Raw genomic sequence first — 223,557 nt, 5'->3', positions numbered from 1 at the left:
AACGTGGAAATCGAGCTGGTGTTGCAGACCCGCGGGCGCGAACACGTCGATCAGGTGCTGGCCCATTTGCTGGCCGCAGGCTTTGACGCGTCGGTGGTTTAGAACAGTAAAATGCCGCCAACTTCACCGACTGCCAAGGAACGCACCATGTCCAAGCCCGCTGCCCACGATTCGCACGACCAGCCGCAAGATGTCATCGAGTCCATCGTCCCCATGATGCCGGTGGTCCTGCCGGTGGCCGGTGCGGTGCTCATTTTCCTGCTGGCCTTCATCGCCGTGTTCATGGCCTGAGCCAACACACTGACTTTTCCCGACGGCCGGGTGCTCCACGCACCCGGCCGTTTTTGTTTTAGGTGCCGCCCGTCGCCGACCAAATTGAAAAAATGATTCAATTTGTGTTGTTGAAAAAGCGGCAATTCCAGTAAAGTTACACAAATTCACTTTACGCCACGGCGCTGTCCCAGCGCCGCGTTGCACTGCCCGGTCAGGCTCAGAGACATGCGCCAGCCGCCGCCCGGTTCAATCCCTGAACCCGGTTTTGGCAGATTGCCAGGAGGAACGCATGCACAACAAACGCTGGATGTTGCTGGGCTGGCTCTCGGTCGCCGTCTTGGCCGTGGGCATCGGGTACGTCGCCCACCTGAACACATCGGCGGACGATGCCTCGCTGGTCCAGACCACGTCGCCGTTGGTGCCGCCACCGGCCTGGGTGGACCCACCGCCCAAATCGGCGCCCGGCTGGCCACAGCTGGTGCTGCCTGTGCTGCTGCTGGGCGCTGGCGCGGTGGGACAGGCCGCATGGCGGGCACGCCGCCACCGGCGCCAAGTCGAACGGATGGAAGCGGACATGCTGGACGGCCTGGAGGCACAAAGCCAGTTGCTGACCCTGACCAACCTGTTGCCAGTGGGCATTTCGCACGTGGAAGAAGACGCCGAAGGCCAACTGCTGGCCCGTTTTGTCAACCCACGCATGGCCGAATTGCTGGGGGTGCGCCTGGACGACCTGCAGTTCGATGCGCAGGCGGGCTGGCGCCACATCCATCCAGACGATTTGCGGCAGACCAACCTGGCCTTGACGCAGGCGACGGGCAGCGTGCGCCGGGGGGCGCCCCAGGTGAACCTGGAAACGCTGTGTCGGGTGCAGCGCGATGGCCACACCCGCTGGTTGCGCTCGCGCTCGCAAGTGCGACTGGCCGGTGGCGAAGCCGGGCGCCACGGGGTGGTCCACATCCACACCTGTGCGGAAGACATCACCGAACTGCGGCGCCAGCAGAAATTCAACCAGGACGTGCTCGACGCCTACCCGGCCCCGGTGCGCGTGCGCGACATGGCCGGACGCCACCTGATGACCAACCCCGCCTTCGACCGGCTGCACATGTTGCGGCCCGGCGAATCGCTGGGCAAAACCGATGCCGAACTGTTGCCGCTGGACGTTCAGCGGCTCTGCGGTGCGGTGGACGAGCGCCTGGCCACGTCCGGCCAGGCACAGGTTTTCGAACAAACCCTGAGCGACGCGAGCGGTGCGCACACGCATCAGGTCACGCAGTTTCTGTTGCGCGACGAAGACCAACGCCCTTACGCCACCTGCGCCATCAGCACCGACGTGAGCGACCACCAGCCAGCCCAAGGCCGGCTGCAACAGGTGCTGGATGTGTCGCCCGTGCCGGTGCTGATCACCGACGCGGGCCGCGTGGTCTACGCCAACCGGCGGTGCAGCGACCTGCTCGGCGTGCGGCTGGGCACACAGGCCGCGCTGTTGTTTGAGGACCCCGCCGAACCTGCGCGCCTCGAAGAACGGGTGGCAAACGAGGGCCATGTGACCGCCCACACACTGCGCCTGCACGGCGCCGACGCCACCGTCCACGCGTTCTGGATGACCGCCGTGCCCACCGACCACAACGGCCGGCCTGCCATCCTGATCTGGCTGGAAGTGCCGCCGGGCGAAGACGCCGCCAGTGGGGCGGCTTGCGCGCGATCAGACCAGGGTGGCGGCGAACTGCTCTATCGCTGAGACGGACGGCGGCAACGGGGTGAACTTGATGCCTTCGCGGTTCAGGCAGCCACGCAGGCCCGCATCCACGGCACGCGCCTGGTCTTCGTCTTGCAGGCGACCGCTGCGCACGTATTTCTTGTCGGGATCGCGCTGCACCAGCACGTTCACGTTTTTGTACTGCTGGTGCCAGGCCAGGATTTGTTTGCGTGTCTTGGCCACATCACAGATGTTGTCGGGGTAGGTCTCGTTGTAATAGATCAACTGGGGCAGCGAACACTCGGTCACCAAATACTGCACCTGGCCGTCCAGAATGCTCAGCATGGTGTTCTGCTGGTGGGCGATCAGGTACTGGTTGCGCAAGGCTTCCAGGTCTTTCTGCCACACCAGGGCCTTGGCGTAGTCGGGCACGGTTTCCACGGTGAGGTGGCGCTGGTGCAGGCTGAGCACGATGGCGGCGGTGTAGAGCGATTTGTCGCTGCCCGGCCCACCGATGATGTTGATCACCTGGGTGGGGTAGATGCGCATCTTGTTCTCGGGCAAGCGTGGCGCCACGTAGGTGTACTGCAAGGCCATGACATTCTCCTCAGAATCAGCTTGCGCATAGTGTGCAGGCCAGTTAACCTTTCCTTAACGAAAAAGCTTGCAGCACAAGGGAAGGTTGGTGGCCGTGAAAGCCACAAGGTACCGCGTCCTGTGCATGTTGTCACAACAGTGGAGGAATCATGCGCGTCAATTTGCCCGTCAGCGGCCAGGAACATCCGTTTCCCACCGGCCAAACCTTGGTGTCAACCACCGACACCAAGGGGCGCATCCTCTACTGCAACCCCATCTTCATCGAGGTCAGCGGCTACTCGAAGGAAGAACTGCTGGGCCAGCCCCACAACATCGTGCGCCACCCCGACATGCCGGAGGAGGCCTACCGAGACATGTGGGAGACCATCGCCAGCGGGCGCCCATGGTCGGCACCGGTGAAAAACCGCCGCAAGAACGGCGACCACTACTGGGTGATGGCCAACGCCACGCCGCTGCTGGAAAACGGCCAGCCCATCGGCTACATGTCGGTGCGCACCGAAGCCACACGCGAACAGATCCAGTCCGCCGAACAGCTCTATGCCACCATGCGCGCCGAAAAGGAGAGTGGCCGCCTGGTGCACACGCTCAAGAACGGGCGCCTGGTGAAACACACGCTGGCCGGGCGCCTGGCCGAAATGACGCGTCTGAGCCTGTCCGCCAAGATGCTGGTGGTGCTGCTGGCGCTGGTGCTGGTCGGCCAGGGCGTCAACCTGGTGCTGCCGGCCTCGGGCGGCCTGATGAGCGCGCTCAACCTTGGCGCCAAACTGGCCTTGCTGGTGGGCTTCTGGTGGTACCTCACCCATTTGATCACCGCCCCCTTGGGGGCCCTGATCAATGCTGCCAACAGCATGGCGGCGGGCGACCTCACCCAGTCGGTGGCCCACACCCGCAGCGACCAACTCGGCGACCTTCAGGTGGCGCTGAGCCAACTCGGGGTGAACCTGCGTTCGGTGGTGCGCGACGCCCGCCAGCAAAGCGGGGCCATGGTGGTGGGCACGGCCGAGATCGCCAGCGGCAACCTGGACCTGAGCCAGCGCACCGAGGCCCAGGCCAGCAACCTGGAGCAGACCGCCGCCTCCATGGAAGAGATCACGGGCACGGTGCGCCAGTCCGCCGAGTCGGCCCGCCAGGCCAGCGAGTTGTCGGCGCAGGCGCGCGACATCGCCGAACGCGGCAGCGAGGCCGTCAACGAGGTCGGCACCAACATGCGCGCGATCCAGGAATCGTCGCGCCGCATCAGCGAGATCACACAGGTGATCGACAGCATCGCGTTCCAGACCAACATCCTGGCGCTGAACGCTGCCGTGGAGGCGGCGCGTGCGGGCGAACAGGGCCGGGGTTTTGCGGTGGTGGCCAGCGAGGTCCGCACGCTGGCGCAGCGCACATCCACCGCTGCCAAAGAGGTCAAAACACTGATCGAGGATTCGGCCAGCAAGGTGGAGGCCGGCCACACCAAATCGGAGGCCGCACGCAAAACCATGGGCGAAGCCGTGGAAGGGGTGCGCCGGGTCAATGTGCTGGTGGACGAAATCAGCAACGCCGCCAAAGAGCAGCTGACGGGCATCTCGCAGATCAACGCGGCGGTGGCGCAACTCGACACCATCACCCAGCAGAACGCGGCGCTGGTGGAAGAAATCGCCGCCTCGGCGCAATCGCTCGAAGGCCTGGCCCAAAACACCACCGAAACGGTGGCGGTGTTCCGCATCGACAACGGTGGCACCGGCGCGGCGACCACCGACGCGGTGGGCCTGCGGCGCCAGATGCGCGAACAACAGCAGCAACGGCGCACGCCCGCCAGCGGCGCCACCTTGGTACCCGCACCCACGCGCGCCGGGCTGCGCCCCGCCCTGCCGCAGTGATGGGTGTGGGCGACGGCTCGGCGACAATTGCCGCCATGAACGACACCGCCGCCACCCCCTCCGAGCGCCCCGCGCTGCCCGATCACCTCTCCATCGACCCACGCAGCCCACACCACGTGGCGGCGGTTTTCGAGCACGACATCGGCATCCGTTTCAACGGCAAAGAACGTTTCGACGTTGAGGAATACTGCGTCAGCGAAGGCTGGATACGCGTGCCTGCCGGCAAAACGGTGGACCGCAAAGGCCAGCCGCTGATGATCAAACTCAAGGGTGCGGTTGAGGCCTTCTACCGCTGAACAAGGGCAGCATAGGGTCATGCAAGTTTTGCATGTACCCGTCAGGTAACTGCCACCGTGCTTTCATAAAATACCCCTCCTTGGCCGACACGCGGGCCAAAACCCGGGTTTACCGACGCGGGGTTTTGGCTTTTCGCGCTGCACCCTGCACCCAGCACGCAGCCCTCCGGGCGCCGACCGAGACGCAGTCCCTCAGCAGAGAAGGGGATACTGAAAAACGTCTCAACCTGTGTTCTCGCACAGGCGCTCCCTCCACGGTTTGAAGCGACGTTTTTCAAGATTCCGCTTTTTTACTTTGGAGCTGACCACATGAACTCTCCCGCCATGCAGGGCCTGACCATCCAGGCGCCCGCCTTTGTGAAGAACGCCCGCCTCATCGCCTGGGTGGCCGACATGGCCGCCCTGTGCAAACCCGCGCGCATCCACTGGTGCGACGGCAGCGAAGCCGAATACAACACCCTGTGCGAGCAGATGGTGGCCAGCGGAACGCTGAAGCGCCTGAACCCCGCCAAACGCCCGAACTCCTACCTGGCCTGGTCCGACCCGTCCGACGTGGCCCGCGTGGAAGACCGCACCTTCATCTGCTCTGAAAAGCAGGAAGATGCCGGTCCGACCAACAACTGGAAAGCCCCGGCCGACATGCGCGCCACGCTGCAGCCCCTGTTCGACGGCTGCATGGCTGGGCGCACCATGTACGTGATCCCCTTCAGCATGGGCCCGCTGGGTTCGCACATCGCCCAGATCGGCGTGGAGCTGACCGACAGCCCCTACGTCGTCACCAACATGAAGATCATGACCCGCATGGGCAAGGCGGTGTACGACGTGCTGGGCGTGGACGGCGAGTACGTGCCCTGCGTGCACACGGTGGGCGCACCGCTGGCCGACGGCCAGGCCGACGTGTCGTGGCCTTGCAACCCGACCACCAAGTACATCGTCCACTACCCCGAAACGCGCGAGATCTGGTCTTACGGCTCGGGCTACGGTGGCAACGCCTTGCTGGGCAAGAAGTGCCTGGCCCTGCGCATCGCCTCCACCATGGGCCGCGACCAGGGCTGGCTGGCCGAGCACATGCTGATCCTGGGCGTGACCTCGCCCGAGGGCAAGAAGTCGCACGTGGCCGCTGCCTTCCCCAGCGCCTGCGGCAAGACCAACTTCGCCATGCTGATCCCGCCGCAAGGTCTGAACGGCTGGACCGTCACCACCATCGGTGACGACATCGCCTGGATCAAGCCCCACGCCGACGGCAAGCTGTACGCCATCAACCCCGAAGCCGGCTACTTCGGCGTCGCCCCTGGCACCAACACGCTGACCAACCCCAACTGCATGGCCAGCCTGACCAAGGACGTGATCTTCACCAACGTGGCCCTCACCGACGACGGCGACGTGTGGTGGGAAGGCATGGGCGATGCCCCGGCCCACGCCATCGACTGGCAGGGCAAGGACTGGACGCCGCAGCTCGCCAAAGAAACCGGCGCCAAGGCCGCCCACCCCAACGCGCGCTTCACCGTGGCCGCCATCAACAACCCCGCGCTCGACCCGGCCTGGGACGACCCGGCCGGTGTGCCCATCGACGCCTTCATCTTCGGTGGCCGCCGCAGCACCACCGTGCCGTTGGTGACCGAAGCCCGCACCTGGATGGAAGGCGTCTACATGGCCGCCACCATGGGTTCGGAAACCACCGCTGCCGCCTTTGGCGCCCAGGGCGTGGTGCGCCGCGACCCGTTCGCGATGCTCCCCTTCACCGGCTACAACATGAGCGACTACTTCCAGCACTGGCTGGACATGGAGCACAAGCTGGAAAGCCTGGGTCACACCCTGCCCAAGATCTTCTGCGTCAACTGGTTCCGCAAGGGCGCCGACGGCAAGTTCGTCTGGCCTGGCTACGGCGAAAACATGCGGGTGCTCAAGTGGATGCTCGACCGCATCGAAGGCAAGGTGCAAGGCCAGGACAACCTGTTTGGCGTCAGCCCCACCTACGAAGAAATCGAGTGGAGCGGCCTCGACTTCAACCGTGCCCAGTTCGACTCGGTGACCCACATCGACAAGGCCGACTGGCAGGCCGAGCTGGCCCTGCACAGCGAGCTGTTCACCCAGCTGGCCTACCACCTGCCCCAGGAGCTGGTGGCCACCAAGGCGCAGATCGAGCAGCGCCTGGCCGCCGCATAAGGTCACACAGGCCACAAGCGCACAGCAAAAAGGCCACCGGGGCAACCCGGTGGCCTTTTTTTATGGTGCGTCAGCGGCTCAGCAATAGAACACGGCGCGGCGGCGGCCTGCCGGCATCTGGCTGCGGGCCAGGCGCAACAGGGCTTCGCTGTCGGGCACCACAGTGGCGGGCGCGTCCACATCGGCGCGCTGTTGTGCGGCCACCAGCTCGCTCATCACGCGCGAATCGGTTTTGGCGATCTCCCACATGCGGGCTTCGGCGCGGCGTTGTGCTGCAGCCACCGACCAGCGGTTGAGCGCTGCCATGGCACGCAAACCCATGCGACGGGCGGTGCCGGCAAACACCAGGGTGGCGGCAAACACCACCGCCCACAGCAGCACCCAGGCCAGGAACACATGGCCATCCACCCAGGACTCGATCACCTGATCGGCCACCACCACCAACGCAGCCACCACGGCCGCCAGCAGCAAAGCCGCCAAGCCACGGGCGCCTTCGTTGGTCGGGCGCACAACCGCTTCGTTGGTGCGGCCACTCAAAGCAACAGGGGAAGAAGAAACGACGGTGCTCATGGCAAACTCCTTGAAGAAATGTCTTTTGGACAGGTGAATCCTAGGGTTAACCCCAGGTATTTGCAAATTTATTCTTGTGATGGCTTACATTCACAAGCCAAATGAATGAACTCAACTTCCGCACCCTGGACCTGAACCTGCTGCGGGTGTTCGACGAGGTGATGGCCGAGCGCAACCTGACGCGCGCGGCGCAACGTCTGTCCATGACCCAGCCGGCCGTGAGCAACGCCTTGCGCCGACTGCGCGACCTGCTGGGCGACGAGCTGGTGTTGCGCGCCGGCTACGGTGTGGAACCCACCCCACGCGCCTTGATGCTGTGGCCCAGCGTGCGCGACGCGCTGCACCAGTTGCGCGAGGCGCTGGCCCCGGGCGACTTCAACCCCGCCCTGGCCCAGAACGCGTTTGTGTTCACCATGGCCGACGCCACCGCCGCCAAGGTGATTCCCGGCCTGGTGGACGTGCTGGCCAGCGAAGCCCCGGGCGTGACGCTGCGGGTCGTTCCGCTGACCACGCGCGACCCGCGCCAGTTGCTGGAGTCGGGCGAGGTCGACCTGGCCATCGGCCACTTTCCTGGCGTGTTGGCCGAACTGGGCGCCCAGCACCTGCAAGAGAGCAACCCACGCTTCATGTACGAGCGCCTGTACGACGGTGAGTACGTGGTGGTCATGCGCAAACACCACCCGCTGGCCCAAGGCGCGCTGAGCCTGGACGACTACTGCGCCGCGCGCCACCTGCTGGTGAGTTTTTCCGGGCGCCCGGTCGGTTTTGTGGACGAGGCGCTGACCGCCGTCTCGCGCAAACGGCGTGTGGTGCTCACGGTCAACCAGTTCTTCACCGCCGGCCTGGTCGTGGCCAGCTCCGACCTGCTGACCGTGTTGCCACGCCACTTCATCGGCGGCACCGGTGTGGCCGACCAGTTGGTGTGGCGACCGCTGCCGCTGGACGTGCCGGCCGTGCATGTGGATGCGTTGTGGCACCGCCAGCACCAGGCCAGCAGCGCCCACCGCTGGCTACGCGAAGCCGTTCGGCGCACCGCCCAGAACAACCGCCAGGTGGCTCCGGTGGCCGCGCCATGAACATCCAACTGCTGAGCGACTTGCACCTGGAGTCCAACCCGCACCTGCAGATCGAACCCGCGCCCGGCGCCGATCTGCTGGTGCTGGCCGGCGACATCGGCTCGTACCAGACACGTCGCGACGGCCACGCGCTGACCGAGCCCGACTGGGGTCTGCAGCGCTTTTCACCACTTCCACAGTTTGCCGGCTGGCCGGTGCCCGTGCTGTTTGTGCCCGGCAACCACGAATACGACGCACTGGATTTCGACGAAGCCCACACCAACCTGCGCCACACCTGCGACCGCCTGGGTCTGGTGTGGCTGGAACGCGAACAGTGGCGCCTGGGCAGCGTGCGTTTTGTGGGCACCACCTTGTGGGCCGACTTCGACGCCCTGGCCCAGGGGCTGCCGCCCACCGAGGCGCTGAAGGCACGCGACAAAGCCTTTCGCGCCGCCAACTTCTACCTGCGCACCATGGCCACCCGGCGCGGCGGCGCGTTGTTCGACGCAGCCGCCATGCGCGACCAGGCGCTGCAGTGCCAGCAATGGCTGGCCGAAGCACTGTCTCAGCCCTTCGATGGCCACACCGTGGTGGTGACCCATTTCGCCCCCAGCCTGCGCAGCGCGGACCCGCGCTACGGCCTCACACCCGGCACGGCCGGCTTCTGCAACACGCTGGATCCCATGCTGGCCCACGCCGACCTGTGGCTGCATGGGCACCTGCATTGTGCGCACGACTACCGCGTGGGCAACTGCCGCGTCGTGGCCAACCCCATGGGGTATGCGCACAAGGGTGAACAGAAGGACTTCCGTCCCAGCCAGTGCATCGCGCTTGCAGCTTGACCGAAAACAACAAGCCCCTGTGTCAAACATTTACACTCAAGCGCACTCTGTCAAACCCTGGAGCCAAACCCATGAAAATCCTTCTCGCCGTTGATGGCAGCCCGTACACCAAGAAGATGCTTGCCTACCTGGCCACCCACGCCGAGATGTTTGGCACCAACAACCAGTTCACCTTGCTCAACGTGCAAATGCCGTTGCCCCCCCGCGCCCGCGCGGCCGTGGGTGCCGAAGTGGTCAAGAGCTACCACGAGGAAGAAGCCACCAAGGTATTTGGCCCCGTGGTCAAGTTTCTCAAGCGCCACAACATTGAGCCCGACACCATCAGCAAAGTCGGCCATCCGGGCGAGCTGATCGCCAAGACCGCCGACAGCGGCAAGTTCGATCTCGTGATCATGGGCTCGCACGGCCACAGCGCCCTGGGCAACCTGGTCATGGGCTCGGTGGCCACCAAGGTCATGGCGCACTGCGGCACGCCCGTTCTGCTGGTGCGCTGACATCCCCCTTGTCAGACCGGGCGGGGTAGGCACTTGCTCAAGCAGATCCGCCCCGATCAGTTGCGGCTGGGCATGTACATCCAGGGCTTCGAGGGGTCCTGGATAGACCACCCCTTCTGGCGCAACCGCTTTGTGCTCGAAGAGCCGCGCGATCTGGCCCGCGTGATGGCCAGTGGCGTGACCGGTGTGTGGATAGACACCAGCCAAGGGCTGGATGTCGAGGTGCTGACATTCGACGCGCCGCCTGTGACGCCCGACGAACCGGCGCCGGATGCGCCGACCGGAACGCGACGCGCCGAGCGACCCATCGCGTGTGGCCTGCGCGAAGAAATGGCCCGTGCCGCCAGCGTCTGCCTGTCTGCGCGCGAGGAAATGACGCGCATGTTCAGCGAGGTCCGCATGGGCCGCGCGATCGACACCGGCACAGTGCGCGGGCTTGTGCAAGACATCACCGATTCGGTGATGCGCAATGGCAGCGCGCTCATCAGCCTGGCGCGGCTCAAAACGGCAGACAACTACACCTACATGCACTCGGTGGCCGTGTGTGCGCTGATGGTGTCGGTCGGGCGCCAGCTCAAGCTCAGCGACGAACAGGTGAGCGACGCGGGTTTTGCCGGCCTGCTGCACGACATCGGCAAGGCTCTGGTGCCCATGGCCGTGCTCAACAAACCCGGTCGATTGAGCGACGGCGAATTTGAGCTGGTGAAAAGCCACCCGCACAAGGGCTGGCAGTTGCTCAAGGACAGCGGCGTGAGCCACCCGGTGGCGCTGGACGTGTGCCTGCACCACCACGAGCGGATGGACGGCGCCGGCTACCCCGACAAACTGGCCGGCGACCAGATCAGCCTGATGGCCCGCATGGGCGCGGTGTGCGACGTGTACGACGCCATCACCTCCAACCGCCCCTACAAGGCGGGCTGGGACCCGGCCGAGTCGCTCAGCCGCATGGCCAAGTGGACCGGCGGGCATTTTGATCCGCGTGTGTTCCAGGCCTTTGTGCGCAGCCTGGGCATTTACCCGGTGGGCTCGCTGGTCAAGCTCAACAACGAGAAACTGGCGGTGGTGATTGACCAGTCACAACGTTCGCTGCTCAAGCCCATCGTCAAGGTGTTCTACTCGCTGCGCCACCAGGAACGCCTGCCGCTGCAGGAGGTGGACTTGTCGGCCCCCAACACCAAACTACAAATCCTGGGCCGAGAAGACCCGGCCGACTGGCCCTTCCCCGACCTCGACGACATCTGGTCGGGCGGCGCCGCGCCCCACGGCTGATGCCCGGCCGCGTCAGCGCGCGTTCAAGCCCTCAAAGCAGCTGGTCATCACCATGTCGATGATCTCGCTGTCGCTGTGGGTGCCACTGGCCCGCAAGAAACCCAGCACCGGATCACATGCCCGCGCGTACAGGGTGTAGAGCACGGCAATCGGCGGCAGGTTGCGGTTGAGACTGCCATCGGCCTGGGCCGCTTCAATCCAGGCGCCCAGTCGGTCACTGACCTGCATCAAGCCGTCCATGTACGCGGTGTTCACCATCAAGGCGCCGCGCAGCGCGGAGTTTTCGCTCGGCAACGAAGGCATCTCGCCGGCCAACTGCACCTCCATGGTCCAGCGCGCCACCGCCTTGAGCAGGTCGATGGGGCGCTCCGAGGTGTCGAGGTTGTCGAGAAACGCCACCGCGCGCAGCATCACCTTCACCATCGCCGCAGCGGCCAAATCTTCCTTGCTGGAAAAGTGTTTGTACAGGCTGGCCTTGGCGATGCCCACCTCGGCGGCCACCTCATCCACCGTCATGGCATCAAACCCTTTTTCGGCCAACAGGCGGTTGACGGCCTGGATGATCGCGTCTTCACGCGCCTGGTGCATTTGTTCCCGAAAACTGCGCTTGGCAGGGGGCGATTTCAATACGGCTGAGGACATCCCACATTTCTCCTGCTGCTGATGGTGCACCAAATCAACGTGCAAGTCTATATCCCCACTCATTTGAGTGAATTCATACTGATTAGTCACTTTTGATTCTGATTGGTTAGTATTCAGCCTCGCAAGTTGGCCGCACGCCCGCGAGCCATGTTGTTCAACCACCTGTGAGGCACCCATGCGCATTCCCCGCCGTTCCCTGTTGATGCTGGCCGCCGCCGGCGCCGGTTCTGCCCTGCTGTCCGCCTGTGGCGGTGGCGACGACGACCACAACCCATCAAAAAACATCGTGGAGGTGGCACAAAGCCTGCCCGACTTCAGCATCCTGGTCGAGGCCGTGGTCGCAGCCGATCTGGCCACCACCCTCAGCGGCACCGGCCCCTTCACCGTGTTTGCACCCACCAATGCGGCCTTCGCCGCGCTGCTCACTGAGCTGGGTGTGACCAAAGACGCCCTGCTGGCGGACAAGGCATTGCTCACGGCCGTCTTGACCTACCACGTGCTGCCCGCCAAGGTGGAAGCCAGCGCGGTGGCCGGCGTGTTGGGCCAACCCATCACCACGGTGCAAGGCGGCGTGTTCAAAATCGAATCGAACAGCGGCCTCAAAATCACCGACGGCCGCAACCGGGTGGCCAACATCACCGGCACCGATGTGGCGGCCAGCAACGGCGTGATCCACGTGATCGACAAGGTCATCCTGCCGGCAGACAAGACCATTGTGCAAACCGCCATCGCCTCGGCGCCGGAATTCACGCTGTTGGTCGAAGCGGTGCAAGCCGCTGGCCTGGTGGACGCGCTGAGCGCGACCGGCCCCTTCACCGTTTTTGCGCCCACCAACGCGGCCTTCGCCGCCGCGCTGGCCGAACTGGGCACGACCAAAGAGGCCTTGTTCGCCAACACCGCGCTGCTGACCGCCGTGCTGACCTACCACGTGGTGCCCAGCCGCGTGTTCAAGGCGCAGGTGCCGCTGAACACGCCCATCACTTCGCTGCAGGGCGCCACGTTCACGGTCGGCAGCGATCTGGCCATCACCGACCAGCTGGGCCGAAAAGCCAACATTGTGGCCACCGATGTGCTCACCAGCAACGGCGTGATCCATGTGATCGACAAAGTGATCCTGCCCACGGCACCTGCCTGAGCACGCCCTGAAATCTCCCTTTTCCCTTCAACCACTGCAACAGGACTGACCATGAAAAAACTGCTGATCGCTTCCGTGATGGGCCTGAGCGCCCTGGCCGCACAAGCCGCCGACATCGTTGACACAGCCGTCTCGGCCGGGTCGTTCAAAACCCTGGTGACCGCGGTGCAAGCTGCCGGCCTGGTGGACACGCTCAAGGGCCCTGGCCCCTTCACCGTGTTCGCCCCCTCCGACGAAGCCTTTGCCAAGATCCCGAAAGCCCAACTGGATGCCCTGTTGAAAGACAAGGCCGCATTGACCAAGGTGCTGACCTACCACGTGGTGCCCGGCAAGGTGATGGCCGCCGATGTGAAAGCCGGCAAGGTCAAAACGGTGCAAGGCAGCGAGCTGACCGTCAGCACCATGGGTGGCGTGAAAGTGGACGCGGCCAACGTGGTGAAAACCGACGTGGTGGCCAGCAACGGTGTGATCCACGTGATCGACACCGTGGTGATGCCCAAGTAAACGCTGGCCGAAAAAAAAGCCCGCCCGGCGCTTGCGCCAGCGGGCTTTTTCACGTCTGGCGCAACTGCGTGGCCGCCTCGCGCCGCAAGGCCGCGCTCAGGCCATCGAGCACGTCGGAGGCCAGGTTCCAGCAGTGCCAATACAGCTTGACGCCTTGCGCGTGTGTGGGCGCCACGTTGACCAGCACACCGCGCGCCAGCCGCTCGCGCACCAGCAGTTCGGGCACCACACTCACGCCCCAGCCACGCTGTACCGCCATCACCTGCCCCTCGGACGAAGGCACATAAATCTGCCGCAGGATGACCCGTTGCAGCCCGAAGGCGCGCGCCACAAATTCGCGCTGCATGTCGTCCTTGCGGTTGAAGGTGATGAAGGGCGTCTGGTGGAAATTGTGGGCGTTCAGGCCGGCCGGCAGGTGGCGTTCGGCAAAGGTGGGTGAGGCCACGGCCACGTAGTCCATGGTGCCCAGCGCGTCCATCTTGCAGCCGCGCAAGGCCTGGCCAATGGAGGTGACACAACCCAGCACCTGGCCTTCGCGCAGCCATTCCTGGGTGAAATCCTGGTCGTCGTGGATGATTTCAATCGGCAGGCCACTCTGCGCCAACGGCGTGAGCGCGCCCAGCGCCCAGGTGGCGATGCTGTCGGCGTTGATGGCCACCGAGATGCGCTCGTCATCCCGCCCGCCGCCGGTGGAGCTGGGCGCCAGTTCTTTCAGGTCGCGCTCCAGGTCGGCGCGCAGCAGGCGCATCATCTTCGCGTGTTTGAGCAGCAGTTGCCCCGCCTGCGTGGGTTTGAGCGGGCGGCTGCGCACGATGAGCACCGTGCCCACCTGCGCCTCCAGCGCACGCAGGCGCTGCGACACCGCCGACTGGGTGATGGACAAGCGCTGAGCGGCGCGCTCAAAGCCCCCTTCTTCGATGATGGCGGCCAGGCATTCCAGGGCATCGGGGTCAAAGGTGCTCATGGCATCCTTCCATTAGTCAATCTGATGTTTTTCAATTTAGTTTAATTTCACTTCAATTTCAAGCCGGTTTTTCCCATACTGCGCAACAGTCAAATTTTTCCAAGGTGAACGCTATGCGAGTGGTTGTGATGGGTGCCGGCATCATTGGTGTGAGCACCGCTTGGCATTTGCTGGAGCGCGGCCACGAGGTCACGCTGGTGGACCGCCAGAACGACGCGGCCCTGGAAACCAGCTTTGCCAACGCGGCGCAGATTTCGGTGAGCTACTGCGAGCCCTGGGCCAACCGCGAAGCCCCGCTGAAGGCGCTCAAGTGGATGTTCTCGCCCACCTCGCCGCTGCTGTTCCGCCCACAATTCGACTGGGACCAGTGGAAGTGGGGCCTGCAATTCCTGGGCCAGTGCAACGACGCTGCCTTCGAGCGCAACGTGGCCCAACTGGTGGCGCTGGGCGCCTTCAGCCACGCCACGCTCAAGGACATGGTGACCACCACCGGCATCGAATACAACCGCCTGGAGCGTGGCATTGCGCATTACTACACCGACACCCAATCGTTCGACGGCGCGGCCAGCGCGGCCGAGGTGATGGGCCGCCATGGCGTGAAGCGCCGGGTGATCTCGCGCGACGAGCTGCTGAACATCGAACCGGCGCTGCGCGCCTTTGGCGACCGCATTGTGGGTGGCACCTACACCCCCTCCGACGAACACGGCGACGCCCGCGTGTTCACCCAGAAACTCGCCGACCTGTGCGAACAAAAAGGCGCGCGCCTGCTGTTCGGCCACGACATCGAGCAGCTCAACACGGCAGGCGGTGAAATGCAAAACGTGCGCGTGCGCGACCGCCGCAGCGGCGAAGTGCGCACCGTCGTGGGCGATGCGTTTGTCGCCGCCTGCGGCTCCTACACCACGCCGCTGCTGCGCACCGTGGGCGTCAACGTGCCCATCTACCCCGGCAAGGGCTACAGCGCCACACTGCCGCTGCTCAAGCCCGAGCTGGCGCCCAGCGTGAGCATGATCGACGACGGCCTGAAGATCGCCATTTCGCGCCTGGGCAACCAGCTGCGTGTGGCCGGCACCATTGAGCTGGGCGGTTTCGACCTGTCGCTGGACACGCCGCTGGCCAAAAAGCGCTGCGAAATGCTGGTGCGCCGCATCGAGGACGTGTTCCCCGGCGTGGCCGACACCCGCACGCCCGAAAAAGGCGGCGACCCGCAGTTCTGGACCGGCCTGCGCCCGGCCACCCCCACCAACATCCCGCTGATTGGCCGCACCCAGGTGGGCAAGCTGTGGGTCAATGCCGGCCACGGCACCTTGGGCTGGACCCACGGCGCCGGCTCGGGCCGCGCCCTGGCCGAACTCATCAGCGGCGAAGTGCCGGCCATGAACTTCAAGTTCCACGGCATGGGATCGGGCGCCAGCAGCCAGGCGACCAACTGGAAGCGGCACAGCGTCGCCGCCTGACGCGGCTTCAGTGCAGCGTGCCGGTGGTGCGCATGCCCGGGGCGGTGTCGGCCAGAAAAGACAGCACCGCCGCATCAAAGTCGTCGGGGGCCTCCAGGTTGGGCCATCGGCCCACCCCGGAGAGCACGGCGCAGTGCGCCAGGGGCAGATCAAGCGCCATGGCCTGCACCCGCTCAGGGGTGGCGACGCCGTCGAATTCACCCGTCAGCAACAACGTGGGCACCCGCACATGGGCCAAGGCGGCCTGGCGGTCAAAGCGTGACTGGGCATCCAGCGCCCTGCGGTAGGTGGACACAAACACGCCGCCCAGGGCGTGCTCGGCCAGTTGTGCGCCCTCGGGCAGCGAACCCGGTCCCACCTGCCGGGGCACCAGGCGCTGCGCCAGATCGCGCATGTTCAGGCCGGCATCCAGGGGCGCGGTGCGCTCACTCGCATAAGCCTCGCGCTGAGCCGCTGGCAGGCCGACAAAACTGGCCAGCGAACCGCTCAAAATCAAGCGGTTGACCAGATCGGGGCGGCGCAACACCACCTCTTGCGCCACCATGCCGCCCATGCCCTGCCCCAGCAGGATCACCGAGGCGTGCGAGCCGTCCGGGCGCTGCGTCAGCGCTTCGATCAGGGCCACACAGCGCGCGGCCAGGCCCTTGAAGTCGTAGGGCTCAACGGGTGGGCTGTGTCCGTAGCCGGGCATGTCCCAAGCCACCGCCTGGTAGCCTTGCAAGGCAAAGCTTTCGACCTGAGGCGCAAACGCCACGTGGCTGGCGTCCACGTCGTGCAACATCAGCAGAACAGGGCCTCGGCCCAGCGTGGTGAATCGCGGCAACATGGCCCCATGGTACGCCCTGCCAAGGCGCTGCGGGCATACTACAGGCCCCCCATGCCCGACACCCCTGGCCCCTTGATGCCCCTCCCTCCCCCCAGCACACGCGCCTTCCGCGATGCCCTGGGCATGTTCGCCACCGGCGTCACCATCGTCACCGCACGCGCGGCCGATGGCAGTCTGGTGGGCCTGACCGCCAACTCCTTCAATTCGGTGTCCCTGTCGCCACCCCTGGTGCTGTGGAGCCTGTCGCGGGCTGCGGGCTCCATGGCCACCTTCGCCAGCGGCTCGCACTACGCCATCAACGTGCTGGGGGCCGACCAGCGCGCCCTGGCCGAGCGTTTTGCCGCCAAAGACGTGGACCGCTGGACCGGCGTGGCCTTCAGCGAAGGCGCTGGTGGTGCACCGCTGCTGGACGGTGCCGTTGCGGTGTTTGAATGTTTCAACCGCAGCCAGTACGAAGAAGGCGACCACGTGATTTTTGTGGGTGAGGTGGAACGTTGCCAGCACCGCAGCGGGGCCTCGCCACTGCTCTACCACGGCGGCCAGTTCTACACCGAACACCCGCTCTGAGAGAGGGTGCGGGCACCCGCCAACCATCACATGTATCGATTCGAGCGGGTTACCATGGGTGTCCCCTGTTTCAAGAGGACGCGCCATGACTTTTGTCGAATCGATTCAGACCTGTTTTCGGAAGTACGCCACCTTCGCCGGGCGCGCAGCGCGCCCTGAATACTGGTGGTTCGTTCTGTTTCTCGTCCTGACGCAGGTCGTGGCCGAGATGACCTCCCCGACCTTGTCGGCCGTTTTTGTGATTGCCACGCTGATTCCTGCCATCGCTGCCGCCACGCGGCGACTACACGATGTTGATCGCAGCGGCTGGTGGCAGCTGATCGGCTTCATTCCGCTGATCGGCTGGATCGTGCTGATTTACTGGATGTGCCAGCCGGGCAAGGAACCCAATCGCTTCGGGCCGGCACCCAACAGCCCCTCTCAGATACAGGATTTCAGCCAAGTCTGAGCGAGCGGTCTTGGGCCCGCGCGGCTCAAGCCAGCACCACGGCCTCAAACGCGGGGTGCAGTTCGTCGATCCAGTGGTTGACCTCGTCCTCGCTGACCTGCAGATACGCCAGGCAAGCGGGGCCATGGCGCTGCCATTCGCGCAGTGGCGGCAGGCCCTCGTGCTGGTGCACCAGGTGGTCGGCAATCAAACCCATGGCCACCAGGCGGCGTTCGGTGTCGCCCAAACCGCTGTCGCTCAGGCAGGTGAAGTCGTGGTGCAGACGGATGGCCACCGCCACGGGCAACGGCAGGCGCCAGGTGCGCGCCACGATGGCACCCACCACCGCGTGGTCGGTGCGGTGGTTGGCGTTTTCGGTCTGGGTGAAGCTGCGGTCCTGGCGGGCCATGGCTTCGGTGAGGGTGCCGCCGTAGCCTTTGACGCCTGCCATCATCACCGGCATGCCGACGTGGCAGAACAGACCAAAGGTGTAGGACAGGCCGGGGTCCATGCCATACAGCTGCTGGCCGATGTGTTCGCAGGCGATGGCACGGCGGGTGGAGCTTTCCCAGAAGTGCGCCAGCAAGGGTGAATGCACCTGCAGCGCGTGGCGGGTGAGAAAGCCGCTGAGCAGTTTGACCGATGGTTTCATGCCCAGCACGTTGAGCGCCTGCCCCACGCCAGTGACCGGCTGTTGCAGGCCGTACAGCGGGCTGTTGGCCTGGCGCAGCAAAGCGGCGGCCATGGCCACATCGGCGCTGGCGATGCGGGCAATGGCTTGCGGGTCGGGGTCGTGCGTGGCGGTGGCGTCCTGCAGCTGCACCAGCAGCTCCGGGCACGGCGGTATGACGATGTCGCGCACCGGCCCGCTGCGGCGGGCCAGGTCCAGGGCCTGCACCAGTTGTTCGTTCTTCAATCGGTTGGCGGCGATGGGCACGCCTGCCTCGGTTTCATGCGGGCACCCCGTTTGGCTGAGGCAGGTGTGCCGAATGCCGCAAGGCCCATGCCTGCCATTCTGCCGCAGGCAGGGGCCGGCTGAAGTGGAAACCCTGCAACTCGTCGCAGCCCAAACCGCGCAGGCTGTTGGCGGTGGCCAGGTCTTCCACCCCTTCGGCCACCACGCGCAGGCCCAGGGTGTGACCCAGGGCAATGACGGCGCGGGTGATGGCCATGTCCGCCGGATCGTTGAGCATGTCGTCCACAAAGGAGCGGTCGACCTTGAGCTTGTCGATATCAAAGCGTTTGAGGTAGGCGAGGCTGGAGTAGCCGGTGCCAAAGTCGTCGATGGACAGCTGCAGGCCCAGCGCCTTGAGCGCGGCCATCTGCGCCTGCGCCGCCACGGCGTTGTCCATCAGCTGCGACTCGGTGATCTCCAGCTCCAGGCACTGCGGGCACATACCGGTGCGTGCAATCAGCGCTTGCAGGAACGGCACCAGTTCGGGGTCTGCCAGTTGCGAAGCAGAAATGTTGACAGAGACCTGGCACCTGTGCAGCGGGTGGCCCTCGTCGCCGGCCGCCAGGGCCTGCCACCCCACCCAGGCCGCACAGGCCTGCTCCAACACCCAGGCGCCTATGGGCTTGATCAGACCGGTTTCTTCGGCCACCGCGATGAATTCGGCAGGCGGCACCGACCCCAGGGCCACGCTGTCCCAGCGCAACAAGGCCTCGGCGCCCACCAGGGCCAGCGTGGCGGCATCCACCCGGGGCTGAAAGTGCAGGCTCAGTTCGCCGCGGTCCAGCGCCTTGCGCAGGTGGTGCTCCACCGATTGGCGGGCCAAGGCGCGCTGGTCGGTCTCCTCGGAATAGAAACGCGCCATGTCGCGCCCGGTGGCCTTGGCTTCGTACATGGCGGCGTCGGCGCGGCGCATGAGCTCATCGAGCTGCACGCCATCGTCGGGGTAAACGGCGATGCCCACGCTGCACGAGACGTTGAGTTCATGCCCGTCCACCGGGTGCGCCTGGCGGATCAGCGGGATCAGGCGGCGCTCCACGGTCAGGCGCACCTCGTCCTTGCTGGCCACGTCGCGCATGATGATGACGAACTCGTCGCCACCCAGGCGGCTCACCGTGTCGTGCCCACGCACCGATTGTTTGAGCCGCTCGGCCACCGAGCGCAGCAAACCATCGCCGATGTGGTGGCCCAGGGTGTCGTTGATGATCTTGAAGCGGTCGAGGTCGATGAACAGCACGGCCACCTGCTTGTGGTGCAGGGCGGCGTGAGCAAGTGCGTCCTGCAGCCGCTGCACACACAGCGAGCGGTTGGGCAGGTCGGTCAGCACGTCGTGGTGGGCCAGGTACTGGATGCGTTCTTCCTTGGCTTTGCGGTCGGTGATGTCGATGCAGATGCCGATGAAGTTGCCGATGCCGCCGGCCACACTGCCGTCGCGCACGGCCGAGACCATGAGCCAGGCCGGGTAGGTGTCGCCCGAACGGCGGCGAAAGCGCACCTCGCCCTGCCAGGCGTCCTTGTCCTGCAACACACGGCCAATCACCGTGCCCAGCGGCACGCCGGCGTTTTCTTCCAGCAGAAAGCCCAGGTCTTCACCGATGATTTCGTAGAAGTCATAGCTGGTGCTGCGGCAGAAGGCCTTGTTGACGCTCAAGATCTTGCGTTCGGCGTCCATGATGATGATGCCCTCGGACGAGGCTTCGAACACCTTGGCCCACAGCTCCAGCCGCTGCTCCATGACCTTGAGCACGTTGATGGGCGTGAAGGCCGTCAGCACCGCGTCGCGGCCCTGGAACTGCAGCCGGCGCGCCGACAACACCGCCCACGAGGGTTCGGCGCCACCTTTCCAGCGCACCTCGAATTCGTCCACCACGCCGTTATCGGCCAGGCGTTGAAAGAAGCGCGCGCGCACGCTGGGCTCCAGGCCCTCGCGCCACGGATCGCTGTTGCGGCCATTGAGCCAGGGGCTGGCGGGTGCGTTGGCGTGCAAGACCTCGTGTTCGGGCACCGAGGTGACGACCATGGGAATGGGGAAGGCCTCCACCAGCTCACGCTGGGCAGCGCTGGCGCGGGCGCTGGCCGCCAGTTCCTGCTGCAGCAGGCGCTCGCGGTCGAGCTGGGCCAGCATCTCGTTGAAGGCGTTCACCAGGCGGCCAATTTCATCGCGGCTGGCCCACTCGGCGCGCAGGCTGTGGTCGCCGCTGCGGCGCACCTCGTCGGCCACGTTGGCCAGGTGGCCCAGGGGTTTGGCAATTTGCCGTGCCACCAGGTAGACCAGGCTGAGGATGCAGGCCAGCAGCGCCAACGCCGTGCCCAAATGCAGCCACATGCGGGCGTACAAGCCGTCGACGCGCTTGTCCAGCAAGCCGTCCAACGTGCGGATGCCGCCCTGCCAGGTCTGGCGCAGGTTTTCCAGCAGCAGGTGGTACTCGACCTGCAAGGCGGTGCGGTCGCGCTCCAGTGTGCCTTCGGCGGCCATGGCCTGCACCAGGGCCTGGAAACGCTGGGCGTTGTCGCGCAGCGCTTCGCGCGAGGCGCGCAAGCTTTGCTGCAAGGCCGGGCCACCGGCCACAAAAGCCTGCCCATAGTCCGCCTCGACGCCGCGCACCACGGCCTCCAGCCGGCCGGCCAGGGTCAGCAGTTCGGCGGTGCGGTTGGACGCCTGGGTCGCCGTCGCGGCGCTGCGGGCACCGGTGCGGGTCTGGTCCTCCACAAAACGCCGGGTGTCGTACACCACCTGCAGCAACTCGGGAAAACGCAGCACCACCAGCGACATCACGTAGTAGCTGTCCAGATCGGGATCGAGGATGAGGTTGGACTGGTTGCCCACCGACGTCAGCAGTTCGCGGCCCTGGCGCAGCACCAGATCGCGGGCGCGGTCGTCGGCCGTGCCGGGCATGCTCAGCTGCTCCAGCGTGGCGGCAAAGGCCGCGCCCTGCTCACCCGTCTGCAGCACCTCGTCGTGCGCCTGCCGCACCGCCGCCAGCGCTTGCAAGTGCGAGGTCGAAAGCAAGGGCGCGTCGCCCTGCTGAAGAAACACCGCCATCAACGCCTCGCTGGCCGCTGCGGTGTACACCGTGCCCACCGTTTCTTTGCGGGTGAAGTCGATGGCCAGGAATTTCTCGTGGATGAGGATGCCCGAGACGTAGATGACGGCGCTCAGATCCAGCAGGTAGATGAGCATGAGCTTGCGGCCCACGCTGAGCCTGCCCAACCAACCCGAAACGCGTTGCACCAGTGCCATCGCCGTCATGCCTTTTTTGACCTCGGCGCAGGACCGCGCCAATTGTCAAATCAAGCAAGTTCTGGGCCACAACGCACCAAGCTGGGGCAAAAAAGGCGCCTCGCGGGCGCCTGCTGAACACCGGTGGGTGGGGCGCGTCAGCTTTTCTTGGCCAGCCCCAGGCGTTCGATGGTGGCCTTTTCGGCGGCATAGGTGCGCGCCGCGTAGGCCGTGTAGTCGGCGGTGCTCATGTACACGGAGGGCATGTAGAAGCGGTCCAGGGTGGCCTGCACCTTGGGGTCGTCCAGCGTGGCCTTGAAGGCGTCGTGCAGCACCTTGACCACGGCGGGGTCCATGTTCTTGGGGCCGCCAATGCCAAAAGGCGATTCGGTGATGGTGTCCCAGCCGCTTTCCTTGACGGTGGGCACGTCAGGGAAGGCCTTGTTGCGTTTGCTGCCCAGCGTGGCCAGCAGGCGCAGCTTGCCACTTTGCACATGGGGCGCAAATTCGGTGGTGCCGCTCATCACACGGATGTGCCCGCCCAGGATGGCCTGCATGATTTCGGCCGAACCTTTGTAGGCAATGGGATTGAGCTGGATACCGGCCTTTTCGCTGAACTCCTCGATGGCCAGGTGCGGCGTGGTGCCGGTGCCGGTGTGGCCGTATTCCAGCTTGCCGGGATTGGCCTTGGCGTAGGCCACCATTTCCTTGAGGGTTTTGAAAGGCGCGTCGGCGGTGCAGGCAATGCCAAAGGTGTAGCCGGTCAGGCAGGCGATGTGGGTGATGTCCTTGACCGGGTCGAACGCCATCGGCTGCATGTGCGGCAGGCGGTAAATGCCCAGCGGCAGCTGCGTGAGCAGGTAACCGTCGCCTTTGGCGTTGACCATGGCGGTGGCGCCCAGGGTGCCGCCAGCGCCCGGTTTGTTGTCGATCACCACCGACACCCCCAGGGTGCGCGAGGCGCTTTCGGCAAAGGCGCGCATCACCGCATCGCTGCTGCCACCCGCCGGCCAGGGCGCGATCAGGGTGATGGGCCGAGAGGGGAATTTGTCTTGCGCCAGCGCGGGCAAAGCCACGGTGGCGGCGGCGCCAGCGGTCAGGGCCAGGGCCTGGCGGCGATTGAGGTGCTTGGGCGTCATTGCGAGGGTCTCCGTCGTGGGTGAATGTGAACGCCCACACGTTACGGCCAGACGCCAGCGGCTGAAAAGCGGGGCAGCCCTAGGCCCCCCGCCGTTTCAGTCTCACGCGCGACTCGACCGCGCCGTGGCAAAGGCGACGTACCAATCCAGGCAAGCGGGGTTGGCCATGGCGTCTTTGTTGACCACTTTCTCGATGGGCTGGCCCAGCAGCAGTTTCTTGATGGGCAGCTCCTGCTTTTTGCCGCTGAGCGTGCGCGGCACCTCGGCCACCTGGTGGATGCTGTCGGGCACAAAACGCGGCGAGAGCGCGGTTTTGATGGCCGTGTTGATGCGCCCCTTGAGCGCATCGTCCAGCGTCACGCCCGGGCGCAGCACCACAAACAGCGGCATGTCGCTGTCCCGGCCCAAGTACTCCAGGTCCACCACCAGGCTGTCGAGCACCTCGGGCAGGGCTTCGACGGCGTTGTAGATTTCGCTGGTGCCCATGCGCAGGCCGTGGCGGTTGATGGTGGCGTCGCTGCGGCCATAAATCACGCAGCCGCCGTCGGTGCCGATCTTGAGCCAGTCGCCGTGGCGCCAGACGCCGGGGTACATGTCGAAGTAGCTGGAGAGGTAGCGTTGATCGCCCTCATCGCCCCAGAAGTACAGCGGCATCGAGGGAATGGGCTGGGTGCAGACCAACTCGCCGACCTCGCCGATGACGGGCTGGCCTTGTTCGTTCCAGGCCTCCACGGCGCAGCCCAGCAAGCGGCATTGCATCTGGCCAGGCACTTGCGGCAATTCGCGGTTGCCGCCGATGAACGCGCCGCAAAAGTCGGTGCCGCCGGAGATGTTGCACCACCAGATGTCGGGCGTGCCAATGGCGGCAAACTGCGCCGTGCCCCAGCGCTGCACCTCATCGGGCAGGGGCGAACCGGTGCAGCCCAACGCCCGGATGTGGTGCAAGTCGTGGCCGGCGGCCTGCAGGGCGGGCAAATCGACGCCCGCCTTCATGTTGTTGGTGAAGAAGGCCGCACCGGCGCCGAAGAAGGTGACCCGGTGCCGCGCGGCGAACCGCCACAACACCGTCCAGTCGGGTGCCTCTTTGCTGCCGCCGGGGCTGCCGTCGAACAGGCAAATGGTGGTGCCGCCGGCCAGGCCACCGAGCTGGGCGTTCCACATCACCCAGCCGGTGGAGCTGTACCAGTGGAAACGCTCGCCCCAGCTGTTGGGGGCGTAGCTGGCGCCGATGTCATTGTGGATGCACTTGAGGGCAAACAGCGTCATCAGGATGCCGCCGTGCCCGTGCACGATGGGTTTGGGCAAACCCGTGGTGCCGCTGGAGTACACCACCCACAGCGGGTGGTCGAAGGGCAGGTAGTCGGGCTCGAAGGCGGCCACGGCGGGGTTGTCGCGCGCGGTCAAGGTGTCGAAGTCGTGCGCGTCCGCCACACGTTCGGCGGCGAAGCGGCTGCGCAGCACCACGGTGTGTGCCAGTGAGGGCAGGGCCGCGCGCAGCTCCTGCACCACCTGGCTGCGGTCCAGCGCCTTGCCGGCATAAAACACGCCATCGGCGGCGATCAAGGCCTTGGGTTCGATCTGACTGAAGCGGTCGAGCACGGCGGCCGTGCCCATGTCGGGCGCACACACGCTCCACACGGCGCCGATGCTGGCGCAGGCCAGAAAGGCCACCATGGTTTCGGGCACGTTGGGCAGGTAGGCGGCCACGCGGTCGCCGCGTTCAATGCCCAGCTCGCGCAGGCACAGGGCCAGCGAGGCCACCTGGCGTTGCAACTCGGGCCAGGTCATCTCGCGCACACGACCGGTTTCGTCCTCGCTGACGATGGCCAACATGCCCGCCGCGTGGGCCGGCGCCACGTGGCGCATCACCTGCCGTGCGTAGTTGACTTGGGCGCCTTCGAACCACTTCACGTGGGGCATGGGGCCACCCGACAACACCGCGCTGTGTGGGGTGGGCGAGGCCATCTCAAAGTAATCCCAGATGCTTTGCCAGAAGGCTGACAGGTCGGTGGTGGACCAGCGCCACAGCGCGTCAAAGCTGTCGAAGTGCAGGTTCCGATGTTCGGCCAGCCACTGCTGGTACAGACGCAGCCGAGGCACAAACGGGGCGGCCATGGGGTGTTGTGTTGTCTCCATGGGGGCATTATTGCGGCCGACGAACGGCAAGCGTTGTCACGCACATTATTTCGCACGAGTGTGCTAAATTCTCGCCCATGGACGCCCGCACCCAAAAAAGCGAACTCACCCGCGCCGCCATTGTGGGCGCGGCGCTAGACTTGGCTGCGGCCGAAGGGCTGGAGGCGATTTCGCTCCAGGTCGTGGCAGACCGCATTGGCCTGTCCAAAAGCGGCGTCTTCTCCCGCGTGGGTTCGCGCGAGGCACTGCAAATGGCGGTGATCGACGAATTTGGCCGGCGTTTCCTGGCCGACGTGTTTGTGCCCGCCATGCAGGTGCCCAAGGGCCTGCCCCGGCTCAACGACATCGTGCGACGCTGGTTCATCCGCATGCGCGACGTGGAAACCCACACCGGCTGCCTGTTCACGGCTGGCGCCTTCGAGCTGGACGACCGCGAGGGCGAGCTGCGCGAGCACCTGCTGGGCGAAGTGACACGTTGGCGCGCGGCCCTGCGGCGCACCGTGTTGCAGGCGGTGGACGCCGGCCACCTCAAGCCCGACACCGACCCGGAGCAACTGGTGGGGGAAATCTACAGCCTGGCCATCGGGCTCATCCACGACGCCCGCTTCCTGCGCGACCCGCGAGCCGCCGACCGCGCCCAGGCGAGCTGGGAGCGGCTGATCCGCAGCTACCAACCCTGACCTCTTTTTTTGCCTTCATTTCGCACGATCGTGCGAAATATAACTGGAGAAGACCATGACCCCCATTGCCCTGGAAACCGCCGCCAGCTACTACAACGCCAGCCCGGGCACAGGCTGGTTCCGCTGGGCGCTGGGTGCCGCCCAGCGTCTGTCGCCCGCCCTGGCCGAACGCGCGGCCACGCGCCTCTTCCTCACGCCGCTGCCGCCCAAGTGGCTACAGCGCCGCCACCCCTGGGCCGCGCAGTGGCAGGTGGAGCATTGGGACTTCGAGGCGACCAACCTCACGCTCTACAGCCGCCCGGCCGCACCCCACGGGCCGCTGGTGCTGTTGGTGCATGGCTGGGGTGGGCACGCCGGGCAGATGCGCGAGCTCGCGGCCGCCGTGTCGGCCCGTGGGTTGCGGCCGGTGCTGCTGGAACTGCCCGCCAACGGCCGCAGCCGGGGCGTCACCAGCAATCTGCCGCAGTTCGCCCGCGCCATCGGCTACGTGGTGGCCCGCCTGCGCCAGCAGGGGCACGAGGTGCGGGCGGTGCTGGCCCATTCGCTGGCAGCCAACGCCCTGGCTTACGCGGCCGGGCGCGGGCTCGATGTGCCACGCCTGGTGCTGCTGGCGCCGCCGGCCTCGCCCCACGACTACACCCGCTTGTTCGCCCACGTGTTCGGGCTCAGCGAAACGACCCGCGCCGCGCTGCAGCACCGCGTGGAAACCCGCGAGGCGGTGCTGATGCGTCAATTCGAACCGACGTCTTCAGGCCCGCGCGTGGGCGCGGCCACCCTGGTGGTGCACGACCGCGAGGACCGCATCAACCCCTTCGCCGACGGCCTGGCATTTGCGCAGTCCATCCCGCAAGCGGACTGGTTGGAAACCAGCGGGCTGGGCCACGTGCGCCTGCTCAAAGCCCCGGCCGTGCTGGACGCCGTGGTGGCACACGTTGCTTGACATTTGAATTAGCATCGCCCCACTTCAACAACCCGAGGATGAAGCGATGGGCATGTTCAACTGGAAAGAAAAAAGCGATGCCTCCCTGCAGGCCGGCGGGGTGATCGGCCCCGACGAGCGCCTGCCCTGGCCACAAACGGCGGTGATGGGCGTGCAACACCTGATCGCCATGTTCGGCGCCACCGTGCTGGCGCCCATCCTCATGGGCTTCGACCCCAACGTGGCGGTGCTCATGAGCGGCATCGGCACCCTGATCTTCTTCTTCATGACCGGCGGCAAGGTGCCCAGCTACCTGGGCTCCAGCTTTGCCTTCATCGGCGTGGTGATCGCGGCCAGCGGCTACGGCGGCTCGGGCCCCAACGCCAACCTGGGCGTGGCGCTGGGCGGCATCATCGCCTGCGGCGCCTTGTATTTCCTCATTGGCCTGATTGTGCAAGCCGTGGGCATTGGCTGGATCGAGCGCTTCATGCCGCCGGTGGTCACCGGTTCGGTGGTGGCGGTGATTGGCCTGAACCTGGCGCACATCCCCATCAAAAACATGGCGCCCACCGGTTTTGACGCCTGGATGCAGGCCATCACCTTCGTGAGCGTGGCCCTGGTGGCGGTGTTCACCAAAGGCATGGTGCAGCGCCTGCTCATCCTCATGGGCCTGATCGTGGCGAGTGTCATCTACGCCGTGCTCACCAACGGGCTGGGCATGGGCAAACCCATGGACTTGTCCGGCGTGGCCAACGCCGCCTGGATCGGCATGCCCAACTTCAGCGCGCCGGTCTTCACCGGAAACGCCATGCTGCTGATCGCGCCGGTGGCCATCATCCTGGTGGCCGAAAACCTGGGCCACATCAAGGCCGTGACCGCCATGACCGGCAAAAACCTCGACGTCTACATGGGCCGCGCCTTCATGGGCGACGGCGTGGCCACCATGGTGGCCGGCAGCGCGGGCGGCACCGGCGTGACCACCTACGCCGAAAACATCGGCGTCATGGCCGCCACCAAAATCTACTCAACCGCCGTGTTTTTTGTGGCCGCGCTGATGGCGGTAGTGCTGGGCTTCAGCCCCAAGTTCGGCGCCGTGATTCAGGCCATTCCGCTGCCGGTGATGGGCGGCGTGTCCATCGTCGTGTTCGGTCTCATCGCCATCGCCGGCGCCAAGATCTGGGTCGAGAACAAGGTGGACTTCTCCGACAACAAAAACCTCATCGTCGCCGCCATCACCCTGGTGCTGGGTACCGGCGACTTCACCCTCAAGTTCGGCGGCTTTGCGCTGGGCGGCATCGGCACCGCCACATTTGGGGCGATCCTGTTGTATGCGTTGTTGAACCGCAAGACTTGAGCCCCATCAAAGAAGAATTGAGAATGTGGCGATGCGAAAACTGGCCATGCTCAACCGGTCGGGCACAGACGCTGAAGACGTTGAGATCGTGGATTACCACTGAAGGAGCATGACCGTGCGCGAAGTCCCTTACCCACATCCCGGTGAAATTCTGCTGGAGGAATTTCTCAAGCCGATGGGCATCACCCAATACCGGCTGGCCAAAGAAATTGGCGTGCCACAGCGCCGCATCGGCGAAATTGTGGCCGGCACACGGGGGGTATCGGTGGATACCGGCCTGCGCCTGGCACGGTTCTTCGGTGTGTCCGAAGACTTCTGGATCGGCCTGCAATCCGACCACGACCGCGAGATGTCCAAGCAAGCCTTGTCGTCCACCCTCGCTGCCATCACACCATGGGCAAGTGAGGCGGAACACGCCTGAAGCGCCACGCTACAAGGCATCCAACGGGCTAAGCACCCCGCGCCCACCCTTGTTGAGCACATGGGTGTAGATCATGGTGGTGCTCACGTCCGCATGGCCCAGCAACTCCTGCACGGTGCGAATGTCGTAGCCAGCCTGCAGCATGTGGGTGGCAAACGAATGGCGCAACACGTGGGGCGTGACAGGCTTGGCGATGCCAGCCCGCCGCGCTGCCTCGCGCACCGCGCGCTGGACCGATTCAGGAAACACGTGGTGCCGCCGCTCCATGGCCTGACCAGTGCGCGCATCAGGACGGGGGTCCATGGCCCGCACGGGTGACGGAAACACCCACTGCCAGCCCCAGGTGCGGTCGGCATTCGGGTACTTCACCGCCAGCGCGTGCGGCAAATACACCCGTCCCAGCCCGGCCTGCACATCTTTCTCATGCAAGGCACGGGCGTGGTCCAGTTGGGCCTGCAGCGGACGCATCAGGTTCTCAGGCAGCACCGTCACGCGGTCTTTGTTGCCCTTGCCTTCGCGCACAACGATCTCGCGCCGGGCAAATTCCACATCCTTCACGCGCAGCCGCAGCACCTCCATCACACGCATGCCGGTGCCATAAAGCAATTGCGCAATCAGGCCCGTGGTGCCCTGCATGTGCAACAGCAATTCGCGCACTTCGGTAGGCGTGAGCACCACCGGCAAACGGCGCGGCGCCTTGGCCTGCACCACTTCGTCCAGCCAAGGCAAGTCGATATTCAATACCGATTTGTACAAATACAAAATGGCCGATTTGGCCTGATTCTGGGTGGACGCCGACACCTGCCTGTCCACCGCCAAATGTGTGAGAAACGCCGCCACCTCTGCCGCGCCCATCTCCACCGGGTGGCGCTTGTTGTGGAACAGCACAAAACGGCGCACCCAATCCACATACGCCTGCTCGGTGCGAATGCTGTAATGCCGCGTGCGCAAATCGGCCCGCAACCGGTCCAGCAGCTTGGGCGCCGCGGGCGGTGGGCTCTGTGGGCTGGCCTCAGCGTTCGTCAGACCTGTCATCCGGAAAATTTTAGGTTTGCCTAAAAGGCGAGACACGAGTCCAACCCCTTGTTTAACAATAAATGAGGGTTGATGGTGCCGCGTTATCCGACCAAAAACACTAGGATGACTGGTCGTCTATTTCTAGTTCCACCGACACCGTTGCTACGTCTGGGAAAAACTCGTCAGGATATGCCATTTGCCAGCGCTGTATACAACGGGACTTTTCTGGTAGCTTGCGCTGCGCCACTGGCATGCGGCACAAGCGAGCTTGAGCGGACATGCCAGTGGCGCAGCGTGAGCACAATCAGAAATTTGTCGGGTTTTGCGAGCAAATGCAAAGGGAGAAAAGTGACATGGCCGCACTCACCGCAACGGCGCAGGTCGAACTCATTTCGTTAGGCAGCACCAAACACCCACGCTCCTGCGCCCTTACGATCTTGCCGGTAGTATCATGGCGCATGAACGCGGCAGCCAAGCTTCTCGCCTCCATGCGGCGATCTCAACTCGATTGGCAGATTGGTGACCTCCAGACCGTCGCCCGCCAGAACGGTATCGATTGGCGGCACCAGAAGAGCAGCCACTGCGTGTTCATACGAGACGACGGTCGAACCCTGTCCGTACCAGCGCACCGACCTATCAAGCCGATCTACGTTCGAAAGTTCGTCGAACTCATCGATGGAGCATGAGCCATGAGCAAGCTGACTGACTACCCGTTTGAAGTGCGCCCCCTCTCTTCGGAAGAAGGCGGCGGCTATCTCATCTCGTTCCCGGACTTCGCTGAGTGCATCTCGGACGGAGAGAGCGTAGATGAAGCCATAGAGAACGGCCGTGACGCACTGAAAGCCACCATCGCCGCTCTGAAGTCCAAGAAGTTGACCGTGCCGGCGCCGAACAGCGGTGGGGTCGCTTCCGGTAAGTTCGTGGCCCGCGTTCCCAAGACCGTGCACGCGCAACTGGCTACGCGTGCGCGTGCGGAGGGGGTTTCTCTCAATGCCCTCGTCCTCACCTTCATTGCACAAGGTCTAGGCGGCAGCGGCGGCAAAGCACGCGCAAAAGGTGCTGCCTAACCCCTCGCTCAACCGGAGCGCCAACGGCGGGCCACCAGGCCCGGTCTGTGGCGCGGTACATTCTCCACAGCCCGGGCCTGGCGCCCCGCCGCTGGCACCCGGTTAGCTCGAACGTTAGAACGCATTCGCATGGCGACTGAGCTACACCTTTCCTTCGTGCCTGTGGCTCCGCAAGACGCGAGTGAGCTGGCCGATCTGAGGGTCGAAGCAATGCGCGAAAGCCTGGAGCGAGTTGGGAGATTCGACCCAGTTCGAGCGCGTGAGCGCTTCTTGTCGAGCTTCACCCCTGAGAACACGCGACACATCGTTCGGTCTGGTAGCCGTGTTGGCTTTGTCGTCGTCAAACAGCAGGGCGAAGGCCTGCTGCTTGACCATCTCTACATTCGCCCGAGGCACCAAGGCCAAGGCATCGGCGCCGCCGCTCTTGAGCAGGTCTTTGCCGAGGCTGATGCGTCTGGTAAGCCTGTGCGAGTCGGCGCACTGAAAGGCAGTGACTCCAATCGCTTCTATGCTCGCCACGGCTTCGAACTGGTGGAGAGGGGTGAATTCGACAACTACTACATGCGGCCGAGCAAAAATGCGTTCTAACCATTCCTATATGGACTCCCCCTCAACGGCAAGGGACTGACCGATTGGGGCCCAGTGGGTAAAGCACCTGCAGTCGTATATCCGGCATCTGTAGTGGGATCGTCAATGTCCCGTGCCGACATGGAATCTGCGTCACCGCGTCGCCACACGCTGCAAGCGGCTGTGTTCAAGCCGGAAGAGTTATCGGCGTTGTGCGGTGTGGGAGGAACCCGGTTGGCCATGATGGTCGATCAAACCCGTCGCAAAGGTGAGCTGGTGGGGAGAGAAACTGGTGCTTTCTTGATCAGCAAAAAGACATGGTCGCGCCGCTCATGTGGGCAAGGCAAAGCTCTGCCTGTCTGCTTTTTTGCTCAGCCTGGCCGCCTCATCGAAAGGCGTGTGGTCGCGCAGCGTGGCAAAGCAGATGCGCGCGAGCTTGTTGGCCAACGCACAGGTGGCCTTGTTGTGGTTGCTGCGGCCTTGCACATCCAGCGCCCAGCGCCGGATGCCGCAGACCTCCCTGCCCGCGCCATCGGCCACCTTGGCCGCTCGCAGCACGCTGCGCGCGCCGTGGGTGAGCAGCATGCGCAGGTAGCGGTCACCCTTCTTGGAGATGCGCCCCAGGTAACGACTCGAGTAGCATGCATTTCGGACTCCTTTCGTTTGAAGACCTGATCCCCACGCCCATGAAGACCAGTGCGCATTTGTCGCCCAAACAAACGGGGGAGTCCATCCCATCACTCAAGCGGAGCGCCGCATGATCTTCGCCGTTGAAACCGAGGAGCGCACGCTCATCGCCTTCGCCGGTCAGGCAGAGGCGGTGGCATATTGCGAGGGCCTCGATGTTGAAGCCGCCATCTGGCTGTTTTGGAGCGATAGCGGCGAGCCACTGGAGGCCGAGTTTTCAGTTCCAAACAAGCGGGGCGTTTTCGGGTCGCGTAACGGCACCTACTCGCTTGTCCCAGCGTCTCCGAACCACCATGCCCACTTATCGGAAGCGCTGGACGAGGTCTTGACTTTTGAGTCCGCCGCCCCGTTCGACTCGGCTCAAGGTGTTCGCGACTATTTGGAGAATGCCAATGCGTAGGAGGTCGGCAGTTCGCGAGCGGCACAACCTTTCGCTCCAGCGGACGGCTTCGCCGCCCGGTGAGCTTCGACGTTGGGCGCCTATGAAACTAGCTATCACGATGCTTTTTCTTCTATCCGCAATGGCCTTTGCTGAGCCAGAGAAGGAGCCATTGCCAGCGGACGTATTGGCCTTCATCAAGCAGAGCGATATGTGTGATCACTTCCGTGGGGAGGAGCCATACGATGAGGAGCGTCGGATGTTCCTGGAACAGAACATGACCGAGCTGTGTACGGGCTCTGATCGAAGGCTTGCCGAACTAAAGGCCAAGTACCTAGGCAATGACTCCGTTCAGGCTGCACTTGCCGGCTACGAAGTAGATATAGAAACTGCGCAGTAGTCGCCCAGCCATTCGCTGCAGGCGCGACTGGTCAGGCGGTGCATACAATGCTGCACTGTGCCCCGGCTAGGCCAGGCTGCGCAAGGCATAAGCGGCCATAAGCGCAGCCCCCTGGGTGAGGGCGTCTTCATCGATGTTGAACTTGGGGTGGTGGTGGGGGTAGCAGGCGCCCACCGACGGGTTCTGTGCGCCAACCAGTGCCATGAGGCCTGGGCAGAGCGCGAAGAAGTCACCAAAATTCTCTGACACCATGAGCGGTGGAAACTGAACCGATGCGTCCGCACCAAACAGCTCGTGCACACATTGCGTGGCCAGCTCGCTGCAGCGGGCGTCATTGACCAAGGCACCACCGCCGCGTTTGATGTCCAGGCGCGCCTGCACGCGGTGAGCCGCGGCCACGCCCGCCACCACACGTTCGAGGGCGACCTTGAGGGCCACACCGTCTTCAGGCAAGGCGGCGCGGATGGAGCCGGCCAGTTCGGCCCGGTGCGGTATCACGTTGCCCGCCTGCCCCGCCTGCAGGCGCCCAAACGACAGCACCGCCGCGTGGGTGGGGTCGATCTCTCGCCCGGGAAGGGAGGACGCCTCTTGCAACAGCACACAGGCGGCGCGCAGGGGATCGACGCCACGGTGCGGGTGGGCGCCGTGGGTGCCGCGCCCCTCCAACAGGATGCTGAAGTTGTCGCAACCGGCCATGCGTGGTCCGGCACGGGTGCAGATCTTGCCCGCCTCCAGCTCAGACCACAGGTGGATGGCAAACGCACCGATGAGCGGAAAGGGCCGCAGGTGCTCCAGCATCTCGGCCGTGCCGCCGCCGCGCTCCTCAGCTTGCTGGAAGCAGAGTTTGACCGTGCCCGGCAGTTCGGCCCTGCGCGCCTGCAGCAGTTGGGCAGCGCCCAGCAGCATGGCCACATGGCCGTCGTGCCCGCAGGCGTGCATGGCGCCCGGCTGACGCGAGCGGTAGCTCAGGTGGTCGTTTTCTTCCTGAATGGGCAGGGCGTCCATATCGGCCCGCAGCAACACCATCTGTTGCTGGTGCTGGCCTTCAACGGTGGCCACCACGCCGTGCTCGCCCACGGTCACCCAGGGCACGCCCAGGCGGTCAAGTTCGCGGCGCACCAGGTCGGCGGTGTGGCGCTCGGCAAACGACAGCTCGGGCTGCATGTGCAATGCGCGGCGGATGGTCCTGAGCTGTTCACCCAGGGCCTGTGACGATTGAACGAGAGCGTGCATGACGTGAAGGTGCTCCTATTGAAACCTCATCCGGTGCTGCGGCCCGCGGGCCACACCAGTGAACGCATGGCCCAGACACCCCACAGCGGGCCTGGCACCAACAACCACAGGGCGCGCTCGCCCCACCGATCCATCAGCGCACCCAGCAACACGATAGACACCACCGAAATCAGAAAGCCCAGGCCGTTCTGGAGCACCAGCGCCATGCCCAACAGGCGCGGTGGCGCGGCCTGGGACGAGAGCGCGGAAAACTGTGGCGAATCGGCCACCACCAAAATGCCCCAGGCCAACAACAGACACAGCTTGAGCCCCACCATGCTGTGCGGCACGAAGGGGTACACCAGGCCCACCAACCCCGAGCCCAGCAACGCCACAAAAGCAACCGGCGCGCTGCCCACGGCACGCGCGATGTAGCCGCCCAGCAAACAGCCCAGCGCGCCCGCGCCAATGACCACGGCCGGAAGCCAGCCCCACCAGCCCGTAGCCACTTGCGCCACATCCGGACGGGTCAGCAGCGACGCACACAGCAGTGGCACCACGGCCCAGAACGCATACAGCTCCCACATGTGGCCGAAATAGCCGCCAGCCGATGCGCGCAAGGCCGGCCGCTTGGCCAGGGTGCGCAGGTCGAGCGTGCTCAGACGCAGGGCGTTGGCCGCAGGCGGTCTGAACCGGCCATCGCCCACGGCAGCCACCGCCAGCCCACCCACCAGGGCTAACAAGGACGCACCGACGAGCACATGTTCCCACGGCCAACTCACGCCGAAGGCGCGCAGCGCGTGCGGCATGGCCGTGCCCAATGTGAGCATGGCCACCAGCCAGGCCAAGGCCAGCGCCGGTTTGCCGCCCACCCACTGCACCACCAGCTTCATGCCCAAGGGATAAATGCCCGCCAGGGACACGCCCACCAGCAGACGCACCCACCAGGCGGTGGCCACACCCATCTGTGGCATGACCACGCTGGCGTTGGCCAAAGCCCCGAGCACACAACTCGCTGCGAAGACCTTGCTGGCGGGCCAGCGATCGGCCGCACCGGTAAGTGCCAGCAGCAGCGAGCCGCCGATGAACCCCAATTGGGTGGCCGCGAGCAACCAGGCAAAACCGGGGCCATCCAGCTGCCAGCGCGCCATCAGGCCCACCGCTGCGCCGGCAGGACTGAACCACAGCGAGGTGCCCAGACACTGGGCGAGCACCACCACGGCCAGGCCACCAAGGCGCCATCGATGCGCCTTCGGATCCAGGGGCTGACCCGACGTGTTCACACCTGATCGAGCGCCTGTGCCAGGTCGTCGATCAGGTCGTCGGCGTGCTCCAGCCCCACCGACACGCGCAGCAGCCCCTGCGGCGTGGTGCTTTGTGGGCCTTCGATGGAGGCGCGGTGCTCGATCAGGCTCTCCACCCCGCCCAAGCTGGTGGCGCGGGTGAACAAGGCCACCTTGGCGGCCAAGCCCATGGCTGCAGGTTGCCCGCCCTGAACCTCAAAGGACAACATGCCGCCAAAGGCCCGCATCTGCCGTTTGGCCAACGCGTGATAGGGGTTGTCGGTGAGGCCGGGGTAGTGCACCGCCGTGACTTTGGGGTGGCTTTGCAGAAACGCCGCCACGCGCCCGGCGTTGTGGCAATGCGCGGCCATGCGGTAGGCCAAGGTGCTCAGGCTTCGCATGACCAGCCAGCAATCGAAGGGCGATGGCACCGCGCCACCGAACAGCTGGGCGGTACGCACGGCTTCAAAGTGCTCGTCCGCCTGCCTCGTCACCAAGGCGCCCCCCAGCACGTCACTGCGGCCACCCAGGTACTTGGTGGTGGCGTGCATCACCATGTCGCACCCCAGCGCAAGTGGGTTTTGCACGGCGGGCGAGGCAAAGGTGTTGTCGGCAATCACACGGATGTTTTTGCCCGCACACATCTCCACCAGGGCCGCGATGTCGGTGCACTGCAGCAGTGGGTTGGAGGGGGTTTCCACCCACAGGATGCGGGTGTTGGGTTGAATGGCCGCGCGGGTGGCGTCCAGGTTGGTCATGTCCACAAAAGAGAACACAACGCCCCACTTGGCAAACAGGTGTTTGAGCACGTTCGCGGTGCCGTGGTAGATGTCCTTGGGCGCAACCACATGATCGCCCGGTTGCAGGCCCTGGAACACCGCCGTGACGGCGGCCAGGCCCGAGCCAAAGGCCGCCCCGGCCGCCCCGCCCTCCAGCGCGGCCAGCGCCTCTTCCAGCGCGTTGCGGTTGGGGTTGTGGTTGCGCGAGTACAAATACCCGCGCGAGTAGCCGCCGTCAATGTCGCGCTCGAACGTGGTGGACAGGTGAATGGGGGCCACCACGGCGCCGGTGGCAGGATCGACTTTCTGACCGGCGTGAACCGCAAGGGTTTCGAAACGGAGCTGGGGTTTGAGAGAGGACATATCAGGTGGTGGATGTGAGAGAAAGAAAAACGCGGGGGCTTAGAACACAGGCAGCAGGCTGCCTTTGAAGCGGGTCTGTATGTAGCTGCGAACTTCGGGCGAGCGCAAAGCGGCCACGAGTTTTTTCATCGCTTCGCTGTCTTTGTTGTCTGGGCGGGCGGCCAGCAGGTTGATGAACAGCGATTTGTCACCCTCCAGGAACAAGGCGTCCCGGTTGGGCTCCAGCTTGGCTTCGAGTGCGAACGTCGTGTTGATGATGGAGAGATCCACCTCGGAGAGTGTTCGCGGCAGCATGGGCGCCTCAAACTGCTTGAGGACCACCCGCTTGGGGTTGGCAACGATGTCGCGCTCGGTGGCCATGTTGTTGGCGGGATCGGCCAGTTGCAAGATGCCGGCCTGGTGCAACAGCTGGAGCGCGCGTCCGGCGTTCACCGCGTCGTTGGGGATGGCAATCAAGGCGTTGTCGCGCAGCTCTTTGACGTTCTTGACCTTGCGGGAATAGGCACCGAAGGGTGCGATGAACACATCCGCCACCTTGACGATGTTCGTGCCCCGGGTGCGGTTGAACTCGTTCATGAAGGGCTGGTGCTGAAAGAAGTTGGCGTCGATGCGCTTCTCCGCCAGCTGGGCGTTGGGCTGGATGTAGTCGGTGAACACACGGACTTCCAGCTCCACACCCTGCTTGGCGAGCACGGGCTTGATCTGTTCAAGGATTTCCGCGTGTGGCGTTGGACTGGCACCAACGATGAGCTTGTCGTTGGCAAAACTCAGCATCGGCAGGCAGGCGGCGGCACACAGCAAGGCTCTTCTGAACATCATGGTTCTCCTGGTTGGGGACGGGGTGGGGACGGGCGCAAAGGCGGACGGTCGGTCAATGGCTGAAGCGAGTGACCAGCCGCTGGCCCAGGCTTTGCAAGGCCTGGACGATGAGCAACAACAACACGATCGTGATGGCCATCACATCCAGCTGGAACCGCTGGTAGCCGTAACGTATGGCCAGATCGCCCAGCCCGCCGCCGCCGACCACGCCAGCCAACGCCGTGTAGGACACCAGGGCGATGGCGGTGACCGTGCCGGCCGCCAGAATGCCCGGCAAGGCTTCGCGCAACAGGGCGTTGAACACGATTTGTGTGGTGGTCGCGCCCATGGCCAGAGACGCCTCGATGATGCCCCGGTCCACCTCGCGCAGCGCCGACTCGATGAGCCGCGCAAAAAACGGCGTGCCGGCCACAACCAGCGATGGAATGGAGCCGGCCACGCCAAAGGATGTGCCGGTCACTAACACCGTGACAGGAATCATCGCGATGAGCAAGATCACGAACGGAATGGACCGCAGCACGTTGACCGCGAAGGACAACACCGCATAGGTCTTGGGCGCGTCCAGGAGCTGCTTGGGCCCGAGCAGAAACAGCACGACACCCAGGGGCAGGCCAAAGGCCACGGTCAAGCTCAGCGAGCCACCGAGCATGCTCAGTGTGTCGAGGGTGGCTTCACCGATCTCGCGCCATTGAACGTTGACAAAAAAACCTTCAAGCCACTGTCGCATCACTGACCTCCTCGACACAAACACCGGCCTGAGCTAACTGGGACAAAGCGCCCTGGACCTGATCGGCCTCACCCGTCGCCCGAACGACCACCTGGCCACACGGCTCGGACTTGATGGCACCAAAACGGCCCGTGATGATGGAGAAATCCACCGCGAAGGACCGGGCGACCCGAGAGAGCAGAGGTTGGTGAACGGTTTCGCGCTGGAAGGTCAGGCGGTACAGGCCGCCGCGTGGGGCCGCGTTGTCGCCCCACACCACCGCGTCGTGGGCGCCTTCAGCCTCCTGGACGAAGCGCTTGGTCGTGGGGTGTTGCGGATGCAAAAACACCTGTGTCACCGCCCCCTCCTCCACAATCCGCCCGCCGTCAATCACCGCAACGCGGTCGCACACCGTGCGAATCACGTCCATTTCGTGGGTGATCAGCACGATCGTCAGCTTGAGCGTTTCGTTGATGCGGCGCAGCAGCTGCAAGATCGAATGTGTGGTCTGGGGATCGAGCGCACTGGTGGCTTCATCGCACAACAGCACGGTCGGGTGGTTGGACAGTGCCCGCGCAATACCCACCCGTTGTTTTTCGCCGCCCGACAATTGCCTTGGATATTTGTGCTTGTGTTTGCTCAGCCCGACCAATTCCAGCAATTCGTCCACCCTGGCATCAATGGCCTGGGCGCTTTTCTGGCCCACAATGCGCATGGCATACGCAATGTTCTCGGCCACGGTCATGGAACCGAGCAAATTGAAATGCTGAAAAATCATGCCAACGTGCTGACGGAATTGGCGCAAGTCGTTTTCGCTCAGCGCCATCAAATCAACACCCGACACCTTGACCGTGCCCTCGGTCGGCCGCTCCAGTAAATTGATCAGCCGGATGAGGGTGGACTTGCCAGCACCCGAATGCCCAATCACGCCGAAGATCTCACCCTCATTCACCTTCAGATCAATGCGCTGCAACGCGGTGATGCTGGCATTGCCGGTGGTGTATGTTTTTTGTACGCCGCAAAACTCAATCACAAAGAATCCTCACAAAAATAGAAGGAACTCCATGTGCTTGACGTCAATGTCGTACACATCAAGCAGCTGAATGGCTTGATTTCATTCTGCTGTCATTTGAAAAAAGTACGCCATCACAAAACGCGATGCGGTATGCCATTGCGTTATGGCCGCAGGCACGCGACACCAACCACAGGCAGGCGCGACATCGGGTAACGTGCGCCCGGCAACACCCCTCAATGGGGCAGCGTGTGATGGGCTTGTGCCGCCACCGAGGCGAGGATTTGCACGAACCGCCGCCCGGCGTGCGACGCCTGGGCGCGGTGCGCGCGCAGGTGAAAAATGCGCACGGGGATCAGCGGATGCAACTGCACCACCCCCACCAGCCGCCGGTCGGCCTGCGCGGCGGTGAAAGAATCGATGCTGGCGATGCCCAAGCCGCGCTCGGCCATGCGCATGGCCATGTAATTGGGCGACACCGTCAACCGCGGTGTGCCGGACGCACTGCCTTGCGGCAACGGAAACAGTTCCGCACCGTGTGGCCCTCCGGGTGGCACACGGATGAGCGGCAAATGGGCCAGATCGGCGATGGCCATCTCGGCCGGCAAATCCTGCTTGATCGCCTTGGGCACCAGCGCCACGATGGTGCCGCTGGCCACCACGTCTTCCACGATGGCCGGGTTGGGCAGCGACGCCAGGGACAAGCCCACGTCGCACTGGCCTTGCATGAGCTTTTGGACGATGGCCTCATGAACGTGGGTTTCGATCTCGCAGCTGACCGCCGGGTACTGGCGCGAGAAGGCCTCGACACACTGGGGAATCAGCGCCGCCGCAATGGAGGGCGCACAGGCCACACGCAACACATGCGAGGGCTGGCTGGCCAGGGTCCTGGAAAACTCGCGCAACCGGTCCAGGCGGTGCGCAATCGCCTGAAATTCCGGCTGCAACAGCAAAGCCTCGGAAGTGGGCACCAGTTTGTTCTTCTCGCGCAGGAAGAGCTTGAAGCCCAACTGGTTCTCCGCGCTGTGCAGCAATTTGGTCACCGCCGGCTGACTCAGGTGCAGCAGCTTCGCAGCCCCCGTGACCGAGCCTGTCATCAACACAGCGTTACAGACGTCCAGGTGCGAGAGCTTCACGGTTTCAAGCCAGGGTTCGGAACAAGACCTTCAGATGCCGCGCCAAATGAGGCGCCGCAGCGGTTGGCCGGATCATAGGTGGTATCGGCGACAAAGGCGGAGAGGTCGTTGCTTGGACCGTGTGATGGGCACGCGCGAGCAAATCTCAAATCCATTGCCAAACAATTGAACAATTGATCGCAACAATGGATTGAACCCGCCTGCACCCTTTGATATTGACAAAATACGAGGGTTAACCACAGCCATTCATTCAACATATTCACTTAGCATCGCGCCGTTCTTTTTGGAACTCACCCACCTTGAGGCAATTCTGAAAAATAGATGTTGAAATTACAAAAATCAAAACCCATTCAATTTACATTCGGCACAACATTGGCCCTCGCACTGCTGGGCTGTGGTGGTGGATCGCAAGCAGAAAAGCCCCAATGCCCCTCGGCAATCGAGTCGGCCACAGCCCTCGCAATGGTCAACCAGATCAGGGCCGAGCCACGCATGTGTGGCGCCAAGGCCATGAGCGCGGCACCGCGCCTGCAATGGGACCAAGCACTGCATGCGGCAGCCACCGCTCACTCCAAAGACATGGCACACCGAAATTTCTTCGGCCATACCAATCCTGATGGCTTGACCACCGGCCAAAGAGCCACCATCGCCGGCTACGGTGCGAACACGGGCGAGAACATCGGCGCAGGTTACGCAAGCCTTGAAGCTGTGCAGAAAAGCCTGCTGGAAAGCGCCGAACATTGTGAAAACATCATGCGACCGGAATTCAAACATTACGCAGTAGCTTGTGCCAGCAACGACAACAGCGAATACGGCACTTACTGGACCCAGAGCTTCGGCTCCAAATGATGTCGGCCGATCGGCAATTGCAAAAGCAAGGTCTGATTACTTTTAAATTTGGGGCCATTGCCCACGGGGGACATACCTCAAGTGCCGCGACCCGCCGCACGAAAGCCAACGCCAGTTCAGGGTTCCACTGAGCGCCATGCCGTCGCAGTGCTTGCACAATGTCGACCGGGAGGAACCTCCCATGCACAGGCCATTGAAAACCAAGGCCCAACGGGCCGGCATCTGGGCCGCTGTGGCTTTTGCCACATTCTGCTTTGGCCTTGGCCCCAGCGCCCAGGCCCAGGCCCAGGCCCAGCACACACCACACCGGCCCTTCGCATTCGCCGCCATCGGCGACACCGCCTATTCCATCGAAAACGAAAAGGCGTTTGACCGCATGGTGGACGCGATGAACCGCGCGCCCCTGGCCTTTGTGGCGCATGTGGGCGACTTCGAAGCCGACCCCCGACCCTACGCACACAGCCCGGAAACGATTTCGATGCCATGCACCGACGAGCGCTACGCGCAGGTGTTGGCGTCGTTCCAGCGGTCGGTGCACCCTTTGGTGCTCACGCCGGGCGACAACGACTGGGCCGATTGCCACTTGCTAAAAGCGCGCCCGTTCGACCCCTTGGAGCGACTGGACACGCTGCGCACCAGCTTCTTTCCACCCGGACACAGCCTGGGCCAGCGCACGATGCCGCTGACCAGCCAGGCCACCACACCCGGCTTTGCCAGCTTCCGCGAGAACCTGCGTTGGCGCACCCATGGGGTGGTGTTCGCCACGCTGCACACCGTGGGCAGCAACGACAACCGGGGCCTCAGCCCCACGCTGGACGCAGAACAGGCGGCGCGCATGGCGGCCAACCTGGCGTGGCTGAAACAGGCGTTTGCGGCGGCCAAGGCGCCCGGGGCGCTGGGGCTGGTGCTGCTCACCCAGGCCAACATCGGGTTTGAGGCCCACTGGACCCACAACCTCAAAACGCGCTACGTGCGCAGCGCGGGCGGTAGCGTGTCCCTGCAAGCGGAAGGCAGCGCCTACGACCCGCTGGTGAAGGCCTTGACCAACGAGATGGCGTCGTTTGATCGTCCCGTGTTGTTCGTGCACGGCGACACCCACCTGTACCGCGTGAACCGGCCCCTGATGCACCCCAAAACCGGGCGCTTCTTCGACAACTTCACCCGCCTGGAGGTGTTTGGTGACCCGGACTCGCATTGGGTGCGGGTGACGGTGGATCCGGCCAAGCCGGGGCTGTTCACGATAGACGCCGAAACCGTGCCGGGGAACAGGGCCCACTGACCCTGGCGCCGGCCGGCATGAGCCTCTGTGGGTGAAACACATCAAAACAGGCACTTCGGTGCTTGTTTTTTTACATCCATCCACATAATGCGCCATGGACAAGCTCAAGCAGCTCGAAACCTTTGTGTCTGTGGCCACGCGCGGCAGCCTGACGGCGGCGGCGCGGGCCGAAGGGGTGGCGCCGGCCATCATTGGGCGGCGGCTGGACGCGCTGGAGGAGCGACTGGGCGTCAAGCTGCTGGTGCGCACCACGCGGCGCATCAGCCTCACGCACGAAGGCAGCGCTTTTCTGGAGGACTGCCAGCGGCTGCTGACCGATCTGGCCAGCGCCGAGGCCAGCGTGAGTGCCGGCGGCGTGAAGGCCAGCGGGCATTTGCGCGTGACCGCACCGGCGGGTTTTGGCCGCCGCCACGTGGCGCCGCTGGTGCCACGCTTTCACGCCCTGCACCCCGAGGTAACGCTGTCGCTCAACCTGAGCGACCGGGTGGTGGACATCGCCGCCGAGGGCTACGACTGCGCGGTGCGGGTGGGCGATCTGCCCGACTCGGCCCTGGTCAGCGTGCGCCTGGCCGACAACCGCCGCCTGTGTGTGGCCACGCCCGCCTACCTGCAGCGCCATGGGGTGCCACAGCACCCGTCTGAGCTGGCGCGTTTTGCCTGCCTCACGCTCTCTTCGGACGCGTCCCAGACGCGGGGCTGGGCCTTCATGGTGCCACGCGACGGTGGCGCCAGCGAGCTGGTGCACCTGCGACCCGGCGGCCCGTTGGACTGCTCCGACGGCCAGGTATTGCACGAATGGTGCCTGGCCGGCCACGGCATCGCCTGGCGCAGCACCTGGGAGGTGGAGGCCGACATCGCCGCAGGTCGGCTGCAGCCCGTGCTGGAAACATTTGCCGCCCCGCCGAACGGTATTTACGCCGTGTTCCCGCAGCGCAAACATCTGGCCTTGCGGGTGCGCCTGTGGATCGATTTTCTGAAGCACCATTACGGCCAGCCCGACTTCTGGCGCCAACCCGCCGGCTGAGCCCCCACACGCACGCACGGTACACCCATGACCGCAGACGCCCCCACCCACACCACACCCCTCCGGCTGGAGTGGCTGGCCAACCCGCTGCGGCGTCCGGCCGCGCTGCGCCTGCACCTGGACACACAAGCACTCGAAGCGTGGTCGGTGTTGCTCGCCGATCCGGCCCTGCGCGAGCTGTGCGCGGCGCTGCCCTGCCACTTGGCCGAGCCAGCCCATGCGGGGCTGGACGACGCCACCCGGGCGCTGGCCGCCGAGGCGGGGCTCACGGTGTTGCCTGACGCGCAACTCCAGCAAGCCGCCATGGCATTTCCGGCCCAGGTAGACAACGACCACTGGGTGGTGGGTGCCTGGTACCAACAGCCTCCTGCCAAAGCGGCGGCGGCCCAGGCTGCGTCGCGCGCGCGGGCGCTGCAACTGGTGCAACTGGTCAGCGCCGACGCCGACACCCACGAGATCGAGGCCGTGCTGCGCCAGGACGTGACACTGTCCTACCACCTGCTGCGGGTGGTCAATTCGGTGGCCCTGGGTGGGCGGCGCGAGATCACCAGTTTTGCCCAGGCCATTTTGCTGCTGGGCCGCCAGCAGCTGCGCCGCTGGCTGCACCTGATGCTGTTTGCCGCCCGCGACGACGACCCGCGCAGCGCCATGCTGGGCGCCCATGTGACCCTGCGTGCGCGCAGCATGGAGCTGCTGGCCGAAGCTTGCGGGCTGGACCGCGCGGCGCAGGAGCTGGCCTTCATGGGCGGCATGTTCTCGCTGCTGGGCACGCTGTTTGGCCAGCCCTTGCCGCAGGTGCTGGGCTCGCTCACCCTGCCCGACGCGCTGCGCAGCGCCTTGCTTGAACGCGAGGGCGTGCTGGGCCAACAGCTCAGCGTGGTCGAAGCCTCCGAGGCGCCCGGCGACGCGCCCGCTTTGAACGCGCACCTTGCCCGCCTCGGCCTGCCCGCCGCCAGCTTCAACCGCCTGCGCCTGCAAGCGGCCGTGTGGGCCTTGCAGATGACACAGGCCCCCGCCGCATGACGTCCGTCCATACCCTCAACGACTGGTTGGCCTTGTGCCGCCAGGCCCAGCAGGCCGACGGGCCGACGCGTTTGAGCGCGCTGGCGCAACTCGAAGCCGCGCTGGCCGAGGCCCAGCGCGACATCGAGGCGCAGACGCCCACGCTGCAACTGGACACGCTGGGCTACATCACCGACTGGAACCTGGGCGCGGCCGCGCTGTTCGGCTACAGCGCCGACGAGGTGCGCGGCCAACACGTGTTGTTTTTGTACAAGGACGATGGCGAGGCCCCGGCCGAGTTGTTCCTGGCCTCCGACAGCGCGTTGATGGAGGTGCAGCGGCGCAAAAAATCGGGCGAGGTGTTCCGCGCCACCATGTCGCTGCAGATGCTGCGCGATGCCGACGGCGAACCCGAAGGCATGCTGGCGCAGTTCAAGCCCCTGCCCGATGGCCTGAGCAACGATGAAAAGCTGCGCCTGTACCTGCGCATCATCGAAGACAGCAACCAGGGCGTGATGGTGTCGGACGCGCAGGAACGCATCGTGGTGGTCAACGCCGCCTTCACCCGCATCACCGGCTACACCGCCGCCGAGGCCCTGGGCAAAACGCCCGACCTGCTGCGCTCGGGTCGGCACGACGCCGCCTTTCGCGCCCAGGTGCGCCTGGCCATGAAAGGCGAACACCCCTGGAGCGGCGAGATCCTGGGTCGGCGCAAGAACGGCGAGGTGTTCCCACAATCCGTGTCCATCAGCGCGGTGCGCGACGACCACGGCCAGATCACCCACGCCTTCTCCATCTTCTCCGACATCAGCGCCCACAAAGAAACCGAAGCGCGGTTGCACCGCCTGGCCAACTTCGACAGCGTGACCGGCCTGCCCAACCGCTCGCTGTTGCAGCAACTGGTGGGCCAGGCGCTCACCGGCGTGGAGCGCAACAAAAGCCACGGGGCCCTGCTGGTGGTGCACCTGCAGCGCGTGGCCATCCTGTACGACACGCTGGGCCACGACGCCTGCGATGCCCTGCTGCAGGAAGTGAGCCAGGGTTTCCGGAAAATGCTGCGCGACCAAGACGTGCTGGCGCGCACCGGCAACGACAAGTTTGTGGTGGCCTTGCTCAACATCAACAAGCGCGAACACGCGGCCATCGTGGCGCAGAAGCTGCTGTCCACGCTGGACCACAGCTTCAAGGTGCAGGGTCACGAACTGCGTTTGACGGCCAACATCGGTGTCTCCATCTTCCCCGACGATGGCCTGGACACCGCGGCCCTGCTGCGTTTTGCCGAACTGGCCGCCGCCCGCGCCCGCGAAGTGGGCGACCAGACCGAGGCCGGTGAATGCCTGTTCTACAGCAGCGAAATGAACCAGCGCGCGAGCGCCCACTTCCGCATTGAAAGCGAATTGCGCCAGGCGGTCAGTCGCAACGAGCTGCGCCTGTTCTACCAACCCAAGGTGAGCCTGCGGACCGGCCGCATCGCCGGTGCCGAGGCACTGCTGCGCTGGCACCACCCCGAACAAGGGCTGCTGTCGCCCGCTCAATTTGTGGCCGTGGCCGAAGAAACCCGCCTCATCCTGGAACTGGGCGACTGGGTGCTCAACGAGGCCTGCCGCCAGCTGCGCGCCTGGGCCGATGCCGGCATGGTGGTACCCCCGGTGGCGGTCAACCTGTCGGCGCGGCAGGTGGACGAACGCCTGCCCGAACTGGTGGAAAAAACCCTCAACCGACACCGGGTGCCGCCGTCGCAACTCAAGCTGGAGATCACCGAAAGCCTGGTCATGCGCAACCCCGAGATGGTGCTGCCCGTGCTCAACCAGCTGGTGGCCATGGGCCTGTCCATCGCGCTCGACGACTTCGGCACCGGCTACTCCAGCCTGGCCTACCTCAAACGTTTCCCCATCACCACGCTCAAGATCGACCGCGCGTTTGTCATCGGTGTGCCCCACGAAGCCAACGACTGCGCCATCGCCCAGGCCATCGTGACCATGGGCAAACAACTGCGGCAAGAGATCGTGGCCGAAGGCGTGGAAAGCCGCGAGCAGATGGCCTTTCTGCGCGAGCTGGGCTGCGACCAGCTCCAGGGTTACCTGTTCAGCAAGCCGCTGGATGCCGACGAGTACGCGCGCTGGGTGGCAGAAGACCGGCGGTTGCCGCTTCAGTAGAGATCGCTGCGCCGGTGCGGCAGCGGTGAACTCTGGCGTGCAGCGTGCAGCGCCTGCGCGCTCAAACGCACCACGCTCAACGCCGCATCGCGCCCCGCCTGCGCCACCACCGCGCCCAGCGGGCCGGCCACCGTGCTCAAGCCCCCGTAGTTGGTGTCACCCTCGCGCCCACACGCGTTTGTGTAGGCCAGGTACACGCGGTTCTCGCAAGCGCGTGCAGGCACCAGCAAGGTGGGCGCCTCGTCGTATTCACGCATGTTGGCGGTGGGCACCAACACCACATCGGCGCCCAACAAGGCGAGGTGGCGCACAGGCTCGGGGAATTCCACGTCGTAGCAAATCAGCAGACCCAGACGCCAACCCCGGTAGCTGAACACCGTGGGCAGCGCCGGACCGGGCGTGAACTGGACGCGGTCGGCATCGCCAAACAAATGGGTCTTGGCATAGACGTTCAACAGCACACCTTCGGCGTCCACAAACGCCACGGCGTTGTGGGGCCGGCCCGATGTGGCGCTGGGCCAGCCGGCCACGATGGCGATGCCGTGGCGGCGTGCGGTGGCGGTCACGGCTTGCAGCAACGGGCCATCGGTGGGCTCGGCCAAGGCCGCGATGCGATCCGCGCCCAACAGGTAGCCGGTGAGCGACATCTCAGGGCACACCAACACGTCGGCGCCCTGGGCACGCGCCTGTGCTGCCGCGTCGTCCAGCGCACGCAGCGCGGCGGGCACATCGGCCGCGTAGGCGGTTTGCCACAAGGCCAGGGTGAGGTCGGTGGTGGGGGTCATTCGGGCAAGGCCAGGGGGCCGATTTGCGGGTAGGCCTCGCCGGGGCCGGGGTTGGCCGCGTGGCAGGCACCGCCCAGATGATGCACCACGCCCCACACGGCGTTGAGCGCGGTCTGCACCGCGCCTTCCACCCACGCGGGTGTCCACGAGATGTCGTCACCCGCGAGGAAAATGCCGCGTTCGGCGGCGGGCAGGGCGTCTTGCATGAAGTGGCCGTACATGCGGTGGTTGTAGCGGTAGTGGCCAGGCAGCGCGCCCTTGAAGGCGCCGAGGAAATGCGGGTCGGCCTCCCACGACACGCTGATCGGGTCGCCAATGATGTGGCTGCGGATGTCCACGTCGGGGTAGATTTTTTGCAGCGCCGAAAGCGCCAGCTCGACCCGTTTCTCGGTGCTGTGCGGCAGCATCTTGAGCGCGTCGCTCATCCAGGCGTACGACAGGCAAATGGCGGCCGGCCGGTCCGGCCCGTTGTCGAAAAAGTAGGTGCCACGCGTGAGGCGGTCGGTCAGCGTCATGCCCATTTGGGGCCAACCCTGCTGCGGGCCGTCAGGCCGCAGGTCTTTCCAGAACGGCCGGTCCACCATCACAAAGGTTTTGGACGACTGCATGTAGCGCGTGCGGTCCAGCGCCATCCACAGTGGCTGTGAGAACAGCGACTCTTCGCAGTCGATCTGGGTGGTGAGCAGCCAGCTCTGGCACGTGACCAGCACGGCGGCGTGTTCGCGTGTGACGCCCCAGGTGTCGGTGACGGCGATGTGGCCGCTGGGCGCGCGCTTGAGCGCCTCCACGCCGGCGCGCGGCGCGCCACCGTGCAGCCGTGCCAGCGTGGTGCCTGCGGGCCAGTGCGCCATCTGCGCGGGGGCGTGTTGCCACAGGCCCTCGGGCACCTGCTGCACGCCGCCTTCGATCAGGTGCTGGTCCTCGTCGCAACCGGTGAGCACCACGCGCAGAATCTCCAGCATGGAGTTGGGGAAATCCGAGTCCCAGCCGCCGGTGCCAAAACCCACCTGGCCAAACACCTCGCGGTGGCGAAAACTCAGGACCGCGAAGGCGGGCGATTGAGCGACAAAGTCGTAGAAGGTGCGGTCGTCCCACAAAGGCACGAGCTGATCCCACAAGGCTTTGAGACGCGGCACGTCGCGCTCGCGCAAGGCCTGCTGCAGCCCGCTGAAACCGGCGCCACCTTCCAGCGCCTGGCCCCAGGCCTCGGCCACCTCGCGGAACAGTGGCGGCAAGTCGTCCAACGAACGCGCCCAGTGGGTTTGCCCGGCCAAATCGACCACGGTGCAGCCCGCGGCCGGCGTGAGCGGGTTGGGAAAGGGCTGGCTGCGCAGGCCCAGCAAATCAACGTAGTGCCAGAAAGCACGCGACGACGCCGGAAAACGCATGCCCCCCAGCTCGGCCACCACGCCCTGCCCGCCTTCGAACGGCTGCGAGCGCAGCCGCCCGCCCAGGCGCGAGGCCTCGTACACCACGGGCTTCACGCCCAGCTTCATCAGCTCGTACGCCGCCGTGAGGCCGGCCATGCCGGCCCCCACAATCGCCACCTCGGTGCCCAGGCGCTCGGCCGGCAAGACACCCAGCCCGGCCGGGTGGGCCAGCCAGTCGTCGTAGGCGAAAGGAAAGTCGGGGCCAAAAATGGTGACGGGCTTTTGCATGATGACTTCCTTCAAAACAAGCTCGCCACCAACCAGGCAGCGGTGCCCCACATCATGAGCGCCACCAGGCCATCGAGCGCCCGCCACACCGCCACGGAATTGAGCCGGCGACCCAGCCAGAACATGGCCACACCCAGGCCCACAAACCACAGCAGCGAGCCCGTGGCCGCGCCCAGGCCAAACACCGTGCTGCCTTGCCCGTAGGCCAGCGAGGCGGTGCCGATCAGCACAGCGGTGTCCAGCCAGGCATGCGGGTTGAGCCACGAAAAGGCCAGCGCCTGCAACACCGCCTGCCGGCGGGAAAGGGCCTGCGGCGCGCCCGACGCGGTGATGCCACCAGCACGGGGATGGCGGAAGCGCAAAAACGCCTGCCAGCCGTACACCGCGAGGAACAACACCCCCGCGCCGATCAGCGCGCCCTGCAGCTTGTCGCTCAAGCCCCCGAGTTGCGCCAGGCCCAACACACCCAACGCAATCAGGCTCACGTCGGTGACCACACAGATGGCGATGGTCAGCCACACATGCTGGCGCTGCAGGCCCATGCGCAGCACGTGCGCGTTCTGCGGGCCAATGGCCATGATCAGCGACAGGCTGAGCACCAGGCCGGCGGTGAAGGCCGGCGACAACGAAACAAAAGGCAAAGCGATGGACATGAAAGCACCCAAAACACAAGGTTCACAACGGCCTGCAGTGTGCGCTTGTCATGACTTGAATTAAACTGAATTGACTTGTTTTCACTTCACTCAAATTTTACTTAACCCATGCTCGACGCCAAACAGCTCGACGCCCTGGCTGCCGTGGTGGAGCACGGCGGCTTTGGCCCTGCCGCCCAGGCCCTGCACCTCACGCTGGCCGCCGTGTCGCTGCGCATACGTGGGCTGGAAGAACAACTGGGCCAACGTTTGCTGGTGCGCGGCAAGGCGGTACACGCCACCGCCGCCGGCCAGGCGCTGCTGGCGCACGTGAAGCAGGTGCGCTCGATGGAGGCCGACCTGCTGGCCGGCTTGCAGGGGCAGCACAGCGCCGCGCGCCAACGGTGGCAGACGCTGGGCGTGGCCATCAACGCCGACTCGGTGGCCGGCTGGTTTTTGCCCGGCGTGGCGCCGCTGCTCAAGCGCCACAAGCTGCTGCTCGACATCCTGATCGACGACCAGGACCACACACACGACGCGCTCAAGAGCGGCGACGTGATGGGCTGCGTGACAACACTGGCGCAAGCCATGCGCGGCTGCGTGGCCGAGCCCCTGGGGGTGATGCGCTACCGTTGCGTGGCCTCGCCCGAGGTGGTGGCGCGCTGCCGCACGGCCAGCGGCGCGGTGTCGGTGCACAAGCTGCTGCAACAGCCGGCCATCATCTTCAACCGCAAAGACGCCTTACAAGACACGTTCCTGGCGCAACACTTCGAGCTGCGCCAACCCGAATACCCGCGCCACTTCGCCCCCTCGGTGGAAGCGTTCGAGACCGCCATCGCACTGGGCCTGGGTTGGGGCATGGTGCCCGAGCAGCACCTGGCCGGGCACCCGGGCTTTGAAGAGGTGTTGCCCGGCGCCACCGTGGACGTGACCTTGTATTGGCAACACTGGGCGCGCGAGGCGCCCTCCGCGCAGCGGCTGACGGCGGCGGTGAAGGCGGCGGCGCGCGCAGCCCTGAATTGAACCCACGCGGTGGCAACATGTGCCCCGCTACCACCACATCAGCCACCCCATGCCCATCGAACTGAGCAAAGAGGATCGTGCCCAGGCCATTGCCTCGATCGAGCGGTATTTCCGCGAAAACATGGACGAACGCATCGGCAACATCGCCGCCGGCGCGTTGCTGGGCTTTTTTGTTGAAGAAATCGGGCCCAGCATCTACAACCGGGTCGTGGCCGACGTGCAGGAACGTTTGCAGGCGCGGCTTGCCGAACTGAACTATGAGGTCCACGAGGACGAGTTCGGCTACTGGCGAAAATTCGACAAGCAGCGCAAGCCCAGACCCTGAAGTCGGGCACCGGTCAGGGCACCCGGCGGACCAACCGCTGGGCCTCAGCCCTTGAGGCACTCGCTCATGAAGGCCTTGCGCTCCTTGCCTTCTTTGCCGGTGGCTTTGAAGTCGGCGCTGCACTGGGTCATTTTTTCGTTCCGGGCCTTTTTGCCGTCGGCCGCTTTGGTGCTCAGGCATGTTTTCATGAAGGCCTGGCGCTCTTTGCCTTCCTTGCCGGTGGCCTTGAACTCGGCGCTGCACTCGGACATGCGGTTGTTTTGTGCGGTGCGGGGCTTGGCGGGTTTGGCCTCGGCAGCGGGTGCGGGTGAGGCCGCTGGTGCTGGGGCGGATGCCGTGGCAGCCGCAGGCGCGGCCGTCTGGGCCTGCGCAACAAAAGCCAGGCCAGCCAAAGACAGCGCAACAAAGGTCAGTTTCATGGGGTTCCTCTCCTGAAAAGAAAAGCGACCGGGATGGGCGCCGACGGGCATCACACCCAAAAACGGCTCGACGCGCAAGAAACTTGAAGCACCTGTAACAAGCCTGTGGCGCCCAGGAAACAGCCGGCTCGTAAAATCCCGCGATGCTTCAAGCCAAGACCGAATTGCTCGCTGCCCTCGCCGCCGAGCTGGACAAACTGTCGCCGGGCGCCGGTGCGCGTGCCGCTTTTGAATCGCCCAAGGTGGCGGCGCACGGTGATTTCGCCTGCACCGCCGCCATGCAGCTGGCCAAGCCGCTCAAGGCCAACCCGCGCCAGCTGGGCGAGCAGCTGCGCGATGCGCTGCTGGCCACGCCAGCCTTTGGCCAGTGGGTGGAGGCCATCGACATCGCCGGCCCCGGCTTCATCAACATCCGCCTGAAAGCCGCTGCCAAACAGCAGGTGGTGCGCGAGGTGCTGGGCGCGGGTGCGGCTTTTGGCCAGCAGCCGGCGCGCAACGAGCGGGTGCTGGTGGAGTTCGTCTCGGCCAACCCCACCGGCCCGCTGCACGTGGGCCATGGCCGACAAGCCGCTTTGGGCGATGCGATCTGCAACCTGTTCGAGACCCAAGGCTGGAACGTGCACCGCGAGTTTTATTACAACGACGCGGGCGTGCAGATCAACACCCTGGCCACCAGCACGCAGCTGCGCATCCAGGGCGTCAAACCCGGCGATGCCGGATGGCCGGAGCAGGCCTACAACGGCGATTACATCCAGGACATCGCCAACGACTACCTGGCCAAAAAGACCGTGCATTCGGACGACCGCGAATTCACCGCCAGCGGTGACCCGGCGGCGCTGGACGACATCCGCCTGTTTGCCGTGGCCTACCTGCGCCACGAACAGGATCTGGACCTCAAGGCGTTCTCGGTCAAGTTCGACCAGTACTACCTCGAATCCAGCCTCTACACCAGCGGCAAGGTGGACGCGGCGGTGCAAAAGCTGCGCGACGCCGGCAAGACCTACGAACACGAGGGCGCGCTGTGGCTCAAGTCCACCGACTACGGTGACGACAAGGACCGCGTGATGCGCAAGGGCGACGGCTCCTACACCTACTTCGTCCCCGACGTGGCCTACCACATCGCCAAGTGGGAACGTGGCTTCACCAAGGTCATCAACATCCAGGGCACCGACCACCACGGCACCATTGCCCGCGTGCGCGCCGGCCTGCAGGCGGCGGGTGTGGGCATCCCCCAGGGCTACCCCGACTACGTGCTGCACACCATGGTGCGCGTGGTCAAGGGCGGCGAGGAAGTGAAGATCAGCAAACGTGCAGGCAGCTACGTGACGCTGCGCGACCTGATCGAATGGACCAGCAAGGACGCGGTGCGTTTCTTCCTGCTGAGCCGCAAGCCGGACACCGAATACACCTTCGACATCGATCTGGCGATCCAGAAGAACAACGACAACCCGGTCTACTACGTGCAGTACGCACACGCGCGCATCTGCTCGGTGCTGGCCTCCTGGAAAGACAAGGAAGGCGGTGACGCCGCCACCCTGAAGGACGCCGACCTTTCGGCCTTGACCGGCCCGCAGGCCCAGGCCCTGCTGCTGCAACTGGCCAAGTACCCCGAGATGCTGAGCGCTGCCGCCACCGACTTTGCGCCCCACGACGTGACCTTCTACCTGCGCGAGCTGGCCGCCGCCTACCACTCGTACTACGACGCGGAGCGCATTCTGGTGGAAGACGAGGCCGTCAAACGTGCCCGCCTGGCCCTGGTCGCGGCCACCGCACAGGTGCTGCACAATGGCCTGGCCGTGCTCGGCGTGAGCGCACCGCAAAAGATGTGAACAGCATGAAGAAGCAACTTGGTGGAACCCTGATCGGTTTTTTGGCCGGCCTGTTGGTGGGCCTGGGTCTGGCCCTGGCGGTGGCGGTCTACGTGACCAAGGTGCCCGTGCCCTTTGTGGACCGGGGCGTGTCGCGCAAGCCCACACAAGACGCCATTGAGGCCGAAAAGAACCGCAACTGGAACCCGAACGCGGGCCTGGCGGGCAACAAGCCGGCAACGCCCAAGGCCGATGCGCAGGCGCCCGAAGAAGGTGCGGTCAAGGCAGAGGGGTCACCAGCCCCTGCGGCCAAGCCCGCCGCCACTTCCCCGGCCACGTCGTCCGATCCCCTGGGCGACCTGGCGCGCAGCCGCACGCAGGGCAACCCCCCGTCAGGTGGCACGGTGGCGACAGCGCCGGCCGGCGGCGCCACGGAGTCCGACGCTTTCATTTATTTTGTGCAAGCGGGCGCTTTCCGCACGCCGGCCGACGCCGAGGCGCAGCGCGCCAAGCTGGCCATGCTGGGATTTGACGCCAAGGTCACCGAACGCGAGCAGGCGGGTCAAACCGTCTACCGTGTGCGCACCGGCCCCCACCGTGCCAAGGCCGACGCCGACGCCACTCAGGCCAAGCTGGCCGGCAACGGCATTGAAGCCGCGCTGGTGCGCGTACAACGCTGAAGTGTTTTTGACCACCCCGTCGCTTGCCCACTGCGTGTGGCCACATCCCCCTCAAGGGGCGACACCAGCCGTCCGGCAGAGCCGGCCCGGCGGTGTCTCCCGGTTCGGCCGCTTCATGCGCCGCGGGTACGGCGCACATGCAATGGATCAGCGACACGCAGCCACGTTTTTGAACTTTTGCCGCCGTGTCGCGCTCCACTCGGAGCAACCGCCGTTTTGGCAAGGAGATTGTTGAACATGCAACGCCGCGAATTCACCCAGGCCGTGCTGATGGCCGGCACCGCCGCCACGGGCCTGTTGGGCGCCAGCCACGCGCAGGCCCAGGCCACCTTCAAGGAGGGCAGTGACTACCTCAAGCTGGGCCGACCGGCCCCCGTCGATGCGCCGGCCGACAAGGTCGAAGTGATCGAGTTCTTCTGGTACAGCTGCCCCCATTGCAACGCCTTCGAACCCGCGTTCGACGCCTGGGCGAAGCGGCAACCGGCCCACGTGGTGGTCAAACGCGCACCGGTGGCCTTTCAGGACAGTTTTGTGCCCCAGCAGCGCCTGTATTACGCGCTGGAGGCCCTGGGCAAGGTCGAGGAGATGCATCGCAAGGTCTTCCACGCCATCCACACCGAACGCCAGCGCCTGGCCACCCAGGACCAGATCGCCGATTGGGTCGCCAAACAGGGTGTGGATCGCGCCAAGTTCCTGGAGGCTTACAACGCCTTCGGCGTGGCCGGCAAAGCCCGCCGCGCCACCCAGTTGCAAGACGCCTACCAGGTGGACGGCGTGCCGTCTTTGGGCATCGCCGGCAAATACTTCACCTCGGGTTCGTTGGCGCAGACGCTGCCGCGCTCGCTGCTGGTGGCCGACCACCTGATCGCACAGTCGCGCAAGGGCTGAGCCACAGGCCCTGCTCCAGGCCCGCCCTCTTCCGGCGGGCTTTTTTGTGCCCGCGCCCCGGCTGGGGTCGGAAAGCACCGGCTTACAATGCCATGCAATTTCCATGCCCTACCCAACATGCCGTTCCCGACCCTGACCCACCTCTGCCAGGCCATGCTGCTGACCTTGGCCGCGTGCGCCGGTGTGGCAGCCTGGGCCGAGAAGGCCGACCGCGACAAACCCATGAACGTGGAGGCCGACGCCTTGCGCCACGAGGACGGCCGCCAAACCAGCGTGTTCACCGGCAACGTGGTGGTGACCAAAGGCAGCATCCTCATCCGGGGCCAACAAATCGAGGTGCGCCAAGGCGCTCAGGGCCAGCAGTTCGGCATCGTGCTGGGCAACGCGCAGCAACAGGCCTTCTTCCGCCAGAAGCGCGATGTGGTCGATGAACACATCGAGGGCGTGGCCGACCGCATCGAATACAACAGCCAGGCCGACACGGTGAAATTCATCGGCCGCGCCGTGCTGCGCCGCTACCGGGGCAGCAACCTGAACGACGAAACGGCTGGCAACACCATCGTCTACGACAACGGGGCCGACGTGTTCACGGTGGACGGTGGCACAGCCACCACGGCCGCCACCCCCAACAACCCCGGCGGGCGCGTGCGCGCCATGCTGACCCCGGTGCCCAAGGCCGACGCCAGCGCCACCGCCCCGGCAAACAGCCCCGCTCCCGTGCTCAAACCCAGCCCCAGCATGGGGCCAGGCAAGCAGTGAGCGCGCACACAGCTGCACCGCTGGCGCCCAAACGCCGGCTGGAAGCCAGTGGCCTGCAAAAGGCCTATGGCAGCCGCAAGGTGGTCAAGGACGTGTCGCTGGCGGTGGAAGAAGGCGAAGTGGTGGGCCTGCTGGGCCCCAACGGTGCCGGCAAAACCACATCGTTCTACATGATCGTGGGCCTGGTGCGGGCCGATGCGGGGCAGATCACGCTCGACGGCCAGGCCGTCGAACGCCTGCCCATCCACCGCCGGGCACGCCTGGGCCTGGGCTACCTGCCGCAGGAAGCCTCGATTTTTCGCAAGCTCAGCGTGGAAGACAACGTGCGTGCCGTGCTGGAGCTGCAGGACGACCCCGCCACCGGCAAGCCCTACACCGCCAAAGCCCTGGACGAACGCCTGACGCAACTGCTGGAAGACCTGCACGTGTCGCACCTGCGCTCGTCGCCGGCACCCGCCTTGTCGGGCGGCGAACGGCGCCGGGTCGAAATCGCCCGAGCACTGGCGAGCAACCCGCGCTTCATCCTGCTCGACGAGCCCTTTGCCGGCATCGACCCGATTGCCGTCATCGAGATCCAGCGCATCATCGGCTTCCTCAAGTCGCGTGGCATCGGCGTGCTCATCACCGACCACAACGTGCGCGAAACGCTGGGCATCTGCGACCACGCCTACATCATCAACGAGGGCCGCGTGCTGGCCCGGGGCACGCCTTCGGAGATCGTCGAAAACGCAGATGTGCGAAGGGTGTACCTCGGCGAGCATTTTCGAATGTGAACATGAAGCAAAGCCTTTCGCTTCGTGTTTCCCAGCATCTGTCGCTGACCCCGCAACTGCAGCAGTCCATCCGGCTGCTGCAGCTCTCCACGCTGGAGATGGCGCAGGAGGTCGAGCAGATGCTCGACGAGAACCCCTTCCTGGAGCGCAGCGAGGAGGTGGCCGAGCGCGAGGCGTTTGGGGTGGATGCCGAAAACGCGCCGGTCAGCACCGGCGACCAGGTGAGCGAATGGAGCGCGGACAGCGGCCCGGCGACCACCAGCAGCGAAAGCGACGACTTCAGCGAAGAGGTGGGCAGCAGCGAGCCCGACTGGGACGGTGATGGCACCGTGTCCTTCACGCCCGACGACGGCGAATGGGGCGGCGAGGCCGCGCCGCGCAACCGCAACAACGCCGACGATGAAACCGCCAGCGCCGCCGAGCTGGCCAGCGAACACATCAGCCTGCAGGCCCACCTGCACCAGCAGGCCCTGGGCCTGCGGCTCAATGAAGAGGAGCGCGCGGCGCTGTACTTCCTGATCGAATCGCTCAACGACGACGGCTACCTAGACGAGCCCATCACCGACCTCGCCGCCGCGCTGGCTGGCGACGACTGGGAGGCCCGTGAAGCCACCGAACAGGCCCTGAACCTGGCGCTGCACTGGCTGCAGAACATGGACCCGGCTGGTGTGGGTGCGCGCGATCTGGCCGAATGCCTGCGGCTGCAAATCGAAGAGCTGCGCAACAGCCCCGCCGCCCAGGCCGCGCTGGCCATGTGCGCGCAGCCGCTGGACCTGCTGGCGCGGCGCGACGCCAAACGCCTGGCCGCCGCCTGCCACCTGGACGAGGCCGTGGTGCGCGAGGGCCTGGCGCTGATCAGCCGGTTGGAGCCCAAGCCGGGCCGGCGCTTCGCCAACGTGGAACGCAACACCGTGGTGCCCGACGTCATCGTCACCAAGGCGGGGCGCGGCTTCAAGGTGCAGCTCAACCCCGACGTGATGCCACGCCTGCGGGTGCACGACATCTACGCCAACGCGCTGCGACAAGGGCGCGGCGACAAGGGCGAAGGTGCGGCCAGCATGCAGCAGCGGCTGCAGGAGGCGCGCTGGTTCATCAAGAACATCCAGCAGCGCTTCGACACCATCCTGCGGGTCTCCAGCGCCATCGTCGAGCGCCAGCGCAACTTCTTCATGCACGGCGAGCTGGCCATGCGCCCGCTGGTGCTGCGCGAGATCGCCGATGAGCTGGGCCTGCACGAATCCACCATCAGCCGCGTGACCACCGCCAAGTACATGGCCACGCCTTTTGGCACCTACGAGCTCAAGTACTTCTTCGGCTCCAGCCTGGGGACGGAGACCGGCGGCAACGCGTCGAGCACCGCCGTGCGCGCGCTGATCAAACAGTTTGTGGCGTCTGAAGATGTGGCCAAGCCGCTGTCGGACAACCAGCTGTCGGAAATGCTCAAGGAACAAGGCATTGAGTGTGCACGCCGCACGGTGGCCAAGTACCGCGAAGCCCTTCGTATCGCACCGGCCAACTTGCGCAAACGTTGAAATGACACAATGACGGCGGCGCCCGCGCCAGCCATGACGTGGCTCTCGCCGCATGAATGGGTCCCGTCATGGCGCAACGCGCCGTCCTACCAGTGGCGCAGCCACGAGGTCATTCCGTCATCACCATGAACCAACTCACCCTTTTCCTGCCCTGCGCCGCTGGCGTGGAGGACTTTCTGGCCGCTGAGGTCAAGCGCATCGTGGGCGTGGCCGATGGCGACATGTCACGCTCGCGCGGCGGTGTGTTGCTCAAGGCCAGCTGGCGCGACGCCATGCTGCTCAACCTGCACAGCCGCCTGGCGCAGCGCGTGTTGGTGGAGCTGGCCTACGAGCCGTACCGCAGCGAAGACGACATCTACGAGATCGCCTGCGGTGTGGCCTGGGAAATCTGGATGACGCCCCGGCACACGCTCAAGGTGGAGATCACCGCGCAACACAGCCCGCTCAAGAGCCTGAACTTTGCCGCCCTGCGGGTGAAGGACGCGGTCTGCGACCGCCTGCGCCACAAAACCGGCGAACGCCCCAGCATCGACACCACCTGGCCCGATGTGCGGGTGTTTGCCCACCTGACCGAAGGCCAGTGCTCCGTCTACATCGACACCTCGGGCGAGCCGCTGTTCAAACGCGGCTGGCGCGAGGACAAAGGCGACGCGCCGCTGAAAGAAACCCTGGCCGCCGCCATGATCGCGGCCACCGGCTGGGACGGCAGCCAGGGCGCCGCCCTGCCCCTGTACGACCCCTGCTGCGGCAGCGGCACCGTGCTCATCGAGGCCGCGCAGATGGCGCTGAACATCGCGCCCGGCAGCACACGCCGCTTTGCCTTCGAAAAACTGCTGCCCTTCCAGTCTCACGTGTGGCAGGGCATCAAGGCCCAGGCACAGGCCGCACAAAAGCCCTGGCCCGAAGGGCAAAAGCCCTTCATCTTTGGCAGCGACGTGGCCTTCCGCATGGTGGACTTCGCGCAGCGCAACGCGCAGCGCGCTGGCGTGGCACACGCCATCGAACTGCGCGGTGGCGACGCGCTGCAACGTTTGCCGCCCAGCGAGCACCCCGGCGTGATGCTGCTCAACCCGCCCTACGGTGAGCGCATCGCTGCGGCGGGTGTGGCGGGCCAAAAAGCCGCCGTGCGCGCGCGCGAGCACGCCCAGAACGCCGACGGCAGCGAAGTGGACGCCTTCTTCGAACGCTTGGCCAGCCACTGGAAAAAACACTACAGCGGCTGGAGCGCCTGGCTGCTCACGCCCGACCTGAAGTTGCCGGGCAAGATGCGCTTCAAGGAAAGCCGGCGTGTGCCGCTGTGGAACGGCCCCATCGAATGCCGCCTGTTCCGCTTCGATCTGGTGGCGGGCCGCAACACCAAGCCGGCTGCGCCCTCCGATGCCGGCTGACGCGCTGCCGGCCGACGCCGCCGCCGGGCCGCCCCAAGGCGGCGTCAGCCCCCTTGGGGGGCAGCGGCCACACGCAGTGGGGCGCGTGGGGGCTCCGCTCGTCATCGACACCAACGTCGCGCTCGATCTGTTGGTGTTCAAAGACGCATCCACCACAGCGCTGTGGGATGCGCTGCAAACCGGTCGGGTGCGCTGGATTGCGACACGTGCCATGCGCGATGAACTGGAACGTGTGCTGGGTTATCCCAAACTGGCCGCGCGCATCGCCTTCCACCAATGCGACACGAGCACGGTGCTGGCGGCCATGGATGGGCTGTGCGATCAGGTGGCCGATGCGCCCAAAGCGCCCGTCACCTGCACGGACGCGGACGATCAGAAATTCATCGATCTGGCACTGGCCCACCGGGCCCAGCTGTTGAGCAAAGACCACCACATCACCCGCATGCGCAAGCGCCTGGCCGCGCTCGGCGTGAGCACTTCTGTCACTTGGAATCCGGTTGTTGTCTGATACAGACGGATACCACGGGTGGCATCTTCGTTTGTCAAATTTCTACAAATTTTCGCTTAGAATTTGCGTGGGCCGTCTTTGATGGCTCCCCGCTTTTCCTCCCTGAGCGGGCGCCTCGATGTGTCAAAGCAAAGAGGCTTCCCAATCCTGGCCCCTGGCCAGGATTTTTTTTGGGTGGATGCTTCCCCCGCGCCGCGCCGGCTGCGTGCTGGCTGGCTCAATCGGCGGCCTGCTTCAGGCGCTCACTTTTCCAGTACACGTCGTCGCCACCGTTCATGCGGTTGAACACACGGGCGAAAACGAACATCAGGTCACTCAGGCGGTTGAGATACTGGCGCGGGGTGTCCTTGATCGCCTCCTCATTGCCCAGCGCCACCACGGCGCGTTCGGCGCGGCGGGCCACGGTGCGGCACACGTGCGACAAGGCGGCGGCACGGCTGCCGGCCGGGAGGATGAACTCCTGCAAGCGGGGCAAACGCTCGTTGTGGGTGGCCAGGGCTTCGTCCAACGCCAGCACGGCTTCGGGCTTGAGCAGCTCAAACCCCGGTATGGAGAGTTCGCCCCCAAGGTTGAACAACTGGTGCTGCACCTCGACCAGGGTCTGGCGCACATCGTCCGGCACGTCTTCGCACAAGAGCACGCCGATGTGCGAATTGAGTTCATCCACCTCGCCCATGGCGTGCACACGCAGGCTGTTCTTGGAGACCCGGGTGTTGTCGCCCAGGCCGGTGGTGCCGTTGTCGCCGGTGCGGGTGGCGATTTGAGTGAGTCGGTTGCCCATGCGCGTTCCTGTGTCGGTGAAGGAGCCACCGATTTTGACGCATGGGCCCTCAGTCCCATGCGACGCTCAGAACCGCGCGACCGTGTGGGCCTCGATGTACTCGAAGTGGATGTCCTCGCCCAGGCCCGGCGCTTGCGACAGGTGCACATAGCCCTGCGCGTCCATGGGGTCGGGCAGGCGGTGCAGGTAGGCGGGCACCTCGTCGTAGTCGAGGAAGGGGTGCAGCAGGCCACGCTCGTACCAGCGGCAGTTGCGCACGGCCGCACACACGGCCAGGTTGGCGGCGCCGTTGCCGTGCACCTCGCAGTTCATGCCAAAACCTTCGGCCATGTGGGCCACTTTCAGCGCCGGCGAGATGCCACCCACGCCGGTGACGCCGGCGCGCAGGATGTCGCTGGCGCCGGCCTTGATCCAGTCGGCACGGCTGTGGTGTTTGCCGGACAGGCTCTCGGGCCCGAGGATGGGGATGTCGAGTTGCTCGGCCAGCCACACGTAGGAGGCCATGCTCTGCTCGTTCATCATCTCTTCGAACCAGGTGAAGTCCAGGCGCTGCAGGGCGTGGCCGATGCGCAGGGCGTCGGTGCGGCTGTAGCTGTGGTAGCCGTCGAGCATCAGCGGCACGTTGGGCCCCACGGCTTCGCGCACGGCGGCGCAGGCGCGGATGTCCATGTCCACGTCAGGCGCGAAGGACACCGGCGGCATCCAGGTGTGCAGCTTGATGCCACGGTAGCCCCGCGCCACCAGCTTGACGGCGAAGGCGGCGTATTCGTCGGGGGTGGAGAGGCCGCCCGGCGTCTCGTCGCCACACATGGTGCTGCCGTAGGCTGGCACCTTGTCGCGGTAACCGCCCAACAGCTTGTAGACGGGCTCGCCCAGCGAACGACCGGCCAGATCCCACAACGCGGTGTCCACCGCAGCCAAAGCGCGGTCGGTGAGCTGGCCGGCGCTGCCGCGCTGCCAGTGCTCCAGCTCGTGCCACAGCGCTTCGCGGTGCATGGGGTCGCGACCGATCAGCACCTTGCGCACAAAGCTGTCCAGCACGTGGGGGCGGATCACTTCGCAAGGGGCAAAACAGTGGCCGGTGCTGCCATCGTCGCAGGTGATGCTCAACAGCACCTGTTTGGCCTGACCCAGTTCGCCCGGGTGCGAGTGGCCCGCGCTGTCCACACTGCGGCGGGTGGGGTAGGTGAACACCTGTCCGTCAATTTTTTCGATCTTCATTCAAACGTCCTGATCAACAAAAGGGGGGCCATCACATCCGTGTGGCACCGGCCTGGGCGCGCACCTTGCGCGCGACCTCGGCGGTGGGATCGATGGTCCCGTGCAAGGTGGGCGTCCAGCCCACATCGGCGCCCAGGGTGGCACCGGAGTTGGCCTGCCTGAGCGCGGCCAACAAGTCCACCGGTTGGCCGTTGTGCCAGTTGCCCTGGGCGGCCAGTGCCTGGCCTCGCCAGAGCTTGACCAGTTTTGTGGTGGGCAGGTGGGCCGGCGTTTCCCACACGTTGTTCTGCACCACCAGGCGCGACTGCACGCCCACGCCAATCGAATAACCCAGCGGGTACGGGCCCTGGTCGCTGCCGGTGTAGAGGTTGTTGTAGACATGGACCTGACCAAAACGCACGCGCGGTGCGCGTTCGCCACAACGCTCCCACCAGTTGTGGTGGAAGGTCACCTTGAGGCGGTCACCGTCATTGGCCTTGTCGCTGTTGCCCACGAGGTTGGTTTTGTCGTGGTCGCGAAAGTGGCAGTACGACACCGTGACCCAGTTGGAGCGGGTGGTGATGTCGAGCAGGCCATCGTGGTGCTGCATGGGCCGGCCCAACGCCGTGCGGGCGCTGTGGTCGGGGCGCGCGCCGTCGTCGAAGGTGCAGTGGTCCACCCACACGTGGGTGGCGTTGCTCAGCGAGAGGTTGTCGTACTCCGCGTTCCACTCGCCGCTGGCGTTGTCCTTGGGGTCCCAGGCAGGGAAAAAGTCGTAGGCGTCGCTGAAGCGCAGGTTGCGCAGGATGACGTTGTCCACGTCTTTGATCAACAGCGTGCCGTGCTTGAAGCCCGCGTCGGGCCCCATGCCGATGACGGTGGTGCGCCCAGGCACCGGCACCACCACCGTGGCCTGCTGGCGATCCGCCGAGCGCTGGCGGGCTTCTTCCAACGGTCCCTTGAGCGGCTGTTTACCCCACACCGCGGGTGCGTAGGCGCGCAGGTAGGCCTCGAAATCAAAGGCCGGGTCGCGGAAGGCCGCGGCCCCCACGGGGCGGTTCTGCGCGTCCACACACAGATCGATGCGGCCGTGGACGCGCACGATGCGGGGCGCACCGGCTGCGCCGGCAGCCAAAGCCGCCACCAGTTCGACGCGGTTGCGCACGTCGAACACCATGGAGGGCAAGGCGTCGGCACCACCCCGCGTGCCACCTTCGGCCGCTGCCCAACCATCGTTGGCGGCCAGCACCTGGCGCTCCCACGGGTGGCTGCTGGCCACGGGGCCGGTGCTGGAACAGCCGGGCAACAGGGCCATGCCAGCACCCGCCGCCGACAAACCCAGGACCAGACGGCGGCGCGCAGCGTTGTGCAAGCTGAACATGTGTGCCCCCTTCACTTGATGCGCTTGAGCAGGGTGTTGCCTTCCTCGTACAAACGACGTGCGGCCTCCTGCTCGGTGGCCTTGCCATAGGCCACGGTCTCGAAGACCTCGCGCATGAACTTGCTGAAACGCTGGTTCTCGAACAGCGGTGAAGGCAGGTCGATGCCACCGGCCTCCTTCTGCAGCTTGATCTGCTGGTAGGCCGCCTGCTCCAGCGGGCCAATGCGGTTGTCCTTGAGCAAGGCGTGCAGCGCGCCGCTGGCCGAGGGCACGCCACGCGACAGGCCGAGGATTTGTGCGGCCTGCGGGTCGGTCAGCAGGAAGTTCAGGAACTTGACCGCAACCTCTGGGTGTTTGGTGCGTTTGCTCACCGCAAACATCAGCGAAGGCCGCCCGAACATGCCGCTGTGTTTGGCGCCCGGCAAGGTGAGGAAGGGGCCAATGGCCAGCTTCTGGTTTTTGTCCAGCGTGCTTTCGCGCAGGCGCACCACCGAGTCCCAGGTGTAGTTGCCGGCCCAGTTGCCGTTGGTCCAGTCCTGCTGCTGTTCGGTGGGCTTTTCGGCACCGCCCAGGCTGGCGCGGTAGGGCAGCGGAGTGGCCACCTTGCTGTCCACCAGCTTCTTGTACATCTGCACCCACTCCAGCACCGCTTCCTGGCTCATGGCCACCTTGGGCTCGTTGGGGTCCACATAGGGTTTGCCGTGTTTCTGCTGCACGTAGGCGTGCGACAACAACAGCACGTCGTAAGGCTCACCGTCGAGCAGGTAGGCCTTGTCGCCGTTTTTGGCCTGGAAGGCCTTGCCGGCCGCGAACAGCTCGTCCCAAGTGGTGGGCAGCTTCAGGCCGGCGCGTTCAATGGCCGCCTGGTTCCACACAAACACCCGCGCGGTGTAGGCCGCGGGCAGCGCATTGAGCTTGCCGCCCAAGGTGCCCATCTTGAGGTCGGCGGGCGCGAACTGGTCCAGCGCCAGCAGGTTCTTGTGGGCGCCCAGGTCCAGGAAGCCCGTACCGCTCTTGGAGTAGCTGGACAACCACGCCCAGTTGAGCTGCACGATGTCGGCCTCGGAACCCCCAGCGATCTGCGTGGACAGGCGCTCCTGGTAGCCGTTGAAGCCCATGTACTCGCCCTTGATTTTGACGCCCGGGTTTTTGGCCTCAAAAGCGGCGATGGCCTTGAGTGTGGTTTCGTGGCGTTCGCCGCCGCCCCACCACGAAAAGCGCAAGGTGGCGTCCTGTGCGTGAACGGGGGCGGTGCTGGCCAGCGCGGCAAGTGCGGCGGCGGTGAGGATGGTGCGGCGTTGCATGTGGATCTCCCTGTGTTGTTGTGTTGGAAAGCGGATCAGAGGAACAAGTTGCGGCCATCGCCTTCGTGGGCAAAAGCGTGGCACTGGTGCATGTGGAAACCGAAGGTGTGCTTGTCGCCACGCTGCTTGTGCTCCAGGCCCTGGAGCTGTTCGGGCGGCACGCGGCAGGTCAGCGGCACGTCGCCGATGTCGAAGTGCACAAACACCTCGCTGCCCATGTGCTCCATGAAACGCAGACGGCCTTCCACCCGATGCACGCCGTCTTGTTCGGCGCCAGCGGTGACGTGCTCGGGACGGATGCCAAAGCGGATGGGCCGGCCCACCAGCGCGCGCAGCTTGGCCTCGCGGTCAGCGGGCAGAGGCAAGGTGGCGCCGCCCAACTCGATGCCCAGGCCGGCACCTGCGGCACTCACCTTGGCCGGCCGGATGTTCATTTCGGGCGAGCCGATGAAGCTGGCCACAAAGGCATTCGCCGGGCGTTCGTACAGCGTGGTGGGCCGGTCCACCTGCTGGATGGTGCCTTCCTTGAGCACGCAGATGCGCTCGCCCATGGTCATGGCCTCGGTCTGGTCGTGGGTGACATAGATCACGGTGGACGGTCGGCCGGCTTCGCGCAGCGTGCGGTGCAGCTCGGTCAGGCGCACCCGCATGGACGCGCGCAGTTTGGCGTCGAGGTTGGACAGCGGTTCGTCGAACAAAAACACCTCGGGCTTCTTCACGATGGCGCGGCCCACGGCCACACGCTGCGCCTGGCCACCCGAAAGCTGCTTGGGGTAGCGGTCCAGCAGGTGGTCCATCTCCAGCAGCTTGGCGGCGTCGCGCACGCGGTTGTCCACCTCGGCCTTGGGTGTGCCCGCGAGCTTGAGGCCAAAGGCCAGGTTCTCGTAGACCTTCATGTGTGGGTACAGCGCATAGTTCTGGAACACCATGGCGATGCCACGTTGTTTGGGCGCGAGGTTGTTGACCACCTTGCCGCCGATGCGCAGCTCACCACCGCTGATGGTCTCCAGCCCCGCGACCATGCGCAGCAGCGTGCTTTTGGCGCAGCCCGACGGGCCGACAAACACCATGAACTCACCGTCGTGGATGTCGAGGTCAACGCCATGCACGGCGGTGAACCCATTGGCGTAGGTTTTCTGGATTTTTTTGAGATGGACTTGTGCCATGGTGTGGTCTCCCTGGAATGCGTGGGTGGGCCTTAGCCCTTGATGCCGCTGCTGGAGGCGCCTTCGATGAAGTGGCGCTGGGCGGCGAAGAACACGAGGATGGACGGCAGCAGGGCCACCACCGAGATGGCCAGCACGCTGGCCCATTCGACCTCTTCGGTGGCGCCGATGCTCATCTTCAAGGCCAGCGACACCGGGTACTTCTCCACGGTGGAGAGGTAGATCAGCGGGCCCATGAAGTCGTTCATGGTCCAGATGAACTGGAACACGATGACGCTGATGATGGCCGGCTTGAGCAGGGGCACGATGATGTGCCACAGCAGCTGCAGTGGGTTGCAGCCGTCGATCTGTGCGGCCTCCTCCATGTCGCGCGGGATGCCGCGCAGGAACTGCACCAGCATGAAGACGAAGAAGGTGTCGGTGGCGAAAGCCGAAGGCACGATCAGCGGCAGGTAGCTGTCGAGCCAGCCGAACTCTTTGAACATCAGGTACTGCGGCAGGCGCAGGATGATGAGCGGCAGCATCATGGTGCCAACCATGATGCCGAACAGCGTCTTCTTGCCCCAGAACTCGAAACGCGCGAAAGCGTAGGCCACCAGCACACACGAGATCACCGTGACGATGATGCGCGGCACCGTGATGATGAAGGAGTTGAGGAAGTAGGTGGCGAAGGTGTATTCGGTGCTGGTCTTCCAGCCCTTGACGTAGGCGGTGAAATCAAAACTGGAGGGCCAGAAACCCATCTCGGTGAAGATTTCGGTGTTGGTCTTGAAGGACGCACCGACCAGCCAGATCATGGGATAGAGCATGACCAGGCCGACCAGGCCCAACACCACGTAGCGCATGAGGGCGTTGAGGCGTTCGCGCCGTTGCGACACGGCGGCTTCGTGGTCGGCCACAGACGTTGCTGCGGCGTTGTTGGTGGTGAGCGTGTTCATCGCTTGCTGTCCTTCTCGCCGGAATAAAAGACCCAGTACTTGGAGGTGAAAAAGGAGAACGCGCTGAGACTGCCCACCAACGCGAACAACACCCACGACAGCGCGCTGCCGTAGCCCAGGTTGAAATACTTGAAGCTTTGGTCGTAGATGTAGAGCGAGAGCACGTAGGTGGAGTGCAGCGGGCCGCCCTCGGTGATCATGTAGGGGCCGTTGAACTCCTGGAAGGCGTGCACCATCTGCATGATCAGGTTGAAGAAGATCACCGGCGTGATCAGCGGCACCGTGATGCGGAAGAACTGTTGTGTCTTGCTGGCACCGTCGATTTCAGCGGCCTCGTACAAAGACGTGGGCACGTTCTGCAGCGCGGCCAGAAAGATCACCATGGCCGAGCCGAACTGCCAGGTGAACAACAGGATCACGGTCCAGATGGAATAGTGCTCGTCGGCCAGCCAGGCGATGGGTTCCAAACCGAACTTGGCCAGCACGATGTTGACCAGCCCGTTCTGCGAAAAGATGAAGCGCCACATCACCGCCGCTGCGATGGAGCCGCCCAGGATGGAGGGCAGGTAGAAGGCCGAGCGGAAGAAGTTGATGCCACGCAGTTTGAAGTTCAGCACGTGGGCGATGAACAACGCGAAGCCCACCCGCAGCGGCACCGAGATGGCCACGAACAGCAGCGTGACGCCGAGCGACTTGTGGAACAGCGGATCGGTGGTGAACATCTCCCGGTAGTTGTCCAGGCCGATGTACTCGGGCGGGTTGATGACGTCGTATTGCGTGAAGCTCAGCACAAAACTCATCACAAAGGGGAACAGCTTGAACAGCAGCACGCCCAACACAAAGGGCAGCACAAACAGAAAGCCGATGCGTTTGTTTTCATACATGGTTGACCCAGTCTCCGGCGCGCGCGGCCGGGGTTCGGTGATGTAATAAGCCCACTGCAGGGAGATGCCTCGCCCCACCACGGGTGGTCACGGTCCTGCGTTTTGTGTTCACGCTGCCGCCATGCCCGCTTCTCGCCCACAGCCCCACCGCGCTTTGTCCCACCTGCTGGTGGCCGAACTCAGCGCCGACATCCGCAACAACGTGCTGCGCCCTGGCGACAAGCTGCCCATCGAGCCTGAGCTGGCACAACGTTTTGGCGTGAGCCGCACCGTGGTGCGCGAATCGGTGCAACGCCTGCAGGCCATGGGCATGGTGGAGGTGCGCCGTGGGGTGGGCACCTTTGTGCTGGCGCCCACCGCCGACCACGGCTTGCTGTTGCACGCCGAGGGCCTGAGCGGAACACACCAGGTGCTGGCCATGCTGGAGCTGCGCATCGGCGTGGAAACCGAAGCCGCTGCGCTGGCCGCCATGCGCCGCACCGACGCCCAGCTCGCCGGCATGCGGCGCGCCTTGTTGGACTTCGACACCGCCTTGCGCGAGGGCCGCAGCACGCTGTCGGCCGACTTCGATTTCCACCGGCTCATCGCCCAGGCCACACACAACCCCTACTTCGAGCAGGTGCTGCACAACCTGGGGCACGCCACCATGTCGGGTGGCGCCCACCGGCGCGGCGAGCCCCAGGCGGTGGCCGATCAGGACGCGGCCTCGCCCACGCAGTTTGGCGCGGAAGTGGCCACGTTGTTGCCGGGCAAGGCCATGACCGCCCACGAGCACGAGGGCCTGTTTGAGCGCATCGCGCAACGCGACGTGATGGGTGCGCGGGCGGCCATGCTGGTGCACCTGAGCAGCAGCCGCGAACGCATGCGCCGCGCCAGTGCCACGCCCGCCTGAGGGCGAGCGCCGGCACGGCGGGTGATGGCGGCGGAGGGTCTCGGCCATGGGGTCACTCAGAAGTTGTGCCGCAACGCCACTTCGTAGCCGGTGCCGGCGCGCTTGTATTTCAGCGTGCCATCGGCCTCGAAGGCCTTGAGCTGATCGCGCACCAGCGACAGGTTCACCGAGGTGCGTTTGCTCAAGGGGTAGTGGTAGCCCAGGCCCAGACGGGCGCCTTCGCGGTCAGAGGCGCGCGACGAACCGTTGGCCATGTCGTCCTTGAGGCGGCGGTAGGACACGCGGACCTCGCCCGGCCCGGCCGGAATGCGTGCACCCAGCGTCACCACCGTTTGCCGCCCGCTGTCGCTGGCACCCAGGTCGTCGGTGCGGGCCCAGGTGAACAGGGGTTTGATGAACCCCAGGTCGTAGGAGCCGCCGAAGGTCAGCGTTTTGATGCCATCGCTCGAACTGGCGCCCGACAGCGGATCCTGTTCCGTCTGGTAGGTGGTGGCCAGGGTCAACGGGCCGCCCGCGTAGTCCAGGTGGAAACCGCGGGCCGCTTTGATGTCGTTGGCGGGGGCAGCAGCGGCCAAACCCACACTGAAGCCGCCCAGCGAGGGCGTTTCGTAGTAAACGGTGTGGTCCCATTTGGCGGCGGAACGGGCCCCACGGCTGCCGTTGGAGGCGTAGGAGTCGCCCCCAAACGCTTCAAAACGGCCGTTGACGCCCTTCCAGTCCTGCGGCGAACTCATGCGCCCCAAGCGCACCTGGCCGATGGCATTGTTCGCCAACCCCACCCAGGCCTTGTCCTTCCAGTAGACCGGGCCATCGACGTTGCCGTCGGTGCCGTTGAAGCGGTGCTCCAACTGGAAGAAGGCGCTGTTGCCATTGCCCAAATCTTCCTTGCCCGTGAAACCCAGGCGGGCACGCGAGCTGTCGTCCATGTAGCTGACGCTGTCCTCGCTTTTGCTCAGGTCCATCGGTCCGTGGCGCACGCCCAGATCGATGCGGCCATACACGGCCACGCTGGATTGGGCCTGCGCCACCCCGACGTGCAAACACGCGGCCACCAGCACGCCGGGCACCACCGCCCAGTTGCGTTGTTTCATTTTTCAGTCTCCCTGATGCACGCTCACGTGCATTGCGCCTCACACACACCGCTGCCCACAGGCACCGGCGCCTCCCTTGTTCAAACCCCCACCCAGCAACGCGCAGGGGTTTGTTCAAACGCTTTTGTTGTTAGACATCATACGTAAACACCCGCTCGGAATGCCGCCCAAAAATGCGCTGAAATTAGGGGTTTTCCCTTTTGTTTCACAATTTTTTGGGATTGAATTGAGCTGTACCACCACAGCCAACCCGTCAAACGCGGGGCGAATACCCCAGAACCTGGAATCAGCCGCTGAACCTCGGGTGCGTCATGTGATGACTTGCCTCTTTCTCTGGCACCAGTGCCGCCCCAGGGCACAACACCCACAATGTGTCGATAATGCAAAGCCGGCAGCCACACTGGCCTTGGTCTGCCGGGTTGGAGACCTTTTATGAACACCCCCCTGCCCAGCCACCTGCTGCCTGAAATCCACCAGCGCGAGGTGCCCGCCGCCCTGATCGATGCGCTGAAAGCGCGGTTTGGCGACCGTTGCTCCACCGCCCTGGCCGTGCGCGAGCAACACGGCCGCGACGAGTCGGCCTTCACCACCGTGCCGCCGCCCTCGGCCGTGGTGTTTGCCGAATCCACCGCCGACGTGGCCGATGCGGTCAAGCTGGCCGCACAACACCGCGTGCCGGTCATTCCTTTTGGGGTGGGCTCCTCGCTCGAAGGCCATTTGTTGGCCGTGCAAGGTGGCATCAGCATCGACGTGAGCCGCATGGCCCAGGTGCTGTCGGTCAACGCCGAAGACCTGACGGTGACCGTGCAGCCCGGTGTGACACGCAAGGCGGTGAACGAAGCGGTCAAGAGCGAAGGCCTGTTTTTCCCCATCGACCCCGGCGCCGATGCGTCGATTGGTGGCATGGCCGCCACCCGCGCCAGCGGCACCAACGCCGTTCGCTACGGCACCATGCGCGAAAACGTGCTGGCGCTGGAGGTGGTGACCGCCCAGGGCGAGGTCATCCGCACCGGCACCCGCGCCAAAAAAAGCAGCGCCGGCTACGACCTCACCCGCCTGATGGTGGGCAGCGAAGGCACGCTGGGCGTGATCACCGAAGTGACGCTCAAGCTCTACCCGCTGCCCGAGGCGGTGTCGGCCGCGACCTGCTCGTTCCCCAGCATCGAAGCCGCCGTGCGCACCACCATCCAGGTGATCCAGATGGGCATCCCGATCGCGCGCTGCGAACTGATCGACGCCGGCACCATCCGCATGGTCAACGCCCACAGCAAGCTGAATCTGCGCGAGGAAACCATGTTGCTGATGGAGTTCCACGGCTCGCCCGCCAGCGTGCAGGAACAGGCCGAAACGGTGCAGGCCATCGCCGACGAATTTGGCGGCCAAGCCTTTGCCTGGGCCACCACACCCGAAGACCGCACCCGCCTGTGGACCGCGCGCCACAACGCCTACTTTGCTGCCGTGCAGAGCAAACCGGGCTGCCGCGCCATCAGCACCGACACCTGTGTGCCCATCAGCCGCTTGGCCGACTGCCTGCTCGACTCGGTGGCCGAGGCCGACGCCTCGGGCCTGCCCTACTTCCTGGTCGGCCACGTGGGCGACGGCAACTTCCACTTCGGCTACCTGATCGACCCGGACAACGCCGACGAACGTCGGCTGGCCGAGGACCTCAACCACAAACTGGTGGCGCGGGCGCTGTCGCTGGAAGGCACTTGCACCGGCGAACACGGCGTGGGCCTGCACAAGATGGACTTTCTGCGCCATGAGGCCGGTGATGGCGCGGTGCAGATGATGCGCACCATCAAACGTGCGCTGGACCCCGACAACATCATGAACCCAGGCAAGATCTTCGCGTGGTGAGACACGCCGCCCTCGCACCCCGGCGTACCGCCGCATGAGCCTGCCGCTGCGTTTTCGCTCGCGCTTGCAGGGCCATTTCCAGCCCCTGTCGGTGGCCCTGATCTACGGCGTGCTGGCGTCGCTGTGGATTTTGCTGTCCGACCGCGCCGTGGGCTGGCTGTTCAAAGACCCGGCCCTGGTGCTGCTGGCCAGCACCACCAAAGGCTGGCTGTTTGTGGGCGTGACCACGGCCCTGGTGTTTGTGCTGCTGTTGCGGCGCGAGCGCCACACGCCCGACACACCCGCGCCCGTGCGCTCCCTGCCCTGGTGGGGCCTGGCCGGGCTGCTGCTGCTGGTGCTGGCCGCCACCGGCCTGGCCATCAACGGCGTGTGGCGTGGCGAACGTGAGCAAGCCGGCAAACAGCTGCTGGCCATTTCGGAAAGCAAAGCCCGAGAGGTGGCGCTGTGGTACAGCGAGCGCCAGCACGATGCACATTGGCTGCAAGCCGACAAAGACCTCCAGGTCAACTGGCTGATCTGGCTCCACACGCGTGCACCCAGTGCGTTGGACGCCTTGGGGCAGCACCTGGCGGGTCACCTCAACGACGGTCATTTTCGGCGCGCCAGCCTGTTGCGCCCCGACGGCACCGTGGTGTGGCACTCCGGCGGGCCCACACACGCCCAAGAACCCGAAATCAAAGCTGGCCTGGCCCGCGCGTTGCAACTCAACAGCACGGAGCGGGTCGGCCCCTGGACAGACAGCAGCGGGCAGCTCCGCCTGGCCTTTCTGGCCCCCGTGGCGGCCGACAGCGAGTCCCCTGCGGTGGTGGTGCTGCACCTGGACCCGCCGCCCCACCTGCATCCCGCGCTGGCACAGTGGCCTCTGCCCCAAGAAACCGCCGAGGCCTTTCTGTTCACGCAGGAAGCCGACCAGGTGCGCTTCCTCTCGGCACGCAAGTTCATCACCGCCGACAGCCACGAACACCACCTGCCCCTGAACACGCCCGAGCTGTTCACCGCCCGGGTGCTGCGAGGCGACGCCCAGCCCAACACCGTGCTGGACGGTCTCGACTACCGGGGCATGGCGGCGCTGGGTGTGGTGCGCGCCATCGAAGGGACCGACTGGTGGCTGCTGGCCAAGCAGGACAGGGTAGAGCTCATGGGAGACGCCGTGTTGCGCTCGCTGTGGCTCATGCTGCTGGGCCTGCTGAGTCTGCTCAGCGCGTCTGCCTTGGTCTATCTGCTGACGCAACGCAGGCACCTGCAGGACATGGCACACAGCTACACCACGCTGCAGCACATGCAAGCGGAGCTGGGCAACAGCGAAGCCCGCTACCGCCTGCTGGCCGAAAACAGCGTCGATGTGGTGTGGCTGTACGACCTGCAGCGCAGCCAAATGGTCTACATCAGCCCCTCGGTGGAAAAGATGCTCGGCTACCGGCCCGACGAGCTGGTGGGACACGACGCCCTGACCCTGTTGCTGACGCCCGAAGCCCAGACATTCGCCGTCGGGCGCCTGCACGCGCGTCAACAGGCCCTCGCGCAGGGCGACACCGAGGCCATGAGCAGCGTCGATGAGCTGATGCACCGCCACAAGGATGGCCACCTGGTGTGTGTGGAGCTGTTGACCACCTTCGTGACCAACGGTCAGCAACAGGTGCTGCAGTTGCAGGGCGTGAGCCGCGACGTCACGGCACGCAAGGCCGCCCAGACGAAGATCACCCAACTTTCGCAGGCCACCGAACAAAGCCCCGCCAGCGTGATCATCACCAACCTGCGCGGCGAGATCGAGTACGTGAACGCCGCCTTCGAACGCAACACCGGCTACACGCGCCAGGATGTGGTGGGCCGCAACCCGCGTTTCCTGCAATCCGGCCAGACGCCGAGCGGCACCTACAAAACGATGTGGAAGGCGCTGCGGGCGGGCGACCACTGGGACGGCGAGGTGATCAACCGCCGTCGGGATGGCACGCTCACCGTGCAAAGCGTGACCATTGCCCCGGTGCGCGGCGACACCGGCGCCATCGAGCGCTACCTCTCGGTGCAGCTGGACGTGACCGCCCAGCGCGAGGCCGAAGCCACCGCCCACCGCCTGGCCTGGTTTGACCCGCTGACCGGCCTGCCCAACCGCCACCGTCTGCTGACCGAACTGGCCAACAGCCTGGCGGCAGACCGGCGCCAGGGCGGCCACAGCGCCATCGTGTTGATCAACCTCGACCGCTTCAAAACCGTCAATGAAGCCCTGGGCCACGCGGCCGGCGACGCCTTGTTGCGCCAGCTGACGCAGCGCCTGGGCCAGTTGCAGGCGCCTGGCGACATGCTCGCGCGCCTGGGTGCCGACGAATTCGCGTTGTTGCAGCACGCACAGGAACAGCAAGCGGCCGCCACATCGGCCACCGCACTGCGCACGGCGCAGGCGGTGCACGCCGCCCTGGTGGCGCCATTTGCGCTGGAGTCGGGCGAAACGATCAACGTCACCGCCAGTGTGGGCGTGGCCCTGCTGCCACACGACGCCACCGACACCCCCGGTGATGTGCTGCGCCGCGCCGACACCGCGCTGCACCGCGCCAAGGCGGGCGGCGGGCAGCAGTCGGCCTTTTTCGATGCCGCCATGGGCCAGGTGGTGAGCGAGCGTTTTGCGGTGGAGCAGGATTTGCGCCGTGGCCTGGCTGCGCAAGAGCTTCGCCTGTACCTGCAACCCCAGGTCAACCGCCAGGGCCACATGGTCAGCGCCGAAGCGCTGGTGCGCTGGCAACACCCCGACAAAGGCCTGGTGCCGCCCGGCACCTTCATCGGTGTGGCAGAAGAAAGCGACCTGATTACCGAGGTGGGCGACTGGGTGCTGGCCCAGGTCTGTGCCCACCTGGGCCAGTTGCACACGCAAGGCCGCCGCCTGCCTATCGCGGTCAACGTGAGCCCGCGCCAGTTCCACAAGGCAGACTTTGTGCCCGGCGTGTTGCACGCGCTGGAGCAGGCGGGCGCGCAGCCGGAAGATCTGGTGCTGGAAATCACCGAAGGAGTCGTGATCGAGCAGGTGGACACGGTGGTGCGCAAAATGAGCCAGCTCACCCAGCGTGGCGTGCGGTTTTCCATCGACGACTTCGGCACCGGCTATTCATCGCTGGCCTACCTCAAACGCCTGCCCATCCACGAACTGAAGATCGACAAGAGTTTTGTTCAAGACGCGCCACACGACCCGAGCGACGCCGCTTTGGTCGAGGCCATCCTGTCGGTGGCCGGCCACCTGCGCCTGAAGGTGGTGGCCGAGGGCGTGGAAACGCAGGAACAGGCCGACTTCCTGAACCAACGCGCCAACGTGATTCACCAGGGTTATCTGTTCGGCCGCCCAGCGCCCGCTGCGGAGGTGCTGGCCACGTGGTCGGGCACCCGGTCTGACGGCGCCTCGGCGGCCTGAAACGGCACCTGGTAAAGCCACACCGGCCGCTCGTCTTCGTCCTGCAGACAGGCGTTCGCCACCCACCCGTCGGCGGCGAACTCCAGGCTCACCAGCCAGGCGCCTGGGTGCAGTTCGCGCGTCGCCTTGTCCATGGCGCGGGCCATGCTTTCAGGCCGCTGGAACAGGTAGACCATGTCGTACGGCGACCAGTCGGCGGCCCACATGTCGCCGCCCGCCACCCGCGCCCAGCGACAGCGCAAGGCACACAACAGGCGCAGCGGGAGGCTGCGTTCTATGCCCGCCAGGTGCACATCCGGGTACTCCCGTTCCAGCTCGATCAGGCCATCTCCCAGGCCACAACCGGCGTCCAGCACACGGCCAGCCAAAGGCAACGGTGCAACCTGCCGCAAGCCTTGCAAAACGCCTGGCGGCGTGGGAAACAGCGGGGCATCCTTCCAGCTCGACGGGGGGTACACCGCCAGAAACAGGCCCAGTGGCAACAACCAGGCCCAGGCCAGGTGGGCCCCCATGGGCAAGCCTGTGAGCAACCACCACGAGAGCGGAAACCCCAGCGCCATCACCAATTTGCGGGTCAGTGTGCTACCCATGGTGCTGAACACCACGCCGGTGGTGGCACCCACCAGCAAAGGCACGGCCACAGGCATGCCAACCCAGCCCGCCAGTTTGAATCCCCCCCACGCGGCGGCCCAGGTCAAGAGCGCGGGCAGCGGCCAGGGCCAGTGCAAGGGGGTGTGGTTCACGTGACGGTTCCTGTAGAGCCAAAGCGCTCCGGGTCGCCAGCTTGAGGCCCAGCGTTTCGGCGCAACACGTTGGCCCCCTTCATGCCGGTCATCCAGCCAAGCACCTGCTCAGTTCACCGAGCCGTGGTTCCCACGCAAGCGGTCAATCAGACCGTTGAGTTCATCGAGCGAACCAAACGAAATCGCGATTTCACCCTGGTCTTCAAAACGGCCATGGCGCTTGACGCGCTTCTTCACCCGCACTTCCACCGCAGCGGTCAGCAGATCGGCCAATTCGTCTTCCACCCGGCGGATGTCGCGCGACTTTTCTTTTTTGGGTTTCTGGGGCGTGAGCGCAAACTCGGCCGCCAACTTCTTGACCAGGCTTTCGGCCTCGCGCACCGACATCTTTTTGGCCGAAATCTGGTTCCCGGCGGTGATCTGCGCCGCGCGGTCCAGCGCCAGCAGCGCCCGCGCGTGGCCCATGTCGATGTCACCGGCCATCAGCATGGTCTGCACCGGGTCGGCCAGGTTGAGCAGGCGCAACAGGTTGCTGGCCGCGCTGCGCGAACGGCCGACGGCCTGCGCCGCCTGCTCGTGAGTGAGCCCAAACTCTTTGATGAGACGATGTAAACCCTGGGCTTCTTCCAGCGGGTTGAGGTCCTCGCGCTGGATGTTCTCGATCAGCGCCATGGCGGCGGCGGCCTCGTTGGGCACCTCGCGCACCAGCACCGGCACCGTGTCCAGCCCGGCCAGGCGGGAAGCCCGGAAGCGCCGTTCGCCGGCGATGATCTCGTACTTGCCCGCGTGGTCGCCGTCGGCCAGGCGACGCACCAGGATGGGTTGCATCACCCCCTGGGCCTTGATGGACTCGGCCAGTTCGTACAGCGCGCCTTCGTCCATGTGGGTGCGCGGCTGGTACTGGCCGGGCACGAGTTGGTCCAGTGTCAGGGTGGAAGGCGCACCCTCGGGCGCCGGTGCGGCAGGTGCAGCGTCGTCCACCTTGGGGCCGAGCAGGGCTTCGAGGCCGCGTCCGAGGCCTTTGGGTTTTTTGGTGACCATCGTCGTCAGGCTTTCAAAATCAGTTCGTCAAGCAGGTCGCGGCCGGCACGCCAGTCGCCCAGGCCCGATTCGGCATTGATGTGCCCCCGTTCGCCCAGATCCACGAAGCGGCTGCCCCAGGTGGTCGCCAGTTCGCGGGCCTTGTCAAAACGGCAGTAGGGATCGTTGCGGCTGCCCACCAGGATGCTGGAAAAAGGCAATGGCTGGCGCACGATGGGCGCCCAGCTGGGCAACTGCGGGCCCAGGTCGGGGTCTTCGGTGTCGCCGGGTGCCACCAACAGGGCACCCAACACACGGGCCGTGTTCTGCGAATGCGCGGCCCAGGCGGCCGTGAGGATGCAACCCAGGCTGTGGGCCACCAGCAAGGCCGGGCGGTTGTCCTGCAACAGCACCTCTTCGAGCCGGGCCATCCAGTCGCCCCGACGCGGGGTCTCCCAGTCGTGCTGCTCCACGCGCTGGTCGCCGTACAGCACTTCCCAGCGGCTCTGCCAATGGTCGGGGCCGCTGCCCAGCCAGCCGGGCAGCACCAGCACACGCGGCGTCATGGCTTCATGGTCCCGAGGCGGTCCACCATCTCCTGCGCAAAGGCCACAAAGGCCTGGCTGCCGCGGGCCGAGGGATCGAACACCACACCGGGCAGGCCGTAGCTGGGGGCCTCGGCCAGGCGGACGTTGCGCGGGATGAGGGTGTTGAACACCTTGTCGCCAAAGTGGCCCTTGAGCTGCTCGCTGACCTGCTGTTGCAGGGTGATGCGGGGGTCGAACATGACGCGCAGCAACCCGATGATTTCCAGCTCGGGGTTGAGGTTGGCGTGCACCTGCTTGATGGTGTTGACCAGATCGCTCAGCCCTTCCAGCGCAAAGTACTCGCACTGCATGGGCACGATGACACCGTGGGCGGCGCACAAGCCGTTGAGCGTGAGCATGGACAGACTGGGCGGGCAATCGATGAGCACAAAATCGAAGTCGGCATCGGCGACCGCCAGTGCGGTCTTGAGGCGTTTTTCGCGCCGCTCCAGCTCCACCAGTTCCACCTCGGCGCCGGCCAGTTCGCGGTTGGCGCCCAGCACGTGGTAGCCACATTTGTCCGAGAACACCGCCGCCTCGGCCACGCTGGCCGACTCAAGCAGCACGTCGTACACGGTGAGCGCCAGTTCGCGTTTGTTGACGCCGGAGCCCATGGTGGCGTTGCCCTGCGGGTCCAGGTCCACCATCAGCACACGCTGGCCCACCTTGGCCAGGCCGGCCGCGAGGTTGACCGTGGTGGTGGTTTTGCCCACCCCGCCCTTCTGGTTGGCGATGCAGAAAATTTTGGCCATCTGGGGCTTACTTGCTCAAGGCCAGCTTGACGCCGAAGCCGATGAGGAACACGCCGGCCAGCTTTTCCAGCGTGCGGGCGATGACCGGGTTGGCGCGCATGCGAGCGGCCAGAAAGTAGGTGAGCAGGACAGCCACCAACCCGTACAAGAAGGTCAGTACCGCCACCGTGGCCGCCATCGCACCAAAAGTGATCAGACCTTGGTGTCGGGCCGGGTCCACAAACAACGGGAAGAAGGCCATGTAGAAGACGATGGCCTTGGGGTTGAGCAGCGTGATGGTGAAGGCCTGCTGAAAGTATTGCTGGGGGCGGATGTTGAGCACAGGCGCATCACCTGGTTTGGCGGTCAACATCTTCCAGCCCAGCCAAGCCAGGTAGGCGGCGCCCAGCCACTGCACCGCAGCAAAAGCCGCCGGGTAAGCGGTCAGCAACGCAGCCACACCAGCGACGGCCGCCCACATCAGCACTTGGTCACCCGCCATCACCCCAAAAGTGGCCGCCAGCCCGCCACGCAGGCCACCCTTGCCGGTGGAGGTGATGAGCGCCAGGTTGCCCGGGCCGGGAATGGCGAGAAACAGAACGATGGCGGCGACAAAGGCGCCGTAATCAGCGATGCCGAACATGGGGGGCTTTCTTTTCTTGAGCGGGAATGCGCTTGAGTTTACGTGAGGTTGTGAGGTGGGCTGTTTGTGGTTTCACGTGAAACACCGTTGCGCTTGAGATGTTTCGCTCGACGGTACGGGCAGGGCGGATGGGGTGGGTGTCCGGGCTCTGGTCCGCGCGCGGGCGCCTGCTCAGGCCGAACCACGCCACTTCGTCAACACCGCGATTGACACGCGCCCTCTGTGGCAACCGCGAATCGTCTCGCCGCCCGGACACCCACCCCATCCACCGCAGAAGCAGCACTGGCCAACCGCCGGTGGTGCGCCAACTTCGAACTCTCGGGCCTGTGGCGGTGTGCGCGGGCGCAGGCCCTATTTGCGGTTGCCACAGAGGGTGCGCGCCAAACACGGCGTTGACGAAACGGTGCTTGCGCACCCAATCAGACACCCGCGAGTGGGCCGGAGAACGCGCATGCCGCCACAGGCACAGCGCGAGGTCACCGCATCAAATCAACCCGCACGCATCCAAACAATGCACCGCTCAGCATCCAACCCTGGCACCACCAGCGGTTCCACGTGAAACGCCTCCACATCAGGAGGCAAAGCAGCCATCTCATCGCCCGGGTGTTTGCCCTTGAGCGCCATCCACACCCCGCCCTGCCCCAGCACCTGGCGCGACCAGTTGGTGAAATCCACCAGCGATGCGAACGCACGTGACGACACCACGTCGTACGGTTCGGTGAGCGACTCCACCCGCGCGTGCACACCGCGCAGGTTCGGCAAGCGCAAAGCCACCGCCACTTGTTGAATGAAGGCGGCCTTCTTGCCCACGGTGTCCACACAATCCACCCGCACATCAGGGCAGCAGATGGCGATGACCACGCCGGGCAAGCCGGCACCCGAGCCCACATCCAGCAAACGGATGGCACGCCCGGCACGCTGGTGGTTCAGCGGCGCAATGACGGCCAGGCTGTCCAGCAGGTGGTGGGTCAACATCTCGGCGGGCTCGCGCACGGCCGTGAGGTTGTAGACGCGGTTCCATTTGGCGATCCAGTCCAGGTAGGACAACAACTGGCCGATCTGCGCCTCGCTCAGCGCCAGACCCAGCGCCGTCACACCCGCGCGCAGCGCGGCTTCCTGCGCGTGCACCGTCATGCCGCCTCTACCTCGGCCTCGTTGGCAAAACCTTTGAACTTGCCGCGCTTGAGGTGGATAAGCAACAAGGAAATGGCAGCGGGCGTCACGCCCGACACACGCGAAGCCTGACCCAGGGTTTCCGGCCTGTGTTTGTTGAGCTTTTGCCGCACCTCGATGGACAGCGCCGGCACGGCCATGTAGTCCAGCTCAGCGGGCAGCCTGAGGTTTTCGTAGTGGGCAGCGCGCTCCACCTCACCCTTTTGCCGGTCGATGTAGCCCGAGTATTTGGCGGCGATTTCAATCTGCTCCACCACCGGCTCATGCAAGTCATCAAACAAATCACCCAGTGTTTCACGTGAAACCAGGGTGTCGACGCCGTACTTGCCGCCATCCATGCCCATCAAGGCCGCGTAGCTCACATCGGGCCGGCGCAACAAGTCGCCCAGGTTGTACTCGCGCTCAATGGACTTGCCCAGCACACGCGCTGATTCTTCTGCCGGCAGGTTGCGCGGATTGACCCACGTCGCCTTGAGGCGTTCTGTTTCACGTGAAACCGCATCACGTTTGCGGTTGAAGGCGTCCCAGCGGGCATCGTCCACCAGCCCCATCTGGCGTCCCACTTCGGTGAGTCGCATGTCGGCGTTGTCCTCGCGCAGCTGCAGGCGGAACTCGGCGCGGCTGGTGAACATGCGGTAGGGTTCTGTCACCCCCTTGGTGATCAGGTCGTCCACCAGCACGCCCAGGTAGGCCTGGTCGCGGCCGGGCAGCCAGGCACCCTCGCCCCGGCACTGCAGCGCGGCATTGATGCCAGCGAACAGACCCTGGGCGGCCGCTTCCTCGTAGCCGGTGGTGCCGTTGATCTGACCGGCGAAGAACAGACCCTGGATCTGCCGAGTCTCGAAGCTGCTCTTGAGCGAGCGCGGATCGAAGTAGTCGTACTCGATGGCGTAGCCCGGACGCAGGATGTGGACGTTCTCCAGCCCCGGCATGCTGCGCACCAGCGCGTACTGGATGTCAAAGGGCAAGCTGGTGGAAATGCCGTTGGGGTAGACCTCGTGGGTGGTCAGGCCCTCAGGCTCCAGAAAGATCTGGTGGCTGTCCTTGTCGGCAAAACGGTTGATCTTGTCTTCCACGCTGGGGCAGTAACGCGGCCCCACCCCTTCGATCTTGCCGGTGAACATGGGGCTGCGGTCAAAACCGCTGCGGATGATCTCGTGCGTGCGTTCGTTGGTGTGGGTGATCCAGCAGGGCAACTGCTGCGGGTGCATGCTGGCCTTGCCCATGAAGCTGAACACCGGCACCGGGCGATCGGCGGTGTCCGAGCCCGGCATGCCGTCGCCCGGCTGTTCGGTGCACTTGCTGTAGTCGATGGTTTTGCCGTCCAGGCGCGGCGGCGTGCCGGTCTTGAGGCGCCCCTGCGGCAGCTTCAATTCCTTCAACCGGGCCGACAGCGACACCGCCGGCGGGTCGCCCGCGCGGCCGGCGCTGTAGTTTTGCAGGCCCACATGGATCTTGCCGTCCAGAAAGGTGCCGGCCGTCAACACCACCGTGCGGCTGCGAAAACGGATGCCCACCTGGGTCACAGCGCCCACCACCCGGTCACCTTCCACCATCAGGTCGTCCACCGCCTGCTGGAAGATCAGCAGATTCGGCTGGTTCTCCAGCATGCGACGGATGGCGGCCTTGTACAGAATGCGGTCGGCCTGGGCCCGGGTGGCGCGAACGGCTGGCCCCTTGCTGCTGTTGAGGATGCGGAACTGGATGCCGCCCTCGTCGGTGGCCAGCGCCATGGCACCGCCCAGCGCGTCCACCTCCTTCACCAGGTGCCCCTTGCCAATGCCGCCGATGGACGGGTTGCAGCTCATCTGCCCCAGGGTTTCGATGTTGTGCGTGAGCAGCAGCGTGGCGCAGCCCATGCGGGCCGCGGCCAACGCGGCCTCGGTGCCGGCGTGGCCGCCACCAACAACAATGACGTCAAATTCCTGGGGGTACAACATGGTGGGGCGCGCGCAAATGCTGGGGAACCCTCGATTTTACGGGCCTGCCTATTTTTCGACCACCCCACGCGCCACCCGGCCTTGGGGCATCAAGGACAATCAGCCGCCATGAGTCTTGCCTGCCGTCCTGGCTGCGCCGCCTGCTGCATCGCCCCGTCCATCACCAGCCCCCTGCCCGGTCTGCCCCAAGGCAAGCCGGCGGGTGTGCCCTGCCCGCACCTGGACGAGGACCTGCGCTGCCGCCTGTTCGGCCAACCCGAACGCCCGGCCGTCTGCAGTTCGCTCGCGCCCGAACCCGCCATGTGCGGTGACGACCGCTGGCAGGCCCTGCACTTTCTGCACACCCTCGAACACGCCACCCAACCTGGACCCCAACCCTCATGAAAACACTGGTTTTTGCCGGCAGCACCCGCCAACAGTCCTTCAACCGCCGCCTGGCCGCCGTGGCCGCCCAAGCCGCCCGTGACCAAGGCGCCGACGTCACCCTGCTGGAACTCGCCGATTTCGAACTGCCGCTCTACAACGGCGACCTGGAAGCACAAGGCACGCCCGACAAGGTGCGGGAGCTGAAGGCCATCGTGCACGCCCACCCGGCCTGGATCATCTGCTCGCCCGAGTACAACGCCAGCTACACGGGCCTGCTCAAGAACACGCTGGACTGGCTGTCCGCCCCATCGCGGGCGACGCCGACTGGGCCGTGGGCACCAAACCCTTCAACAACAAGGTGGTGGGCCTGCTGGCCGCTTCCAACGGTGCGCTGGGCGGCGTGCGTGGCCTGGGCCAGCTGGCGCCGCTGATGCGCCAGCTGCAATGCTGGGTGGCCCCCAAACAATTCGCCCTGGGGCAAGCCGCAACGGCCTTTGACGACAAAGGCCTGCTGCGTGACGCCACGCAACAGGCCAGTGTGGTGGGCGTGGTGGAGCAGGTGCTCCACACGGCCCGCAAGCTCACCGCCTGACTTACTGCTTCACAGCCTCGACCTGCACCACCAGGCGCACGTTCTTGGCGAAGCCCCAGTCCACGCCATAGTTCAGGCCGTGGGCGCTGCGGTCGATGGTCGCTTCAAAGTCGCCGCCACACACCTCACGCTTGAGCATGGGGTTGTCGTAGCAGTTGAACTTGTTGGCTTTCAGGGTCACCGGCACGGTTTTGCCCAGCAGGGTGAAGTGGCCGCTGACCTCGCTCACCTTGTCGCCGTTGAAGGCGAACTTGTCGGACACAAAGCGCGCTTTCGGGTGCTTGGCCGCATCCAGCAAGTCAGCGCTCTGCAGGTGCTTGTCGAATGCTGCGGTGCCGGTGTTCACCGAGGCCACGTCGATGCTGATGTCCACCTTGCCGGTCTTGGCCGCGCGGTCAAACTGCACCGTGCCTTCCTTCTTGTCAAAACGGCCGCGGTTGGTGGTGGTGCCAAAGTGGTCGATCTCGAAGGTCACGAAGGTGTGGGTCGGGTCGATGGCGTAGTCGGCGGCGTGGGCCACACCGGCGGACAGGGAGGCCACAGCGGCCAGGGCGATGAGGGTGTTGCGCATGAAAAACTCCTGAAGGTTGGAAGGAAAAAAACTCACAGCTTGCCCACGCCCGAAAGCGCGAGCTTGAACTTGACTTGCACGTCGTCGGCCACCATGGACGTGTCGGCCCACTCGTTTTCGCCGATCTTGAAGGCCAGACGCTTGAGGGGCAGGGTGCCCGTGGCGGTGGTGACAGTGCCGCTTTGGGTCAATGCCACCGGCACCACCACGTCGCGGGCGGTGCCTTTGATGGTCAGCTGACCAGCCACCTCAAATTTGCCACCGCCCAGCGCCTTGACGCTGCTCGACTGAAACGTGGCCTGGGGGAATTTGGGCACGTTGAACCAGGGCGCCTTGGGCAGTTCGGCATCGGTCTCGCGCGAGCCCAGCGTGGCGCTGCCCACGTCCACCGTGAAGGCGATTTTGCTGATCTGTGGCTTGGCCACATCGAAGCCGATCTGTGCATCGAACTTGCGGAACTTGCCTTCCAGCGGCACGCCCATCTGGCGCGCCACAAAGGCGATCTCGCTTTGCTCGGGCAGCAATTTTTGTTGCGCCAGCGCGGGCAGGGACATCAAGGCCAAAGCGGCCACAGAAAACGAAATGCGAGCAAAAGACATGGGGTTCTCCGAAAAAGTCAGGTGCGGCCGGGCAACATGCGGGTCAACAAGCCGTCGCGGTCCAGCCATTGGTGCTTGAGCGCGGCGCCGATGTGCATCAACACCAGCGCGGCCATGGCAAAGGCGCTGAACTTGTGTAGCGGCTTGAGCACCTCGGCCAACGATTCGCTCACCGGCACAAAGTCCGGCAACTGCACCGCGCCGAACCACACGATGGGAAAACCGGCGGCCGAGCTGTACGCCCAGCCCAACAGCGGCACGGCAAAAAACAGCAGGTACAGCGCGTGGTGGGTGGCGTGGTGGGCCACACGCTGCCACACCGGCATGCGGCCGGCCACGGCCTCGGGCAGCTCCGGCGGGCGGTGCGTGAGGCGCCAGGCCAGGCGCAACGCAGACAGCAGCAAAATGCCCACACCCGCCCACTTGTGCCAGTTGTAGAGCTTGAGGCGCTGCGGCGAAAACGGCAGGTCGGCCATGTACAGGCCCATGCCAAACATGGCGATCAAGGCAAGGCCCAACACCCAGTGCAGCAGCACGGCAACTCGGCTATAACGGGCAACCGGTTGAATGTCGGACATGGGCAGCTCCCTCCAATCGTTGCTGCGGCGCAGCACAGTGGGGCGAGTCTAGAGATTCCATCGTCAAAGCTTTTCAATTGCCTTGTCGTTTTCATTCAAATTTTTTGAGGAACTTTGTCCCTCGAACATGACCACCCTGATCGCGACCTACCCCGCTCTGACCGCGCTGGCCGACACCCTGAGCGGCTTGCCACTGCACGAAGTACCCGCCGGCACCACCCTGTTCCGTGAACACGAGGCCTGCGCCGGCTTCCCCTTGCTGCTGCAAGGCGAGGTGCGCGTGTCGCGCAACACCTCGCAGGGCCGGACCCTGGAGCTGTACCGCGTCGTGCCCGGTGAGTTGTGCTTGGTGTCCTCCTCGGCCTTGTTTGCACAAACGGCGCTGTCGGCGCAGGGCGTCACCACACGTGACACCCAGTTGGCCCTGCTGCCCCCCGCAGCCTTCCGCCACGCCCTGGCCGACACGGCGTTCCGCGACTTCGTGCTCGGCCTGTTTGCGGAACGCATGGCCGACCTCACCGCCTTGATCGAGGCCGTCGCTTTTCAGCGGCTGGACCAACGCCTGGCCGCCGCCCTCCTGGGCCACGGCAGCCCCATCAAAACCACCCACCAAGCCCTGGCCGACGAACTGGGCACGGTGCGCGAAATTGTCACCCGCTTGCTGCACCGCTTCGAGCGCGAAGGCTGGCTGGCGCTGTCGCGCGAGAGCATCGACGTACGCGACCCAACCGCCCTGCGGGCCTTGGCCAACGGCACCGCCAGCACTGCGTGACCTCGGTCACAGACAGACCGCAACGCCACGTGCACACTCGCCCCATTGTTCAACCACGGAGCGACTCACATGACCAAAAACGTTGGCGGCATCGACCGCACCCTGCGCATCGTCATCGGCCTGGCCCTCATCGCCGCCGCCGCCACCGGCACGGTGGGCTTGTGGGGCTACATCGGCCTGGTGCCCCTCGCCACGGGTTTGATGGGCTGGTGCCCGCCCTATGCGATGTTTGGCTTCAACACATGTTCTGTGAAGAAGGCCGACTGAACGCCTGCGCTGTCCTGGCAGCGACAGCGCGCGTGTAACTGGCTGGCGCACCATCGGCGTTTTTCCAACGCCCGGTGGTCGCCATGCACATCCCCTCATTGAAAGAACAGGTCAGCGCTGAAGAATGGGCGCTGCGTTGCGATCTGGCGGCCTGCTACCGCCTGGTGGCCGCCTACGGCTGGAGCGACCTGGTCTTCACCCACATCAGCGCCAAGCTGCCCGACAGCGTCACCGGCGGCGAGCACCAGTTCCTCATCAACCCCTACGGGCTGATGTTCGACGAGATCACAGCCAGCAGCCTGGTCAAGGTGGACATGGCCTGCAACAAGCTGCACGACTCCCCTTTCCCGGTCAACCCGGCCGGTTTTGTCATCCACAGCGCCGTGCACGAGGCCCGGCCTGAAGCGGTCTGTGTGCTGCACACCCACACCCGCGCCGGCGTGGGCGTGAGCACGCAGAAGCACGGCATCCTGCCGCTGAGCCAGCAATCCACCTTTGTGCTGGCCTCGCTGGCCTACCACGACTACGAAGGCGTGGCCTTCCGCCCCGACGAGAAACCGCGCCTGCAGGCCGACCTGGGGCAAGCCAATCACCTCGTCTTGCGCAACCATGGACTGCTGACCTTGGGCCGCAGCATCGCCGACGCCTTTTTGTCCATGTACATCCTGGAGAACACCTGCCGCATCCAGATCGACGCGCTGGCCGGTGGCAGCGAACTGGTGCACGTCGACCCGCGCATCATCAGCGACATGGGCGCGGTCATGAAAACCGCCACCGCCGGCCAGGGCGCGAACCTGGCCTGGCCGGCGCTGCTGCGCAAGGTGGAACGGCTGGACCCGGGCTACAAGACGTGAGCCTGGATTCAGACCACAATTTTGGTCATAATTGCCGCATGGAACACCTTCTGGCCAGCGCCTCCGTCAGCATCAGCGAACTGAAAAAGAACCCCAGCGCCGTGATCGAAGCGGCCATGGGACAACCGGTGGCTGTGCTCAACCACAACAAGCCGGCCGCCTACCTGGTGCCGGTGGCGTCCTTTGAAGCCATGATGGAACACATCGACGATCAGGCCCTGGCCGAAATCGTCAAGTCGCGCCAAGACGAAGCCAGCGTGGCCGTGCGTCTGGACGATTTGTGACTGCTGTGTACGCGCTGGCCTTCAAGACCAGCGCGCTCAAGGAATGGCAGCGGCTGGACAAAGCCGTGCAGACCCAGTTCAAGAAGAAGCTGGCCGAGCACCTGCAGCAACCCCATGTGCCATCGGCCAAGCTGGCGGGTCTGCCCAACGCTTACAAAATCAAGCTGCGCGCCACGGGCTTTCGCCTCGTCTACGAGATGAACGACCACACCGTCACGGTCACCGTGGTCGCCGTGGGCAAGCGGGAAGACAACGCCGTCTACCGCACCGCCCACACACGCCTGCGCTGAGACGCCCAGACTACAGCGGCGCCACCACTTCGTATCGGCTCTGTACAAACCCAAAAGGGTAGGCCTTTGTCGCCACGTGGGTCAGAGCCACATCGCGACCGGCGTCCCCAAACAGGGGGCGGCCACACCCCAACAACGTGGGTACGACGGTGATGGTCAGATCGCTCACACAACCCGCCGCCAGAAAGGCCTGAAACGTGAGGCCGCCGTCCACATACAGCCGCGTCCAGCCCAGAGCAGTTGCCTGGTCACACACCTCGGCCGGCGTGGCGCTGAGCAGCCTCACCGAAGGCGGCAGGCCCGTTGGCAAGGTCTGCAGCGTTCTGCTGAGCACCCACACCGGTTTGTCGGCATAGGGCCACTCGGGAAAACCCAACACCTTCTCAAAGGTGTGTCGGCCCATCACCAGCGCATCCACCGACGCCATGAACGCGCCGTAGCCACAATCCTCGCCCGGTGGCACCCCGGCGTTGGCCTGGTCCAACCAATCCAGGCCCCCATCCTCGCGGGCAATAAAACCGTCGAGGCTGGTGGCAATGAATACAGAGCAGTGAACCGCCACGCGTGGCTCAGCTCAGCACCACGCTGCTCAGGCGGCGGCGGTAGGTGGCCACGGTGGGGTCTTCGGGCGGGATCTGGCCTTCGGCCACCTTGGGCTTGGGCACGTCGATGATTTCCAGGATGGCCACGTAGGTCTTGCGCGCCAGGTCGCTGTTCCAGGCCTTGTCGCGCATCAGGATTTCGAGCAACTCGTCCATCGCGGCCGTCCAGCGCTGGGCGGCCATGTGGTGCTGGGCCAATTCATAACGGGCGTCAAAATCGCGTTTGTTGGCGGCGATGCGCGCGGCCAGCGCGGCGTCGGCCGGCTCGTAGGCGTTCTCCACCACGTCCAACGCGTTCATCCAGTGCTGCAGCGCCTCGAGCTTGCGCACCGCCATGGCCTTGGCGATCACGGGCGCAAAGGCCACCTTGGCGTCGTCGGTGCGGCCCAGCAGCAGCAAAGCCTTGATGAAGTCGAAACGCGCGTTGTCGTCGTCGGGCTTGTCGGCCACGGCCTGGGCCAGCGCGGCGATGGCGTCGTCGCTGCCGGGCGCGGCCACGGGCTCGGGCGCTGCGGCTTCTTCCACAACTTCGGGCGGCAGCTCGTCAGCGGGCGGCAAATGCTTGTCCAGGAAGGCCTTGACCTGGCTTTCGGGGAGCGCGCCCATGAAACCGTCCACAGGCTGGCCGCCCATCAACAACACACAGGTGGGGATGCTGCGGATGCCAAAAGCGCCGGCCAGTTGCTGCTCGTCATCGGAGTTGATCTTGACCAGCTTGAAGCGCCCGGCGTAGGCTTCTTCCACCTTTTCCAAGATGGGCCCGAGCGATTTGCAGGGCCCGCACCAGGGCGCCCAGAAATCGACCAGCACCGGCGTGGTCATGGAGGCCTCGATGACCTCGGCTTCAAAGTTTTGGATGGTGACGTCGATCATGGGCTATGGGCCTGCAAGCGGTGGAAACAAGGCCCATGTGGGGCCGAACCGTAAAATCCCAACTTTAACGGAGCAAGCATGGCGGACGTTCAAGTCGGGGTGGTGATGGGTTCCAGCAGCGACTGGGACACCATGCAACACGCGGTTCAGATTCTGGAGCAGTTTGGTGTGGCGCACGAGGCGCGCGTGGTCTCGGCCCACCGCATGCCCGACGACATGTTCGCCTACGCCGAGGCCGCCACCGCGCGCGGGCTCACAGCCATCATCGCCGGTGCCGGTGGCGCCGCCCACCTGCCCGGCATGCTGGCGGCCAAGACCCCCGTGCCCGTGTTGGGGGTGCCTGTGGCCAGCAAACACCTGCAAGGCGTCGATTCGCTGCACAGCATCGTGCAAATGCCCAAGGGCGTGCCGGTGGCCACGTTTGCCATTGGTGCGGCCGGCGCGGCCAACGCGGCCCTGTTTGCCGTGGCCATGCTGGCCAACGGCAACCCCGCGCTGCGCGAAAAGCTCAACGCCTTCCGCGCCGCGCAAACCGAAGCCGCGCGCGCCATGACCCTGCCACCGGTCGCCTGAACACCATGACCCTCAAGACCCTGCTTCCCGGCACCACAGGCGCCACCGGCCAGCAACTGACGCTGGGCGTGATGGGCGGCGGCCAGTTGGGCCGCATGTTCGTGCACGCCGCCCAGGCCATGGGCTATTTCACGGCGGTGCTCGACCCCGATCCGGCCAGCCCGGCCGGCCGTGTCGCGCATTGGCACATCCAGACCGGCTACGAGGACGAACAAGGCCTGGCGCAGTTGATGCAACGCTGCGACGCCATCACCACCGAATTCGAGAACGTGCCAGCGCCCGCGCTCATCACCCTGGGCGCCCACCGCCCGGTGGCCCCCGGCGCCCACGCGGTGGCCGTGGCGCAAGACCGCATCCAGGAAAAAGCCCACTTCGTGGCCAGCTTGCCCACCAGCGGCATCGGCCCGGCGCCTTACGCCGCCATCGAATCCGAGGCCTTGCTGGCCGCCGTGCCGGCCGACCTGCTGCCCGGCATCCTCAAGACCGCGCGGCTGGGCTACGACGGCAAGGGCCAGATCCGCGTGAAAGACCGCGCCGAGCTGGCCGCCGCCTGGGACCAGCTCAAGCGCGTGCCCTGCGTGCTGGAAAAAATGCTGCCGCTCAAGGCCGAGTGTTCGGTCATCGTCGCGCGCGGTGCCAACGGCCAGGCGGTGAGCTACCCGGTGCAGCGCAACACCCACGTTGACGGCATCCTGGCCGTGACCGAGGTGTATGAAGGCGCCCTGCCCGCCGCCCTGTGCGACAAGGCGCGCGCCGCCACCATCGCCATCGCCCACCAGCTTCAGTACGTGGGCGTGTTGTGTGTGGAGTATTTCGTCATCGACGACGGCAGCGCCGACGGCGCCCTGGTGGTCAACGAAATGGCCCCGCGCCCACACAACAGCGGCCACTACACACAAAACGCCTGCGACGTGTCGCAGTTCGAGCAGCAGGTGCGCGCCATGGCCGGCCTGCCGCTGCGCGAGGTGCGCCAGCACAGCCCGGCCATCATGCTCAACATCCTGGGCGACCTGTGGTTCCCCGAGGGCGCCGACAAGACCGCGCGCTCGCCCGCCTGGGACCGCGTGCTGGCCTTGCCCGGCACCCACCTGCACCTCTACGGCAAGCTCGACGCCCGCCCTGGCCGCAAGATGGGCCACCTCAACATCACCGGCACCACCGTGGCCGAGGTGAAAGCCACCGCCACTCAAGCAGCGGCGATGTTGGGCCTGCCCGCCCTGCCATGAACACCCCGCTGGACGGCAGACAAGCCACCGCCATCGCGCAGGCCGCACAGGCCCTGGCCGATGGCCGCCTGCTCGGCCTGCCCACCGAAACCGTGTATGGCCTCGGCGCCGACGCCGACAACGCCAGCGCGGTGGCGCGCATCTTCAGCGCCAAAGGCCGCCCCAGCAACCACCCGCTGATCGTGCACGTGGCCGGCGCCACCGAGGCCGAATGGTGGCCGGCGGTGCAACACTACGCCACCGACGTGCCCGACTTCGCGCTGCGCCTCATGCGCGCCTTCTGGCCCGGCCCGCTCACCCTCATCCTGCCGCGCCGTGAGGTGGTGGGGGCCGTGGCCGCCGGCGGGCAAAACTCCATTGGGCTGCGTTGCCCCTCGCACCCCGTGGCGCAGGCCGTGCTGCACGCCGCGCGACCCCTCGGCGTGTGGGGCGTGGCCGCGCCCAGCGCCAACCGCTTCGGCCGCGTCAGCCCCACCACGGCGGCACACGTGGTGTCGGAATTCGAGGGTGTGCTGAGCGACACCGAACTGTGTGTGCTCGACGGCGGCCCCTGCGACGTGGGCATCGAATCCACCATCGTGGACGCCAGCCGGGGCCACCCCGTGCTGCTGCGCCCCGGCATGCTCACGGCCGCGCACATCGAAGCCGTGTGTGGCCAACCCCTGCGTGCCCGCGACGAACAAGCCCCCCGCGCTTCAGGCACGCTCGAATCGCACTACGCACCCCAGGCCAAGGTGCGGTTGATGGACGCCCAGCAGATCCAGAGCGCGTTGGACGTGCTCGGCACCGACGCCCGCCACATCGCCGTCTACACCCGCAGTCGGGTGAACAGTGCCAGCAAACACCTGGTGCAACGCGCCATGCCCGACGACGCCGCTGCCTGCGCGCAGGAATTGTTCGCCGTGCTGCGCGCTTTCGACGACGCCGGCGTCAAACTGATCTGGATCGAAACGCCCCCACCCGCGCCCGAATGGGACGGCGTGCGCGACCGGCTGCAACGCGCGGCAGCCTGATCAGGCGCCCGAGCGCTTGCCCCCAAAACGCAACCGCATCACCAGAATCGCCAAGGCCAGCGACAAGGTGACCGAGTTGGCTGCGATCAAAGGCCAGGCGCCCAGCGCAAAGCCGTACACCAGCCACAAGGCCACGCCCAGGGTGAAGGCGCTGTACATGCCGAGCGAAATGCCGCTGACATCGCGCGTTTTGAACGTGAGCCAGGCCTGGGGCACAAAACTCAGGGTGGTGAGCGCGGCGGCGAGAAAACCGACCCATTCAATGAAGGCTGAGGACATCGCGGTGGATGGCGTTGCGGCGGTCAAATGTGGAGCGCCACTATACAAAACCGCCGCGCGCGACCAACACACACCACCGTCACGCAGGTGCGGCTGCCGCGCCCAGCGCCAAGGCCTCGAACGCGGGAGCGGCGCAGGCTTTGCCATACAAATAACCCTGGTAGCGGTGGCAACCCAACGAGGCCAACATGCTGCTTTGTGCCTCGGTTTCCACGCCTTCGGCGATCACCTCCAGCTCCAGGCTGTGGCCCAGCGAGATGACCATGCGCGCAATCGCCTTGTCGCTGGGGTCGATCAGGATGTCGCGCACAAAGCTGCTGTCGATCTTGAGCTGGTCCAGCGGCAAACGCTTGAGGTAGCTCAGCGATGAGAAGCCGGTGCCAAAGTCGTCCAGCGCAAAACGGATGCCATCGAGCTGCAGCGCCACCATCTTGTCGGCAATGCCCTGGATGTCGGAGATCAGCACACTTTCGGTCAGCTCCAATTTCAGGCGCCGGGGCTCGATGCCGTGCCGCCGCACCACGGTGCGCACCTGTTGCACAAAGTCCTCTTGCTGGATCTGCCGCGCGCTGATGTTGACCGCCACCGTGATGCGCTGCAGTTGGGGGTGTGCGGCCCAGGTGGCCAGTTGCCGGCATGCCTCGTCCAGCACCCAGGCGCCCAGCGGCAGGATCAGCCCGGACTCTTCGGCGATGGGAATGAACTCGGCTGGCGAGACGCGCCCACGCGCGGGATGTGACCAACGCACCAGCGCCTCGGCGCCCACGGTGTCGCCACGCCCGTTCACCTGCGCCTGGTAGTGCAGCTCCAGTTGGTGGTGTTCGATGGCGCTGCGCAGGTCGTGCTCCAACGCAGCGCGGCGCGCCACCTCGGCGTCCATGGCCGGGTCAAAAAAGCGCAGGCCGTTGCGCCCGTTGCCTTTGGCCTGGTACATGGCCAGGTCGGCCTGGCGCAGCACCTCCTCCGCCGTGTGGTGGTGGTCCATGAAGAGGGTGATGCCTATGCTGGGCGAACTGCGGCACTCCAGGCCTTTGATGTGGTAAGGCTCGCCAATGGTGGCCAGCAGTTTTTCGCCCACCAGACGGGCGTGGTCGGCGGAGGTGTCGGCGCGGTCGGTGAGCGCGTCCAGCATCACCACAAACTCGTCGCCACCCAGGCGTGCCACCGTGTCGTTCTCGCGCACCTGGGCGGTGATGCGCTGGGCGACTTGCTGCAGCAGCAGGTCGCCGTAGTCGTGGCCCAGGGTGTCGTTGACGTTCTTGAAGCGGTCCAGGTCGATGAACAACAGCGCGCCATACTGCCCCGAGCGGTTGCTGCTGGCCAGCGCGTGGCCCAGGCGGTCCATCAGCATGCGCCGGTTGGCCAGGCCAGTGAGGGCGTCGAAGTAGGCCAGCACCTTGATCTTGTCCTCGGCCTCTTTTCGGAAGGTGATGTCGGAGAGGGTGGAGACGTAGTTGTCGAGGTGGCCGTCGGCGTCGCGCACGGCGGTGATGGTCAGCCACTGCGGGTAGATCTGCCCGTTTTTGCGCCGGTTCCACACCTCGCCCTGCCACGCGTTGGTTTCGGCCAGGCTCTGGTACATGGCGGTGTAGAAGTCCTGCGTGTGGTGCCCCGAACTCAGCAGGCGCGGCGTCTGGCCCACGGCCTCGTCGGCGCTGTAGCCGGTGATGCGGGTGAAGGCCTTGTTGACCCGCAGAATCACATGCTGCGCATCGGTGACCATCATGCCTTCCTGCGCTTCAAAGGCCGCCGCCGCCACCCGCATGTACTGCTCGGCCCGGCGTTGTTCGGTGGTGTCGTGCACCGTGGCCACCAGGCCCGCCACCTCGTCGTCGGGGCCTCGGTACAGGCGGGCGCTGAACAAGGTGTGCTTGACCTCGCCGGCCGCCAGCCGCATGTCCAAGGGCTGGCGGTGCACGCTGCCGTGGTGAAACACCGCCGCCACCGTGAGCCGGGCGGCTTCTGGCAACACACACCAAGCCGCATACGCCTGCCCGATCAAGGCCTCCTTGGGCTGGCCCACAAAGCTCTCGAAGGCCTGGTTGCCATCGGTGATCAGCCCCTCACGGTCCAACACCACCAGGGGGTCCAGGCTGCCTTCGATCAGACCGCGCGCATAGCGCAAGGCCTGGGTCGCCTGCGCCTCGGCACGGCGGCGCTCATCCACCTCGCGCTGCAAAGCGGCATTGATGTCCTTGCGGGCGCTGATGTCGGCCCGGAGCCGGCGCTCGTTGCGCACGTTGACCCACACCACCACCGCTGCCAGACCCAACGCACACGCAGCCAGCGCAAACAACACCGACCCATACCGCAACAGGTGGCGGGTGTCGTTGAGTGTGGCGGTGCCCACAATCACGTAAAACGGCAGGCCGCTCACGCGCCGGTAGGCGTTGCTGCGCTCGATGCCGTCCAACGCTGTGGCGGCGATGTATTCGCCCGCCTGCGGGTGGGCCCCGATGGCAGCCGCCAGTTCCCTGGACACGTTGCGGCTGCCGACCGCACCCTGGGTGTCCGGAAAACGGTGCACCAACGCCAGATCGGTGGTGCGCACCGTGGCCGCGCCCTGCGGGCCGAGCACCGGCGCCGACAGGATGCGCTCGAAAAAGGCGGTGCGGAAGTTGGCGTACACCACGCCGGCAAAACGCCCCTCCTTGTCCAGCAGCGGGCGGGCCAGCACCACAATCCACTGCGTGTGCTGGCGCCCCAGCAAAGGCCCATCCACCACGCGGCCCTGGCCGGGGTTGTCGCGCAGCCGGGTGAAAAAGCCACGATCGGCGTAGCTCATGCGCTGGGCCGGCAACTCGTCGCTGCCGTAGCGCAGCACCCCGTTGCGGTCCAGGATGCGGATGGCAAACACCTCAGGCACATGCGCCGCCAGCAGCCGCAGCTGTGCGTTCACGTCGGACGGGGGCAGCGCCGTGGGCACACCACCCGGACCGCGCCGCAGGTACAGCTGTTCGGTGCTCAGCAACACGCTGTCCACCTTGTCAAAGGCCGAGGCGATGGATTGGTCCAGCAGGGCCGCGATGTTTTGGGTGCTGGTGCTGGCACGCTCGCGCAACCGCTGCTGGTCGCGGTAGAGCGTGAAGCCGGCCAGGCCCAACACCACGGCGGCAACGGTCAACAAAAAGGCAGCTCGGTGAAGCCAATGGCTTCGGTGCGGCTGCCGCGCAGGCGGCTGGTCGCTCATGGGTAGGTTCGTGGGGATGCGGGATTGTCCCCGTGCCCCCACCGCACCCCTTGACCTAGGTCAAGCAATGTCAAGAAGGCGACGCATCACCCAACAAAGCCCGGTGCACAGCGGCCCAGCTGGCGCGGTCCGGCGCACACAGCAGGCCGCCGGTGGTGTGGGTGGGCCGGTACGGCGAACCATCAAAATGGGCGCTGTAGCCACCCGCCTCCTGGTGCAGCAGCCAACCGGCCGCGTGGTCCCACGGCATCAGCTTGTTGTAGAACAGCACGTCCACGTGGCCGGCGGCGGCCAGCCGGTATTCGTGGGCGGCACAGCGGAACCAGTTGGTGGTGGCCAGGCTGGACAGGCGTGCGTTGACCTGGGTACGCAAGGGCTCCGGCACAAAGTTGGTGCTGACGATGCCGTGCATCTGCTTCACGGCTTGGGGGGCCGCCACGCGCAAGGGCGTGCGCTGCCCGTCGGGCGCCAGCAACCACGCGCCCTGGCCACGCAAGGCACAGGCGGTGGTCTGGCCCACCGGGTCGTGGATCACGCCAGCCACCACCTCGCCGCGCTGCACCACCGCCACCATCACGCCGAACAGCGGCAGGCCCGAGGCAAAGTTTTTGGTGCCGTCCAGTGGGTCCACCACGAACACCAGCGCGCTGCTGCCCAGCAGGTCCAGCAAGGCGGGGTCGCGCCCGGTGGCCTCCTCGCCCACCACGTCGGCCCCCGGGAAGGCCGCGCGCAAGCCGGCGGCAATCGCGCGTTCGGCCGCCTCGTCCGCCTCGGTCACCACGTCGAAGGCCGACGTCTTTTCGTGGATCTGGTCGCGCTGGAGGCGACCGAAGCGGGGCATGATTTCAACGGCCGCAACCTCACGCAGCAACGCAGCAACGGCAGACAGGTGAGCGGGCTCAAAACAAGGGGTCATGGTGAGCTTGAAAAACATCGCCCACCATGATGCCGCAAGCGCGGCGGTGAAGCCTCAACCGGGCGTGAAACCCGATTCGCGAATCACGCCCGACCAGTGCGCGTGCGCGTCAGCCACCCAATGGCCCAGTTCGGCGGCGGTGCTGGGCATGGCCTCGTTGCCCAGTTTGGCCAGCTTCTCGCGCACATCGGCATCGCCCAGTGCCTTGCGCACGGCGGCATTGAAACGCTCGACGGTGGCGGGCGGCAGCCCGCGCGGACCGAAGAATCCCAACCAGGGGTTTTTGTCCAGGCCTTTGAGACCCAGTTCCTGGAAGGTCGGGATGTCGGGCGCCGTTTTGCTGCGCTGCGTGCCGGTGGTGGCCAAGACACGCAACTTGCCACTGCGGTGGTGCTCAATGAGCTCCGTGAGGGAGGCAAAACCCATGGGCACTTGGGCGCCCAGCAGGTCGGCGATCAACGGTGCGCCGCCCTTGTAGGGAATGGGGTTGAGCGGCAGGCCCATGGACTTGCCCAGGATGAAACCGGCGAATTGGGGCACGCTGCCTGGTGCGGGGATACCGTAGTTCTGCTGTGAGGGGTTGGCCTTGAGCCAGGCCGCCAGCTCGGACACCGAGCGCACGCCGATGCTGCTGTTCACTGCAAGCGCGTTGAAGTACTGCGCCACACCAGCCACGGGCGTGAAGTCTTGCACGGCGTCGTAACCGGCGGTGTTCATGGTCAATGGAACTATGACTTGCGTGTGGTCAATGGACAGCATCAGCGTGTGGCCATCGGGGGCGGCCGTTTTGAGGGCCTGCGCCGCGATCTGGCCCCCGGCGCCGGCCTTGTTGTCAACAATGATCGTTTGTCCGCCCAGGGCCTCGCGCAAGCGCTCGACCAAGATGCGCGCCACCGTGTCGGTGGCACCACCGGGCGGAAAGCCGACGACGATGCGCAGCGGCACGCCGCTGGACTGTGCAAAAGACAAGCCGGGCACCGTGGCGGCGGTGGCAAGCGCGCCCAGGTGGCGCAGTACAGATCGGCGGGCAAGGGAGGTGACCATGGCGAAATTCCTTCAGTCGGGGGTGGGAGGGGGAGTGGAAACGCAAGGGGGGCAGGACAGCACAGCGGCAGCCACCTGGGCCTGTATCAGCAAAATTTCGACGTCGTGGCAGCGCATCAAACGCAGCCACCGCGCATCGTCCATGTCAACGCCTCGCTGCGCGTGCAGCGCCACGACGCAACCCGCCTGGGTGGGCGTCACACAGGCTTGTATGCGGGGCGTCAAGCGCACCGGGTCGCTGCCAACAAAGTAGGTCACCGTGCCGGCGGCAGCATCGGCCACGGGGCGGATGTAGCTCTGGCTGCCGTCAAACAATGAGGTGCCACGCACCACGCCAGGCGCAACCACCACGGTGTCCATGGACCCCAGGCCCCAGCGACCCAGGCGCAGGCCGTCGGCCAGGAAGGCCAGCGCGTCGGCGGCGGACACCGCGCACTCGGCGCGGGCAATGTGTTCGGTCGGTGCGTTCATGGTTTAGCTCACCGGTTCGTGCCTGTTCATGCCCTGGCCAGGCTGGCCAGTGTGCGGATGGCATCGCGCACCTCGTCTGCGGTGTTGTAGAAGTGGGGCGCCACGCGGATCACGCCGCCGCGCGCCGACACGATGTAGCCCGCCTCGGCCATGCGCTGCTCCAGGGCGGCAGCATCGGCCACACACACTGCGGTGTTGCTGCCCTTGTGCGCCGGGTCCAGCGGGCTGGCGGTCGCCAGGCCTTGCTCACGCACGGTCTCCAGTGCCACTTCCGAAAGCGCACGCAGGTGGTCGCGCACAGCCACCATATCCAAGCGATTGAGCAGCGCCAGGCCAGCCGCGGCAACGCAGCCGTTGAGCATGGGCGGGGTGCCCGTGTCCAGACGCCGCGCGCCATCGGCCCAGTCAAGGCCCCGGATGTCGAAGGCAAACGGATTCACCCGGCCAAACCAGCCAGTGTTGAGCGGTTGCAGCGTCTGCGCCAACCCACGCCGGATGTAAACAAAGGCGATGCCGGGGCAACCCAGCAAGTACTTCTGTGCACCGCTGGCGAGCATGTCGATGCCGTCGCGCCGCACATCGATAGGCAAAGTCCCAGCGGACTGGTAGGCGTCCACCCACAACAAGGCACCCACCTCGCGGGCGCGCTCGGCCACCCGAGCGACATCGATCAGATGACCACCGTAGTAGGACACCTGCGACAGCGCCACCAGGCGGGTGCGCTCGTCGATGGCAGCCAGCAAAGCCGCTTCCTCGATGCCACCTTCGGCACCTTCTTCAACGAAATGCACCTGCGCACCGCGCCGCTGCTGGGCCAGCCACACGTGACCGGTAGAAGGAAAGTCCAGCGCGGTGGCGACGATGCGCGCGCGCTCGGTACTGAAGTCCAGCGCGCCGACAACGGAGGAGGCGATGTCAGACACCGAGGACATGACGGCAATCTCGTCGGCGTCGGCGCCAATGAGGCGGGCAAACTCGCTCTTGGCTTGCGCCACCCCCGCCATCCAGCCGCTCCAGTCCATGCCTTGCCGCAACCAACCATCTTGGTACGCGGCCATGGCCTGCGCCACGGGAAGGCTCAGCGCGCTTTGCGAACAGCTGGACAACTGCACCTTGTGGCGCAGTATAGGAAACAACTCGCGCTCTTGGGCGAAAGGAAAATCGGTCATGGGCAAGGCTGTGGCGTTGAGGACAGGCCATGCTAGGCCGGTGCAACAACCGCGTCTGTAAAGCGCTTTACGCTTTGCCGTGTTTGCCAACAAACGCTCAGTTGGCTTTGTTCCTCAGCGCCTGCGCGTCCAGAACCACCAGCTGCCGGCCTTCCCGCGCGATCACGCCATCCCCTTCGAGTTCGCGCCACACGTGGGAGACGCTGACGCGGGAAATGCAACACAGATCGGCCATCTCCTGCTGCGAAAAAACAATGCTAAGCCGCTGCCCGCGCGGGTGAGGCTGGCCGAAGCTGGCGAGCAGACCCAGCAGGTGGTGGCACACCCGCTGGCGCGCGCCCAGGCCACCCAGCAGCCAGTGGTGCTGCAGGCTCAACTGCGTCAGGTGGTCGGCCATGGAGCGCGCCTGCTGCAACCACAGTGGTTGGGTGGCCATGCCCACAAGCAGCGCCTCGCGTGGCACCACGTACACACTGGACTGGGCTGAGGCATAGGCCGAGCACAGGTGCCGGCCGAATGCACTGGCGCCGGTGTCGCCCAACAGACCGCTGCGCCCCACGATGGCCACATGCAACTCGCGGCCCTGGCTGTCGTGCAGGGTCAGCCGGATGCGCCCCGCATGAATGATGTAAACATGGGGATCGGCCTGGCCTTGGGCGTAGAGGCAATCGTTCTTAGACAGCGCCCGCAAGCGGCGCCCGCGGACCAGGTCGCCCCAGTCGAAACCCAGCTGTTCAAGCCAGGTGGACGTAGTGAGCGTGTGCGTGGTGGTCAAGATCTAACGGGTGGGCGGGCGCATGATGCCATCACCCTGCTCCGCGCGCACGCCAGCACCGAGTCAAGCCACTGCCGGCAGTTGCAGCGCGCCCCAGCGCAGGTTCAGCGCCTTGCCTTCGGCGTCGCGCAGGGCCGCTTCGCGCAGCGCGGCCAGGTCGGCGGCAGCGCCTTCGCGGTCACGCAACATCTGTGCGGCTTGCATCAAGCGATCAAACCGGCTGCTGCCGCGCGCGTGGGTGTCGCTGTAGCCTTTGACGAGGCGGCGGCAGCGCAGCAGCTCGGTGGCCAGGGCCAGGTCCTGCGGCGCGATGGCCAGGACGGCGTCCAACCATTGCTGGATGTGCAACATCTCTTCGGCATGGCGCAGGTTGCCCCGGCGCCAGCGGCGCAGGCCGGCCACAAAACGCAGTTGCAGGTGACCGCGCAAGCTGAAGGCGCGGATGCGCCGGCCCTTGTCGAAGCGGGCCGCCAGCCAGCCGCTGAGACCGGCATTGGCCTGCACCCGGCGCGCCAGGCCCACGGGCAGCAGGCCCAGGATCTCGGGCAGGCGGGGGTGGAAAAACTCCTCGGTGCCCACCACCTCATCGGCACCTGCACCCACCTCGCGGCGCACGCGCGCCCAGCGTTCGGGCCGGGTCTTGAGGTCGGCCACCCGGATCACGTCGTCGTAGCTCATGGCCACCGCGATCCAGTGCGCGGCCTCGGCCACCATGGTGGCGTCACCAAAGCGCACAAAGGCAGCCACGCGGTCCAGGTACTCGCGGCCGTAGGCCAGGTCCTGGTAGTCCATGACGCGTGCCAGGCCTTCACCCAGCATGTTCCAGGCGGGCGCAGGGAAGTCGGCGCGGATGCGATCGAGCAAGGGCTGCACGGCCGGGGCGGCGGCCCGATCGGGCAAGGCGCGGGCCGTGGTTTCCATGCCCGAGGCGGCCACCTTGGGCTGGGCGATGGGCTGGCGGGCCAGGTCGGCGGCGGCGCGCAAGGCGGCCAGGCTGGTCTTGACCCCCACACCGTTGCGCTCCACCACGCCCTCAAAAGCGGATTGCGGGAAGGGCAGCGCACCGCTGCCGGCCAGGGCGCCAAACAGGCTGGCAGAGATGACGCTGCCATTCTTCACCGCCAGCGCCTGCATGTCGTCCAACACCAGCTGGCGGGCGTTGTCCTTGAGGAGCTGCGCCACCGGTTCGCTGTCGGCCAGGCCGTTGCCGGGCGTGGTCTTCTCCAACACCGAATAAATGCGGTGGCTGCTGGCGATCAGCGTGGTGCGGTCGGGCGTGACCAGGCCACGCTGCACCGCGCGGCCGGCCTCCATCAGCTCGGCCGCAATGACCACGTCCACGTCGCCGGGCACGGCCATCAGGGCCAGCACCGGCTGGACATCGGGGCGGGGTCTGTCCTGCTTGGACACCAGCTCAACGTAGTAGATGGTGGCGCCGGTGCGTTGGGCGACGCCGGCCACCGAGGTGGCCTGGGCGGTCCAGCCCTCGTGTTCGGCCATGCCCACAATCCAGTCGACCAGCACGCCGCCGCCCTGCCCACCCAGGGCCAGGATGGCGATGTTGATAGAACGGGCTTTGCTCAGGCTCATGACAGGTTTTCCAGGGGGAACAGGGCGCGCTGGGCGCGGGCGGCGTGGGTGCGGCGGTGCCACCAGCCCAGCACCTTGTGGCGCAGGCCGCTGATCCAGCGGTCGCCGCCGCTGGCGTTGTGCACCCGTTCGACCTTGTAGAACGACGGGCACAACACGGCCGAATCGGCCACCTCGCCGCAGTGGCCACAGGCCACGCAGGCTTCGTCCACGTGGGCCACCGGATCGGGCTTGAGGGCGTCACCACTGGGCGCCAGCGTGAGGCTGGGGCAGCCGGAGACGCGCATGCAGGCGTGGTCGCCCGAGCAGACGGCGGCGTCGACGCCAAAGCGCTCCTTCACCACCCGCTCGCCACCCTTGATGGCGGCGGCCACCTTGGGTTTCTCGCGGCGCTGGCGGTTGAGCATGCACTCGCTCTGCGCAATGATGACCTTGGGGCCGTCGTACTCGGTGGTCATGGCCTCGCTGATCGCATCACGCATGGCGTTGACGTCGTAGGTACGCGAGACAAAACGCACCCACTCCACGCCCACGCCACGCACCGCGTTCTCGATCGGGTGGCGGGTGCTGCGGTGTTCGTTGTCGGCGCGCGAGGACAGGATGTCCTGCCCGCCGGTGGCCGCCGAGTAGTTGTTGTCGATGATCAGGAACACGTTGTCGTGTTTGTTGAACACCGCGTTGCCGATGCCGGTGGCCAGGCCGTTGTGCCAGAAGCCACCGTCGCCCATCATGGCAATCGCCCGCTTGGACGAGCCGAACAGTTTGCCTGCATTGAAAGCCGAAGCGCTGGACGCGCCCAGGCCATAGCCCATGGTGGTCGCACCCATGTCAAAAGGCGCCTGGCTGGAAAAAAGGTGGCAGCCGATGTCGGACGAAATGTGGTGCTGGCCGTGCTCCTGCATGGCGAGCTTCAGCGACGAAAAGATGGGGCGCTCAGGGCAACCCACACACAGCCCAGGCGGACGCGGTGGCAGCTGGATGTCGTTGCCGCTGCTGGGGATCACCGGTGCAGGCTTGGGAGAGGCCACGGGCATCGTCGGCATGCCCAGCGACACCGGTTTGGCGAACGCAGCCGGGTGGTGCTTCTCGACAAAACCACGGATGCCGCTGCGCAGCGCAGCCACGGTGTAGTCGCCGGCCATGGGCAACAGGTCCTTGCCGTGGATGGCGGTGCCGACGCCATGGCGGCGCAGGATGGTGTTGAGGTGCTGCTCGTGGTAGTCGGGCTGGCCTTCCTCCACCACCAGCACGGCCTTCTTGCCCTGGCAGAAACGCAGCACCTCTTCTTCCACCAGCGGGTAGGCCACGTTGAGCACGTACATCGGCACCCGCGTCTCGCCCCACAGGTCACCGAGTTCGAGCAACTGCAGCGCGCGCTGCACGTTGTTGGTCAGGCCACCCAGGGTGATGATGCCGAGGTGCTCGATGTCGCCATCGATAAATTCATTGAGCTGGTGTTCCTGGATGTACTTCACCGCCGCCGGCCAGCGGTTCTCGATCTTTTCCTTCTCGTGCAGGAAGGAGGCGGGCGGCAAGACGATGCGGTTGACGTCGCGCACCGGCGCTTCCAGCGCCTCGTTGAGCGTGAACTTGGGGCGCTGGTTTTCTTTGGTGATGAAGCTGCCGTGCAGGTGGCAAGAACGGATGCGCAACTGCAGCATCACCGGCGTGTTGGAGGCCTCGGACAGCGCGAAGCCATCGTGCACCGCCTTGACGATGGAGGGCAGGTGTGGGCGCGGATCAAGCAGCCACATCTGCGACTTCATGGCGAAGGCGTGGGTGCGCTCCTGCATGATGCTGGAGCCCTCGCCGTAGTCTTCGCCCACGATGATGAGCGAGCCGCCGGTGACGCCGCCCGAGGCCAGGTTGGCCAGCGCGTCCGAGGCCACGTTGGTGCCCACGGTGGACTTCCAGGTCACGGCCCCACGCACCGGGTAACTCACCGACGCCGACAGCGCCGAGGCGGCGGCCGCCTCGCTGGCCGCAGGCTCGAAATACACGCCCAGCTTCTCAAGAATCGGCTGCGCATCGGCCAGCACGTCCATCAGGTGCGAGATGGGCGACCCTTGGTAGCCCGTCACATAGCCCACCCCACATTCGAGCAAGGCCTTGGTGACGGCCAGGATGCCCTCGCCGTGGAATTCGGTGCCGGCCGGCACCTCCAGCTGCCGCACCTCGGCGGCAAACGAACGCTCTGCCATCGTTCAGTCTCCGCTCACCAATGCCAACACACGCAAAGGGCTGCCCGAACCACCTTCGATCTTGAGCGGCGCGGCCAGGATGACCGCGCCCTTGGGCGGCAACTGGTCCAGGTTCTTGAGGCACTGCAGGCCGTACTTGTTGGCCCCGTGCATCAAGGTGTGGCAGGGGTAGGCCACCGGCCACGCATACGACTGACCGGCGTCGGTGTTGATGGTCTCCACACCAAAGCCCAGCACCTTGCGTTCGTCGATGAGCCACTCCACCGCCGCTTGTGTGGGGCCGGGCGTGTGGGCGCCGTCTTCCCTCATGTTGACGAAACTGGCCGGGTCGCTGATGCGCTTGCTCCAATCGGTGCGGAACAGCAGCCAGGCGCCGGCGGGGATGGTGCCGTGTTTCGCTTCCCAGGCCTGCAGGAATTCCACGGTGAGCAGCCAGTCGGCGTTGGCAGCCACTTCCGCGCTGGCATCCACCACCACGGCGGGGGCCACAAACTTGGCCGGGTCAATGGTGTCCACCGTGTTCTGGGCGTGGTCCTTGCCGGTGACCCAGTGGGCCGGCGCGTCAAAGTGGGTGCCCGTGTGTTCGCCACACGAAAAGTTGTTCCAGTACCAGCCCGGACCCGCCTCGTCGTACTGCGAGATGCGCTCCTTCTTGAAAGCCCACACCTGGCCAAATTGCGGCGGCAGCTGCAGCGGCGGGAAAGACTCGGAGAGGGTCTGGGTGAGGTCGATCACGCGCAGCTTGCCGGTGGCGATGTCCTGGGCGAAGTCGGTCAAAGAAGCGGTCATGGTCATCCTTTCATGGCACAAAGTCGGTAGCTTGTGATGGTGCCGACGGGAACCGTGATGCGCTATCCCGAAACGGCGCGGCGCTGTCCGTTTTCCGCCGACTTCCGTGGGATGGCGTGGGCTCAGTCAGGCAAGCCCACCAGGAAGCCACCCACCACATCGGCGAACTGCTGTGGCATCTGTTCGGGCAGCGGCACCATGCCGCCCTCGATGTCCACACGTTGTGCGTGAGGCATGGCCTGGGCCAGGCGCGGCACGGCGGGGTAGGCGTGTGGATCGGCCGTGGCACCGATCAACAGCGTGGGGCAACGCACCAGACCAATGCGGTCTTCCATGCGATAGCGGTTGACCGTGAGATGCCCTTGCGCCGCGCGGCCATCGGCACGCAGCGCGTCGGCCACAAAGCGTTCCAGCAGCGCCACATCGCCCTCCGGATAGAACGCTTGCCGGCCCCGCCATAGGTCCAGCAGGTGCCCCCCGTCGGCGCGGTGCGTCACCCCGTCCACCACCGCGTGTTGCCCGTGGCGCGCGCGGCGCTCGGCGTCCACATACGGGCACGACGACAACACCAGCGCCCGCACCCGTGTGGGCGCCTGTGCGGCCATTTCCATCGCGATCACCGCGCCCGTGTGGTGGCCCACCACCCCAAACGCCGCGAACCCCAGGGCGTCCATCAGCGCCAACGCGGTGGCGGCCCAACGCGCGATGCTGGGGTCGCCATCGGCGAACGGCGGCGTGTCGCCGTAACCCACCGTGTCCATGGCGATGACGTCAAAGCCGCGCCCCAACAGCGGCAACACGTGCTCGTACTCGCGCCAGGAGCGGGGCGTTTGGTGCAGCAGCAACAGGGGCTGCCCCTGCCCACAACGGGCCACGTGCACCGGGCCCGATGTGGTCGTGACCGTGTGGTGTTTGATCGTGTTCATGACTGTGTTTTTTCCAACGTTTTTTGCACCGTGTCGAGACATCTTCGCACCGAAGCGGTGATTTCGTGCACCGAATCCGCCCTAGGGAAAACCATGAAAATGAATTGATTTACTTTTGAAGTGTTGTGCTCCAGAATACATCCGAAATCATTGGAATGGAACCCCCGCCATGTCGTCTTCCATCGAAGTTCGGGTCGCCGAAGCCGAAGCGCTCAACCCGCTGATCCGGCGACTGCGCCTGCAAGCCCCGGCAGGGCAGGCCCTGCCCGCGTTCAAGGCGGGCGCCCATGTGCGGGTGCAGGTGTCGCTGCCCGGTGAGCAGCAGGATTGGCGCCACTATTCGCTCATCAACCCCCTGCCGGAGGCCGGTGCCACCAGCGCGCCCACACACTACGACATCGCCGTGCGCCGTGAAGACGAAGGCCGGGGCGGTTCGCGCTTCATGCACGGGCTGCAGGTGGGCGACCGCCTGGTGATCGAGCCGCCCAAAAACGACTTCCCGCTGCATGGTGGCCACGCACCCGTGCTGTTGGTGGCCGGTGGCATTGGTGTGACGCCCTTGCTGAGCATGGCGGCCGAACTGCGCGCCGCACAACGGCCGGTGCGCATGGTGTACGCCGGGCGCAGCCGGTCGTTGCTGGCCTTCTTGCCCGCCTTGCAAGCACTGCTGGGCGATGCCCTGCACGTGCACGCCGACGACGAGGCCGGCACGCCGCTAGACATCGCGGCGTTGCTCGACGGCTGCGCCAGCGACGAGCAGGTCTACATGTGTGGCCCCAAACCCATGCTGGACGCGGTGCTGACCGCCGCCCACGCGCGTGGCTGGGCACCGGGGCGCGTGCACTTTGAACTCTTCACCGCCGCCGCGCCCGAGGCCGGCGACCAGGCCTTCGACGTGGTGCTGGCGCAAAGCGGTGTGACCCACCGCGTGGCCGCCGACCAGTCCATCCTCGACTGCCTGATCGAACACGGCTGCGACCCATTGTTCGACTGCAAGCGCGGCGAATGTGGCGTGTGTGCGGTGCCGGTGATCGAAGGCGACATCGACCACCGCGACTACGTGTTGAGCGCGTCCGAAAAAGCGGCCGGCAACGTCATCCAGATCTGCATCTCGCGCGCCCGGGGGCCGCGCCTGGTGCTCGACCTTTGATCCCCAACCCTCCGAAGGAACCGTCCATGATTTCCAAACTGCTCGCGCGTGTCCTACTGGCCGTGATGCCCTTGTCGGCCATGGCTTTTGACAACAACAAACCCATCGAGTGGGTGGTCGGCTACGCCGCCGGCGGTGGCTCCGACGTGGTGGCCCGCATGCTGGCCGATGCCATGGGCAAATCGATCAACCACACCGTCATCGTCACCAACAAACCGGGTGCCGGCTCCAACATCGCGGCCGACTACGTGGCCAAGGTGCGCGACGTGGACAACACCCTCTTCACCGCCGACTCGGCCGTCCTGGGCGCCAACCCCTTCCTGTTCAGCAAGCTCAACTACAGCGCCGAAAAGGACTTCGCCCCCGTGGGCATGATCGCCCGCTTCCCGCTGGTGCTGGTGGTCAACCCCAGCGCGCCGCCCAAGAACCTCAAGGAGTTTCTGGTCTGGATCAAAAGCGACCCCAAACTGGCCGCCTACGGCAGCCCGGGCGCGGGCAGCCCGCACCACCTGGTGACCGAGTACTTCCGCACCCAGATCGGCACACCACTGACCCACATCGCCTACCGCGGTGCCGCGCCCGCCATGGCCGACGTGGTGGGCGGTCAACTGCCCTTCATGTTTGTGGACACCTCCAGCGGTGGCGCCTTTCTCACCTCCGGCAAGGTGCGCCCCATTGGCGTGGCCAGCCTGCAGCGCATGAAGTCCATGCCCGAGATTCCGACCCTCGCCGAACAAGGCCTGAAGGACTTTGAAGCCTACGCCTGGCAGGCCCTGGTGGTGCCCACCGCAGCCAGCCCCGCATCGGTGCAAAAGCTCAACAAACACCTCAACGACGCACTGAACGCCACCGAGGTCAAAGCCCGCATGCAGGTGCTGGGCATCGAGCCCATGCCCACCACCGCCGCCCAAGCCGCCAGCTTCGCCGCCAAAGAGCGCGAGCGCTGGGGCAAGGTGATCCGCGAAGCCAACATCAAGCTCGACTGAGCACGCAAGCAGAGGAGACTGGCATGGCGAATTACCACAACCGCGCACAAGCGGTGGCGGCATTGGTGCGCGACACCGAGGTGCACAAGGACTGCTACATCGACGACGAGATCTTCGACCTGGAAATGGCGCACCTCTTTGCCAACACCTGGGTCTATGTGGGCCATGCCAGCCAAGTGCCCAAAGTGGGCGACTTCTACACCACCACCGTGGGCACCCAGCCCGTGGTGATGGCGCGCCACACCGACCAGAGCGTGCGTGTGCTCTACAACCGCTGTCCCCACAAGGGCGTGCAGGTGGCCCCCGATGGCTGTGGCAACACCGGCAAGTTCTTCCGTTGCCCCTACCACGCCTGGACCTTCCGCACCGACGGCAAGTTGCTGTCCATCCCGCTGAAAAAAGGCTACGACAACACCGGCCTGGAGAGCTGTGAAGCCTCACATGGCATGGTGCCCGTCGGCGCGGTGCAGGTGTACCGTGACTTCGTGTTCTGCCGCCTCAACCCCGAGGGCATTGGCTTCGATGAATTCTTCGGCGAGTCGCTCAGCACGCTGGACAACATGGTGGACCGCTCGCCCGAAGGCAAGCTGGAGGTGGCCGGTGGCGTGATGCGCTACATGCACCACTGCAACTGGAAGATGCTGGTGGACAACCAGACCGACACCTGCCACCCCATGGTGGCGCACGAGTCGTCGGCCGGCACCGCCGTACAGGTCTGGAACAACGCGCCACCTGGCACGCCCAAGCCCATGGCGGTGGAGCTGTTCGCGCCCTTCGTGAGTCCCTACGAGTTCTTCGAGAACATGGGCATACGCGTGTGGGACAACGGCCACGGCCACACCGGTGTGAGCGACTCCATCCACGCCGACTACTCGGCCGTGCCCGGCTACATGGAGCAGATGGTGGCCGCCTACGGCGAAGAACGCGCCAAGGCCATCCTGGGCGACGTGCGGCACAACACCGTCTACTTCCCCAACATCATGGTCAAGGGCCCCATCCAGACCCTGCGCCTGTTCAAACCCATCGCGGCAGACAAAACGCTGGTGGAGAGTTGGACCTTTCGCCTCGTGGGCGCGCCCGACCTGCTGCTGGAACGCACCCTCATGTACAACCGCCTCATCAACGCACCCACTTCGGTGGTGGGGCACGACGACCTGGAAATGTACGAACGCGCCCAGACCGCGCTGCACTCGCGCGGCTCGCAGTGGATCAACGTGGCCCGCCTGTACGACCCGGCCGAGGTGAACCAAACCAACGTCATCACCAACGGCACCAACGAAATGCAGATGCGCAGCCAGATGCGCGCCTGGGTCAAGTTCATGACCGCCACCATGCCCACGGAGGCCGCCCAATGAGCACGCCCACGAACCAGCAACTCATCGACTTCGTCGTGGCCGAGGCCAACCTGCTCGACGAACTGCGCTTCGACGACTGGCTGGCCTTGTTCACCGAAGACGGTCGCTACTGGATGCCTCTGGCCCACGGCCAGACCGACCCGCGCCTGCACGCCTCGCTGATGTTTGAGGACAAGCTGTTGCTCAAGGTGCGCATCGAACGCCTGCACGGTGCGCGCACCTTCTCGCAACAGCCCACCAGCCGCTGCCACCACCTGCTGCAGCAACCTGTGGTCACCGCGCGCGACGATGTGGCAGGCACCTACACCTGCCGCACCGCCTTCCACTACGTCGAAAGCCGGCGCGACACCCAGACCCTCTACGCCGGCTGGGCCACCCACACCCTGGTGTGGCAAGGCGACGCCCTGCGCATCCAGCTCAAACGCGTGGACCTGGTCAACTGCGACGCCGCCTTTGGCAACATCCAGCTTTTCATGTGACTTCGCCGCAGACCCCGATCTGCGGTTTACGGACACCGGTGGTCGCAAACCGGATTGAGCCGCCGCCGGCCCTGGCGGACACTTCACCTTGCCAATACGCAACCTGACCGCCATGGACCTGCTGACCACCTTTGCCCAAGATTTCGCGCCCGAGCGGCGCACCGTGCCCGAGCTGCTGCGCCGCCAGGCCCAGCGCCACGCTGACCGCCCCCTGTTTGTGGCCGGTGAGGTGCGCTGGAGTTTTGCCCAGGCCCTGGACCAGGCCCAGGCCTACGGCGCCGTGCTGCAGCGCGCCGGCCTGCGCACCGGCGACCGCGTGGCCCTGCTGTGTTCCAACCGCGCGGAGTTCATGCAGGTGCTGCTGGGCTGCGCCTGGATCGGCGCGGTGGCCGTGCCCATCAACACCGCCTCGCGCGGCGCGCAGCTGCGCCACATCCTCACCAACTCCGGCGCGCGCCTGCTGGTCACCGAGGGCGACGGCCTGCAGGTGGTGCAGGCGCTGGACCAGCAAGAAGGTGGGCCGCTGCCCCTGGAAACCATCTGGGTGCTGGACCAGCCCATCGGCACCGACCCACGCTGCCAGCCCTACCCCAGCACGCCCGGCACGGAGCGCGCCGACCCCGCGCCGGTGCGCCCCGGCGACACCCTGGCCATCCTCTACACCTCGGGCACCACCGGCCTGTCCAAGGGCGTGTGTTGCCCCCACGGGCAGTTCTTCTGGTGGGGCGCCCACACCGCCACCCTGCTGGGCCTGGTCGAAGGCGACGTGTTGCTGACCACCCTGCCCCTGTTCCACACCAACGCCATGAACGCGTTTTTCCAGGCCCTGATGCGGGGCGCCACGCTGGTGGTGGAAAAACGGTTCTCGGCTTCGGCCTTCTGGGCCTCGCTGGTGCGCCACCAGGCCACCGTCACCTACGTGTTGGGCGCCATGGTGCCCATCCTGCTGTCCAAGGATGCGACGCCCGACGACAAGGCCCACCGCGTGCGCATCGCGTTGGCGCCCGGCGTGCCGCCACAGTTCCACGCCGATTTCACCGCGCGTTTTGGCCTGGCCTTGCTCGATGGCTACGGCTCCACCGAAACCAACTTCGTCATCGGCGCCGACATCAGCGAACAACGCCCCGGCACCATGGGCAAGGTGCGCCCCGGCTTCGATGCGCGCGTGGTGGACGACGACGACAACGAAGTGCCTGCCGGCACCCCCGGCGAGCTGATGCTGCGCGCCAGCGAGCCCTACGCCTTTGCCACCGGCTACTTCGGCATGCCCGAAAAAACGGTGGAGGCCTGGCGCAACCTGTGGTTCCACACCGGCGACCGCGTGGTGCGCGACGCCGACGGCTACTTCACTTTCATGGACCGGCTCAAAGACGCGATCCGGCGGCGTGGCGAAAACATCTCGTCCTACGAGGTCGAACAGGTGCTGCTCAGCCACCCGGCGGTGGAGGTGGCCGCGGTGTTCCCGGTCAAGAGCGAGATGGCGGAGGACGAAGTCATGACCGCCATCGTGCTGCGCGAAGGCGCCACGCTGGGCGAGATCGAACTCATGCAGTTCTGCGAACCGCGCCTGTCCTATTTCGCCGTGCCACGCTACGTGGAATTCCTGCCGCAATTGCCCGCCACCGAAAACGGCAAGATCCAGAAGTTCAAGCTGCGCGAGCGCGGCGTGACCCCCCAGACCTGGGACCGCGAGGCGGCCGGTTACCAGCTCAAACGCTGAACCCACCCCATGTCCCATTTCCACACACGCAAAGGCTACGAAGGGGTGGCGTTGGCCGTCCCGGTCACCGTGCCTTACGAACGTTATTCCACGCGCGGCGCACACTGGTTCCTGGGCCAGGCGCTGCACGCGCTGCTGCAGCAATCGGGGCTGGAGAAAGCGCAGATCGATGGCCTGACCGTCAGCAGCTTTTCGCTCGTGCCCGACACCGCCGTGGGCGTGACCCAGCACCTGGGCCTGTCGCCGCGCTGGCTGGACCACATACCCACCGGTGGCGCCTCGGGCGTGATGGCGCTGCGCCGCGCTGCGCGCGCCGTGCAGTGTGGCGACGCCAACATCGTGGCCTGCCTGGCCGGCGACACCAACCATGTCGACTCCTTCCGCCAGACGCTGGGCGCCTTCAGCGACTTCGCACGCGACGCCACCTACCCCTACGGTGCGGGTGGGCCGAACTCGATGTTCGCCTTCATCACCGACCACTACATGCGCCAGTACGGCGCCACCCGCGCCGACTTCGGCCGCATCGCGGTGGACCAACGCAGCAACGCGCTCAAAAACCCCAACGCCCTGTTCAAGAAGCCGCTGACGCTGGACGAATACCTCCAGGCCAAGGCCATTTCCAACCCCATCCACCTGTTCGACTGCGTCATGCCCTGCGCGGGCGCCGAAGCCTTCCTGGTGATGAGCGAGGCCAAGGCGCGCGAACTGGGCCTGCCCCACGCTCTGCTGCGCGGCGCCATCGAGCGCCACAACGCCTACGCCGACGACCCGGTGATGGTGCGCGGCGGCTGGCGCGTGGACCGCGACGAGCTCTATGCCATGGCCGATGCCCAGCCCGCCGACATCGACCTGATCCAGACCTACGACGACTACCCCGTCATCGTGATGATGCAGTTTGAAGACCTGGGTTTTTGCGACAAAGGCGAAGGCCCGGCCTTTGTGCGCGAGCGCCGCATGACCCACGACGGCGACTTCCCCAACAACACCAGTGGCGGCCAGCTCTCTGCCGGGCAGGCCGGCGCGGCGGGCGGTTTCCTGGGCCTCACCGAAACCCTGCGGCAGCTCACCGGCCAGGCCGGCGAACGCGCGGTGGCAGATGCCCAGCTTGGTCTCGTCGGTGGCTTCGGCATGGTCACCTACGACCGTTGCCTGTGCACGGGCGCGGTCATCCTGGGGAAATCCGCATGAGCATCCCAATGATGAAACCCCCGCGCAAAAACCCCGTCCTGCGCACCCAGCAGATGAACCTGCCGCCCAGTGCGCGCGGCCGCGTGGCCCTGGGCCTGGCGGCGGGCGCCGCCGAGGGCCGGTTCGACCTGCAGGTGTGCGGGTGCTGCGGCGCGGTGCAGTACCCGCCGCGCGAAGCCTGCCACCGCTGTGTGTCGGACGACCTGCGCTGGCAACCACAAAGTGGTGCCGGCCAGCTGCTGGCCACCACCACCCTGGACCACAGCAACGACCTGTACTTCCGCGAGCGCCTGCCCTGGCCACTGGGCATGGTGCAGTTGGACGCCGGCCCCAGTGTGATGGTGCACCTGCACGGCGAGGTCGGGCCAGCACCCTGCCGCGTGCGGGTGGGCGTGCGCCTGGACCGCGCCGGCCAGGCCGTGTTGATCGGCTTCCCCGAGAAAGCGAGCGAAAGCATGGAGCAAGACAAGATGCTGCGCGAAATGGGCAGCGACCCCAAACACCGCAAGGTGCTGGTCACCGACGGCAAAAGCGCCGTGGGCCAGGCGGTGGTCAAGGCCTTGGTGAAAGCCGGTGCCGACATCGTGTGGGTGGGCCATGCCGAGCCCTGGAAAAAGCTGCCCGGCCTGCCCGAGATCGCGGCCCTGCCGCAGGTCACGCTGGTGCCGCTGGACCTGACCGACGAACGTTCGGTGCGCGAGCTGGCCGGCGAGATCGGCGGCAAGGTGGACATCGTCGTCAACACCGCCGAGTACCACCGTGCCTTTGGCATCTCGGCCCGGCGTGGCACCGACGTGGCCAAAGCCGAGATGGAGGTCAACTACTTCGGTTTGCTGCGCCTGGCCCAGGCCTTCGGACCGGCACTCAAGGGCCGATCGGCCGACGGCGTGACCCACGCCACCGCCTGGGTCAACCTGCTGTCCATCTTCGCCTTGAGCAACTTCCCCGCGCAGGGCACCTTTTCGGCGTCCAAGGCGGCGGCACTGTCGCTGTCGCAGAACCTGCGCGCCGACATGCGCCCGGCCGGCATCCGTGTGATCAACGTCTTCCCGGGCCCCATCGACGAGGAATGGAACCAGAACCTGCCGCCGCCCAAGGTGGCGCCTTCGGCCCTGGCCAACGCCATCGTCAAGGCGTTGCGCGATGGGGTGGAAGACGTCTACCCCGGCGACGTGGCGCAGGAGTGGCTGCAGCGCTGGCGCGACAACCCCAAGGTCCTCGAACGCGAACTGGCCGCAGGAGGCATGTGACATGAACGCAACCAACACCACCGGCCTGCTTGGCAGCCTGGCCCTGGCCCTCATGAGTGGCCGCATCCGCATCGTGGACCTGACGCAGACCCTCAGCCCCGATTTCCCCGCCATCGCACTGCCGCCCGAAATGGGCCAGTGCCAGCCTTTCCGCATCGAGCAGGTCTCCGCCTACGACGAGCGTGGCCCCGGCTGGTACTGGAACAACTTCTCGTGTGGCGAACACACGGGCACACACTTCGATGCGCCCATCCACTGGATCTCGGGCCGCGACCTGCCCAACAACTCGGTGGACACCATCCCCGCGCAACACTTCATGGCGCCGGCCTGCGTGATCGACTGCAGCGCCCAAAGCGCCGCCGACCCCGACTACCTGATGACCGTGGCCGACATCGAAGCCTTCGAGGCCGCGCACGGCCGCATCCCGGCGGGCAGCTGGGTGCTGATGCGCACCGACTGGTCGGCCCGCTGGTCCAAAGCACGTGACGGCGAGGCCTACCAGAACTTCGACGAAACCGGCCAGCACACGCCCGGCCCCAGCACCGAGGCCGTGCGCTTCCTGGTGGAGGAACGCGACGTGTTGGGCTTTGGCTCGGAAGCCATCGGCACCGACGCCGGCCAGGGCTACCACCTGCGCCCGCCCTACCCCTGCCACTCGCTGATGCACGGCGCCGGCAAGTACGGCCTGCAGTGCCTGACCAACCTCGACCAGTTGCCGCCCACCGGCGCGCTGGTGGTGGCGGCGCCGTTGAAGATTGAAAACGGCAGCGGCAGCCCGCTGCGGGTGATGGCACTGGTGGAGGAAAACAAATGATGGCGTCCCAACCCAACAAAATCGCGGCTGTCACTGGTGGCAGCGCCGGCATCGGCAAGGTGATCTGCGAACAGTTGCTTGAACAGGGCTACGAGGTGATCTCGCTGTCGCGCCGCAGCGCCGACATCCAGCACCCCAAGCTGCACAACATCGAGGTCGATCTGACCGACCGCGCGGCCACCGCCGAAGCCGTTGCCGCGATGGTGAAACAGCACGAGGTGACCACGGTGGTGCACAACGCTGGCGTGATCCGCGCCGCGCTATTGTCCGAGGTGAAACTGAGCGACCTCGATGCCCTGGTGGACCTGCACCTGGGCTGCGCCATCCAGATGGTGCAAGCCGCGCTGCCGGCCATGCGCGCAAGGCATTTCGGCCGTGTGGTCCTGCTGTCCTCGCGCGCCGCGCTGGGCCTGCAAACGCGCACCAGCTACTCGGCCACCAAGGCCGGCATGCTGGGCATGGCGCGCACCTGGGCGCTGGAGCTGGCGCCCGAAGGCATCACCGTCAACGTGGTGGCGCCCGGCCCCATCCGCACCGACATGTTCTACGACGTGGTGCAGCAGGGCAGCGACAAGGAAAAGGCCTTGGCCGCATCGGTGCCGGTGCGCCGCCTGGGCGAATCGGCCGACGTGGCACGTGCCGTCACGTTCTTCGCCGACCCGGCCAACAGCTTCGTCACCGGGCAGGTGCTGTACGTGTGTGGCGGCACCAGCGTGGGCAGCCTGGCCCTGTAAAGCGCCAGCAGGCGCTCAGGCGCTGCCGCGGTGCAGCTCGATGATGCGCCGCAGGGTCACCTTCAGGCTCTCGGCGCGTTTGAGGCCAAAGGGCTGCAACACGCGGTGTTCGTGTTCCTTGGCCTGTTCCATCAAATCGGCCACGATGGTGCGGCCTTGGGGCGTGATGCGGACCATGGTGACCCGCCGGTCGGTGTCGTGGGGATAGCGCTGCACCAGCCCCTTGGCTTCCATGCGGTCCAGCAGGCGTGTGACCGTGGGTTGTTTGCTCACCGTGATGTCGGCCAACCCGCCAATGCTCAAGCCGGGCTTGCTGGCCAAGGTCGCCAGGATGCGCCACTCGGTGACGGAAAACCCGGCCGACTGCACCACCTCGTGGAACTCACTGGAAATGAGTTTGCTGGCCTGGGCCAGCAAGGCCGGCAGGTAGTCGTCCACAAAAGGCAGGGGATCGAGCTCGTCGGGCAGGGTGTCAACCATGGGGGCAGCGCCTGCGACCGGCAACCGGCCAACAAAGCGAGAAAGACAGCATGGGCAATGATAGCCCGGCCGCCCAGCGGGGCTCACTCCGCAGGCAGGTTGTCAAGCGACTGGGCCAAACCACCCAGCAGGTGGTGCAGCAAACGGCGGTCACCCTCTGGCACGCCGGCCAGCAGGCTGCCCACCCACTGCCGGTGCGCCACGGCCATGCACTCAAACGTGGCCAAGCCCAAGGGGGTGATGCGCACGATGTGTGAGCGGCGGTCCTTGACGTCCACCTCACGCGTGACAAAACCGTCGGCCAGCAACTGATCGGTCAGGCCGGTGATGTTGCCCCCGGTCACCATCAAACGGCGCGACAGGGTTTTCATGCGCAGTCCGTCGGGGTAATGCTGCAGCTGGGCCAGGTAGTCGAAACGCGCCAGGCTGGTGCCAAAGCCGCGCCGCAATCGCTGCCCCAGGGCCTGTTCCAGACGGTGGGTGCAACCCAGCAGGCGCAGCCACAGGCGCACCGCCTGCCGTTCGTCGGTGCCGCTGAGGGCGCCGCTGTCAGGCGATGTTTCGAACGACGTTTCGGTGTGAGAACTCAGTTCCATGTGGTTGGCCCCGGCCCAGCGCTGGAATGGAACTTGCTGACGACAACACACGCGCTGTGCAAAAGGGCATGGGACAGTGTCCGCCAGGCATGGCCCGCCCACAATCCACTTTCCGCTTCACAGCATCCGATTTGCGCGATCAATCCGGTGCCCAGCCCTGGGATTTCCCCATCATTGTTTAGTTCTAAAACAGTTAGCATGAATGGATCGGTGTCCTGCGCCCATGGCGCAGCGACAGTCCGACCGGTACACCGACCAAGGCCTTATGCACACGAGCAGCGAGTCCCACCTTCTTGACCGTTTTCCCCTGTTCCGCTCGCGCTCGGCCGACGAGGCCAGCGCGCTGATGGGCAACGTGTTCTCGCCCCACCGCCTGGCCATGCGCGGACAAACCTGCGATTTGCAGTTGCGGCACAACCGGGTGCGGCTGAGCCAGCTCGGCATCAATGTGCTCACCTACGGGGCCGAAGTCGAGATCGATCCGGGTGAACGCGGCGACTTCTACATGCTGCTCTTGCCCTTGCAAGGCCAGGCCATCACCGAATGCACCGGCCGCAGCGCCACCCTCGATGCCGGCACCATGGGCGTGTTGCACCCCCGCCAACTCACCCGCATGAACTGGAGCCCCGACTGCGAGATGGTGCTGCTGGAAGTGCCGCGCCGGGTGCTGGAAGACGTGGTGGGCCAAGCCCCACACACCGAAGACGGTGGCCTCACCCTGGCCTTGCCGCGGGCCACACCTTCTGTGGCGGCGTGGTGGCAATCGGTGCTGGACATGACCCACAGCCTGCACCACTTTGGCGACCAGTGGCTGGCACAGCCGGGCATGCAGCAGGCCATGGAAGGTTTTCTGGTGGCCGGCCTGCGCATGTTGTTCAACGAGCCCGAGCGCCTGCCGGTGGCCACGTTGCCCTTGTCCGCCAACAGCCACCGGGCACTTTCGCGGGCCATCGACTACATCCAGGCCCATGCCAGCGACCGCCTCACCGTGGCCGACATCGCCAACGCCGCGTGCGTGAGCCCGCGCACCCTGGAGGCGGCTTTCCGCCGCCGCTACGACCAGTCGCCATTGGCCTATGTGCGTGGCGTGCAGCTGGACCGCGTGCACGACAGCCTGCGCAAGGCCCACCTGACACAACGTGGCGTGCAGGTCACCGACATTGCAATGGAAAACGGCTTCACCCACATGGGCCGTTTTGCCGGCTACTACAAAAAGCGCTTCGGCAACACGCCCACACAAACGCTCAAAGGCGGCTGAGTTTCCTCAGGGGAACAGCTGGATCATGGGCAGCCGGCTGTGTGCGTTGACCAGGTTCACGCGCTTGAGCGCGATGCACAAGCCATCAGGCGTCTCACGCAAACGGTGCACACAGTGGCCGTGCAACACCACCATCTCTTCGCCCCGACTTTCCGCGTAGGTGAAAGGCGTGTGCAGTGTGTGCACGCCGGCATCGGAAGACAACAGGCGCGGCGTTTGCAACACGTGCTGGCACTGGCTGCGTTGCTGTTGTGAATGGGCGCGGTCGCCGCGCAGCCGGGCCACACGCAGGCGCAAGAGCAGAGGGCTTTCGTCGGCGATGGCGTTGTGGCGCTCGTCTTCGGTTTGCGCCTGGCCCTTGAGCGGCACCCAGTAGCGGCCGTCCTCGGCAAACAGCGCCAACCAGGCCTCGTAATCGGCCGAGTCGATCAGACGGGCCTCGTCGTAAATGAAGTCTTGCAGGGTGGGCAACATGGCGAACCTCAAGCGATACGGCGGGTCATGTGCGCTGCCCAGGCCCGGTACTGGTTGCGGATCAGCAGCTCGCTGCTGCCGTTGGTGTCCATGGGCAGCGTGTCCAGCTCGGCCGCGTTGAAGTCGCGGTGCAGGCTGACCCAATCGTTGGGGCCTGAGCGCAAGCCCTGCTGCTGCTGCTCAAAGAGATGGACGTCGTCGTGCGCCACGATGGACATGGGCGAAAACACCAGGCGGCTGTAGTTGAGCGCGCGGTCAAACAGCAGGTCGGGCCCGCCCACGGTGCGGAAGTTCCAGGCCTCGATCACCGTGCGGTCCACCGCCACCGGGCGGATCACTCGGATGGTCTGGGGCGAGCCCTTGACCGCCAGGCTGGGGTAAAGCACCACGTTCTGTGGCGAGTGTTCCAGAATGGCCTTGGCGCGCTCTTCCCCATGTGCGGCGGCCAATGCCTTCACGTAGTCGCCCAGTTCGCCATAGCCCGAATGCACGCTGGCCCGCGTGCCCGAGATGCTGTGCCCGTGGGGCAACACGCGCCCGCCCATGCCTTCAAAAAAGGCGTAGGGCTGACCAAAGGGCAAGATCTGCTCGATGGCAAGCGGCTTGGGTGCATTGGGGTCGGTCTCGGTCCACTGCGACTGCGCCGCACGCACCGCCGACTCGTGGGTGCTGACCGGATGCACCGTATCGTTGATGTTCTCCAGATAGAACTTCCAGTTGCAGTGGATGGTGTTGCGCAGGACACCGCCTTCGATCACCAGCTCACCACTGGGCGAACGGTCCACCATCTGGTCCAGCGCGGCCACGGCCTCGCCGAAGTAGTCCTCGAAACTCGGGCCTTCGAGGTTGACACGGACGAAGATGAAACCCCGGTACACCTTCAGGCCACTGACCGGTGCCAGCCCCTGGCCGTTGGCGGACTCGCACATGCCCGTGCCTTCGTACCCGGCGCGCAGCGGGTACGACGCGAGCGCGCCATCCAACCGGTAGCTCCACGCGTGGTAGGGGCAACGCAGAAAACGCGCGCCCAGCTGACCCGATTCGGCCGTGTACAGCCGCACGCCCTTGTGGGCGCAGCGGTTGTGCAAGGCCCGCACCGCGCCCTCGTTGTCACGCAGGATCAACAGCGACTGGCCGGCAATGTCCACCGTGATGTAGTCCAGCGCGTTGGGTATCTGGCTCACATGGCCTGCGTACTGCCACGTGTTGCCAAAAAACTCGCGCTGTTCCAGCACGAACAGCTCGGGGCTCAGGTACAGGTCCTTGTGCACCTGGTCCGCACGGACCAGGTCACGGATGGACGCGGCGGACAAGGGCGAGCTCATCGGTCCAGTGCCTTATTTCGGCGCCATCAGGTTGCGCAGGGTCTGCCCATACGTGGGACTGGTGCGCACGATGCCATCCCAGGCCGCGTCCGAGGCGGTCTTGAGGAACACGGCGGCCTGCGCCGGATCGAGCTTGACGGCCTGGATGCCAGCGGCCTCCTGCTTCTTCAGCTCAGCGGGCACGTCGCGGGCGGCGTCCTCGGCGTTGAGGCTTTCCAGCCAAGCGCCCTGTTTTTCCATAAAGGCGCGCTGGGCCGGCGTGAGCTTCTTCCAGGCGTTGGCGCTGAAGACCACACCCAATTCGATGGTGTAGAAGCCGGGGTCCAGGCGGTACTTGGTTTTTTCCTGCCAGCCCATGTCGAAAATGCCCAGCAGCGGCCAGCCATAACCGTCCACCACGCCACGCTCCAGCGCGGTGTACACGTCACCCGGCGGGATGGTGGTGACGGTGGCGCCCAGCTTCTGGAAGAAATCGCGGTAGATGGGTGCGATGCGCAGCTTCAGGCCATTGAGGTCGGCCTTGTCGATCTTCTTGTTGCTGTAGATGTGGTACGGGATGTTTTCGCCGGTGCGGGCGAAGTAGTACAGACCTTTGTCGAGGTAAGCCTTGTTGAGCTGTTCCAGACCCCCGTTCTTGCGCAGCTCGGCCATGGTCATGTGCGTGTAGTTCAACGCCAGGCCTTCGGGCACCAGGCTGGCGGTGAAGGAAGCCGAGGTGTTGGACAGGTCCACCACACCATTGCGCAAGGCAGCGCCCTGGTCAAAGGTGGGAATGGCCTTGGGACCACCGATGTAGTTGATCTGCACCACACCTTTGCCTTCGTCGTTCACCTTCTTGATGAAACGCTCGAAGTTCTTGGCGAAGTAGGTGCCCTCCTGGAAGGCGTTGACGGCCTTGAGCGTGACCTCCTGGGCCGAGGCAGAAACAGAGGCGGCCAGGCCCAGGGTCAGGGCAACGGCCGTGCACAGGCTGCGGCGGGAAAGACGGGCGTTCATGGAAAGCACTCCTTGGGGAGGGGGGTTGAAAAAGCGTTGAGCAAACTCAGCGGGACATGGCCGCAGGCAACCAGGTGGCAAGGGCCGGAAAATAAAACACCAGCACCAGCACCAGCAGGCCAAAACCCACGTAAGGCAACACGGCACGGTAGATGTCCAGTGTGGTGACAGAGGCCGGCGCTACGCTGCGCATGGTGAAGAGCAAAGTGCCAAAGGGCGGTGTGAGCAAACCCAGCTGCATGCAGATCATGAACAGGATGCCGAACCACACCGGGTCGATGCCGTATTGCTGCACGATGGGCATGAAAAACGGCAGCGTGATCAACATGATGGCCACCTGATCAAGGAAGCAGCCCAGCACCAAGAGGATGAGCATCATCACCACGATGACCGTGCCGGCGCTGAAACCTTGGCCCTGGATGAGATTGACCATGCCGTTGGTGGCACCGGTGAAGACCAGGATCTGCGAAAACGTGGTGGCCCCAAAAATGATGAACAAAATCATGCCCGACACCGCCGCCGTGCCCAGCAGGGCCTGCGCCAGGTTCTTGAGCGTGAGCGAGCGGTACAGCGCACACACCGCCACGGTGGCCAGTGCGCCTATCGCGGCGGACTCGGTGGGGGTGGCCCAGCCCCGGGTCATGGCCACAATGACAACCAGGAAGATGCCCACCAACGGCGACACATAGACCACCACCGGACGCCAACGCTGCCAGCCGCGCAAGCGCTGGGTTTCGAACGACGGCGCCATCTCCGGGTGACGCCATGCCTTGAAGATGATGTAACCCACGAACAGCACCGACAACATGATGCCGGGCACCACACCGCCCATCAACAAGCCACTGACCGAGATGCTGGCCAGGCTGCCGAACAACACCGTGATGGCCGAAGGTGGGATCAATGCGTCCACCCCCCCAATGGCCATGATGGGCCCCACCCCCATGTGGGGGTGGTAACCCCGCGCCAACATCTGTGGCAACAACACGCTGCCCAACAAGGCGGTGGTGGCCACCGTTGAGCCTGAAATGGCCGAAAACACCGTGCCGGCCACCACCGCAATCACGGCCAGTCGACCGGGCACACGCGAGATGAGGCCGTCAAATGCGTCGATCGCTTTCATGGCCACGCCGGTGTGCAAGAGCAGTTCGCCCATCAGCAAAAAAAACGGGATGGGCGTGAGCGAAAAATTGGTGATGGCGCTCATGCCCGAGCGCGCCAGTTGCGGCAGCCCGTCCATGCCACCTAGGTACACCAGACCACCAGCGATGTTGATGGTGATGAAGGCAAAGGCGACCGGGATGCCGCTGAGCAGCAACAACGACAAGGCGCCAAAAATCAGCAGAGTGAGTTGCCACCAGATCATGCGTAGGCTCCAGTGGGTCGGTCAGTCGGCGCCGGCCAGCGCGCTGCGCAGGCACTCGATGGCTATGAGCAGGAACAGCGGCGGCACCGCCGCCATCACCCACCATTCCGGAAACACCAGGCTTTTCATCACCAGCGCGCCCGATGTGTACGTGTCCAGCGCCAGCAGGGTCGAGGCGTACACCAGCACAGCGGTCACCCCAGCGGCCAACCACATGGTGAAGCGGTACAACACATTGCGTTGGCCAGAGGCCATGCGTTCGACCAGCAAATCCAGCTTGACGTGCCCTTTTTGTGCCACCAGCCACGGCGCCACCAGGAGGGTGGACAAGGACAACGAATACTCGATCACATCCGACGCCCAGCCCAGCCCACGCCAGCCCAGGTTGCGAAACAACACCTCGGCGGTGATCAGCAAAATGTCGACAGCCAGCACCACACCAGCGAGCATGGCCAATGCCTTGAGAAACTGAAACCAGAGCTTCTTGAACATGGGGGCAAAAAATGTGAAAAAACGCGCCGCAATTGCAGCGGTTCAGATCATGGCCGCCACCGAACGGGTCGGATATCCACTTTCCGACCAGCATGTATCCCATTTCCGCAGATCAGCCGCGCGTGAATTGCCCAGCGCTCACGGTGTGAAGCTGCACAGGCCGTAAACTGACGGCCATGTCACTCCACATCACCGTCTATTCCAAATCGGCCTGCCCGCAGTGCGAGTCGGCCAAGATGCTGCTCAAGACCAAGTCGCTGGATTTTGAAGAAATCAAGATCGACGACGACGCCGAACGCCTGGCCTTCTACGCCAAGTGCGGCCCGTCGGTGCGCCAGATGCCACAAATTTTCATCAACGACCAACGTGTGGGTGGTTTGGCGGGTCTGCAGGCCGCATTGGCTCAGCTGGGTCGCTGAATCGCCCAAACAAAAAAACCTGCCTGACGCGGCGTGCGGCAGGCAGGTTTTTTTTTCGACCAAACGCTCAGCGTGGCTCGGGCAACTCGATCTTGACCTCCAACACCTCCAGGTTGTCCTGGCGTTCCAGGTGCACCTTGATGTCGTCGGGGTTGATCTTGATGTATTTGCTGATCACGGCCACCAGGTCACGCTGCAGTTGCGGCAGGTAGTCGGGCTCCGCCGCGTTGCGGCCGCTGCGCTCGTGGGCCAGGATGATCTGCAGGCGTTCCTTGGCGACACTGGCGGTCTTCTTCTTTTCGCCCAACAGGAAAGACAGGAAAGACATGCCGCTCACCTCCCGCCGAACAGACGTTTGAGCAAGCCCACCTTCTGCGCTTCAACAAAACGCAGCGGCTTGTCCTCACCCAGGAAACGGGCGATCACGTCCTTGTAGGCCTCAGACACGTCCGACCCCTTGAGGTGGACCGCGGGTGTGCCCTGGTTGGACGCCTGCAGCACGCTTTCGCTTTCGGGAATCACACCGATCAACTTGATGCGCAGGATGTCCTGGATGTCCTCCAGCGACAGCATCTGCCCATCCAGCACGCGGTTGGGGTTGTAGCGCGTGATCAGCAGGTGTTCCTTGATCGGCTCCTTGCCTTCGATGGCGCGTTTGGTCTTGCTGCCCAGCATGCCCAGGATGCGGTCGGAGTCGCGCACCGAGGACACCTCGGGGTTGGTCACCACCAGGGCCTCGTCGGCAAAGTGCATGGCCAACAAGGCACCGGTTTCGATGCCGGCGGGCGAATCACACACGATGTACTCAAAGCCCATGTCGACCAGGTCGTTGAGGATTTTTTCCACGCCTTCCTTGGTCAAGGCGTCCTTGTCGCGCGTCTGGCTGGCCGCCAGCACAAACAGGTTGTCGCACTGCTTGTCCTTGATCAGCGCCTGGTGCAGATTGGCTTCACCCTGGATCACATTGACCAGGTCGTACACCACCCGCCGTTCGCAACCCATGATGAGATCGAGGTTGCGCAAGCCAACGTCGAAATCGATCACGGCGGTCTTGTGGCCGGCCAGGGCCAGGCCAGACGAAAAACTGGCGCTGGTGGTCGTTTTGCCCACCCCGCCCTTGCCGGAAGTCACCACCACTATCTTGGCCATGTGTGAATCACTCTCAAAAATGTCAGGGTTTGATGGCATCCATCACCAGCTTGTCGCCGTCGGGGCCTGAAAACAGGCGCACCTGGGTGGGCTTGCCCAGCACCTCGTCGGGCCAGGGCACTTCGCTGGTGCGGTAGATGCCGGCGATGGACACCAATTCGGGCTCCATGGCCAAGGCAAAAATGCGTGCTTCGGTGTTGCCACGCGCGCCGGCGATGGCTTTGCCCCGCAAGGGCGCATAGACGTGGATGTGGCCGTCGGCAATGACCTCGGCGCCAGGGTTGACCATGGCCAACACCACCAGATCGCGGCCACGGGCGTACACCTGCTGGCCTGAGCGCAGCGGTTTGTCGATCACCAAGGCAGACGGGGCCACTGCAGGTGGCTCAACCGGCGTGGGTGCCGGTGCCGCAGCCACGCTGGGCGAAGGTGTCGGTGTGATAGCCGTTGTTTTGGCAGGCAACACCTCGTCTGTCACCACCAAACCCGCCTGCTCGGCAAGTTGCGCGTGGACCGTTCCACCACCCCGCACCGCCACCGGCCGCAGCCGCAGCGAGCGTGCCGCCTGCAACAGCGCCTCAAACGCCATGGGCGTGGGGTCGGTGCTGTGCCCGGTGTCGAGTTGGGAAAAGTCGATCAGCAGCGCGTCGTTGTCGAAAAAGTCGGGCACGTCGGCGTACTGGGCCGCCAATTCATCGGCCACCTGGTCCAGCCGGTCCGTTTTGACGCGCAGGGCCACCAGCGGCAGCTGGGCACTTTTGATGTCAAACAAGGTGGGCGCGTTGGCAGCCAGGGCAACGGTCATGCGGGGTGAACCAGGCGATCGGGGGGAACAAGCGGCAAATCTTACCAGCCGGTGCACTTGGGCCCGCTTCCAGCGGTCTGCCGAAGCAAAAGGGTGTGTCTTGACTTCTTATCTAGGACTTCTATATCAAATTCGTAGTCGTAGTAGAGGCAAGCAAAAACAGTGGACAAGCGCACTTTTCATATTGAAATCAATGGCTTGCAAATGGGACAAGCTTGTGTGGCCAGGCCTGTTGCGTGGGCGCGCGATTGGGGACAAGTCGCTGGTTTTCCACTGGCCTGTGAATAACATGCACTTTGTTATTCTTTTATCCACAGCGTTGTGGACAGTCTGCGATCGGTGGTGTGTGGCGTGCATCCGACAAACGGTGGGTGAACGGCCACACACCTGCCATGACAAACGCAAAAAAACCCAGTCGGTTTCCCGACTGGGTTGTGTGCTGGGGTGAGGGGGTCGGTGGCGTCAGCCGCCGTGGCGCATGCCACCGTGCCGGTGTTCGCCGTGCATGCCACGTTCGCCGCGGTGTTTGCCACCCATGCCCATCCCGGCCATGGGTGCCTGGCTGTCAAACACCTTTTGTTGTTCGGCATCCAATGCGGCGTACAAGGAACGGGTGGCGTCCATGGCCTGGCTCATGTGCGCGTCACGCTCGGCTTTTTTGGCCTGCATCTGGTCCAGGCGCTGAGGGGTGGTCAGTTTGGCCCAGGCTTCGCGGTCGGGTGGTGTGGCGCGCTGCGGCCGCTGGTGGGCGCTGACGTAGCGCTCCCAGGCGGCTTCCTGGGCGGGTGTCAGCTTGAGCGCGGCCTTGAGCTGGGTGTGCCGCTCCGCCGTGCGTTTGGCCATCTGTTCGTGGCGCGGGCCGTCGGCTTTGTGCTGACCTTGGGCCATGGCGGGTGCGCCGGCCAACAAGGCCAGCGCGGCGGTGGCGGCCAACAGAGATTTGGTGGGGAATTTCATCTTCAGACTCCTTGCGGTGATGGGATGGCTGCAGTCTGAAGCGCCCGTGTAAGGGCTTGTTGGTGAAGAGAGCCCTGTTGTGTAAAGAAGTGTCGATGTTCAGCGAAGCCCGGCCAGATCGTCGAGGATGGGGCAGTCCGGCCGGTCGTCCCCATGGCAGCAAGTGGTCAGGTGCACGAGGCTGCGTTCCATGGCCTGCAGTTGGGCAATGCGTGTTTGCAGGGCCAACACGTGGCGCTGCGCCACCTGTTTGACTTTGGCGCTGGAGCGTTCCCGGTCCAGCCACAGGCCCACCAGTTCGGCGATGTCCGCCATCGAGAAACCCAAGTCCCGCGCCCGCTTGATGAACTGCAAGGTGTGCACATCGTTGCGGGTGTAGAGCCGGTAGCCGCTGTCGGTGCGCGCCACCGTGCCCAGCAGCCCGAGGCCTTCGTAGTGCCGCAACATCTTGGCTGAAATGCCAGACAGCTGGGCAGCTTCGCCGATGTTGACCGGCCAAGCCGTGGGCACAGGGGCGTCCGATCGTGTCATGGCGCGACCGCGTAGCCCTCTTCGGCAATGGACGCGGCAATCTTGTCGCGTGGCTGGTCGCTGCTCACTTCCACCAGGTTGTGGCTGCGGTCGATGACCACCTGCGCCTGGGGGTCCAATGCCAAGATGGCCTGCTTGACGCTTTTCTCGCAGTGGCCACAAGTCATGCCGGTGACGGTGAAGGTTTGTTTCATGGGGTGTCCTTGGGTGTGTGGAATGAGGCTTCAGTGTGAAGCTTGACACCGGGGCAAGGTCAAGCACGATTGTGGAGACCTCGGCGCCCCAGGTGTTTGACACGGATCAATCAACCCCAAAAAGGGCTTGACCCTGACACGGTGGAAAGCTTCACACTGCGCCCATGAACACCACCACCCTCCCCAACAACGGCACCCCCGAGCCGGAACAGTGCGAGCTGGACCTGGGCATTGGCGGCATGACCTGTGCCTCTTGTGTCTCCCGCGTCGAGCGGGCGCTGAAGAAGCTGCCCGGGGTGGACGAAGCCACCGTCAACCTGGCCACCGAAACCGCGCGGGTGCGTTGGTCGGCAGCGGCCGACACGGGAACCTCAGACCAGCTCACCATGGCCGCACGCATCCAGCGTGCGGTGCGCGATGCGGGCTACGAACCCCGGCCCATCGAATCACCGAATGCAGATCAGGTGCGACGCTTCTTCGGTGTGCCAGCAGACGCCTGGCCCGTGTTGCTGGGCGTGTTGTTGTCGGCCCCGCTGGCCCTGCCCATGGTGGGCGACCTGTTCAGCCAACACTGGATGTTGCCGGCCTGGGCGCAGTTCCTGCTGGCCACGCCGGTGCAGTTTGTGCTGGGTGCGCGTTTCTACACAGCCGGCTGGCATGCGCTCAAGGCGCGCACGGGCAACATGGAACTGCTGGTGGCCATCGGCACCACGGCGGGCTGGGCGCTCAGCACTTGGCTGTGGTGGCGCGCAGAACCGGGTGAGATGGTGCACCTGTACTTCGAAGGCTCCGCCGTGGTCATCACCCTGGTGTTGTTGGGCAAGTGGCTGGAGGCCCGCGCCAAGCGCCAGACCACCGAAGCCATACGCGCGCTGCAGGCCCTGCGGCCCGACGTGGCCCACCTATTGCCCGACGGCATCAAACGCACCGAAGTCACCGACGTCCCGGTGGCCGAATTGCTGCCCGGCGACCTGTTGCAAGTGCGCCCTGGCGAGCGTTTTCCGGCCGATGCCGAGGTGGCCGAGGGTGAAACCCAGGCCAACGAATCCATGCTGACCGGCGAACCCATGCCAGTGCACAAACGCCCCGGCGACAGCGTGACCGGTGGCAGCCTGAACGGTGAGGGCGCGGTGGTCATCCGCGTGCGGGCCGTGGGCGCGCAGAGCGTGCTCAACCACATCATTGCGCTGGTGCAGGACGCCCAGGCCACCAAGGCCCCCGTGCAGAGGCTGGTGGACCAGGTGGCGGCGGTGTTCGTGCCTGTGGTGCTGGTGATCGCGTTGATCACGTTCCTGGCTTGGTGGTGGCAAGGCGCCCTGCCGGAAGAAGCCCTCATCCACGCGGTGGCCGTGCTGGTCATTGCCTGCCCGTGTGCGCTGGGCCTGGCCACGCCCGCCGCCATCATGGCCGGCACCGGCGTGGCCGCCCAACACGGCATCCTCATCAAGGACGCCCAGGCGCTGGAGATCGCCCACCGCGTCAAGGTGGTGGCCTTTGACAAGACCGGCACCCTCACACGCGGCCAGCCGCAGTTGTTGCAGCTCTTGCCCGCCCCTGGGGTGGATGCCGACCAGGCCCTGGCCTTGGCGGCCGGTTTGCAGGCCCAGAGCGAGCACCCCTTGGCCCATGCCGTGGTGAGTGCCTTGCGTGAGCAGCCCGCGCTGGTGGCCCTGGTCGCCACCGACGTGCGTGCTGTGCCCGGCCGTGGCACCGAGGGCATGACCCAAGGCCAAGCTGTGCGTGTGGGCAGCCTGCGCTGGATGGACGAACTGGGCCTGCCGCTGGGCGATCTGGCGCCGGCGGCCCAGCGTCTGCAGAACGAAGGTGCCACGGTGTCGGCACTGGCGTGGGGTGAGCGGGTGTACGCCTTGCTGGCCTTTGGTGATGAACCCAAGTCCGGCGCGCGCGAGTCCATCGAAGCTTTGCACGCGCGTGGCATACGCGCGGTGATGATCTCGGGCGACAACCGGGGTGCGGCTGAAGCGATGGCTCGGCGCCTCGGCCTGAGGCCTGAGCAGGATGAGGTCATGTCCGAGGTGTTGCCGGGCGACAAGGCGCGGCAGGTGCAAGCGTTGAAGGCCGAGGGCCACACAGTGGCCATGGTGGGCGATGGTGTGAACGATGCGCCTGCGCTGGCGGCGGCCGACGTGGGCATGGCCATGGGCGGCCAGGGCGAAGGTGGCCAGGGCGGCTCCGATGTGGCCATGCACGCGGCCGGCATCACCCTCATGCGTGGCGATCCGCGTCTGGTGGCGGCGGCCCTGGACGTGTCGCACCGCACGGTGATGAAGATCCGGCAAAACCTGTTCTGGGCCTTTGCCTACAACGTGGCGGGTATCCCGCTGGCGGCGTTGGGCTACCTCAGCCCGGTGGTGGCTGGTGCGGCCATGGCGCTGAGTTCGGTCAGCGTGTTGGGCAATGCGTTGTTGCTCAAGCGCTGGCGCCCACCCACCTGAACTTGACCTGCGTCAATGACAAAAATGGCTGTGGCGGCGATGCTCAGTGTCACCACAATGAGGAGACCCGCGCCATGAAATTCGAAACCCTCCGCATCATCCGCGACGAACACACGGCGTTGTCGGCCATGCTGCAGTCCTTGCTGGCCCTGGTGCGCCAAGGCCCGGGCGACGCGCCTGAACGGTTCTTCGATGTGGTGCGCGCCATGCTGTTCTACATCGACGAATTTCCCGAAAAACAGCACCACCCCAAGGAATCCAACCTGCTGTTCCCGCGCGTGGCGCGGGTGGCGCCACACACCATGGCCACCATCGAGCAGTTGGAGCGCGACCACATGCAGGGCGAAACGGTGGTGCGTGATCTGCAGCACAAACTGCTGGCCTGGGAGCTGCTGGGCGAAAGCCGGCGCAAAACCTTTGTGGACGACGTCGAGCGCTACATCGGCTTCTACTTGGAGCACATGCGGCTGGAAGAAACCGTCATTCTTCCCGAGGCCGAAGCCCATCTCACTGAAGAAGACCGCCGCGAGCTGGACGCAGCGTTCTCCCGCCATGTCGATCCGTTGGTGAGCATGCACAAGAACGTTGGCCATGAGGCCCCCGCCCATGATCCAGCATTCGACCGGTTGTTCACCCGCATCGTGATGCGTGCGCCCGCGCCTATTGGCCTGGGCTGAGCGTCACACACAAAGCGTCGAAGGCCGCAAGCAAGCGATCCACATCCGCCACCTGGGTTGAAGGGGACAGCAGCATCATGCTGTGGAAGGGTGTGAGCAACACGCCCCGGTTGAGCATGAACAGGTGGGTGAAACTTTCCAGCTCGGGCTGGGCGTGGTCCACCACGTCCCGAGCGTCGCGCGGCGTGTGGGGCATGAACTGCAGTTCCATGCGCGCGCCCAGGCGGGTCACCGTCCAGGGCAGGCCGTGGGTGGCGATGTGGTGGTTCAGCCCCTGCTCCAGCCGCCCTGCCAGATCCAGCATGTGGCCGTAGCTCGCCTCGGTGTGCAAGTGCGTCAGCGCGGCCCGCAGCGCCGCCAGCGTGAGCGCGTTGCCGGCCAGCGTGGTGCCAATGCCGCTGTGGCCTTCGGGCGCGGCGTCTTTCGCCACGCGCATGCGTTCGGTCACCTCGGCAGTGAAGCCGTAGAGCGCACACGGCAGGCCACCGGCCACCGCTTTGCCGGCCACAAAAAAATCCGGTGCCAGGCCGTGGGCCTTGGCGTAGCCGCCGCGTGCGGTGGACAGGGTGTGGGTTTCGTCCATCACCAGCAGGGTCCCAAAACGCTGGCACAAGGCCTGTGCGGCTTCCCAGAACCCGGGCGCAGGAGGTACCAGGCCGCAGTTGGTCAAGGCCGGCTCGGCCAGGAGGCAGGCCACCTGGCCGTCGCTCAGCGCGGCTTCCAGCGCGGCCAGGTCGTTGAAGGGCACCACCCGCGTGAAGGCGTGGTGGTTGTGCACCTGGCCCAGCACCGAGGGCCGCCGCAACGTGGCGCCGTTGATGGGGTCGCGGTCCACCAGCGTGTCGTCCACCGCACCGTGGTAGCAACCGTCGAACACCAGCAGCTGCGGGCGTTGGGTGATGGCACGCGCCCAGCGCAGCACAAAGCGGTTGGCGTCGCTGGCCGTCAATGCCATTTGCCACATGGGCAGGCCAAAGGTCTCGGCCAACAGGGTGCCGACCTCTGGCGTGTGTTCGGCCGGCAGCATGCAGGTCAGGCCGCGTGCCGCCTGCTCGGCCAAGGCCTGGGCCAATGGCGCCGGGCTGTGGCCGAACATCGCGCCCGTGTCGCCCAGGCAAAAATCCGCGTGGTTCAGATCATCCGCACAGGTGAGCGTGACGCCCCGAGCCTCGCGCACGAAGAGCGTGGCGGGCGTGGGCCAGTCGCGCATCCAGTGCAGGGGCACACCGAACAGAAAGTGTTGCTGTGCGGCCTGCGCCAGCGCGAGCGAGCGCGGGTGCTGGTCAAGGAAACGCTGGCGCTCGTCGGCCAGCAAGGCAGGCAGGTTGGGTGGCGTGGTCATGGCAACGCAATGTAAGCCTGGGTGCGTGCACCGCTGGTGCCAATGGTCAGTGGTTGGTCACGACGGGCGCAAAGTGGAACCATCGCGTGGCGTTGGTCAGCCGCGCTTCTGCTGCGCCTCCTCCAGCAAGCTGCTGCGAAACGCCAGCTTGCGCACGATGGCCGAAAACGCCCGGGTGGAGGCCACCTCGCGCGCAGTGGGCGACCACAACATGCCCGGTGTGCGCACGGGCGTGGGGCTTTCCAGGCGCACCACCACCAGGCCGGCGTGGGCGGGCACCACGTTGGCGGCCACGATGGAGGCCAGCCCGGTCTTGGCCACCAGCTCCATCATGGGCGCCAGCGTATTGATTTCGGCCATCACCTGGGGCTCGGCGCCACACGCGCGGAAACACTCGTCCAGCATCTGGCGGGTGGCAAAACTGCCGGGCAGCAGGGCCATGGGCAGGTGGTTCAGCTCCACCATGCGCACGCGTTTGCGCCGCGCCAGGGCGTGGCCCTGCGCCACGATGAGCACCATCTCCTCGTTGTAGAGCGGCTCGAACTGCAGGCCCTCCGGGGCGCTGGGGCGGTAGGCCACGCCCAGGTCCAGCGTGCCTTGCCGCAGGCGGGCCGCGATCTGGTCGGCCGGCAGTTCCTCCGCCACCACCTTCACGCGTGGGTGTTTTTGCTGGAAGGCGGCGATGCAGTCGGGGATGAAGCCGAGGTTGAAGGTGTGGGTGGCACCGATGTGCAGCTCGCCCGCCATGTCCGAGCCGTCGCGCCGCAACGCGCCCAGGCCGAGGTCGATTTCCTGCAGCGCGCGCGTGGCGTGGTGCAGGAATTCGTCGCCGGCTTCGGTGAGCGCCACACGCTTGCCCACGCGGTCGAACAGCGGCCGGCCCAGCTCGTCTTCCAGCTGCTTGATCTGGTGCGACAGCGTGGATTGGGTGACGTGCAGGCGCTCGGCCGCGCGGGTGAAGTTGAGCGAGCCCGCCAGGGCAATGAAGTAGCGCAGGTGCCGCAGTTCCACGTGGGGTTCCTTCCATCATCGACGGCATCGATGGTATCCATGAAAAACCATCATTGTTAAAAATCGTTGGCGCTCGCTACAGTCCGCTCCCAACAGCCCACCCCACCGGGTGGACACACGACAGGAGACAACGCGGTGCACAAAGTCCTCAGCGGCATCAAGGTGCTGGAGCAAGGCACGTTCATCACAGGTCCGGCGGCCGGCATGTTTTTGGCCGATCTCGGTGCCGAGGTCATCAAGATCGAACAACCGGGCAGCGGCGACCCCTTCCGCGCCTTCCGGGGCGGGCTCTACAGCACCCACTTCCAGACCTACAACCGCAACAAACGCAGCGTCACGCTCAACCCCAAGCTGCCCGCAGACGCGGCGGTGTTTGACGAGCTGGTGAAGGACGCCGACGTTTACATCCAGAACTTCCGCCCCGGCGCGGCCGACCGCCTGGGCGCGGGCGAAGCCAAGCTGCGCGGCCTCAACCCGCGCCTGGTGTACTGCGCCATCAGCGGCTTTGGCCAGACCGGCCCGGCCGCCGGCCGCCCCGCCTACGACACCGTGGCCCAGGCCGCCAGCGGCTTTTTGAAGCTGCTGGTCAACCCGGCCAACCCACGTGTGGTGGGCCCGGCCGTGGCCGATGCCATGACCGGCTTTTACGCGGCCTATGGCATCCTGGGGGCGTTGGTGGAGCGCGGCCGCACCGGTGTGGGCCGCAAGGTCGAGGTGTCGATGCTGGAGGCCATGTGCCACTTCAACCTCGACGCCTTCACCCACTACTTCTCGCAGAGCGAGATCATGGGCCCCTTCAGCCGGCCCAGCGTGTCGCAGTCCTACGTGCTCGAATGTGGCGACGGCAAGTGGATCGCGTTGCACATGTCCTCGCCTGAAAAGTTCTGGCAGGGCCTGGCCAATGCCATCGAGCGGCCCACGCTGTTTGAAGACCCGCGTTTTGCCAGCCGCGAAGGCCGCATCCAGCACCAGGAAGACCTGATCGCGCTGCTGGGGGGGCTGTTCCGCCAGCACGACCGCGCCACCTGGTGCGCGCGCCTGGAAGCGCAGGATGTGCCCCACGCCCCCATGTACGACACGCAGGAAGCCATGGCCGACCCGCAGGCGCGCCACCTGCAACTGGAGGTGAGCGCGCCCCACCCCGAAGGTGGCACCTGGCGCACCGTGCGTTCGCCCGTGAGTTTTGACGGCGAGCGCGCGCTGGACGTGACCGCGCCGCCCGTGCTGGGGGCCGACAACGACGCCATCCTCGAACCCATACGCCGCCGCTTGCGCGGCGAGTGACTCCCACCAGAAAAACAGGAGACAAGACCATGACCCCTATGACCGAAGACGACCTGACCCGCGCCGTGCTCGACCGCCTGGCCACCGCCAAAGACCCGCGGTTTGCCGAGATCATGGCCGCGCTGATCAAGCACCTGCACGCCTTCATCCGCGAGGTGGATTTGAAGCCCGACGAGTGGATGGCCGGCATCCAGTTCCTCACCGCCGTGGGCCAGGCCTGTGACGACAAACGCCAGGAGTTCATCCTGCTGTCCGACACGCTGGGCGCGTCCATGATGGTGGTGATGCTGGACCAGTTGCGCGCCGCTGCCAAAGCCCAAGGCGCCGCCCACAGCGCCACGCCCGCCACCGAAGCCACGGTGCAAGGCCCCTACTACTGGGAAGGCGCGCCCGTGCTGCCTTGTGGCGCCAACATCGCGCCCGGTGTCAAGGGCGAGCCCACCTTTTACAGTGGCCGCGTCACCAACACCCAGGGCCAGCCCATCGCGGGCGCCACGCTGGACATCTGGAGTGGCGACGGCGAGGGCAACTACGACATGCAGTTGCCCGGTGACGAGATGGCCGCCCGCGCGCGCATCCAGACCGATGCCCAGGGCCGCTACTGGTTCTGGTCCATCAAGCCCACCTACTACCCGGTGCCGGTGGACGGCCCGGTGGGCCGCATGCTCGACGGCATGGGCCGCCACCCCAACCGCCCGGGCCACATCCACATGATGGTCTACGCCCCTGGCCACGTGAAGCTCACCACCCACCTCTTTGTGGCCAACAGCCCCTACATCGATTCCGACGCCGTGTTCGGCGTGCGCCCCAGCCTGATCGTGGACTTTGAACAGCACGCCGCAGGCCAGGCGCCCGATGGCAGCCAGCAGGCCCAACCCTACTGGTCCGCGCACTACGACTTCCGCCTCGACACCCAAGCCGCCTGAAAGCAGAGCCCCATGAAAATCGGCAAATCCACCGTCCCCCACACGGCCATCTGCACCTCCGACGAAAACACCATCGTCGTGCGCGGCCTCAACCTCTGCGACGACCTGATCGGTCACCTCTCCTTCGCGGATTACTTCTTTCTCCTGCTCACCGGCAACAAGCCCGACGCCGCGTGCAGCGCCGTGCTCAACGCCACCCTGGTGGCCATTGCCGAGCACGGTTTTGTGCCCAGCGTGCAGGCCAGCCGCATGACCTACGCCGCCGCGCCCGACGCGCTGCAAGGCGCGGTGGCCGCCGGCATCCTGGGCTGTGGTTCGGTCATCCTGGGGGCCTCCGAAACGGCGGGCAAACTGTTTGCCGAGGTGGCCGCGCGGGTGGATGGCGGCGTGTCGCTGGATGACGCGGCCCACGCCGCCATCAGCGAACTCAAGGCCAGCCGCAGCCCCATCCCCGGCTATGGCCACCCGTTGCACAAAGCGCGCGATCCGCGTGTGGACCGCCTGATGGCGGTGGCCACGCAGGCCGGTGCCAACCTGCGCTACGTGGAGATTGCGCAGGCCATCGAGCGCGTGATCCCTGGCATCACGGGCAAGGACCTGCGCATGAACGTGTCGGCCGCCATCCCGGCGGTGTTGATGGGCGTGGGCTTCCCGGTGGGTTCGCTGCGGGGGGTCCCCATCCTGGCGCGCACCGCCGGCCTCATTGCCCACCTGGCCGAAGAGGCCGAGACACCGGCCGGGTTTGCGTTGTCGTACCAGGCCACCCGCGAGCTGCAATACGACGGTGTGCTGCCCGACGGCCTGAACCTGAACGCGCACTGAACAACCATGAGCACCACCGAGTTGCACCCCGTGGAGGCGCTGGATGACGCGGCGCTGGCGCGCCTCTTCACCGACGCCCGCACCCACGCGGCATTTGGTCCTGCGCCACTGCCCACGGCCATGCTGCAGCGGCTGTACCAACTCGCCAGCCTGGGCCCCACCTCGCAAAACTGCCAACCTGCGCGTTTTGTGTTTGTCGCCACCGAGGCCGGGCGCGAACGTCTGTTGCCCCATGTGGCGGCCGGCAACGTGCCCAAGGTCCAGTCGGCGCCGGTGACCGTGATCGTGGCGCGCGACACGCGTTTTTATGAACACATGCCCACCCTGTGGCATGTGGCCGAGGCGCGCGCGAAATTTGAGCGCCAGCCTGCCCTGGCTCGCGAAACAGCGGTGCGCAATGCCAGTCTCAGCGGCGCCTACCTGCTCATGGCCGCGCGCGCCCTGGGTCTGGCTTGTGGACCCATGAGCGGTTTTGATGCCGCAGGCGTGAACCGCAGCTTTTTCCCCGATGGACGTTGGGAAGTGGACTTTCTGATCAACCTGGGCTGGCCTGCGGGCCCGGCCCCACGCGCGCGCGGACCGCGGCTCGCGTTCGAACAGGCCTGTGTGCTGGCCTGACACAGCGGCGATTTTCATTTTTCATCAACAAGCGAAACCCCCTCGCAACCGGAGACTTCACATGACCATCCGACGCCACGTGCTGGCCGCACTCACCCTGGCCACCCTCGCTGGCTTCTCGCACGCGCAAGAAGCCAATTGGCCCAACCGCCCCATCAAGATCGTGGTGGGCTTTGCGGCCGGCACCCCGCCCGACATCTTTGCGCGCCTGTACGGCGACTACGCGTCCAAGAAGTTGGGCGTGCCCGTGGTCATCGACAACAAGCCTGGCGCGGCCGGCAACCTGGCCACCGACACCGTGGCCAAGGCACCGGCGGACGGCTACACCTTCCTCTACAACCTGTCCACCGCCTTCACCATCAACCCCTTCATCTACAGCAAGCTGCCGTTTGATCCGCAGAAGGATCTGGTGCCGGTGGCCACCACCATGCGCCAGGGCCTGGTGCTGATCACCAAGCCCAACATGGAGGCCAAGTCGGTGAAAGATCTGGTGGCCGCCGCCAAGGCCAAACCGGGCACCATTTCGCACGCGTCCTACGGCGCGGGCAGCCCCTCGCACCTGATCGTGGAGTGGTTCAAGGAAGAGACGGGCACCGACATGGTCCACGTGCCCTACCGCGCCAGCCCGGTGCCAGACGTGATGGGCGGCCAGGTCGACACGGTGATGGAGCCCATTGCCACCGCTTTCCCGTTGATCAAGGATGGCAAGGTGCAGGCCTTGGCCTACTCCGGCCCGGCGCGTTTTGCCGCCCTGCCCAACGTGCCCACGCTGTCGGAGACCGTGCCCAACCTGACCATGATGTCGTGGCATGGCATCTGGACGTCGGCCGCCACGCCGGCGGCGATCGTCGACCGCATGAACGCCGTGTTTGTGGAAGGCAGCAAGGACGCCGACGTGTCCAAGCGCATCCGCGACCTCAACAGCGAGCCCCTGGGCGCATCGCGCACCGAAATGGCCAACATGATTCGCCGCGATGCCGATATTTACGGCCGCATCGTCAAGGCGAAGAACATCAAGATCGACTGAGCGCCTGACGCAGGCCGGTGTGCCATGGGGCGGTTCTAGAATGAACCGCATGAACACTGGCCTGCCGCCCGATCCGTCGGGGTTCACCCTGCGCGCGCCCCAACCGGGCGACATGGGGCAAATCGTCAGTGGCCAGGCCCGCCTGTACGCGCAGGAGTACGGGTGGGACTGGACCTTCGAAGCGCTGGTGGCCGAGATCACCGCGCAGTTCATCCGCAACTTCCAGCCTGGGCACGAGCGTTGCTGGGTGGCCGAACGCGACGGCCAGGTGGTGGGCTCGGTGTTTGTGGTGCGTCAGAACGCCGAGACGGCCAAGCTGCGCATGTTGTACGTGGACCGCAGTGCGCGGGGCCTGGGGTTGGGCCGCCACCTGGTGGCGCACGCGCTGGCGTTTGCGCGCGGCGCCAACTACCGCCGCATGGAATTGTGGACCAACGACGTGCTGGTGTCGGCCCGCCGCATCTACGAGGCCGAAGGGTTTCGGCTCGTTGAGGAAGACCACCATCACAGTTTTGGCAAAGACCTGGTCGGCCAGGTGTGGGCGCTCGACTGGTGAGCGCCTGAGCACGCCAGTGGCCGCTTGACACCGCCCACAATTGGCACCGCCCGCAAGCTGTGCATTGCGCTACCTTCAGGCGCCACTTCCTCCCCACCGGATTTCACAAGGACAACACCATGGCCATGGGTCAATTTGCCTACGCCAACAACAGCAACCGCTTCCTGGCCTGCGAGCCGCTGGCCGATCAGCCTTTCGCCATTGCGGGCGTGCCCTTTGATGGCGTGGTGACCAACCGGCCTGGCGCGCGTTTTGGCCCCCAGGCCATCCGCGCGGCCAGCCTGATGCTGTGTGACGGCATCCACCCGCACTTCAATGTGTCGCCGTTGGACCATCTGGGAGACGCGTTGGACATGCGCCTGCCCAACGCGTCGCCCCTGCCCGAGGTGCGCCGCCACATCGAAGCCCAGGCCGCCGCGCTGATGGCGCGCCACCACTGCGTGTTCTTGGGCGGCGACCACTCCATCACCCTGTCGCTGCTGCGCGCCGCGCAGGCGCGCTTTGGCAATGGCGAGCCTTTGGCCGTGGTGCACTTCGACGCCCATTGCGACACCTGGAGCGACCACTTTGGCGAGCCATCTGGCCACGGCACCTGGACGTATGAAGCCTTGCAAGAAGGCCTGGCCAGCCCGGCACACACGGTGCAGATCGGCATACGCTCCAGCGGCGAACGCGCCGCGCGCGAGTACGTGGCCGACCAGGGCGGCCTGATCTACAACGCCCGCCAGTTGCGTGGCAAAGATGGCGAAGGCCTGGCCGGCATGGTGGCCGCCATCCGCGAGCGCATCGGCCAGCGGCCCTGTTACCTCACGCTGGACATCGACTGCCTGGACCCGGCCTTCGCGCCCGGCACCGGCACGCCCGAGCCCGGTGGCATGACCAGCTCGCAGGTGCTGACCTTCATCGAAGAACTGGCCGACCTCAACTGGGTGGGCATGGACTGCGTGGAAGTGGCCCCGGCCTACGATCACGCCGAACTCACCACCAACGCCGCTGCCACTTTCGTGTGGACCTACCTGGCCGGCCAGGTGGCCAAGCGCCAGCACGGTGGTCAGCACCGGGGAGGCTGAGCCGTGTTCAAGACCTCGCTGCTGCGTTCTGACACCCAGCTCAACCAGCTCAGCTATTACGAGGCCAGCGTTCAGCGGCCGGAGCCGGAGCCGCCCTTGTTGGGTTCGGTCACGGCCGACGTGCTGGTGGTGGGCGGCGGTTTCGCCGGGTTGTCCACCGCGTTGGAGCTGGCCCAGCGTGGCCGGCGCGTGGTGCTGCTGGAGGCCGACCGCATCGGCTCCGGGGCCAGCGGCCGAAATGGCGGGCAGTTCATCGTGGGCTACGCCAGCGGCCAGGGCGAGTTCGAAAGCCAGCTCGGCCGCGCCGACGCCAAACGCGCCTGGGACATGTCGCTCGAAGCGATCGCGCTGATCGATCGCCGCATCGCCCAGCACCAGATCGACTGCGACGCCGTCAAAGGCTACCTCTACGTGGCCGACTCGGCACGCAAGGCACGCGCCCTGCTGGCCGATCTGGAGATGCAGCAGCGCGACTATGGCCTGGTGTGCGACGTGGCCACCGGCGCCGACGTCAAGCGCCTGATCGACAGCCCGATCTACCAGGCAGCGGGTTACGAGGCCATCTCCGGCCACCTGCACCCGCTCAAGTACGCGCTGGGCCTGGCCCGCGCGGCGCGTGAAGCGGGTGTGGTCATCCACGAGGGTTCGCCCGTCACCGCGCTGGAACAAGACGCCAGCGGCGTGACCGCGCGCACCGCCCAGGGCAAGGTCAAGGCGGCATTCGCCGTGCTCGCCGGCAACTGCATGCTGCCCGAACACGGCCCCGACGTGGCGCCGCAAATCCACCCGCGCATCATGCCGGTGGGCACCTACATCATCGGCACCGCGCCACTGAGCGAGGCCCAGTGCCGCCAGCTCATCCCCAGCCATGCGGCGGTGTGCGACAACAATTTCGTGCTTGACTACTTCCGCTTCAGCGCCGACCGCCGCATGCTGTTCGGCGGCCGCGTGAGCTACACCACCAAAACGCCGGCCGGCCTCAAGGCCGTGATGCAGCAACGCCTGGCCAAGGTGTTCCCGGTGCTGCGCGATGTGCCCATTGACTACGTGTGGGGCGGCTTTGTGGACATCAGCATGAACCGCGCTCCCGACTTCGGCCGCGTGGGCGACAAGGTGTATTACCTGCAGGGCTTCAGCGGCCACGGCGTGGCCCTCACCGGCCTGGCCGGCCAGCTGGTGGCCGATGCCATTGCCGGGCAGTCAGAACGTTTTGATGTGTTCGCGCGACTCAAACACCATGAGTTCCCAGGAGGCCCGCTGCTGCGCACGCCGACGTTGGCGTTGGGGATGTTGTGGCATCGCATGAAAGACGCTGTCGTTTGAACTTCAGAACGCCGCAAGTTGGGGTGCCGGCGTCTCGGGGTCGTCCGGTTCAGATGGCGGCCACCACCGCCCGTGCCACCGTGGGGCCGTACCGTTCAATGGCGGCCAGCGGCGCGTAGCCGTACCCCATCACCAGACCGCGCAGGTCTTCGCGGTGCAGGCAGTACGCCGACAGCGGGCGCACGGTCAGGCCTTGTTGGCCGAGGCGTTGCGCCAGGGCCTGGTCGTCCACCCGGTCGGGCAGGCGCAGGCACAGGTGCAGGCCTTGTTCGGCGCCGCCCACGTACACGCCGGCCTTCGGGTCTTGCAAGCAGGGGGCCAAGGCGTTGACCAGGGCAGCTCGGCGCTCGGCATACGTTTGTCGCGCACGCCGCAACGCGCTGCTGAAGTGGCCCATCTCGATGAACTCGGCCAGCGCGGCTTGCAGGGGCATCTGGCCGGGGCGGTTGAGGTCATAGTGGGCCTGCTTGAAGGCGCCCACCAAGGGTTTGGGCACCACGAGGTAGCCCAGCTTGAGGCCGGGGTAGAGCACCTTGGAGAAGGTGCCCATGTAAAGCACGCAGCCGTCCTTGTCCAGGCCTTCGAGCGATGAAATGGGCGGGCCGCTGAAGCGGAATTCGCTGTCGTAGTCGTCTTCCAGAATCCACGCCTTGTGCTGCGCCGCACAGGCCAGCAGCTGGTGGCGCCGGCTCAGCGACATCACCGCGCCGGTGGGGTATTGGTGTGACGGCGTCACGTAGATGAGCTTGGGCACGGGGTGGGCGTCGTCGCTGCCGGGCGCGATGCCTTGCTGGTCCACCGGCACCGCGTGCATGCTCAGGCCGGTGGCCATGAAGGCCTTGACCGCGCCCCAGTATGCCGGGTCTTCCACCCAGACCGTGTCGCCGTGGTCGGCCAGCAGCTGGGCGCACAGCTCCAGCGATTGTTGCGTGCCGCTGGTGATGATGACCTGATCGGCGTCGAGCTGCACGCTGCGGAAGACGCGCAGGTAGTCGGCCACGGCGCGGCGCAACGGGGCATAGCCGCCCGAATCGTTGTAGTCCAGCATGTCGGGGTAGGTCATGCGCCAGTGTTTGTTCTGCAGGCGCTGCCACAGCGCCACCGGGAAGGCGCTGAAATCGGCGATGCCCGGCGTGAAGGGCTGCACCTCCAGCTGGTTGGCGCAGAACGTGCTTGCCAGTGCCTCGCCTCGGCGCGAGAGCTGGCCGGCCTGCTGCTGTGTCACCGCCGCAGGGCGTGGCGTGGCCTTGGGCACGCTGTCGGCAACATAGGTGCCGCTGCCCACCTGGCTCACCAGGTAGCCCTCGACCGTGAGCTGGTTGATGGCGGCCACCACCGTGTTGCGCGACAGGTTCAGGTCTTGCGCCAGGTCGCGGCTGGAGGGCAGGCGCTCGCCGGCGGCCAGCTTGCCGTCCAGCAAGGCGCGGCGCAGCGCCTCGTAAAGCTGGCGGTGCAGCGGCAGCGCGTCCTGCTGCGCCAGACGTGTCATTTCAGAGAGAAGGAATTCGGACAACATGGCCACTCACCCGGTAGATGACCAGGGCGCCCCGGGTTTACCCCGAGAATTGGCACCATGGCCTTGCCCCAACTGGCCCCCATTGTGATCCAATTTGGCACCACAATCGGTTCACAAATTCGGAGTTTTCAGATGACAGCAATCCCAGGCATGGTCTGGATGCCCGCCGACCACCGCTTGTTGGGTGACCACGGCCATCAGATGCCCTTCCTGCTGTTGGGCGACAAATACGCCCGTGCGGTCAAGGTGGGGGCGCAGGCCCAACCCGTGATGTTCCCGTTGGCCGACGCGGCCCAGGTGGACGAACTGCTGCCACTGGTCGACGGCGTCATGCTGACCGGCTCGCCCTCCAACGTCCACCCTTCTCACTTCGACGAAGACGTGACCGACCCGGCCTTGCCGCTGGACCCCGAACGCGATTCGCTCACCCTGGCCCTGGTGCGTGCCTGTGTGGCGCACGCCGTGCCCTTGCTGGGTGTGTGCCGGGGCTTTCAAGAGATCAACGTGGCCTTGGGGGGCAGCCTGTACCAGCAGGTGCAAAACGTGCCCGGCCGCATGGACCACCGCGAACCCAAGGGCGCGCCTTTTGAAGAACAGTACGCGCCGCGCCACCCCATCCACCTGGCGCCGGGCAGCGTGTTCGCCCGCTGGGCCGGCGCCGAGACGGTGATGGTCAACTCCTTGCATGGTCAGGGTGTGAACCGCCTGGCCGATGGCTTGCGGGCCTTGGCCCATGCGCCCGACGGGCAGATCGAGGCCTTCGAGGTGCTGGGTGCCCGCAGCTTTGCCTACGCCGTGCAGTTCCACCCCGAGTGGCGCTGCTGGGACAACCCTTTTTACGGCGCCATTTTTCGCGCCTTCGGCGACGCCGTTCGCGAGCGTCGCGCCAACCGCCTTGGGCTGCCTACCGTGGCATGACGGTGGCCTGAGCACCCGCACAACACAACGAGAACCAGAACATGAACGCAGCCACCACCCTCAACTCCTTCAACGACCTTGAACATTGGCTCAACGACCGCCGCGTGACCGAAGTCGAATGCCTGGTGCCCGACCTCACTGGTGTGGCGCGGGGCAAAATTTTGCCGCGCGAAAAGTTCACCGAAGACCGTGGCATGCGGCTGCCCCAGGCCATCGTGGGCATGGGCGTGACCGGCGAATTTCCTGAGAGCGGCCCGTACTACGACGTGGTGGACCCGACCGACAAGGACATGCAGTTGCGCCCCGACCCCAGCACCGTGCGCATCGTGCCCTGGGCCACCGACCCGACCGCCCAGGTCATCCACGACTGCTTTGACCACAACGGCAAGCTGGTGCCGTTTGCGCCACGCAGCGTGCTGCGCAAGATCTGCGACCTCTACGCCGCCGAGGGCTGGGACCCGGTGGTCGCGCCCGAGCTGGAGTTCTACCTCACCGCGCGCAACACCGACCCGAACACCCTGCTGCGTCCGCCCATTGGCCGCAGCGGCCGGGCGGAGACGTCGCGTCAGTCGTACAGCATCGACGCGGTCAACGAGTTCGACCCGCTGTTCGAAGAGATCTACGACTACTGCGAAAAGATGGAGCTCAACGTGGACACGCTGATTCACGAGGCCGGCGCCGGGCAGATGGAGATCAACTTCTTCCACGCCCACCCCCTGGGCCTGGCCGACGAGGTCTTTTTCTTCAAGCGCACCGTGCGCGAAGCCGCGCTGCGCCACGACATGTACGCCACCTTCATGGCCAAGCCCATTGCGGGCGAACCCGGCAGCGCCATGCACGTGCACCAGAGCATCGTGAGCAAGGCCACGGGCCAGAACATTTTCAGCAACCCGGACGGCTCGCCGTCGGACGCCTTCCACCACTACATCGGTGGCTTGCAGCGCTACATCCCGGCGGCCATGGTGTTGGTGGCCCCGTATGTGAACAGCTACCGTCGCCTTTCGCGCAACACCGCCGCGCCCATCAACATCGAGTGGGGCCACGACAACCGCACCGTGGGCATACGTTCGCCCATTTCCAGCCCGGCCGCACGCCGCGTGGAAAACCGCGTGATCGGTGCCGACGCCAACCCCTACATTGCGCTGGCCATGACGTTGGCCTGTGGCTATCTGGGCATGAAAAACAAGATCAAGCCCAAACCCGAGATGAAGGGCGACGCCTACCTGGCCCCCTACTCGCTGCCACGCAGTTTGGGCGAGGCGCTGGACTGGCTGCGCCGCGAGACCGATCTGCACGACGTGCTGGGCAAGGAATTCGTGACCATCTACACCGAGATCAAGGAACTGGAGTTTGAGGAGTTCATGAAGGTGATTTCGCCTTGGGAACGCGAGCACCTGTTGCTCCACGTTTGAGCCCGTCTGAAGCCACGCCGACCACGAGACCGCCATGAACGCACCCGTCAAGTCCGAACACCTGAACACCCGCGAAATCCAGTCGCTGGACAGCGCCCACTTCCTCCACCCTTTCACCGACCACGGCGACCTGGCCACGCGCGGTGCGCGTGTGATCACCCACGCCGACAACATCTACGTGTGGGACTCGGAAGGGAACAAAATCCTCGACGCCATGAGCGGCCTGTGGTGTGTGAACGCCGGCTATGGCCGCAAGGAGCTGGCCGACGCGGCGCACGCGCAGATGATGACGCTGCCCTTCTACAACAGCTTCTTCCAGACCACCAACGTGCCGGCCGTCAAGCTGGCCGCTAAGCTGGCGTCGCTGGCACCTGCGGTGGGTGGGCGCAGCTTCCAGCACGTCTTCTATTCCAGCAGCGGCAGCGAGAGCAACGACTCCAACGTGCGCATGGTGCGCCGCTACTGGGACCTGATGGGCCAGCCGCAGCGCAAGATCATCATCGGGCGCCACAACGGCTACCACGGTTCCACCATGGCGGGCGCCTCGCTGGGTGGCATGAGCGGCATGCACGCCCAGGGCGACCTGCCCATCCCCAACATCACCCACGTCGAGCAGCCCTACTTTTTCGAGAACGCCCTGCCCGGTGAAAGCGAGGCCGACTTCGGCGTGCGTGCCGCCGGTTTCCTGGAGGCCAAGATTCTCGAACTGGGTGCCGACAAGGTGGCCGCCTTCATCGCCGAGCCGGTGCAGGGCGCCGGTGGCGTGATCATCCCGCCGGCCACCTACTGGCCCGAAATCCAGCGCATCGTCGACAAGTACGGCATCCTGCTCATCAGCGACGAGGTGATTTGTGCCTTTGGCCGCCTGGGCCACTGGTTTGCCTACGAAAAGTTTGGCTACCGCCCCGACCTGGTCACCTTCGCCAAGGCCGTCACCAGCGGTTACGTGCCGCTGGGCGGCGTGATGGTGGGCGACCGCGTGGCCAAGGTGCTGATCGAACAGGGTGGCGAGTTCAACCACGGCTACACCTACAGCGGCCACCCGGTTGCGTGCGCCGTGGCCTTGGCCAACATCGAGCTGATGGAGCGCGAGAACCTGGTGGGCCGGGTGAAAGACGACATCGGCCCCTATTTGGCGAAGCGTTTTGCCGAGCTGGCCGACCACCCGCTGGTGGGCGTGGCCGAGACCTGCGGCTTTGTGGCCGGCCTGGTGCTGGTCAAGGACAAGGTCACCAAAACCGCCTTCGACCCCAACCTGGCGGTGGGCATGGTGTGCCGCAAACATTGCTTTGGCAACGGGCTCATCATGCGCGCCGTGGGCGACCGCATGATCATCGCGCCGCCGCTGGTGATGACCCACGCACAGATCGACGAAATGATCGATTTGATCAAGCGTTGCCTGGACGCGACGCTGGAAGAAGTTCGTGCCAAGGGATGGCTGGCATAGGAGTTGCTCCATCCAGCGCTTGCAAAAACTCATTTAGCATGCCCGTTTCCCTCTCTTTTCCTTAAGCCCATGGCCGAGGTGGCCATGACGCAGCGGGTTTCTTCAACTTGCAGGAGCATCAACATGCGCAAATCGTTCAAACCGTGGGGTGTGGTCAAGGCTGTGACCGCAGGTCTGTTGGCAGTGGGCTTGGCGGGCGCCGCCTTGGCCCAGGACTCGAAGGTGCTCAACGTCTACAACAGGTCCGACTACATCGGCCCCGACGTGCTGAAGAACTTTGAAAAAGAAACCGGCATCAAGGTCCGTTACGACAACTTCGACAGCAACGAAATCCTGCACGCCAAATTGGTGGCTGGCAAAACCGGCTACGACATCGTGGTGCCTTCGTCCAACTGGGCGGCGCTGCAGATCGCCGGTGGCCTGTTCCAGAAGCTGGACAAGTCCAAGCTGCCCAACCTCAAGAACATGGACCCCGACATCCAGGCCCAGCTGGCCAAAGTCGATCCCAACAACGACCACATGGTCAACTGGCTGTGGGGCTACACCACGGTGGGCATCAACGTCGACAAGGTCAAGGCTGCGCTGGGCAGCGAGCCCATGCCCGACAACGTGTGGGAGCTGGCCTTCAACCCCAAATACGTCAGCAAGCTCAAGTCGTGTGGTGTGAGCATGCTCGACGCCGGCTCCGAAATCCTGCCGGCCGTGCTGCACTACATGGGCAAGGACGCTTACAGCACCAACCAGGCCGACTACACCGCCGCCGCCGCCGTGCTCAAGGCCGTGCGTCCGCACGTCACGCTCTTCAGCTCCTCGGGCTACATCAACGACATGGTCAATGGATCGGTCTGCCTGGCCGTGGGTTGGTCGGGTGACATCTCGATCGCACGTCAGCGTGCCATCGACACCAAGACCGGTCAGAAAATCGAAGCCTTGGTGCCCAAGACCGGGGGCCTGATTTTCTTTGACTCCATGGCCATCCCTGCCGATGCCGCCAACGTGGCCAACGCACACGCCTTCATGAACTTCATCATGCGTCCCGAGGTGCATGCGTCGCTGACCAACCAGGTCTTCTACGCCAACCCCAACAAGGAGTCGCGCAAGTTTGTGGTGCCTGAAGTGGGCAACAACCCGGCCGTGTTCCCGAACAGCGAGCAGATGAAGGCCATGGTGGCGCCCAAGGCCCTGGGCAACGACATCCGTCGCCTGCAAACCCGCATCTTCACGCAGTTCAAGACGGGACGATAAGCCCCCCCTGCGCCGGCGCTAGGGCGCCGTCACCCCCCAGGGGGCGGCGCCAGCCGTCCGGCAAAGCCGGCCCGGCGGCGCCCCCGGTTTTGAGGGATCGGCGCTCGTCGCGGGTCCCGCTTCGGTCAGCGAAACAGAGGAAACACGCATCTTGGCAACCAACGCAAACCACAAGGCCGGCGCGGGCAGCGCGGCGTCCAACGGGCAGCCCTTCCTGCGCATCCAGCAGGTGGTCAAGCAGTTCGGCGATGCCACGGCGGTGGACGGGGTGTCGCTGGACATCGCCCAAGGCGAGATCTTTGCGCTGCTGGGTTCGTCCGGCTGTGGCAAGTCCACCTTGTTGCGCATGCTGGCGGGGTTCGAGACGCCGACGTCGGGCCAGATCCTGCTCCAGGGGCAAGACCTGGTGCGCCTGCCGCCCAACGAGCGGCCGGTCAACATGATGTTCCAGAGCTACGCGCTGTTCCCGCACATGACGGTGTGGGACAACGTGGCCTTTGGCCTGCGTCGCGACGGTCTGCCCAAGGACGACATCGCCGCCCAGGTCGACAAGATGCTGGCACTGGTGCAACTCACCCCCTACGCCAAGCGCAAGCCGCACCAGCTCTCGGGTGGTCAACAGCAGCGCGTAGCGTTGGCGCGCAGCCTGGCCAAGAAGCCCAAGCTGCTGTTGCTGGACGAGCCTCTGGGCGCATTGGACAAGAAGCTGCGCGAGCGCACGCAGCTCGAACTCGTGGACATCATCCACCAAGTGGGCGTGACTTGCGTGATGGTCACCCACGATCAGGAAGAGGCCATGACCATGGCCTCGCGCATCGGCGTCATGAGCCAGGGCCAGATTCTGCAGGTGGGCCGGCCGGGCGACATCTACGAAACACCCAACTGCAAGTTCGTGGCCGACTTCATCGGCAGCGTCAACCTGTTCAAGGGCAAGCTCACGGTGGACGAGCCCGACCACGTGGTCATCGATTCGCCCGAGTGCCGCCACTACGTGAGCCACGGCATCACCGGCACGCTGGGCATGGACGCCCATGTGGCCGTGCGGCCCGAAAAAATTGGCATCCAGGTCGAGGCGCCCACGGCGGCCGATTACGACAACGCGGCCGAGGTGGGTTTCAACTGCGCGCGCGGCACCATACGTGGGCTGGCCTACCTGGGCAGTTCCACCACCTACCACGTGGCGCTTGAATCGGGCATGGTGGTCAAGATCACCAAGGCCAACGACGCCCGCCACGACGAGGTGCGCCTGGCGCAGGGCGACGCCGTGCATGTGTGGTGGTGGGGCAGCGATGTGGTCGTCTTGACGCAGTGACGCCATGAGTGCCGATACCCGCACCCTTTCCAGCGCCCAGTGGCTCGATGCACTGGTGGCCCGCCTGGGCCGCAAGTTTGTCATCGGCGTGCCCATGTTGTTCCTGCTCGCCGTGTTTGCGCTGCCATTTCTGGTGGTGTTCAAAATCAGCGTGTCCGAAAGCGACGGCGTGCGTTTTGTGGATTTGCTGACCTGGAGCGAAGGCGTCTTGCAGCTCAAGGTCCGCTTCAGCAACTACCTCTACATCCTGTTCGAGGACTCGCTCTACATCGAGGCCTACCTGTCTTCGCTCAAATACGCGGCGCTCACCACCGCCATCTGCCTGCTCATCGGCTACCCGTTCGCCTACTTTCTTGCGCGCAGCCCGGCCGAAGTGCGGCCCGGTCTGCTGATGCTCGTCATGTTGCCGTTCTGGACGTCCTTCCTGCTGCGTGTGTACGCCTGGAAGATGCTGCTGGCCGACAACGGTGTGTTCAACAACATCGCGCTGGCCCTCGGGCTCATCGATGCGCCCATCAAGATGATGCACACGCCCTTCTCGCTGACGCTGGGCATGGTCTACACCTACCTGCCCTTCATGGTGCTGCCGCTCTACGCCAATCTGGTGAAGATGGACCTGCGTCTGCTCGAAGCCGCGCGCGACCTTGGCGCGACGCCCTGGCAGGCGTTCTGGCGCATCACCGTGCCGCTGTCCAAAGGGGGCATCGTGGCCGGCGCGCTGCTGGTCTTCATCCCTTGTGTGGGCGAGTTCGTGATTCCTGAGCTGCTGGGCGGCCCGCAAACACTCATGATCGGCCGCGTGTTGTGGGACGAGTTTTTTGCCAACAACGACTGGCCCATGGCCGCCAGTGTGGCGGTGGTGATGGTGTTGCTGATCATCGTGCCCTTGGCCTTGTTCAACAAATACCAGGCCGAACAGTCTGCCGGAGGCCGCGCATGAGAAACCCCGCTGGCGAACGTGTCTCCAAGGCCTGGCTGATCGGTGGTTTTGCCTTTCTGTACCTGCCCATCTTCACGCTGATCATCCTCAGCTTCAACGCCAGCCCGCTGGTCACCACCTGGGCCGGTTTTTCCTTCAAGTGGTACGGCGAGCTGATGCGCGACACCGTCATCATCGAAGGCTTTGTGCTGTCCATCAAGATCGCCCTGATGACGGCCACCGCCTCGGTGTTGCTGGGCACCTTTGCGGCGGTGGCGCTGACCAAGTTCCCGCGTTTCACCGGTCGCACCTTTTTCTCCGGCATGGTGAATTCGCCGCTGGTCATGCCCGAGGTCATCATCGGTCTGTCGCTGTTGCTCACCATGGTGTCGCTGCAGCGTTTGACCGAGGACCTCTTTGGTACCGGTTGGCCCGACCGCGGCACCCTCACCATCTGGATCGGTCACACCCTGCTGGGCATGGCCTATGCCACCGTGGTCATCACCTCACGCCTGCGCGAGATGAACCCGCAACTCGAAGAGGCCGCGCTCGACCTGGGCGCCAAACCCTGGCAGGTGTTTTTTCTGGTCACGCTGCCCTTGATTTCGCAGGCGCTGGCCTCGGCCTGGTTGTTGTCTTTCACCTTGTCCCTCGACGACGTGGTGCTCTCGGCCTTCCTCTCGGGGCCGGGCTCCACCACCCTGCCCATCGCCATCTTCAGCCGCGCGCGGCTGGGCCTGAACCCCACCGTGAACGCGGTGGCCACACTCACCGTGTTGGTGGTCAGCATCGGTGTGGTGGCCGCCAGCCTGTGGATGGCGCGCATGGAGCGCAAGCGCGCGCGTGAGATGGCTGCGGCCATGAAGACCTGAATTCGCTGACGTCAAAACCCTAGGAGAAGCCCATGAGAATGAACAAGAAGACCTTGCTGATCGCCATGGCCGCCGCCATGCCCTGCCTGGGCGCACACGCCCAGAGCAACGCCGAACTGCTGCAACAAATCCAGGCCTTGCAGGCCCAGCTCCAGGCCTTGCAGGCCAAGGTGGAGCAGGTGCAGCAAAAAGCCACCGGCGATTCGCAGGCCGTCACCCGCATCCAGCAGCAGCTGGACGTGGCCGACGACAACGCCGTGCTCAGCGGCATGAAGGGCCTGACGGTGAAGGCCGTGGTCGATCCCACCTTCATCCACACCCAGCGCGCCAACGAGTCCGATTTTGTGCTCATGCGCGACAACGACCGCTTCAATTTCTTCGACTCCGCTTTTGGCCAGGCCATGATCGAGTTCGGCAAGGAAACGGAAGAAGGCACGCAGTGGAAGCTGCGCCTGACGCCCAAGAGTTCGGGCGGCCTGGTGCACGAGGCCTCGGTGTCGGTGCCCATGAATGCCGACGGCACCACCCGCCTGTACGGCGGTCTGATCCCCGACTTCAGCGGCTACGAATACACTTTCGCGCACGAGAACCCGCTGGTCACGCACAACCTGCTGTTCGATTTCTCCGCCGCCAGCAACTACACCGGCGCTGGCATGTCCTACGTCATTGGCGACTGGGAAGCCAAGTGGATGGTGGGCAACGTGGATGGCGCGCGTGGCAAGTCGCCCGGTTTTGCCTACCGTGCCGACCTGGAGCTGTCCGAGTTCTCGGGCATCGGCTTCTCGGGTGTGCACGCCAAGGATGGCCGCGACTATGGCAACAACCGTTTTGATCTGCTGGAGTTCGACGCCTGGCGTGACCGGGGCGACTGGTCCTACCGTGGGCAGGTCAGCTACGGCCGCTACAAAAACGGTGCCTCCAACGGCGACGCCAAGTGGTGGGGCCTGTCGGGCCTGGCCGGCTACAAGCTCACCCCGCGCCTGCAAGCCCTGGTGCGCCTGGACTACCTGAACAACCGCAAAAACGGTGGTGGTGTGTACGGCGCTTCGTTGGAGGACAACGGCACCGGCACCTACATCGACAGCATCAGCGGCTTTGGCCCCAGCATCGACAACAGCACCGGCATGGCCATCGACCCGACACGCGGCGTGAACCGCTACGCCTTGTCCACCGGTCTGAACTACCTGCTCAACGACAACACCTCGCTCAAGTTCGAGGTGCGCTACGACCGCGCCAACGGCAACGTCTTCCTCGACAGCAAGACGGGCCTGTACAAGAAGAGCAACGTGCTTGTTGGCGGCGCCATCGTGTTCCAGTTCTGACGCCAACCAGGTGCTTGCCTGAAACAACGGGGCGGCCTTGGTCGCCCCGTTGGTTTTTCGGGCGCTGCGAGGTGCCATTTGTGGCCTTCCCCAAGCGTCCACTTGCCCGCCCGACTTGACCCCCGACATCCCATCCCAGAGACTTCCGCGATGACTTCCCAGCTCACTGACCAGACCATCACCTTCGACGGCCGCGCTTTCATCAACGGCGAGCGTGTGGCCGCCCGCAGCGGCGCCGCCTTCGACTGCCTGTCGCCGGTGGACGGCCGCTTGCTGACCCAGGTGGCCCGTTGCACCGAGGCCGACGTTGATGCCGCCGTGGCCGCCGCGCGCACCGCCTTCGAAGACCGCCGCTGGGCTGGCCTGGCGCCCGCGCAGCGCAAGCGCGTGATGATCAAGTTCGCCGACCTGCTGCTGGCACACGCCGACGAATTGGCGCTGACCGAAACCCTGGACATGGGCAAGCCCGTGAAATACGCCAAGGGCGTGGACGTGAACAGCGCGGCCAACTGCATCCGCTGGTACGGCGAGGCGGTGGACAAGGTGTACGACGAGATCGCGCCCACGCCCGCCACCGGCCTAGCCCTCATCACCCGCGAGCCGGTGGGTGTGGTGGGCATCATCGTGCCCTGGAACTACCCCATGATCATGGCCGCCTGGAAGATCGCGCCGGCCCTGGCGGCGGGCAACTCGGTGGTGCTCAAGCCCAGCGAAAAGTCGCCGCTCACCGCGCTGCGCCTGGCCGAGCTGGCGCTGGCCGCCGGCATCCCGCCCGGCGTGTTCAACGTGGTGCCCGGCTTTGGTCCCGAGGCCGGCAGCCCGCTGGCCTTGCACATGGACGTGGACTGCATCGCCTTCACCGGCAGCACCCGCGTGGGCAAACACATCCACGTGATGGCCGGGCAAAGCAACCTCAAGCGCGCCTGGACCGAGCTGGGCGGCAAATCGCCCAACATCGTGTTCGCCGACTGCCCCAACCTCGACCGCGCGGTCGAGGCCGCCGTGGGCAGCATCTTCTTCAACCAGGGTGAAAGCTGCAACGCGCCTTCGCGCCTGTTCGTGGAAGACAGCATCCGCGAGCGCTTCCTGGAAAAGGCCTTGGCGCTGGTGCCGCAGTACGAGCCGGGCAACCCGCTGGACAAGGCCACCGTCATGGGCGCCGTGGTGGACCAGACGCAACTCAACACCGTGATGCGTTACATCGAGGCGGGCAAAAGCGAAGGCGCGGCGCTGCTCACCGGCGGCACCACCGCCGAGCCGGTGCGGGGTGGCTGCTACGTGCGCCCCACCATTTTTGCCGGCGTGAAGAACGACATGACCATCGCGCGCGAAGAGATCTTTGGCCCGGTGCTCAGCGTGCTGGGCTTCAGCGATGTGGCCGACGTGGTGCGCCAGGCCAACCAGACCATCTATGGCCTGCAGGCCGGCGTCTGGACGCGCGACATCAACAAGGCCCACGGCGTGGCCCGCGCGTTGCGCGCCGGCACGGTGCACGTCAACCAGTACGATGAGGACGACATCACCGTGCCCTTTGGGGGCTTCAAGCAGAGTGGTGTGGGTCGCGACAAATCGCTGCACGCCTTCGACAAGTACACCGAAACCAAGACGACCTGGATTCGCATCGATTCACCGGTGTGAGCGCATGGCCCACGATCTTGCCGCGACGATAGAGCGCTTGTCTGCGCAAGGCATCCATTCGGTGCTGGCGCAGTTCACCGACCTGCATGGGGTTCCCAAGGGCAAGCTGGTGCCGCTGGCGCTGCTGGCGGAATGGGTGCACAGCGGCGCGGGTTTTGCCGGCCCCAGCATCTGGGGCACGGGCCTGCCACGGCACGGCGCGCGCAGCGAGTACTTTGGGCGCCTGGCGCCAGAGAGCTTGCGCCCGTTGCCCTTCATGCCTGGCGTGGCCCACGCGGTGTGTGACGGTTTTGCTGGCGGCGTGCCGCTGGACACTTGCCCGCGCCAGGTGCTCAAGCGCCAGCTGGCGCGTGCGGTCCAGCGGGGCTTGACCTTGTGGGTGGGCATCGAGCCCGAGTTCTTTTTGTTGCGCCGCGACAGTGAAGGCCACTGGGTCGCAGGCGATGGCGAGGACCGCCTGGCCAAGCCCTCCTACGACCTCAAGGCGATGCACCGCCAGCGCGACTTTCTAGACGATATGCGCGCCACGCTCACAGCCCTGGGTTTTGAGCTGCAGCAGATGGACCACGAGGACGCCAACGGCCAGTACGAGATCAACTACAAGTTCGACGAGGCGCTGGCCGCCGCCGACCGCTTCCAGCTGTTCCAGCTCAGCGCCCACGCGGTGGCCGAGCGCCACGGCTTCGTCTACAGCGGCATGCCCAAGCCCCTGGCCCATGCGCCTGGCAGCGGCCTGCATTTCCACCTGAGCCTGACGGATGCGCAGGGCCGGGCCGTGTTTGCGCACGCCAGCGGCCCCATGGGTTTGAGCGCCGCAGGTCTGGGCTTTGCCGCGGGCCTGCTGCACCACGGTGATGCCCTTGCGGCGCTGTGCGCGCCCACCGTCAACAGCTACAAGCGGCTGGCCGCCAGCCACAGCGCCTCGGGCACCACCTGGGCGCCGGTGTGGAAGGCGGTGGGCGACAACAACCGCACCTGCCTGTTGCGCACCGTGGCTGGCCGGCTGGAGTGGCGCCTGCCCGACCCTTCGTGCAACGTCTACATCGCCATCGCGGCCACGCTGGCGGCCGGTCTGGCGGGCCTGGACGGTGAGCTGCCACCGCCCGAGCCCTGCGACGAAGACCTGTACGAGCGCCAGGCCTGCGGCCTGCCTATGCCACCGCGCTTGCCACGCGACCTGTGCGCCGCGCTCGATGCGCTGGAGGCCGACACGCGCCTGCGCGCCGATGTGGGCGAGGCTTTCTGCGCACAGTTCCTGCGCCTCAAGCGCGCCGAGTGGGACGCCTGGGCCAGCGCCGTGACCGACTGGGAACTGTCGCGTTACGCCGGCTGATGCAGGCGCAGCATCCGCGCGTCAGGCACGCCTGGCAGTGCGTCCCAGTGTGCGGCCAGCAGCCAGCGTTGGGGGGCCTGGGCGGCCGTCTGCTGCAATGCCTGGCTCAGGTAACGGATCGAGGGTGTGTCCAGTGCGGCAAACACCTCGTCCATCAGCGTGAGGGGCGCGCCCGAGGCCAGCGCCGCCGCCAGCCAGACCTTGCGCCGCCCGCCGGTGGACAACGCGAAGAAGGGCTTGTGCAGGTGCTCGCGCAGCGAAAGGCCATCGACATGGTGCTGTGCCGCAGCTTCATCCCAGGTGGGCCAGCGCAGGGCCTGGCCTGCGAGGTAGGTGCTGGCGGTGGTGTCATCGGGCGCGTCGCGCGGGTTTTGCCAGAACACATCCAGGGTGCGCAAGGGCGCGCCGTTCAGCGTGATCTCGCCGCGCCCTTGCAGCTCCCCGGCCAGCAGGCGCAGCAGCGTGGTCTTGCCGCTGCTCTCGTCGCCACAGACCACCGTCAAGCCCGGCACCACCTGGGCAGACCAGGCCTTGAACACCACCACGTCGGGCGCGTAGGCAAAGTGCAGATCGGCGATGTCGAGAAGCGGGGCGATGCTGTTCATGTTGAAAAGGCTGTGCTGAAATGGCGGCTTGTCACCCGCCAGGAGATGGTCATGACCGTGGATTTTCGCCCTCCCGAAGAACGGGGTGTGTCGGGTTCGCCTCCACCGCCTCGGGACGCATTGGCAGCGGCACAGCGCGGGCGCCGCCTGGTGCAGTGGGTGTTGGGCGCGGCAGCGGTGGTCATGGTCCTGGCAGGCCTGGCCATCTGGCTGATCAAACCCGCTTTTTTTGCGCCCGAGGTGGCGCCTTTGGTGGCCCTGGCCCTGGTGTTGGCCGGTGTGATGGACGCGGTCATGGCCTGGGGTTTGGGGCGCTGGTGGCGCGCGCGCGACAAGGCCTGAGCCCTTTTTTTGTCGCGCGTGCGACAAAGGCACTTTCTCCTGGGTGTTTGCCCTATGCCCCTGCCTGTGCTGGCCTAAGAAGATGGGTGGTCTTGGCACTGGTGCCCAACCCTCAGGAGACACGTGTGAAATTTTGACTGCATCTGGCTGCGTTGGCCACCGCTTTGCTGCTGGCCGCTTGTGGGGGTGGCGATCCCGCCATCACGTCCGTCAAGGTCATGGGCGACAGCCTGGCCGACAGCGGCACTTTTGGTCTCAAGTTCACGGTGCAGGGCAGCGCAGGCACGGGGGCGGGCTCCACCCCGATCTGGCCGGAGTTGGTGGCGCAAGAGGTGTCAGACGCCGACGCCTTGTGCGCTTACAACCGCGTCAACCCGCTCACACAGGCGGTCACGGTGCAAGCGGGATGCACCAACTACGCCGTGGGTGGCGGGCGCATCAACAACGTGGGCAACCCGCAAGACCCGCGCTCCATCACCCTACAACTGCAGCAAGCGGCACAAGTGCACGGCAGCTACAAGAGCACCGACCTGCTGCTGGTGGACGGTGGCGGCAACGACGCTGCCGACTTGGCGGGCGCTTATCTGGGCGCCACCACCGCTCAGGGCCAGGCGACCTACCGTGCCTTGTTGATCTCCTTGTTGCCTGCCGCCACGGTGGACGCCCTGTTCGGCCAGCTGGGTGGTCCGGAGCAGGCCGGGGGCGCCTACATGCAGGCGCTGGCCGACACGTTCCACGACAGCATCAAAGCTTCCGCTCTGGACAAGGGTGCGAGCAAGGTGGTGGTGCTGAACCTGCCCGACATCACCCTCACCCCGCGTTTCCAGGCTGTGCTGGCCGGTGTCACGCAACAGGCGCAGGGCCTCATTCGGCAGTGGATTGTGGCGTTCAACACCCGCTTGGCCAGCCGCTTCGCCGGCAACGCCCAGGTGGCCGTGGTCGATTTCTACGCGACCTTGACCGACCAGGTAGCCAACCCGGGCAAGTACGGCCTCACCAACGCGGTGGACACCGCTTGCCCGGTGGTGGGTGTGGGCAGCGATGGCTTGCCCAGCTACAACTTCCTCACCTGCACCGCCTCGGCCTTGTCGGCCAACCCCCCGGCCGGCGTGAGTGGTGGCGCCAACTGGTGGAAAACGTACATCTATGCCGACGGCCTCCACCCCACGCCCTACGGACACGAGCTGCTCGCCGACGCGGTGGCGGCGGCGGTGCGCGCCAAAAACTGGGACTGATCAGACCGCCAGCGGGTAGTCGGTGTAGCCCTGGGCGCCGCCACCGTACAGCGTGGCGCGCTGCAGTTCGTTGAGCGGCAAGCCTTCGCGCAGCCGGCGGGTCAGGTCGGGGTTGGCGATGAAGCCCCGGCCAAAGGCCACCAGATCGGCACCGCTGTCCAGCGCCTGTTGGGCCAGGTCGGCGCTGTAGCCGTTGTTCACCATCCAGGCACCCTGGCCGCCAGCAGCACGGTAGATGGTGCGCAAAGCGGCGTAGTCGAAGGGGATGTCGCCTTGCTGGAAATCACGCGCGCCACCGGTCTGCCCTTCGATCACATGCACATAGGCGAGGCCCAGGGGGGCCAGCTGGCGCACCACGTGTTCGAACAGCGGCTGCGGGTGAGCGTCGCTGGCGTCGTTGGCGGCGGTCACAGGCGACAGGCGCACGCCCACGCGGTCACCGCCGATTTCGTCCACCACCGCAGCCATCACCTCCAGCAGCAGGCGGGCACGGTTTTCAATGCTGCCGCCGTAGGTGTCGGTGCGCTGGTTGCTGCCGCTGCGCAGGAACTGGTCGAGCAGGTAGCCGTTGGCCGCATGGATTTCGACACCGTCAAACCCGGCGTCGCGTGCGCGGCGGCTGGCCTGGCGGTAGTCGTTCACGATGCCCGGCAGCTCGTCCAGCGCCAAGGCGCGCGGGGGTGACACATCGAAGAAACCGCCGCCTTCAGGTTTGATCAGGTAGGTTTTGGCCTTGGCGGCAATGGCCGACGGAGCCACTGGCGGCTGGCCAGCGGGCTGAAGGTCCACATGCGAGATGCGACCCACGTGCCACAGCTGCGTCACGATGTGGCCACCGCGCGCGTGCACCGCGTCGGTGACCGGGCGCCACGCGGCCACCTGGGCCTCGTTGTGCAGGCCCGGGGTGTCGGCGTAGCCGTGGCCCTGGGGCGAGATGGGCGTGGCTTCGCTGATGATCAGCCCGGCGCCATCCTGCGGGTGGGCCCGCTGGGCGTAGTACAGGGCCATGTCGGCGGTGGGCAATTGGCCGGGTGCGCGGTTGCGCGTCAGTGGCGCCATCACGGCGCGGTTGCTCAGGCGCCAGGCGCCCACGGTGGTCGGTTCAAAAAGAGAGGGTGTGGTCATGGCCGGATGCTACGGCTTGGGGCCATGCCCGTGCCGAGGCAGGGCGTCTCGACTTGTGCCATAAGGGCGTCTTGCATAATCCGCCCACTTTGACACCCACCCTGCCCACGTTTCGCCGCTCCGACAAGGTCTGGACCAAGACCGCCGAACGCCCGCTGCGCAGCACGGGCAAGGCCGTGGCTGCCTGGTGCATGGCGCATTTTCTGGGCGTACCGGTGCCGTGGGCCGCGGTGCGCCAGGCCAGCGGCACCGAATTGCTGGCCTTCGAGCACGAACGGCTGCAGCAGCTGGCGCAGGCGGGCGAACAGGTGCCCGCGGTGCTGGCGTTCGACGGCCGGCGCCTGAGCCTGGGCGACGTCGGCCCGACGGTGGACGAATGCCTGCAGCGCCTGCCGGCCGCCGAGCACCTGGCCCTGATGTGTGCGGTGAGCGCCGATCTGGCGCGGTTTCACGCCCGGGGGCATTGGCACGGCGGGGCTCAGATACGCAACATCACCTGGGACGGCGAACACTTTGCGCGGCTGGATTTTGAAGAGCGCCTGTTCCCGGCCATGCCGCTGCACGCCTGCCAGATCTACGACGTGTTGCAACTGGTGATGTCGCTCGCGCGTTGGGTGTTGCCCTTGGGGGCGCCCGCGGTGTTGGCGGTGCTGGATGCCTACGAAGCCCAAGATCCGGCGCTGGACCTGCGTGGTTTTCTGCGTCACCTGCTGCCGCGCCTGCAGCGGGTGTCGCGGCTGGCAACCTGGGTGCCGCGTTACGACCGGTCCAAGGAGCTGCTGCGCTTGCGGCTGCTCATCGAGGGCATGCAGGCGTTTGTGCGGCGCAGCCCAGGGTGAGCGGTTGTGCGTTCGGCTGCCAGAAGTCGGGTGATCTGATGAGTGACGCATGTCACAAGGGGTGCCAAAGTTTTGGCCAAGGCCGATCAGTGGCCCCGTTCTTGGTCAGAATCCGCCCTTTCCGGCCCTTGCTGACCGGCGGCAACACCGCCCCATGAGCGCGTCCATGTCGTTTCCCTTGCGTGTATTGCCTGACAAACCGATGCGGCGCACCCACTGCGTGGACTGTGCAACGCAGTCGGGCTGCCCACTGGGCAAGCTGCCCAACGCCCTGGTCGCGCAGGTGTTGCCCCACGTGACCGAGCGTGCGTTCCGTCGCGGCCAGGTCTTGCAGCGCCAGGGCGAAGAGGCCGGCGTGCTGCGGGTCATCAAGTCCGGTTCCGCGCTCATGTACCGGGACGAGTCTGGCCGTGCCAGCGTGCCCGTGGCCATTGCCGCACCTGGTCAGGTCACCGGTGCGTCCCGCCTGGTCGGGTTTCCCAACCCATTGACCGTCATCGCCATGTCCGACACCCGCACGTGCGAGCTGGACGTGGCCAGCCTGGAGCGGTTGGGCGTGATGGACGACCCTGAGTTTCGCCGCCCCTTGGGCGAAGCGGTGTTCCGCACCCTCAGCATCTTGGCCGATTGGGCCCGTGTGACCCGCCTGCCGGGCGTGCGCACCCAGTTGGCCGCCGCGCTGGTGGCGATGGGGGCACAACAGAAGTCCGAAAGAATCCGCCTCCCAGGGCATGTGGTGCTGGCCGAGCTGCTGGGTGTGACCCGGGAGTCGGTGGCGCGGGCCATGGGCGCGCTGGAAAACGATGGCCACATCACGCGGCTGGGGCGCACCTATTGCGAACTGCACCTGCCGCAATTGAAGACGCTGACCGACCCCGCTTGAGGCGACCCCACCGTTGGGTTGTCCTTGATCTGACGCAAACGGTCATGCTTCAAACGACATCCGAACCCACAACAATGTGAAATTCATCACATTGTCTGTTGATCTTTGGCTTTCTCGTCCTGCCAGATCTGGTTGATACCGACCTGTCACCGCAGAATCATTTTGCGATGTGGGTCCATTCGCCGCGCCCAGGCCCGGCGCCGATTTGCAAGGACAAAGATGAGAGACAACGGTTACGTTTCGCAGCGCGAGTTCCCTCTGAGCGAGGGCGACACGCTGCTGTCCACCACCGATCTGAAAGGCCGCATCACCTACGCCAACGACTCGTTCATTCACTGCAGCGGCTTCGAGCGCGAGGAGCTGTATGGCAAGGCCCACAACCTGGTTCGTCACCCCGATATGCCCGAGGGTGCTTTTGCCGACATGTGGCGCACCGTGCAACAAGGTCACCCTTGGACGGCGCTGGTGAAAAACCGGCGCAAGGACGGCGACCACTACTGGGTGCGGGCCAACGCCTCCCCCATACGGCGTGACGGTGAGGTGGTGGGCTACCTGTCTGTGCGCACCCGGCCCGACATCGCCGAGGTCGAGCAGCACGAGCGCATCTACCAGCGTCTGCGCAACGGGGACACACGCCTGGGCTTGCAGCGTGGGCATGTGGTGCGCCATGGCTGGTGGCAACTGGCGTCGCGCTGGAAGTTTGTTCCTCTCGCCGCCCGCATGCGCCTGGGCGTGCTGGGCCTCTGGCTGGTGGGCAGCGCCCAGCTGCTGACACAGCAGGGCGGTGCTGCCGGTGGCTTGGCGGCTGTGGTCTGGACGCTGACCATGTTGTTGGCCTTGTGGTGGTTGCGTGTGGCCGTGCACCGGCCCATGGCGCAGCTGCTGACGGAGGCGCGGGCGGTGGCCAGCGGCCAGAAGGCGCGTTCGCTGTTCTCTGGTCGGGCCGACGAAATCGGCTGCCTCATGCGCAGCATTGAGCAGGCAGGGTTGAACCTGGTGTCCCTGGTGAGCGACATCCAGGGCAAATCGGTGCGGGTCAGTGAAGGCGCGCAGGATTTGCAGCAGGGCAACGAGGAGCTGGCCAGACGCACCAGCGACGCCGCCGCCAGCCTGGAGGAAACCGCCGCCGCCACCGAGCAGCTGGCCACCACCATACAGGCCAACAGCGAAACGGCGCAGGAAGCGGCCGACCTGGCCAGCCACGCGGTGACCGCAGCAGCCCGCAGCGCCGACATGGTGGCGCAGGCACGCGCCAACATGGCCGGCATCGCCCACGCCAGCCAGCGGGTGGCCGACATCACGGCACTGATTGACGGCATTGCCTTCCAGACCAACATTCTCGCGCTGAACGCGGCGGTGGAGGCCGCGCGGGCCGGTGAACACGGCAAGGGTTTTGCGGTTGTGGCGGCGGAGGTGCGCGCCTTGTCCATCCGGAGCGCCGATGCGGCCAAGGAGATCAAGCAGCTCATCGAGGCGTCGGCCAGCCAGGTGGACGCCGGCGCGCGTGCGGTGTCGGGTGCCGGTGACGCGATGTCAGACGCGGTGGGCACGGTCGAACGATTGGCGTCCATGATGGCATCGATACGCGTGGCCAGCAGCGAGCAGGCCGGTGGCGTGGCGCAGATCAACGTGGCGCTGAACCGGCTGGAGCAAATGACCCAGGAGAACGCCGCCCAGGTGCAGCACAACGCTGGCTTGAGCCGCGCGCTGAGCGAGCAGGCACAGCGGCTGGACGAGGCCGCCTCGGTTTTTCGGCAGGGGGCTTGAGGTGCGCAGCGAACACGTCGAGCCCCTGGAGCGCACGGCCATCGACGCCGCCCCCGATGGGGTGTTGATGGTGGATGCGCAGGGTCTCATCCTGAAGGCCAACCCGGCCATGGAGGTGTTGAGTGGCTACAGCCGCGCCGAGATGGAGGGCCGCTCGGTCAACATGTTCATGCCAGAGCGCATGCGCGCCAAACACGCCGACCTGATGGCCGGGTATTTTGTGCAGCCCGTGGCGCGGCCCATGGGGCTGGTGCGCCAACTGCAGCTCATGCGCAACGACGGCACCATGGTGCCGGTTGATATTGCACTGGGGCATTGCAGCGTGGCGGGTGAACCGGCAGCGGTGGTGTTCATCCGCGACATGACCGAGGTGCGCCGCCTGCAGGACGACATGCAGTACCAGGCCACCCACGACAGCCTCACTGGCCTGGCCAATCGCTGGATGTTTGGGCAACACTTCGAGCAGGCCATACAGCGTGCCAACCGCAGCGACCGACCGCTGGCCTTGCTGCTGCTCGATCTGGACGACTTCAAGGGCATCAACGATGCGCACGGCCATGCCGTGGGCGATCAGGTGCTGATGGAGGTGGCGCGTCGCTTGCGGGGGGCATTGCGCGCGGGCGACGTGCTGTCGCGCCTGGGTGGCGACGAGTTCACCGTGTTGTTGCCCGAGCTGCCCTCGCTAACCCATGCGCAGCAGGTGGCCGAAAAGCTGCAACGCTTGCTGTCGGCGCCCTGCCGGCTGCAGGGTTGTGAGGTCAGCCTGGGCGCCAGCATCGGGTTGGCCTGTTACCCCTCAGATGCGCAAGACACCGAAACCCTGATGCGCTACGCCGACATGGCCATGTACGCCGCCAAAGGCCGGGGCCGGGGGGTGTGGGCCGCCTACGAACCCCACATGAGCCAGGCGTTGGCCGAAAAAAACCAGCTGCACGACCGCCTCAAGCAGGCCATGGACCGTGGCGGGCTGGAACTGCACTACCAGCCCCAGGTGGCCGTGGCTGGCGGTGGCATCGTGGGGGTGGAGGCTTTGCTGCGCTGGCACGACCCCGAGCTGGGGCCGATTTCGCCGGAACGCTTCATTCCGGTGGCGGTGCGCAGCGGGCTCATTCAAACCCTGGGCGACTGGGTGCTCGACACCGCCTGCCGGCAATCGGCCCACTGGGCGCGGGCCGGCACCCCGGTGCGGATTTCGGTCAATCTGTCGGCGCAGCAGTTTCGTCAGACCGACTTGGTGGACAGGCTGGCGCAGTTGATGGCGCAGCACGGCACGCAGCCGGACATGCTGGAACTGGAGATCACGGAGACCGAGGCCATGGCCGACCCGGACATGGCGCGCGAGGTGTTGCTGCGCTTGCGCGCCCTCGGCGTCAGCATTGCGTTGGATGATTTCGGCACGGGTTATTCGTCCCTGTCCTACCTGCGCTTGTTGCCGGTGTCGCGCCTCAAGATCGACCGCGAATTCACGCGCCACATCATGAGCCGACCAGACGACGCCACCCTGGTGCGGGCCGTGATCGCGCTGGCCCATACCCTGGGCCTGCCGGTGGTGGCTGAGGGGGTGGAGACGGAAGGGCAGCTGCGTTTTCTCCGGCAGCACCACTGCGAGGTGTTCCAGGGCTGGCTGTACGCCAAAGCCCTGCCGGCCGACGAGGTGAGCGCGATGCTGCTCGCCGAACTGTTGCCGGGTGAGGCCGACGAAGCCACGCCCCGGTACGCCTGAACTCAGGCGGTCAGCCGCTGGAGCGCTTCCTGGTATTTGGCGAAGGTCTGGGCCACCACCTCGGCCGGCAGCGCGGGTGCAGGTGCGGTTTTGTCCCAAGGTTTGCCATCCACTGTGGCCTGCTCCAGCCAGTCACGCAGGTACTGCTTGTCGTAGCTGGGCGGGTTCTTGCCCTCGGCCAGGGCTTGTGCGTAGCCTTCGGCGGGCCAGTAACGCGAGGAGTCGGGCGTGAGCACCTCGTCCATCAGCACCAGGGTGCCGTCCTTGTCGAGGCCAAATTCGAACTTGGTGTCGGCAATGATGATGCCCTTGCTCGCAGCGATCTCAGCGGCGGCCTTGTAGATGGCGATGCTGATGTCGCGGATGCGGGTGGCCAGGTCCAGGCCGATCATCTCCACCGTTTTTTCAAAGGTGATGTTCTCGTCGTGTTCGCCCACCTCGGCCTTGGCGGCCGGGGTGTAGATGGGCTCGGGCAGCTTGGCGGCGTTGGTCAGGCCCTCGGGCAGGGGCACACCACACACCTGGCGGTTCTCCTGGTACTCCTTCCAGCCGCTGCCGGCCAGGTAGCCACGCACCACAGCCTCCACCGGGATGGGTTTGAGGCGCTTGACCAGCATCGAGCGGCCCGCCACCTGAGGCACTTCGGCGGGGGTGACCACACGCTCGGGCGCATCGCCGGTGAGGTGGTTGGGGCAGATGTGACCCAGCTTGTCGAACCAGAACAGCGCCATCTGCGTCAGCAGCGCGCCCTTGCCCGGAATGGGTTCGCCCATGATGACGTCGAAGGCGCTGATGCGGTCCGAGGCAACCATCAGGATGCGGTCGTCGCCCACGGCGTAGTTGTCGCGCACCTTGCCGCGGGCCAGCAGCGGCAGCGAGGTGATGGAGGAGGTGTGGACGGCGGAGGCAGCGGTCATGGCGGTGTGGGCATCGGGCTGGGGGAGCCCGAGATTATCGGGGATGCGCTTGGGGCGGCTTGTGCATCAGCGCCACGTTGCGCGTGGGCACCTCCATGCGCCAGCCGTGGCGGCGTGCGACGTGGGCCAGCGTGGCCTCGCGGTAGAACACCACGTGGGTGGGGTCACGCCGGTAATGCCACTGGGCGAAACGGCTGTCGTCGGTCTGAAAGCAGGTCATCAGCGCCAGCCAGCCGCCGGGTTGGAGCAGGGCGTCCAGGCGCCGGAATTCCTGGGCCGGCGCGTGGAAGTGTTCGATCACCTCGGTGCAGGTGATGAAGTCGTGGCGGGTTTGCAGTGGCGCCGTGTTGGGGTGGAAAAACGGGTCGTACAGCGCCACGGTGTGGCCGGCTTCGCGCAGCATGAGCGCCAGCACCGGGCCGGGGCCACAACCGTAATCGAGTCCACGGCTGTGCGGCGGCAGGCGCGCCAGCAGGGGTTGGGCCACCTGGTTCAGAAAGCGGACGTAGCCGGGGTCGCCCGGCAGGTTCTGGTGCTGTTCGTACTCGGTGCGTTCGCTGTCCGCGTCGAGGAAGTGGGCGGGGTCAAGAAAGGTCGCCTCGCAGTCTTCGCAGCGGTGGTAGCTGCGCGCGCCCACAGACACAAAGGCCCGCGTGTGCGGGCCTTCACAGACGGGGCAAACCAGGGGCTTCAGTTCACCACCTGGGCCAGCGTGCCAGCGGCGTACTGGGTGGCCATGACCTGCAGGCCCTTGCCTTGGATCTTGGCGCCCTGACCTTCGCAGCCAAACTCCAGGTAGCGCTGTTTGCACACCGCTTTGGCGGCTTCGCGCGCGGGCTTGAGCCACTCGCGGGCGTCGAACTTGTCCGGGTTCTCGGCCAGGAACTTGCGCACCGCGCCGGTCATGGCGAGGCGGATGTCAGTGTCGATGTTGATCTTGCGCACGCCATGTTTGATGGCTTCCTGAATCTCGGACACCGGCACGCCGTAGGTTTCCTTCATCTTGCCGCCGTACTGGTTGATGATGGCCAACAGCGCTTGCGGCACCGAGGAGGAACCGTGCATCACCAGGTGGGTGTTGGGGATGCGCTTGTGGATTTCCTTCACGCGCGAAATCGCCAGGATGTCGCCGGTGGGCGGGCGGCTGAACTTGTAGGCGCCATGGCTGGTGCCAATGGCGATGGCCAGCGCATCGAGCTGGGTGGCCTTGACGAACTGGGCTGCTTCCTCGGGGTCGGTCAGCATCTGGGAATGGTCCAGCTTGCCTTCGGCGCCAATGCCGTCTTCCTCGCCGGCATCACCGGTTTCCAGGTTGCCCAGGCAGCCCAGCTCGCCCTCGACGGTGACGCCCACCTTGTGCGCCATGTCCACCACGGCGCGCGTGACTTCCACGTTGTAGGCGAAGTCGGCCGGGGTTTTGCCGTCTTCACGCAAAGAGCCGTCCATCATCACCGAGCCAAAGCCCAGGTCGATGGCGCCAGCGCAGATCTTGGGGCTGGTGCCGTGGTCCTGGTGCATCACCAGCGGGATGTGGGGGTACATCTCGGCGGCGGCCTGGATCAGGTGTTTGATGAAGGGCTCGCCCGCGTACTTGCGTGCGCCAGCGCTGGCTTGCAGGATGACCGGAGCGCCCACCTCGTCAGCCGCTGCCATCACGGCCTGCACCTGCTCCAGGTTGTTGACGTTGAAAGCGGGAATGCCGTAACCGTTCTCGGCCGCGTGGTCGAGCAGTTCGCGCATGGAAACGAGCGCCATGGAAATCTCCTGGAGGGGTGGTTCAAAGAACAGGGGCCTGCGGCAGCTTGTGTCCGGCCGCGTGGCGCGGGGGGCTGGTAACCGCGTGGTAACTGGGCACGATTTTACCGCTGCGTGTGCCTTTGAGCCGGATTCACCCCACCTTACAAATCTTGAGCATGTTGGTGCCACCGGGCGCACCCATGGGCTCGCCGCAGGTGATGGCGTACACGTCGCCCGACTGCACGATGCCGCGTTTTTTCAGGTGCCGCTCGGCGTCGGCCAGGGCCGTGTCGCGGTCGGCGCTGGTGTCCATGAGCAGGGGGCGCACGTTGCGGTAGAGCGTGAGCTTGCGCTGTGTGGCGAGCTTTGGGGTGAGCGCGTAGATGGGCATCTTGACGTCGTGGCGGCTCATCCACAGCGCGGTGGAGCCCGACTCGGTGAGTGCCACGATGGCTTTGGCGCCCAGGTGGTGGGCGGTGAACAGCGCGCCCATGGCGATGGACTGGTCGATGCGGCCGAAGGTCTTGCCGGTGAAGTCGGACTCGATGTCGTGGTGGTGGGCTTTTTCCGCCGCCTCGCAGATCTTGGCCATTTCCATCACCGTCTCCAGCGGGTATTTGCCGGCAGCGGTTTCGGCGCTGAGCATCACGGCGTCGGTGCCATCGAGCACGGCGTTGGCCACGTCGCTCACCTCGGCGCGGGTGGGCACGGGCGCCAGGATCATGCTCTCCATCATCTGGGTGGCGGTGATGACCACCTTGTCCATCTCACGGGCCAGCTTGATCATGCGTTTTTGCAGCGCGGGCACGGTGGCGTTGCCCACTTCCACCGCCAGATCGCCACGCGCCACCATGATGCCGTCGGACACGCGCAGGATGTTTTCCAGTTCAGGGATGGCCTCGGCGCGCTCGATCTTGGCGATCAGCCCTGGGCGGTGGCCGTCGCTGCAGGCCACGTTGCAGAGCTGGCGGGCCAGCTCCATGTCGGTGGCGGTTTTGGGAAAGCTCACGGCCACGTAGTCGGCCTTGAAGGACATGGCGGTGCGGATGTCGTCCATGTCCTTGGCGGTGAGGGCCGGTGCCGTCAGGCCGCCACCCATCTTGTTGATGCCTTTGTTGTTGGACAACTCGCCCCCTACCTTGACGGTGGTGTGCACCGCCGGGCCCATCACCCGCTCCACGGTGAGCACGATCAGGCCGTCGTTGAGCAGCAGCAGGTCGCCGGCTTTCACGTCGCGTGGCAGTTCCTTGTAGTCCAGGCCCACGCCGTTGATGTCGCCGGGTTCGGTGCGTTCGGCGTCCAGCACAAAGGGCGCGCCGTTTTCCAGCATCACCTTGCCTTCGGCAAATTTGCCGACGCGGATCTTGGGGCCTTGCAGGTCGGCCATGATGCCCACCTCGCGGCCCGCGCGCTGTGCGGCCTGGCGCACCAGGTTGGCGCGGTCGATGTGGTCTTGGGCCTTGCCGTGCGAGAAGTTCAGCCGCACCACGTTGACGCCGTGTCGGATCATCTGTTCCAGCAAGGCCGGGTCGCTGGACGCGGGGCCCAGGGTGGCAACAATTTTGGTGGCGCGCTGCGGCATGTGTGTCTCCGTCCCGTCAGGGGTTGTTGTAATCAAGTTTCCATTATCTGCGCGGCGAGTTACATGGTGGTTTCACGGCATCGGGCGGGTTGTATGTAAACCTTGCACGCTGGCGCCAGATGGCTGCGAAAATGACCAGGAGATCTGCCATGGCTGTCGAAGACCTCTCTCCTGACATGAACGCTGACGAACGCGCCGCGCGGCTGTTGGTCACGCCGACGGCGTTGCAGACCTTGAGCCTGGAGGACGCGATCAAGATCGTGGCTTATCTGCAGCCCCGGGTGATCGAAGCGGGCTGCGAGTTTGTGCGTGAAGGTGAGGCGGTGCACAACGACCACATGCTGCTCGTGCTGGAGGGCGATCTGTCGGTGCACAACAGCTCGCTGCAAGACGATGACGACCACCTGGTGGTGCGGGTCATGGGACCGGGCAGCCTGATTGGTGAACTCGGGTTGCTGGACGGTGGGCCCCGTTCGGCCAGTTGTGTGGCCAACACGGACATGTTAGTGGGGGTGCTGTCGCGGGCGGATTTTTTGCAGCTTTTGCAAGACGATCCGGCGGTGGGTTCCCGTTTGCTGCTGGCCATCTCCAAGCGCATGGCCGACACACTGCGGGAAACCACGCGCAAGCTCATCCTGTTTGCGCAGATGAACAAGGTGCTCAGCGAAGAGTTGGCCAAGGTGGCCAACGACCCGGACTGGTTCGACTCCTGAACGCCGCTGGTCGGTACCCGCCTGCGGACGTGGTTCAAAACGCACAGTTTTCGATCTGCGTCAAATGTTGGACACAGTGCGCGGGCTAGCATCGCCGGGTTTGTTTGATCTCCAACGCGGGTTGGCCGCGTTTTGCCATGAACCATTCAAGTGATACAACTGCTGCAGAATTGCCCGCGCCCTTGAGCCCGGACGAGCCGCTGCCCCATCGCAAGGTCATTCGCTCCTGGCTGATCCCCTTGTCCGAACGGGTCACTTGGCGCGCCTTCTGGCTGCTGGCGCTGGATTACACCTTGTGGCTGGGCCTGCTGGCTGGCGTGGTGCTGGCCGATGTGATTTGGCTCAAGGCCTTGTGTGGCCTGGCCGCCGGTTTTGTCATCGGGCGCCTCTTCATCATTGGCCACGACGCCTGCCACCAGAGCCTCACGCCGCACCGCCGCCTGAACAAGTGGCTGGGCCGCATCGCCTTCCTGCCCTCGCTGACCGCCTACAGCCTGTGGGACATGGGCCACAACGTGGTGCACCATGGCTTCACCAATCTCAAAGGTGTGGACTTCGTCTGGGCGCCGCTCACACAAGAGGAATACCAGGCCTTGCCGCCAGCGCGTCGCGCCTTGGAGCGCCTGTACCGCAGTGGCTGGGGGCCAGGCGTCTATTACATGGTTGAAATCTGGTGGAAAAAGATGATGTTCCCCAGCCCGGCACAGTCGGGCGGTACGCACCGGTCCATCTTCACCAAAGACTGCCTGCTGGTCAGTGGTTTCGCCCTGTTGTGGGCCGCAGCCATCACCGCCCTGGCCCTGGCCACCGGGCAGTCGGTGGCTTTGCTGCTGCTGTGTGGCGTGGTGTTGCCGCTGGTGTTCTGGTTCCACATGGTGGGTTTTGTCATCTACGGTCACCACACCCATGTGCGCGTGAAGTGGCACAACGAACGCGCCGCCTGGCAGCGCGCCCAGCCGTTTGTGTCCACCACCGTGCACCTCACCTTCCCGCTGCGCATTGGCGCGCTGGTCCACCACATCATGGAGCACACCGCCCACCACGTGGACATGAGCATCCCGCTCTACCGCCTGAAAGAAGCCCAGAAGACGCTGGAGCACCTGCTGCCCGAGCGCATCATCGTGCAACCGTTTTCGTGGGGTTGGTATTTCGACACCGCCCGCGCCTGCAAGTTGTACGACTTCACGCGCCAGTGCTGGACCGACTTCCGTGGCCGGGCGACCGGTCCCATGGCGCTGCCCTCGGCCGCATGAGGCCTTGATGCGGTTCTGACAACCCAAAACAAAGGGGGCCCGAGGGCCCCCTTGCTGTTGGTGCGTCAAAACGCCGTCAGCGTTGCACGGCCAGCAGGCGTTGCACGTCGCGGTCGTTGGGCAGGGCGTAGTCGTGGCCGTTGAGGATGCGGCCGTCCTCCGTGCGCACCAGCTTCAGGCTCACGTAAGTGAAGCTCGCGGCGGTCGAGTAGGTGCCCACCAGCACCATGGAGGCGTTGTGCGACTTGGCGATGTCCTTGATTTCGCGCGACAGCAGCAGTTCGCCCGCACCTTCCTTCACGAACACATCGCCGCGCAACTTGATTTCCTTCACATGCAGGCCACTGGCCACCATCTGCGAAGCGTACTGCTCCGACAGGGTGCGGCCCAGCGGCGCAGCGCGCGACAGGTCGTTGACGTTGACCACCGTGGCCACCAGCACCGGCGACTGGCCAATGGACTCGCGGTTGACGCCTGCCAGCAGCTTGTCGATGGCGCTCTGGCTGCTGACGATGAAGGCGCTTTTGGCCGCTTCGTCGTAGGTGGGTTCGGTGCGCACCGGCGCGGGGCTGGAGCAGGCCGACAACACGGCGGCGGCCACCGCCGCAAGCACAAAACGTTTGCTCATTGCGACACCACCTTGTAGTTCATGTTCTGCATGGCGGTGTTCATGAACAGGGGGGCGTCCACGTTTTCAAGGTAGTACACATCGGTCTTGCGCGCCACATACTGGCCACCGCGGGTGACGGTGGTGGTCAGGATCAGTTCGGTGGCGGTGGGGCCGCCCGAATTGACGCTGTTGGCGTAGTCCAGCGCGCCCGTGCCAACCAGTGTTCCGGCCAGTTTGGCGTCCAAGTGCTCCAGGCGCAGGCCATAGGCCGCCATCAGGCCGCCGGCCAACATGGTGAAGCCGCCGGGGATGAAATGGGGGCGCGGGCTGTTGTGGCGCACCACCTGGGTTTGGTAGCTCACCTCCATCGCCTGGGGGTTGGGGGTGGTCAGCACCTGCTTGCCACCTTGCACCATCTTGGTGATGAGGAACTCGCGAAAGCCGTGGTCGAATGCGCTGGGCTTGGCCGGCAAACGCACGTACACCGGCGTGCTGCCCGTGCCGGCTTTGTCCAGGGTGGCTGCGGTCTGGCTCACCACGTCTTTGGACACCAGATCCCAATGGCCGGCCGATCGCACTTTGTATTGCGAGGTCAGCTCGAAGTTCTGGGCCAGCGGAATGGGCGAATTCGCGCAACCCGCCAGGGTGGCCAACAGGCCGGCGATTGCCGTCACACCGACGGCTTTGGAAATTTTCATGCGTCCCTCCTGGTGCTGAAATGCAGCCGTGGCCCACAGGTCATATGTAACCACGGATGAACGGATTGTTAATTCTGTTCGTAATCAATGCCGTTCACAAGCAATTTCTGGCGTGGGCGGTGCGCCGTGCAAGCTCGGTTGTTTTTGTGCGTCAGTTTCGCCGCCGGGCCGCCCCAAGGCGAACACCCCGGGGGCAGCGACCCGCGCAGCGGCGGCGCGTGGGGGCTTATCCCGCCCTGCGCGCCAGCACCTCAAACGCCGGCAGCGTCTTGCCCTCCAGCACCTCCAGAAAGGCGCCGCCGCCGGTGGAGATGTAACCCACGTCCTTCTCGATGCCGTACTTGGCAATGGCCGCCAGCGTGTCGCCGCCGCCAGCAATGCTGAAAGCGCTGGAATCGGCAATCGCCTGTGCCAAGACCTGGGTACCGTTCTCGAACGCCGCAAACTCGAACACCCCCACCGGGCCGTTCCACACAATGGTGCCGGCCGCCTTGAGCTGCTGGGCCAGCAGAGCGGCGGTCTCGGGGCCAATGTCCAGGATCAGGTCGTCGTCGGCCACCTCGCTGGCCTTCTTGACGGTGGCCGGCGCGTCGGCCGCAAAGGCCTTGGCCGTCACCACATCGGTGGGAATGGGCACGGCCGCACCGCGCGCGGCCATGGCGTCGATGACGGCCTTGGCCTCACCCACCAGGTCCGGCTCGGCCAGGCTTTTGCCAATCTTCAGGCCGGCGGCCAGCATGAAGGTGTTGGCGATGCCACCACCCACGATCAGGCCGTCCACGTTCTTGGCCAGGCTTTGCAGGATGGTGAGTTTGGTGGACACCTTGGAGCCGGCCACGATGGCGATCAGCGGGCGCTTGGGGTTTTGCAAGGCGGCTGCAATCGCATCCATCTCGGCCGCCAAGAGTGGGCCGGCGCAGGCGATGGGCGCTGTTTCGGCGATGCCGTAGGTGGTGCCCTCGGCGCGGTGGGCGGTGCCAAAGGCGTCGTGCACAAAAATGTCGCAGAGCTTGCCCAGCTTGGCGGCGAGCTCGGGCTTGTTCTTCTTCTCACCCACGTTGAGGCGGCAGTTTTCCAGCAACACCACCTCGCCGGGTTTCACATCGAAGCCGCCGTCCACCCAGTGGGCCACCAGGCGCACGGGTTGGCCCAGCAACTCGGCCAGGCGCGTGGCCACGGGGGCCAGCGAGTCCTCGGGCTTGAACTCACCTTCCACCGGGCGGCCCAGGTGGCTGGTCACCATGACGGCGGCACCGGCGTCCAGGGCAAGGCGGATGCAGGGCACGCTGGCGCGGATGCGGGTGTCCTCGGTGATGGCGCCGCTGTCGTCCTGCGGGACGTTCAGGTCGGCGCGGATGAAGACGCGTTGGCCTTGGGCACGGCCTTGGGCACACAGGTCGGAGAAACGGATGAAGTTCATGGCGGTGGCAAGTGGGCAGAAAGTGTGCAAAAAGGGGTCAGCGGAGGATTGTAGGAGTCACACTTTTCGTCAGCCTTTCAAGGGCGAAACGGTTGCCGGGCTACCGCACAAAAAGTCAAAAGCGAAACCACCGTGTACGTGGTCTTGCTTACTAGGGTTTGCACCGGATGCCCACCTACAATGGCGCACCCTCGGGCCGGCAGGCGCCGGGCTCGAACCCATTGGAGACGCATCGCACATGTCACAGGATCAGGAAAACAAGCGCGCCGAGCTGCGCCGGGCCGCCCTCGAGTACCACGAGTTCCCCACGCCCGGCAAAGTGGCCATTGCCGCCACCAAGCAGCTGACCAACCAGCGTGACCTGGCCCTGGCCTATTCGCCCGGCGTGGCCGCACCCTGCGAAGAAATCGTGGCCGACCCGGCCAACGCTTTCAAGTACACCAGCCGGGGCAACCTGGTGGCCGTCATCACCAACGGCACGGCCGTGCTGGGTCTGGGCGACATCGGCCCGCTGGCGTCCAAGCCGGTGATGGAGGGCAAGGGCGTGCTGTTCAAGAAGTTCGCCGGCATCGACGTTTTCGACATCGAGATCAACGAAAAAGACCCCGAGAAACTGGTCGAGATCATCGCCTCGCTGGAGCCCACCTTCGGTGGCATCAACCTCGAAGACATCAAGGCGCCCGACTGCTTCTACGTGGAGCGCAAGCTGCGCGAGCGCATGAAGATCCCGGTCTTCCACGACGACCAGCACGGCACCGCCATCTGCGTGGGCGCGGCCATCATGAACGGCCTCAAGGTCGTGGGCAAAGACATTGCCAACGTCAAGCTGGTCACCTCGGGCGCTGGCGCCGCTGCGCTGGCCTGTCTGAACCTGCTGGTCAAGCTGGGCATACCGCGCAAGAACATCTGGGTGACCGACCTGGCCGGTGTGGTCTACGACGGTCGCACCGAGCTGATGGACGAGGACAAGATCCAGTTCGCACAGAAGACCGATCAGCGCACCTTGTCGCAGGTGATTGAAGGCGCCGACATTTTCCTGGGCCTGTCCGCCGGAGGTGTGCTCAAGAAGGAGATGGTGGCCAAGATGGCGGCCAAGCCGGTCATCATGGCGTTGGCCAATCCGAATCCTGAGATTTCTCCTGAAGACGTGAAGGCGGTGCGCGACGACGCCATCATCGCCACCGGCCGCACCGACTACCCCAACCAGGTCAACAACGTCCTGTGTTTTCCCTACATCTTCCGCGGCGCGCTCGACGCCGGCGCCTCCACCATCACCGATGAGATGGAAATTGCGGCCGTGCACGCCATCGCCGAGCTGGCCCAGGCCGAGCAGAGCGAGGTGGTGGCCGCAGCCTACGCCGGCGAAAAGCTGGCCTTTGGTCCCGAGTACCTGATCCCCAAGCCCTTCGATCCGCGTCTGATGATGAAGATTGCGCCAGCGGTGGCGCAGGCGGCGGCCGACAGCGGGGTGGCCCAGCGCCCCATCGCCGATCTGGCGGCCTACCGAGACAAGCTGCAAAGCTTCGTGTTCGCCTCGGGCACCATGATGAAGCCCATCTACGCGGCGGCCAAGCGTGCCGCCAACAAGCGCATTGCTTACGCCGAGGGTGAAGAAGAACGTGTGTTGCGTGCCTGCCAGGTGGTGGTGGACGAAGGCTTGGCCCGGCCCACGCTGATCGGCCGCCCGGCCGTGATCGCTCAGCGCATCGAAAAGTTCGGCTTGCGCCTCAAGGAGGAGCTGGACTACGACGTCGTCAACGTCGAGCAGGACCACCGCTACCGCGACTTCTGGCAGACCTACCACCAGCTCATGGAGCGCAAGGGCGTGACCGTGCAGTTGGCCAAGATCGAGATGCGCCGCCGCCTCACGCTGATTGGCGCCATGCTGCTGCGCAAGGGCGAGGTCGATGGCCTGATCTGCGGCACCTGGGGCACCACCCAGCAGCACCTGGTGCACATCGACCAGGTGATCGGCAAGGCGGAAGGCGGCAGCCCCAGCACCCAGCAGGACGTGCGCATCTACGCCTGCATGAACGCGCTGATGTTGCCTGGCCGCCAGGTGTTCCTGGTCGATACGCACGTCAACCACGACCCCAGCGCCGAAGAGTTGTGCGAAATCACCGTGATGGCGGCCGAGGAAATGCTGCGTTTTGGCATCCAGCCGAAGGCGGCGCTGTTGAGCCACTCCAACTTTGGCAACAGCGACCAGCCCAGCGCCATCAAAATGCGCCGCACCCTGGCGCTGCTGCGCGAGCAGGCGCCCTGGCTGGAAGTGGACGGCGAAATGCACGGCGATCTGGCCCTCGATGGTGCCGCCCGCAAGGCCCTGATGCCCAACAGCACCGTCAGCGGTGACGCCAACCTGCTGGTCTTCCCCAACATGGACGCGGCCAACATCGCCTACAACCTGCTCAAGACAGCGGCGGGCGGCAACATCGCCATTGGCCCGGTGCTGCTGGGCGCGGCCAAACCGGTGCATGTGCTGACCGCCAGCACCACGGTGCGCCGCATCGTCAACATGACGGCGCTGACGGTGGCCGATGCCAACGCGATGCGACAAGCCTGATCAAAGAAGTTTGCGCACACAAACTTTTCTGTAACCCGGCATTTTTGTCCGCGATGCCCTGCCCGCTTTCAGGGCATGGGCTTGCGTTTCTGTCGCATTTCAGGCACACTTACAGGCTTGAATTTAAGGGTTAACCCGGGCTCGCAAACCCTTGGTCAACACATGGTTGGCAGGGCTTTCGGACCGGGTTGATTGCGTCAGGAGCAGGGTTTTTTCATGAACCGGAAAAAGGCTGGGGCCAAGGCCTGGGTGGCGGTGGCCGCGATGGCGGTGGCTGCGGTGTTGGGTGTGCAGGCGCGCACCTCGCCCGAGGCGTCTTCCCCGCTGGTCACCCGCGCCCCGTCGGACACCATCGCACTGGCAGCGTTGCCACCCCAAGGACGGGATGTGATGGTCCAGATCAGGCAAGGCGGCCCTTTCCGGTACGAGAAAGACGGGACGGTGTTTGGCAACCGCGAGCGTTTGTTGCCCCGGCACAAACGTGGTTTCTACCGCGAGTACACGGTGCCCACCCCCGGCCTCAGCCACCGCGGTGCCCGTCGCATCGTTTGTGGTGGCACCCAGGTTCAGACGCCAGAGGCCTGTTATTACACCGAAGACCACTACGCGAGCTTCAAGCGCATCGTGCAGTGATCGGAGACAGATTTTTAACTTTTAGTTATGGAAAGTGAGACGGAGATGGACACGCCACTTCGTACGGTTCGCACCAACATCGTTCAGTCGATTCGCGCCTACAGCATCAAAGACCTTCAGGCGGCTGCGGAGCAGCTGGGTCACCACTTTTTGTACGCCAACCTGGCCACGGCCCAGAGCAAGCAGGACGTGCTCGACCTGATCGCCGCCCAGTACACCCTGCCGTCCACGTTCGGCAAGAACTTCGACGCGCTCTACGACAGCATGACCGACCTGGTGCACAAGTCGGGTCCGCAGACGGGTTTCATCGTGGTGCTGGAGCACATTCCGGCCCACGCTAAATTCGACAAGGAAGCGCGCGAGCAGCTGCTCGACATTTTCCGCGACGTGGCCGATTACTGGTCCGACCGGAAAATCCCGTTCCGTTGCTTTTACTCGTTCTCCGTGGCCCGCTCGCCCAAGGGCGAAACCGTGGAGGCGGCCGCCGACGAACCCATGCCCACCGACAAGTTGGTGGACGTGAGCCCCATGGCGCTGCGCATGAGCAGCCCGTTCAACGCCGGGTACTGGCTGGCTGCGGCCTGATCTGCCGCTTGCTAAAAAAGCCGCTGCACCTGCAGCGGCTTTTTTACGTCTGCACAGCTTGTGCGAGCGCAACGTACTCGTGCACAGGCACTTCTTCGGCACGGCGCTGCAGATCGAATGTGCCGCTGAACTGTTGGGCTTCCAGCCACTTGCCCAGGCTGTGGCGCAGCAGTTTGCGGCGCATGCTGAAGGCCACCTGCACCATGTCTTCAAGCAGTTGGGGGTTGAGCGCGGGCGGCGTGGCCAGCGGCACCATGCGTACCACCGCGCTGTCCACCCGAGGGGGTGGGTCAAAACTTTCGGGTGGCACGAACAACACGTCCTCCATGTCGTAGCGCCACTGCAGCATCACGCTCAGGCGCCCATACTGTGCGGTGGCCGGGCGCGCCACCATGCGATCAATCACCTCTTTTTGCAGCATGAAGTGCTGGTCCAGCACCACGTCGGCCACGGGCAGCAGGTGAAACAGGATGGGGCTTGAGATGTTGTAGGGCAGGTTGCCCACGACGCGCAGCCGGCCTTTCTGAGCGGCCATCGCTCGGAAATCCACCCTCAGCACGTCCGATTCGATCACCTCCAGTTGGGGGTGCTTTCGCAATTGCGCCGCGAGGTCGCGGTCAAGTTCGACCACGGTCAACCGCCCCAGCCGCTCCACCAGCGGTTGGGTGAGTGCCGCCAATCCGGGGCCAATTTCGACCATGGCGTCGCCGGGGCGCGGCCCGATGGCCTGGACGATGGCATCGATGATGCCGCCGTCGCTCAGGAAGTGCTGCCCGAAACGTTTGCGGGCCTGGTGTTTCATCGCGGCGGCTCGCGGTATTCCACGTAGGCTTTGGCGCGCAGGTCGCGTGCCCACTCGGCGTAAGCGCGCTCCAGCATCGCCTCGCGCACCTGGGGGCGCGCGGCGTCGCGTTTTTCGTTCAGGCCCAGCTTGGTTTGTCGGCGCTCCAGCACCTGAATCAGGTGCACACCAAAACGCGAGATGATCGGTTCGGACACCTCGCCCGGGGCAAGTGCGTTCATGGCGTTTTCAAACTCTGGCACGTACAGGCCGGGGTTGGCCCAGCCCAGATCGCCGCCGGCTTTGGCGGAGCCGTCCTGGCTGTGTTCGCGGGCCAGGGTCGCAAAGTCGGCCTTGCCGCTGACGATGTCGTTGCGCCAGTTGCGCATCTGCTCGGTCGCCGCCTGAGGCGTCGTCTGGCGTGACGCGCGCAGCAGGATGTGGCGGGCGCGGGTTTGGGTGACGGTGGCATCGACAGGGGCCGTTGTGGTGCTTTTGCGCTCCAGTACTTTGAGCACATGGAAGCCGGCACCACTGCGCACCGGGCCGGCCACTTCGCCCGGTTTGAGGCTGCGCGTGGATTCGATGAACAGCTCGGGGTAGCGGTCGGCCGTGCGCAAGCCCATGGCGCCACCTTGTTGGCGCTCGGGTCCCTCCGAGAACTCCTGCGCCAGCTTGGCGAAGTCTTCACCCGCTGAGGCGCGTTCGCTGGCGCGCATGGCGCGGGCCAGGCGCGAAGCCACCTCGGCGGGTGCAGCCCTTTCGGGCAGCGCCACCAGGATGTGACCCAGGTTGACTTCTTCTGGACCCACGGGTGCGGCGGGTTGGCTTTGCAGGTAGTTGTCCACGTCGCGGTCGGTCACGCGCAGCGTGGCCTCGACTTCGCGTTCGCGCAGGCGCTGCAGGGTGATCTGTCGGCGGATTTGCTCACGCAGGCGGCTGCTGTCCATGCCTTCGCGTGCCAGCCGCTCGCGGAAGGTCTTGAGATCCATCTGGTTCTGCTCGGCCACGGCCGCTTCGGCCTGGTCGAGCACCGCTGGTTCGATCTTGATGCCCACTTCTTCGGCGCGTTGCAGCTGGGCTTGTTCCACCACCAGCAGCTCCAGCACTTCGCGCAGCAAGGCGTCGCGCGGTGGCACCGCTTCGCCACGCTCTCGCAACTGCCGTTCGACAGAGGCGGCGCGGTCGCGCACCTCGTTGGCGGTGATGGGCACGCTGTTGACCACGGCGGTGATGTGATCGGCCTCCCGGGCGCCGGCGGGCGGCGCGGCCAACAGGTTGGCGCCGCCGCTGGGCAGGCGCAGTGTCTGTGCGGACGCCAGGCCACAGGTCAGCGCCAGCGCGGCCCACACCAAGGTGCGTCGCACAGGTTCACTCATAGCGGCTGAAGCGCGACGGCGGGTTGATTTCTTCACGCAGGTACTGGTAGCGGGGCACATTGTCTTTGAGCGTCTTCAGTGGGTTGGAACCGACGCGGGTGAAGCCCACGAATTCCAGTTGGAACAAGATGCGGCGGTTGGCCGAGTTGAGGCTGCGCTGCAAGCTTTCGACCACCACCCGGCCGATCCAGCAACCTGCATCGTACTCAAAGCCCGCCACGAGATCGACCACCTTGCGGTCAGGCACGCTGTAGTTGACGCGGCCCACGCTGTACCAGCGGCCGGCGCCCAGACCGCCGCCGGCGTCGCGGCTGTCGGGCAGGTCGCCGCCCCAGCTCAGCGGCCATTGCCAGCCGACATCGAGCTGCTCGCTGGTGCCCCGTTGCAGGCGGTAGGCGGCACTGACGACGCGGTAGTCGCCGGGCGTGTGCCGCGCGCTGAGGGTGGTGCGCACCGACTCCTGGCTCTTGGGGTTGAACTGCACGTTGGACTCGAAGGACCACTGTGGTGTCCAGTTCAGGCGCGCACCCACCAGGATGTCGCTCAGGCGCTCGGCCACCGGCTGGGCGCCCGGCAGAAACACGTTCTGGTCGCTCAGGCGCACACGCTGAGCGACCCCAAACTTGGCCAGCTCCCGGCCACTGCCGGGGTCGATCAGCCGCGAGGTGGCACCCAGCGTCAGCACGTGGGCGTCGGCAATGCGGTCTTGGCCACCGTAGGGGTTTTCGGTGTAGATGGTGGCGAGGTTGAAGTCGAAGGCCGCCGCGTCGTAGTTGGGCAGCAGGCGCTGGTCTTTGTAGGGCGTGTGGGCGTAGAACACCCGGGGCTCCAGCGTCTGGGTCACGTCGCGGCCAAAAAACCGGGTGTCGCGCTCATAAAACAGGCCCGTGTCGACGCTGAAGGTGGGCAACACCCGCGAGGCGGTGCGGCGCCCGTCTGCCATGGCGGCTTGTGTCTGGTATTGCGTGGCATGCACTTGCAGGCGGGGCGTCAGGTACCAGGCGGGCGTGGCCCAGGTGCGCGAAATGGCGCCGATGCCCAGCAAGCGGGTGCCGTCCAGGTTGTTGCCCGTCTGGATGCGGTCAGACGAAAACCGCGTGGCTTCGGTGTGCAGGGACCAGTCCCAGCCGCGTCCACCGGCCAGGGTCTGGTCGGTCTGGGCAAACCGGGCGGTGAGCGATGGCAGGCGGTCAAAGGGTGCCACGATGGGCGCATCAACGTCCTGCAGCGTTTGCCAGCGGTAAGCGCCGGCCGACACAGCCCAGGGGCCACGTGACCATGACAACACGCCTTCGTTGGCCAGCAAGCGCGAGGTCAGCGAGGTCATGCTGCGCGGAAAGTCGCGCCAGTAGTCGTCGTCGCTGACGCGGTTGAGGTTGAGGCGCAGGCCCACCGGGCCCAGCCCCCACGGTGTGTCCAGCACCTGGTTGTGTTGTGCGGCGTAGGCCCAGCGGCTGCTGTCGCGCAGCTTGTCGTCGGGCATGTAGGCACCCCGCAGCTGGCCGTGGTAGCGGGTGTCCAGGTAGCGGTACTCGCCGGCCAGATCGATGCCCCGGCGCGACATCAGGGTCGGGTACAACGTGGCGTCGCGCTGCGGGCTGAGGTTCAGGTAGTACGGCAGCGTCAGTTCCAGCCCGCTGATGTTGTCGATGTTCAGCGTGGGCGGCAGCAGGCCGGACTTGCGCTTGTCGCTGATCGGGAAACTCAGGTAGGGTGCTGCCAGCAACGGCACGTCCTTGAACTTCAGCACGCCGTTGGTGGCGTAGGCCACCTCTTCGGCCTGGTCGAATTCGATGCTGGCCGCGCTGACCACCCAGTCGGGCAGCCAGCTCGGGCCGGGGCGGCGTGTGCAGGTGGTGTAGCTGGCGCGCCGGGCCACCGAACGGTTTTCGTCGATGAAGTCCAGCCGTTCGGCTTCACCCTGACCGCCGCGCAGCAGCGAAAACGTGGGCTGCAGGAAAAACCCGGTGTGGGTGTCGAGTTGCAGCTGCAGCTCGGGGCCCTCGTAGATGTTGCCATCGCGCACGATGCGGACCTGGCCCTGTGCGTGCAACTGCTGGTCGGTTTCGTTGTAGTCGAGCTTGTCGGCGCGGACCACGGCGTCGTGGCGGCGCAGCACCACCTCGCCTTCCAGCGTGGTCACGCCGTTGCCGTTGCCGGTCATGCGTTGGGCCGACACAAAACTGGGCGCCAGCCGTTGCGCGTCGGGCGCCAGCCGGTCGAGCAGCTGCCACGACGGTTGGAGCTGCAGCGCCGGTGGCTCGTCGGCCGGTGTTTGTGCGTGCGCCACGCCCGATGCCGTCAGCACCATGGCACCGGCGAGGCCGCCGCGCCGCACGGCCTGACGCACCGCAGCGGCGATCCGACCCAAGGCGGGCGCAGCAGAGGGGGTGTGGGGCTGGCGGGAGCGTTTCAAGGCAGACCTGGGCATCGTGGCGCGCGGGTGGGGTTGGCGGCCGTTTGTAGAATCGTCGCGGATTATCCTATGGCCGCGTGTGGTGCCCTTACCTGCGGCTGCCCCACTTTTTTTCACGCGCCATGTCCTCCTCTTCTATTGCCTGGTCCGATCCCCAACGCCAACAGGCCTTTGAGCGATGGTTGGCGCAGGTGGCGCTCGCCCATGGCCTGGCGCCCGAGACCCTGCGCGTGGCCTCTGCCGACGCGTCTTTTCGCCGCTACTTCCGCATCGATGATGCCCAGGGCGGCAGCCACATCGTCATGGACGCGCCACCCAGTGTTGAAAACAGCGAACCCTTTGTGCGCATCGCGCGGCTGCTGGCGTCGGCGGGCCTGAACGTGCCGCAAGTGCGGCAGTGGGACGAGACGCAGGGCTTCATGCTGCTCAGCGACCTGGGCAACAGCACCTTGCTGGAACACCTGGACCCGGAGCGCCCTGATGCGGCATTGCCCTGGTTTGGCCACGCCACCGACAGCCTGCTGCGTTTGCAGCAAGCCTCCCGCGCCGGTGTCTTGCCTGCCTACGACGAGGCTTTGCTGCGCCGCGAACTGCAGCTTTTTCCCGACTGGTACCTCGACAAACACAAAGGCGCGGTGCTGGACGACAAGGAGCGCCAGACCTTGTTGTCGGCCTTCGACCAAATCGTCAAGGTCAACCTGGCCGCGCCCCAGGTGTTTGTGCACCGCGACTTCATGCCCCGCAACCTGATGGCACCAGCGGGTGCGCCCGACGCCGACAGCGCCCGCGTGCTCGGTGTGCTGGATTTTCAGGACGCGGTTTATGGCCCCATCACCTACGACATCGCCAGCCTCATGCGCGACGCCTTCCTGAGCTGGGAAGAGCCTTTTGTCATCGACGTCACCGTGCGTTACTGGGAGAAGGCCCGCAAGACCGGCTTGCTGGACTTCGACGGCTGGAGCGAGGACTTCGGCGCTTTCTACCGCGCGGTGGAGTGGATGGGCCTGCAGCGCCACCTCAAGGTGGCCGGCATTTTTGCCCGTTTGACCCTGCGCGACGGCAAGCCCAAGTACTTGGCCGACACGCCGCGTTTTATCCAGTACATCCGCCACACCGCCAGCCGCTACCGCCAGCTCGGCCCACTGCTGCAAGTGATCGACCGGGTCGAGGGCCTGGAGGGCCTGAGCGGCTACGCTTTTGGGCGCGTTTGAGCCACCGCAGCCATGCCGCGTTTTTTTTGCCCTGCCGACCTGCACACCGGCGCCGAGTTGTTGCTGCCCTCTGGGGCCGCACGGCATGTGCAGGTGCTGCGCCTGCAGCCTGGCGATGACATCACCTTGTTCAACGGCCACGGAGGCGAATTTCAGGCCCGCGTGGTGCGCATGGGACGCAGCGACGTGGTGGTGCAGGTGGGCGCCCACCACGCGGTCGAACGTGCGCCTGCGCGCCCGGTGACCTTGGCCATAGGCATGCCTGCCAATGAGCGCATGGACTGGCTGGTGGAGAAGGCCACCGAACTGGGTGTGGCCCACATACAGCCGCTGCTGACCGAGCGCTGTGTGCTGCGGCTCAAGGGTGAGCGCGCTGAGAAAAAAGTGGCGCACTGGCAGGCGGTGGCCGAAGCCGCCTGTGAGCAGTCAGGCCGCAACCGCGTGCCCCTGGTGGCGCCGGTGCGCGAACTGCCGGCCTGGCTGGCGACCTTGCCAGCAGCGGGGGACCGCTGGGTGTTGTCCTTGCGCGATGGGGTGCGCCCGGCGTCCACCCTGTTGGCCGCACAACCGGCATCGTTGTGTGTGGCGCTGGGGCCCGAGGGCGGCCTCAGCACCAGCGAGGAGGACCGGCTGTTGGCAGCCGGTTTTGTGCCGGCCAGCCTGGGGCCGGCGGTGCTGCGGTCTGAGACGGCGGCCCTGGCGGCGCTGGTGTTGGCCAGCGCCTGATCCCGCCCGCCTTCAGCGCCGGGCGTACACGGCCGATGGGTGGGTGTACACCAAGTCGAGTGGGTAGCGGCGCCCAGCGTGGTGGTCCAGCACACACTGCAGCAGCACCGGCGTGCGGTGGCGTGGCGCGCTGGCACGCACCTCGTCAAGTGTCATCCAGACCGTGCGCACGATGCCGCTGTCGAGTGCCCGTCCGGCTTCGAACGTGCCCAACTCGCCGCTGAAGGCCAGCCGCAGGTAGGTGATGCCTTGAGGCTGCGCGGGTGTGGCGGCTGCGTGGGTGAGGTACAGGCCCACCAGTGCCGTGGGCGTGAAGTGGTGGGCCGTTTCTTCCAGCGCCTCGCGCGCGCAACCATCTTCAGGCCGCTCGCCGGGGTCGAGGTGTCCGGCCGGGTTGTTCAGCCGCAAGCCGTCGGGGGTGTGTTCCTCCACCAGCAGGTAGCGGCGATCGCGTTCGATCACCGCCGCCACGGTGACGTGGGGTTTCCAGCGTTCTGTCATGCGCCCGGATTATCCGGGTCGTCTGCTGGCACGGGGTCGAGCCCGGCCTGAGGCAGCAACAAGGCAAAGCGGCAACCCTGGCCGGTGTCGCTGGTCAGGGTGACCTGGCCACCATGGCGCACGGCCACGGTTTTGACGAAGGGCAGTCCCAGGCCCGTGCCCTCCGTGCGAATGCCTTGCTGCACGCGGTAAAACGGCCGGAACAGGTGCACCTGCGCCTCGCGCGAGATGCCCGGACCTTCGTCCTGAATCCACACTTCCCAGAATGTGCCTTGGGCCTGGACGCCACAGCGCACGCGGGTGCCTTCGGGCGAATACTTGATGGCATTGCCCACCAGGTTGGCCAGCGCGCGCGCGAACAGCTCGCGGTCCACCAGGCTCTCCTTGAGGTCGTGTGGTCCGACGAACTCCAGTTTGATGCGCTTGGCCTGCGAGGGCTCCCAGGCGTCGTCCATGGCTTCACTGAGCAGGTCGTTGAGGTTGTACGCCTCCAGCTCGTAGTCGCGCGATTGCGCGCGCACCAGGTTGATGAAGTCATCCGACAAGGCGAGCGCCTTGCGCGCATGGCGCTCGATGCGGTCCTGGAACTGCGCCGGGCTCATGGCCTCGGGGTCTTGTCGCAGCAGATCCACCAAGGTCAGGATGGCCGACTGTGGCGAGCGCATGTCGTGGCTCAGAAAGTGCATCGCGTCATCGCGCTGGCGCTGTTCGGTGCGCATCCGGGTCACGTCCACCAGGCTCAGAATCCAGCCCGTGTGCACGCCGCTCGCGCTGAAGGACGGTGCCCATTTCACCAGCAGATCGCGCCCTCGGCGGTCGAGTGCTTCCAGCGACCCGGGCTCCAGCGTGGCGTGGCGCAGGTGGTCGGCGAGGTGGTGGGGCAGGCCCTCGCGGCTGACCAGGTCGTCGGTCAGGCGGTGCAGTGGGCGCCCGCTGAGGTCTTGTTCGTGGTGCGCGTTGAAATGGCGTGCGGCGGCGGCGTTGGCCAGGGCGATGTGCAGGTCGGTGTCGCACACCAGCGTCGCATCGGGCAAGCCGTTGAGGCTGTCGCTGACAAAGCGGTGCAGGTCGCGCAGCTGGTGGGTCACGCTGGTCAGGGCTTCGATGCGGCGGTCGAGGAAGTCGCCGCGCGATGACCGCCGGCGCGACGACAAGGGCAGACCGAGGCCGCTGTTTTGAAAGTGCCGGTACTCGGCCACCAGGTAGCGGGTGGCGGCATCCATGCGGCGCCAGCTCCACAACACGTAGGACATGGCCAGCCCAAGCGCACCGGCCACCGGCCCCAGTTGCACCTGCAGCCACAAACCGCTGACCACTGTGGCCATTGCCATCAAGGCCATCAGGCCGACGCACAGCAACAGCCCGGCCAGTGGCGAGGTGAACGCCAATGCGGACAGCGCCAGCAGCACCGGCAGGATGTTGAACAAGGTGTTGACCCAGGCGGGGGCTTGCACCAGGGTCAGGTTCTGCAACAACGCGTCCACCAGGTTGGCGGTGATTTCCACACCGGGCATGAGGCGCTGTGCGTCGGTGACCGGCGTGGCGTACAGGTCTCCGATGCCGGTGGCGGTGGCGCCCACCAGCACCAGCTTGCCGCGAAAGGTCTCGGGTGGTACCGTGCCGTCGAGCACGTCCACGTAGGCGTAACGCTGAAAGCTGCCGGGTGGCCCGGCAAAGGCGATGTTGATTGGGTGGCTGCGCTGCCACGCCAGCACCTGGCGCGACACGGGGTCGAGCGTGCTGGGCTCCACCGTGGGCGAGCCGGGCAGCGCCTTGTCAAGCGGCCAGTGGCCGCCGAGCCGCAACAGGTCCACACCAAAGTGGTTCCACCACAAGGGGTCTTGGCCTTCGCGCAGATAGACCTGTCGGGCCACGCCGTCTTCGTCCACCGGCAGGTGCACATGCCCGATGGCGGCCGCCTGTTTGGCAAACCCGATCAGCGGTTGCACCGCGACCGCCTGCCCGCCCATGTTCTGCATCATCATGGGCAACACGACCTTGCCACTGTGTTGCAGTGCCTGGGCGAGGTGGTGGTCGTTTTCGGGTTGCCGCGAATCGGACTCGGAGAGCAGCAGGTCCAGGCCAATGGCCGCCGGCTCGCCGGCGCTGATGCGTTCGATCAGCCCGGCATGCAAGGTGCGTGGCCATGGCCAACGGCCCAGCGTGGCGATGCTTTTGTCGTCTATGCCCACCAGCACCACCGGGCTTTGCGACACGTCGCGCGGCAACATGCGAACCAGCGCGTCCTGCAGCAGCCGGTCGGCGCGGGCCAGCAGACTGGTGTGCTGCAGGCCCACGATCACGAGCAACACGGCCGCTGTCATGAGCAGCCATTCGCCCCAGCGCACGTGGCGGTAAGACCGGCGCTCGGGCATGGAAGGGTTCAACGAGGCTGTTGCAGCGGGCTGTTGCCCGTGCCAATCGTGTTGTCACCACTCCTCACCGGCTGGTTATCCTCTGTGCGCAATCCGGTGTTGTTCGGTGTCACACGGTGCACGGCCGACAGCCGGCTGGTGCGGCCTTGCGCATCGCGGCTTTGCCAGCGCAGGTAAACGTCTTGCGCACCGGCGGGCAAGGCCACCTGGCTGCCGCTCAGCCAATCGTCGCTCAGCACGCGGGTGAAGCCGGCATCGGCGGCCAGTTGGACGCGGTAGCTCAACCCACGCCGAGGCGACCAGAAGGTGGTTTCGGCGTCCGTGCCGGCGGTTGACGCGTCTGCACTCACCACAAAAGCGCTCGGAAGACTGAACGGCCCTTGTCCGGCGGGGGTGCCGGCCGCCAGGCTGGCCACACGCCAGTGGTAGCTGCCTGGTGGCAACTGGGCCACATGCTCGCAACGGTCGGGCCGGGTGACGTCCACCAGTGGCTGCTTGAAAGACGTGTCGCTGGCGACCTGGATGCGGTAGCCAGCCACGTCGAGCAACTCCGTGCAACGCAGCGTCAGGCCGGAACCGCTGACGGTCGTGCCTGCGGCTGGCTGGCGGAACAGGGGCGCGGCCGGCGTGGCGTGCACCTGGAAATGGTGCTCGGCGGCTTGGCCCAACAGCCCCAGTGTGTCCAGGCCTTGAACGGTCAAGGTGTACTGGCCATCGTCCAGTGCTTGCCACAACACGGCGGGGTCGGTCACCCAAGCTTCGCGCAACACGGCACCCGGTGTGTCGGACCGCAGCACCCGCGCGCGGTAGGCCCGGGCTTGTGGCTGCGTTGGCAGGGCAAACGACACAAACTCGCCATCGTCCCAGGCGGTGGGCAGGGCCGACAGATCGGCTGCGGGCAACAGCGCGCCGCGTTGCAGGCCGCCTGTGGTGCCGACCCGCGCGCCGTCGCCGGCTGCCAGGGTGGTGGTCTGCCGGCGGTTGAGCAGGGACCGCACCGCGACCTTGCCAGAAGCGACTTCGCTGGTGGCCTCGTTGGGCGAGACCGACACGCCAAAACGCGTGCCACGGACGCTGGCCACCGCCATGGGGGTGTGAACGTCAAAACGGGTTTGTGGATGCTGCCGGGGCACCACGTCGCTTTCCACCCGTCCCGACAGCATGCGGATCACGGTGTGGCTTTGTTGTGTGCCGTCGTCACGGCGCAACCGCTCCAGCCGCGCGGTGGCGCCCGATGACAAGCCAAATGCCGATCCATCGGCGAGCTTCAGGCGCACAAAGGCCTTGTCGCGCACTTCGATCAGGGTGCCTTCCGGCACCGTGGTGCCGGTGCGCAGCGTGCCGACCTGCTGGCCGTCTGGCCCGGTGGCCAGCACCTCACCTTGCACAAACACCACCGATGCGTTGGCCACAGGCAAGGCCGCAGCACCCGCAGGAACCTTCAGCACCTGGCCGATGCGCAACTGGTGCGGGTTGGCCAGACGGTTGGCGTTTTGCAGCACACGCCACTGGGTGGCCTCACCGGTGTGTTGTTCGGCGATGGACCACAGCGTGTCACCGGCAACGACGCGATGTTGGGTGTCCGCCAGCGCGGGCCAGGCTGTGGCCACCAACAGCGTGGCCACAGCACCTTGGCAGGCGCTGCGTTTCAACCAGGCATCAGGCTTGCGACTGGGCAAGTTGGGCGTCGGCTTCATAGTCTTCGTTCCCTATCGATTCCAGCCGGTAGCCTTGGCCGTACACGGCGCTGAGGCGGTAGCCGTTTTCTGGCCGCAGGTTGAGCACGCTGCGGATGCGCGAAATGTGGGTGTCCAGCGAGCGCGACATCAGCTCGGTGCCCGGCGGGTTGGACGAGCCCCAGAGGCTTTCCAGCAAGTGGCGGCGCGACAACAGCCGGCCTTTGTTGCGGAACAGGAACAGGGCGATGTCGAATTCCTTCTGGGTCAGCGACACCGCCTTGCCGTCGATTTCCAGCCGGCGGCCGATGGGCATGAATTTGTAGCGGCCCCACACCTGTTCGGTGGGCAAGGGCTCGGCGTACACGCGGCGCAGCAGCGCCTGCACCCGCGCCACCAGCTCGCCCACGCGCATGGGCTTGATCATGAAATCGTCGGCGCCGCAGGACAGGCCTTCGACAATGTCACGCTCCTCACGGCGGTTGGTGAGAAACAGGATCGGGATGCGTTCCGTCAGGTTGTCCCGGATCCATTGGACAATTTCAGGCCCCGACATGTCGGGCAGGGACCAGTCCAGGACCAGCAGGTCATAGGACTCCCGTCGCAATTCCCGCAACAGGCTGTCTCCATCCTGAAAAACGTGGCAGTCGTGACCGACCGCCTGCAACGTGTATTTCGTCAACTCCAATTGGTCGACGTCATCGTCTAGTGCAGCGACTCGCATGTGATTTTCTCTCCCCTACCGTGCGCGATTGTGAATATTTTGTTCGCGCCGTGCCATAAATTTTAACGATATCACCTGTTTTTGTGTGAAAGGGCAGGGTGAACAATTGTCAATTCATGGTGCGCAATTTTGAACATTGACGGGCCGATGTGACCTCTGGCCAGTGAGGCCGAGCCAGTAAGTTAGCATTCAGGTTCAACTCTCCAACTGGAGGAGACACACGCTCATTGGCATATCGACCAAGGTGGAGCGCGAGGCCGCCGGCATGATCGGCGGTTTTCTGTTGGTGCTCGACCTTCCCGTTGCTTTCAATCGGCCTCCCCTTTTGTTTTGAGGATCTCTCTATGACTTCTGGCGCATCCACAGAGACAGCCGCAGCCGGCGCGGCCGCCACCGCCGTGCAACGCATTGGTGTGCCCCGCGAAATCTTTCCGGGGGAAAAACGGGTGGCCACCGTGCCCGATGTGGTGGCCAAGCTGATCAAGCTGGGCTTCCAGGTGGTGGTGCAGCGTGGCGCCGGTGATCTGGCCAACCTCAGCGATGACGACTACCGCGCGGCCGGTGCCAGCATCGTGCCCACGGAGGCAGACCTCTGGAACGGCAGCGACATCGTCTTCAAGGTCCGCCCGCCGACCTCTGACGAGGTGGCGCTGATGCACGCAGGGCAGACCCTGATCGGCTTTGTCTGGCCGGCCCAGAGCCCTGACCTGATGCAGCAGCTTGCCGCCAGCAAAGTGACGGTGCTGGCCATCGATGCGTTGCCGCGCACGCTCAGCCGCGCGCAGAAGATGGACGCGCTGACCTCGATGGCGGGCGTCAGTGGTTACCGCGCCGTGGTCGAGGCGGCCAACGCGTTCGGCCGTTTCTTCAATGGCCAGATCACCGCCGCCGGCAAGGTGCCGCCGGCCAAGGTGTTCATCGCAGGTGCCGGTGTGGCGGGGCTGGCCGCCATCGGTGCGGCCGCCAGCCTGGGCGCCATCGTGCGCGCCAACGACACCCGCGCCGAGGTGGCCGACCAGGTTGTTTCGCTGGGCGGTGAGTTCGTGAAGGTGGACTACGAGGAAGAAGGCTCGGGTGGTGGCGGCTACGCCAAGGTCATGAGCGAAGGCTTCCAGGCCGCGCAGCGCGAGATGTACGCAAAGCAGGCGCGTGAGGTGGACATCATCATCACCACCGCGCTCATTCCCGGCAAGCCGGCACCCAAGCTCATCACTGCCGAGATGGTGCAGAGCATGAAGCCGGGCAGTGTGATCGTGGACATGGCGGCCGAACAAGGCGGCAACTGCGAACTCACCGTGCCTGGCGAAGCGGTGGTGCGCCACGGCGTCACCATCGTCGGCTACACCGACCTGGCTTCGCGCATGGCGCTGCAATCGTCCACGCTGTACGCGACCAACCTGTTCCGCCTTAGCGAAGAACTGTGCAAGACCAAGGACGGCGTGATCAACGTCAACATGGCGGACGACGCCATCCGTGGCCTGACGGTGATCAAAGACGGGGAAATCACCTGGCCGGCGCCGCCAATGGCTGCCGCCCCCAAGCCGCCGGCCAAGCCCGCCGTGGCCGCGCCCAAGGCGCCGGCCCATGGCCATGGGCCCGGTGAACCGATGTCGGCCAAGAGCCTGGCCATGGTGTTTGGTTTGGGTGCCGTGTTGTTCGCGCTGGTGGGCATGTACGCGCCGGCCTCCTTTCTGTCGCACTTCACGGTCTTCGTGCTGGCGTGCTTCGTGGGCTACATGGTGGTGTGGAACGTCACACCTTCGCTGCACACGCCGCTGATGAGCGTGACCAACGCCATCAGCTCCATCATCGCCATTGGGGCCCTGGTGCAGGTGGCACCGCCACTGGACGCGGCCGGTGCCGCCGACAGGCCCAACACACTGATCCTGGGCTGCGCCGTGTTGGCGCTGGTGCTCACCGCGATCAACATGTTCGGCGGCTTTGCCGTCACCCGCCGCATGCTGGCGATGTTCCGCAAATAAGAAGAGGACCGATCCCATGACCTCCAGTCTGGCCACCATGGCCTACATCGGCGCCACCATCCTGTTCATCCTCAGCCTGGGCGGCCTGTCCAACCCCGAAACCGCCCGCCGCGGCAACCTGTTCGGCATGGTCGGCATGACCATCGCCGTGCTGGCCACCGTGCTCGGTCCGCGTGTGACCGCCGCTGGCATTCCCTACATCGTTGGCGCGCTGGTCGTCGGCGGGGCCATTGGTCTCTTCGCCGCCAAAAAGGTGCAGATGACACAAATGCCCGAGTTGGTCGCGCTCATGCACAGCCTGGTGGGCCTGGCGGCCTGTCTGGTGGGCTTTGCCAGCTATGTGGACACATCCACCGTGTTCGCCACCCCGGCCGAAAAAGCCATCCATGAGATGGAGATCTACGTCGGCATCCTGATCGGCGCGGTCACCTTCTCGGGCTCCATCATCGCCTTCGGCAAGCTCAGCGGGCGCATCGGTGGCAAGCCGCTGCTGCTGCCAGCGCGCCACTGGCTCAACCTGGCCGGCCTGTTGGTGGTCATCTGGTTTGGCCGAGCCTTCCTGCATGCCCACGACATCCAGGCCGGCATGATGCCGCTGCTGGTGATGACCGTGATCGCGCTGCTGTTCGGCATGCACATGGTGATGGCCATCGGTGGTGCCGACATGCCGGTGGTGGTGTCCATGCTCAACAGCTACTCGGGCTGGGCGGCGGCGGCCACCGGCTTCATGCTCAGCAACGATTTGCTGATCGTGGTGGGCGCGCTGGTGGGATCTTCGGGCGCGATCCTGAGCTACATCATGTGCCGCGCCATGAACCGCAACTTCATCAGCGTGATCGCCGGGGGCTTCGGTGGCGGTGCCCCCGCACCCAAGGCAGCCGCAGGCGCCGCAGCCGAGCCGCAGGGCGAGGTGACACCGGTCAGCGCGGTGGAAACGGCCGAGATGCTGCGCGAAGCCAAAAACGTGGTCATCGTGCCCGGCTACGGCATGGCCGTGGCCCAGGCCCAGCACACGGTGTTCGAAATCACCAAGCTGCTGCGCGAGAAGGGCGTGAACGTGCGCTTCGGCATCCACCCGGTGGCGGGTCGCATGCCCGGCCACATGAACGTTCTGTTGGCCGAGGCCAAGGTGCCCTACGACATCGTGCTGGAAATGGACGAGATCAACGAGGACTTCCCCGACACCGACGTGACCATGGTGATTGGCGCCAACGACATCGTGAACCCGGCCGCGCAGGACGACCCCACCAGCCCCATCGCCGGCATGCCGGTGCTTGAAGTGTGGAAGGCCCGCACCAGCATCGTGATGAAGCGCAGCATGGCCAGCGGCTACGCCGGCGTGGACAACCCGCTGTTCTACAAAGAGAACAACCGCATGCTGTTTGGCGATGCCAAGAAGATGCTGGACGAGGTGCTGGGGGCGTTGCGGGCCTGACCGGGCTCCGCCCGCTTTGGTCACGCAGGAGCCTTCGGGCTCCTTTTTTGTGCCGTTTTTAGACAGGCGTATCGGTTCGGCGTAGGGGAAAAACACGAAGCCTGACGTCCGACTGACGCGGCACAATGTGGCGAGTGGCTTGGCACAACACGGGTTGTGTCGCCTGTTTTTTTACATCAACTGATTCGGAGACTTCATGCCTTCCTCGACCCAAGAGCGCCCCTGGCTGTCGGCTTACCCCGAGGGGGTGCCTGCTGATGTGGATGTGGCGCAGTACGGCTCGCTGGTGGCGCTGATGGAGGAGAGCTTCCAGAAGTACGCCAGCCGCACGGCCTACCACTTCATGGGCAAGGACTTCAGCTATGCGCAGACCGACAGCCTGTCGGTGGCCTTCGGTGCTTACCTGCAGGGCCTGGGCCTGGTCAAGGGTGACCGTGTGGCCATCATGATGCCCAACGTGCCGCAATACCCTGTGGTGGTGGCGGCGGTGTTGCGTGCGGGTTTTGTGGTGGTGAACGTCAACCCGCTCTACACGCCGCGCGAGCTGGAACATCAGCTCAAGGACTCGGGCTCCAAAGCCATCGTCATCATCGAAAACTTCGCCAACACGCTGGAGCAGTGCATCGCCGCCACGCCGGTGAAACACGTGGTGCTTTGCGCCATGGGCGACATGCTGGGCTTGCTCAAGGGCGCCATCGTCAATTACGTGGTGCGCAACGTGAAGAAGATGGTGCCGGCTTTCAGCCTGCCCCAGGCGGTGCGCTTCAACGACGCGGTGGCCAAGGGCACACGTGGCACGCTCAAGCGGCCCGAGACCAAAGCCGACGATGTGGCTGTGCTGCAGTACACCGGCGGCACCACCGGCGTGAGCAAAGGCGCGGTGCTGCTGCACCGCAACGTCATCGCCAACGTGTTGCAGTCCGAAGCCTGGAACAGCCCGGTGATGACCAAGGTGCCTTCGGGCGAGCAGATCACCACCGTGTGCGCCCTGCCCCTGTACCACATCTTCGCCTTCACCGTCTGCATGATGCTGAGCATGCGCAACGGCGGCAAGGTGCTGCTCATCCCCAACCCGCGCGATCTCCCGGCCGTGCTCAAGGAGCTGTCCAAGCACACCTTCCACAGCTTCCCGGCGGTCAACACCTTGTTCAACGGCCTGGCCAACCACTCCGATTTCGGCACCGTCAACTGGAAGAACCTCAAGGTCTCGCTGGGCGGTGGCATGGCGGTGCAGGGCGCTGTGGCCAAGTTGTGGCTGGAGAAAACCGGCTGCCCCATTTGCGAGGGCTATGGCCTGTCGGAAACCAGCCCCTCGGCCAGTTGCAACCCGGTCACCAGCACCGACTTCACCGGCACCATCGGCGTGCCCATTCCCGGCACCTACATGAAGTGTCTGGACGACGAAGGGCACGACGTGCCCATGGGCCAACCCGGCGAGATCGCGATCAAGGGCCCGCAGGTCATGGCCGGCTACTGGCAACGCCCCGATGAAACCGCCAAGGTCATGACACCCGACGGTTTCTTCAAGACCGGCGACGTGGGCGTGATGGACGAGCGCGGTTATTTCAAAATCGTGGACCGCAAAAAGGACATGGTGCTGGTCAGCGGTTTCAACGTCTACCCCAACGAGGTGGAAGACGTGGTGGCCAAAATGGACGGCGTGCTCGAATGCGCCGTGGTGGGTGTGCCCGACGACAAATCGGGCGAGGCCGTCAAACTGGTCATTGTGAAAAAGAGCGATGCCCTGACCGAACAGATGGTGCGCGAGTTCTGCAAGGCCAACCTCACTGGCTACAAACAGCCCAAGGTGGTGGAGTTCCGCACCGAACTGCCCAAGACGCCGGTGGGCAAGATCCTGCGCCGCGAATTGCGCGACAAGAAGTGATGTGGCGCTTGCGCTGAGTCAAACAACCGCCCGCGTGGCGGTTGTGCATTTCAGCGCTTCCATCGCACAATGCCAGCGCCACGGCTTTCACCGGGGCGCTGTTTTTTTGTGAGGCACCGCCATGGGACAACACATTGCCATCGTCAGCGCGCTGCACGCCGAACTGGCCGAAGTGCTCACGCTCATGCCCGACGAACACAAGCGCACCGTGGGTGGGCGCACCTTCTGGAGCGGGCACCTGCACGGCCACGAGGTGGTGGCCACACTCAGCGGCATGGGCAAGGTGGCGGCGGCGGCCACCACCACCTTGTTGATCGACCACTTCAAAGCCGAGCAGGTGATCTTCACCGGGGTGGCCGGCGGCCTGGCTCTGGGCGTGGAGGTGGGCGACGTGGTGGTGGGCAACGGTTTTGTGCAACACGACATGGATGTGTCGCCGCTGTTTCCGCGTTTTGAGCTGCCGGGCCAAGGCATCACCCGCCTGCCGGCCGACGGTGTGCTCACCCAGGTGCTCAAAGAGGCGGCCGAAGACGCCGTGACCTGGTTGCCCAAGCTGCTGGATGCGACCACGCTGGCCAGCCTCGGTCTGCACCGGCCTTCGGTGCACCAGGGGCTGATCGTCAGCGGGGACCGTTTTGTGTCGAGCAACACCGAGTGCGAGGCGCTGCGCGCCGCCCTGCCCGAGGCCCTGGCGGTGGACATGGAGAGCGCCGCCGTGGCCCAGGTGTGCCGCGATTTTGGCGTCGGCTTTGGGGCGGTGCGCACCATCTCCGACCGGGCCGACAACGAGGCCCATGTCGATTTCCCGAGGTTTCTGGAGCAGGTCGCGCGGCACTACAGCGCACGCATCATCCGCAAGGCGCTCAACCTGCTCTGACGACGGGGTCAGCGCTTTTTGTGCGCGGCAGAGACAGGCGTCAGAGCCTGGCGCAGCCGGTCTTCGCGCGCCGGCACCTCGGCGCTCAACGCATCTTCCACGTGGCCGATGTGGGCCAGCATGCGCGCACGTGCCAAGGGCAGGTCGCCGGCCTCCAGCGCCTCGACGATGGCAGCGTGTTCGTCACATGACTGACGCGCATCGTGTGTGGACTGGTAGAGCGTGGCCGCCAGCGTGGTGCGGGCGGTGAGATCGCGCAGCACATCGCACAACAAGCGGTGGCCGAGGTTTTCGGCCAGGCACACGTGGAAATCCGCCAGCAAAAAGGCGCGCGTGGCGGCATTGGTGCCTTGTATGGCCTGACGCTCCTGGTCGATGTGTCGGCGCAGGGCCAGCGCCACCGATTGGAGCGAACGGCCTTCCTCCGGCACCACATCCGGCTGGCTCAGGATGCCCGACTCCACGATGCGCCGCGCGGCAAAGGCGTCCCGAGCTTCTGCCACCGAAGGTTCGACCACGTACCACCCACGGCGAGGCCTCACCTCCACAAAACCCCTGGCCTGCAATTGCATCAACGCTTCGCGCACCATGGTGCGGCTGACTTGAAACAGGTCAGCCAACTCCTGTTCGCCCAAACGCGCACCCGGTGCGAGCTGCTGGGCCAAGATTGATTCAACAACGCGTTGGGCGATTTCGTTCTGGGTGGTCATGACCATCGAACTGTACGCGCAGCGCCTTGCTGCATCTTGACCGGGCCTCAATCCAGCACGGGCGGTTGGCGGCCATCCAGCACCGCGTGCGCCGTGTCGCGGTCGATGTCACCTTCCCAAGCCGCCACCACCACCGTGGCCACGCAGTTGCCGATCAGGTTGCCCAGGGCGCGGGCGATGCCCATGAACCAGTCGATGGACAGCACCAGCACCAGGCCGATGGCCGGGATGGCGGGAATCGCCTGCAGCGTGGCCGCCAGCACCACGATGGCCGAACCCGGCACGCCGTGCGCGCCCTTGGAGGTGACCAGCGAGATGGCCAGGATGGTCATCAGGTCGGTCATGGAAATGGGCGTGTTGGTGGCCTGCGCAATGAAGACCGCCGCCAGCGTGATGTAGATGGAGAAGGCATCGAGGTTGAAGGAGTAGCCGGTGGGGATCACCAGGCCCACGGTCGAGTCCTTGATGCCCATGCCACGCAGCTTGGCCATGATCTGCGGCAGCACGCTGTCCGACGAGGTGGTGGCAAACACCACCGCCAACTCTTCACGCAGGTAGCGCAGCAGCTTGAATATGCTGAAGCCGGCCAGGCGCATGATCAGGCCCAGGATGCCAAAGACGAAGACGATCACCGCCGCGTAGAACAGCACCACCAACATGCCCAGCTGCTTGAGTGAGCCCAGGCCGTATTTGCCCACGGTGAAGGCAATGGCACCCAGCACACCCAGCGGTGCCAGCTTGATGATGATGCCCATGATCTTGAACAGCACGTGCGAGAGCGTGTCGATGAAGTTGGCGACCGGTGCACCGCGCTCGCCCAGCATGGCCAACGCCACGCCGAACAGCACCGCAAACAACAGCACCTGCAACACGTCGCCGTTGGCAAAGGCGGCCACCACGGTGGTGGGGATGAGCTTCATCAGGAACTCCACCGTGCCGCCACTGGTGAGCTTGTCGGCGTTGCTGGCGTAGGCGCTCATGGCCTTGGCGTCCAGCGCGTTGGGGTCCACGTTCATGCCCACACCGGGCTGGAACCAGAAGGCCAACACCAGGCCCAGCACCAGGGCGATGGTGGTGACCACCTCAAAGTAGATCAGCGCCTTCACGCCAACACGTCCCACGCGCTTGAGGTCGCCCGCGCCAGCGATGCCATGCACCACCACGCAGAACACCAGCACCGGGATGATCATCTTGATGAGCTTGATGAAGCCGTCGCCCAGGGGCTTGAGCTTGATGGCGAATTCGGGCATCGCAAAACCCAAGGCGACACCCAGCAGCAGGGCCAGCAGGACCTGCCCAAACAAGGACTTAAAAAACTTCGGCATGGTGATTCCTCACTCCATTTCAGACATACAAAACTTGTATGCAAGAATGTAGGCAAGAAAGCGCGCCGATTGTTAAGGGCTTTCCCTAGGTGCGGCCAACCGTTGGTCGGCCGCATGGATGGGCTCTGTGGGTTCAGTGTTGCAGCACCCCACGCGCGATCACCGTGCGCTGGATCTCCGATGAACCTTCGTAGATGCGCATGATGCGGGCGTCGCGCACATAACGTTCCAGCGGCAGCTCGCGGGTGAAGCCATAGCCGCCGTGGATTTGCAGCGCTTCGTCGGTGATGAAAGCCGCCGCCTCGGAGGCGTAGAGCTTGCACATGGACGACTCCATCGAGTACGGCACCCCCGCCTGCCGCTTGGCGCAGGCCTGCAGCGTCAGCAGCCAGGCGGCTTCCAGCCGGGTTTTCATGTCGGCCAGCTTCCATTGGATGCCTTGTTTGGCGGCCAGCGGCTCGCCACCCACCTGGCGCTGGCGGGCCCAGTCCACGGCGGCGGCCAGCGCGGCCTCGCCGAGGCCCAGGCAGTTGGCGGCCACGTCCATGCGGCTGTTGTCCAGCACCTTCATGGCGGTGCGAAAGCCCGTGCCCTCATCGCCCAGGCGTTGTGTGGCCGGCACGCGGCAGTCCAGCGCCACCTCGAAGGCATGGCCGCCGCGTATGCCCATGAGCTTTTCGGGCGCGGAGATTTGCAGCCCGGGTGTGCCCTTGTCCACCACAAACGCGCTGATGCCCCGGTGTCCGGCTGCCGGGTCGGTCTTGGCATAGACGACGATGAAATCGGCCTCGCCCGCATTGGAGATGAAGTGTTTGGTGCCGCTGAGGTGGTAGTGGTCCCCCTCGCGCACCGCGCGCGTGGCCATGTCGGCGGGGTTGGAGCCAGCGCGCGGTTCCGTCAATGCAAAGGCACCCAGCTTGGCGCCACTTGCTGCGTCGGGCAGGTAGCGCTCGCGCAGCGCATCGTCGCCACCGATGAGGAGGGAGTCGGTGGCCAGGTAGTGCGCGCCGATCATGGACGCGGTGGCAGTACACGCCTGGGCGATGGCCGCCAGCGACAGCACCAGCGCGCTGGGCGTGGCGCCAGGGCCGCCCCAGCGCTCGGGCAGGTTCATGCCCATCACGCCCAGTTCGGCGAGCGCGGGCACGTAGCGCACGGTGGACAAGGCGGATTCATCCACCTCGTGCGCGTGAGGGGCCAGCTCGGCCTGGGCAAAGCGGGTGATGGCGTCGGCCAGGGCCTGGTCGTCGGGGTGGATGCCAAATCGGGGGGTCATGGGGTGCTCCAAAAAACAAATCAATGCCGTCAATGCCCGAAGGCGCCCAGCGCGCGCAGCTCGGCCACCTTGTCGGCGGCGAGGCCCAGCACACGTTGCAAAGTCACGTCGGTGTGTTCGCCAAGACGGGGGGCGCGTTGCACCGGCGCACGTTCGTAGGCCGAGAACTGCAGCGGTTGCGAGGGCAGGCGCAGGCCGGGCAGTTGCGGGTCGTCCACCGCCTGCAACACGCCACGGTGCTGGCTTTGGGGTGAGTTCAAGGCCTGCTCCACGTTCCAGATGGGCGCGGTGGGCACGGCGGCCGCTTCCAGGTGCGAGACGACCTGATCCACCGTCAACGCATCCGACCAGGCCTCGATGGCGGCCCGCAACGCGGGTTCGTTCAACGAGCGCAGCTCATCGGTGGCAAAACGGGGGTCGGTGGCAAGTGCCGGCTGGCCGATGACGGCACACAACTGCGCGAACAGCTTGTTGTTGAGCACGGCCAGCACGTAGTGGCCATCGGCCGCGGCGTACACGCCAAAGGGTGCCGAGAGCGGGTGGCGGTTGCCCACCCGCACCGGGTTGCGGCCGGTGAACAGGAAACGCGACACCGAGGTGGCGGTGAAGGCCAGCGTCGCGTCCAGCATGGCCACGTCCACGTGGGTGCCCTGGCCGTTGCGTTCGCGCCCCAGCAGCGCGGCCAGCACGCCCCAGCTGGCGAACAGACCGCTCACCACGTCCGACACCGCTTCGCCCACCAGCGTGGGCGGCCCGTCGGGCGAGCCCGTGGCTTCCATCAGCCCGCTCATGGCCTGCAGCACGATGTCGTAGGCCGGGCGGTGGGCGGCTGGCCCAGTTTGGCCGAAGCCGGAAATGCTGGCGTACACCACACGCGGGTTGCTGGCCTGGACCGCTGCGTAGCCGATGCCCAGCTTGTCGGCCACGCCGGGGCGGAAGTTCTCCACCACCACGTCGGCCGTGGCACACAGCTCGCGCGCCAACGCCTGGGCGTCGGGCAACTTGAGGTCCAGCACCACGCTGTGTTTGTTGCGGTTCATCACGTTGAACAAGGCGCTTTCGCCGTTGCGCATGGGGCCAATGGCGCGGTAGTCGTCGCCTTGTGGCGGCTCCACCTTGATGACTTCGGCACCCAGGTCGGCCAACAGGGCGGTGCAGAAAGGGCCGGACAACACGCGGGTGAAGTCCACGATGCGCAAGCCCGCGAGTGGGCCAGTGGGAAGGGGGTGTTCAGCAGACATGCAGCCATGCTAGGGCGATGGCTGCATCAAGGAAAATACAGAGTTTTGAATCATTGCATCAACAAAACAGATTCAACCATGCTCCACGTCTCCCTGCGCCAACTCAGCTACTTTGTGGCCGCGGCCCGCCATGGCAGCACCTTGCAGGCGGCGTTGGCCCTGCACGTCTCGCAGCCGTCCATTTCGCACGCCATCGCCACCTTGGAAGCGCACTGGGGTGAAAAACTGTTCCACCGCATCCACGCGCAGGGGCTGGAGCTGACCACGGCAGGCGCGCGCCGCAGCGCCCTGGCGCAAGCCCTGCTGACGCAGGCGGAGGCGCTGGACGCACCTGCTGGGCAGGGCGTGTCGGGCAGTTTGTGTGTGGCCGGCCTGTCCACGCTGGCCCCCATGCACCTGCCAGCCCTCATGCGGCGCTTCAGTCAAAGGTTTCCCCAGGTCGAGCTGCGCTTGGGCGAGGGCGACACCGAAACCCTGCTGGCGCGGCTGGAGCGCGGCACCCTGGACCTGGCCCTGCTGTACGACATGGGCCTGCAGCGCGCGGTGGCGTTGCACGAGGTGGGCGCGCAGGCGCCTTACGTGCTGATGCCGGTGGGCCACGCGCTGGCCAAGCGCGCCTCGGTGGCCTTGCGCGAACTGGCCGATGAACCCCTGGTGCTGATCGATCTGCCTCACAGCCGGCAGTATTTCCTGTCGCTGCTGGCGCATGCCGGGGTGCGGCCGCAGGTGGTGATGGAGAGCGGGTCGCTGGAGATGGTGCGCGCGCTGGTGGCGCACGGGCATGGGATTTCTTTGCTGACCACACGGCCCAGCCGCGATGTCAGCTACGACGGCCGGCGCCTGGTGTGCAAACCGCTGTCAGGCAAGGTGCCGCCGCAGCGGCTGGTGTTGGCCGCCGCCGCTTCGGTGCCGCTCAGTCCTGCCGCAGAAGCCTTTGTGCAGGTGGCGCGTGAGCACCTGGCGGCGGCGGGCTGAGAGGCGTCAGCGGCGTTCCACAAACGCCAGCACGGCATCCAACATGCGGCGCACCGTGGGCTGGATGCCCGCCGCCACGTCGGGTAGATAGTCAAAAGGCTGGCGCTCCATCATGTAGGACGCCTGCGTCATCTCCAGCTGCACCGCATGGATGCCCTGTGCCGGCTTGCCGTGCTGGCGGGTGATGTGGCCGCCTTTGAAGCGACCGTTGAGCACGGCGGTGTAGCCGGTGGCCTCGCGGCCGATGGTCAGCAACTGCGCGGCCAGCGCGGGGTCGCAACTGGCGCCGTCGGCCGTGCCCAGGTTGAGGTCGGGCAGACGGCCTTCAAAAAAGCGCGGCAGCACCGAGCGGATGGAGTGCGCGTCCCACAGCGCCGCCACACCGTGTTGGGCTTTCAGGCGCGCCAGCTCTTCGGCGAGCTTCGCGTGGTAGGGGTGCCAGATGGCGTCGCGGCGCGCGGCGATTTCCGCTTCGGTCGGATGATCTGCCGGGTCGCGGTACAGCGGCGTGTCGTCGAAGGTATCCACCGGGCACAGGCCGGTCACGCTCTGGCCGGGGTAGAGGCTGGCGCCATCGGGCGGGCGGTTGAGGTCGATCACGTACCGCGAGTGTGTGGCCACCAGCACCGAGGCGCCCAGCGCATCAGCAAAGTCGTACAGGCGCTCCAGGTGCCAGTCGGTGTCGGGCACACCCTGGGCCTCGTCGGTCAGGCGCGCGGCCAGGGCGGGCGGCACATGCGTGCCCACGTGGGGCATGGAAATGAGCAGCGGGCGCGAGCCCTGGCGGAAGTGGAACGGCGGCTCGGTGGTGTTGAAGCGAACGGCAGGGCTCATGCTTGGGTGTTCTCCAGCAGTTGGCGGCGCGCGGTGTTGAAAGCGGCGCGCGCGGAATGGTTCAAGGCATGCCGGCCCGCCGACACCCGCGCTTGCCCACCCACCCACACCTCGGCGATGGCCGACTGGCGGTGGCTGGCAAACACGTGAGCCGACAACATGGCATCGGCCGTGGGCAGGCCTTGCAGCAAGGGGTGCTCGGCGTCCAACACCACCAGGTCGGCTTGTTGGCCCACGGCCAGGCCGGCCACGGCGCGGCCGCTGGCCTGGGCGCCACCGGCCACGGCATCAAGTGTCATGGCGGTGGCCACATAGGCGTGGCGGTCGCCCGCCAGCACATTGCGCTGGCGGGTGGCCAGGCGCTGGCTGTATTCGAGCATGAGCAGCTCTTCGGCTGCGTTCACGGTGGCGTGGCTGTCCGAGCCCACGCCCCAGTGGCCACGGCCCGCACGCCACTGCGCCATGTCAAAGATGCCGTCGCCCAGGTTGGCTTCGGTGGTGGGGCACAGGCCGGCCACGGCGCCAGTTTGCGCGGCGCGGCGGTATTCGTCGGCGTCCATGTGGGTGGCGTGCACCAGGCACCAGCGCGCATCCACGGGTGCGTGGTTCAGCAGCCACTGCACCGGGCGCTGACCGCTCCAGGCCAGGCAGGCGTCCACCTCGCCGGTCTGTTCGGCGATGTGGATGTGGATGGGGGCGGTGGCGTCGAGCGCCGTCAAACCGTCAACGGCTTCGCGCAGCGCCTCGGGCGGCACGGCGCGCAGCGAATGGGGCGCGAGGCCCAGGCGTGCGCCTTGGGCGTCGCACAGCGGCTTGAGCGCTTGCAGCAGCGCCAGCATGTTGTCGGTGTGGCGGATGAAGCGGCGTTGGCCGGCGCTGGGCGGCGTGCCACCAAAGCCACTGGTTTGGTACAGCACCGGCAGCAGGGTGAGGCCGATGCCGGCGTTTTGCGCGGCGCGCAGCAGGCACAGCGAGAGCTCGCGGTCGTCGGCGTAGGGCCGACCATCGGCTGCGTGGTGCACGTAGTGGAACTCGCACACGCTGGTGTAGCCGGCTTCCAGCATCTCCACGTACAGGCCGGTGGCGATGGCGGTGAGCTGCTCGGGCGTGATGGCGCCGGCAAAGCGGTACATCAGCTCGCGCCAACTCCAGAAGCTGTCTTGCGCGGCGCCACGGTATTCGGTGAGGCCCCCCATGGCGCGCTGAAAAGCGTGCGAGTGCAGGTTGGGCAAACCGGGCAGCACGGGGCCTGCGGCACGCTGTGTGCCTGCGGGCGCGGATGCGTTGGGCGTGACCGCGCTGAGCTGGCCGGCGGCATTCCATTGCAGCAGCACATCGCGCGCCCAGCCGGTGGGCAACAGCGCGTGTTCTGCAAACAGGGTGTGGGGTGTCATGCTGTTCAAGTGGTTCTTGACGGGATTCGTCGCGCTACGTGCCCGAACCGGGGGCTCCGCCGGGCTGGCTTGGCCAGACGGCTGGAGCCGCCCCCTGGGGGGTGACGCGAAGCGGCGCGGGGGGGTAGATGGCTGATGCGATGCGGCCTTGGCGCACCACGGTGGGTTGGGGGTGTTGGCCCAGCCAGTAGGCCAGCTCGGCCACCTCGCCCAGGGGCCATAGCACGAAGTTGGCGGGCTGATCCACGGCGATCTGGCCGTGGCTGTGTTGCAGACCCAGCGCGCGCGCCGCATGGCGGGTGACGCCGGCCACGGCTTCGGGCACGGTCAGACGAAACAGCGTGCAGGCCATGTTGAGCATGAGCAGCAGGCTCAAAGTGGGCGAGGTGCCCGGGTTGTGGTCGGTGGACACGGCCATGGGCACACCGGCGGCGCGCAGCGCGGCAATCGGCGGCAGGTGGGTGTCGCGCAAAAAGTAGTAGGCCCCGGGCAGCAGCACGGCCACCGTGCCGGCCAACTTCATGGCGGCGATGCCCGCGTCGCTCAGGTGTTCGATGTGGTCGCACGACAGCGCACCGTAACGCGCGGCAAGTGCCGAGCCACCCATGTCCGACAGCTGTTCGGCGTGCAGCTTGACCGGCAGGTTCAAGCGTTGCGCGGCACGGAAGACCTGCTCGGTCTCGGCCAGCGAAAAACCGATGGTCTCGCAGAACACGTCCACCGCATCCACCAGCCCCTCAGCCGCCAGGGCCGGCATCATCTCGTGGCAGACCGTGTCGATGTAGGCCTGGCTGCGGCCCACGTATTCCGGCGGCAGGGCGTGGGCGCCCAGGAATGTGGTGCGTACCGTGACGCCAAAGTGTTCGCCCAGGCGGCGCGCCACGCGCAGTTGGGCGCGCTCGTGTTCGAGCGACAGGCCGTAGCCCGACTTGATCTCGATGGCGCACACGCCCTCGTTCAGCAGGGCTTGCAAGCGCGGCGCGGCCAAGGCAAACAGTTCGTCTTCGCTGGCAGCCCGCGTGGCGCGCACGCTGGAAACGATGCCACCGCCCGCGCGCGCCACCTCTTCGTAGCTGGCGCCGGCCAGGCGCATGGCGAACTCGTTGGCGCGCTGGCCGCCGTAGACCAGGTGGGTGTGGCAGTCGATCAGGCCGGGCGTGACCAGGGCATGGCGTCCGTTGTGCTGCGGCGCGCGAGCGTGTTCAGCAGGCAGGGCGCTGCGCTCACCCACCCACACGATGTGCCCGTGCTGCACCACGATGGCGGCATCGTCCACGGCGGCCGAAGCTTCACCGAGGGCTTCGGGAGCGAGTCGCAGATCGGTCCACACGCCGTCGGCGCTGGGCAGATGGGCAAAAGGGGTCATGGTGTCGCGGGGTGGATGGCCACGGCCAGCAGGGCCGCGTCGGGTTCGGGGCAGGACAACGGCCAGGTCAGCGCTTCATCGCTCCACCACAGGCCCTCGCCCGGTGCCAGGGTGTGTTCGCCGGCCGACCAGGTGCCGCGCACCGCCATCAACAGGCCGGCTGCCGCTGCGGTGGTGGTGTCGCCACGGCACACCCACACGCCGGCACGGCAGGCGGCGCGGCGGGTCATGACGTTGAAGTCGTGGCAGTCGCCGTCCAGCAGCGTGCCCATCACCGGCGCCTCGCCCGCGAAGGCAAAGGGCACCAGCGGGGTGTTCAGCGCGTGGTCGAATGTGAGGTCGGGGGCGCCATCGGTGCTGTGCAGGCGCACGCCCGCGCCTTCCAGCAGGGTGATGATGCGATCGACACCTGCGAAGGGCGAGAACGGCCCATCGCTGGCGATGTGGGCGATGCTCACCCGCCAGTCGAAGGCGTCCATGCCCGCGCCGGGCGGCTGGCACACGATCTCGCGTGTAACGCCACCGCCGTTTTTCCACGGCGTGGCGGGCAGGGTGGATCGATCGAAGCGGTGGATGACCATGTTCAGCGGATCATGGGCAGCTTGAGGCCCTGTTTTTTCGCGGTTTCGATCGCGAGATCGTAGCCCGCATCCGCGTGGCGCATGACGCCCGAGCCGCAGTCGTTGACCAGCACGCGCGCCAGGCGCTCAGCCGCAGCGTCGGTGCCGTCGGCCACGATGACCATGCCCGAGTGCTGCGAGTAGCCCATGCCCACGCCACCACCGTGGTGCAGGCTGACCCAGCTCGCGCCACCCGCGGTGTTGAGCAGGGCGTTGAGCAGCGGCCAGTCGCTCACCGCGTCGGTGCCGTCTTTCATGCCTTCGGTTTCGCGGTTGGGGCTGGCCACCGAGCCGGTGTCCAGGTGGTCGCGGCCGATGACGATGGGGGCTTTGAGTTCGCCCTTGCGCACCATCTCGTTGAAGGCCAGGCCGGCCAGGTGGCGCTCGCCCAGGCCCAGCCAGCAGATGCGCGCGGGCAGGCCCTGGAAGGCGATGCGCTCGCGCGCCATGTCCAGCCAGCGGTGGGTGTGTTTGTTGTGCGGGAACAGCTCTTTGATCTTGGCGTCCGTCTTGTAGATGTCTTCCGGGTCGCCCGACAGCGCCACCCAGCGGAACGGGCCCTTGCCCTCGCAGAACAGCGGGCGGATGTAGGCGGGCACAAAGCCGGGGAAGTCGAAGGCGTTTTTCACGCCCTGGTCGAAGGCGACCTGGCGGATGTTGTTGCCGTAGTCCACCGTGGGGATGCCCATGGCCTGGAAGTCCAGCATCGCTTGCACGTGTTGCGCGCAGCCCTTCGCCGCTTCTTCGGTCAGGCGCTTGTGCTGCGATGGGTCTTGCTGCGCGGCCTTCCACTGCGCCACGGTCCAGCCCACGGGCAGGTAGCCGTTGATGAGGTCGTGGGCCGAGGTCTGATCGGTCACCAGGTCGGGCTTGATCTGACCCGCTTTCGCGCGTTTGACCAGCTCGGGCAGCACCTCGGCGGCGTTGCCCAGCAGCGCGATGGAGACAGCTTCCTTCTTGGCCGTGTGTTCCTTGATCAGCTCGATGGCGTGGTCGATGTCGCGCGCCTGCTTGTCCACATAACGGGTGCGCAGGCGGAAGTCGATGCTGCTTTGCTGGCACTCGATGTTGAGCGACACCGCGCCGGCCAGCGTGGCGGCCAGCGGCTGCGCGCCTCCCATGCCACCCAGGCCAGCGGTGAGGATCCACTTGCCCGAGAGGTCGTTGTTGTAGTGCTGGCGGCCGGCTTCCACAAAGGTCTCAAACGTGCCTTGTACGATGCCCTGGCTGCCGATGTAAATCCAGCTGCCGGCGGTCATCTGGCCGTACATGAACAGGCCCTTGCGGTCCAGCTCATTGAAGTGCTCCCAGGTGGCCCACTTGGGCACCAGGTTGGAGTTGGCGATGAGCACACGCGGCGCGTTGCTGTGCGTCTTGAACACGCCCACCGGCTTGCCCGATTGCACCAGCAGCGACTCGTCGTCGTTCAGGTCTTTCAGCGAAGCCAGGATCTGGTCGAAACACGCCCAGTCGCGCGCGGCGCGGCCGATGCCGCCGTACACCACCAGGTGCTGCGGGTTCTCGGCCACCTCGGGGTCGAGGTTGTTCTGGATCATGCGGTAGGCGGCTTCGGCAATCCAGTTCTTGCAGGTGAGCGTGCTGCCGCGGGGCGCGCGGATGACGCGGCTGGGGTCGAGGCGGGGATCGGTGTTGGTCGTCATGGTCGGCTCCTGGGTGAAGAGAAGTTTTCAGGCAATGGCAGGCAGTTCGGCGCGGGCGGCAGCGATCAGTGCGCCGCTGCGCACCATCTCGATGGCGGCCTGCATGTCGGGTTGGATGTGGCGGTCGTCGCTCAGGTGGGGCACCTGCGCGCGCAGCGCGGCGTGCACGGCGGCCAGCGGCGCGCTAGTCGTCAACGGCGCGTGGAAGTCGCAGCCCTGGGCGGCACACAGCCACTCGATGGCGATGACGGCCATGGCGTTTTCGGCCATGGGGGCCAGGCGGCGCGCGCCGTGGGCGGCCATGGACACATGGTCTTCCTGGTTGGCCGAGGTGGGAATGGAATCGACGCTGGCGGGGTAGGCACGCTGCTTGTTTTCCGACACCAGGGCGGCGGCGGTCACCTGCGGGATCATGAAGCCCGAGTTCAGCCCCGGTTTGGGCGTGAGGAAGGCCGGCAGGCCCGAGAGCGCCGGGTCCACCAGCATGGCGATGCGGCGCTCGGCCAGCGAGCCGATTTCGCAGATGGCCATGGCGATCATGTCGGCCGCAAAGGCCACCGGTTCGGCGTGGAAGTTGCCGCCCGAGAGGGCTTCGCCGCCGTTGTCCGCACTGAAGATCAGCGGGTTGTCCGACACGCCATTGGCCTCGGTTTCCAGCAACGATGCAGCGTGGTGCAACACGTCCAAGCAGGCGCCCATCACCTGCGGCTGGCAGCGCAGGCAGTACGGGTCTTGCACACGTTCGTCGCCCTTGAGGTGCGAGGCGCGGATGGCGCTGCCCAGCAGCAGCTGGCGCAAAGCTTCGGCGGTGGCGATCTGGCCCTTGTGTTTGCGCAAGGTGTGGATGCGCGGGTCAAACGGCGCGTCCGAGCCCTTGGCGGCGTCGGTGGCCAGGGCGCCCGTCAGCAGCGCCGACTGGAACAGGCGCTCGGCTTCGAACAGGCCGGCCAGCGCGTTCGCGGTGGAGAACTGCGTGCCGTTGAGCAAAGCCAGGCCTTCCTTGGGGCCGAGCACGGCGGGTGCCAGGCCGACGCTGGCCAGGGCCTGGATGGCGGGCAGGCGGCCCGTGGGCGTGTCGGCCTCGCCCACGCCGATCATCACGGCCGTCATGTGCGACAGCGGCGCCAGGTCGCCCGAAGCGCCCACCGAGCCTTGCGCCGGCACCACCGGGATGACGCCACGCGCCAGCATGGCTTCGAGCAGGGCCAGCGTGGCCGGGCGGATGCCCGAGGCCCCCTGGGCCAGGCTGGCCAGTTTGAGCGCCATCATCAGGCGGGTGACGGGCTGGGGCGTGGCGTCGCCCACACCGGCGGCGTGCGAGAGCACGATGTTGCGCTGCAGGGTTTCCAGGTCTTCGGCCGGAATCCGCACGCTGGCCAGCTTGCCAAAACCGGTGTTGATGCCATAGACCGGCTCACCTCGCGCCACGATGCGCTCGACAGTGGCGGCGCTCGCCTGGACAGCGGCGGTGCAGGCTGGGTCCAGCTGCAGTGCGGCACCACGGTAGATGGCGCGCCAGTGCGCCAGGGGCACCTGGCCGGGTGTCAGCGTGAGCGGGGAAGTGGACATTGTTTGCTCCTGTATATACAAGTAAGTATCAGTAGAAATGAAAGCCGGCGCAAGAGGGCAAATGCTGAAAACCGATCAGTGGCGGGTCATGTACTCACCGGGTTGCCGTCGGACTTGTAGCGGCTGCCCAGTTGGTAGCGGGTGGCGGGGTGCAGGCAGCGCACCAGGGTCACGGGCACACCGCGTGTCCAGGTGCGTCGTGTCAGCAGCAGGCAGGGCTGTGCGGCTTCCATGTGCAGGCGAGCCGCCTGCTCGGCCGTGGGCAGCACCGCGTCCACCACATGCTCGATCTCGTCGAAGGGCACGTTGCGCACCAGGTATTCCGAGGGCTGCTGTTGCTTGAAGTCTTGCTGCAGGTAGTCGGGTGCCACACGGGGGTTCACGTAGCGGTCTTCCAGCTGGATGGGCAGGTCATCCTCCATGTGCACACACACCGAATGGAAGACCGATTCGCCGGTGCGCACATCCAGCGCGGTGGCCACGTCCAGGGTGGCCGCCACACGTTCCACCACCAGCATCTCGCAGCGGTAGTCGTGGCCGCGTGCGCGGATTTCACTCGCCAGGTTGGCGATCTGCAGCAGGGTGGATTGGGGCTTTTGTTCGGCCACAAAACTGCCCACACCCGCCACCCGCACGATGCGGCCCTGCTCCACCAACTCACGCAGCGCGCGGTTGACCGTCATGCGCGACATGCCGAACTGCGCCACCAGCTCGTGTTCCGACGGCAGGCGGTCACCCGCACGCAGCGAGCCGTCCTGGATCTTGCGCGAGATGTGGTCCTTGACCTGCTGGAACAGCGCCACGGATGAGGCCGGAGCCGCCTGGGTGGGGGCGGCGTGGCGCTTGGCGCGGGCGGGGTGAGCGGTGGGGCTTCGGGGCATGGCCAGGGGTCAGTGTTCGGCGGCGGCCATCGACTCGGCGCGGATCTCTTCCGTCAACCGCGCCTTGAGCGCCATGAACTCGGGCGAGGTTTTGATGGTGTAGTGGCGCGGGTGCGGAAAGTCCACCGCCAGCTCGGTCTTGATGCGGCCCGGCCGGGCGCTGAACACCGCCACGCGGTTGGCCATGAAGATGGCCTCGTCGATGTCGTGGGTGACGAACAGCACCGTCTTTTGTGCCGACTCCCAGATGCCCAGCAGCAGCTCCTGCATCAGCACGCGGGTCTGGTTGTCCAGCGCGCCAAAGGGCTCGTCGAGCAGCAGGATCTTGGGGTCGTTGGCCAGCGCGCGGGCAATCGCCGTGCGCTGTTGCATGCCACCCGAGAGCTGCTTGGGAAAGTGGTGCTCGAAACCGCGCAAGCCCACCTTGGCGATGAAGTAGTCGGCCCGCTCTTTCTGCTGCGCCTCGGGCATGCCGCGTTCGCGCAGGCCGAAGCGGATGTTCTGCTCGATGGTGAGCCAGGGGAACAGCGTGTAGCTCTGGAACACCATGCCCCGGTCGGCGCCCGGGCCGTCCACCGGCTGGCCGTCCAGCAGCACACGGCCGGTGGTCGGGTGATCCAGGCCGGCCACGATGCGCAGCATGGTGGACTTGCCACAGCCGGAGGGGCCGAGGATGGTGACGAAGTCGTTTTCGCGCACCTCGAAATCGACCGGCGTGAGCGCCTGGGTTTTGGCGCCTTTGGGGCTGGTGAAGACGCGCGAGACGCCCTGTATCGAAAGTTTCGTGCTCACAGCGAACTCCAGGCAAACAGGCGGCGGTTCAGGGCCTTGAAGGCGAAATCGGAGATCAGGCCAATGAGGCCGATGACGATGATGCCGAAGATGATCTGGCCGGTGTTGAGCAGCGCCTGGCTGTCGGTGATCATGTGGCCGATGCCCGAGGACGAGCCGATCAGCTCGGCCACGATGACGTAGGTCCAGGCCCAGCCCAGCACCAGGCGCAGGGTTTCGGCGATCTCGGGCGCGGCGCCCGGAATCAGCACGCGGCGCACGATGCCGGTGTTGTTGGCGCCCAGGGTGTAGGCGGCTTCCACCAGGTCTTTGCGGGCGGCGCCCACGGTCACGGCCACCATCAGCACGATCTGGAACACCGAGCCGATGAAGATGACCAGCAGCTTTTGCAGCTCACCCAGGCCGGCCCAGAGGATGAGCAGAGGAATGAAGGCCGAGGCCGGCAGGTAGCGGCAGAAGGACACGAAGGGCTCGAAGAAGGCCTCGACGCCTTTGTGTGCGCCCATGGCGATGCCCAGCGGCACGGCCACGATGGCGGCCAGGATGAAGCCGCCGAACACCCGCCACACCGTCATGCCGATGTCGTGGATGAAGTTGTATTCCGCGAACAGCAACCAGCCTTCCTGCGCCATGGTGATGGGGCTGGCCAGGAAGGTGGGCGACACATAGCCTCCCAGCGTGGCAAAGGCCCAGACGGCGAAGAAGACAACGAAAAAACCCAGGCCCAGCACCCACTTGGACGTGGCGCTGACGGGCTCCAGCGGGGCCAGGCCGCGCCGCCGGCGGGTGGCCGGGGCGGGTGGCGCCGCCACGGTGGTGGCGGTGTTGCTCATGAAACTCACTTGATGAAGCTGTTGTCGTACATGACGTCGAAGTTGTCCGGCATCTTGCGGATGACCCCGGCTTCGAGCAGGATGGCCGCGGCGTCCTTCATGAAGGCCTGCAGTTCGCCTGCGAAGAACTTCTGGTTGGCGGCCTTGTCCTGCCAGCGCAGGAAAGCCGAGGACTTGGCAAACGCCTCACCGCTTTGTTTGACCGCAGCGCCCATGATCTCGTTGGACTTGGTCGGGTCGGCCTTGATCAGCTCCAGCGCTTCAAAGTAGGCGTCGGCCAGGGCTTTGGCGGCCTTGGGGTTGGCTTTGAGCCACTCGGGGGCGCAGCCCACGGTGTCCATGATGTGCGGGAAGTCCAGCGTGGTGGCCAAAATCTTGCCTGCCGCTGGGTTGGCGCGCACGGTTGAGAGGTAGGGTTCGTAGGTCACGGCGGCGTCGTTTTGACCCGTGACGAAGGACTGTGCGGCGGGCTGCGGCGCCAGGGTCAGGGTCTTGACGTCCTTGACCGACATGCCGTTTTTGCTCAGCAGCCAGGCCAGGGTGAAGTAGGAGGCGGTGCCCGGCGCGTCGACCGCGACGGTCTTGCCCTTGAGGTCGGCAAACGATTTGACGTCGTTGCGCACCGCGATGCCATCGGCACCGTAGGATTTGTCGAGCTGGAAAATCTGCACGATGGGCACACCGTTGGTGTTCCAGGCCACGTGCGTTTCCACCGTGGTGGCCGCGCACTGGATGGCCTTGGAGGCCAGGGCCAGGTGGCGGTCCTTCTGCGGGATCATCTTCAGTTCGACGTCCAGGCCGTGCTTCTTGAACAGGCCGGCCTTGTCGGCCAGGGTCAGCGGGGCAAAACCGGTCCAACCCGACATGCCGAGCGCAATTTTGGTTTCCTGCGCCTGGGCGGCGGTGGACAGGGCGGCGGTGCAGGCCAGCAAGGCCGCGGTCTTCACGAGTGACGTGCGCATCAGAACATCCTTTGAAAAAAAACCGCCGGGGCGGCATGGAAACCTTCGCTCCCTGAGCAGGGCAAGTTTACCTGTCTATACAAGCAAGGGCAAACACAAAACCGGCCACCTGTTGCGTTGCTCTGAGTGAGACAAGCGCCACAGGCACCGGATGGGTGAATGCTGCACCGGTCCGGTGCGGGGCACATCCGGAGATGCACCATCTTGCTGTATAGACAGATCTATGTTAGCGAAGGTCAGACCCTACAGCAGCTTGTGTGCCAGGTTGCCGACCGGTTCCGGATGCGGGCGTTTCAGCCCGGCAAACCACGGACCTGTGCAAACGGGGGGTGGATGGCACAGCAGACGCACCTCGGCGGCACACGGCGCGCCACACTGAAAATGTAAACGTGGCCTCACAATGGAGGCGCCTGGTCATCGAAGCGTTTGCTTCCCTTTATCGGAGTGCCCCATATGCAGACATTCGGCGGGCGAGCCGTGGTGCTTGTGATCCGACGCATTCTGGGCGGCGGCGGTGGTCGGCCGCTGGCTTCGGCGGTGCTGGCCTGTCTGGTGGTTTTGGGCCTGTACTCGGAGCTGCCAGACGGTGCGCGTGCGCCCCTGCCTGATGGTTTGCGTGTGGCGCTGGATGTTGCGGCGCACCCCCAAAACAGTTTGCGCGATGCGGTGTTCGACGCCTACCAAAAGGTGGCGCCGCGCCAACCCCAGAGCCAGCCCGTCACCGTGGTGGCCATCGATGAAAAAAGCCTGAGCGCGCTCGGCCAATGGCCTTGGCCGCGCGACCGCATGGCCGACCTCGTGCGTGCGGTCAACGAGCAAGAGGCGGCCGCCATCGGCCTGGGCGTCTACATGCCCGAAGCGGACCAGAACTCGCCCGATCGGCTGGCCGATCGCGTGCCACCCGATCGCCTGGCGCTGCGCGAGGCGTTGCGTGCCTTGCCCAGCAGCGACGCGGTGCTGGCCCAGGCCCTGGCGCAGGCACCTTCGGTGCTGGCGGCGGCCGGGTTCGAGTTTCCCTCCGGTGCCACCGTGGCCAACTTGCGTGCCGTGCCCATGCGCACCGTGGGGGGCGATCCGCGCAGCCACCTGCGCCACTTTCCGCACGTGCTCGCCAGCCTGCCGATGTTGCAGGCGGCCAGCCGTGGTCAAGCCCTGCTCAGTGTGGACGCCCAGGGCGCGGGCGTGCGCCGCTTGCCGCTGGTGGCTTACGTGGGCGACCAGCTGGTGCCCGGGCTGGCCATGGAGATGTTCCGCGTGGCGTCCGGTTCGCCCCTGATCACGGTGGACACCGGTCCCCGAGGGGTGTCGTCGGTGCAGGTGGCCGATCAGCAGGTGCCGACCCAACCCGGGGGCGACTTCTACCTGCATTACGCCTCTCAGGCGGCGGGCTTGGCGCGCAACGTGTCGGCGGTGGATGTGTTGCGCGGTCAGGCAGACCCCGCCCTGTTCAAGCACAAACTGGTGCTCATCGGGTTGACCGGTTTTGGCCTGAGCGATGTGCATGTGACGCCTTTGGGCGAGCCGGTCCCCGGCATCGAAATCCAGGCGCAGGCCGTCGAGGCGCTGTTTGACGGTGTGTTCCTGGTCCGCCCCTGGTGGTTTGCCTGGATGGAGACCGGCTTGCTGGTCTTGCTCGGGGGGGGGCTGATCTGGCTGGTGCCCCGTCCCAACACCCGCTTTGCTTCGGTGATCAAAAGCAGTCCACAGGTGGCGTTTGGTTATGCCATCGGCGCCGCCGCCGTGTTGTTGGTCTTGGGGTTTGTGCTGTTTGTCCGGGCAGACCTTTTGTTCGATGCCGCCAACCTGGCGGTCGGACTCGCGCTGGTGGTGGTTTTGCTGATCGGCAGCGCCATGACCAAAGGCCTGGGTGAGGCACGTGCCAAACTGGCGCGGCTGGTCGACAACGGCATCGCCCTGGGCCGTGCCCAGACGCGCGAACTGCTGCTGCGGCGCACCCTGGAGGGTGCGCGCGAGATCGCCCGTTGCCAGGCGGCGACCCTGTTTTTGGTGAGCGACCGCGACACCCTGGCGTTTGGCCTGCGCACCCAAACCGACCCGCTGCCAATGCATGAGCTGCCCTTGCACGACCCGTTGACCGGCGAGCCGTGCCACAGCTACGTGGCCACCCATGTGGCCTTGACCGGCAAAAGTGTGGTGATCGATGACGTGCGCACCTACACCGCGCTGGACCTCTCCGGCACCCGGCGCTTCAGCGAGGCGTCGGGCCTGCAGGTGGTCTCCATGCTCAACGTGCCGTTGCGCGCAGACGATGGCCAGGTCATGGGTGTGATGCAGCTGCTCAACTGCCTCGACACCGCCATCGGCGAGCCCATTCCCTTCGACTCGGAGACCGTGGGTTTTGTGGAAGCGCTGGCGGCGCAGGCTGCGGTGGCGATTGAAAACAAGAACCTGTTGGAGGCGCAGCTGGCGCTGATGGATTCGATGATCAAGATCATCGCCGGCGCCATCGACACCAAAAGCCCCTACACCGGTGGCCATTGTGAGCGGGTGCCGGAGCTGGCCATGATGCTGGCCAAGGCCGCCTGCGAGGTCAAGGAGGGGCCGCTGGCGGATTTCGAGTTCAAGACCGACGAAGAATGGCGCGAGTTCCGCATTGGCGCCTGGCTGCACGATTGTGGCAAGGTGACCACCCCCGAATACGTGGTGGACAAAGCGACCAAACTGGAAACCATCTTCAACCGCATCCACGAGATCCGCACGCGGTTCGAAGTGCTGTTGCGCGACGCCCAGATCGAACGGCTGCAAGCGATCCACGAGCGCCAGGAGCCTGCGGACGAGGCGCAGGCGCGGTTCGAGGCGCGCCAGGCCCAGCTCATGGCCGACTTCGCCTTTGTGGCGGAATGCAACCTGGGTGGCGAGTTCATGGCGCCAGACAAGGTCGCGCGCCTGCGCGGCATCGCCGAGCACACCTGGTTGCGCCACTTCGATGACCGCCTGGGCCTGTCGCACGAAGAGCTCAAGCGCTTTGAGAGCATGCCGGTGCCGCCCTTGCCGGCGTGTGAGCACCTGTTGGCCGACAAACCCTGCCACCTGTTTGAACGCCCACCCAACAAGGCGCTCGACGCCAAGTACGGTTTCAAGCTCAAGGTGCCCGACCACCTCTACAACCACGGCGAATTGCACAACCTCGGCATCGGGCGCGGCACCCTGACCGACGAGGAGCGCTTCAAGATCAACGAACACGTGATCCAGACGATTGTGATGCTGGAACAAATGCCCCTGCCCAAAAACCTGAAGCGTGTGCCTGAGTACGCGGGCACCCACCACGAAACCCTGATCGGCACTGGCTACCCGCGCAAGCTGGACGGAAAGGCGCTGTCGGTGCCTTCGCGCATCATGGCCATCGCCGATATTTTTGAGGCCCTCACCGCCAGCGACAGGCCCTACAAAAAAGCGAAAACCTTGTCGGAGTCGATCAAGATCCTGAGTTTCTTCAAAAAAGACCAGCACATCGATCCGGTGATCTTTGATCTGTTCCTGACCTCTGGCATCTACATGCGCTACGCCGAGCGGTTTCTGTCGCCTGAGCAGATCGACGAGGTGGACATTTCCGCGTTTGTGGGCTGAGGGCTTTGCGCGGTGGCCCGCTTTATTTCAGCCAGCCGCGCTTGCGGAAATACAGCATTGGCCCCACCGCAGAGGCCACCATCAGCACCAGCGCGGCCGGGTAGCCCCAGGTCTGGTTCAGCTCCGGCATGTACTGGAAGTTCATGCCGTAGATGCTGGCGATCAGCGTGGGCGGCAGCAGTGCCACGCTGGCCACCGAGAAGATCTTGATGATCTTGTTCTGGTTGATGTTGATGAAGCCGACGGTGGCATCCATCAGGAAGTTGATCTTGTCGAACAGGAAGGCGGTGTGGCTGTCGAGCGAGTCGAGGTCGCGCAGGATCTGGCGTGCGTCCTCAAACTGCTCGGCGCTCAGCATGCGGGTGCGCATCATGAAACTGACCGCACGGCGTGTGTCCATCACGTTGCGGCGGATGCGCCCGCTCATGTCTTCGTGGCGGGCGATGGCGGCCAGCACTTCGCCGGCTTTGTTGTCGGTCACGTTGCCGGCCAGCACCTGGCGGCTCACGAGGTCGAGTTCGTCGTAGATGTCTTCCAGCGTGTCGGCACAGTACTCGGCGTCGGCATCGAAGAGCTTGAGCAGCACTTCCTTGGCGTCTTCGATCAGCCCTGGCATGCGGCGCGCGCGCATGCGCAGCAGGCGGAACACCGGCACATCTTCGTCGTGGATGGAAAACAGCACGCCGTGGCCGCGCAGCTCGGTGTTGTGCTGGTTGAGGATGAAGGCCACCCGAACGGCGCGCGGCTGCTCGTCGTCGTCGATCAGGAAATCGGATCGGATGTGCAGTTCGCCGTTGTCTTCTTCAAAAAAACGGGCTGACTCCTCGATGTCCTCGTCCATCGCGTCGTCGGGGATGTTGAGGCCAAAGTGCTGGCGCACCCAGCGGCGCTCCTCGGTGGTGGGCGACTCCAGATCGACCCAGATGGGTTTGAACTGGGCCAGTTCTTCCAGGGATTCGATCTCTTCCTGGAACAGGCGGCCATTGGCCAGGGTGAAGACGTTGAGCATGCGCGGGCTTCCGGTCGGGCGACGATGTGGGGGGCCACCCGGGGCCGGGCGGCGGTGGGGGCGGGGTGCTTTCAGCCACCGCGCGCGGCGCCCACCGGCCTCATCGGGCTCGATGGCGGGTCAGTGCCGCGTGGCGGGAACTGAAAGCACACAACTGGGTGTGCTGTCCAAGGGGTTCTCCGTTCACAAAACTGGCGCGATTATGGCACCGCGTCAAGACGGTGGCGTGTCAAAAAACGCCTCCAGTTCGGCCCGGCGCGCGTAGGCGTCCTGTTCGCCCAGCGTGATGAGGGCCTGCACAAAGCCCGGCTCAAACAAGAGGTAGCTGGCCAGCGCCGCACCGCTGGCGCCCACACCGCGCTGGGTGTTGAGGGCGCCCAGGCCCTCCAGGGTGTTGCGGGTGGCGGCGGGTAGCTCGCTCACGTGCCGCAGCGCGATCTCGTCGAGCGACTGCGTGGGCTGCATGGCCAGCACCTCCACCGGCCGGTAAGGCAGGGCCAGTGCGAGTTCGGGTGGCAGGCTGGCCAGGGTTTTGCTCACGCGCTGGGCCTGTTCCACATCGGTCATCAGGGTGTCGTGGAAGACGCTGGCCATGGCGTGGCCGGCGATGGTGCCGGCGGTGGGTTCGGCGTCGGGCGCGCGCGCGCCACCGGCCAGGCCCGCACGCTGCGGCTGGCCCACACCAATCACCAGCACCTTGCGTGCGCCCAGCTGGATGGTGGGCGACAAGGGCGAGAGCTGGCGCATGGAGCCGTCGCCGAAATACTCTTTGTGCCCATCCACCCACAGTGGCACAGCGGGAAACAGAAAAGGGATGGCGCTGGACGCCATGAGGTGCTCGATGGTCACCGGCTGGAAATCGGCGCGCCGGCCGGGGCGGTGCCAGGGCTCGGCCGGCAGGTTGGGGCCGGCCTGGCAGAAGGTCCAGTGTTCACCGCTGCTGTAGCTGGACGCCGTGACCGCCAGCGCTTGCAGCGCCTCGCTCTGCAAGGCGCGTTCGATGGCGCTGAGATCGATGGCGCGGTGCAAGGTGTCCACCAACGGCAACGTGTCGAGCAGGGCGCGGTGGGCCCTCACCTGGCGCGCCAGCGTGAGCCCCGCCAGAAGGAAGTGGGTGCGCGACCAGCGTGGTGCGTCCAGGCGGTAGACTTGTGCCGACCGCAGCTGAAGCCAGAATGCGGCCAGTGCCGGCAGTGCGGCCCAGCCTTGTGCCACCTGGCTGGCGAGGTAGGTCGCGTTGAGGGCGCCGGCAGAGGTGCCCAGCAGCAACTGGAACGGAAAAACCTCGGTTGCGGTGGCCGGCTTCATGTGGGCGATGGCCCGCAGCACCCCCGCCTGGTAGGCGGTGCGCGCGCCGCCCCCCATCAAAACCAGTGCGGCGGCACCGCTGGCGCGCGGCGGGCGTGCCGGTGCCAACAGGTGCGATGCGATCAGCGTGTCCAGCGACATTGTTCGGTTCCGGCCGTTTGTATTTTTTGAACTTCACCCATGACGCCAGCCTTGTACAGCCGACGCCGTGAACTGGGCCTGCTGCTCACGTTGGCGGGCATCCAGTTCACCCACATCGTCGATTTCATGATCATGATGCCATTGGGGCCGCAGCTGACGCGGCTTTTTGGCATCAGCGACGCACAGTTCGGGCTGCTGGTGTCGTCCTACACCTTCGCTGCCGGTGTGTCTGGCCTGCTGGCGGCGGGCTACATCGACCGTTTTGACCGCAAGCGCCTGTTGTTGGTGTTGTACGGCGGCTTTGCGCTGGCCACCCTGGCCTGTGGATTGGCGCCCACGTTTGGCAGCCTGATGGTGGCACGCATTGCTGCAGGCGCCTTTGGTGGCGTGCTCACCGCGCTGGCGCACACCATCGTGGCCGACGTGGTTCCTTTCGAGCGGCGGGGCCGCGCTGCGGCGGTGGTGATGTCCGCGTTTTCGCTGGCCACGGTGGCCGGCGTGCCGGGCGGGCTGTGGCTGGCTGCGTGGGCCGGCTGGCACATGCCATTCATTGCCATCGCTTTGTTGTGTGCGGTTTTGGCGCTGGCGGCGGCGTGGAGCCTGCCGGCGCTGCGCCACCACCTGTCGGGCGGTGCCAGCCCCAGCGGCGTCTGGCGTGGCATGGGCGAGGTGTTGGCCGATGCCAACCACCGCCGGGCCTTCCTGTTTTCGGGTTTGTTGATGGCCACCGGCTTCACCACCATCCCCTACATCACCTTGTTCACCACCAGCAACGCCGGGCTGCAAGACCACCAGATCCCGTTGCTCTACCTGTTTGGTGGCATCGGGTCGTTGTTGACCGCGCGCTGGGTCGGGCGGTGGACCGACCGCCACGGCAAAGTGCGGGTGTTCGGGTGGCTGGCGCTGGCGGTGCTGGTGCCACTGCTGGGCATCGCCCTGGGACCGGCCGTCTGGGCCTGGGCCACCGACCAGCCGCTGGCGGCCCCCGTGCCGTTGCTGGCCCTGGTGGCGGTGGTGGTGTTGTCCACCGCGCAGTTTGTGGTCATGAGCGGACGCATGATTCCAGGCATGGCCATCCTGGCGTCGGCGGCCGATCCCGTTCGGCGGGGCACCTTCATGGCTTTCAACGGCGCGGTGCAATCGGCTGCCATGGGGTTGGCGGCCTTGGTGGGTGGGCTCATCATCTCGCGCGACGACAGCGGACTCCTGCGCCACTACTGGGTGGCGTCTTTGCTGGGGTGCGTTGCCAGTTTGGCCAGCGTCTGGGTGGCCAAAGGGCTCAAGCTGCACACACAGCAGTCTGGCCCAAAGCCGGTGGCAGCGCAAGCAAAGGCCCCCTGACTTGCTCATGTTGCAGTGCGGGATTGCGCTGCAGCATCCGAGGGGGCATAGTGGTTGCACAGGATTTGTGTGGTCGCTGCCCTCAACCGGTGGCGGCCGTGTCAACCCAGAGCTAAGGAGGCTCTTTATGAACTTGACGATCAGCGGACATCACCTGGAAGTTACCCCGGCACTGCGCACCTACGTCACCAGCAAGCTCGATCGCATTTCAAGGCACTTCGACCAGGTGGTCGATATCAAGGTGCTGTTGACGGTGGACAAACTCAAGGAAAAGGATTTGCGCCAGCGCGCCGAATGCAACATCCATGTGAAAGGCCGTGATCTGTTTGCCGAAAGCTCTCACGCTGACCTGTACGCTGCCGTGGACGAACTGGCCGACAAGCTGGACCGCCAGGTGCTGCGTTACAAGGACAAGACCCAGGAGCACCACCACGAAGCCGCCAAACGGCTGATGTGATCCCTGGGTAATGCTGCACTGCAACAAGCCGCTTGCCTTGTCAAGCGGCTTTTTTGTGGCCCACGTCTAGCCTAATCCCCCCAACTGGGCATAATTCGCGGTCCGAGAGGCCCCCGATGAACCGACTTTCCGCCATATTGCCCGCCGAACAGGTGCTGGTCCACGTCGATGCCACAAGCAAAAAACGTGCCTTTGAAGAGGCTGGCTTGCTGTTTGAAACCCAGCACGGGCTCAACCGTGCGCTGATCACCGACAGCCTGTTTGCCCGTGAGCGGCTGGGCTCGACCGGCCTGGGCCATGGCGTGGCCATCCCGCACGGCCGCATCAAAGGGCTCAAACAGCCCCTGGCGGCGGTGTTCCAGCTGCTCAACCCCATCGGGTTTGATGCGCCGGACGAGCTGCCCGTCACCTTGATGATCTTTTTGCTGGTGCCGGAAGCGGCCACCCAAAAACACCTCGAAATCCTGTCGGAAATTGCCGAGTTGTTGAGCGACAGCAGCCTGCGCGAGCAGATGAAGACCTCGGATCAGGCGGCGGCACTCCACGCCTTGATCGCCAACTGGCAGTCGGCGCACGCGACCGCCTGAGCGGTCCACGTCCTTTTTTTGCCCGCGCTGCCCGCATGAAGGCCGCCGTTGTCAGTGCCGATGTGCTGTTTGAGCAGCACCGCGAGTCGCTGCACTGGCAGTGGATTGCGGGGCAAATCGCTTCCGAACGACGATTCGACGAAGTCGCCGTCACCATGGCACGTTCGGGTGCCGATCTGGTGGGCTACCTCAACTACATCCATCCGTACCGGTTGCAGGTGCTGGGCGAGCGCGAGGTGAGCTACCTCACCAACGCCACGCCGGAAGACTGCCGTCGCCGGGTGTCGCGCATTGTCACCCTGGAGCCGCCTGTGCTGGTGGTGGCCGACGGCCAGACCGCGCCCGACGCGCTGGTGTCGATGTGCGAACGGGCCCAGATTCCCCTGTTTGCCACCCATGAGTCGGCCGGATTTGTCATCGATGTGTTGCGCGCCTACCTGTCGCGGCACTTTGCCGAGCGGGTGTCCATGCACGGGGTGTTCATGGACATCCTGGGTGTGGGTGTGATGATCACCGGCGAGTCGGGCTTGGGCAAAAGCGAGTTGGGCCTGGAGCTGATCTCGCGTGGACACGGCCTGATCGCTGACGACGCGGTGGACCTGTACCGCACCAACCAGACCACCATTGAGGGCCGTTGCCCGGAGCTGCTGCAAAACCTGTTGGAGGTGCGTGGCATCGGCCTGCTGGACATCAAGGCCATCTTTGGCGAAACGTCCGTGCGCCGCAAGATGCGTCTCAAGCTCATCGTCCACCTGGTGCGGGCCGAGACCCTGGAGCGCGACTACGACCGCCTGCCCCACGAGCCCATGTACCAGGATGTGCTGGGTGTGCCCGTGCGCAAATCGGTCATCCAGGTGGTGGCCGGGCGCAACATCGCTGTGCTGGTGGAAGCGGCGGTGCGCAACATGGTGCTGCAATTGCGCGGGATCGACACCTACCAGCAGTTTGTGCAGCGCCACCGCGACGCGATGAACCGCTAACCCCCACGCTCCCCACTTCGTGTGGTTCGCTGCCCCCCGAGGGGGCGCGGCCTTGCTTGGGGCGGCCCTGCGCTGCGGCCAAGCACCTCGCTGGCGCGCGCCAGACCCGTTCTTTTTAGCGCTTCGACGCGCGGTGTGGGCAGTCGGTCTTGCTGCAGTTGGCGTAGAGGGATAACGCGTGTTCCTGCAGTACAAAGCCGCGCTGTTCGGCCACCGCATGCTGGCGGCGTTCGATTTCCGGGTCGAAAAACTCTTCTACCCGGCCACAGTCCAGGCACACCAGGTGGTCGTGGTGCTGGCCTTCATTGAGTTCGTAGACCGCTTTGCCCGACTCGAAATTGCTGCGCGTGAGCAAACCCGCTTGCTCGAACTGCATCAGCACCCGGTAGACGGTGGCCAGGCCAATGTCGGAGCGGTCGTCCAGCAGGACGCGGAACACGTCCTCGGCCGTCATGTGGCGCTGCTTGCTGGCCTGGAACACCTCCAGGATCTTCAGCCGGGGCAGGGTGGCCTTGAGACCGGTGCTTTTGAGTTCGTCGATGTTGGTCATGGCGTGGCGGGTCACCGGGCGAGGCAAACACCCTCTGTGGCTACAATGACCAATGATATCGCGCGCCCTTTGGCGCATGCCGTTTCCCCACCGTGTGTACGCCCATGTTGCCCATCCAACGTTCTGCTGTGGCGCGCCGCGCCAGCGCTGCTCTCACCCTCGTCCTGGTGCTGGGCCTGTCCGCCTGCGGCACCCTCCGTGATGCGGCCACCGGCATGTCCACGCTGGGTGGGCTGATCAAGCCCTACAAAATCGACGTGGTGCAGGGCAACGTCATCACCAAGGAGCAGGTGAGCGCGCTCAAGACGGGGATGACACGCGTGCAGACGCGGGACGTGCTGGGCACGCCGCTGTTGCAAAGCGTTTTCCACGCCAACCGCTGGGATTACGTGTTCACTTACCGCCGTGGCGGCAGCAGCGAAGCGGAGCAGACGCGCAAGTTGACGGTGTTTTTTGAGGGCAACAACCTCGTGCGCGTCGAGGCCGACGACATGCCCACCGAGTCAGAGTTTGTCGCTTCACTGGTGGTGCGTCCGGTCACGGGCAAGGAGCGCGTGATGGAGGCCAGCGAAGCCAGCCTCAAGGCGTTTGACGAGAGCAACCGCAAAGGCGCACCGCAGGCCACCCCCGAGCCTGCCAGCGCCCCGGCCGCAGCGCCCGCCAACAGCTACCCGCCGCTGGAGTCGGCCACCGGAGCCGCCCGATGAACCACCACATCTGCATCGCCGGCGCCAGCGGTCGCATGGGCCGCATGTTGATCGAGGCCGTGCGCGCCAGCGACGACTGCAGCGTCACCGGCGCACTGGATTTGCCCACCAGCCCCGCTGTCGGCCAGGACGCCGCCGCTTACCTGGGCCAGACCACCGGCGCCTTGATCACCGGCGACGTGGCACAAGGTTTGGTCGGCAGCCAGTTCCTGATCGACTTCACCCGCCCCGAAGGCACGCTCAACCACCTGCGCGAATGTGCCCGCCTGGGCGTCAAGGTCGTCATCGGCACCACCGGCTTCACGGATGCGCAAAAGGCCGAGATCGCCGAATGCGCCAAACAAACCGCCATCGTCATGGCGCCCAACATGAGTGTGGGCGTCAACGTCACCTTCAAGTTGCTGGAGATGGCGGCCAAGGCCCTGGCCACCGGCTACGACATCGAGGTCATCGAAGCCCACCACCGCCACAAGGTGGACGCACCCAGCGGCACCGCGCTGATGATGGGCGAGGTGATTGCCGGTGCCCTGGGGCGCGATCTCAAGGACTGTGCTGTCTACGCCCGCGAAGGCGTGACCGGTGAGCGTGACCCGTCCTCCATCGGTTTTGCCACCATACGTGGTGGCGACATCGTGGGCGATCACACCGTGCTGTTCGCTGGCACCGGCGAGCGCATCGAGATCACCCACAAGTCCAGCAGCCGCGCCACCTACGCCCAGGGCAGCCTGCGCGCGGTGCGTTTCCTGGCCGACAAAAAGACCGGCCTGTTCAACATGTTCGACGTGTTGGGCCTGAACTGACGCCTCCGCGCCGCCCATGAGCGCCCTGCAGTTGCTGGCCCAGGCCGACGCCATCGGGCGTGCCGTGGCCTTGCTGCTGCTGCTCATGTCGGTGGGCAGCTGGGTGGTGTTGCTGTGGAAGTTCTGGTTGCTGCGCCGTGCGGCGGCCGATCTCACCCTGGGCGTGTCCGTGTTCTGGCAATCGCCCACGTTGGGTGATGCCCTGCCCCGCTTGCAGCAACTGGACCGCGAAGCGGTGCTGGCACCCCTGGTGCTGGCCGCGCACCAGGTGGATACCGCCCGCCATGCGGTGGACGCGCCAACCACCCTGGCGACCTCGGCCGACGTGTCGCACCAGCTCACCCGCGTGCTGCGCCAGGCCTTGCACGCGGTGCTCAACCGCCTTCGCACCGGCCAGGTGCTGCTGGCCAGCGTGGGGGCCACCGCACCCTTCGTCGGTCTGCTGGGCACGGTGTGGGGCATCTTCAACGCACTGACTGGCATCGCCGACCAGGGCCAGGTGTCCATCGCCCAGGTGTCGGGTCCGGTGGGGGAGGCCTTGGTCATGACCGCTGCGGGCCTGTTTGTGGCGATACCGGCCGTGTTGGCCTACAACGTGCTCGGCCGGCGCATCGCGCGCATCGAGGCCGACTTGGAAGGCTTTGCGCGCGATCTGCGCGATCTTGTCGCCGAGGCTGCGAAATGAGCTTTGGACAGCTTGAACGCGACGGTTTCGACACCGCCGGCTCTACGCCCATGAGCGACATCAACGTCACGCCCCTGGTGGACGTGATGCTGGTGCTGCTGGTCATCTTCATGGTCACCGCGCCGCTGATGGTCAGCGGCCTCAAGATCGACCTGCCCCAGGCCCAGGCCACGGCGCCGGTCAAGACGGCGGGTTCGGTGTCGGTGGTGCTGGACCGCGAACTGCGCCTGTTCGTGGACGAACGCCTGGTGCCGGCCGATGCACTGGAGCGCCAACTTACCGAGATCGCCCGCACCGATCCCGACACCGAGGTGCTGTTGCGTGTGGACGCCGCCGTGCCCTACGGCCGGGTGGCCGCGTTGATCGGCCAGGTGCAGGCCGCCGGCCTGTCCCGCATCGGTTTTGTGGCCGAGCCGCAAGACGCCGCGCCCGCACGTTGATCAGGCGGTTCGCAGCAGGCCTTCCAGCCCCGCTCGCAGGTCCGAGCCCGAAGGCGTCTGGAACGGGCGCAAACCAAATTCCGGCAGGATGGCGAGCAAGTGGTCGAACACATCGCCCTGGATGCGCTCGTACTCCACCCACGCGGTGGTGGCCGTGAAGCAATACAGCTCGAGTGGCACCCCTTCGGGCGTGGGCTCCATGGCGCGCACCATCAGCGTCATTTGTGGGTGGATGCCGGGGTGGGCGCGCAGGTAGGCTTCCACGTAGGCCCGGAAGGTGCCCAGGTTGGTCAGGCGGCGCTGGTTGGCGGGCACCTCGGCCACCGCGCCCAACCGCTCGCGCAAGCCCTCGTTGGTGGCTCGCACATCGTGCTGCTTGCCTTCCAGGTACGGCCGAAGCAGCGTGATGTGGCTCAGGCGATCGATGTCTTGTGGCGTCAGAAAGTGCACCGAATGGGTGTCAAGGCGCAACGTGCGTTTGATGCGTCGACCGCCCGATTCCGACATGCCTCGCCAGTTGCGGTAGCTTTCCGACATCAGGCGCCAGGTGGGAATCGTCGTGATGGTCTTGTCCCAGTTCTGCACCTTGACGGTGTGCAGCGCGATGTCGATCACGTCGCCGTCGGCGCCCACTTGTGGCATCTCTATCCAGTCCCCCACGCGCAGCATGTTGTTGGAAGCGAGTTGAACGCCTGCCGTGAACGAAAGAATGGTGTCCTTGAACACCAGCATCAGCACCGCCGACATCGCGCCCAGGCCCGAGAGCAGTATCAGGGGCGAGCGGTCGATCAGTGCAGCGATGGCCAAGATGGCGCCGAGCAGGAACAACGCCAGTTTCCCCAGTTGCACATAGCCCTTGATGGAGCGTGTGCTCACGGTGCCGGAGGCATTGCTGCCTGGCTCGCTGGCCAGCAACGCATCCAGCAGGGCCATCAGCACCCGCACGGCGTGCACCACGGTGATGGCGACCGCGACGTTGCGAATCACGGTCACCCCGGACGGTGGCAGATGTGGCACCACCTGAACGCCGATCTGCACGACCAGTGAAGGCACGAGCTGGGCCAGCCGGTGCAGCACCGTGGTGTCGAGCACCACCTGTGTCCAGCGTTGGTTGAGTTGTGTGCGCAGGTCTTTGAACACCCGCAGCAGCAACCACTGCGCAATGGCCCTGGCTGTGAACGCCAGAAGCGACAACATCAGCAGGCCCGCGCTGGCTTGTACCCAGGGCTCAAGTTGAAAAAACATGTCAACAGACACCGATGGGGATCCTTTCGTTGGGAGTGGGTGGCGTGGCCGTTGGCCGGGCGGCGTGCTGCCGGCAGGCAGCTTGGTGCGAAAGCCTAAAATCTGAGCAGTGCAGTTGAGTGACTGCTTTCCCCTTCCACAGTTCCCATGCAAGACAAATACACCCCGCAAGACGTGGAGCGCGCCGCCCACGCCCACTGGACGGCCACCGATGCCTACCGCGTGACCGAGGACGAGAACAAGAAGAAGTTCTACGCCTGCTCCATGCTGCCCTACCCCAGCGGCAAGCTGCACATGGGCCACGTGCGCAACTACACCATCAACGACATGCTCACGCGCCACCTGCGCATGAAGGGCCACAACGTCTTGATGCCCATGGGTTGGGACGCCTTCGGCTTGCCGGCCGAGAACGCGGCGCTTAAAAACAAGGTGCCGCCTGCCAAGTGGACCTACGAGAACATCGCCTACATGAAGAAGCAGATGCAGGCGATGGGACTGGCCATCGACTGGTCGCGCGAGGTGGCCACCTGCTCGCCCGAGTACTACAAGTGGAACCAGTGGCTGTTCCTCAAGATGCTGGAAAAAGGCATCGCCTACCGCAAGACCCAGGTCGTCAACTGGGACCCGGTGGACCAGACCGTGCTGGCCAACGAGCAGGTCATTGACGGGCGCGGCTGGCGCACCGGTGCGCTGGTGGAAAAGCGCGAGATCCCCGGCTACTACCTCAAGATCACCGACTACGCGCAAGAGTTGCTGGACCACGTCCAGATGGGCAACGAGAAGGCCACGCTGACTGGCTGGCCCGACAAGGTGCGGCTGATGCAGGAGAACTGGATCGGCAAGAGCGAGGGCGTGCGTTTTGCCTTCACCCACGACATTCAGGGCGGCGATGGCAAGCTGATTGGCGATGGCCGCATGTACGTGTTCACCACGCGCGCCGACACCATCATGGGCGTGACCTTCTGCGCCGTGGCGCCCGAACACCCACTGGCCGCACACGCCGCTGCCGGCAACCCGCAGCTTGCCGCTTTCATCGAAGAGTGCAAGACCGGCGGCACCACCGAGGCCGAGTTGGCCACGCAGGAAAAGAAGGGCATGCCCACGGGCCTGCAGGTCACGCACCCGCTGACCGGCGCGAAGGTCGACGTGTGGGTGGGCAACTACGTGCTCATGAGCTATGGCGACGGCGCCGTGATGGGCGTGCCCGCGCACGACGAACGTGACTTCGCGTTTGCGCTCAAGTACCAGTTGCCCATCAAGCAAGTGGTGGCGGTGGAAGGCGAGACCTACAGCACCACCCAGTGGGCCGACTGGTACGGCGACAAGCAGCGCGGCGTCTGCGTCAACAGTGGCGTGCTCGACGGCCTGGCCTACAAGGCCGCCGTGGACAAGGTGGCCGAGTTGCTGGGCCCGCTGGGCGAGAAGAAAACCACCTGGCGCCTGCGCGACTGGGGCGTGAGCCGCCAGCGCTACTGGGGCACACCCATCCCCATCATCCACTGCGACGAACACGGCGCGGTGCCGGTGCCCGAGAAAGACCTGCCGGTGGTGCTGCCCGAGGATTGCGTGCCCGATGGCAGCGGCAACCCGCTGCACAAACACGAGGGTTTTCACGCCGGCGTCACCTGCCCCATCTGCGGCAAGGCGGCCAAGCGCGAGACCGACACCATGGACACCTTCGTGGATTCGTCCTGGTACTTCATGCGCTATTGCGACCCGACCAACGCCGAAAAAATGGTGGCCGAAGGCGCGGATTACTGGATGCCGATGGACCAATACATCGGCGGCATCGAACACGCCATCCTGCACCTGCTGTACGCGCGCTTCTGGACCAAGGTCATGCGCGACCTGGGCCTGGTCAAGGTGGACGAACCCTTCACCAAGCTGCTCACGCAGGGCATGGTGCTCAACCACATCTACAGCCGCCGCACCGACAAGGGCGCCAAGGAATACTTCTGGCCCCACGATGTGGAGCATGTGCTGGACGAAGGCGGCAAGATCGTTGGCGCGAAGCTGAAGAATGCGGTCGGCGATCTGCCCGTGGGCACGCCCATCGACTACGAGGGCGTGGGCACCATGTCCAAGTCCAAGAACAACGGCGTCGACCCGCAGGATTTGATTGAAAAGTACGGCGCCGACACCGCGCGCCTGTACACCATGTTCACCGCGCCGCCCGAGGCCACGCTGGAGTGGAACGACTCGGCCGTGGAGGGCAGCTACCGCTTCCTGCGCCGCGTCTGGAACCTGGGGGTCAAGCTGGGCCAAGCCGACTGGACCGCCGCCGCGCAATCGGCCGCCGGAGCCAAGAGCCTGGCCGATGTGGCCTTCGGCAAGGCCGCCAAGGCCCTGCGCCTGGAGATCCACACCGTGCTCAAGCAGGTGGACTACGACTACCAGCGCATGCAGTA

At 65.6% G+C, this 223,557-nt stretch carries 212 protein-coding genes and 2 pseudogenes (2 of these 214 only partly in view); 111 read left to right on the top strand and 103 right to left on the bottom strand.

Translation table 11 applies throughout. The annotated features are described in order from the left end of the window. From ACFQPB_RS10260 to ACFQPB_RS10250, 3 genes are all read left to right on the top strand, one after another. Positions 1–102 carry the 3' end of a threonine ammonia-lyase gene (locus tag ACFQPB_RS10260; protein ID WP_382222661.1) on the top strand. The gene continues 1,098 nt to the left of window position 1, outside the view, so the window shows 102 of its 1,200 coding nt (coding positions 1,099–1,200); its start codon lies off the left edge, out of view; the stop codon is at positions 100–102. Between the two features lie 45 nt (positions 103–147). Beyond that, positions 148–291 carry a hypothetical protein gene (locus ACFQPB_RS10255; RefSeq protein ID WP_382222658.1) on the top strand — a complete coding sequence of 48 codons (144 nt, stop codon included), beginning with the start codon at positions 148–150 and terminating at the stop codon, positions 289–291. Between the two features lie 271 nt (positions 292–562). Continuing rightward, on the top strand, positions 563–2,011 hold the full coding sequence (locus tag ACFQPB_RS10250) for a PAS domain-containing protein (protein WP_382222655.1): 1,449 nt from the start codon (positions 563–565) through the stop codon (positions 2,009–2,011). On the opposite strand, the gene ACFQPB_RS10245 is transcribed toward ACFQPB_RS10250, so the two are convergent. Continuing rightward, on the bottom strand, positions 1,976–2,566 hold the full coding sequence (locus tag ACFQPB_RS10245; RefSeq protein ID WP_382222653.1) for a DEAD/DEAH box helicase family protein: 591 nt from the start codon (positions 2,564–2,566) through the stop codon (positions 1,976–1,978). The two genes, ACFQPB_RS10250 and ACFQPB_RS10245, sit on opposite strands and share 36 nt — an antisense overlap. Positions 2,567–2,715: 149 nt before the next feature. Between ACFQPB_RS10245 and ACFQPB_RS10240 the strand changes: the two genes are divergently transcribed. The 3 genes from ACFQPB_RS10240 (at position 2,716) to ACFQPB_RS10230 (ending at position 6,887) form a co-directional block, all read left to right on the top strand. Continuing rightward, the gene (locus ACFQPB_RS10240; protein WP_382222651.1) at positions 2,716–4,425 is read left to right on the top strand and encodes a methyl-accepting chemotaxis protein; all 1,710 of its coding nucleotides are present in this window, start codon (positions 2,716–2,718) and stop codon (positions 4,423–4,425) included. 35 nt (positions 4,426–4,460) lie between these two features. Continuing rightward, on the top strand, positions 4,461–4,721 hold the full coding sequence (locus ACFQPB_RS10235) for a DUF3297 family protein (protein WP_382202587.1): 261 nt from the start codon (positions 4,461–4,463) through the stop codon (positions 4,719–4,721). Positions 4,722–5,030: 309 nt separating this feature from the next. Next, positions 5,031–6,887, top strand: a complete 1,857-nt coding sequence (locus ACFQPB_RS10230; protein ID WP_382222648.1) for a phosphoenolpyruvate carboxykinase (GTP) — start codon at positions 5,031–5,033, stop codon at positions 6,885–6,887. Positions 6,888–6,965: 78 nt separating this feature from the next. On the opposite strand, the gene ACFQPB_RS10225 is transcribed toward ACFQPB_RS10230, so the two are convergent. Further along, positions 6,966–7,457, bottom strand: coding sequence for a hypothetical protein (locus ACFQPB_RS10225; protein WP_382202583.1), 492 nt, complete (start codon positions 7,455–7,457; stop codon positions 6,966–6,968). Between the two features lie 101 nt (positions 7,458–7,558). Here ACFQPB_RS10225 and ACFQPB_RS10220 point away from each other — a divergent pair, with 101 nt between their 5' ends. From ACFQPB_RS10220 to ACFQPB_RS10205, 4 genes are all read left to right on the top strand, one after another. Continuing rightward, on the top strand, positions 7,559–8,533 hold the full coding sequence (locus ACFQPB_RS10220; RefSeq protein WP_382222645.1) for a LysR family transcriptional regulator: 975 nt from the start codon (positions 7,559–7,561) through the stop codon (positions 8,531–8,533). After that, positions 8,530–9,354: a metallophosphoesterase gene (locus ACFQPB_RS10215; protein ID WP_382202579.1), complete on the top strand. Its 825-nt coding sequence runs from the start codon at positions 8,530–8,532 to the stop codon at positions 9,352–9,354. Before ACFQPB_RS10220 ends, ACFQPB_RS10215 begins: the two co-directional genes overlap by 4 nt. Before the next feature lie 71 nt (positions 9,355–9,425). Then, positions 9,426–9,848, top strand: coding sequence for a universal stress protein (locus ACFQPB_RS10210; RefSeq protein ID WP_382222642.1), 423 nt, complete (start codon positions 9,426–9,428; stop codon positions 9,846–9,848). A 33-nt stretch (positions 9,849–9,881) separates the two neighbouring features. Continuing rightward, a complete protein-coding gene (locus ACFQPB_RS10205; protein WP_382222639.1) occupies positions 9,882–11,117 on the top strand; it encodes an HD-GYP domain-containing protein in 1,236 nt (411 codons plus the stop codon). Positions 11,118–11,129: 12 nt separating this feature from the next. Here the strand turns inward: ACFQPB_RS10205 and ACFQPB_RS10200 are convergent, their stop codons facing one another. Next, positions 11,130–11,759 carry a TetR/AcrR family transcriptional regulator gene (locus ACFQPB_RS10200; RefSeq protein WP_382222636.1) on the bottom strand — a complete coding sequence of 210 codons (630 nt, stop codon included), beginning with the start codon at positions 11,757–11,759 and terminating at the stop codon, positions 11,130–11,132. Between the two features lie 175 nt (positions 11,760–11,934). On the opposite strand from ACFQPB_RS10200, the gene ACFQPB_RS10195 reads away from it, so the two are divergent. Further along, the gene (locus ACFQPB_RS10195) at positions 11,935–12,894 is read left to right on the top strand and encodes a fasciclin domain-containing protein (RefSeq protein ID WP_382222633.1); all 960 of its coding nucleotides are present in this window, start codon (positions 11,935–11,937) and stop codon (positions 12,892–12,894) included. Positions 12,895–12,945: 51 nt separating this feature from the next. Then, positions 12,946–13,398 carry a fasciclin domain-containing protein gene (locus ACFQPB_RS10190; RefSeq protein ID WP_382222631.1) on the top strand — a complete coding sequence of 151 codons (453 nt, stop codon included), beginning with the start codon at positions 12,946–12,948 and terminating at the stop codon, positions 13,396–13,398. A gap of 49 nt (positions 13,399–13,447) precedes the next feature. On the opposite strand, the gene ACFQPB_RS10185 is transcribed toward ACFQPB_RS10190, so the two are convergent. After that, positions 13,448–14,362, bottom strand: a complete 915-nt coding sequence (locus ACFQPB_RS10185; protein ID WP_382222628.1) for a LysR family transcriptional regulator ArgP — start codon at positions 14,360–14,362, stop codon at positions 13,448–13,450. Between the two features lie 113 nt (positions 14,363–14,475). Here ACFQPB_RS10185 and ACFQPB_RS10180 point away from each other — a divergent pair, with 113 nt between their 5' ends. After that, complete coding sequence (locus ACFQPB_RS10180) at positions 14,476–15,819, top strand: D-amino acid dehydrogenase (protein ID WP_382222625.1); 1,344 nt, start codon at positions 14,476–14,478, stop codon at positions 15,817–15,819. A 7-nt stretch (positions 15,820–15,826) separates the two neighbouring features. On the opposite strand, the gene ACFQPB_RS10175 is transcribed toward ACFQPB_RS10180, so the two are convergent. Then, complete coding sequence (locus tag ACFQPB_RS10175) at positions 15,827–16,645, bottom strand: alpha/beta fold hydrolase (protein ID WP_382222622.1); 819 nt, start codon at positions 16,643–16,645, stop codon at positions 15,827–15,829. Positions 16,646–16,696: 51 nt separating this feature from the next. On the opposite strand from ACFQPB_RS10175, the gene ACFQPB_RS10170 reads away from it, so the two are divergent. After that, complete coding sequence (locus ACFQPB_RS10170) at positions 16,697–17,212, top strand: flavin reductase family protein (RefSeq protein WP_382222619.1); 516 nt, start codon at positions 16,697–16,699, stop codon at positions 17,210–17,212. A gap of 85 nt (positions 17,213–17,297) precedes the next feature. After that, positions 17,298–17,660 carry a DUF805 domain-containing protein gene (locus ACFQPB_RS10165; RefSeq protein WP_382222616.1) on the top strand — a complete coding sequence of 121 codons (363 nt, stop codon included), beginning with the start codon at positions 17,298–17,300 and terminating at the stop codon, positions 17,658–17,660. Between the two features lie 25 nt (positions 17,661–17,685). Here ACFQPB_RS10165 and ACFQPB_RS10160 read toward each other — a convergent pair whose 3' ends face one another. The 4 genes from ACFQPB_RS10160 to ACFQPB_RS10145 all read right to left on the bottom strand — a co-directional run bounded on the left by ACFQPB_RS10160 (position 17,686) and on the right by ACFQPB_RS10145 (position 25,065). After that, a complete protein-coding gene (locus tag ACFQPB_RS10160; RefSeq protein ID WP_382222613.1) occupies positions 17,686–18,576 on the bottom strand; it encodes an HDOD domain-containing protein in 891 nt (296 codons plus the stop codon). A gap of 13 nt (positions 18,577–18,589) precedes the next feature. Then, complete coding sequence (locus ACFQPB_RS10155; RefSeq protein WP_382222784.1) at positions 18,590–21,832, bottom strand: EAL domain-containing protein; 3,243 nt, start codon at positions 21,830–21,832, stop codon at positions 18,590–18,592. 137 nt (positions 21,833–21,969) lie between these two features. Then, entirely contained in the window at positions 21,970–22,950 is a 981-nt protein-coding gene (locus ACFQPB_RS10150; protein WP_382222610.1) for a tripartite tricarboxylate transporter substrate binding protein, read from the bottom strand. A 102-nt stretch (positions 22,951–23,052) separates the two neighbouring features. Next, positions 23,053–25,065 carry an acetoacetate--CoA ligase gene (locus ACFQPB_RS10145; protein ID WP_382222781.1) on the bottom strand — a complete coding sequence of 671 codons (2,013 nt, stop codon included), beginning with the start codon at positions 25,063–25,065 and terminating at the stop codon, positions 23,053–23,055. A gap of 98 nt (positions 25,066–25,163) precedes the next feature. On the opposite strand from ACFQPB_RS10145, the gene ACFQPB_RS10140 reads away from it, so the two are divergent. From ACFQPB_RS10140 to ACFQPB_RS10125, 4 genes are all read left to right on the top strand, one after another. Next, positions 25,164–25,766 carry a TetR/AcrR family transcriptional regulator gene (locus ACFQPB_RS10140; RefSeq protein WP_382222607.1) on the top strand — a complete coding sequence of 201 codons (603 nt, stop codon included), beginning with the start codon at positions 25,164–25,166 and terminating at the stop codon, positions 25,764–25,766. 55 nt (positions 25,767–25,821) lie between these two features. After that, the gene (locus ACFQPB_RS10135) at positions 25,822–26,706 is read left to right on the top strand and encodes an alpha/beta hydrolase (protein ID WP_382222604.1); all 885 of its coding nucleotides are present in this window, start codon (positions 25,822–25,824) and stop codon (positions 26,704–26,706) included. A gap of 46 nt (positions 26,707–26,752) precedes the next feature. Further along, complete coding sequence (locus ACFQPB_RS10130) at positions 26,753–28,039, top strand: solute carrier family 23 protein (protein WP_382222602.1); 1,287 nt, start codon at positions 26,753–26,755, stop codon at positions 28,037–28,039. A gap of 115 nt (positions 28,040–28,154) precedes the next feature. Beyond that, complete coding sequence (locus ACFQPB_RS10125) at positions 28,155–28,460, top strand: HigA family addiction module antitoxin (RefSeq protein ID WP_382222599.1); 306 nt, start codon at positions 28,155–28,157, stop codon at positions 28,458–28,460. 9 nt (positions 28,461–28,469) lie between these two features. Here the strand turns inward: ACFQPB_RS10125 and ACFQPB_RS10120 are convergent, their stop codons facing one another. Continuing rightward, positions 28,470–29,495 carry an integron integrase gene (locus tag ACFQPB_RS10120; protein WP_382222596.1) on the bottom strand — a complete coding sequence of 342 codons (1,026 nt, stop codon included), beginning with the start codon at positions 29,493–29,495 and terminating at the stop codon, positions 28,470–28,472. A gap of 335 nt (positions 29,496–29,830) precedes the next feature. Between ACFQPB_RS10120 and ACFQPB_RS10115 the strand changes: the two genes are divergently transcribed. From ACFQPB_RS10115 to ACFQPB_RS10105, 3 genes are all read left to right on the top strand, one after another. Continuing rightward, a complete protein-coding gene (locus ACFQPB_RS10115; RefSeq protein WP_382222593.1) occupies positions 29,831–30,163 on the top strand; it encodes a hypothetical protein in 333 nt (110 codons plus the stop codon). 3 nt (positions 30,164–30,166) lie between these two features. Next, positions 30,167–30,544, top strand: coding sequence for a toxin-antitoxin system HicB family antitoxin (locus ACFQPB_RS10110; protein ID WP_382222592.1), 378 nt, complete (start codon positions 30,167–30,169; stop codon positions 30,542–30,544). A gap of 129 nt (positions 30,545–30,673) precedes the next feature. Next, a complete protein-coding gene (locus tag ACFQPB_RS10105; RefSeq protein ID WP_382222589.1) occupies positions 30,674–31,132 on the top strand; it encodes a GNAT family N-acetyltransferase in 459 nt (152 codons plus the stop codon). 309 nt (positions 31,133–31,441) lie between these two features. Here ACFQPB_RS10105 and ACFQPB_RS10100 read toward each other — a convergent pair whose 3' ends face one another. Further along, a complete protein-coding gene (locus tag ACFQPB_RS10100; protein ID WP_382222586.1) occupies positions 31,442–31,849 on the bottom strand; it encodes a transposase in 408 nt (135 codons plus the stop codon). A 19-nt stretch (positions 31,850–31,868) separates the two neighbouring features. On the opposite strand from ACFQPB_RS10100, the gene ACFQPB_RS10095 reads away from it, so the two are divergent. Further along, entirely contained in the window at positions 31,869–32,198 is a 330-nt protein-coding gene (locus ACFQPB_RS10095; protein ID WP_382222584.1) for a hypothetical protein, read from the top strand. Between the two features lie 82 nt (positions 32,199–32,280). Further along, positions 32,281–32,577: a hypothetical protein gene (locus tag ACFQPB_RS10090; RefSeq protein WP_382222581.1), complete on the top strand. Its 297-nt coding sequence runs from the start codon at positions 32,281–32,283 to the stop codon at positions 32,575–32,577. 66 nt (positions 32,578–32,643) lie between these two features. Here ACFQPB_RS10090 and ACFQPB_RS10085 read toward each other — a convergent pair whose 3' ends face one another. The 7 genes from ACFQPB_RS10085 to ACFQPB_RS10055 form a co-directional block, all read right to left on the bottom strand. Further along, a complete protein-coding gene (locus ACFQPB_RS10085; RefSeq protein WP_382222578.1) occupies positions 32,644–33,810 on the bottom strand; it encodes a M20 metallopeptidase family protein in 1,167 nt (388 codons plus the stop codon). Between the two features lie 26 nt (positions 33,811–33,836). Continuing rightward, the gene (locus ACFQPB_RS10080; protein WP_382222575.1) at positions 33,837–35,072 is read right to left on the bottom strand and encodes an MFS transporter; all 1,236 of its coding nucleotides are present in this window, start codon (positions 35,070–35,072) and stop codon (positions 33,837–33,839) included. After that, positions 35,069–36,214: a trans-sulfuration enzyme family protein gene (locus ACFQPB_RS10075; protein ID WP_382197811.1), complete on the bottom strand. Its 1,146-nt coding sequence runs from the start codon at positions 36,212–36,214 to the stop codon at positions 35,069–35,071. Before ACFQPB_RS10075 ends, ACFQPB_RS10080 begins: the two co-directional genes overlap by 4 nt. A gap of 39 nt (positions 36,215–36,253) precedes the next feature. After that, positions 36,254–37,033 (bottom strand): MetQ/NlpA family ABC transporter substrate-binding protein, encoded by a 780-nt coding sequence (locus ACFQPB_RS10070; RefSeq protein ID WP_382197808.1) that lies wholly within the window; start codon positions 37,031–37,033, stop codon positions 36,254–36,256. 52 nt (positions 37,034–37,085) lie between these two features. Further along, a complete protein-coding gene (locus ACFQPB_RS10065) occupies positions 37,086–37,760 on the bottom strand; it encodes a methionine ABC transporter permease (RefSeq protein ID WP_382197805.1) in 675 nt (224 codons plus the stop codon). After that, on the bottom strand, positions 37,744–38,772 hold the full coding sequence (locus ACFQPB_RS10060) for a methionine ABC transporter ATP-binding protein (protein ID WP_382222572.1): 1,029 nt from the start codon (positions 38,770–38,772) through the stop codon (positions 37,744–37,746). Before ACFQPB_RS10060 ends, ACFQPB_RS10065 begins: the two co-directional genes overlap by 17 nt. A 215-nt stretch (positions 38,773–38,987) precedes the next feature. Further along, positions 38,988–39,887: a LysR family transcriptional regulator gene (locus ACFQPB_RS10055; RefSeq protein ID WP_382222569.1), complete on the bottom strand. Its 900-nt coding sequence runs from the start codon at positions 39,885–39,887 to the stop codon at positions 38,988–38,990. Positions 39,888–40,208: 321 nt separating this feature from the next. Between ACFQPB_RS10055 and ACFQPB_RS10050 the strand changes: the two genes are divergently transcribed. The 5 genes from ACFQPB_RS10050 (at position 40,209) to ACFQPB_RS10030 (ending at position 46,197) form a co-directional block, all read left to right on the top strand. Continuing rightward, positions 40,209–40,736 carry a CAP domain-containing protein gene (locus ACFQPB_RS10050; RefSeq protein ID WP_382197796.1) on the top strand — a complete coding sequence of 176 codons (528 nt, stop codon included), beginning with the start codon at positions 40,209–40,211 and terminating at the stop codon, positions 40,734–40,736. Positions 40,737–40,917: 181 nt separating this feature from the next. After that, positions 40,918–42,015, top strand: a complete 1,098-nt coding sequence (locus tag ACFQPB_RS10045) for a hypothetical protein (RefSeq protein WP_382222566.1) — start codon at positions 40,918–40,920, stop codon at positions 42,013–42,015. A 94-nt stretch (positions 42,016–42,109) separates the two neighbouring features. After that, a complete protein-coding gene (locus tag ACFQPB_RS10040) occupies positions 42,110–43,039 on the top strand; it encodes a LysR family transcriptional regulator (protein ID WP_382197790.1) in 930 nt (309 codons plus the stop codon). 27 nt (positions 43,040–43,066) lie between these two features. Then, positions 43,067–44,062, top strand: coding sequence for an EAL and HDOD domain-containing protein (locus tag ACFQPB_RS10035; RefSeq protein WP_382222563.1), 996 nt, complete (start codon positions 43,067–43,069; stop codon positions 44,060–44,062). Beyond that, entirely contained in the window at positions 44,059–46,197 is a 2,139-nt protein-coding gene (locus ACFQPB_RS10030; protein WP_382222560.1) for a putative bifunctional diguanylate cyclase/phosphodiesterase, read from the top strand. The genes ACFQPB_RS10035 and ACFQPB_RS10030 overlap by 4 nt, the downstream gene beginning before the upstream one ends. Here ACFQPB_RS10030 and ACFQPB_RS10025 read toward each other — a convergent pair. Genes ACFQPB_RS10025 through ACFQPB_RS10015 form a run of 3 tightly spaced genes read right to left on the bottom strand, consistent with a single transcriptional unit; the run spans position 46,191 to position 49,293 of the window. After that, positions 46,191–46,982, bottom strand: coding sequence for a carbon-nitrogen hydrolase family protein (locus tag ACFQPB_RS10025; protein ID WP_382222557.1), 792 nt, complete (start codon positions 46,980–46,982; stop codon positions 46,191–46,193). The genes ACFQPB_RS10030 and ACFQPB_RS10025 overlap by 7 nt on opposite strands. After that, on the bottom strand, positions 46,979–48,640 hold the full coding sequence (locus tag ACFQPB_RS10020) for a flavin monoamine oxidase family protein (RefSeq protein ID WP_382222554.1): 1,662 nt from the start codon (positions 48,638–48,640) through the stop codon (positions 46,979–46,981). Before ACFQPB_RS10020 ends, ACFQPB_RS10025 begins: the two co-directional genes overlap by 4 nt. A gap of 11 nt (positions 48,641–48,651) precedes the next feature. Further along, on the bottom strand, positions 48,652–49,293 hold the full coding sequence (locus ACFQPB_RS10015; RefSeq protein ID WP_382222551.1) for a LysE/ArgO family amino acid transporter: 642 nt from the start codon (positions 49,291–49,293) through the stop codon (positions 48,652–48,654). 108 nt (positions 49,294–49,401) lie between these two features. Between ACFQPB_RS10015 and argP the strand changes: the two genes are divergently transcribed. Together argP and ACFQPB_RS10005 are read left to right on the top strand one after the other, a co-directional pair. Next, positions 49,402–50,295: an HTH-type transcriptional regulator ArgP gene (gene argP, locus ACFQPB_RS10010; RefSeq protein ID WP_382222548.1), complete on the top strand. Its 894-nt coding sequence runs from the start codon at positions 49,402–49,404 to the stop codon at positions 50,293–50,295. Positions 50,296–50,344: 49 nt separating this feature from the next. Continuing rightward, positions 50,345–50,620 (top strand): DUF2164 domain-containing protein, encoded by a 276-nt coding sequence (locus ACFQPB_RS10005; protein WP_382222545.1) that lies wholly within the window; start codon positions 50,345–50,347, stop codon positions 50,618–50,620. Between the two features lie 44 nt (positions 50,621–50,664). On the opposite strand, the gene ACFQPB_RS10000 is transcribed toward ACFQPB_RS10005, so the two are convergent. Then, positions 50,665–51,039: a PsiF family protein gene (locus ACFQPB_RS10000; protein ID WP_382222542.1), complete on the bottom strand. Its 375-nt coding sequence runs from the start codon at positions 51,037–51,039 to the stop codon at positions 50,665–50,667. A gap of 143 nt (positions 51,040–51,182) precedes the next feature. On the opposite strand from ACFQPB_RS10000, the gene argS reads away from it, so the two are divergent. From argS to ACFQPB_RS09960, 8 genes are all read left to right on the top strand, one after another. After that, positions 51,183–52,868: an arginine--tRNA ligase gene (argS, locus tag ACFQPB_RS09995; protein WP_382222539.1), complete on the top strand. Its 1,686-nt coding sequence runs from the start codon at positions 51,183–51,185 to the stop codon at positions 52,866–52,868. Between the two features lie 5 nt (positions 52,869–52,873). Further along, positions 52,874–53,527, top strand: coding sequence for an SPOR domain-containing protein (locus tag ACFQPB_RS09990; protein WP_382222537.1), 654 nt, complete (start codon positions 52,874–52,876; stop codon positions 53,525–53,527). Between the two features lie 237 nt (positions 53,528–53,764). Continuing rightward, positions 53,765–54,415, top strand: a complete 651-nt coding sequence (locus ACFQPB_RS09985; RefSeq protein WP_382222534.1) for a thiol:disulfide interchange protein DsbA/DsbL — start codon at positions 53,765–53,767, stop codon at positions 54,413–54,415. A gap of 117 nt (positions 54,416–54,532) precedes the next feature. Beyond that, complete coding sequence (gene lptA, locus ACFQPB_RS09980; protein WP_382197759.1) at positions 54,533–55,174, top strand: lipopolysaccharide transport periplasmic protein LptA; 642 nt, start codon at positions 54,533–54,535, stop codon at positions 55,172–55,174. Continuing rightward, a complete protein-coding gene (gene lptB, locus ACFQPB_RS09975) occupies positions 55,171–55,947 on the top strand; it encodes an LPS export ABC transporter ATP-binding protein (RefSeq protein ID WP_382222531.1) in 777 nt (258 codons plus the stop codon). The genes lptA and lptB overlap by 4 nt, the downstream gene beginning before the upstream one ends. Positions 55,948–55,949: 2 nt before the next feature. Continuing rightward, positions 55,950–57,479 (top strand): RNA polymerase factor sigma-54, encoded by a 1,530-nt coding sequence (locus tag ACFQPB_RS09970; RefSeq protein WP_382222528.1) that lies wholly within the window; start codon positions 55,950–55,952, stop codon positions 57,477–57,479. A gap of 125 nt (positions 57,480–57,604) precedes the next feature. After that, complete coding sequence (locus ACFQPB_RS09965; RefSeq protein WP_382222525.1) at positions 57,605–58,867, top strand: THUMP domain-containing class I SAM-dependent RNA methyltransferase; 1,263 nt, start codon at positions 57,605–57,607, stop codon at positions 58,865–58,867. After that, positions 58,857–59,375, top strand: a complete 519-nt coding sequence (locus ACFQPB_RS09960; RefSeq protein ID WP_382222522.1) for a putative toxin-antitoxin system toxin component, PIN family — start codon at positions 58,857–58,859, stop codon at positions 59,373–59,375. The genes ACFQPB_RS09965 and ACFQPB_RS09960 overlap by 11 nt, the downstream gene beginning before the upstream one ends. 217 nt (positions 59,376–59,592) lie before the next feature. Here the strand turns inward: ACFQPB_RS09960 and ACFQPB_RS09955 are convergent, their stop codons facing one another. From ACFQPB_RS09955 to ACFQPB_RS09925, 7 genes are all read right to left on the bottom strand, one after another. Next, a complete protein-coding gene (locus ACFQPB_RS09955; RefSeq protein ID WP_382222520.1) occupies positions 59,593–60,156 on the bottom strand; it encodes a cob(I)yrinic acid a,c-diamide adenosyltransferase in 564 nt (187 codons plus the stop codon). A 66-nt stretch (positions 60,157–60,222) separates the two neighbouring features. Next, on the bottom strand, positions 60,223–61,377 hold the full coding sequence (locus tag ACFQPB_RS09950) for a mandelate racemase family protein (protein WP_382222517.1): 1,155 nt from the start codon (positions 61,375–61,377) through the stop codon (positions 60,223–60,225). A gap of 31 nt (positions 61,378–61,408) precedes the next feature. Continuing rightward, on the bottom strand, positions 61,409–62,737 hold the full coding sequence (locus tag ACFQPB_RS09945; RefSeq protein WP_382222514.1) for a pectate lyase family protein: 1,329 nt from the start codon (positions 62,735–62,737) through the stop codon (positions 61,409–61,411). Between the two features lie 11 nt (positions 62,738–62,748). Continuing rightward, entirely contained in the window at positions 62,749–64,041 is a 1,293-nt protein-coding gene (locus ACFQPB_RS09940) for an ABC transporter substrate-binding protein (protein ID WP_382222511.1), read from the bottom strand. 35 nt (positions 64,042–64,076) lie between these two features. Then, a complete protein-coding gene (locus ACFQPB_RS09935; RefSeq protein WP_382222508.1) occupies positions 64,077–65,207 on the bottom strand; it encodes an ABC transporter ATP-binding protein in 1,131 nt (376 codons plus the stop codon). Between the two features lie 32 nt (positions 65,208–65,239). After that, positions 65,240–66,145, bottom strand: coding sequence for a carbohydrate ABC transporter permease (locus ACFQPB_RS09930; protein WP_382197732.1), 906 nt, complete (start codon positions 66,143–66,145; stop codon positions 65,240–65,242). Next, positions 66,142–67,029, bottom strand: a complete 888-nt coding sequence (locus tag ACFQPB_RS09925) for a carbohydrate ABC transporter permease (protein WP_382222505.1) — start codon at positions 67,027–67,029, stop codon at positions 66,142–66,144. The genes ACFQPB_RS09930 and ACFQPB_RS09925 overlap by 4 nt, the downstream gene beginning before the upstream one ends. Positions 67,030–67,150: 121 nt before the next feature. Here ACFQPB_RS09925 and ACFQPB_RS09920 point away from each other — a divergent pair, with 121 nt between their 5' ends. Continuing rightward, on the top strand, positions 67,151–67,921 hold the full coding sequence (locus tag ACFQPB_RS09920; RefSeq protein ID WP_382222502.1) for a FadR/GntR family transcriptional regulator: 771 nt from the start codon (positions 67,151–67,153) through the stop codon (positions 67,919–67,921). 56 nt (positions 67,922–67,977) lie between these two features. Here ACFQPB_RS09920 and ACFQPB_RS09915 read toward each other — a convergent pair whose 3' ends face one another. Continuing rightward, complete coding sequence (locus ACFQPB_RS09915) at positions 67,978–69,012, bottom strand: porin (RefSeq protein ID WP_382222499.1); 1,035 nt, start codon at positions 69,010–69,012, stop codon at positions 67,978–67,980. A 432-nt stretch (positions 69,013–69,444) separates the two neighbouring features. Between ACFQPB_RS09915 and ACFQPB_RS09910 the strand changes: the two genes are divergently transcribed. Both ACFQPB_RS09910 and ACFQPB_RS09905 read left to right on the top strand, forming a co-directional pair. After that, positions 69,445–70,869, top strand: a complete 1,425-nt coding sequence (locus tag ACFQPB_RS09910) for an FAD-binding oxidoreductase (protein ID WP_382222496.1) — start codon at positions 69,445–69,447, stop codon at positions 70,867–70,869. Between the two features lie 34 nt (positions 70,870–70,903). After that, on the top strand, positions 70,904–74,263 hold the full coding sequence (locus ACFQPB_RS09905; protein WP_382222493.1) for a sensor domain-containing protein: 3,360 nt from the start codon (positions 70,904–70,906) through the stop codon (positions 74,261–74,263). Here the strand turns inward: ACFQPB_RS09905 and ACFQPB_RS09900 are convergent. The 7 genes from ACFQPB_RS09900 to mnmG form a co-directional block, all read right to left on the bottom strand. After that, positions 74,179–75,006 (bottom strand): class I SAM-dependent methyltransferase, encoded by an 828-nt coding sequence (locus ACFQPB_RS09900; protein ID WP_382222490.1) that lies wholly within the window; start codon positions 75,004–75,006, stop codon positions 74,179–74,181. The genes ACFQPB_RS09905 and ACFQPB_RS09900 overlap by 85 nt on opposite strands. A 108-nt stretch (positions 75,007–75,114) precedes the next feature. Further along, on the bottom strand, positions 75,115–76,047 hold the full coding sequence (locus tag ACFQPB_RS09895) for a ParB/RepB/Spo0J family partition protein (protein ID WP_382222487.1): 933 nt from the start codon (positions 76,045–76,047) through the stop codon (positions 75,115–75,117). 5 nt (positions 76,048–76,052) lie between these two features. Beyond that, positions 76,053–76,592, bottom strand: a complete 540-nt coding sequence (locus ACFQPB_RS09890; RefSeq protein ID WP_382222485.1) for an RBBP9/YdeN family alpha/beta hydrolase — start codon at positions 76,590–76,592, stop codon at positions 76,053–76,055. Then, complete coding sequence (locus ACFQPB_RS09885) at positions 76,589–77,365, bottom strand: ParA family protein (RefSeq protein ID WP_382222483.1); 777 nt, start codon at positions 77,363–77,365, stop codon at positions 76,589–76,591. The genes ACFQPB_RS09890 and ACFQPB_RS09885 overlap by 4 nt, the downstream gene beginning before the upstream one ends. 7 nt (positions 77,366–77,372) lie before the next feature. Then, positions 77,373–77,987 (bottom strand): LysE family transporter, encoded by a 615-nt coding sequence (locus tag ACFQPB_RS09880; RefSeq protein ID WP_382222480.1) that lies wholly within the window; start codon positions 77,985–77,987, stop codon positions 77,373–77,375. Between the two features lie 489 nt (positions 77,988–78,476). Then, positions 78,477–79,121, bottom strand: a complete 645-nt coding sequence (rsmG, locus tag ACFQPB_RS09875; RefSeq protein ID WP_382222478.1) for a 16S rRNA (guanine(527)-N(7))-methyltransferase RsmG — start codon at positions 79,119–79,121, stop codon at positions 78,477–78,479. Beyond that, positions 79,118–81,100: a tRNA uridine-5-carboxymethylaminomethyl(34) synthesis enzyme MnmG gene (mnmG, locus tag ACFQPB_RS09870; protein WP_382222476.1), complete on the bottom strand. Its 1,983-nt coding sequence runs from the start codon at positions 81,098–81,100 to the stop codon at positions 79,118–79,120. The genes rsmG and mnmG overlap by 4 nt, the downstream gene beginning before the upstream one ends. Before the next feature lie 108 nt (positions 81,101–81,208). Between mnmG and ACFQPB_RS09865 the strand changes: the two genes are divergently transcribed. Continuing rightward, entirely contained in the window at positions 81,209–81,484 is a 276-nt protein-coding gene (locus ACFQPB_RS09865) for a YkgJ family cysteine cluster protein (RefSeq protein WP_382197695.1), read from the top strand. Beyond that, positions 81,481–82,058: pseudogene (locus ACFQPB_RS09860) on the top strand (NADPH-dependent FMN reductase). Before ACFQPB_RS09865 ends, ACFQPB_RS09860 begins: the two are co-directional and overlap by 4 nt. Position 82,059: 1 nt before the next feature. On the opposite strand, the gene ACFQPB_RS09855 reads toward ACFQPB_RS09860, so the two are convergent. From ACFQPB_RS09855 to ACFQPB_RS09845, 3 genes are read right to left on the bottom strand one after another with little or no spacing between them, the layout of a single operon-like run. Next, positions 82,060–82,629, bottom strand: a complete 570-nt coding sequence (locus ACFQPB_RS09855) for a YceI family protein (protein WP_382197689.1) — start codon at positions 82,627–82,629, stop codon at positions 82,060–82,062. Positions 82,630–82,661: 32 nt separating this feature from the next. After that, on the bottom strand, positions 82,662–83,228 hold the full coding sequence (locus tag ACFQPB_RS09850) for a YceI family protein (RefSeq protein ID WP_382222473.1): 567 nt from the start codon (positions 83,226–83,228) through the stop codon (positions 82,662–82,664). A gap of 17 nt (positions 83,229–83,245) precedes the next feature. Continuing rightward, positions 83,246–83,806, bottom strand: coding sequence for a cytochrome b (locus ACFQPB_RS09845; RefSeq protein ID WP_382222470.1), 561 nt, complete (start codon positions 83,804–83,806; stop codon positions 83,246–83,248). 127 nt (positions 83,807–83,933) lie between these two features. On the opposite strand from ACFQPB_RS09845, the gene ACFQPB_RS09840 reads away from it, so the two are divergent. The 5 genes from ACFQPB_RS09840 to ACFQPB_RS09820 all read left to right on the top strand — a co-directional run bounded on the left by ACFQPB_RS09840 (position 83,934) and on the right by ACFQPB_RS09820 (position 86,273). Further along, positions 83,934–84,578: a Crp/Fnr family transcriptional regulator gene (locus ACFQPB_RS09840; RefSeq protein ID WP_382222467.1), complete on the top strand. Its 645-nt coding sequence runs from the start codon at positions 83,934–83,936 to the stop codon at positions 84,576–84,578. Between the two features lie 69 nt (positions 84,579–84,647). Further along, positions 84,648–84,845 carry a YgaP family membrane protein gene (locus ACFQPB_RS09835; protein WP_382197678.1) on the top strand — a complete coding sequence of 66 codons (198 nt, stop codon included), beginning with the start codon at positions 84,648–84,650 and terminating at the stop codon, positions 84,843–84,845. An 83-nt stretch (positions 84,846–84,928) separates the two neighbouring features. Beyond that, positions 84,929–85,699: a class II aldolase/adducin family protein gene (locus ACFQPB_RS09830; RefSeq protein ID WP_382222464.1), complete on the top strand. Its 771-nt coding sequence runs from the start codon at positions 84,929–84,931 to the stop codon at positions 85,697–85,699. A gap of 38 nt (positions 85,700–85,737) precedes the next feature. Beyond that, a complete protein-coding gene (locus ACFQPB_RS09825) occupies positions 85,738–85,983 on the top strand; it encodes a type II toxin-antitoxin system Phd/YefM family antitoxin (protein WP_382197672.1) in 246 nt (81 codons plus the stop codon). Then, entirely contained in the window at positions 85,980–86,273 is a 294-nt protein-coding gene (locus tag ACFQPB_RS09820) for a type II toxin-antitoxin system RelE family toxin (protein ID WP_382222462.1), read from the top strand. The genes ACFQPB_RS09825 and ACFQPB_RS09820 overlap by 4 nt, the downstream gene beginning before the upstream one ends. 10 nt (positions 86,274–86,283) lie before the next feature. On the opposite strand, the gene ACFQPB_RS09815 is transcribed toward ACFQPB_RS09820, so the two are convergent. Beyond that, positions 86,284–86,835 (bottom strand): dihydrofolate reductase family protein, encoded by a 552-nt coding sequence (locus tag ACFQPB_RS09815; protein ID WP_382222459.1) that lies wholly within the window; start codon positions 86,833–86,835, stop codon positions 86,284–86,286. Between the two features lie 7 nt (positions 86,836–86,842). Next, positions 86,843–87,748: a thioredoxin gene (gene trxA, locus ACFQPB_RS09810; RefSeq protein ID WP_382222456.1), complete on the bottom strand. Its 906-nt coding sequence runs from the start codon at positions 87,746–87,748 to the stop codon at positions 86,843–86,845. A 78-nt stretch (positions 87,749–87,826) separates the two neighbouring features. Here trxA and purE point away from each other — a divergent pair, with 78 nt between their 5' ends. The 3 genes from purE to ACFQPB_RS09795 are packed head-to-tail and all read left to right on the top strand — an operon-like array spanning position 87,827 to position 90,560. Continuing rightward, positions 87,827–88,321 carry a 5-(carboxyamino)imidazole ribonucleotide mutase gene (gene purE, locus ACFQPB_RS09805; protein WP_382222454.1) on the top strand — a complete coding sequence of 165 codons (495 nt, stop codon included), beginning with the start codon at positions 87,827–87,829 and terminating at the stop codon, positions 88,319–88,321. 5 nt (positions 88,322–88,326) lie between these two features. Further along, positions 88,327–89,547 carry a 5-(carboxyamino)imidazole ribonucleotide synthase gene (locus tag ACFQPB_RS09800; RefSeq protein WP_382222451.1) on the top strand — a complete coding sequence of 407 codons (1,221 nt, stop codon included), beginning with the start codon at positions 88,327–88,329 and terminating at the stop codon, positions 89,545–89,547. Then, positions 89,544–90,560: an L-threonylcarbamoyladenylate synthase gene (locus ACFQPB_RS09795; protein WP_382222448.1), complete on the top strand. Its 1,017-nt coding sequence runs from the start codon at positions 89,544–89,546 to the stop codon at positions 90,558–90,560. Before ACFQPB_RS09800 ends, ACFQPB_RS09795 begins: the two co-directional genes overlap by 4 nt. Here ACFQPB_RS09795 and ACFQPB_RS09790 read toward each other — a convergent pair whose 3' ends face one another. The 11 genes from ACFQPB_RS09790 to ACFQPB_RS09740 form a co-directional block, all read right to left on the bottom strand. Next, positions 90,561–90,839, bottom strand: coding sequence for a SemiSWEET transporter (locus ACFQPB_RS09790; protein WP_382222446.1), 279 nt, complete (start codon positions 90,837–90,839; stop codon positions 90,561–90,563). Positions 90,840–90,918: 79 nt separating this feature from the next. After that, positions 90,919–93,966, bottom strand: coding sequence for a bifunctional diguanylate cyclase/phosphodiesterase (locus ACFQPB_RS09785; protein ID WP_382222444.1), 3,048 nt, complete (start codon positions 93,964–93,966; stop codon positions 90,919–90,921). Positions 93,967–94,099: 133 nt separating this feature from the next. Then, entirely contained in the window at positions 94,100–94,945 is an 846-nt protein-coding gene (locus tag ACFQPB_RS09780) for an inositol monophosphatase family protein (RefSeq protein WP_382222442.1), read from the bottom strand. Positions 94,946–94,999: 54 nt separating this feature from the next. Continuing rightward, positions 95,000–95,989: a Bug family tripartite tricarboxylate transporter substrate binding protein gene (locus ACFQPB_RS09775; RefSeq protein ID WP_382222439.1), complete on the bottom strand. Its 990-nt coding sequence runs from the start codon at positions 95,987–95,989 to the stop codon at positions 95,000–95,002. A 12-nt stretch (positions 95,990–96,001) separates the two neighbouring features. Further along, entirely contained in the window at positions 96,002–96,460 is a 459-nt protein-coding gene (locus tag ACFQPB_RS09770; RefSeq protein WP_382222437.1) for a hypothetical protein, read from the bottom strand. A 26-nt stretch (positions 96,461–96,486) separates the two neighbouring features. Continuing rightward, complete coding sequence (locus ACFQPB_RS09765; protein WP_382222434.1) at positions 96,487–97,629, bottom strand: aminotransferase class V-fold PLP-dependent enzyme; 1,143 nt, start codon at positions 97,627–97,629, stop codon at positions 96,487–96,489. Between the two features lie 97 nt (positions 97,630–97,726). Then, positions 97,727–98,404, bottom strand: coding sequence for a Crp/Fnr family transcriptional regulator (locus ACFQPB_RS09760; protein WP_382222432.1), 678 nt, complete (start codon positions 98,402–98,404; stop codon positions 97,727–97,729). Positions 98,405–98,467: 63 nt separating this feature from the next. Further along, positions 98,468–99,994 (bottom strand): indolepyruvate oxidoreductase subunit beta family protein, encoded by a 1,527-nt coding sequence (locus ACFQPB_RS09755; RefSeq protein ID WP_382222429.1) that lies wholly within the window; start codon positions 99,992–99,994, stop codon positions 98,468–98,470. Next, entirely contained in the window at positions 99,991–102,195 is a 2,205-nt protein-coding gene (locus tag ACFQPB_RS09750; protein WP_382222426.1) for a thiamine pyrophosphate-dependent enzyme, read from the bottom strand. Before ACFQPB_RS09750 ends, ACFQPB_RS09755 begins: the two co-directional genes overlap by 4 nt. Before the next feature lie 3 nt (positions 102,196–102,198). After that, a complete protein-coding gene (locus tag ACFQPB_RS09745) occupies positions 102,199–102,984 on the bottom strand; it encodes a cyclase family protein (protein ID WP_382222424.1) in 786 nt (261 codons plus the stop codon). Positions 102,985–103,106: 122 nt separating this feature from the next. Then, positions 103,107–103,910 (bottom strand): alpha/beta fold hydrolase, encoded by an 804-nt coding sequence (locus ACFQPB_RS09740; RefSeq protein ID WP_382222421.1) that lies wholly within the window; start codon positions 103,908–103,910, stop codon positions 103,107–103,109. A gap of 169 nt (positions 103,911–104,079) precedes the next feature. Here ACFQPB_RS09740 and ACFQPB_RS09735 point away from each other — a divergent pair, with 169 nt between their 5' ends. From ACFQPB_RS09735 to ACFQPB_RS09695, 9 genes are all read left to right on the top strand, one after another. Beyond that, positions 104,080–105,060, top strand: coding sequence for a PDR/VanB family oxidoreductase (locus ACFQPB_RS09735; RefSeq protein ID WP_382222419.1), 981 nt, complete (start codon positions 104,080–104,082; stop codon positions 105,058–105,060). 26 nt (positions 105,061–105,086) lie between these two features. Next, complete coding sequence (locus tag ACFQPB_RS09730; RefSeq protein ID WP_382222418.1) at positions 105,087–106,046, top strand: Bug family tripartite tricarboxylate transporter substrate binding protein; 960 nt, start codon at positions 105,087–105,089, stop codon at positions 106,044–106,046. 23 nt (positions 106,047–106,069) lie between these two features. Then, positions 106,070–107,401 carry an aromatic ring-hydroxylating dioxygenase subunit alpha gene (locus ACFQPB_RS09725; RefSeq protein WP_382222415.1) on the top strand — a complete coding sequence of 444 codons (1,332 nt, stop codon included), beginning with the start codon at positions 106,070–106,072 and terminating at the stop codon, positions 107,399–107,401. Continuing rightward, positions 107,398–107,880, top strand: coding sequence for an aromatic-ring-hydroxylating dioxygenase subunit beta (locus tag ACFQPB_RS09720; RefSeq protein WP_382222412.1), 483 nt, complete (start codon positions 107,398–107,400; stop codon positions 107,878–107,880). The genes ACFQPB_RS09725 and ACFQPB_RS09720 overlap by 4 nt, the downstream gene beginning before the upstream one ends. A gap of 112 nt (positions 107,881–107,992) precedes the next feature. Then, on the top strand, positions 107,993–109,600 hold the full coding sequence (locus ACFQPB_RS09715; protein WP_382222779.1) for an ATP-dependent acyl-CoA ligase: 1,608 nt from the start codon (positions 107,993–107,995) through the stop codon (positions 109,598–109,600). A 9-nt stretch (positions 109,601–109,609) separates the two neighbouring features. Next, positions 109,610–110,788, top strand: a complete 1,179-nt coding sequence (locus tag ACFQPB_RS09710; RefSeq protein WP_382222409.1) for a thiolase family protein — start codon at positions 109,610–109,612, stop codon at positions 110,786–110,788. Beyond that, positions 110,785–112,038 carry an SDR family NAD(P)-dependent oxidoreductase gene (locus tag ACFQPB_RS09705; protein ID WP_382222406.1) on the top strand — a complete coding sequence of 418 codons (1,254 nt, stop codon included), beginning with the start codon at positions 110,785–110,787 and terminating at the stop codon, positions 112,036–112,038. Before ACFQPB_RS09710 ends, ACFQPB_RS09705 begins: the two co-directional genes overlap by 4 nt. Position 112,039: 1 nt before the next feature. Next, complete coding sequence (locus tag ACFQPB_RS09700) at positions 112,040–112,852, top strand: cyclase family protein (RefSeq protein WP_382222404.1); 813 nt, start codon at positions 112,040–112,042, stop codon at positions 112,850–112,852. After that, positions 112,852–113,586: an SDR family oxidoreductase gene (locus tag ACFQPB_RS09695; protein ID WP_382222401.1), complete on the top strand. Its 735-nt coding sequence runs from the start codon at positions 112,852–112,854 to the stop codon at positions 113,584–113,586. Before ACFQPB_RS09700 ends, ACFQPB_RS09695 begins: the two co-directional genes overlap by 1 nt. A 15-nt stretch (positions 113,587–113,601) precedes the next feature. Here the strand turns inward: ACFQPB_RS09695 and ACFQPB_RS09690 are convergent, their stop codons facing one another. Next, entirely contained in the window at positions 113,602–114,066 is a 465-nt protein-coding gene (locus tag ACFQPB_RS09690; protein WP_382222399.1) for a MarR family winged helix-turn-helix transcriptional regulator, read from the bottom strand. An 83-nt stretch (positions 114,067–114,149) separates the two neighbouring features. Beyond that, positions 114,150–114,662: a MarR family winged helix-turn-helix transcriptional regulator gene (locus ACFQPB_RS09685; protein WP_382222396.1), complete on the bottom strand. Its 513-nt coding sequence runs from the start codon at positions 114,660–114,662 to the stop codon at positions 114,150–114,152. 265 nt (positions 114,663–114,927) lie between these two features. On the opposite strand from ACFQPB_RS09685, the gene ACFQPB_RS09680 reads away from it, so the two are divergent. Beyond that, positions 114,928–115,920 carry an AraC family transcriptional regulator gene (locus ACFQPB_RS09680; protein WP_382197592.1) on the top strand — a complete coding sequence of 331 codons (993 nt, stop codon included), beginning with the start codon at positions 114,928–114,930 and terminating at the stop codon, positions 115,918–115,920. A 6-nt stretch (positions 115,921–115,926) separates the two neighbouring features. Here the strand turns inward: ACFQPB_RS09680 and ACFQPB_RS09675 are convergent, their stop codons facing one another. Genes ACFQPB_RS09675 through ACFQPB_RS09655 form a run of 5 tightly spaced genes read right to left on the bottom strand, consistent with a single transcriptional unit; the run spans position 115,927 to position 120,570 of the window. Further along, positions 115,927–116,394, bottom strand: coding sequence for an aromatic-ring-hydroxylating dioxygenase subunit beta (locus ACFQPB_RS09675; RefSeq protein ID WP_382222393.1), 468 nt, complete (start codon positions 116,392–116,394; stop codon positions 115,927–115,929). A gap of 8 nt (positions 116,395–116,402) precedes the next feature. After that, positions 116,403–117,719: an aromatic ring-hydroxylating oxygenase subunit alpha gene (locus ACFQPB_RS09670; RefSeq protein ID WP_382222390.1), complete on the bottom strand. Its 1,317-nt coding sequence runs from the start codon at positions 117,717–117,719 to the stop codon at positions 116,403–116,405. Positions 117,720–117,731: 12 nt separating this feature from the next. Further along, the gene (gene dctP / locus ACFQPB_RS09665) at positions 117,732–118,715 is read right to left on the bottom strand and encodes a TRAP transporter substrate-binding protein DctP (protein ID WP_382222387.1); all 984 of its coding nucleotides are present in this window, start codon (positions 118,713–118,715) and stop codon (positions 117,732–117,734) included. Between the two features lie 46 nt (positions 118,716–118,761). Then, a complete protein-coding gene (locus ACFQPB_RS09660; protein WP_382222384.1) occupies positions 118,762–120,078 on the bottom strand; it encodes a TRAP transporter large permease in 1,317 nt (438 codons plus the stop codon). Positions 120,079–120,099: 21 nt separating this feature from the next. Beyond that, positions 120,100–120,570, bottom strand: a complete 471-nt coding sequence (locus tag ACFQPB_RS09655) for a TRAP transporter small permease (protein ID WP_382222381.1) — start codon at positions 120,568–120,570, stop codon at positions 120,100–120,102. Between the two features lie 176 nt (positions 120,571–120,746). Between ACFQPB_RS09655 and ACFQPB_RS09650 the strand changes: the two genes are divergently transcribed. Next, complete coding sequence (locus tag ACFQPB_RS09650) at positions 120,747–120,989, top strand: glutaredoxin family protein (protein WP_382222378.1); 243 nt, start codon at positions 120,747–120,749, stop codon at positions 120,987–120,989. Positions 120,990–121,056: 67 nt separating this feature from the next. Here ACFQPB_RS09650 and minE read toward each other — a convergent pair whose 3' ends face one another. The 6 genes from minE to ACFQPB_RS09620 form a co-directional block, all read right to left on the bottom strand. Next, positions 121,057–121,317, bottom strand: coding sequence for a cell division topological specificity factor MinE (minE, locus tag ACFQPB_RS09645; RefSeq protein WP_382222375.1), 261 nt, complete (start codon positions 121,315–121,317; stop codon positions 121,057–121,059). A 5-nt stretch (positions 121,318–121,322) separates the two neighbouring features. Continuing rightward, positions 121,323–122,138 carry a septum site-determining protein MinD gene (gene minD / locus ACFQPB_RS09640; protein ID WP_382197569.1) on the bottom strand — a complete coding sequence of 272 codons (816 nt, stop codon included), beginning with the start codon at positions 122,136–122,138 and terminating at the stop codon, positions 121,323–121,325. Between the two features lie 22 nt (positions 122,139–122,160). Next, on the bottom strand, positions 122,161–122,943 hold the full coding sequence (minC, locus tag ACFQPB_RS09635; RefSeq protein WP_382222372.1) for a septum site-determining protein MinC: 783 nt from the start codon (positions 122,941–122,943) through the stop codon (positions 122,161–122,163). A 462-nt stretch (positions 122,944–123,405) separates the two neighbouring features. Then, positions 123,406–123,900, bottom strand: a complete 495-nt coding sequence (locus ACFQPB_RS09630) for a Spy/CpxP family protein refolding chaperone (RefSeq protein WP_382222369.1) — start codon at positions 123,898–123,900, stop codon at positions 123,406–123,408. A 99-nt stretch (positions 123,901–123,999) separates the two neighbouring features. Further along, positions 124,000–124,431, bottom strand: a complete 432-nt coding sequence (cueR, locus tag ACFQPB_RS09625) for a Cu(I)-responsive transcriptional regulator (RefSeq protein WP_382222367.1) — start codon at positions 124,429–124,431, stop codon at positions 124,000–124,002. Next, positions 124,428–124,625: a heavy-metal-associated domain-containing protein gene (locus tag ACFQPB_RS09620; protein ID WP_382197558.1), complete on the bottom strand. Its 198-nt coding sequence runs from the start codon at positions 124,623–124,625 to the stop codon at positions 124,428–124,430. The genes cueR and ACFQPB_RS09620 overlap by 4 nt, the downstream gene beginning before the upstream one ends. A gap of 164 nt (positions 124,626–124,789) precedes the next feature. Between ACFQPB_RS09620 and ACFQPB_RS09615 the strand changes: the two genes are divergently transcribed. Next, positions 124,790–127,081: a heavy metal translocating P-type ATPase gene (locus tag ACFQPB_RS09615; RefSeq protein WP_382222364.1), complete on the top strand. Its 2,292-nt coding sequence runs from the start codon at positions 124,790–124,792 to the stop codon at positions 127,079–127,081. Positions 127,082–127,155: 74 nt separating this feature from the next. Further along, positions 127,156–127,758, top strand: coding sequence for a hemerythrin domain-containing protein (locus ACFQPB_RS09610; protein WP_382222362.1), 603 nt, complete (start codon positions 127,156–127,158; stop codon positions 127,756–127,758). Here the strand turns inward: ACFQPB_RS09610 and ACFQPB_RS09605 are convergent. Together ACFQPB_RS09605 and ACFQPB_RS09600 are read right to left on the bottom strand one after the other, a co-directional pair. Continuing rightward, the gene (locus ACFQPB_RS09605) at positions 127,742–129,100 is read right to left on the bottom strand and encodes a transaminase (protein WP_382222359.1); all 1,359 of its coding nucleotides are present in this window, start codon (positions 129,098–129,100) and stop codon (positions 127,742–127,744) included. The two genes, ACFQPB_RS09610 and ACFQPB_RS09605, sit on opposite strands and share 17 nt — an antisense overlap. A 96-nt stretch (positions 129,101–129,196) precedes the next feature. Then, entirely contained in the window at positions 129,197–130,111 is a 915-nt protein-coding gene (locus ACFQPB_RS09600; protein WP_382222356.1) for a LysR substrate-binding domain-containing protein, read from the bottom strand. 135 nt (positions 130,112–130,246) lie between these two features. Between ACFQPB_RS09600 and ACFQPB_RS09595 the strand changes: the two genes are divergently transcribed. From ACFQPB_RS09595 to ACFQPB_RS09560, 8 genes are all read left to right on the top strand, one after another. After that, positions 130,247–131,395 (top strand): CaiB/BaiF CoA transferase family protein, encoded by a 1,149-nt coding sequence (locus ACFQPB_RS09595; RefSeq protein WP_382222353.1) that lies wholly within the window; start codon positions 130,247–130,249, stop codon positions 131,393–131,395. A 29-nt stretch (positions 131,396–131,424) separates the two neighbouring features. Continuing rightward, the gene (locus ACFQPB_RS09590; protein ID WP_382222350.1) at positions 131,425–132,321 is read left to right on the top strand and encodes a dioxygenase family protein; all 897 of its coding nucleotides are present in this window, start codon (positions 131,425–131,427) and stop codon (positions 132,319–132,321) included. 12 nt (positions 132,322–132,333) lie between these two features. After that, positions 132,334–133,143, top strand: coding sequence for a citryl-CoA lyase (locus tag ACFQPB_RS09585; protein WP_382222348.1), 810 nt, complete (start codon positions 132,334–132,336; stop codon positions 133,141–133,143). 6 nt (positions 133,144–133,149) lie between these two features. Continuing rightward, positions 133,150–133,761, top strand: a complete 612-nt coding sequence (locus ACFQPB_RS09580) for a malonic semialdehyde reductase (protein WP_382222345.1) — start codon at positions 133,150–133,152, stop codon at positions 133,759–133,761. A gap of 61 nt (positions 133,762–133,822) precedes the next feature. Further along, complete coding sequence (locus ACFQPB_RS09575) at positions 133,823–134,788, top strand: Bug family tripartite tricarboxylate transporter substrate binding protein (RefSeq protein WP_382222344.1); 966 nt, start codon at positions 133,823–133,825, stop codon at positions 134,786–134,788. A gap of 49 nt (positions 134,789–134,837) precedes the next feature. Continuing rightward, positions 134,838–135,344: a GNAT family N-acetyltransferase gene (locus tag ACFQPB_RS09570; RefSeq protein WP_382222341.1), complete on the top strand. Its 507-nt coding sequence runs from the start codon at positions 134,838–134,840 to the stop codon at positions 135,342–135,344. Between the two features lie 119 nt (positions 135,345–135,463). Beyond that, positions 135,464–136,414: an agmatinase gene (gene speB / locus ACFQPB_RS09565; protein WP_382222338.1), complete on the top strand. Its 951-nt coding sequence runs from the start codon at positions 135,464–135,466 to the stop codon at positions 136,412–136,414. A 3-nt stretch (positions 136,415–136,417) separates the two neighbouring features. Next, positions 136,418–137,737, top strand: a complete 1,320-nt coding sequence (locus tag ACFQPB_RS09560; RefSeq protein WP_382222335.1) for an NAD(P)/FAD-dependent oxidoreductase — start codon at positions 136,418–136,420, stop codon at positions 137,735–137,737. A gap of 49 nt (positions 137,738–137,786) precedes the next feature. Here ACFQPB_RS09560 and pdxR read toward each other — a convergent pair whose 3' ends face one another. After that, entirely contained in the window at positions 137,787–139,253 is a 1,467-nt protein-coding gene (pdxR, locus tag ACFQPB_RS09555) for a MocR-like pyridoxine biosynthesis transcription factor PdxR (RefSeq protein WP_382222333.1), read from the bottom strand. A 132-nt stretch (positions 139,254–139,385) separates the two neighbouring features. Between pdxR and ACFQPB_RS09550 the strand changes: the two genes are divergently transcribed. The 10 genes from ACFQPB_RS09550 (at position 139,386) to ACFQPB_RS09505 (ending at position 151,671) form a co-directional block, all read left to right on the top strand. Further along, positions 139,386–140,171, top strand: a complete 786-nt coding sequence (locus tag ACFQPB_RS09550; RefSeq protein WP_382222330.1) for a gamma-glutamyl-gamma-aminobutyrate hydrolase family protein — start codon at positions 139,386–139,388, stop codon at positions 140,169–140,171. 41 nt (positions 140,172–140,212) lie between these two features. Next, positions 140,213–141,583, top strand: a complete 1,371-nt coding sequence (locus ACFQPB_RS09545; RefSeq protein ID WP_382222328.1) for a glutamine synthetase family protein — start codon at positions 140,213–140,215, stop codon at positions 141,581–141,583. A gap of 34 nt (positions 141,584–141,617) precedes the next feature. Continuing rightward, positions 141,618–143,030: an aspartate aminotransferase family protein gene (locus tag ACFQPB_RS09540; RefSeq protein WP_382222326.1), complete on the top strand. Its 1,413-nt coding sequence runs from the start codon at positions 141,618–141,620 to the stop codon at positions 143,028–143,030. Between the two features lie 123 nt (positions 143,031–143,153). Beyond that, positions 143,154–144,275 (top strand): polyamine ABC transporter substrate-binding protein, encoded by a 1,122-nt coding sequence (locus ACFQPB_RS09535; protein ID WP_382222323.1) that lies wholly within the window; start codon positions 143,154–143,156, stop codon positions 144,273–144,275. Positions 144,276–144,426: 151 nt separating this feature from the next. Then, entirely contained in the window at positions 144,427–145,587 is a 1,161-nt protein-coding gene (locus tag ACFQPB_RS09530) for an ABC transporter ATP-binding protein (protein ID WP_382222322.1), read from the top strand. Positions 145,588–145,591: 4 nt separating this feature from the next. Beyond that, complete coding sequence (locus ACFQPB_RS09525; RefSeq protein ID WP_382222319.1) at positions 145,592–146,527, top strand: ABC transporter permease subunit; 936 nt, start codon at positions 145,592–145,594, stop codon at positions 146,525–146,527. Continuing rightward, a complete protein-coding gene (locus ACFQPB_RS09520; protein WP_382198607.1) occupies positions 146,524–147,378 on the top strand; it encodes an ABC transporter permease subunit in 855 nt (284 codons plus the stop codon). The genes ACFQPB_RS09525 and ACFQPB_RS09520 overlap by 4 nt, the downstream gene beginning before the upstream one ends. Before the next feature lie 32 nt (positions 147,379–147,410). Beyond that, positions 147,411–148,700 carry a DUF3138 family protein gene (locus ACFQPB_RS09515; protein ID WP_382222316.1) on the top strand — a complete coding sequence of 430 codons (1,290 nt, stop codon included), beginning with the start codon at positions 147,411–147,413 and terminating at the stop codon, positions 148,698–148,700. A gap of 150 nt (positions 148,701–148,850) precedes the next feature. After that, positions 148,851–150,338, top strand: coding sequence for an aldehyde dehydrogenase (locus ACFQPB_RS09510; protein WP_382222313.1), 1,488 nt, complete (start codon positions 148,851–148,853; stop codon positions 150,336–150,338). A 4-nt stretch (positions 150,339–150,342) separates the two neighbouring features. Continuing rightward, entirely contained in the window at positions 150,343–151,671 is a 1,329-nt protein-coding gene (locus tag ACFQPB_RS09505; protein WP_382222310.1) for a type III glutamate--ammonia ligase, read from the top strand. Here the strand turns inward: ACFQPB_RS09505 and ACFQPB_RS09500 are convergent. Then, positions 151,659–152,276 (bottom strand): ABC transporter ATP-binding protein, encoded by a 618-nt coding sequence (locus ACFQPB_RS09500; protein ID WP_382222307.1) that lies wholly within the window; start codon positions 152,274–152,276, stop codon positions 151,659–151,661. The genes ACFQPB_RS09505 and ACFQPB_RS09500 overlap by 13 nt on opposite strands. Positions 152,277–152,327: 51 nt before the next feature. On the opposite strand from ACFQPB_RS09500, the gene ACFQPB_RS09495 reads away from it, so the two are divergent. After that, entirely contained in the window at positions 152,328–152,618 is a 291-nt protein-coding gene (locus ACFQPB_RS09495) for a hypothetical protein (RefSeq protein WP_382222304.1), read from the top strand. A 152-nt stretch (positions 152,619–152,770) separates the two neighbouring features. Beyond that, positions 152,771–153,853: an SGNH/GDSL hydrolase family protein gene (locus ACFQPB_RS09490; RefSeq protein ID WP_382222301.1), complete on the top strand. Its 1,083-nt coding sequence runs from the start codon at positions 152,771–152,773 to the stop codon at positions 153,851–153,853. On the opposite strand, the gene ACFQPB_RS09485 is transcribed toward ACFQPB_RS09490, so the two are convergent. Further along, positions 153,854–154,978 carry an alkene reductase gene (locus ACFQPB_RS09485; RefSeq protein WP_382222299.1) on the bottom strand — a complete coding sequence of 375 codons (1,125 nt, stop codon included), beginning with the start codon at positions 154,976–154,978 and terminating at the stop codon, positions 153,854–153,856. A gap of 89 nt (positions 154,979–155,067) precedes the next feature. On the opposite strand from ACFQPB_RS09485, the gene ACFQPB_RS09480 reads away from it, so the two are divergent. The 4 genes from ACFQPB_RS09480 (at position 155,068) to ACFQPB_RS09465 (ending at position 160,190) form a co-directional block, all read left to right on the top strand. Further along, complete coding sequence (locus ACFQPB_RS09480) at positions 155,068–155,817, top strand: BUD32 family EKC/KEOPS complex subunit (RefSeq protein ID WP_382222297.1); 750 nt, start codon at positions 155,068–155,070, stop codon at positions 155,815–155,817. Between the two features lie 154 nt (positions 155,818–155,971). Continuing rightward, positions 155,972–156,700: a Crp/Fnr family transcriptional regulator gene (locus ACFQPB_RS09475; RefSeq protein ID WP_382222294.1), complete on the top strand. Its 729-nt coding sequence runs from the start codon at positions 155,972–155,974 to the stop codon at positions 156,698–156,700. Between the two features lie 219 nt (positions 156,701–156,919). Beyond that, on the top strand, positions 156,920–158,467 hold the full coding sequence (locus tag ACFQPB_RS09470) for a methyl-accepting chemotaxis protein (RefSeq protein WP_382222291.1): 1,548 nt from the start codon (positions 156,920–156,922) through the stop codon (positions 158,465–158,467). A gap of 1 nt (position 158,468) precedes the next feature. Further along, complete coding sequence (locus tag ACFQPB_RS09465; protein WP_382222288.1) at positions 158,469–160,190, top strand: putative bifunctional diguanylate cyclase/phosphodiesterase; 1,722 nt, start codon at positions 158,469–158,471, stop codon at positions 160,188–160,190. Between the two features lie 2 nt (positions 160,191–160,192). Here ACFQPB_RS09465 and ACFQPB_RS09460 read toward each other — a convergent pair whose 3' ends face one another. The 4 genes from ACFQPB_RS09460 to pyk all read right to left on the bottom strand — a co-directional run bounded on the left by ACFQPB_RS09460 (position 160,193) and on the right by pyk (position 164,426). Further along, entirely contained in the window at positions 160,193–161,107 is a 915-nt protein-coding gene (locus ACFQPB_RS09460; RefSeq protein WP_382222285.1) for a phosphoribosylaminoimidazolesuccinocarboxamide synthase, read from the bottom strand. A 34-nt stretch (positions 161,108–161,141) separates the two neighbouring features. Next, positions 161,142–161,750 carry a class I SAM-dependent methyltransferase gene (locus tag ACFQPB_RS09455; protein ID WP_382222283.1) on the bottom strand — a complete coding sequence of 203 codons (609 nt, stop codon included), beginning with the start codon at positions 161,748–161,750 and terminating at the stop codon, positions 161,142–161,144. Positions 161,751–161,797: 47 nt separating this feature from the next. Further along, positions 161,798–162,862 carry a class II fructose-bisphosphate aldolase gene (fba, locus tag ACFQPB_RS09450; protein WP_382222280.1) on the bottom strand — a complete coding sequence of 355 codons (1,065 nt, stop codon included), beginning with the start codon at positions 162,860–162,862 and terminating at the stop codon, positions 161,798–161,800. 133 nt (positions 162,863–162,995) lie between these two features. After that, positions 162,996–164,426 (bottom strand): pyruvate kinase, encoded by a 1,431-nt coding sequence (pyk, locus tag ACFQPB_RS09445; RefSeq protein ID WP_382198592.1) that lies wholly within the window; start codon positions 164,424–164,426, stop codon positions 162,996–162,998. Between the two features lie 149 nt (positions 164,427–164,575). On the opposite strand from pyk, the gene ACFQPB_RS09440 reads away from it, so the two are divergent. Continuing rightward, positions 164,576–165,139 carry a cyclic nucleotide-binding domain-containing protein gene (locus tag ACFQPB_RS09440; RefSeq protein ID WP_382222278.1) on the top strand — a complete coding sequence of 188 codons (564 nt, stop codon included), beginning with the start codon at positions 164,576–164,578 and terminating at the stop codon, positions 165,137–165,139. Between the two features lie 137 nt (positions 165,140–165,276). Beyond that, positions 165,277–166,392 (top strand): fatty acid desaturase, encoded by a 1,116-nt coding sequence (locus ACFQPB_RS09435; RefSeq protein WP_382222275.1) that lies wholly within the window; start codon positions 165,277–165,279, stop codon positions 166,390–166,392. A gap of 76 nt (positions 166,393–166,468) precedes the next feature. Here ACFQPB_RS09435 and ACFQPB_RS09430 read toward each other — a convergent pair whose 3' ends face one another. From ACFQPB_RS09430 to ACFQPB_RS09420, 3 genes are all read right to left on the bottom strand, one after another. Next, positions 166,469–167,020, bottom strand: coding sequence for a FlgO family outer membrane protein (locus ACFQPB_RS09430; RefSeq protein ID WP_382222273.1), 552 nt, complete (start codon positions 167,018–167,020; stop codon positions 166,469–166,471). Then, positions 167,017–167,700 carry a hypothetical protein gene (locus ACFQPB_RS09425; protein ID WP_382222270.1) on the bottom strand — a complete coding sequence of 228 codons (684 nt, stop codon included), beginning with the start codon at positions 167,698–167,700 and terminating at the stop codon, positions 167,017–167,019. Before ACFQPB_RS09425 ends, ACFQPB_RS09430 begins: the two co-directional genes overlap by 4 nt. 226 nt (positions 167,701–167,926) lie before the next feature. Continuing rightward, complete coding sequence (locus ACFQPB_RS09420; RefSeq protein WP_382222268.1) at positions 167,927–169,120, bottom strand: phosphoglycerate kinase; 1,194 nt, start codon at positions 169,118–169,120, stop codon at positions 167,927–167,929. 238 nt (positions 169,121–169,358) lie between these two features. Here ACFQPB_RS09420 and ACFQPB_RS09415 point away from each other — a divergent pair, with 238 nt between their 5' ends. The 3 genes and pseudogenes from ACFQPB_RS09415 to ACFQPB_RS09405 form a co-directional block, all read left to right on the top strand. Further along, positions 169,359–171,686, top strand: coding sequence for an NADP-dependent malic enzyme (locus tag ACFQPB_RS09415; RefSeq protein ID WP_382199497.1), 2,328 nt, complete (start codon positions 169,359–169,361; stop codon positions 171,684–171,686). 216 nt (positions 171,687–171,902) lie between these two features. After that, on the top strand, positions 171,903–172,319 hold the full coding sequence (locus tag ACFQPB_RS09410; protein WP_382222267.1) for a guanyl-specific ribonuclease: 417 nt from the start codon (positions 171,903–171,905) through the stop codon (positions 172,317–172,319). 27 nt (positions 172,320–172,346) lie between these two features. Beyond that, positions 172,347–172,760, top strand: a pseudogene (locus ACFQPB_RS09405) (barstar family protein); the annotation flags it as partial. Positions 172,761–172,947: 187 nt separating this feature from the next. Here ACFQPB_RS09405 and rsmA read toward each other — a convergent pair. From rsmA to ACFQPB_RS09390, 3 genes are read right to left on the bottom strand one after another with little or no spacing between them, the layout of a single operon-like run. Next, positions 172,948–173,706, bottom strand: a complete 759-nt coding sequence (gene rsmA, locus ACFQPB_RS09400; protein WP_382222264.1) for a 16S rRNA (adenine(1518)-N(6)/adenine(1519)-N(6))-dimethyltransferase RsmA — start codon at positions 173,704–173,706, stop codon at positions 172,948–172,950. Then, a complete protein-coding gene (locus ACFQPB_RS09395; protein ID WP_382222261.1) occupies positions 173,703–175,052 on the bottom strand; it encodes a peptidylprolyl isomerase in 1,350 nt (449 codons plus the stop codon). The genes rsmA and ACFQPB_RS09395 overlap by 4 nt, the downstream gene beginning before the upstream one ends. Before the next feature lie 4 nt (positions 175,053–175,056). Continuing rightward, positions 175,057–177,495, bottom strand: a complete 2,439-nt coding sequence (locus ACFQPB_RS09390; protein WP_382222258.1) for an LPS-assembly protein LptD — start codon at positions 177,493–177,495, stop codon at positions 175,057–175,059. A gap of 107 nt (positions 177,496–177,602) precedes the next feature. On the opposite strand from ACFQPB_RS09390, the gene ACFQPB_RS09385 reads away from it, so the two are divergent. Both ACFQPB_RS09385 and ACFQPB_RS09380 read left to right on the top strand, forming a co-directional pair. Further along, the gene (locus ACFQPB_RS09385) at positions 177,603–178,691 is read left to right on the top strand and encodes an aminoglycoside phosphotransferase family protein (RefSeq protein WP_382222256.1); all 1,089 of its coding nucleotides are present in this window, start codon (positions 177,603–177,605) and stop codon (positions 178,689–178,691) included. A 12-nt stretch (positions 178,692–178,703) separates the two neighbouring features. Next, positions 178,704–179,417 (top strand): 16S rRNA (uracil(1498)-N(3))-methyltransferase, encoded by a 714-nt coding sequence (locus tag ACFQPB_RS09380; RefSeq protein ID WP_382222253.1) that lies wholly within the window; start codon positions 178,704–178,706, stop codon positions 179,415–179,417. 12 nt (positions 179,418–179,429) lie between these two features. On the opposite strand, the gene ACFQPB_RS09375 is transcribed toward ACFQPB_RS09380, so the two are convergent. The 4 genes from ACFQPB_RS09375 to ACFQPB_RS09360 are packed head-to-tail and all read right to left on the bottom strand — an operon-like array spanning position 179,430 to position 184,693. After that, positions 179,430–179,918, bottom strand: a complete 489-nt coding sequence (locus ACFQPB_RS09375; RefSeq protein WP_382222251.1) for an NUDIX hydrolase — start codon at positions 179,916–179,918, stop codon at positions 179,430–179,432. Beyond that, complete coding sequence (locus tag ACFQPB_RS09370) at positions 179,915–182,293, bottom strand: CHASE2 domain-containing protein (RefSeq protein WP_382222248.1); 2,379 nt, start codon at positions 182,291–182,293, stop codon at positions 179,915–179,917. The genes ACFQPB_RS09375 and ACFQPB_RS09370 overlap by 4 nt, the downstream gene beginning before the upstream one ends. A gap of 8 nt (positions 182,294–182,301) precedes the next feature. Beyond that, positions 182,302–183,990 carry a FecR family protein gene (locus ACFQPB_RS09365; protein ID WP_382222246.1) on the bottom strand — a complete coding sequence of 563 codons (1,689 nt, stop codon included), beginning with the start codon at positions 183,988–183,990 and terminating at the stop codon, positions 182,302–182,304. Next, positions 183,953–184,693 (bottom strand): response regulator transcription factor, encoded by a 741-nt coding sequence (locus ACFQPB_RS09360; RefSeq protein WP_382222243.1) that lies wholly within the window; start codon positions 184,691–184,693, stop codon positions 183,953–183,955. Before ACFQPB_RS09360 ends, ACFQPB_RS09365 begins: the two co-directional genes overlap by 38 nt. 344 nt (positions 184,694–185,037) lie before the next feature. Here ACFQPB_RS09360 and ACFQPB_RS09355 point away from each other — a divergent pair, with 344 nt between their 5' ends. The 4 genes from ACFQPB_RS09355 (at position 185,038) to ACFQPB_RS09340 (ending at position 190,872) form a co-directional block, all read left to right on the top strand. After that, positions 185,038–186,675, top strand: coding sequence for a Re/Si-specific NAD(P)(+) transhydrogenase subunit alpha (locus ACFQPB_RS09355; RefSeq protein WP_382222240.1), 1,638 nt, complete (start codon positions 185,038–185,040; stop codon positions 186,673–186,675). A 16-nt stretch (positions 186,676–186,691) separates the two neighbouring features. Continuing rightward, positions 186,692–188,110, top strand: a complete 1,419-nt coding sequence (pntB, locus tag ACFQPB_RS09350; protein ID WP_382222238.1) for a Re/Si-specific NAD(P)(+) transhydrogenase subunit beta — start codon at positions 186,692–186,694, stop codon at positions 188,108–188,110. A 196-nt stretch (positions 188,111–188,306) separates the two neighbouring features. Further along, a complete protein-coding gene (locus ACFQPB_RS09345) occupies positions 188,307–189,995 on the top strand; it encodes a long-chain-fatty-acid--CoA ligase (protein ID WP_382222236.1) in 1,689 nt (562 codons plus the stop codon). Between the two features lie 121 nt (positions 189,996–190,116). Continuing rightward, positions 190,117–190,872 (top strand): 5'-methylthioadenosine/adenosylhomocysteine nucleosidase, encoded by a 756-nt coding sequence (locus ACFQPB_RS09340; RefSeq protein WP_382222234.1) that lies wholly within the window; start codon positions 190,117–190,119, stop codon positions 190,870–190,872. An 8-nt stretch (positions 190,873–190,880) separates the two neighbouring features. Here the strand turns inward: ACFQPB_RS09340 and ACFQPB_RS09335 are convergent, their stop codons facing one another. The 4 genes from ACFQPB_RS09335 to ACFQPB_RS09320 form a co-directional block, all read right to left on the bottom strand. Then, positions 190,881–191,582: a GntR family transcriptional regulator gene (locus ACFQPB_RS09335; RefSeq protein ID WP_382199512.1), complete on the bottom strand. Its 702-nt coding sequence runs from the start codon at positions 191,580–191,582 to the stop codon at positions 190,881–190,883. Positions 191,583–191,629: 47 nt separating this feature from the next. Further along, entirely contained in the window at positions 191,630–192,907 is a 1,278-nt protein-coding gene (locus ACFQPB_RS09330; protein ID WP_382222231.1) for a C4-dicarboxylate transporter DctA, read from the bottom strand. Positions 192,908–193,040: 133 nt separating this feature from the next. Next, complete coding sequence (locus tag ACFQPB_RS09325) at positions 193,041–194,183, bottom strand: acyl-CoA dehydrogenase family protein (protein WP_382222228.1); 1,143 nt, start codon at positions 194,181–194,183, stop codon at positions 193,041–193,043. A 29-nt stretch (positions 194,184–194,212) separates the two neighbouring features. Beyond that, entirely contained in the window at positions 194,213–195,424 is a 1,212-nt protein-coding gene (locus ACFQPB_RS09320) for a CaiB/BaiF CoA transferase family protein (protein WP_382222226.1), read from the bottom strand. A gap of 78 nt (positions 195,425–195,502) precedes the next feature. Between ACFQPB_RS09320 and ACFQPB_RS09315 the strand changes: the two genes are divergently transcribed. Further along, entirely contained in the window at positions 195,503–196,399 is an 897-nt protein-coding gene (locus tag ACFQPB_RS09315) for a LysR substrate-binding domain-containing protein (protein ID WP_382222223.1), read from the top strand. A 6-nt stretch (positions 196,400–196,405) separates the two neighbouring features. On the opposite strand, the gene hutG is transcribed toward ACFQPB_RS09315, so the two are convergent. The 10 genes from hutG to ACFQPB_RS09265 all read right to left on the bottom strand — a co-directional run bounded on the left by hutG (position 196,406) and on the right by ACFQPB_RS09265 (position 207,311). Further along, a complete protein-coding gene (gene hutG / locus ACFQPB_RS09310) occupies positions 196,406–197,233 on the bottom strand; it encodes an N-formylglutamate deformylase (protein WP_382222221.1) in 828 nt (275 codons plus the stop codon). Continuing rightward, the gene (locus tag ACFQPB_RS09305; RefSeq protein WP_382222217.1) at positions 197,230–198,627 is read right to left on the bottom strand and encodes a formimidoylglutamate deiminase; all 1,398 of its coding nucleotides are present in this window, start codon (positions 198,625–198,627) and stop codon (positions 197,230–197,232) included. The genes hutG and ACFQPB_RS09305 overlap by 4 nt, the downstream gene beginning before the upstream one ends. A 34-nt stretch (positions 198,628–198,661) precedes the next feature. Then, positions 198,662–199,993 carry an imidazolonepropionase gene (gene hutI, locus ACFQPB_RS09300; protein WP_382222215.1) on the bottom strand — a complete coding sequence of 444 codons (1,332 nt, stop codon included), beginning with the start codon at positions 199,991–199,993 and terminating at the stop codon, positions 198,662–198,664. Continuing rightward, on the bottom strand, positions 199,990–200,574 hold the full coding sequence (locus ACFQPB_RS09295) for a HutD/Ves family protein (RefSeq protein ID WP_382222212.1): 585 nt from the start codon (positions 200,572–200,574) through the stop codon (positions 199,990–199,992). The genes hutI and ACFQPB_RS09295 overlap by 4 nt, the downstream gene beginning before the upstream one ends. A gap of 2 nt (positions 200,575–200,576) precedes the next feature. Further along, complete coding sequence (gene hutU, locus ACFQPB_RS09290) at positions 200,577–202,274, bottom strand: urocanate hydratase (RefSeq protein ID WP_382222211.1); 1,698 nt, start codon at positions 202,272–202,274, stop codon at positions 200,577–200,579. Between the two features lie 27 nt (positions 202,275–202,301). Continuing rightward, entirely contained in the window at positions 202,302–203,843 is a 1,542-nt protein-coding gene (hutH, locus tag ACFQPB_RS09285) for a histidine ammonia-lyase (protein ID WP_382222208.1), read from the bottom strand. A gap of 86 nt (positions 203,844–203,929) precedes the next feature. After that, entirely contained in the window at positions 203,930–204,724 is a 795-nt protein-coding gene (gene hutC / locus ACFQPB_RS09280; protein WP_382222205.1) for a histidine utilization repressor, read from the bottom strand. Between the two features lie 9 nt (positions 204,725–204,733). After that, positions 204,734–205,516, bottom strand: coding sequence for an ABC transporter ATP-binding protein (locus ACFQPB_RS09275; protein ID WP_382222203.1), 783 nt, complete (start codon positions 205,514–205,516; stop codon positions 204,734–204,736). Then, a complete protein-coding gene (locus ACFQPB_RS09270) occupies positions 205,513–206,349 on the bottom strand; it encodes an ABC transporter permease (protein WP_382222201.1) in 837 nt (278 codons plus the stop codon). The genes ACFQPB_RS09275 and ACFQPB_RS09270 overlap by 4 nt, the downstream gene beginning before the upstream one ends. A gap of 5 nt (positions 206,350–206,354) precedes the next feature. After that, complete coding sequence (locus ACFQPB_RS09265) at positions 206,355–207,311, bottom strand: ABC transporter substrate-binding protein (protein ID WP_382222198.1); 957 nt, start codon at positions 207,309–207,311, stop codon at positions 206,355–206,357. Between the two features lie 453 nt (positions 207,312–207,764). On the opposite strand from ACFQPB_RS09265, the gene ACFQPB_RS09260 reads away from it, so the two are divergent. Further along, the gene (locus ACFQPB_RS09260) at positions 207,765–210,899 is read left to right on the top strand and encodes a CHASE2 domain-containing protein (RefSeq protein WP_382222196.1); all 3,135 of its coding nucleotides are present in this window, start codon (positions 207,765–207,767) and stop codon (positions 210,897–210,899) included. Positions 210,900–210,921: 22 nt separating this feature from the next. Here ACFQPB_RS09260 and corA read toward each other — a convergent pair whose 3' ends face one another. Together corA and ACFQPB_RS09250 are read right to left on the bottom strand one after the other, a co-directional pair. After that, complete coding sequence (gene corA / locus ACFQPB_RS09255) at positions 210,922–211,908, bottom strand: magnesium/cobalt transporter CorA (RefSeq protein WP_382222193.1); 987 nt, start codon at positions 211,906–211,908, stop codon at positions 210,922–210,924. Between the two features lie 213 nt (positions 211,909–212,121). Next, positions 212,122–213,357, bottom strand: a complete 1,236-nt coding sequence (locus tag ACFQPB_RS09250) for a patatin-like phospholipase family protein (RefSeq protein ID WP_382222190.1) — start codon at positions 213,355–213,357, stop codon at positions 212,122–212,124. Between the two features lie 39 nt (positions 213,358–213,396). Here ACFQPB_RS09250 and ACFQPB_RS09245 point away from each other — a divergent pair, with 39 nt between their 5' ends. From ACFQPB_RS09245 to hprK, 4 genes are all read left to right on the top strand, one after another. Beyond that, on the top strand, positions 213,397–214,698 hold the full coding sequence (locus tag ACFQPB_RS09245) for an MFS transporter (RefSeq protein WP_382222188.1): 1,302 nt from the start codon (positions 213,397–213,399) through the stop codon (positions 214,696–214,698). Positions 214,699–214,825: 127 nt separating this feature from the next. Beyond that, entirely contained in the window at positions 214,826–215,155 is a 330-nt protein-coding gene (gene hpf, locus ACFQPB_RS09240) for a ribosome hibernation-promoting factor, HPF/YfiA family (RefSeq protein WP_382199531.1), read from the top strand. Between the two features lie 116 nt (positions 215,156–215,271). Then, the gene (locus tag ACFQPB_RS09235; protein WP_382199532.1) at positions 215,272–215,742 is read left to right on the top strand and encodes a PTS sugar transporter subunit IIA; all 471 of its coding nucleotides are present in this window, start codon (positions 215,272–215,274) and stop codon (positions 215,740–215,742) included. 35 nt (positions 215,743–215,777) lie between these two features. Continuing rightward, entirely contained in the window at positions 215,778–216,722 is a 945-nt protein-coding gene (gene hprK / locus ACFQPB_RS09230; RefSeq protein ID WP_382222186.1) for an HPr(Ser) kinase/phosphatase, read from the top strand. 115 nt (positions 216,723–216,837) lie between these two features. On the opposite strand, the gene fur is transcribed toward hprK, so the two are convergent. Further along, positions 216,838–217,272, bottom strand: a complete 435-nt coding sequence (fur, locus tag ACFQPB_RS09225; protein WP_382199534.1) for a ferric iron uptake transcriptional regulator — start codon at positions 217,270–217,272, stop codon at positions 216,838–216,840. Positions 217,273–217,376: 104 nt separating this feature from the next. On the opposite strand from fur, the gene ACFQPB_RS09220 reads away from it, so the two are divergent. Genes ACFQPB_RS09220 through ACFQPB_RS09205 form a run of 4 tightly spaced genes read left to right on the top strand, consistent with a single transcriptional unit; the run spans position 217,377 to position 219,904 of the window. Next, the gene (locus ACFQPB_RS09220) at positions 217,377–217,979 is read left to right on the top strand and encodes an outer membrane protein assembly factor BamE (protein ID WP_382222183.1); all 603 of its coding nucleotides are present in this window, start codon (positions 217,377–217,379) and stop codon (positions 217,977–217,979) included. Beyond that, positions 217,976–218,779, top strand: coding sequence for a 4-hydroxy-tetrahydrodipicolinate reductase (gene dapB, locus ACFQPB_RS09215; RefSeq protein ID WP_382222181.1), 804 nt, complete (start codon positions 217,976–217,978; stop codon positions 218,777–218,779). Before ACFQPB_RS09220 ends, dapB begins: the two co-directional genes overlap by 4 nt. A gap of 16 nt (positions 218,780–218,795) precedes the next feature. Continuing rightward, positions 218,796–219,464, top strand: coding sequence for a MotA/TolQ/ExbB proton channel family protein (locus tag ACFQPB_RS09210; RefSeq protein ID WP_382222178.1), 669 nt, complete (start codon positions 218,796–218,798; stop codon positions 219,462–219,464). Beyond that, a complete protein-coding gene (locus tag ACFQPB_RS09205) occupies positions 219,461–219,904 on the top strand; it encodes an ExbD/TolR family protein (RefSeq protein ID WP_382222175.1) in 444 nt (147 codons plus the stop codon). The genes ACFQPB_RS09210 and ACFQPB_RS09205 overlap by 4 nt, the downstream gene beginning before the upstream one ends. On the opposite strand, the gene ACFQPB_RS09200 is transcribed toward ACFQPB_RS09205, so the two are convergent. Continuing rightward, positions 219,905–221,149: a mechanosensitive ion channel family protein gene (locus tag ACFQPB_RS09200; protein WP_382222172.1), complete on the bottom strand. Its 1,245-nt coding sequence runs from the start codon at positions 221,147–221,149 to the stop codon at positions 219,905–219,907. A 147-nt stretch (positions 221,150–221,296) separates the two neighbouring features. On the opposite strand from ACFQPB_RS09200, the gene leuS reads away from it, so the two are divergent. Then, positions 221,297–223,557, top strand: partial view of a leucine--tRNA ligase gene (gene leuS / locus ACFQPB_RS09195; RefSeq protein WP_382222170.1) — the 5' portion only. 427 nt of this gene lie beyond the right edge of the window; only the first 2,261 of its 2,688 coding nucleotides appear in the window; it begins with the start codon at positions 221,297–221,299; its stop codon lies beyond the right edge, outside the window.

Source organism: Hydrogenophaga atypica (genome assembly GCF_042665215.1).
Taxonomy (GTDB): Bacteria; Pseudomonadota; Gammaproteobacteria; order Burkholderiales; family Burkholderiaceae_C; genus Hydrogenophaga; species Hydrogenophaga defluvii_A.
Note: the sequence above shows the minus strand (reverse complement) of the source record. Positions and strands in the feature narration are given on the sequence as shown.

Excerpts from the sequence above, each read along its gene's own strand:
- ACFQPB_RS10095 (WP_382222584.1), top strand. The coding sequence starts at position 31,869 with ATGATCTTCGCCGTTGAAACCGAGGAGCGCACGCTCATCGCCTTCGCC.
- ACFQPB_RS09850 (WP_382222473.1), bottom strand. The coding sequence starts at position 83,228 with ATGTCTTTTGCTCGCATTTCGTTTTCTGTGGCCGCTTTGGCCTTGATG.
- ACFQPB_RS10200 (WP_382222636.1), bottom strand. The coding sequence starts at position 11,759 with ATGTCCTCAGCCGTATTGAAATCGCCCCCTGCCAAGCGCAGTTTTCGG.
- hutG (WP_382222221.1), bottom strand. The coding sequence starts at position 197,233 with ATGAGCCCTGCCGTTCGCTTCAACACCACCGAGCCGCCGTTCCACTTC.
- ACFQPB_RS09770 (WP_382222437.1), bottom strand. The coding sequence starts at position 96,460 with ATGAACGCACCGACCGAACACATTGCCCGCGCCGAGTGCGCGGTGTCC.
- ACFQPB_RS09710 (WP_382222409.1), top strand. The coding sequence starts at position 109,610 with ATGTCCCATTTCCACACACGCAAAGGCTACGAAGGGGTGGCGTTGGCC.
- ACFQPB_RS09780 (WP_382222442.1), bottom strand. The coding sequence starts at position 94,945 with ATGACCCCTTGTTTTGAGCCCGCTCACCTGTCTGCCGTTGCTGCGTTG.
- ACFQPB_RS09365 (WP_382222246.1), bottom strand. The coding sequence starts at position 183,990 with ATGAAGCCGACGCCCAACTTGCCCAGTCGCAAGCCTGATGCCTGGTTG.
- ACFQPB_RS10110 (WP_382222592.1), top strand. The coding sequence starts at position 30,167 with ATGAGCAAGCTGACTGACTACCCGTTTGAAGTGCGCCCCCTCTCTTCG.
- ACFQPB_RS09345 (WP_382222236.1), top strand. The coding sequence starts at position 188,307 with ATGCCTTCCTCGACCCAAGAGCGCCCCTGGCTGTCGGCTTACCCCGAG.
- ACFQPB_RS09795 (WP_382222448.1), top strand. The coding sequence starts at position 89,544 with ATGAACACCCCGCTGGACGGCAGACAAGCCACCGCCATCGCGCAGGCC.
- fur (WP_382199534.1), bottom strand. The coding sequence starts at position 217,272 with ATGACCAACATCGACGAACTCAAAAGCACCGGTCTCAAGGCCACCCTG.
- ACFQPB_RS09475 (WP_382222294.1), top strand. The coding sequence starts at position 155,972 with ATGAGCGCGTCCATGTCGTTTCCCTTGCGTGTATTGCCTGACAAACCG.
- ACFQPB_RS09315 (WP_382222223.1), top strand. The coding sequence starts at position 195,503 with ATGCTCCACGTCTCCCTGCGCCAACTCAGCTACTTTGTGGCCGCGGCC.
- ACFQPB_RS09990 (WP_382222537.1), top strand. The coding sequence starts at position 52,874 with ATGAAGAAGCAACTTGGTGGAACCCTGATCGGTTTTTTGGCCGGCCTG.
- ACFQPB_RS09200 (WP_382222172.1), bottom strand. The coding sequence starts at position 221,149 with ATGTTTTTTCAACTTGAGCCCTGGGTACAAGCCAGCGCGGGCCTGCTG.
- ACFQPB_RS10050 (WP_382197796.1), top strand. The coding sequence starts at position 40,209 with ATGTTGAAATTACAAAAATCAAAACCCATTCAATTTACATTCGGCACA.
- ACFQPB_RS09570 (WP_382222341.1), top strand. The coding sequence starts at position 134,838 with ATGAACACTGGCCTGCCGCCCGATCCGTCGGGGTTCACCCTGCGCGCG.
- ACFQPB_RS09895 (WP_382222487.1), bottom strand. The coding sequence starts at position 76,047 with ATGGTCACCAAAAAACCCAAAGGCCTCGGACGCGGCCTCGAAGCCCTG.
- ACFQPB_RS09960 (WP_382222522.1), top strand. The coding sequence starts at position 58,857 with ATGCCGGCTGACGCGCTGCCGGCCGACGCCGCCGCCGGGCCGCCCCAA.
- ACFQPB_RS10150 (WP_382222610.1), bottom strand. The coding sequence starts at position 22,950 with ATGACGCCCAAGCACCTCAATCGCCGCCAGGCCCTGGCCCTGACCGCT.
- ACFQPB_RS09620 (WP_382197558.1), bottom strand. The coding sequence starts at position 124,625 with ATGAAACAAACCTTCACCGTCACCGGCATGACTTGTGGCCACTGCGAG.
- ACFQPB_RS09340 (WP_382222234.1), top strand. The coding sequence starts at position 190,117 with ATGGGACAACACATTGCCATCGTCAGCGCGCTGCACGCCGAACTGGCC.
- ACFQPB_RS09360 (WP_382222243.1), bottom strand. The coding sequence starts at position 184,693 with ATGCGAGTCGCTGCACTAGACGATGACGTCGACCAATTGGAGTTGACG.
- ACFQPB_RS09705 (WP_382222406.1), top strand. The coding sequence starts at position 110,785 with ATGAGCATCCCAATGATGAAACCCCCGCGCAAAAACCCCGTCCTGCGC.
- ACFQPB_RS09905 (WP_382222493.1), top strand. The coding sequence starts at position 70,904 with ATGAGCCTGCCGCTGCGTTTTCGCTCGCGCTTGCAGGGCCATTTCCAG.
- ACFQPB_RS09935 (WP_382222508.1), bottom strand. The coding sequence starts at position 65,207 with ATGGCACAAGTCCATCTCAAAAAAATCCAGAAAACCTACGCCAATGGG.
- ACFQPB_RS09965 (WP_382222525.1), top strand. The coding sequence starts at position 57,605 with ATGAACCAACTCACCCTTTTCCTGCCCTGCGCCGCTGGCGTGGAGGAC.
- ACFQPB_RS10210 (WP_382222642.1), top strand. The coding sequence starts at position 9,426 with ATGAAAATCCTTCTCGCCGTTGATGGCAGCCCGTACACCAAGAAGATG.
- ACFQPB_RS09320 (WP_382222226.1), bottom strand. The coding sequence starts at position 195,424 with ATGTCTGCTGAACACCCCCTTCCCACTGGCCCACTCGCGGGCTTGCGC.
- ACFQPB_RS10230 (WP_382222648.1), top strand. The coding sequence starts at position 5,031 with ATGAACTCTCCCGCCATGCAGGGCCTGACCATCCAGGCGCCCGCCTTT.
- hutI (WP_382222215.1), bottom strand. The coding sequence starts at position 199,993 with ATGACCCCTTTTGCCCATCTGCCCAGCGCCGACGGCGTGTGGACCGAT.
- ACFQPB_RS09220 (WP_382222183.1), top strand. The coding sequence starts at position 217,377 with ATGTTGCCCATCCAACGTTCTGCTGTGGCGCGCCGCGCCAGCGCTGCT.
- ACFQPB_RS10130 (WP_382222602.1), top strand. The coding sequence starts at position 26,753 with ATGGGCATGTTCAACTGGAAAGAAAAAAGCGATGCCTCCCTGCAGGCC.
- ACFQPB_RS09520 (WP_382198607.1), top strand. The coding sequence starts at position 146,524 with ATGAGAAACCCCGCTGGCGAACGTGTCTCCAAGGCCTGGCTGATCGGT.
- ACFQPB_RS09690 (WP_382222399.1), bottom strand. The coding sequence starts at position 114,066 with ATGGTTGACACCCTGCCCGACGAGCTCGATCCCCTGCCTTTTGTGGAC.
- ACFQPB_RS09440 (WP_382222278.1), top strand. The coding sequence starts at position 164,576 with ATGGCTGTCGAAGACCTCTCTCCTGACATGAACGCTGACGAACGCGCC.
- ACFQPB_RS09765 (WP_382222434.1), bottom strand. The coding sequence starts at position 97,629 with ATGACCGATTTTCCTTTCGCCCAAGAGCGCGAGTTGTTTCCTATACTG.
- ACFQPB_RS09550 (WP_382222330.1), top strand. The coding sequence starts at position 139,386 with ATGACAGCAATCCCAGGCATGGTCTGGATGCCCGCCGACCACCGCTTG.
- hutH (WP_382222208.1), bottom strand. The coding sequence starts at position 203,843 with ATGTCCACTTCCCCGCTCACGCTGACACCCGGCCAGGTGCCCCTGGCG.
- pntB (WP_382222238.1), top strand. The coding sequence starts at position 186,692 with ATGACCTCCAGTCTGGCCACCATGGCCTACATCGGCGCCACCATCCTG.
- ACFQPB_RS09545 (WP_382222328.1), top strand. The coding sequence starts at position 140,213 with ATGAACGCAGCCACCACCCTCAACTCCTTCAACGACCTTGAACATTGG.
- ACFQPB_RS10045 (WP_382222566.1), top strand. The coding sequence starts at position 40,918 with ATGCACAGGCCATTGAAAACCAAGGCCCAACGGGCCGGCATCTGGGCC.
- ACFQPB_RS09485 (WP_382222299.1), bottom strand. The coding sequence starts at position 154,978 with ATGACCACACCCTCTCTTTTTGAACCGACCACCGTGGGCGCCTGGCGC.
- ACFQPB_RS09535 (WP_382222323.1), top strand. The coding sequence starts at position 143,154 with ATGCGCAAATCGTTCAAACCGTGGGGTGTGGTCAAGGCTGTGACCGCA.
- ACFQPB_RS10105 (WP_382222589.1), top strand. The coding sequence starts at position 30,674 with ATGGCGACTGAGCTACACCTTTCCTTCGTGCCTGTGGCTCCGCAAGAC.
- ACFQPB_RS09305 (WP_382222217.1), bottom strand. The coding sequence starts at position 198,627 with ATGACACCCCACACCCTGTTTGCAGAACACGCGCTGTTGCCCACCGGC.
- ACFQPB_RS09745 (WP_382222424.1), bottom strand. The coding sequence starts at position 102,984 with ATGACCGCTTCTTTGACCGACTTCGCCCAGGACATCGCCACCGGCAAG.
- pdxR (WP_382222333.1), bottom strand. The coding sequence starts at position 139,253 with ATGTTGTCCGAATTCCTTCTCTCTGAAATGACACGTCTGGCGCAGCAG.
- ACFQPB_RS09655 (WP_382222381.1), bottom strand. The coding sequence starts at position 120,570 with ATGTTCAAGAAGCTCTGGTTTCAGTTTCTCAAGGCATTGGCCATGCTC.
- ACFQPB_RS10030 (WP_382222560.1), top strand. The coding sequence starts at position 44,059 with ATGACGTCCGTCCATACCCTCAACGACTGGTTGGCCTTGTGCCGCCAG.
- ACFQPB_RS09425 (WP_382222270.1), bottom strand. The coding sequence starts at position 167,700 with ATGAAAATTTCCAAAGCCGTCGGTGTGACGGCAATCGCCGGCCTGTTG.
- ACFQPB_RS09910 (WP_382222496.1), top strand. The coding sequence starts at position 69,445 with ATGAACACCCCCCTGCCCAGCCACCTGCTGCCTGAAATCCACCAGCGC.
- ACFQPB_RS09355 (WP_382222240.1), top strand. The coding sequence starts at position 185,038 with ATGACTTCTGGCGCATCCACAGAGACAGCCGCAGCCGGCGCGGCCGCC.
- ACFQPB_RS09575 (WP_382222344.1), top strand. The coding sequence starts at position 133,823 with ATGACCATCCGACGCCACGTGCTGGCCGCACTCACCCTGGCCACCCTC.
- ACFQPB_RS09970 (WP_382222528.1), top strand. The coding sequence starts at position 55,950 with ATGAAGCAAAGCCTTTCGCTTCGTGTTTCCCAGCATCTGTCGCTGACC.
- ACFQPB_RS10215 (WP_382202579.1), top strand. The coding sequence starts at position 8,530 with ATGAACATCCAACTGCTGAGCGACTTGCACCTGGAGTCCAACCCGCAC.
- ACFQPB_RS09510 (WP_382222313.1), top strand. The coding sequence starts at position 148,851 with ATGACTTCCCAGCTCACTGACCAGACCATCACCTTCGACGGCCGCGCT.
- rsmG (WP_382222478.1), bottom strand. The coding sequence starts at position 79,121 with ATGACGGTGCACGCGCAGGAAGCCGCGCTGCGCGCGGGTGTGACGGCG.
- ACFQPB_RS09605 (WP_382222359.1), bottom strand. The coding sequence starts at position 129,100 with ATGACCACGCCACCCAACCTGCCTGCCTTGCTGGCCGACGAGCGCCAG.
- argS (WP_382222539.1), top strand. The coding sequence starts at position 51,183 with ATGCTTCAAGCCAAGACCGAATTGCTCGCTGCCCTCGCCGCCGAGCTG.
- ACFQPB_RS10185 (WP_382222628.1), bottom strand. The coding sequence starts at position 14,362 with ATGAGCACCTTTGACCCCGATGCCCTGGAATGCCTGGCCGCCATCATC.
- ACFQPB_RS10175 (WP_382222622.1), bottom strand. The coding sequence starts at position 16,645 with ATGTTGCCGCGATTCACCACGCTGGGCCGAGGCCCTGTTCTGCTGATG.
- ACFQPB_RS09675 (WP_382222393.1), bottom strand. The coding sequence starts at position 116,394 with ATGTTGCCCACCCTGCAAGACTTCATTTACGACGAGGCCCGTCTGATC.
- minD (WP_382197569.1), bottom strand. The coding sequence starts at position 122,138 with ATGGCCAAGATAGTGGTGGTGACTTCCGGCAAGGGCGGGGTGGGCAAA.
- ACFQPB_RS09955 (WP_382222520.1), bottom strand. The coding sequence starts at position 60,156 with ATGGGCAACCGACTCACTCAAATCGCCACCCGCACCGGCGACAACGGC.
- ACFQPB_RS10040 (WP_382197790.1), top strand. The coding sequence starts at position 42,110 with ATGGACAAGCTCAAGCAGCTCGAAACCTTTGTGTCTGTGGCCACGCGC.
- ACFQPB_RS09950 (WP_382222517.1), bottom strand. The coding sequence starts at position 61,377 with ATGAAGATCGAAAAAATTGACGGACAGGTGTTCACCTACCCCACCCGC.
- ACFQPB_RS09725 (WP_382222415.1), top strand. The coding sequence starts at position 106,070 with ATGGCGAATTACCACAACCGCGCACAAGCGGTGGCGGCATTGGTGCGC.
- ACFQPB_RS09840 (WP_382222467.1), top strand. The coding sequence starts at position 83,934 with ATGACCACCCTGATCGCGACCTACCCCGCTCTGACCGCGCTGGCCGAC.
- ACFQPB_RS09685 (WP_382222396.1), bottom strand. The coding sequence starts at position 114,662 with ATGGAACTGAGTTCTCACACCGAAACGTCGTTCGAAACATCGCCTGAC.
- ACFQPB_RS09390 (WP_382222258.1), bottom strand. The coding sequence starts at position 177,495 with ATGCCCAGGTCTGCCTTGAAACGCTCCCGCCAGCCCCACACCCCCTCT.
- ACFQPB_RS09580 (WP_382222345.1), top strand. The coding sequence starts at position 133,150 with ATGAGCACCACCGAGTTGCACCCCGTGGAGGCGCTGGATGACGCGGCG.
- corA (WP_382222193.1), bottom strand. The coding sequence starts at position 211,908 with ATGCTCAACGTCTTCACCCTGGCCAATGGCCGCCTGTTCCAGGAAGAG.
- argP (WP_382222548.1), top strand. The coding sequence starts at position 49,402 with ATGCTCGACGCCAAACAGCTCGACGCCCTGGCTGCCGTGGTGGAGCAC.
- ACFQPB_RS09920 (WP_382222502.1), top strand. The coding sequence starts at position 67,151 with ATGCCCGCTTCTCGCCCACAGCCCCACCGCGCTTTGTCCCACCTGCTG.
- ACFQPB_RS09940 (WP_382222511.1), bottom strand. The coding sequence starts at position 64,041 with ATGCAACGCCGCACCATCCTCACCGCCGCCGCACTTGCCGCGCTGGCC.
- cueR (WP_382222367.1), bottom strand. The coding sequence starts at position 124,431 with ATGACACGATCGGACGCCCCTGTGCCCACGGCTTGGCCGGTCAACATC.
- ACFQPB_RS09750 (WP_382222426.1), bottom strand. The coding sequence starts at position 102,195 with ATGGCAGAGCGTTCGTTTGCCGCCGAGGTGCGGCAGCTGGAGGTGCCG.
- ACFQPB_RS09945 (WP_382222514.1), bottom strand. The coding sequence starts at position 62,737 with ATGTTCAGCTTGCACAACGCTGCGCGCCGCCGTCTGGTCCTGGGTTTG.
- ACFQPB_RS09800 (WP_382222451.1), top strand. The coding sequence starts at position 88,327 with ATGACCCTCAAGACCCTGCTTCCCGGCACCACAGGCGCCACCGGCCAG.
- ACFQPB_RS10145 (WP_382222781.1), bottom strand. The coding sequence starts at position 25,065 with ATGGCCGCCCCGTTTGTGCCTCGGCTGCGTCTGTACCAGCAGTGGCTG.
- ACFQPB_RS09825 (WP_382197672.1), top strand. The coding sequence starts at position 85,738 with ATGGAACACCTTCTGGCCAGCGCCTCCGTCAGCATCAGCGAACTGAAA.
- ACFQPB_RS09420 (WP_382222268.1), bottom strand. The coding sequence starts at position 169,120 with ATGAACTTCATCCGTTTCTCCGACCTGTGTGCCCAAGGCCGTGCCCAA.
- ACFQPB_RS10235 (WP_382202587.1), top strand. The coding sequence starts at position 4,461 with ATGAACGACACCGCCGCCACCCCCTCCGAGCGCCCCGCGCTGCCCGAT.
- hprK (WP_382222186.1), top strand. The coding sequence starts at position 215,778 with ATGAAGGCCGCCGTTGTCAGTGCCGATGTGCTGTTTGAGCAGCACCGC.
- ACFQPB_RS09695 (WP_382222401.1), top strand. The coding sequence starts at position 112,852 with ATGGCGTCCCAACCCAACAAAATCGCGGCTGTCACTGGTGGCAGCGCC.
- ACFQPB_RS10035 (WP_382222563.1), top strand. The coding sequence starts at position 43,067 with ATGACCGCAGACGCCCCCACCCACACCACACCCCTCCGGCTGGAGTGG.
- dctP (WP_382222387.1), bottom strand. The coding sequence starts at position 118,715 with ATGAACGCCCGTCTTTCCCGCCGCAGCCTGTGCACGGCCGTTGCCCTG.
- ACFQPB_RS09865 (WP_382197695.1), top strand. The coding sequence starts at position 81,209 with ATGAGTCTTGCCTGCCGTCCTGGCTGCGCCGCCTGCTGCATCGCCCCG.
- ACFQPB_RS09740 (WP_382222421.1), bottom strand. The coding sequence starts at position 103,910 with ATGAACACGATCAAACACCACACGGTCACGACCACATCGGGCCCGGTG.
- ACFQPB_RS09370 (WP_382222248.1), bottom strand. The coding sequence starts at position 182,293 with ATGCCCGAGCGCCGGTCTTACCGCCACGTGCGCTGGGGCGAATGGCTG.
- ACFQPB_RS09615 (WP_382222364.1), top strand. The coding sequence starts at position 124,790 with ATGAACACCACCACCCTCCCCAACAACGGCACCCCCGAGCCGGAACAG.
- ACFQPB_RS09590 (WP_382222350.1), top strand. The coding sequence starts at position 131,425 with ATGACCCCTATGACCGAAGACGACCTGACCCGCGCCGTGCTCGACCGC.
- ACFQPB_RS09720 (WP_382222412.1), top strand. The coding sequence starts at position 107,398 with ATGAGCACGCCCACGAACCAGCAACTCATCGACTTCGTCGTGGCCGAG.
- ACFQPB_RS09830 (WP_382222464.1), top strand. The coding sequence starts at position 84,929 with ATGCACATCCCCTCATTGAAAGAACAGGTCAGCGCTGAAGAATGGGCG.
- ACFQPB_RS10085 (WP_382222578.1), bottom strand. The coding sequence starts at position 33,810 with ATGCACGCTCTCGTTCAATCGTCACAGGCCCTGGGTGAACAGCTCAGG.
- ACFQPB_RS09375 (WP_382222251.1), bottom strand. The coding sequence starts at position 179,918 with ATGACAGAACGCTGGAAACCCCACGTCACCGTGGCGGCGGTGATCGAA.
- ACFQPB_RS09650 (WP_382222378.1), top strand. The coding sequence starts at position 120,747 with ATGTCACTCCACATCACCGTCTATTCCAAATCGGCCTGCCCGCAGTGC.
- ACFQPB_RS10000 (WP_382222542.1), bottom strand. The coding sequence starts at position 51,039 with ATGAAACTGACCTTTGTTGCGCTGTCTTTGGCTGGCCTGGCTTTTGTT.
- ACFQPB_RS09380 (WP_382222253.1), top strand. The coding sequence starts at position 178,704 with ATGCCGCGTTTTTTTTGCCCTGCCGACCTGCACACCGGCGCCGAGTTG.
- hutC (WP_382222205.1), bottom strand. The coding sequence starts at position 204,724 with ATGCCCCGAAGCCCCACCGCTCACCCCGCCCGCGCCAAGCGCCACGCC.
- ACFQPB_RS09330 (WP_382222231.1), bottom strand. The coding sequence starts at position 192,907 with ATGCCGAAGTTTTTTAAGTCCTTGTTTGGGCAGGTCCTGCTGGCCCTG.
- ACFQPB_RS09500 (WP_382222307.1), bottom strand. The coding sequence starts at position 152,276 with ATGAACAGCATCGCCCCGCTTCTCGACATCGCCGATCTGCACTTTGCC.
- ACFQPB_RS10020 (WP_382222554.1), bottom strand. The coding sequence starts at position 48,640 with ATGCAAAAGCCCGTCACCATTTTTGGCCCCGACTTTCCTTTCGCCTAC.
- ACFQPB_RS09630 (WP_382222369.1), bottom strand. The coding sequence starts at position 123,900 with ATGAAATTCCCCACCAAATCTCTGTTGGCCGCCACCGCCGCGCTGGCC.
- ACFQPB_RS09260 (WP_382222196.1), top strand. The coding sequence starts at position 207,765 with ATGCAGACATTCGGCGGGCGAGCCGTGGTGCTTGTGATCCGACGCATT.
- ACFQPB_RS10170 (WP_382222619.1), top strand. The coding sequence starts at position 16,697 with ATGCCCGACACCCCTGGCCCCTTGATGCCCCTCCCTCCCCCCAGCACA.
- ACFQPB_RS10225 (WP_382202583.1), bottom strand. The coding sequence starts at position 7,457 with ATGAGCACCGTCGTTTCTTCTTCCCCTGTTGCTTTGAGTGGCCGCACC.
- speB (WP_382222338.1), top strand. The coding sequence starts at position 135,464 with ATGGCCATGGGTCAATTTGCCTACGCCAACAACAGCAACCGCTTCCTG.
- rsmA (WP_382222264.1), bottom strand. The coding sequence starts at position 173,706 with ATGAAACACCAGGCCCGCAAACGTTTCGGGCAGCACTTCCTGAGCGAC.
- ACFQPB_RS10255 (WP_382222658.1), top strand. The coding sequence starts at position 148 with ATGTCCAAGCCCGCTGCCCACGATTCGCACGACCAGCCGCAAGATGTC.
- ACFQPB_RS09235 (WP_382199532.1), top strand. The coding sequence starts at position 215,272 with ATGAACCGACTTTCCGCCATATTGCCCGCCGAACAGGTGCTGGTCCAC.
- ACFQPB_RS10120 (WP_382222596.1), bottom strand. The coding sequence starts at position 29,495 with ATGACAGGTCTGACGAACGCTGAGGCCAGCCCACAGAGCCCACCGCCC.
- ACFQPB_RS10065 (WP_382197805.1), bottom strand. The coding sequence starts at position 37,760 with ATGCGACAGTGGCTTGAAGGTTTTTTTGTCAACGTTCAATGGCGCGAG.
- fba (WP_382222280.1), bottom strand. The coding sequence starts at position 162,862 with ATGGCGCTCGTTTCCATGCGCGAACTGCTCGACCACGCGGCCGAGAAC.
- ACFQPB_RS10180 (WP_382222625.1), top strand. The coding sequence starts at position 14,476 with ATGCGAGTGGTTGTGATGGGTGCCGGCATCATTGGTGTGAGCACCGCT.
- ACFQPB_RS09925 (WP_382222505.1), bottom strand. The coding sequence starts at position 67,029 with ATGTATGAAAACAAACGCATCGGCTTTCTGTTTGTGCTGCCCTTTGTG.
- ACFQPB_RS09385 (WP_382222256.1), top strand. The coding sequence starts at position 177,603 with ATGTCCTCCTCTTCTATTGCCTGGTCCGATCCCCAACGCCAACAGGCC.
- ACFQPB_RS09410 (WP_382222267.1), top strand. The coding sequence starts at position 171,903 with ATGAACCGGAAAAAGGCTGGGGCCAAGGCCTGGGTGGCGGTGGCCGCG.
- ACFQPB_RS10075 (WP_382197811.1), bottom strand. The coding sequence starts at position 36,214 with ATGTCCTCTCTCAAACCCCAGCTCCGTTTCGAAACCCTTGCGGTTCAC.
- ACFQPB_RS09790 (WP_382222446.1), bottom strand. The coding sequence starts at position 90,839 with ATGTCCTCAGCCTTCATTGAATGGGTCGGTTTTCTCGCCGCCGCGCTC.
- ACFQPB_RS10090 (WP_382222581.1), top strand. The coding sequence starts at position 32,281 with ATGAAACTAGCTATCACGATGCTTTTTCTTCTATCCGCAATGGCCTTT.
- trxA (WP_382222456.1), bottom strand. The coding sequence starts at position 87,748 with ATGATCGACGTCACCATCCAAAACTTTGAAGCCGAGGTCATCGAGGCC.
- ACFQPB_RS09890 (WP_382222485.1), bottom strand. The coding sequence starts at position 76,592 with ATGACGCCGCGTGTGCTGGTGCTGCCCGGCTGGCTGGGCAGCGGCCCC.
- ACFQPB_RS10025 (WP_382222557.1), bottom strand. The coding sequence starts at position 46,982 with ATGACCCCCACCACCGACCTCACCCTGGCCTTGTGGCAAACCGCCTAC.
- ACFQPB_RS09525 (WP_382222319.1), top strand. The coding sequence starts at position 145,592 with ATGAGTGCCGATACCCGCACCCTTTCCAGCGCCCAGTGGCTCGATGCA.
- purE (WP_382222454.1), top strand. The coding sequence starts at position 87,827 with ATGGCGGACGTTCAAGTCGGGGTGGTGATGGGTTCCAGCAGCGACTGG.
- ACFQPB_RS09775 (WP_382222439.1), bottom strand. The coding sequence starts at position 95,989 with ATGGTCACCTCCCTTGCCCGCCGATCTGTACTGCGCCACCTGGGCGCG.
- ACFQPB_RS10220 (WP_382222645.1), top strand. The coding sequence starts at position 7,559 with ATGAATGAACTCAACTTCCGCACCCTGGACCTGAACCTGCTGCGGGTG.
- ACFQPB_RS09515 (WP_382222316.1), top strand. The coding sequence starts at position 147,411 with ATGAGAATGAACAAGAAGACCTTGCTGATCGCCATGGCCGCCGCCATG.
- ACFQPB_RS09885 (WP_382222483.1), bottom strand. The coding sequence starts at position 77,365 with ATGGCCAAAATTTTCTGCATCGCCAACCAGAAGGGCGGGGTGGGCAAA.
- ACFQPB_RS10165 (WP_382222616.1), top strand. The coding sequence starts at position 17,298 with ATGACTTTTGTCGAATCGATTCAGACCTGTTTTCGGAAGTACGCCACC.
- minC (WP_382222372.1), bottom strand. The coding sequence starts at position 122,943 with ATGACCGTTGCCCTGGCTGCCAACGCGCCCACCTTGTTTGACATCAAA.
- ACFQPB_RS09250 (WP_382222190.1), bottom strand. The coding sequence starts at position 213,357 with ATGTCGCTGGACACGCTGATCGCATCGCACCTGTTGGCACCGGCACGC.
- ACFQPB_RS09915 (WP_382222499.1), bottom strand. The coding sequence starts at position 69,012 with ATGAAACAACGCAACTGGGCGGTGGTGCCCGGCGTGCTGGTGGCCGCG.
- ACFQPB_RS10195 (WP_382222633.1), top strand. The coding sequence starts at position 11,935 with ATGCGCATTCCCCGCCGTTCCCTGTTGATGCTGGCCGCCGCCGGCGCC.
- ACFQPB_RS09460 (WP_382222285.1), bottom strand. The coding sequence starts at position 161,107 with ATGACCGCTGCCTCCGCCGTCCACACCTCCTCCATCACCTCGCTGCCG.
- ACFQPB_RS10005 (WP_382222545.1), top strand. The coding sequence starts at position 50,345 with ATGCCCATCGAACTGAGCAAAGAGGATCGTGCCCAGGCCATTGCCTCG.
- ACFQPB_RS09855 (WP_382197689.1), bottom strand. The coding sequence starts at position 82,629 with ATGCGCAACACCCTCATCGCCCTGGCCGCTGTGGCCTCCCTGTCCGCC.
- minE (WP_382222375.1), bottom strand. The coding sequence starts at position 121,317 with ATGTCTTTCCTGTCTTTCCTGTTGGGCGAAAAGAAGAAGACCGCCAGT.
- ACFQPB_RS10240 (WP_382222651.1), top strand. The coding sequence starts at position 2,716 with ATGCGCGTCAATTTGCCCGTCAGCGGCCAGGAACATCCGTTTCCCACC.
- ACFQPB_RS09755 (WP_382222429.1), bottom strand. The coding sequence starts at position 99,994 with ATGAGCCTGAGCAAAGCCCGTTCTATCAACATCGCCATCCTGGCCCTG.
- ACFQPB_RS09205 (WP_382222175.1), top strand. The coding sequence starts at position 219,461 with ATGAGCTTTGGACAGCTTGAACGCGACGGTTTCGACACCGCCGGCTCT.
- ACFQPB_RS09610 (WP_382222362.1), top strand. The coding sequence starts at position 127,156 with ATGAAATTCGAAACCCTCCGCATCATCCGCGACGAACACACGGCGTTG.
- ACFQPB_RS10190 (WP_382222631.1), top strand. The coding sequence starts at position 12,946 with ATGAAAAAACTGCTGATCGCTTCCGTGATGGGCCTGAGCGCCCTGGCC.
- ACFQPB_RS09270 (WP_382222201.1), bottom strand. The coding sequence starts at position 206,349 with ATGAGCAACACCGCCACCACCGTGGCGGCGCCACCCGCCCCGGCCACC.
- ACFQPB_RS09295 (WP_382222212.1), bottom strand. The coding sequence starts at position 200,574 with ATGGTCATCCACCGCTTCGATCGATCCACCCTGCCCGCCACGCCGTGG.
- ACFQPB_RS10250 (WP_382222655.1), top strand. The coding sequence starts at position 563 with ATGCACAACAAACGCTGGATGTTGCTGGGCTGGCTCTCGGTCGCCGTC.
- ACFQPB_RS09335 (WP_382199512.1), bottom strand. The coding sequence starts at position 191,582 with ATGACCACCCAGAACGAAATCGCCCAACGCGTTGTTGAATCAATCTTG.
- ACFQPB_RS09210 (WP_382222178.1), top strand. The coding sequence starts at position 218,796 with ATGAGCGCCCTGCAGTTGCTGGCCCAGGCCGACGCCATCGGGCGTGCC.
- ACFQPB_RS09470 (WP_382222291.1), top strand. The coding sequence starts at position 156,920 with ATGAGAGACAACGGTTACGTTTCGCAGCGCGAGTTCCCTCTGAGCGAG.
- ACFQPB_RS09435 (WP_382222275.1), top strand. The coding sequence starts at position 165,277 with ATGAACCATTCAAGTGATACAACTGCTGCAGAATTGCCCGCGCCCTTG.
- ACFQPB_RS09660 (WP_382222384.1), bottom strand. The coding sequence starts at position 120,078 with ATGATCTGGTGGCAACTCACTCTGCTGATTTTTGGCGCCTTGTCGTTG.
- ACFQPB_RS09415 (WP_382199497.1), top strand. The coding sequence starts at position 169,359 with ATGTCACAGGATCAGGAAAACAAGCGCGCCGAGCTGCGCCGGGCCGCC.
- lptA (WP_382197759.1), top strand. The coding sequence starts at position 54,533 with ATGCCGTTCCCGACCCTGACCCACCTCTGCCAGGCCATGCTGCTGACC.
- ACFQPB_RS10140 (WP_382222607.1), top strand. The coding sequence starts at position 25,164 with ATGGACGCCCGCACCCAAAAAAGCGAACTCACCCGCGCCGCCATTGTG.
- pyk (WP_382198592.1), bottom strand. The coding sequence starts at position 164,426 with ATGCCGCAGCGCGCCACCAAAATTGTTGCCACCCTGGGCCCCGCGTCC.
- ACFQPB_RS10115 (WP_382222593.1), top strand. The coding sequence starts at position 29,831 with ATGGCCGCACTCACCGCAACGGCGCAGGTCGAACTCATTTCGTTAGGC.
- ACFQPB_RS09505 (WP_382222310.1), top strand. The coding sequence starts at position 150,343 with ATGGCCCACGATCTTGCCGCGACGATAGAGCGCTTGTCTGCGCAAGGC.
- ACFQPB_RS09430 (WP_382222273.1), bottom strand. The coding sequence starts at position 167,020 with ATGAGCAAACGTTTTGTGCTTGCGGCGGTGGCCGCCGCCGTGTTGTCG.
- ACFQPB_RS09730 (WP_382222418.1), top strand. The coding sequence starts at position 105,087 with ATGATTTCCAAACTGCTCGCGCGTGTCCTACTGGCCGTGATGCCCTTG.
- mnmG (WP_382222476.1), bottom strand. The coding sequence starts at position 81,100 with ATGTTGTACCCCCAGGAATTTGACGTCATTGTTGTTGGTGGCGGCCAC.
- ACFQPB_RS09670 (WP_382222390.1), bottom strand. The coding sequence starts at position 117,719 with ATGAGCTCGCCCTTGTCCGCCGCGTCCATCCGTGACCTGGTCCGTGCG.
- ACFQPB_RS09245 (WP_382222188.1), top strand. The coding sequence starts at position 213,397 with ATGACGCCAGCCTTGTACAGCCGACGCCGTGAACTGGGCCTGCTGCTC.
- dapB (WP_382222181.1), top strand. The coding sequence starts at position 217,976 with ATGAACCACCACATCTGCATCGCCGGCGCCAGCGGTCGCATGGGCCGC.
- ACFQPB_RS10100 (WP_382222586.1), bottom strand. The coding sequence starts at position 31,849 with ATGGGATGGACTCCCCCGTTTGTTTGGGCGACAAATGCGCACTGGTCT.
- ACFQPB_RS09835 (WP_382197678.1), top strand. The coding sequence starts at position 84,648 with ATGACCAAAAACGTTGGCGGCATCGACCGCACCCTGCGCATCGTCATC.
- ACFQPB_RS09930 (WP_382197732.1), bottom strand. The coding sequence starts at position 66,145 with ATGAACACGCTCACCACCAACAACGCCGCAGCAACGTCTGTGGCCGAC.
- ACFQPB_RS09540 (WP_382222326.1), top strand. The coding sequence starts at position 141,618 with ATGAACGCACCCGTCAAGTCCGAACACCTGAACACCCGCGAAATCCAG.
- ACFQPB_RS10155 (WP_382222784.1), bottom strand. The coding sequence starts at position 21,832 with ATGGCACTGGTGCAACGCGTTTCGGGTTGGTTGGGCAGGCTCAGCGTG.
- ACFQPB_RS10070 (WP_382197808.1), bottom strand. The coding sequence starts at position 37,033 with ATGATGTTCAGAAGAGCCTTGCTGTGTGCCGCCGCCTGCCTGCCGATG.
- ACFQPB_RS09585 (WP_382222348.1), top strand. The coding sequence starts at position 132,334 with ATGAAAATCGGCAAATCCACCGTCCCCCACACGGCCATCTGCACCTCC.
- hutU (WP_382222211.1), bottom strand. The coding sequence starts at position 202,274 with ATGACGACCAACACCGATCCCCGCCTCGACCCCAGCCGCGTCATCCGC.
- ACFQPB_RS09700 (WP_382222404.1), top strand. The coding sequence starts at position 112,040 with ATGAACGCAACCAACACCACCGGCCTGCTTGGCAGCCTGGCCCTGGCC.
- ACFQPB_RS10015 (WP_382222551.1), bottom strand. The coding sequence starts at position 49,293 with ATGTCCATCGCTTTGCCTTTTGTTTCGTTGTCGCCGGCCTTCACCGCC.
- ACFQPB_RS09985 (WP_382222534.1), top strand. The coding sequence starts at position 53,765 with ATGCAACGCCGCGAATTCACCCAGGCCGTGCTGATGGCCGGCACCGCC.
- ACFQPB_RS10245 (WP_382222653.1), bottom strand. The coding sequence starts at position 2,566 with ATGGCCTTGCAGTACACCTACGTGGCGCCACGCTTGCCCGAGAACAAG.
- ACFQPB_RS09715 (WP_382222779.1), top strand. The coding sequence starts at position 107,993 with ATGGACCTGCTGACCACCTTTGCCCAAGATTTCGCGCCCGAGCGGCGC.
- ACFQPB_RS09680 (WP_382197592.1), top strand. The coding sequence starts at position 114,928 with ATGCACACGAGCAGCGAGTCCCACCTTCTTGACCGTTTTCCCCTGTTC.
- ACFQPB_RS09265 (WP_382222198.1), bottom strand. The coding sequence starts at position 207,311 with ATGCGCACGTCACTCGTGAAGACCGCGGCCTTGCTGGCCTGCACCGCC.
- hpf (WP_382199531.1), top strand. The coding sequence starts at position 214,826 with ATGAACTTGACGATCAGCGGACATCACCTGGAAGTTACCCCGGCACTG.
- ACFQPB_RS09325 (WP_382222228.1), bottom strand. The coding sequence starts at position 194,183 with ATGACCCCCCGATTTGGCATCCACCCCGACGACCAGGCCCTGGCCGAC.
- ACFQPB_RS09495 (WP_382222304.1), top strand. The coding sequence starts at position 152,328 with ATGACCGTGGATTTTCGCCCTCCCGAAGAACGGGGTGTGTCGGGTTCG.
- ACFQPB_RS09880 (WP_382222480.1), bottom strand. The coding sequence starts at position 77,987 with ATGTTCGGCATCGCTGATTACGGCGCCTTTGTCGCCGCCATCGTTCTG.
- ACFQPB_RS09735 (WP_382222419.1), top strand. The coding sequence starts at position 104,080 with ATGTCGTCTTCCATCGAAGTTCGGGTCGCCGAAGCCGAAGCGCTCAAC.
- ACFQPB_RS10135 (WP_382222604.1), top strand. The coding sequence starts at position 25,822 with ATGACCCCCATTGCCCTGGAAACCGCCGCCAGCTACTACAACGCCAGC.
- ACFQPB_RS09845 (WP_382222470.1), bottom strand. The coding sequence starts at position 83,806 with ATGTCCGACATTCAACCGGTTGCCCGTTATAGCCGAGTTGCCGTGCTG.